This window comes from Kitasatospora sp. CB01950 (assembly GCF_001905465.1).
Taxonomy (GTDB): Bacteria; Actinomycetota; Actinomycetes; order Streptomycetales; family Streptomycetaceae; genus Kitasatospora.
The window spans coordinates 516,836-743,606 of record NZ_LISX01000003.1; the positions used below are offsets into that span (position 1 = coordinate 516,836).

The window sequence follows — 226,771 nt, forward strand, 5'->3', positions numbered from 1 at the left end:
CGAACTGCCGTGATGCAGCCACACCGGCCTCCCGCGTTCCGGCAACGGCTCGACCGGAGCGTCCGTGCGCAGCGCGACCAGCTCGGTGTGCTCGGCGTGCGGCAGCCAGATCTCCACGTCCTTCGCCCTGGCGGGCAGACCGGCGAAGCGGGCCGTGCCGACCGGGCCCTCCCTCCACTCGGCGGTCTGCGACACCAGATCGGTCACCGTGCGGACGTTGCCGCCCGGGACCGTCGTCTGCGCCGCCAACCGCCCGTCGATCAGCAGGTCGTACACCCCGTCCGCCGGCGCCGGGAGCCCCCGGTAGGCCCGCCTGGTCGGCAACGCATCCAACTCGATCCGCGTCGCCGCCGTCCGAAACACCACCCGCACCCCCGACGGCTGCGCCTCCGCCATCGCCAACTGCCCGTCCGAGACCTGCCGCCGCGCCCAGGCAGGCAAGCGGTGCGGCAGCAGGCCGCGCGGCGTCACCTCCAGATCGAGCTGGCCGCGCAGCAGCTGGGCGGTGACGGGGGTGGTGGTCCAGTGGGGGTCGGTCTCGGCGGCCATGGTGTCTCCCTCGATTGCCTACGTGAATGATGCAGTTTCCTAAGTGGTTTAGGCAAGTGGGGGTGGGGTGATGGAACTGGGCTTGATAATGTCGGAAGCGACCGGTGCGTCGGGTGGGGCTGACCCGGCGTCATGGTCTGTTCGGGGGGTCGGGATACTGCCCGAATGACAGACGATCTGACGGTCCGACCAGCTGCTCCCGTGGGCGAGGAACGGGTGCGGCGAAGCCTGCGCCGTGATGTGTCCGGGCCCGCACTGTTGGCCGGGCTGGTGTGCGTCGCGGTGTCGTTCTCCGGGCCGCTGGTGGTCGTGCTCGCCGCTGCCGCCGCCGGACGGCTGGACGCCGCGCACACCGCGTCGTGGATCTGGGCGGTGGCGATCGGCAGCGGCGTCACCGGCTTCGCGCTGAGCTGGTGGACCCGCACCCCCGTGGTCACCGCCTGGTCCACCCCCGGCGCGGCGTTGCTGGTCACCAGCCTCGGCCACTACCCCTACCGGGAGGCCGTCGGTGCGTTCCTGGTGAGCTCCGTCGCCGTCACCCTGCTCGGCGTCACCGGCTGGTTCGGACGCCTGATCGCCGCCGTCCCCGAGGGCATCGTGCACGCCATGCTGGCCGGCATCCTGTTCTCCTTCGGGGCGGGCATCTTCGGCGCCGTGCACGGCGCACCCGTCCTGGTGGTCGGCAGCTTCGCCGCGTTCCTGCTCGCCAAGCGCCTCGCACCGCGCTACGCCGTGGTGATCGCTCTCGCCGTCGGCGGACTGCTCGCCGCGACGACCGTCGGACTCCCGCTGCACCCCGGCGCCGGGGGCCCCACCGTGCCCGTCCTCACCGCCCCCGCGTTCTCCTGGCCGGCGCTGGTCGGCCTCGCCCTCCCGCTCACCATCGTCGCCCTCGCCTCGCAGAACGCCCCCGGCCTCGGCGTGCTGCGCGCGTTCGGCTACCGCGCCGACGACCGCCTGCTGATCGGCGCCACCGGCGCCGCGTCCGTGCTGCTCGCCCCGTTCGGGTCGCCGGGCGTCAACCTGGCCGCCATCACCGCCGCGATCTGCTCCGGCCCCGAGGCCCACCCGGACCCGCGTCGCCGCTACATCGCGGGCATGTCCTCCGGCGTCCTGTACGTCGTGGTCGGCAGCTTCGGCGGCGTCCTGGTCGGACTCTTCACCGGCCTGCCCAAGGAACTGATCGCGGTGATCGCCGGCGTCGCCCTGCTCGCCTCCCTGCAGAACAGCCTCGCCGCCGCCCTCACCCCCGAACCCGGCCGCGACGCCGCCCTCGTCACCCTCCTCGCCACCGCCTCCGGCGCCACCCTCCTCGGCATCGGCTCCGCCTTCTGGGGCCTGCTCTTCGGCCTCGCCACCCACGCGATCCTCACCCTGCACCGCCGCAAGCCGTGACCGGCGAGAGGCGGCAGGCGGGGCGGGGGTTCGGGTCGTGCCAGTGCTTGGCCCGGAACGCCTCCGGCTTTACCGAACTACCCTGTCGACAACGGGGGTTGATCACGCCGCCTCGATCGCCGCCTCGATCGCCGCCCGGGCTCGGCGGGAAGGCAGTGGCCGGAGCCCCCCGCGGGCCAGCGGCCCCTGGGCGGTCCGGATGCCGCGGATCGAGGGTGAGGCGGCTTCGCGGGCACTGTCGCGCTGTGAGGTGGAACACAGTTGAGGTTGACCTCGGGTCAGGCTGGAAGCTCGCTGCAACGGCCCGACGCCGAAGCGGGCGAGCAGAGCTGAAGGAGCAACCATGTCCACCATCGTCGCCGGCCGGAATCAGGACCGCCCGGAGTTGCAGAAGGCGCTCGACGAGATCGTCGAGTCCGGTCTGCTCGGAGTGCAGCTGCGGGTGAACGACGAGCGGGGCGAGTGGGTCGGCAGCGCCGGGGCGCGCGAGCTGGGTCGGAGCGCAAAGCCGCTGACCGACGGGTACTTCCGCATCGGCAGCAGCACCAAGAGCTTCATCGCGACCGCGGTGCTCCTGCTGGTGGCCGAGGGCAGGATCGGCCTGGACGCTCCGGCCGCCGACCACCTGCCCGGGTTCGGGCTGGACGGCCGGATCACCGTGCGGATGCTGCTGCAACACACCAGCGGGGTCTTCAGCCACACCGGCGAGCTCTACGAGGACGGGACGATCGTGCTCGGGGTCCCCTGGCGGGGCAAGGAGTGGGTGGACCGGCGATTCCACACCTACCTGCCCGACGAACTGGTGCGGCTGTCGTTGTCCAAGCCGGCCCGGTTCACCCCGGGTTCGGGCTGGAGCTACTCCAACACCAACTACGTGCTGGCCCGGCTGGTGATCGAGAGCGTCACCGGCCGGTCGTTCGCCGAGGAGTTGCAGCGGCTGATCCTGCGGCCGCTGGGGATGACCGGCACCGTCGCGCCGGGTGCCTCGCCGGAGGTCCCCGAGCCTCACAACCACGGCTACTACCGCTACGACGACGCCGGGCAGGAGAAGACGATCGATGTCACCCGTCACAACCCCTCCTGGGTCGCGGCCGGCGGTGACATGATCTCGACCACCAAGGACCTGCACACCTACTTTTCCGCACTGATGGGAGGCAGGCTGCTACCGGCCGAACTGCTGGCCGAGATGCGCACCCCGGAGGCGACCATCGGCTACGGCCTGGGGGTGTTCGCGCAGGACTTGGGCGCGGGCACCGGCACCGTCTACCACCACAACGGCGCCACCATCGGTTCGGCGGCGCTGATGTACAGCTCGTCCGACGGGAGCACCACCCTGACTGCCGGGCTGACGTGTGTGGACGACGCCGACATGTCCGTGGCGGCAGCGTTCCGGACCGCCCAACAGCGGCTCGTCAGCGCAGTGTTCGGCGCGGGGCAGGCCGATCCGGCACCGTCGGCGGGCTGAACTCCCGGGGCCCGTAGGCTTCGAAGGCTGAACTCCCGGGGCCCGTAGGCTTCGAGGGCCGACCGTTCCGGCCGTACGTCGGACGGAACGCGAACCGGGGCCGCTCCGGGCCCGACGGCTCGGCGCGGTTCCTCCACCAGCTCGGCCACGCTCTGCGTGGTGGCCGGGCCCGAGCACGAGGCAGGCTGAGCGAGGATGACGAGCGGGGTCACGATCGGGCAGGCGGCGGCGTTCGTCGGCGTCACGGTGAAGACCGTGCGGCACTACCACCGGAACGGGCTGGTCGACGAGCCACAGCGCGACACCTCCGGCTACCGGCGTTACGGATCACCGGAGTTGCTCCGACTGGTGCAGGTCCGGACGCTGGCCGTCGCCGGGGTGCCACTCGCCGAGATCGGGCCGTTGCTCGACGCCGACGCCGGCCGGTTCGCCGACGCCCTCGCCGGTGTCGCCCAGCAGCTCACCGAACGGATCGCGGAGCTGTCCGCCCGCCTCGACATGCTGCACCGGCTCGCCGAGGGCGACCGGGCCCTGCTGCCCGAGCGCGCCTGCGCGGTCCTGACCCGGATGTCCGGCCTCGGCCTCGGCCCCGACTACGTGGCCGCGCAGCGCGAGGCCCTGGTGCTGGCCCGGGTGCTGGTGCCGGAGGGCTTCGACGGCTTTCTGGCCCAGCTCGAACACCAACTGGACGATCCCGCATACATCGAGCTGGCCAAACGCGGCCAGGAGGCCGAGACCTGGGAGCCGGACGACCCGAGGATCGAGGAACTCGCGAACGCCATGGCCGACCGCTACCTCGCCAACCCCGCACTGCTGGGAGACCCCGCCAGCCTGCGGGCCTGGAAGAGGGCCGCTGCCCAGTACCGGCTGATCGACAACCATCGCGGGGACCAGGCCCCGGTCGCAGCCCGCCTGACCGCACTCACCGAGGCCAGGCTCCGCTCCGCAGGCGTACCCGCCCCACCCCGATGACGGGGGCCTTGCGGCACGCCGGTGCGGACCTGCGGCGCCCTCCACCCCGTCAACGCCTCCCAGTACGCCACGCTGCCGGCCGGGCACGAGCACGGCGTCCACCGCTCATGCAGGCCGGTCGGCAGCGATGGCGTATGCGCAGCATGTGGGCGAGTTCACGGGCGAGCCGACGCGGCGGATGTTCCTGCTGCTGGAACACGTCATGGCGGCGGACGGCGACGAGTCCAACGCCGTCGCCGTCGGCTTCCTCGACACCCTGCTGAACGCCTGGACCAAAGGCTTCGACCTGGAGGCGGCCTGGCGGTCCGTCGGCCCCGCGTCCCGCGCCCGCTGCCGGGCCTGGAACGCGGCGATGGGCGTCCAGACCCCGGCCTGGATGCGGGAGGTCCCGCCACCGCGCCGCGCCGCACGGCTGGCCGCCGCTCTCCGGTGGACGCCGACCCGCTGACCGGCCGCTCGCACTGGCGGTCGGCCGGGCCGACAAGGAACTGCCGATCGAACTGCTCGCCGCGACCGGGTGCGGGCGTGGTGGCGGGTGGCATGGCGCAACCGATCGGGTCGGGTGGTCGTCCGTGATCATGGAACTCGATGGGGTCGTTCTGGGCGTGGCCGGTGTGCGGGAGGCGTGTGGGTGGTGGAGCGGACGTGGCGTGGGACGCGGCGGGTCGTGGGGGTCGGAGTTCTGACGGTGCTGGTGGGGGCGGGGGTGGGGCTGTACCCGAATCCGTACGGAAATGACGGGCACAGCACGCTCTACTGCGGTGCCGGGTTCGGCGGTCCGAGGTATTCGGCGGCGTTCAATCCGGCATGTCCCGGCAAGCGGGAGGGGATGCGCTGGACGGCGGGGCTGCTGATCGGGGCGGGTGCGGTCGCGATGGTCGGCGTGCCGGTGCTGACGCGGGTCCGGGGCGATGGCGGGCGGGGCGATGGCGGTTGGGGCGATGGCGGTTGGGGCGACGGCGCGAGAGACGATGGCGGTCGAGGTGAGGGGAGAGGTCGTGGGGATCGAGCTTGAGTTGCACTCGGGGCGGCCCGTGCGGAAGAAGTCTGCGCGGGACACCCTGCTGCGGTCGTCGTACGAGTACGGCGAGGGGCTGGCGTTGGCGCTGAGCGGGCTCGACCTGCACAACTCGGGGGTGCTCGGGCGGGTCGATCCGTACCGGGACACGGTGATCAACGAACAGGAGGCCGAGGTGGCCCGCCGCGAGGTCGCGGTGCTGATCGAGAACGCCGCTACCGAGCACCAGCGGTCGGCGCTGCTCGACCTCGCCGCGATGCTGGAGGCGTGCGCGGCGACGCCGGGCAGCTACCTCTGGTTCATCGGCGACTGAACCGAGAACTGCCCGGGCTTCAGCCGGCTTTGGCGACCTTGAGGACCTTGCCGGTGGCGCCGGTGCTGAGGTAGCCGCCGCCGTGGTACTCGTCCGACAGGTAGTAGCGGATGGTGATCTCGTCGGCGAACCAGCCGTAATCCACCAGCAGGTAGCGGGACTTGGGGGTGGTGACGCCCAGTTCGGACTGGGCCTTGGCGAGGCCGGCGGGGAGCTGGGTCCAGTCGATTCTGGCGAGGTCGACGGGCTTGTCCTTGGGGCCGAGGGTGCCGCCGGGCTTGGTGGTGATCCTGCCGTCGCGGTAGGTGACGTCGTCGTAGTGCTTGGGGTTGTCCTTGGTGACGGCGCGGGCGGAGGCGTACTCGGGGTAGATCAGCAGCTGGGTGATGGTGGCGTTGCCGGTCGCCGAGCCGATCGCGTCGACCAGGCCGCGGGCGCCCTCCGGGGTCAGCAGGTCCGTCGCGGGAGCGGGAGCGGGAGCGGGGGCGCCAACGGGGACGGAAGCGGGGGCGGACGCGGAAGCGGGGGTGCCGACGGTCCTGGGGGAGTCGGCGGCGCGCAGCCCCCCGTTGAGGGACCAGGCCAGCAGCCCGGCCACCGCGAGGACGGCCGCCGTCGTGGCGAGGAGCGGGCCGGTGCGTCGTCGCCGACGGCGGGGGACGGGGACGTTCGGCTCGGTGGGGGAGTACGGTGCGGCGTTCACCTCGGTGGGGGCGAACGTGCCACCGCCGAGGGTGCCGTCGTGGCCGTGCTCGGCGGCGGCGAAGAGTCGGTCGAGCCGGTCGGCGTCGGGGCGGTCGGCCGGGTTGCGGGCGAGCAGAGCGGTGAGTGTGGCGGCGAGCGGGCCGGAGCGGACCGGCGGCGGGAGCGGCTCGTCCAGGACGGCGGCCAGGGTGGCGAGGCTGGTGGCGCGGCGCAGCGGATGGTGGCCCTCGACGGCGACGTACAGCGTCATGCCGAGCGACCACAGGTCGGAGGACGGGTCGCCCTCGTGGCCGCGGATCCGTTCGGGGGCGATGAACTCGGGCGAGCCGATCAGCGCGCCGGTCGCGGTCAGGCTGGTCGACTCGCTGAGCGCGGCGATGCCGAAATCGGTCAGCACCGGAGTGCCGTCGGCGCGCAGCAGGACGTTCGCGGGCTTGACGTCCCGGTGCTGGATGCCGGCGGCGTGCGCGGCGCGCAGCGCGGCCAGGACGCCGCGGCCGACCCGGGCCGCCTCCTGCGGCGAGAGCGGGCCGCGGGCGAGGCGGTCCTGCAGGGAGCCGCCGGCGACCAGTTCCATCACCAGCCAGGGGTGCGGGAGTTCGGGCGTGTCGACGATGTGGTGGATGGTCACCACGTGCGGATGCTGCAGCCGGGCCAGCGCCCGGGCCTCGCGCAGCACCCGCTCACGCAGCTCGATCGCCGCCGCCGGATCGGCCGCGAGCACCGCCGGGTCCGGCGGCCGGACCTCCTTCAGTGCGACCTCGCGCTCCAGCACGGTGTCCCGGGCCCGCCACACCAGACCCATGCCCCCGCCGCCGAGCCGCCCCAGCAACTCGAAACGGCCGTCAACGAGTTGGGCACCCGGACCCCCTGTCATCATGGCGGTCATCGTAGGGGCAGCGGCGGACATCCCCGCACCCGGCAGACCCCGCTACCTCCGACGGTCCGCTACCTCCGGCGGTGCGCTACCTCCGGCGGTGCTTCTCCTCGCTCGGCCAGTCGTGCGCGACCGTCGGCGGCCGCCCCTCCGCCCGGTGCGCCTCCCGGGGCACCTCGCGCACATCGTTCACGGGCACGTCCTCGCTGTTCGGCCAGTCGTGTCCGACGGTCGGCGGCCGCCCCTCCGCCCGGTGCGCCTCCCGCTGCTCCGCCCGGTCCTGCTCCGGCGTGGGCACACCGCCCGCACCACCCTGCGGCGTCTCGTCCATGGCCCCGGCTCCCTTCTCGCCGTCGGACGGATACACCCTGCGCCTGCCCGGCCGGACGATTCCCAATCACGTGCCCGGTCGGGCCCGGCCCGGTCAGGCGGCGGCCGCCGCGATGTCGAGGACGTCGTACAGGTGCTCACCGGCACCCCAGCGCTCCAGCGCGGCCCGGTCGACCAGGTGGATGCGCTGCTGGCGGGCGAACTTCACGGCGGGGGCGGTGAAGCCGTTCAGGCCGACGAACACGGCGATCTTCGCCCGGTGGACCGGCCGGGCGGTGCCGTTGAAGGTCTGCAGGTCACGGCTGCCCACCGGACGGCTGTGGCGCTTGCACTGGACGACGACCTTCCGGCCGTCCACGTCGTACGCGATCACGTCGGCCCCGAGGTCGCCGGAACCGCCGACCCGCAGCGCGTCGGAGAACCCGTCGCGCTCCAGCAGCGCCCGGCACATCTCCTCGAAGCCGCGGGGCGACGCGGCCGTGAAGTCGTCGAGGGTGCAGTCGGCGGCACCGGCCCACCCGGCCGCGACGGTCCCCTGCGCGGGGGAGGCGTACAGCTCGCCGCGCGGCGCCGCCCGGCCGACGGAGGCGACACCGACCGTGACGACGATCAGCAGGGCGAGCCCGCCGAGGCCGAGGCCCAGGACCAGCACGTGCGTGGCGGCCCAGGCCCAGGCCGCCTTCAGCACCACGACGGCAGCGCCGAGGGCGAGTATCCCCAGCACGGCCTTGACCGCGTCGTCACTCACCGCCGCTCCGAGCGGTGCCGGGGGTTGGTAGGCCTGCCCGGTTCACCGCTGGTCGGCCGGGGTGACGGTGACGGTGGGGGCGGGCTGCGGCGGCTTCGCCCCGTCGACGGTGCTGTTCAGGAAGAGCAGGACCACCCCGATCGCGACGACCGTCCCCAGCCCCCACCGCCTCGCGCTGCCGGCACCCGCACCCGCCCTGCGCCGGAAGTGCCCGCGTACCCAGATCCGGTCTCCGCTGCCCGCCACGGTGATCCTCCCACTCGTCGGCCCGGCGCCCGCTGCGCCTGCCTGACCGTTGGTGTAGCAGCGGAGAGCGACGCCGAGCGGCCGATCCTCCGCACTCGAAGGGGACGACGGCCGTGATCAGGCCACGCACGCCGGGGGCGCACGCCGCAGCACCCCCCGGCCCCGACCTGCCCCCGAGCCCGGGGCCGCTCGGAGCACCCGGCCGAAGCCGCGGCGCGGCCACCGGCGGCGAGCTGGGACGACGGCCCGGGCCCGGCGAACGGCGAAGGCCCAGCAGCAGATTGGCGGAATCCGGACCCGGCCGGGCTACTTGGACATCGCCCTGACGCCGACGAAGTCGCCTGCGGAGAGGCCCTCGGCGATCCCCTCAGGGCCGGTCGTCATCAGCCCCGGAGGGCTCGCCACCCGGCTCGGTCGGCGAATCGCCGTTGTGGCAGGTCAGAGCTTGATCACCGGGCCAGGCAGGTCAAGTGACGGATGCTCAGTGATGGTCGGGCCCGGCGGTCAGGCGGTGCCTTCGATGATGCGGAAGTCGCGCTGGTAGCCGTCGGGGAGGGCCACCAGGGCGTTCTGGTAGGCCTCGCTCTCGTATGCGGCGACGGCCTGTTCAAAGGTGTCGAACTCGACCACGACGGTGCGTTGCGTGATTCCGGCCTCGTGGGCGACGACTCGACTGCCACGGGACAGCAGGCGTCCGCCCGCAGCGCGGACGGCCGGATCGGCCAGATTGTCGTAGGCGGTCAGCTCCTCGGGGGCCGAAATGGCGGGGTGGACACTGACCCAGTAGCCCTTGGCCATGGAAACCTCCTGTGTGGGGCCGGATACGTCCGGCGTCGAGTTGGGGAGGCTCCCTGGCCGGCCGGTTGAGGCGTGCGGCAGCTCGCTCAACCGTCCGAACGGGTGGCATGCCGACGCCCGAAGTCCCCATGTCCGTGCCGAGGGGGCGGGGGCTACAGGCCGTAGCGGCGGGCGGATTCTTCGGACTGGGCCAGGCGGCGGAGGTTGAGGAGGACGGGTTCGAAGAGGACGGCGGCGGTGACGGCGTATTCGGTCTGTTCGGCGGGGGTGGGGAGGGTTTCCATGCGGTCGAGGTCGTAGGTGGCGGCCTGTTCCATGGAGCGGGCGTAGGGGAGCATGTCGTCGGCGTCGAGGGGGTGGCCGAGGCGGTCGAGGGTGGCGAGGGTGGAGACCAGGGCGCGGTGGGCGGGGGAGAGGTCGCCGACCTCGCGGGCGGTGGTCCAGCCGAGGCGGGCGAGGAGGTCGTCGACACGCTTGCGGGCGACGTCGAGCGACGGGTCGTCGGGGTCGTCGGCGGCGTCGGGGGCGGGCTCGCCGGGGTGGGGCAGGACCCAGAGGGCCGCGCCGAGGCGGATGGTGAGGCCGAGGGAGTCGTCGTCGACGTGGGCGAGCACCTCGCGGACGGTGGCCACCGGGATGCGGCCGATCTGGATCATCGCCCGCACCAGCCGCAGCCGGCGCAGGTGCGACTCGTCGTACTCGGCCTGGGTGGTGTTGATCAGGCGGCCGGGCGGGAGCAGCCCCTCGCGCAGGTAGTACTTGATGGTGGCGGGGGAGACGCCGCTCCGTTCGCTGAGATCTGCCAAGCGCATCCCCTTGTGCCCTCCGTAGGTGAGTGTCACTATCCAAAGCATTGATGAGTGGGGCTATCCAATCATGGACGGCCCGACGAAAGGGGGACGTCGTGTTCGCCAAGCCGATACCTGGCCGAACCACCGCCGCCGCCGAGGACAAGGTCGTCCTGTTCCTCATCGGCATGCGGATCAACCACTTCTGGGCGGTGCACCACTGGCTGCCGGTGTTCGTCGCGATGCCGCGGATGCTGCGCGAACTCTCCCGCGACCCGGAGAGCGGCCTGCTCGGCCACCAACTGCTCAGCGGCTCGCCGCGCACCTACTACGTGGTCCAGTACTGGGAGTCCGAGGAGAAGCTCCTGACGTACGCGGCCGCGCCGCAGCAGCTGCACCGCAAGGCCTGGGGGATGATCAACCGATTCGAGCGGAAGTCCCGCCAGCACGTGGGTATTTGGCACGAGACGTACATCGTCCCGCCCGGCTCGTACGAAACCATCTACGGCGACATGCCCCCGTACGGCCTAGCCGCCGCCACCGGAACCCTCCCGATCGAGCGGCGCGGCGCCACCGCCCGCCAGCGCCTGGCGTACCGCAAGAAGGGCTGAAGGCTCCCCGTCGCAGCCGCTCTACGGGTGAGGGTGCAGGCCGGGCAAAGTTTACCGACTTGTGTCCATGACAACACGTCAAAAGTGTGGACCACGAACGGCCGCTTCCGTAGCTTCGGTGCCTTCCGGTGGCAGTGCGATCGCCGAACTCCCTTTCGAGCTCGGCGACTTGCCGCTGCCACGCCGAGTGCCCGAGTGCTCCGAAGCGGAGGAACCATGCGTGCCACCCGAAGGAACCCGAGGCTGCTGGCGGGCGTCCCGCTCGCCGCGGCCGCCCTGCTCGCCCTGAGCGCCGGCTCCGCCAGCGCCGCGATACCGATCAACCAGCCGATGACCGGCATGGCCACCTACTTCACCGACACCGGCTACGGCGCCTGCGGCACCCAGATCAACGCCGGCACCCAGCTGCTGGTGGCCGTCCCCGCCAGCTGGTGGACCACCGCCAACCCGAACAACGACCCGCTCTGCAAGGGCATTTCGGTCAAGGTCAGCTACCAGGGCAAGACCCTGACGGTGCCGGTCAAGGACAAGTGCCCGACCTGCGCCTCCACCCACCTCGACCTCAGCCAGCCCGCCTTCGCCAAGTTCGCCCCGCTCGACCAGGGCATCATCAACGGCATCACCTGGCAGTTCGTGCAGACCACCGTCACCGGCCAGACCGTCCCGCTCGGCGCGCCCGTCACCGGCTGACCCGTCACCGGCTGACCCATCGCCCGCCCGGCGCCCGCCCGGCCGGCGCCCGCCCGGCCGGTGCCCGTCGTCCGGAACGGCGGACGCGGGCACCGGCCGGGCCCGGGGGTGACGGACCGTCAGCCGCGCCTGCGCTCGCCGGCCGCCAGGGCGAGGACTGCCAGCACGATCAGCCCGGCCAGCACCAGGCTCACCGGGCCGGTGCCCAGATCCAGGCCGCCGCGCTCCCGGCCGACGCCGGCCCAGTCCGCGAAGCACGCGCCGAGCGGCCGGGTCAGCACGTACGCCCACCAGAACGCCAGGACCGGCGGCAGCCGCAGCAGCCGGTGGCCGAGCGCGGGCACCGCGATCAGGGCGGCGAACAGCAGACCCGACGGCAGGTACCCCCAGCCGAGGGTGGCCGCCGTCAGGTCGCCGACGGCCGTGCCCAGGGCGAAGGTCGCCATCACCGCCGCCCAGTAGAAGACCTCCCGGCGCCCGCCGCGCACCGTCTCCACCGCGAGCGTCCCCTCCGTGCGGTGCCACACCCGGAACACCGCCGCCAGCGCCAGCGTGAACGCCCCGGCCGACACGGCGTACGGCACGCCCAGCGCCACGTGCGCCACGTCGGCCGCCATCGTGCCGAACACGCTGACCATCACCACGGCCGCCCAGTACACGGCGGGCCGGTAGCGGCCCGCCCGGGCCTGCGCGAACAGCGCCGCCGCGAGCAGCACCATCGCACCCGCCACCGCCGGGACCGGGCCGAGCGTGCGCGCCAGGTAGTCGGAGGTGGTCTCGCCCATCCCGGTGGTCAGCACCTTCACCACCCAGAAGCCGGCCGTCACCTGCGGCACCTTGCTCCACAGCTGCGCGGAGCGCGGCCCGCCCAACGGTCCGCCCAGCGGCTCGGTCCCGGTCGTCGTCGTGGCGCCCACAGCGGCGGCACCCCTCTCTGTCGGCAGCGGCACGGCACACGCAGCCGGTCGGCGGCGCGGCCGGTCAGCAGCATGGCCGGGCCGAGCTGAAGGGTTGCTGAAGACCTGAAGACCCCTTCAGCTTCGCACCCGGCGGACCTGCGAGGCTGGGGGCATGCGCGTACTGGTGGTGGAGGACGAACAGCGGCTCGCCCTGGCGATCAAGCACGGCCTGGAGGTCGAGGGCTTCGACGTCGAGATCGTCCACGACGGCCTGACCGGCCTGGCCCGGGCGACCGAACACTCCTACGACGTGATCATCCTCGACATCATGCTGCCAGGCCTGAACGGCTACCGGGTCTGCGCGCGGCTGCGGGCCGCCGGCAGCGACGCCGGAATCCTGATGCTGACCGCCAAGGACGGCGAGTGGGACGAGGCCGAGGCGCTCGACACCGGCGCCGACGACTACCTGTCGAAGCCGTTCTCGTTCGTCGTCCTGGTCGCCCGCCTGCGCGCCCTCGCCCGCCGGATCGGCAGCCGCGCCCCGCAGCGCACCGTCCTCGGCGACCTGGTCGTCGACTCCGCCGCCCGCACCTGCACCCGGGCCGGCACCGCCGTCGCCCTGACACCCCGCGAGTTCGCGCTGCTCGACCACCTCGCCCGGCGGCCCGGCGACGCCGTCTCCAAGCGGGAGATCCTCGAACAGGTCTGGGACAGCGGACCGGACAGCGACCCCAACACCGTCGAGGTGCACATCAGCGCGCTGCGCCGGAAGATCGACGCCCCGTTCGGCCGGGCCGCCGTGCAGACCGTGCGCGGCGCGGGCTACCGGCTGGCGGCCGACGGTGGCTGACGGGCGGCCGACGGTGGCCGGCCGGCGTCCGGTGCGGCGGATCGGGCGTCCGGTCGGGCGGATCGCCGCCCGGCTCGCGCCGCGCACCGTCCGCACCCGCACCACGCTCGCCGCCTGCGTCGGTGTCGCCCTCGTGATGGCCGTCGCCTCCGCCGCCGTGCTGCTGGTCCTGCGGGTCAACCTGGAGCACACCGTCGAGGCCGAGGCCCGCGAACAGGCCCGCGCCGTCGCCCGGCTCGCCGAGGACGGCCGGCTGCCCGCGCAGGTGACGCTCGGCCAGGGCACCGACTTCGTCCAGGTCACCGACGCCGCCGGCCGGGTCCTCGCCGCCAGCCCCAACCTGGCCGGCCGGCCCGCGCTGCCCGGCACCGGCGACCGGACCGACAGCACCACCAGTACCGCCAGTACCGACAGCACCGCCAGTACTGACAGCACCGACCTGGCCGCCTGGGGACTCCAACACCGCCAGCGCGTCACCACCGTCACCGCCGGGACGCCCGCCGGCCCCGTCACCGTCCGGGTCGGGGCCTCGCTGCACACCGCCGACACCGCCGAGGACCTCACCACCGCCGGACTCGCCGCGCTCAGCGCCGTCCTCGTCGCCACCGTCGGCCTGCTCACCTGGCGGGCCACCGGCCGCGCCCTGCGGCCCGTCGAGGCGATCCGCGCCGAAGTCGCCGCGATCGGCGAAGGCGGTCTGCAACGCCGCGTCCCCGCACCCCGCGGCGACGACGAGATCGCCGACCTCGCCCGCACCATGAACGCCATGCTCGACCGCCTGGAGGCCGCCGGCACCCGCCAGCGCCGCTTCATCGCCGACGCCTCGCACGAACTGCGCAGCCCACTGGCCGTGCTGCGCACCCAACTGGAGGTCGCCCACACCCACCCCGACCCCGCCGTCCGCGCCGACCTGGTGGCCGGTGCGCTCCAGGACACCGACCGGCTCCAGGCCCTGGCCGCCGACCTGCTGCTGCTCGCCCGCCTCGACACCACCGGCGGACCCGGCCCGGCCGGGCCCGTCGACCTCGCCGCGCTCCTGCGCGACACCGTCGCCGGCCGCGGCCCGCAACCGCACCCCGTCGAACTCGACGCCCCCGACGGCACGTTCACCGTCGACGGCAACCCGCTGTGGCTCGGCCGCCTGCTCACCAACCTCCTCGACAACGCGCAACGGCACGCCACCGCCCGGATCTCCGTCCGGCTGCGGAGCGACGCCGCCACCGGCGAGGCCGTCGTGGACGTCACCGACGACGGCCCCGGCATCCCGCCCGCCGACCGCGACCGGGTCTTCGAACGCTTCACCCGCCTCGACGACGCCCGCAGCCGCAACGACGGCGGCGCCGGCCTCGGCCTGTCGATCGCCCGTGACATCGCCACCCTGCACGGCGGCACCCTCCGCATCGAGGACACCGCCGTCGGTGCCGCGTTCCGCATCCGGCTGCCGGCCGCTCTCTCGTCGTGAGGCCGTGAAGCCGTCCGGCAGGGCTTCCGGCAGGGCTTCTGCGTACCAGTGGTCGTCCGGCGGGGCCGTCGGGTTCCCGGGTGGCGGGTGTGACGCTCGTCATGCCCGGCCGGCGGGTGGAAAGGGACGGGAGGGAGGCATACGGCGGGTGTTAAGGGTGTGATGATGGGCCCGTCATGGAGTCAGGGCGCGCAGTACGGGCAGGCCGGGCCGCGGTGTTCGCGGCCGGGTGCGTGCTGCTCGCTGCCGTCGCGCACGTCCTGATGTCCGGCCGCTCCGTCGGCACTCCCGTACTGGCCGGCGCGCTCGGCGGCGCGGCCCTGCTCGGCTGGTTCACCGCCCGGCGGGAACGCGGGCCGCTGCTGGTGACCGCGCTGACCGTCGGCGTCCAGGCCGCGCTGCACGCGCTGTTCTCGCTCGGCCAGGCCGCGACGGCCGCCACCGCCGCATCCGCCACCGCCGGGCTCGCCACCGACGGGCTCGCCGCCCGGTGGGCCCGGCTGCTGCTGTGCAACGCCGGGCCGCTGACCGACGAACAGGCCGCCCGGCTGGTCGAAGCGGCCGGCCTCGACCCGGGGACCGTCCCCGGCGACGGGCTGACCGTGGTGCTCGCCGACCAGCCCGCGACAGCGGCGATGCACGGGATGCACACGATGGCCGGCATGGCCGGGATGCCGGGGATGCCCGGGACGGCGCACCACGGGATGGCGATGACGTCCGGGCAGCACGGCGGCACCGGCATGCTCGCCGCCCACCTGCTGGCCGCGCTGCTGCTCGGCCTGTGGCTGGCGGCCGGCGAACGCGCCGTGCACGGGCTGGCCCGCACCGTCGCCGCCCGCCTGTTCGCGCCCGTCCTGCTGCTGCTCGACGCTGTCCGGCCCGCCCGGCCGCCGCTGCGCCGGCGCCGGCCCCGCCGTACGGCCCGCCGACCCCGGTCGCGGCTGCTCGTCCACTCCCTCGCCACGCGGGGACCGCCGGTGGTGGCCGCCGTCACCTGCTGACGGCCCGTCATATCCGGGGACGCCTCCCTGCTCGCCGCCGCCACGCCCGCCGGGCGCGGACGGCGCCGTCCGCGCGCCCCCGGCCGGCCTCGCGGCCCGACCCGGCCGCATCCGTCTCCCGAGCAAGGACACCCGGAGATGCTCACTGCCCTGCCCGCGCCACGCTCCGTCACCGCGCGGACACGCGTCGACGACCCCACCGTCACCGCCTGGGCGCTGGCCGCCCGGGCCGGCGACCCCGCCGCCGTCGAACGGTTCGTGCGTGCCACCCGCCCCGACGTCCGCCGGTTCGTCACCCACCTCAGCGGCGAACCCCAGGCCGCCGACGACCTCACCCAGGAGACCTACCTGCGGGCCCTGCGCAGCCTGCCGCGCTTCGAGGGCCGCTCCTCGGCCCGGACCTGGCTGCTGTCGATCGCCCGCCGGACCGTCGTCGACCGCTTCCGCTTCGCCGCCCGCCGGCCCCGGCTGCTCGACACCGACGACTGGCAGAGCGCCGCCGAACAGGTCCAGCGCCACCACCTGCCCGGCTTCGACGAGGGCATCGCGCTCGGCGAACTGCTCGACGCGCTGCCCGCCGAACGCCGCGACGCCTTCGTGCTGACCGCGCTGCTCGGTCTGCCCTACGAGGAGGTCGCCGAACTGACGGGCTGCCCGGTCGGCACCGTCCGCTCCCGGGTCAACCGGGCCCGCGCCGTGCTGATCCGCAAGCTCGCCGACGCGGAAGCGGCGGACCGCCCGCTGGCCGGCTGCGCGGCCTGAGCGGGCCCGGGCAGGGGCGCCGGGCCGGGCGGTCCGGCGCCCCTGTTCTGCCTTTTCGCGTTGTCGGAGCCATGGCCGAACGATCTTGGTCGCTGCTACTGTGCCTGCGGTAAATCCGAACAGGCTTGTCCGACAAGGAGATTCATGGGTATCCGACAGCGGGCGACGGCCCTCGCGCTCAGCGTCCTGGGCATGGCCGCGGGCATGGTCACCGTCGCCGCACCGGCCGAAGCGGCCTCCACTCCGAGCGGTGCGTGCGGCAGCGGCTACTACCTGATCGACCAGCACGCCCTCGGCTCGGTCGCCGACATCTACCTGTTCTACAACGGCTCGTCGAACTGCGCCGTCACCTGGGTCCGGAGCCCGAACGGCACCCGGACGTACGACCTCCGGGTCCAGATCGAGCGCAAGAGCGACCTGGTGGTCGCGCCCGACGGCGGCTTCTACAAGTACTACGCCGGCCCGGTGAAGATCGGCGCCGCGAACACCTGCATCTCCTGGGGCGGCTCCGCGGAGGGCATCCGCTGGGCCTCCGGCTGGACGCACTGCGGCTGACCCGACACACGACCCCGGCCGGGCAGGGCTGCCCGGCCGGGGTTCGCCATGTCCGGGGCTCGGCCTGCCCGGGGGCCCGGGGTTCGGCCTGCCCGGGGCGGGGTCGGTCGGGCGGGGCGTGCGGTTCCCGGGTCCATCCGAAGGGGGCATTCGGCCGCGTGTCCTGGTGTGCGCGGCCCCGGGGTGCGGTGTCGTGGGGGCACATCGTCGATCACACCCCTGGGAGCACGCATGTCCAACACCGCCGGCACCACCGTCACCGCCGCCACTGCCGTCACCGCCGTCTTCGCCGTCGAGGGAATGAGCTGCGGCCACTGCGAACGGACCGTCAGCACCGGACTCTCCGCACTGCCCGGCATCACCTCCGTCACCGCCGACGCCAAGGCCGGACGCGTCACCGTCACCGCCGCCGGGGACGTCGACGAACACCGGGTCCGCACGGCCGTCGACGAGGCCGGGTTCACCCTCACCGGACGGATCTGACCGCCGGAAAGCGGAACCCGGAAGACCGCGGGAACCCGGGCCCGGTCCGCCACGACTGCTGACATGTGACCGCAACCCGCGCCCCGGGCCCGCCCGCCGCACCGGCACCCCACGTGCGTGCGGCGGGCCGTCGGGCGAGTGGCGTGGGCCCGGTCACCGGTGAGCCCCACCTCCCCACCACCCGTGTCGAGATTCAGGAGAGTTGGCCCATGCGAACACGCGTCCTGTGCGGTCTGGCCGCCGGCGTGTCCCTGTTGGTGTCCGGTTGTGCGAGCGGCGGCGACGGGCCCGGGAGGTCGGTGACGGCGGTGACGGCGGCCGGGTTCCCGGTGAAGGTGATGGACTGTCAGCGGCGGGCGACGAGCTTCGACGCCGCGCCCGGGCGGATCGTCACCAGCAACGCGGCGGCGTTGGAGATGCTGCTCGAACTGGGGGCCGGCGATCGGGTGATCGGTACCGGATTCCCGCCCGGGGCAGGGCAGTTGCCCGCCGAGGTGGCCGAGCAGGGAACGGCGATACCGGTGCTCGGGGAGACCGTGATCGCCAAGGAGAAGCTGCTCGGGTCCGGCGCGGACCTGTACATCGACAGTTTCGCCGCCATGGCCGGTGCGGGCGGCACCGGCGGGCCGCCGAGCGAGCAGGAGTTCGCCGCCGCCGGCATCAAGCACATGTACCTGCTGTCCACCGCCTGCGCGAAGAACGAGCAGACCGACCTCGCCGAGGTCCAGCAGGACATCAAGCGCCTCGGCGCCGTCACCGGCACCCTCCCCGCCGCCGACCGGTTGGTCGCCGCCATGGACAGCAAGCTCGCCGAGGTCGCCGTCGGGCTCGGCCGGCTGCCCGAGGCGCAGCGGCCCGGCTACTTCTTCTTCGACTACGACGCCGGCGCCAAGCAGCCGACCGCCGTCTGCCGCAAGCAGATCGCCAACGCGATCATCACCCTCGCCGGGGCGCGCAACGTCTTCGCCGACTGCGACGCCGACTTCAAGCAGGTCGGCTGGGAGGACGTGATCGCCAAGAACCCGGACTGGATCCAGCTCGGCGTCCGCAGCCGGGGCAGCGCGGACGCCGACCGCAAGGCGTTCGACGAGGCCGAGCAGTTCCTGCGCACCAACCCGGCGACCCGGAACCTCGCCGCCGTCCAGCAGGGCCGGTTCGTGCGGATCGGCTCCGAGGCGACCACCACCGCCGGCGTCCGCAACGCCGACACCGTGCAGCAGATCGCCCGAACCGTCCACCCGGAGCTGGTCGGGGGCGGTCGGTGATGGCGGTCCTGACGGCCGGAGGCATACGAACCCGCCGTACCCGGGCGGGAGTTCTGACGGCGGCGCTGCTGCTCGCGTTGGGGGTCGCGCTCACCCTCGCGGTCTGCCTCGGCAGTGTCGACGTCCCGGCGCGCGAGGTGTGGAGCATCGTCGGCCGCCACCTGACGGGCGGCGGGGCGGGGAGCACCCATGACCTGATCGTCTGGCAGCTGCGCGTCCCGCGCGCCCTGCTCGCCGCGCTGGTCGGGGCCGGACTCGGGCTGGTCGGCACCGCCGTCCAGGCGCTGGTGCGCAACCCGCTCGCCGACCCGTACCTGCTCGGCGTCTCCTCGGGGGCCTCGCTCGGCGCGCTCGGGGCGATCGTGCTGGGCATCGGCGTCGGCGGGGCGCTCGGGCTGACCGTCTCCGCGGCCGCGTTCGGCGGGGCGCTGGGGTCGTTCGCTCTGGTGTGGCTGGTCGCCCGGCGCGGCGGCGGGTTCTCCCCGCTGCGGCTGGTGCTGTCGGGCATCGCCGTCGGCCAGTTCCTCGGCGGGCTGTGCAGCTACCTGGTGCTGCAGACCGGCGACGAACAGCAGACCCGCGGCGTGCTGTTCTGGCTGATGGGCAGCCTCGGCGGTGCGACCTGGAGCCAACTCGCCGTCCCGGCCGCCGCGGTGGCGCTCGGCGGGATCGCCCTGCAGGCCCGCGCCCGGGCGCTGAACGCGCTCGTCCTCGGCGACGAGACCGCCGCCGGCCTCGGCCTCGACCCCGACCGGCTGCGACGCGAACTCTTCGTCGCCACCAGCCTGTTGACGGGCGTGCTGGTCGCCGTGTCGGGGGCGATCGGCTTCGTCGGGCTGCTGGTGCCGCACCTGTGCCGGCTGCTCGTCGGCGGCGACCACCGGCGGCTGCTGCCGCTGTCCGCGCTCACCGGCGCCGTGCTGCTGATCGCCGTCGACACCGTCGCCCGCACCGCGCTCGACGCCCAGGAGGTGCCGATCGGCGTGGTCACCGCGCTGCTCGGCGCGCCCGTCCTGCTGTTCCTGCTCGACCGACGCCAGGAGAACCGGTGAGACTCGCCCTCGACGATCTGCACGTCGCCCTCGCCGGGCGGGACGTGGTGGCGGGTGTCCACCTGGTCGCCGAGGCCGGGGAGATCGCCGGCCTGATCGGGCCCAACGGCAGCGGCAAGTCCACCCTGCTGCGCGCCGTCTACCGGCACCTCGCGCCGAAGGCCGGCCGGGTCCTGCTCGACGACCGCGACCTGACCGCCCTGCCCCGCGCCGCGGCCGCCCGCCACCTTGCGGCACTGCCCCAGGAACGCGGCGAGGCCTTCGAGTTGACGGTCCGTCAGATGGTGGCGCTGGGACGGATTCCGCACCAGCGGGCGTTCGCCGCCGACAGCGCCGAGGACCGGGCGCAGACCGCGAGCGCCCTCGACCGGGTCGGCATGGCCGGGCACGCCGGGCGCCGCTTCGCGGAACTCTCCGGCGGCGAGCGCCAACGCGTTCTGCTGGCCCGGGCGCTCGCCCAGCAGCCCGATGTCCTGGTGCTGGACGAACCCACCAACCACCTCGACATCCGGCACCAGGTCGAACTGCTCGCCCTGCTGCGCGCCCAACGCGCCACCACCCTGGTCGCACTGCACGACCTGAACGCCGCCGCGTCCGTCTGCGACCGCCTGCACGTGCTGGCCGGCGGCGTCCTGGTCGCCTCCGGGCCGCCGCGCGAGGTGCTCACCCCGGAGCTGCTCGCCGAGGTGTTCGGCGTGCGGGCCGCCGTCACGGCGCACCCGCTCACCGGCGATCCGCTGATCGCCTTCGACCACCGGGCACCGGCGGCGTGAACGCCGGGCCGTTCACGGGGAACTGACGTTCATGGGGAATTGAGAGGTTGGGCTGCCACTATGGTGCGCGCCCGGCAGCCTCCCGCTCCGGGAGGCTGCCGGGCCCGCCGGCCGGAAGGAGCTGCACCGGTGAACACGATCAACGGCCTGCCCACGCACATACTGCTGGTTCATCTGGTGGTGGTGTTCGTCCCGCTGACCGCACTCGCGCTGATCGTGTGCGCGCTCAGCCCGGCCGTCGCCCGCCGCGCGGGCCTGCTGCTGCCGGTACTCGCCTTCGTCACACTGGCCACCGTTCCGCTGACCAGTCACTTCGGCGAATGGCTCGAAGGCAAGGTCGGGTCCAACGAACTGGTGCGCCGGCACGCCGAACTCGGCGACGGCCTGCTGCCCTGGGCGGGCGGACTGTTCCTGCTCGCCGTCGCCGTCTGGTGGTTCACCCGCACCGCCAACACCCGCCGGATCTCCACCGCCGTGCGGATCGGCGCCGGCGTGCTGTGCGCCGTGGTCGCCGTCGGCGCGGTCGTCGACGTGTACCGGATCGGCGACTCCGGGGCGAAGGCCGCCTGGCAGGACGCCCTGACCGGCGGCAGCACCGAGGGCGGCGACGGGCACTGAGCCGGGCTCAGGCGGCGTCCGGCCGGACGGGGAGCAGCGGCCGGTGGCAGGCGACGGCGTGGCCCGGGCCGACCGGGCGGGCGGCGGGCGTCTCGGCGGCGCAGCGCTCGTCGGCCAGCGGGCAGCGGGTGCGGAACCGGCAGCCCGACGGCGGGTCGAGCGGCGAGGGCGGGTCGGCCGGAAGCAGACCGGTGTCGCCCAGCGGGCGGCCCGGTTCGGGCACCGCGGCCAGCAGCGCGGCCGTGTACGGGTGCGCGGGCGCGGCCAGCACCGCCTCCGTGGGGCCGCGTTCGCACAGCCGGCCGAGCTGGAGCACCGCGATGTCGTCGCTCACGGCCCGCACCACGCCCAGGTCGTGGGTGATGAACAGGCTCGCCAGGCCGCGTTCCTCGGTCAGCCGGCGCAGCAGGTTGAGCACGGTGGCCTGGGCGGAGACGTCGAGCGCAGAGACCGCCTCGTCGGCGATCAGCACCCGCGGCTCGGCGGCCAGTGCGCGGGCGACGGCCACCCGTTGGGCCTGTCCGCCGGAGAGCTGGTCGGGCCTGCGGTCGCCGAACAGTTCCGGGGCCAGCCCGACGGCGGTCAACTGCTCGTCGACGACGGCGCGTCGGTCGCGTCCGCGCAGCAGGCCCGGGTGGGCGTCGAGGGGTTCGGCGACCAGGCCGCGGACGGTGCGGCGCGGGTTGAGCGAGGACATCGGGTCCTGCGGCACCATCTGCAACCTCGGCCGCAGCGACCGCAGTTGACGGTTCGTCAGGGACGCCAGGTCGGTTCCGTCCAGGGTGACGGCGCCGGCCGTGGGCGCGGGCAGCCGCAGCAGGGCCTTGGCGATGCTGCTCTTCCCGGAGCCGGACTCGCCGACCAGGGCCAGGGTGCGCCGCTCGTGCAGGACCAGGTCGATGCCGCTGACGGCGTGCAGCGGGCCGGAGCGGGTGCGGTGGACGACCTCCAGGCCGGTCGCCCGCAGGACGGCGGGGGAGGGGGCGGTCTCGACGGGCGTGGCGCTCACGGGGTGCGCTCCAGGGAGGTCGGCGAGGCCGGGGCGGCCTCGGCGGTGAGCGGGAAGTGGCAGGACGCGGTGTGCGCCGGCCCGGCCGCACGGACGGGCGGGGCGACGGTGGCGCAGACGGACCCGGCGCGGTCGCAGCGCGGCGCGAACGGGCAGCCTTCGACGGGCCGGGACAGGTCCGGGGGCGAGCCGGGAATGGCCGGCAACTCCCGGCGCAGCGGGCCGGTGACGCGGGGCACCGAGCGCAGCAGCGCGGCCGTGTAGGGGTGGGCGGGGCGCTCGGTGACCTCCTCGGTGGGGCCGGTCTCGACCACCCGGCCGCCGTACATGACGGCGATCCGGCGGGCCCGCCCGTACAGCAGGCCGATGTCGTGGGTGATCAGCAGGGTGGCCAGGCCGCGGGTGGCGCGGTGGCGGTCCAACAGGTCGAGCACGGTGCGTTGGACGGTGACGTCCAGGGCGGTGGTGGGCTCGTCGGCGAGCAGCAGAACGGGGTCGCCGGCCAGCGCGGCGGCGATGCCGACGCGCTGGCGCAGGCCGCCGGAGAGCTCGTGCGGATAGCCGCGGGCCCGGCGGGCCGGGTCGGGGACGTCGACGGCGGCGAGCAGTGCGGCGGCGGTGCGCAGGCGTTCGCGACGCGGCATCCGGCGGCGGTTGGTGAGGGACTCGGTGACCTGGTCGGCGATCCGCACCACCGGGTTGAGCGAGGTCATCGGGTCCTGGTGGACCATGGCGATGCCGGTGCCGAGCAGTTCGGCGCGGCGGGCGGGGGCGGCGGTGAGCAGGTCCTCGCCGTTCAGCAGCACCTGCCCGGTGGACTCGGCGCGGACGGTGCGGGCGTGCACGCCGAGCACCGTCCGGGCGAGCACGGACTTGCCGGAGCCGGACTCGCCGACCACGCCGAGGCACTCCCCGGCGTCGATGTGCAGGTCGACGTCGTGCAGGATGTGCAGCCGCCGGCCGTCGGGCGCGTGGATCGCCGTGTTCAATGAGCGGACGTCCAGGACCGGGGTGGTCATCGGTTCACCGTTGCCTTCCGGGAGGGCGAACGCAGGTGCTCGCCGAGGTAGTTGAGGGCGAGGACGGTCAGGCACAGCACGGCGGCCGGGGCCAGCGAGATCCACGGCGCGCTGCCCAGGGTGGTGCGGCCCTCGGCGATGATCCCGCCCCAGGACGGCTGCGGCGGGCGCAGCCCGAAGCCGAGGAAGCTGAGCGAGCCCTCGGCGACGATGGCGACGGTGGTCGCGGTGAACGCGAAGGTCAGCGCGGCGGGCGCGACGTGCGGCACCACCTCGCGGCGCAGGATTCGCAGCGGCGCGGTGCCGATCATCCGGGCGGCCTGCACGAAGCCGCGCTCGCCGAGCGCCAGGACCACGGCCCGCACCACCCGGGTGAACGCCGGGACGGTGAACAGGCCGATCAGGGCGCCGATCACGGTCAGGCTCGGGCCGCGCAGCGACACCGCGATCATCACCAGGATCAGCGTGGGCACGGACATCAGCAGATCGGTGGCGAACCCGATGGCCTTGTCCACCGGGCCGCGGAACCAGCCCGCGGCCAGGCCCAGCACCCCGCCGCCCAGCAGACCGACCGCGACGGTCAGTCCGGCGACGGCGAACGAGGCGCGGGCCCCGGCGACGGTGCGCTGCAGCACGTCCCGACCGCCGGCGTCGGTGCCGAGCCAGTGCCCCGGCCCGGGCGGCGCGGACGGCGCGGAGAAGTCGCCGTGCAGCGGGTCGAACCCGGGCAGCAGCGGCAGCAGCAGCGCCGCGAGCAGCACGACGGCCAGCCAGGTGACCGCGGCGAGCACACCCGCCGGCGGGCGGCGGCGGGCGGTGCGCGCCGGGCGGGCAGCGGTGGTCTCAACGGTGGCCATGGGCGATCCTCGGGTCGAGCGTGCGGTACAGCAGGTCCACCGCGAGCGTGGCGAGCACCACGCCGACGGCGCTGACCACCATCACCGCCTGGATGACGGGGAAGTCGCGGCCGTTGATGGCGCCGGAGGCGAGCGTGCCGACCCCCGGCACCGCGAACAGCGACTCCACCAGGACCGAGCCGCCCAGCGAGGTGCCGATCCCGATCCCGATCAGGGTGACCAGCGGCAGCGAGGAGGGCCGCAGGGCCCGGCGCAGCAGCAGCCTCGCGGCGCCCATGCCGCGGCTCCGGGCGGCGGCGACGTGGGTCTGGTCGAGGGTGTCCAGCAGTTGCCCGCGCAGGGTTCGGGTGAACACGGCGGCCTCCGGCAGGCCCAGGGTGAGCGCGGGCAGCAGCAGGTGGCGCAGGTTCTCCACCGGGTCCTCGGTGAACGGCACCCAGCCGGTGGCGGGCAGCAGCCGCAGCTGCACGGCGGTGAGCCAGATCAGCAGCAGGCCGAGCACGAAACCGGGCACCGCCAGCCAGAGGAACGCCCCGGCGGTGGCGATCCGGTCGACCACGCCGCCCGGCCGCCACGCCGACACCAGCGCGACCGGCACCGCGACGGCGAGCGCCACCAGCTGGGCGGCGACGAACAGTTCGAGCGTGACGGGGATGCGGTTCGCGAGCTCGGTGGTGACGGCCGCGCCGTTGGCGAGCGAGTGCCCGAGGTCGCCGTGCAGCGCCGCGCCGATCCAGTCGAAGGTGGCGGCCAGCACGTTGCGGTCCAGGCCGAGCCCGGCCTCGAACGCGGTGATCTGCTCCGGCGTCGCGGTGACGCCGAGCGCGGCGACGGCCGGCGAGCCGGGCATCAGGTGGGGCAGTGCGAGCGCGGTGACGGCGACCAGCAGCAGTACGGCCGCCGCCCGTCCGGCCCGCGCGGCGAAGCCGAGGAAGGGCGACGTCACCGCTTCACCCACAGGGCGGCCGGGGAGAGGTTGACGACGCTGCGCTTCGACAGGTCGGGCAGGCCGCCGACCTTCGCGGAGGCGGCGAAACCGGCCTGGTTCTCGGTGAGGAACAGCATCGGGGCCTCCTCGACGATCACCTTGGACGCCTCGTTGTAGGCGGCGGTCCGCCCGGCCGGGTCCAGGGCGGCGCGGCCCTCGGCGATCGCCCGGTCGACCGCCGGGTCGTGCCAGCCGGTGAAGTTGTACGGCGCGTCGGACGGGAAGAGGCTGTTCAGCGCGGTGTCGGTGTCGCCGAACATGCTGGTGACGAAGTCCATCACCTGGAACTGGCGCTGCATCAGGGCGGTCCCGGTGGCCGCCGGGTCCAGCGGCTTGATGGTCATCCTGATGCCGGCCTCGCCGAGCATCTGCTGGATCACGGTGGCCCGCTGCCGGCCCTCGGGGCGGCTGTCGGACAGGAACTCGAACGACAGGTCCGGGTGGCCGGCCTCGGCGAGCAGGGCGCGGGCCTTGGCGACGTCCCGGGCCGGGTAGGCGCTCGCGGCGCGGTACGCGGAGGCCGAGCCGATCGGGCCGTCGGACACCCTGCCCTGCCCCAGGTAGGCGATCTTCTCCACGCTGTCGCGGTCGATCGCGTACTGCACGGCCTGCCGCACCCGCGGGTCGTCGAACGGCGCGACCTTCGTGTTGAACAGGATCGTCGAGGTGGAGCTGGGGCCGGTGGCGGTGCGCAGCCCGTCCCCGGCGGCCTGCTTGAGCTGCGCGGGCGTCTCCACCCAGGCCACGTCCGCGTCGCCGGAACGCAGCGACTGGTACCGGGTGTCGGAGTCCGGCAGCACCCGGTAGACCACCGTGTCGGCATGCGCCCTGGCGCCCCAGTACGAGGGGTTGCGGGTGACGGTCACCGACACGCCGGGCTGCACGCTCTCCACCGTGTACGGGCCGGAGCCGATCGCCGGGGCGTCGCCGACTGGGGCCTCGGAGACGTAGCCGAGCGAGCGGGTGAACAGCGCGGGGAAGGCCGCGTTCGGCGACTTCAGGGTGAAGGCGACCTCGGTGGGGCCGTTCACCGCCATCGCGCCGATGGTCGCGGCGTCCACCGCGCAGCCGCACTTGGCCTCGGGCCTGGCCAGCCGCGTCACGTGGTCGACCACGGCCTGCCCGTTCAGCGGCTTGCCGTCGCTGAACGTCACGCCCTCGCGCAGCGTCAGCGTCCAGACGGTGGCGTCGGAGTTGGGCGTGAACGACGTGGCCAGGTAGGGCTTCACGGCGCCGTTGTCGTCGTTGACCATCAGCGGGTCGTACAGCGCGTTGGCCAGGATCATGACGGGCATCTGGGTCAGCGTGCCGTCCGCCGGGTCGAGCCTGGCGAACGGCCGGTCCAGGCCGACCTTGAGGGTGCCGCCGTCCACCGCCGGCCCGTCACCGCCCCGGTCTGCGACGCCCGACACGGCGTCGTCGGACGCCGAGCACGCGCTCGCGCCGAGTGCGACGACGGTGGCGAAGACCGCCGCCGAAAGAGCCTGCCTGTGCCGCTTCATGGGGGTTCCTCGGGTTCCTCGGAAGGGGGAAGGACCGCCGGTCGTGGGGCCGGCGGGGCGGTGCCGCAGCGCCGCGACAGCCACACTCCAGAAGTGGCAGTACTGCCAAAAGGCAGAAGTGCAAATTCCACATGGCCAGTTGACGACGGTTCGGAACGTGCCTTGAGCCGCCCCTGCCACGCGTGGTTCTGTACACCCGACGACAACCAGGACGCCCGGCGGCAAACACCGGGCGGCGACCAGGAGCAGGAGACGCATGCAGCCGCAGGGGGACGCAGCCGGCGCCACGGCAGAGGCGGGTCTGCGCGACCGCAAGAAGGCGCGCACCCGCCAGGCGATCCGCGCCGCCGGCCTCGACCTGTACGAGGAACAGGGCTTCGAACGCACCACCGTCGACCAGATCTGCCGCCGCGCGGACATCGCCCACCGCACGTTCTTCCGGTACTACGCCAGCAAGGAATCACTGCTGTTCGGCCTGGACTTCGGCGAGCGCATCCTCGACGAGTTCGCCGCCGCGCCCGCCGAACTCGACCTCTGGGACGCCTTCCTGCACGCGGTGTCCCGCACCGACGGCACGCTGGAGGAACCCACCGAGCACACCGCCCGCCGACGCGCCCTGCGCCGGCGGTTCATGGGCATCCGCACCGTGCACGACCACGCGGTGCAACTCGTCGACAAGCTGGTCCAGCGCACCGTGGAGACCGCCGCCGCCCGGCTCGGCGCCGACCTCGACCAGGACCTGCGGCCGCACGCGCTCGGCGCGGTGCTCGGCGCGATGACCCGCCGTCGCGTCCTGCACGGGGTGGAGGAGGACGGGCCGATGGACGCCTGGTGGGAGGCCTTCCGCCGGTTGATGCCGCCGCCGGGCGACCCGCGGCGGTGACCTCAGCGGCCGGCGTCGGGCTCGGCGTCGTGCTCGCGGTCGTGTCCGGCGTCGGGCTCGGCGTCGTGCTCGCGGTAGCGCAGGACGAAGCGGGCGCTGCGGCCGTCGATCCGCCGCCGTACGTACAGCGCCGCCATGCCCTCCGGCGTGCAGCTGACGCCCTCGCGGACCAGCAGCGGCGCGCCGACCGGGACGCCGAGCAGCTCGGCGTCCGCCAGGTCCGCGCCGATCGCGCCGAACGCCCGCCAGTCGTACTCCAGTTGGATGCCGCCGGCCCGGGCCAGGTCCTGCACCAGGTTGCCGGCCCGGCCCGGGCGCACCAGCTCGGCGGGCAGCGGCCCGAACGGCACCCAGTAGCTGCTCACCGCGCCCGCCCGCCCGTCCAGCCGGGTCACGGTGTCCACCCGGAACAGCGCCGCGAGCGGCCGGCCCAGCTGCCGTGCCGCCTCCCGGTCCTCCGTCGAACCCGTCACCTTCGGCGCGGCCACCACGAACTCCCCGGCGGCGCCCGGCTGTTCGCCGTCACCGGGCAGGGCCAGGCTGGTGCTGCCGACATCGACGCGCTGGCTGCGCGGATCCACGTCGATCGACACCCGCGCGGCCGGCCCGCGCACGAAGGTGCCCACCCCCCGCCGGATCTCCACCGCCGCCGCCCGCTCCAGCTCCGCCACGGCCTGGCGGACCGTCAGCCGGTTCACCCCGAACTCGGCGCTCAACTCCGGCTCGCTGGGCAGCCGGGCGCCCGCCGGGTACGTCCCGGAGTCGATGCGCTCCTGGAGCCGGTGCGCGAGCGTGCGGTACAGCGGCGTGCCGCTTCGGTCTGCTGCCACGTCGCAGATCCTACGGAGCGCCGACCCGGCGGCGGGCGTTGGCCGGACGTTCACCCGGCCGCCGCTTGCGCGGAGGCCGCCGCAGCAGGTAGACATCTAGACATCTAGATGTCGTGTTCGAGCGTGCGGCCTCCCGCACCCCCCGACATCCCGCCCGGACCGCCCCCGCGTCCGGCCCCTTCGCACCGCGCACCACCTCCGAGAGGACCCCGCATGTCCCTGGTCAACTTCCGCGACCCGGCGGCCCAGGCCGACCCCGAGACCGCCAGGCTGCGCCCCGGCGTCCTGTACCGCTCCGCCCAGCCGTTCCCCGCCGCCGACGCCGCCACCGTCGAGCAGCTGCGCACCGCCGGCATCCGCACCGTCGTCGACCTGCGCGGCGACTCCGAGCGCACCCCCGAGGACTGGACGGCCGTCACGGCCGCCGGCATCGACGTCGTCGAGGCCTCGATCGACCCCACCTCGCCCGAACTCGAAGCGCGGATGGCCACCATGACCACCGCCGCCGACCTCGGCGCCTTCTACGTGTCGATGGCCGAGGGCGCGCCCGCCGGGGTCGCCGCCGCCGTCCTGGCCGCCACCCGCCCCGGCGGCGTGCTGCTGCACTGCGCCGCCGGAAAGGACCGCACCGGCTTCGTCACCGCCCTGCTGCTCGACCTGCTCGGCGTGCCCGCCGACCGCATCGTCGAGGACTACGCCCGCACCGGCGACGCCCTTGAGCAGATCTGGGCCGGACTCGCCGAGCGCCACCGCGAAGCCCTCAACGACGTCGAACGCGGCACGCTGACCGTGCCCGCCCCGCTGCTGGAGGCCCCCGCAGGCGCGATGGCCGCCTTCCTCGACACCGTCCACGCCCGGTACGGCGGCGCCCGCGGCTTCCTGCTGGAACTCGGCACCGCCCCCGAGACCCTGGACGCCTTCCTCGCCAAGGCCGCCCCCGCCGCCGCCGGGGCGGTGCTCTGATGCCGACCGCGTACCTGCGCCACACGGACGGCACGCCGTTCCGCGACCTCAACCACAACGGCACCATGGAGCCCTACGAGGACCCGCGGCTGCCCGTCGAGGAACGCGTCGAGGACCTGCTCGGCCGGATGACGCTCCCCGAGAAGGCCGCCCTGATGTGCCACGGCCGGATGGTCACCGGCTCCGACCCGCGGATGCCGATCCCGCTGCCCACCGGGGCCGAACTGATCGCCTCCCGCGGCGTCACCCACTTCGCGATGATGGCCGTGCCCGACCCCCGCGCGATGGCCGGGTGGAACAACCACGTCCAGGACCTCGCCGCGGCCGCCCGGCTCGGCATCCCCGTCACCCTGTCCTCCGACCCGCGGCACGGCTTCGCGTCCAACCCCGCCACCGCCCACGCCGGCGGCGGCTTCAGCGCCGGACCCGAGCCGATCGGCCTGGCCGCCACCGACGACGAGGCGCTGGTCGAGGAGTACGCCCGGCTGATCGGCCGCGAGCTGCGCGCCGTCGGCATCCGGGTCGCCATCCACCCGATGGCCGACCTCGCCACCGAGCCGCGCTGGGCCCGGATCAGCGGCACCTTCGGCGAGGACCCGCAGCGCGCCGCCCGGATGATCACCGCCTACATCCGCGGCCTGCAGGGCGACACGCTCGGCAGGGACAGCGTCGCCTGCATGACCAAGCACTTCCCGGGCGGCGGCCCGCAGCACCGGGGCGAGGACTCGCACTTCGCCGCCGGCCGCCGACTGGTCTACCCCGGCGGCGCGTTCGAGCAGCACCTGATCCCGTTCGAGGCGGCGTTCGCGGCCGGCACCGCGCAGATCATGCCCGCCTACGCGATCCCCTCCGGCAGCGGACTCGCCGAGGTCGGCGCGAACTTCAACCGGGACGTCATCACCGGCCTGCTGCGCGAGAAGTACGGCTTCGACGGCGTGATCTGCACCGACTTCAACGCGATCACCGGCATGGAGGTCCCCGGCCTCGCCACCCTCCCGCCGCGCCACTGGGGCGTGGAGGAACTCTCCGTCGCCGAACAGGTGGTGCTGACCGTCGACGCCGGGGCCGACCAGCTCGGCGGCGAGACCGACCCCGAACTGGTCCTCGCCGCCGTCCGCTCCGGCGCCGTGGCCGAGGAACGCATCGACGCCTCCGCGCGACGCATCCTGCGCGACAAGTTCCGCCTCGGCCTGTTCGACGACCCGTACGTCGACCCCGACGCCGCCGCGGCGCTGGTCGGCACGCCCGAGGGCCGCGAGCTGGGCCGCACCGTCCAGCGGCGTGCGCTGGTACAGGTCGCCGGGCAGCCGGTGGCCGGACGGCGGCTGTACGTGGAGGGCGTCGACCCGGCCGTCGCCGCCCGCTACGGCACCGTCGTGCCGCGCCCCGACGCCGCCGACGCCGCCGTGGTCCGCCTCCAGGCGCCGTACGAGCAGCGCGAAGGCATGTTGGAGCGGTACTTCCACAGCGGCTCGCTGGACTTCCCGCCGGACGAGGTGCGGCGGCTGCGCGCGCTGGCGGACACCGTGCCCACCGCGTTCGCCGTCCACCTGGACCGGCCCGCCGTGCTCACCCCGCTCGCCGAGCGGGCCGCGCTGCTGATCGGCGACTTCGGCGCCGAGCACGACGTGCTGCTCGACGCGGCCCTGGGCCGGGCCGGAATGCCGGGCATCCTGCCCTTCGACCTGCCCTCGTCGACGGCCGCCGTGGAAGCCGCCCGCGAGGACGTGCCGTTCGACACCGCCGACCCGCTGTACCGCTGCGGCCACCCGCACGCGACCCGGCCCGCCTGACGGGCCGTCGGGCGGGCCGGGTCGGCGGGTAGGCTCCGCGCTACCGGCGCAGTGCGGCCCAGAACGCGCACTGGTGGTCGGCGGCCACGTCCGCCTCCCCGATCCGGCCCGGGACGAAGCGCAATTGGTCGCCGCCCCAGGGCGACGCGGCGGCCCAGGCCGGAGCTCCGGCGTGGTGGGGGTCCCCGGTGCGGGCGAAGGCCGTCCAGTACTGGATCATCGCGGCCGCCATCGCCCGCTGGGCGTCGGTCTTCAGGAAGTCGTGGCCGCCGAGGTCGAACAGCGACGGCAGGTCGGTGGCGTGCGCGGCCCCCTGGGGCAGGTCGGGCAGGTGGATCCCGTTCACGTCGGGGGCGTCCGGGTCGGCGAACTCGTACGGATACACGGTGGTGTGCGCGGCCATCGCGCGGTCGGCGGCCGCGGTCGGGCAGGCCCACGCCTCGTCGGTGATGACGGTGGCGAACGCGAGCGGCGCCGATCCGCCGTACCGGGACAGCGGATACCTGGCCGCCACGCGGTCCGCCTCCGGCCCGAACGCGGTGAACAGCAGGCTCGGGTAGGTCTCGGCGGTGACCAGCGTCGGGTCGGTCTGCACTGCGGCGCCCACGAACGAGCGGGCCTCGTCCCGGTTGCCGCCGGAGATCACCGGGACGCGCAGGAAGCGTCCCTCCCGGACGGCCGCCGCCGGATTCAGCGGCAGCAGCGGCGTCCCGTAGGCCAGGTGGTTGGAGAAGGAGTCGTTGAGCGGCACCAGGTCGGCGGCCGACTTGGCCCGCATGCAGGACAGCTCCTCGGCCGGGCAGTCGGCGCCGTGGGCGGCCGCCAGACCGTCCGCCAGGTCCTGCTCCAGCGAGGTGTACGGCGTCGCCGCCGGCGTGCCCACGTACAGGCCTCCGGCCGGCCAGTCCAGCAGGCACGAGCCGGACGAGACGATCGCCTTGTCGATCAGGCCCGCGGCCTGCGGCGAGGTCAGCGCCGCGCAGGCCGACATGCCGCCCGCCGATTCGCCGAAGACGGTGATGTTGTCCGGGTCGCCGCCGAACGCCGCGGCGTTCCGCTTGGCCCACCGCGCCCCGGCGAGCTGGTCCTCGAGCCCGAAGTCGCCCGACCCCGGCAGGTCGGGCAGGCCGAAGTAGCCGAAGACTCCCAGCCGGTAGTTGAGCGTCACCACCACCACATCGCCCTGGGAGGCGAGCCGGTCGGCGTCGTAGTCGCTGCCCGCGCCGCTGTCGTAGCCGCCGCCGTGCCACCACACCATGACGGGCAGCCGGGCTCCCGGCGCCACCCGGGCCGGGGTGGTGACGTTGAGGTACAGGCAGTCCTCGTCCGTCGACCCGGGCAGCCCCGGCCCGCCGGCCGACTGCGGGCACCGGCTGCCGGGCCGGGTGGCCTCCCGGACCCCGCTCCACGGCGTCGCGGGCTGCGGCGGGACCCACCGCAGGTCGCCGACCGGCGGCTTCGCGTACGGCACCCCGAGGAAGTGCCGGGCGTCCCCGGTCACGCTGCCGTGCAGCAGCCCGGTCTCCACCCGCACCGTGTCCGGCGCGGTGGCCGTCGGATGCGCCGGGACGTTCCCCGCGGCGAGCGCGAGGACGGCGGCGACGGCGGCGACGATCGTGCGGAGCTTCATGACTCTCCCTCGGGCCGGGCAGACACCGTGCTGCCGGACGGGAGCAGGCTACGGATCCGGCGCTCCCGGTCGGGCCCGCCACCGGGCACGTTCCGCGCCGTCACCCGGGTGCCCCGCGGAGCGCACACCCCCGGCCCAACAGCCGGGCACCGGCTCAGGGCAGGTACGCCACCTCGGGGAAGCGCGGCGACGGCCCGGAGAGCAGCGGGGCGGCGCGGTGGCGCAGGTGGAGGTCGAAGAAGGCGAGCGGGTAGGCCTGCTGGATCAGCAGGGCACGGGACGGGTCGATGGTGCCCACCATGCGGCGGATCTGCTCGTCGGGCAGGCCCAGCAGCCGGCCGGCCTGCGGGATCAGCGTCATGTTGTCGCCGTACGAGACGTGGACGGCGCCCGCCGCGCGGACCTCCAGTCGCCAGCCGCGCAGGTGGGACCAGAACTCGGCGACGTACGGGTCCGTCGCGCGCGGGAAGCCGGCGGTCATCATCATGAACGGCCGGTCCAGGTCGGCGGTGATGCTGGGGTGCCCGAAGCCGGGCTGCATCGGCCCGTCCAGGGCCAGACCGGCCCGCACCCGGCGGTCGGCCAGCATGGTGCAGGCGGTGGCCGTGCCGCCCTTCGACCAGCCGAACATGCCGATCCGCGAGGTGTCGAGGGCCGCGCCCAGCCCGTCCGGGAGCGGGCGGCGCTCGGCGTCCGGGTTGCGGCCGGCGGCGAGCTGCTCCACGCAGTCCAGGACGAAGCGCAGGTCCACGGAGTAGTCCAGCGCGTACATCGGCCCCTGGCGGTCGGCCGGGGTGATCACCCGCCCGTCGGGCAGTTCGCTGAAACAGTTGCCGAGATGGTCCACCGTCACCACCACGTAGCCGTGGCTGGCGAGCTCCTGCACCATCACGGTGTGGTCGGCGCGATGGCTGCCCGAGCCGTGCGAGTACACCACGACGGGCAGGCCGTGGCCGGTGCGGTGCACGGGCGCGCCGATGCGGCCGGCGGTGAGCGGGACCAGCGCCGGGTCGAGCGGGAAGCCGGTGTCCGTCAGGAACGCCCGCATCGTGCCGTCGGGCAGCCACGGGGCGAGCGGCAGGCCATGGGCGGCCCGGGCCGGGTACCAGACGCTCGCCATCAGCTCGCGGTGCGGGTTCATGCCCGCGATGGGGTTCGGGCGGTTCGGATCGACCAGGTGCAGGGCCACCGTGCCGACCGGGAACGGGCCGGTGGGGGCGGGCAGGGTGAGCCGCTCCGGGACGCCGGTGTCGGCCCGGGCGGGCAGGGCGGTGGCGAGCGGTGCGGCGGCGCCGAGGGCCAGGGCGGTGCCCAGCAGACGGCGGCGGGTCATCCCGGTCATGGGAGCTCCTTCGGAAGTCGGGTAGGGGAAAAGGGCGTTCACTGGTCGCGTCCGGGTACGGCGGTCATCACCAGCAGCACGGCGACGGCCGCCCAGACCAGGTAGACCGCCCAGGACCCGCCGACGGTGGACGGGAAACGCTGGCCGGTGATCTCCCCGACCAGACCCAGGCGGGCCCAGGCGTTGAACGGCTGCGCGTTGGCGACGACCGCGCCCAGGTGGGTGTCGTCGCGGACGAACATCGGGATCAGGAAGAGCAGCCCGAACAGCGCGACCATCGCCGTGACGCTGTGCCGGATCACCGCACCCACCGCCAGACCCACCAGCGCGCCCAGCGGCGCCAGCAGCGCGGACGCCGCCACCAGCCGCAGCGCGCCCGGATCGCCGATCGACACGCCGCCGTACCGGCCGGCCAGCATCGCCTCGTCCAGCCAGAACGACACCGCCGCCACCAGCACGCCGAACCCGGTCGCCACGGCCGTGACCAGCAGCACCTTCGCGGCCAGCACCTCCCGGCGGGCCGGCGCCGCCACGAAGGTGGTCCGCAGCAGGCCGGTGGTCTGCTCGCTGAGGATCGCGATCGCGCCCAGCGTGCCCATCAGCAGCAGCACCAGCGTCCCGCAGGGCCGGGTGAACGCGTCGTGCAGCGCCCCGAACTCGGCGTAGTACTGCTGTTGTTGGGCCGTCCAGGAGCCGAACTCGGCCCGCGAGAGGCGCGCGCCGTTGGCGTTCAGGCCGACCAGGGTCAGCCCGGCGGCCAGCAGGAACCACGGGATCGACCGCAGCGACCGGAGCTTGATCCACTCGGCGGCCACCAGGTCGGTGAACCGGGCCTGCGGCGCGTCCGCGGGGCGAAGGTCTGTCAGGGTGCTCATGCGGATGCTCCTGCCGCGTACTCGACGCTGCTGCCGGTCAGTTCCATGAAGGCCTGCTCCAACGTGCCCGTCCGGGAGGTCAGTTCGTGGATCAGCAGGCCCCGGTCGAGGGCGGTCCGGGCGATCGCCGTCGCGTCCGGGCCGGTCACCGTCAACAGGCCGTCCGGCGCCTGCGCGACCCGCGCGCCCCCGGCGGTCAGTGCGGCCACCAGCTCCGCCGGGTCGGTCGTGCGGACCTGCACGCTCCGCTGCGACCCGCGCGCCGCGAACTCCGCCACCGCCTCGTCCGCGAGCAACTCGCCGCGCCCGACCACGATCAGCCGGTCCGCGGTGTGCTCCATCTCCGTCATCAGGTGGCTGCTGACGAACACCGTGCGGCCCTCGGCGGCCAGCCGCCGGAACAGGCCCCGGACGAACAGCACGCCCTCCGGGTCCAGCCCGTTCAACGGCTCGTCGAAGATCAGCACCGGCGGGTCGCCCAGCAGCGCACCCGCGATGCCCAGCCGCTGCCGCATGCCCAGCGAGAAGCCGCCGATCCGCCGGTCCGCCGCCGCCGACAGGCCCACCTCGCGCAGCACCTCCTCCACCCGGCCCGCCGGGAGCGCGTTGCTGCGGGCGAGGAAACGCAACTGGTCGCGGGCCGTCCGGCCGCCGTGCACGTCCCCGGCGTCCAGCAGCGCCCCCACCTGCCGCAGCGCCCGCCGCAGACCCCGGCAGTCCCGGCCGGCGACGGTCGCCGAACCGGACGTCGGGGCGTGCAGCCCGAGGATCATCCGCAGGGTGGTGCTCTTGCCCGCACCGTTCGGGCCGAGAAAACCGGTGACATGGCCCGAACGGACCGTGAAGGACAGGTCGTTGACGGCGGTGACGCGGCCGTAGCGCTTGGTGAGACGGTTGACTTCGATCACGGGGACAACGGTGCCGGGCAGCGGCGCCCGCCCGCAGTCGCCGACGGACAACAATCGCGGTGACGGACGATCAACTCCGGGATGTCATCCGGGGAGGACTGCGCCGCTCCGGCGGTGATCGCTACGCTCGGGAGCATGAATCTCACCCGGGTGCCCCCCAAGGTCCTCTCCCGCGTGGCACCCGGCACCTGGATGGTGCTGCTCTGGCTCGCCGTCACCGCGTACACCGTCTTCGAGCAGAGCCACACCCGCGACGGCATCTCCGTCCTCACCCTCAGCACCGGCAACCAGATCGACGAAGTGATCGCCGTCCTGGCCGTGATCGCCGCCGGACGCCGCCGCCGACGCCCGCTCACCGCGCTCTGCCTGCTGCTGTTCGGCACCGTCGCGTCGGTGATGGCGATGGCCGTCGCGGACATCCCGCTGCTCCAGTACCTCGTCGTCGACGTCGCGATCTGCTACCTCGCCGCCACCCGGCCCACCCGTACCTCCGTCGCCGCCGGCGCGCTCGCCCTCGGCACCCTGCTCGGCTACTCCGGCCTGCGCGCCCTGAGCGGCATGGACGACTACGGCAGCACCACCCTCACCGCCGCGCTCACCACCGCCATCGCCTGGCTGATCGGACACGCCGTCCACCAGAGCCACACCCACGCCGAGACGCTCCGCACGCAGGCCACCGAACAGGCCATCACCACCGAACGCCTGCGCATCGCCCGCGAGTTGCACGACATGGTGGCGCACAACATCAGCATCGTGGCCATGCAGGCCGGCGCCGCCCGCCGGGTCTTCGACACCCAGCCCGAACGGGCCCGCGCCGCCCTCGGCGAGGTCGAGACCGCCGGCCGCGAGACCCTCGCCGGGCTGCGCCGCCTGCTCGGCGCGCTGCGCGACGCCGACACCCCCGATGCCGCCGATGCCGCCGAACAGGTCGCCCCCGCACCGGGGTTGGACGACCTGGACCGCCTCGCCGCGACCACCGCCGCCGCCGGCGTCCGGGTCGCCGTGCACCGCTCCGGCGAGCGCCGCGCGCTGCCGCCCGAGATCGAGCTCTCCGCCTACCGGATCGTGCAGGAGGCCGTCACCAACGTGGTGCGGCACGCCAAGGTCCGGGCCTGCCGGGTCGCGATCGAGTACCGGTCGGCGGAGCTGCTGGTGAGTGTCGTCAACTCGGTTGGCAGCGCCGGAAGTTCGGGCAGTGGCGGCGGCCCCGGGTACGGCCTGGTCGGCATGCGCGAGCGGGTCGCCCTGCTGCACGGCGAGTTCACCGCCGGGCCGACGCCCGACGGCGGGTTCCGGGTGGTCGCGAGGCTGCCGCTCCCCGTCACCGCACGCGAAGACCTCCTCCCGTCCCTGGAGCTCACCCGATGACCGCCGTCCGCGTCCTGCTCGTCGACGACCAGCCGCTGGTCCGCGCCTCCCTCGACATGATCATCACCGATGCCCCGGACCTCACCGTCGTCGGCGAGGCCGGCACCGGCGCCGACGCCGTCCGCCTCGCCGCCGAACTGCGGCCCGACATCGTGCTGATGGACATCCGGATGCCCGGCATGGACGGCATCGAGGCCACCCGCCACGTCACCGCCGCCGAGGACGCACCCCAGGTGCTCGTGCTCACCACCTTCGACCAGGACGAACACGTCTACGGCGCGCTCCAGGCCGGCGCCTCCGGATTCCTGGTCAAGGACATGGAGTTGGACGACATCCTCGCCGCCATCCGGGTCGTCGCCGCCGGAAACGCGCTGATCGCCCCGACCGTCACCCGCCGCCTGATCGCCCACTTCGCCCGGGGGCCCGTCGCCGCCGCCCCGCCCACGGAACTCCCCCACCTCACCGGCCGCGAACGCGAGATCCTCACCCTGGTCGGCCTCGGCCGCTCCAACACCGAGATCGCCGAGGAACTCCACCTCACCACCGCCACCGCGAAGACCTACATCTCCCGCCTGCTGACCAAGCTGGACGCCCGCGACCGGGTCCAACTGGTCATCACGGCCTACGAATCGGGCCTGGTCGGCCACTGAAGCGCTGCGTTTCGGCCGGAGGCGATCAGTTGTCCGGACGGCGGACGGCGGACGGCTGAAGCGCTGCGCTTCGGCCGGGGGCGATCAGTTGTCCGGGCGGTGGGCGGTGGGGGCCGCAGGGCGGGTCGGGGCGGCGGATGGCGGGCAGCCGCGACCGGGTCCAACTCGGGATCATCGCTTACGAATTGGGGCTGCTCGGCCGTTGAACTACTGCGCTCCGGCCGGGGGCGATCAGTTGCCCGGACGGCGGACGGCGGATGGCGGACGGCGGGCGGCGGGCGGCGGACGGTTGAAGCGCTGCGCTTCGGCCGGGGGTGACGGTTGTCCGGGCGGTGGGCGGTGGGGGCCGCAGGGTGGGTCGGGGCGGCGGATGGCGGGCGGCCGCGACCGGGTCCAACTCGGGATCACCGCCTACGAATTGGGGCTGCTCGGCCGTTGAAGCGCACGCTCCGGCCGGGGGACGATGAGTTGCCTGGGCGGCGGGCGGCCCAGGGCGGGTCGGGGCGGCGACGCGGACGGGACGTGAGGGCGGCGGCGAGGCTGCTCGGGATCAGCGCAGGCGCAGGCGTGGGTGCCGGGGGAGGACCCGGAGGTCACCGCCGTGCTGCTGCGTGAGGGTCAGCCGGCGATGCCGGAGAGGTCAAGCCGCTCCAGGCGGTCCAGGCAGCGGGCGATCTCGGCGGCCAGCGCCCCGGCGCTCGGCGGGAACTCCTCGGGGCCGACGGCCAACAGCTCGGCGACGTCGCCCGCCTCGTCCTGGACGGAGACCTCGGCCAGCAGGTCCGTGCCGGCGGCGCCGAACCTGATGTGCAGCTGGAACACCACGGCGAGGCCGCCGCCCAGTTCGAGGACCCAGCCGTCGGCGTAGGACGCCTCGTCCGGGTCGTCCGCGTACTGTCACACCGGCCCCAGCGACTGCCGCCCGCGCCCCGGGAGACGCTCCTCCCAGCCGCGCACCAGCGCCTTCAGTCGGAAATGCGCGTCCCGGAGGGCCACCGCCAGTGCGACGGCGCCCCGCCCCGTGTCATCCATCACGTTCCGCTCCCTGCCCGGCGCCGCCCGACGGACGAAGATCGTCGGCGGTCGCAGGGGGCCACAGTAGACCCCGCCCGAACGGGGCGTGTCCATCGAATGCCCATCGGGCTCGGAGGTCGTGCGGCCCGGCCGGGCGCGACCGGCCGAACGAACCGCACCGACCCCGCCCGCGGGGCCGAAGGACCATGAGCGAGAACCATCATGCGCACCCGTCAACTCACCGCCGCCGTAGGCCTGGTGGCCGCACTCGGCCTCACCTTGACCGCCTGACGACTCCGGCGACGCCGGCGACGCCGGCGCGGCGAAGGCCCCCGCCCCGGCCGCCACCGCGTCGAACGCCGGACAGCAGGCCCCGACCCCCCCGGCGAGCAGCCCTTCCGGCACGCCGGAGAGCCCCAAGGCCGCCACCACCCCGGCCGCCAACTCCCAGGCCGGCGGCAGCCGCACGTGCACCGCCGCCGACCTGAAGGCCGCCCTCGGCCCCGGCAGCGGCGCGCAGACGCCCGACGCGCAGGGCGCCGAGCAGATCGAGCTGACCAACCGGTCGAAGTCGGCGTGCACCATGAAGGGCTACCCGGGCCTCGACCTGGTCGGCGACAGGGGCACCTGGAGCCTGCCCCGCTACCAGGCCGCGCAGGGCGAACTCGTCACCCTGCAGCCCGGCGGCAAGGCGGACGTCGTCGTCGAGTACCTGCCGTTCGCGGGCGACGGCGAGGCGGAGTTCAAGGTTTTCGGCCGGTGCGGCGAGAGTGCGTGAAGGGCGTCGCAACGGGACCCGACCCGCCGTCAGAACGGCTCCCCGAGTGCGGCGGGGAGCCCGACCCGGCCCCCCGACGATCACCTGTCGGTGGGGCCCGTTACGTTCGTCCCAGCTCGAAAACAGCAGCTGGGAGGGCTTTGACGTGGCATGGCTGGCAGCGGGTGACTATCAGGTCGCCCTGGAACCGGACGGGAAGGTCGCGTGTCGCAACGCGGCCGGGCGCCGGTTGAAGACCGTCCCGTCGAAGCTCAAGGACGACCCTGCCGTCGTCGGGCTGCGACAGCTCGCCGAGTGGCTCGCCGCGCACGAACGCCAGTGCCTGGCCACCGCGGAGCGGTGGATGGTCCGCTCGCTCCCGGTGCCCGCCGCCGTGATCGCCGCCGTGTGGGCCGACGAGACCTGGCGCGCGGTGCTGCGCGACCTGGTGGTGACGGGCGCCGACGGCTCCGTCGCCGGATTCCTGCGCGACGCCGACCCGCAGCGCGGCCTCGGCGTCGTCGACCTCGACGGCGACACCGTCCGCCTGACCGACGCCGAGATCCGCATCCCGCACCCGGTGCTGCTCGAAGACCTCGACGAGCTGCGGGAGTTCGCCGCCGAACTGGGCGTCGTCCAGCAGCTCCAGCAGTTGCACCGGGAGGTCTGGCACCGGCCCGCCGACCTCGAACCGGCCGCCACCCAGGTCGACACCTACGCCGGCGGCCGCTACAAGGAACTGCGCGAACTCGTCGGCCGCTGCGCCCGACTCGGCCACCGCGTCCGCGGCGGGTACGCGATCGTGCCGCTGGTGGACGGCGGCCGCACCCTGGAGGCCCGGGTCTGGGTCGGCGACTACTACGAGTACGACGAGTGCGAGACCGGCGGGCTCGGCTGGGCGGGCGCCGAGGGGCGGCCGGTGCCGCTCACCGAGGTCGGCCCGGTCGCCTGGTCCGAAGGCATGAGGATGGCCGCCGCGCTGTACGCGGGCCGCACGCTCGAAGAGGAGGCGTCGGCATGACGCAGCAGCACCCCGACCACGACCACCTGCTCGACGCGGGCGCCGTCCTGCCCGTCGGCACCGTCACCGCCGCCGACGGCCTCGACAGTACCGCCGACACGCTGACCGCCCGCAGCTACCGCCACCCCGGCCTGGACGGCCGCACCGTCGTCCGCCTGGTGCCCGCCGCCCTCGGCCCGGCCGAGGACCTCGCCGTCGAATTCCTCGGCCTGACACCCGCCGCCGAACCCGTCGAGGTCGGCCAGGTCCGCCAGGAGGCACTCGGCTTCCCCGCCTGGGCGCTGGTCAACGACCCCGCCAACGGGCACCACGCGCTCGCCGTGGTCAAGGAGATGGAACGCCTCGCCCGCCAGGTCAAGTCCAAGCCCGGCAACGCCAAGGACGGCTTCGACGAACTCGCCGTCCGCCTCGGCCGCGCCGTCCCGCACTTCCTGCCCACCTACTGCGAACAGGTCGGCCGGATCTTCCTCGAACAGGGCAACCAGACCTACGCCGGCACGTACTTCGGCAAGGCCCGCGAAGCCGAACGCACCCACAGCCTCGCCATCGACGAGGAACGGCTGCGCGCCGTCTTCCTGGAGTTCGCGCTCGGCGGCGCACTGACCGTCAAATCGCTGCGCCAGTACGTCAAGGACCTCGCCGGACGACTCGACGCCGCCACCGCCTGGCAGCGCTTCCGCCAGCTGTGCGCCGAACGCTCCGCCGCCGGCATGGCCCCCTACGCGGGCATCGCCGAGGACGCCCGGCAGCTGATCCGCGCCGCCGGCCTCGACCGCGGCGAACAGGAACAGCTGCTGCTCGCCGAACTGCTGACCTCGCCCGCCGTCGGACGGGCCCCCGCCGCCGTGTGGAAGTCCTGGCACGGCGCGCTGGTCGACCTCGCCCGCCGCGACGACACCGTCCGGGCCCGCCTGCTGGAGATCCTGCCGACCCCGTCCGGCTCCAAGGACGACGCCGCCGTCGACCGCGACTGGCTGGCGCTGCTCCACGAGACCGGCGCCGACCGGCTCCTGACGGACCCGCAGCCCACCGGCACCGACCTCGCCGCCCGCTGGCTCCGGCGCTGGACCGCCCACCTCGACCGCGGCTGGCGCTCCCGCCCCGCCTGCGCGGACACCGTCGAACTCGCCGCCCGGATGACCGAGCGGCTGCGCACCGAGGCCGTCCCGGTCGAGCTCACCCTGACCCACCCGACGGCGCTCAACCTGCTCGACCTGCTGCTCGCCGAGAACGTGCCGGTCGCCGACTCGGCCGAGATCCGGCGCATCGACCTCGGCGACTGGCTGGAGGACGGCGGCCCCGGCCGCCGCGACCTCACGGCCGTGGCCGCCGACCCGCGCTTCCGCACCGCCCTGCAGAACGCCGTCCCCGCCCTCCTGCGTACCTCGAACGGACGCCGCCTCGGCCCGCAGCTCGCCGACTACCCGGCGCTCCAGGCCCTGCTGGTCGAATGGGCCGACCTGCGGGCCGACGAACTGCTGTCCGCCACCGGCCTGTCCGGCGCGTCAGCGCTGCTCGCCGACCTCGCCGCCGTGCGCCCCGCCGTCATCGAGGCCAACCCGGCCGCCGCCGCCCGGATCGCCGGGCTCGACGTCGCCGCCCTGCTCGGACACACCCTCCGGGCCGGCATCCTCGACGAACTCGGCTGGCCCGCCCTCGACGAGGCGCTGCGCCGCCTCGGCTACGAGGACGAGGCGACCGGCCGCGTCCCCGGCCGGATCAACCGCAGCGACCTGCAGATCGAGGACGCCTGGCCGAACCTGATCCTGGCCCGCTGCAACAAGGCCGTCGTGGTCGGCCCCGACGGCATCCTGCTCGAACACGACCTGCGCTCGCCCGCCGACCTGCCCCGCTGGCACAGCCCCCGGCTGCGCTTCGTCGACGGCGAACTCCTGGTCGCCTGGCGGGACTCCGACGGCCACCGCGCCTACTGGTCCGGCCGCCCCGAGCAGACCTTCGTGCCCGGCGGCGAACCCCTCGACATCGGCTACTACGGCCCCCACAACATCGGCTGGACCTCGCTGCCGCTGCCCGGCGGCGGCCGCGCCACCGGCGGCCGCGTGCTGCACGCCGGCGACACCGTACTGCCCGCCGAACGCCCCGTGATGAGCGACGGCGTCGGCCACTGGACGTACCGCCGCGGCGCCCTCGTCGAGTACGACCCGCCGACCGGCGCCCTCGGCCGGGCCTCCGCACCGCCGCTGTTCAGCAAGGACGGCGACACCTCCGGCGCCCTCCAGCCGCTGCAGTCCCGGCTGCTGCCGATGCAGCCCGGCCTGGAGCACACCCCGCTCGGCACCGACGGCGCGCTGCTCGGCGGCTGGGTCCGCACCGGCGCCGACCGGGTGACCCACCACGGTGTCGACGGCCGCCTGGCCACCGCACCCGCCGGCCACCGCCACCCCGCGGGCCGGCTCGACCTGCCCGGCGCCGCCGCCCTGACGCTGACCGCCGCCGACCGCAGCGTCGCCCTCGGCCCCGCCGACGGCGCCCACCGCACCGGCGACCAGCTCGCCGACCTCACCACCTCCCACCCCGGCCAACTGCACGCCGCCGGCACCGCCCTCGTCCCGCCACTCGACCACTGGCACGCGCTGCGCCCCCGCGACGAGGCCGGCTCGCGAGTGCTGCGCGCCGTCACCGACGCCCAGGCCGCCCAACTCCTCGACGCCGCCTGGCCGGTGGACGCCAAGGACGTCGAACGCACGGGCCGCCCCGAGCTGCTGACGATCCAGGGCGCCGTCCGACAGGTCGCCGGCACCATGGCGAGCCACGCCGTCCCGGTCGCGGCCGTCGCCGAGGTGCTGCCCGGCCTCACCGACCCGCTGCTGCGGGCCGGCGTCGCCGGACTCGCCCGGATCGCCACCGACACCGCGACCCGCGCCGCCCGCTTCGCACCGCTCCCGCAGCCCGCGACCGAGCCCGAAGCCGCCGAGGCCGACGCCCCCGACTGGCCCGAACACGGCCAGGACGACGCGCTGTTCGAGGCAGTCCGCGGTGTCTTCGGCCACCTGGACGGCTTCGGCCGGACCTGGGACCGCACGCCCGGGCAGTGCCAGGTGCTCGCCCACCTGCGGGCCGTCACCGGGGCGCTGGCCGCCCCGCCGCAGAGCCGGCCCGACGGCTGGACGGTCGACCCCGTCCGGCTCGACCTGCCCGGCGGCAGGGCCCACAACGCCAGCTACCACGGCTGGGCCCACCTGCTCGGCCGCACCGCCCCGATCGCCGTGGCCGCGGCCACCCCCGCCACCGGCGAACCGGCCCGCGCCGCGCTCACCCTGCTGCTCACCGAAATCACCCAAGGTTGGCTCGCCGACCGCGGCCCGACGCTCCGCCGGCTCACCCTCGTCGAGGACAACAGCACCGACCGGTTCGAGGACCGGGTCGGCCAGGTGCTGCGCCACGGCGACCGCACCGTGGTGATCCTCGCCTGCCGCAACACCGGGCAGCACCTGCACTGGGCGGCGATCGAACACGACCCGGCCGGCGAGTTCGGCGCCGTCTCCGAGTTCACCGTCACCGAGGAACGGCGCGTCCACGACGACCTGACGGCCGACTGGATCGCCCGCTTCACCGACCGGCTCGCCCAGCACGGCCCGATCGCCTGGCAGGCCGAGCAGGTCGCCGCGTTCGACGCCGCCACCGGCATCGGCCGGGCCCGCGCCACCCTGCTGCTCGCCGCGCCGCCCAGCCTGTTCTCCTGGGTGGGCGACCTCACCGCCGAACAACTCGCCCAGTACGACCTGAAGTCCGCCCAGGTCAACGCCGCCGCCACCTGGCTGCGCGCCGTCGACCGCACCCAGTGGGACGCCGTCACGGTCGCCCTGCTCCCCGCCGACCCCGCCCAGCTCTGGACCACCGGCCTCGCGGCCGACACCGCCGCAGCCCGCTGGCTCGAACTCCGCGGACGACTGCGAACCCTCCCAGACGAGGACCAGACCGCCGTCAACGGGACGACCGTCTTCGCCGTCGAAGCCGTCCTCAACCCGGCCACCACCGGTTGGATCGCCCGCACCACCACCCAGCACGTCCGCCCGACCGAGCACGGCCCCGAACTGCTGCCCGACGACCCGGGCGCCGTCCCCCACGGCCGACAGCTCGCCGCCACGGTCGGCGCGCTCCGCTGGCTGGCGTACCGCCTGCCGCACGGGTCCGAGCTGCGCCCCGTGCTGCCCGAGGCGCTGGCCGCGATCCGCGCCCGGCTCGCCGACCCGAACCTGCTGCTCGACCTCAACCGGTACTCCACCGTCCGCGCCCGGACGCTCCCCGCCGTGCTGCGCGACCACTTCGGCCTGCCCGAACAGGACGCCGCAGCGGAGGAGCCGACAGCCTGCGGCGAGGCGATCGTGCTCGCCCCCGGCCGCCGCGGCGAGACCGCGTACCTACGGCCCGCCGCGCTCACCGGCGCCGACGACCCGCTGCTCGACCTGCTCGCCGGCCTGGTCGGCGCGGACGACGCCGCGAGCGGAGTGACCGCACTGCGCGCCCTGCTCGGCGACGACCTCACCCGGCTCACCGCCCACGGCTGCGCCGCCGACGAACCCGCCGGCTGGCCGCAGGACCCGCAGCGCAGCGCCCCCGCCCTGGTCGCCGAGGCCGCCGGCGAACTCGGACTCGGCGAGGACGCCGCCACCCTCTACCTGCAACTGCTCGCGCTGCCCGACCCCACCGACCGCAACATCGCCCGCTGGAACGGCTGGAAGCCCACCCGCTTCAAGCGCGCCCGCGCCGAACTCGCCGCCGCCGGCGAACTGGTGCTGGAGGCCAAGCGGTCCCGGGCCGGCCGCGGCCTGTTCCTGCCCGGCGGCTGGCAGGAGGCCAAGACGCCCGGCCTGCCCGTCGAGGTCTGGAAGGCCGGCCTGTACGAGATCCCGTCCGGGCACGCGATCCTGCCGCACCTCCCCGCACCCGAACTGTTCGCCCGCGCCTGGCAGCGACTCGCCGACGGCGACCGGCCCGGCTACGAACAGCTCACCACCGACACCCGCCGGCGAGGCCGCCGATGAGCACGCACACGATTGAGGACCACGCCATGAGCACCGCCCCCGACCGGCAGCTCGTCCTGCCCGAGGACACGTACGCCGCCGAACTGGAGTTCCTCGCCGCGTACGACACCGGCCCGCGCCCGCCCGGCTGGCGGCTGACCCCGCGCGCCGTGGTCACCTTCGTCCTCGGCAGCGGCGGCGAGAAGCTCAAGCACGGCCGGCGCGGCATGGTCGTCGAAGCGAAGTTCGTCGGCGACCGCGCCCTGGTCGAACGCTGCGTCGTCACGCTGGCCGGCGAACGCGGCCTGCTGCTCGTCGGCGAACCCGGCACCGCCAAGTCGATGCTCTCCGAACTCCTCGCCGCCGCCGTCTGCGGCACCAGCGCCCTCACCGTCCAGGGCACCGCCGGCACCACCGAGGACCAGCTCAAGTACGGCTGGAACTACGCCCTGCTGCTCGCCAAGGGCCCCAGCCGGGACGCCCTCGTCCCCTCGCCCGTCCTCACCGCCATGACCGGCGGCGCCGTCGCCCGCGTCGAAGAGATCACCCGCTGCCTGCCCGAAGTGCAGGACGCACTGGTCTCGCTGCTCTCCGAACGGCGCATCGCCGTGCCCGAACTCGCCGGCAGCGCCGACGCCCAACTGTACGCCGCGCCCGGCTTCACCCTGATCGCCACGGCCAACCTGCGCGACAAGGGCGTCTCCGAGATGTCCGCCGCGCTCAAGCGGCGCTTCAACTTCGAGACCGTCGGTCCGATCGGCGACCTCGACGCCGAGATCGCACTCGTCCGCCGCCAGTCCACCGCCGCCGTCGCCCGGGCCGGCGCACCCTACGCCGTCGACGACGCCGTCCTCGAAGCGCTCGTCACCGCGTTCCGCGACCTGCGCACCGGCCGCTCCGTCGAAGGCTGGGACGTCGAACGCCCCTCCACCGTCATGAGCACCGCCGAAGCCGTCTCCGTCGCCACCGCGCTCGGCGTCACCGCCGCCTACCTCGACGGCGCCGACACCCTCCACCACCTCCCCGGCCAACTCGTCGGCGTCGTCCGCAAGGACGACCCCACCGACACCGCCCGCCTGCTCGGCTACTGGGACGGCCCGGTCCGCCGCCGCGCCGAACAGGGCTCCGCCACCTGGCGCACCCTGTGGGACCTCCGCCCGGCCCTGGGGGACTGACCACAGTGACCACCGACGCCCACCCGACCACCAGCACCTCACCGCCGCGGCCCGCCTGCCCGGACGCGGACCCTCGCGACGACGCCCGGTCGGCCGCGACCGGGGCGCCCCCGATCGACGCTCCGGCGGAGCTCGCCCGTTCCGGCGTGGACGGCACCGGATCGACGGTCGTGGCCGACGGTGACGGCCGGTGCGTCGGCGTCGAGTCCGGGGGCTCTCCGGCGGAGGCCGTTGCCCGGCTCGCCGGTTCGGGCGTCGACGGTCCCGGGCCGTACCTGATCGGCGTCCGCCACCACGCCCCGTCGATCGCGGCCGTGCTGCCCGCCCTGCTCGACGCGGCGCGGCCGGACGTGCTGCTCGTCGAACTGCCCGAGGAGTTCCAGCCGTGGCTCGGCCTCCTCGCGGACGAGCGCACCGAGGCGCCGGTGGCGCTCGCCGCCGCAACCGCCGAGGAGGGTTCCGGCCCGGCGTTCTACCCGTTCGCGGACTTCTCCCCGGAACTGACCGCCCTGCGTTGGGCGGCCCGCCACGGCGTGCCGGTCGTGGCCTGCGACCTGCCACTGGTCCACCGTGCCGCCGAAACCCGTGCCACCGAAACCCGTGCCACCTGCCCCGCCCCGCAAGGCCTCGCCGAAGCCCTCCGCCGTCGCCTCACCGGTCGCCCGGACGAGGACCTGTGGGACCGTCTGGTCGAAGCCCCCGCCCCCGGCTGCACCCCGGAAGAAGTCCGCCGCGCCGCCCTCCTGGTCGGCTGGGCCCTACGCCAGGACGCCCCCGCCGTCGACCCGCTCGACCTCCACCGCGAGTCGTGGATGCGCGCCCGCATCCACGCGGCGTCGGCGGACGGCCGCCGGGTCACCGCGGTCATCGGCGCCTTCCACGCACCGGCCCTGCTCGACAGTGACCGGACTGCGGGCGCTCCGTCGGCGACGGTCGCCGACCTGCCGCAGCACGTCGCGGCCGACTTGGCGTCAACGCCCGTGCCGGGGCCGGCGATCGACCCGCCTTCGGCGGCCGGGCCGGCAACGGCAACCGGACCGTCGTCGGCGCCCGCGTCTCCCGGCGGACCCGAGTCGTACGTGATCTCTCTCGTGCCTTACACCTACCCGCTGCTCGACGCCCGCTCCGGCTACCCCGCCGGTATTCGCGACCCGGAATGGCAGCACACCGTGCTGACTTCCGCCGGTGATCCGGAGAGCCTTGCTGCGGAGCTCACTCGTACTGCCGTGCGGATCTGCGAGGCGCTGCGCGGGCAGGGGCACCCCGCCGGGCCCGCCGATGGGCGGGAGGTGGTGCGGGTGGCCGGGGACCTGGGGCGGTTGCGGGGGCTGCCGGCGCCGGGGCGGGGGGAGCTGATCGAGGCGGTGCAGACGGTGCTGGCGCAGGGGGAACCGCTCGGGCGTGGGCGGGCTGTGGCGCGGGCGCTCGAAGCGGTGCTGGTCGGGACGCGTACCGGTCGGCCGACTCCGGTCGCGCCCCGTACCGGTCTCGGTCCCGCCGTGGAGGCCCTGATCGCGGAGCTCGGTCTGCCCGGCGCGGCCGAACCGTCGCCGCGCGATCTCCGTCTCGACCCGCACCGTTCGGCCCTCGACGCAGGTCGTGAACTGCTGCTGCGTCGCCTGGAGGTGTGCGGCGTGCCCTACGGCGAACCGGTCGCCGTGACCGGTGCCGGCGGCGCCGACGCGGTCGGCTCGCGTTGGCGGGTCCAGTGGACGCCGGCCGTCGCCGCAATGCTGACCGTCGCGGGGATGCGCGGAGTGACGCCCGCTCAGGCCGCCGACGGGACGCTGCGGGAACGGCTGCGTCGCGAACGGGACGCGGGCGGTTCGACCGCCCGGCAGATCATCGACGGTCTCACCGCTGCCGCCGGGTGCGCCCTGCCGACCCCGAGTGCCGCCCGGCTGGACCAACTCGCCGACGAGGTACCGGCGGTGGCGTCCCTCCCCGAACTCCTCGACGCTCTCGCCCTGCTGGACCGGCTCGCCGCCGGACACCTGGCCGGACCCGAGGCGGCCGCGCCGCTGCTCGGCCCGGCCGCCGCAGCCGCCGAGCTGCTCACCGTCGCCGCCGTCCGGGGGCTCGAAGGCCTGGCGGGCTCCGAGGACGTCGCGGATGCCCGCGCCCTGGTGGAGTTCGCCCGCCGGGCCGACGCCGACGGCGGCATCAGGCTCGGCCATGTGCTGCGCCGGCTGGCCGACGACGGCTCGCCGCTGATCCGCGGCGCGGCCGGCGCGACCCGCGTACTGCTCGGCCACCAGGAGCCCGCCGAGTTCGGAGGCCGGGTCGCCTCCTGGGTGGACGCCGCCACCGCCCCGGCGAGCCGGGCCGCGCTCGGCCGGTCCCTCGGCGGCCTGCTCACCGCGGCCGAGGGGCTGCTCACCGCTGCCCCGGCCGCGCTCGAACCGCTGCTGGCACGCGTCACCGAGCTCTCCGACGAGGCCTTCCTGGACCGGCTGCCCGCACTGCGCGGCGGTTTCGACACGCTCAGCCCGGCCGCCCGGGACCGGCTGCTCGCCGTCGTCGAGGAGCGTCTCGGCACGCACGTCGACACCCTGCCGACCGAGCTCGACCCGGCCACCCTCGCCACCTGGGCGAGAGCCGATCTGGCGGCCCGTCACATCCTGGAGGCGGGTGGACTGTTGCCCGCCGCGAGCGACGAGGCGCACGCGCCCGATGCGGTGCAGGCGCCCGATGCGGTGCAGGCGCCCGATGCGGTGCAGGCACCCGACGCGGCGCAGGTGCGGGACGAGCCGGTGGCACCGGCCCCCGGGGCCGTTCTCCCGCCCGCCGACCGCTGGCGGCTGGTGCTCGGCCGCCCGGGCAGCGGCCCCGGCCCGACCGGGCGGTCCGCGCGGCTCGCCGCCGCGCTCGACGAGCTCTACGGCACGGGCCGGGGCGAGGGCTCCGCCCCGGGCCCGACCGGCGACCGGCGCGGCGGCCGGGAGGCCCCGTACCCGGGCGTCCGGGAATGGTCCGAGGAACTGGTGGCGCTGTTCGGACCGGGCATCCGCGAGGAGGTCCTCGCCGCCGCGGCGGCGCACGGCCGCACCGACGTCCTGGAGGCGCTCGCCCCGGAGGCCGTCCGCCCCTCGGTCGACCTGCTGCGCACGGTGCTCCAGCACGCGGGCGGCCTGCCCGAGGCACGCCTCGCCGCGCTGCGCCCGCTGGTCCGGCGACTGGTGGACGAACTGTCGCGCGAGCTCGCGACCACGCTGCGCCCGGCCCTGACCGGACTCACCCTGCCGAGGCCGAGCCGCCGCCGGGCCGGCCCGCTCGATCTCGACCGCACGATCCGGGCCAACCTCGCCACCGCCCGGCCCGGCGCGGACGGCAGCACCGTGATCGTGCCCGAACGGCCGGTCTTCCGGACCAGGGCCGGCCGGGCCAACGACTGGCGACTGATCCTGGTCGTCGACGTGTCCGGATCGATGGAGGCCTCCACCGTCTGGGCGGCGCTGACCGCGTCGATCCTGGCCGGAGTCCCGTCCCTGACCGCGCACTTCGTGGCCTTCTCGACCCAGGTCGTCGACCTGAGCGGACGGGTGGACGACCCGCTGGGCCTGCTCCTGGAGGTCCAGGTCGGCGGCGGCACGCACATCGCGGCCGGCCTGCGGTACGCCCGCGACCTGGTCACCGTGCCGTCCCGCACGCTGATCGCCGTGATCAGCGACTTCGAGGAGGGCTACCCGCTCGGCGGGCTGCTGGCCGAGACCCGGGCGCTGGTCGGCGCCGGCTGCCACCTGCTGGGCTGCGCCGCACTCGACGACACCGGGAAACCCCGGTACTCCAGAGCCGTCGCCGAACAACTCGTCGCCGCGGGCATGCCGGTGGCGGCACTCAGCCCGCTGGAACTGGCCCGCTGGGTGGGGGAGAAGATCCGATGACAGACACCCGATGGCCCGCCGTCGCCGCCGAGGTCGTCGCGGAGGTGGTGTCGGCCCTGTCGGCGCGCCTCCAGAAACGGCTCGACGGCGCGGCGGCCAAGCTCGCCGACCGCCCGGTCGTCCGGACGGGCGACGACTGGAGCGTGCGGATCGACGACGAGACGGTGCTGGTCCTGCACGCCCCCGGCGGCACCGTCCGGACGGCCGACCACGTCCGGTGCGGCTGCCTGCTCGCCCCCGGCTGCCTGCACCGCGCCGCCGCCGTCACGGCCGCCCCGCTGGCCGCGCCCGCCGACGAGCAGACGCCCGGCGACGAGCAGACGCCCGGCGACGAGCAGACGCCGGCCGACGAGTCCGCGCACCCGGAACCCGGTGCCGCCGACGCAGCTGAGGAACAGCAGCCGCTCGCCCCCGCCGAGGCCGAGGCCGTCGACCGCCTGCGCCGGGTCGCGGCCGACACGTTGGCCGCCGGCATCAGCGGCGCGGGCAGCGTCCAGCAGGCCGAACTGCTGCGGACCGCCCACCAGGCCCGGCTGCTCGGCCTGCACCGGCCGGCCGCGCTGGCCGCCACGGTGGTCACCCGGCTGCGCGCCGCCCGGGCCGCCGAACCCGACCACCGGCTCGCCGACCTGGCCGCCGCCCATCGCGAACTGCTCGACGCCACCACCGTGTTCACGCCCCGCCAGGTGCGCGCGGCGGCACGGCAGACCTACCGGGAGGTCGGCTCGCTCCGGCTGTACGGGCTGTTCGCCGAACCGGTGGTGTCGGCCACCCACGCGGGCGTCACGGTCTGGGTGGTGGACGGCGCCGGGCAGCTCGCCACCGTCTCCGACGTCACCCCGCACGCCGATCCGACGGAGGCCGCGCAACTCGCCGGGGCGGCGGCCGGCCGGCCGGTCCGGCTCGGTGACGCGACACTGTCGCACCGCGACCTCGCCCGGGCCGGACTGACCGTCCAGGGCGCCACCCGGACCGACTCCGGGCGGCTCGGCGCGGGCGCGAAGGTCCGGGCGGTGCGCGCCGCCGGGGCGGGCTGGGACGAGGAGCCCGCCGCCCGGCTCTGGGCGGAGCCGGTGCCCGCCCAGGTCGAACGGGCGCTGGCGGCCGGGCGCATCCCCCTCGAGCAGCGTCCCGCCGGATCGGACCTGCTGTTCCTCGACGTCACCGTGCTCGGACCGGGGACCGTTCCCGGGTCGACCGCCCCGCAGCTGCTCGCCGAGTGCGCGGGGTCGACGGTGGCGCTGCTGCCCGCCCAGGACCACCCACGGCTCGCGTTCGCCGCCAACCTGGCGGCGCTGGCCTCCGCGCCCGGCCTGCCGCTGCGCGTGGTCGGCCGGCTGGAGCGCGCCACCCACCCGCGGCTGCGCCTGCTGGCCGCCGCCCCGGCCCCGGGGCCGGGCCCGGTCCTCACCCTGCCGCCCGAGTACCGCAACCGGATCAACCTGGGCCTGGAACGCCTCCAGCACGCCGACCTGCCGCCGGACCGGCCCGAGACGCTGCCACCGGCCGCCGCGTTCGCCCCGCAGCCGCCCTTCCACCTGCTGGCCCGCCCGCTCGAACAGGCCGTCACCGGCGGCCGCCGGGCCCTGGCCGGACGCTCCGACCGGGCCGCCACCGAGGCGCGCCGACTGCGGTCGGCGGGCCTCGCCACCGCCGCCCAGCTGCTCACCGCCGTCCACGCGGCCGCGGCGGACCAGGAACGCGACGTCTTCGGCCGCCTGCACACCACCGACCACCTCGCCTTCGCCACGGCCTGGCTCGCCGCCGCCCGCTACCAGGAGGAGGTGACCACCGCACTCTGCGCGGCCGCCTGGCCGGCCGACGCCATGTGACGCAGGTGGCTCGATCGGGATCGTTCACCTCTCCTTCGGCCGGTCGTTCCGGACGGGGACGGGCGGGACGCCGATACCGCGTTCGGCGGGCCGGCCGAAGGCGGACGGGACGGACGTCATGACCGCACCGGACGCCCGGGGCAGGGCCGGCACCTCGGACACCGTGCGCTGCTGGATCGACCCGGACGGCACCATGCTCCGGGTCCAGGCCCCGGTGGCCTCCGAGCCGAAGCGGGTGGTCATCGACTTCGACACCCAGGGCTGCACGCCCGTCCAGCCCATGCCCGGACTCGCCGCGACAGGTCAGCGCAGCCTGGCGGACCAGTAGGGCGCGGCGTGCGCGAGGGCGCGGCCCTCCAGGGCGGCGACCAGGCGTTCGAAGAGCTGGACGGCGGCGGGCCCGGACCAGTCGGCGGGAAGCACCTGCGGGGGCAGCCCCGGGTCGCGGAAGGGGAGCTTGCGCCAGTCGTCGACCACCGACAGGTAGCCGACGAAGGCGTCCCGGCCGTCCACGAACGCGGCGGTGGACAGCAGGTCGGCCTCGGCCGTGCGGTCGGTGCGGAACTCCCGGTAGCGGCGGTCGATCTCGGCCAGGTCCCAGCCCTTGCGGACCATCCCGGCGAGGTCCTGCCCGCCGACGTGGTCGCCGGTGAAGACGGCGCACTGGTCGGTCAGGTCGAGCTCGCCGATGGCCCGGACGGCGGCCGGCAGCATCCGGGCGGGCGCGATCCACACGGCCGCGCCGATGTTGCCGAAGCCGAGCGCGGCCAGGTGCGCGGTCAGCTGGTGCCGCTTGGCGCGCGCCGACTCCGGCACCGAGAAGTTGACCAGGCACCAGCCGTCGGCGAGGTCGGCGGGCTGCCGGGCGTGCCAGATCACCTCGTCCCCGGCGGCCAGCGCCTCCAGCGCGGCGGGCGTCAGCGCGTACCCGCGCACGCCGGCCCGGGTCTGCGCCTCCAGCCAGCCGCGCTGCTTGAGGCGGAACACCGCGGTGCGGACGCTGGAGGCGTCCAGGCCGGCCTGGGTGAGCAGTTCGACGGTGCCGGCGATCGGCATCCAGTTGCCCAGCTTGCGGACGACGGCGCCGAGGAAGGTCACCAGCACCGTCCGGGAACGGCGCGCCGCGGCGGGCCTGGCGTCCAACGTCTCGCTCATCCCACCGAGTATGGCGGACGCCGCGCACATGATCGGACCGCGCCCTTCACGCGGACACCCCGACCCGGCGCTCCGGCGTCCACCGCAGGTGCGCGGTGCCGGAGACGCCGTCGCGCAGCAGCGACAGCCGGGGCGGGATCCGGTCGGTGCGCGAGGTGGGCGGCCGGCGGCGGCCCGCCTGCCACTGCACCGGCCACTCCGCGCCCGGGCCCCGGTAGTCCTGCTCGGCGGCGGCGTGCAGCGTCCACTGCGGGTCGTACAGGTGGGTGCGGCCCAGCGCGCACAGGTCGGCGCGGCCGGCCAGCAGGATCGAGTTGGCGTCGTCCCAGGAGGAGATCGCGCCCACCGCGATCACCGGCACGCCCGCCGGCGCCGCCACCCGGTGACGGATCCGGTCGGCGAACGGCGTCTGGTACGAACGCCCGTAGGCCGGACGCTCGTGCCGGGCGACCTGCCCGGAGGAGACGTCGATCGCGGCCGCGCCGTGCTCGACGAAGGCCCGGGCGATCTCCACCGCGTCCTCCTCGGTGGTGCCGTCGGGCAGCCAGTCGGTCGCCGAGATGCGCACCGTCACCGGGATCCGCTCCGGCGCCGCCCGCCGCACCGCGTCGAACACCTCCAGCGGGAAGCGCAGCCGCCGTTCCAGGCTGCCGCCGTACGCGTCGGTGCGGCGGTTGGCGACGGGGGAGAGGAAGGAGGAGAGCAGGTAGCCGTGCGCGGCGTGCACCTCGATCAGGTCGAAGCCCGCTTCCGCGCCGCGCCGTGCTGCCGCCTCGAAGTCGGCGACCACCCGGTCCAGGTCGTCGCGGGTCGCTTCGCGCGGCACGTGGCAGCCGGGCCCGTACGGCAGTGCGGACGGGCCGATCACCTCCCAGTTGCCGTCCGGCAGCGGCTCGTCGATGCCCTCCCACATCACCCGGGTCGAGCCCTTGCGGCCGGAGTGCCCGAGCTGGAGGCCGACCTTCGCCGAACTGCCGCCGTGGACGAAGGAGGTGACGCGCCGCCAGGCCTCGGCCTGCCCGTCGGTCCACAGGCCCGCGCAGCCGGGGGTGATCCGGCCCTCGGGGGAGACGCAGACCATCTCGCTCATCACCAGGCCCGCGCCGCCGAGGGCCTTGGAGCCCAGGTGCACCAGGTGGAAGTCGCCGGGCACGCCGTCCACCGCCGAGTACATGTCCATCGGCGAGACGATGATCCGATTGTTCAGTTCCAGCGGGCCGATCCGCACCGGCTGGAACATCGCCGGGCCGGGGTGCGCGCCGAACCCGCCCTCCACCAGGGCCGCGAACTCCGCGTCGCGCTCCTTCAGGTTCTCGAAGGTGATCCGGCGCGAGCGGGTCAGCAGGTTGAAGACGAACTGGGCCGGCTCCTGCCCGGCGTACATGCCGATGTTCTCGAACCACTCGAGCGAGGCCTGCGCCGCCCGCTGCGTCGACTCCACCACCGGCCTGCGCTCCGCCTGGTACGCCTCCAGCGCCTCGGGAACGCCCGGCCGCTCGTGCAGGCAGGCCGCCAGCGCGAGGGCGTCCTCCATGGCGAGCTTGGTGCCGGAGCCGATCGAGAAGTGCGCGGTGTGCGCCGCGTCGCCGAGCAGCACCACGTTGCCGTCGTACCAGCGCTCGTTGCGGACGGTGGTGAAGTTCAGCCAGCGCGAGTTGTTGGTGAGGATCCGATGCCCTTGGAGCTCCTCCGCGAAGATCTCGGCGACCCGGGAGACCGCGAACGCGTCCGACTCGCCCGGCCCGAACTCCCGCCCGTCGGTGCGGTCGAACCCGGCCCGCCGCCACACCTCCTCGTGCATCTCCACGATGAACGTCGAGCCCGTCGCCGAGTACGGGTAGCCGTGGATCTGCATGGTGCCCCACTCCGTCTGCTTGACGAAGAACTGGAACGCCTCGAAGACCAGATCGGTGCCGAGCCAGATGTACTTGTTGTGCCGCCGGTCCAGCGACGGGCCGAAGGCCGGCGCGAGCGCGGACCGGACGGCGGAGTTCACGCCGTCCGCGGCCAGCACCAGGTCGTGCGCGGCCCGCAACTCCTCGACGTCCGGCGCGGGCGTGCGGTAGTGGACGCGCACGCCGAGCTCCGCCGCCCGCCGCTGCAGGATCTGCAGCAGCTCCTTGCGGCCCATCGCGGCGAACCCCTGCCCGCCGACGGTGAACCGCCGGCCGTCGACGTCGACGTCGATGTCGGTCCAGCGGGCGAAGCCGCGCTCCATCTCGGCGTGCACCGCCTCGTCCGCGCCCGCGATGCCGGTCAGCGTCTCGTCGGAGAACACCACGCCGAAGCCGAAGGTGTCCTCCGGGGCGTTGCGCTCCCACACCGTCACCCGGTGCGCCGGGTCCAACTGCTTCATCAGCGAGGCGAAGTACAGCCCGCCGGGCCCGCCGCCGACCACCGCGATCCTCATACCGTGCCCTCCACTGTCGTGCCCGCCGCCGTGCCCGGTGCCGAGTCCGCCGTCGTGCCCGCCGATGGGTCCGCCGTCGGGTCCTCGACGAGCCGGCGGAGCCGGAAGTGCTGGAGCTTGCCGCTCGGATTGCGCGGCAGCGCCTCGACGAACCGCACCTCGCGCGGGTACTTGTACGGCGCGAGCTGCCGCTTCACGTGGTCCTGGATGCTCTTCGCCGTCCCCGCGTCCGCCGCCGCGCCCGCCCGCAGCACCACGAACGCGCAGACCACCGAGCCCCGTTCGGCGTCGGGAGCCGCCACCACCGCCGACTCCAGCACGTCCGGGTGGGTGTCCACGGCGGCCTCCACCTCCGGGCCGGCGATGTTGTAGCCGGACGAGACGATCATGTTGTCGCTGCGCGCCCGGTACCAGTAGTAGCCGTCCTCGTCGCGGACGAAGGTGTCGCCGGTGACGTTCCACCCGTTGACCACGTAGTCCGCCTGGCGCTCGTCGTCCAGGTACCGGCAGCCCACCGGGCCGATCACCGCCAACCGGCCCTCCACGCCCGGCCCCAGCTCCTCGCCGTCCGGCCCGAGCACCGTCGCGCGGAACCCCGGCACCGGCCGGCCCGTCGCACCCGGACGGATCTCGTCCCCGGCCGCCGATATGAAGATGTGCAGCAGCTCGGTCGCGCCGATGCCGTCCACCACCCGCAGACCGGTCTCCGCCCGCAGCCGCTCCCACACCTCGCGGGGAATGTGCTCGCCCGCGCTCACCGCGCACCGAAGCCCCGAAAGGCGCTCCGCCAGACCGGACTTGACGATCTGCCGGTACGCGGTCGGCGCCGTCGCCAGCACCGTCACCCGGTGCTCCGCGACCAGCTCGGCCAACTGCGCGGGCGTCGCCGACTCGGTCAGGAACGCGCACGCGCCCGCCCGCAGCGGGAACACCACCAGCATGCCCAGCCCGAAGGTGAACGCCAGCGGCGCCGTGCACGCCACCAGGTCGTCCGGGCGCAGCCGCAGCGTGCACCGGCCGAAGGTGTTGTCGATCGACAGCAGGTCGCGGTGGAAGTGCACGGTGATCTTCGGGACGCCGGTGGTGCCCGAGGTCGGCCCGAACAGCGCCACGTCGTCGGCCGCCGTGTCCACCGCCGCGAACCGCCCCGACTTGCCGGCCGCACGCCGGGCCAGGTCGTCCGCCCCGGTGCCGCCGACGGCCACCACCGGCACGTCCCGCACCTCGTCCACGAAGCGGTGGTCCACCAGCGCCGCGACCGGCCGGGTCTTCGCCAGGATCGGCCCCAACTCCCTTGCCCGCAGCGCCGCCATGGTCGCCACCGCGATCCCGCCGGCCCGCAGCACGCCCAGCCAGGCCGCCACCGCCCACGGATTGTTCGGCGACCGCAGCAGCACCCGGTTGCCCGGCACCAGCCCCAGGTCCTCGGTCAGCACCTGCGCGACCTGCGCCGACCGCAGCTGCAACTCCCCGTACGTCCACACCTCCCCGGCGGGCGTCCGCAGCGCCGGCCGGTCCGGGCCGAGCTCCGCGACCTGCCGGTCCAGCAACTCCACTGCGGCGTTGAAGCGTTCGGGATACTGCAGCAGCTCGGTGGTGAACTCCAGCACCGGCCACTGCCCGAGGGGCGGCAGGTGGTCGCGCGCGAAGGTGTCACGGAAGGCGGACTCGCTCATCTGCCGTCCCCCGCCCGGATCATGCCCTCCTGGAGCACCGTCGCCAGATGCACCCCGCCCGGCGTGAAGAACCGGCCCTCGCCGAGCCCCCGGCCCGACTCCGCCGCCACCGCCCGCTGCGCGTACAGCAGCCAGCCGTCCAACTCGCCCGCCCGGGGCGGACGGTGGAACCACATCGCGTGGTCCAGACTCGCCGTCACCAGCCCCGGCCGCGCCCACGCCAGGCCCAGCACCCGGAGCACCGGCTCCAGGATCGTGTAGTCGCAGACGTACGCCAGCGCCGCCGCGTCCCGCTGCGCCTCGCTCAACCCCTCCACCGGCCGCAGCGCGTCGAACGGCCGCACCCACACCGCCTGGTGCGGCGCCCGCCCGCCCTCCACGTCCAGGTACAGCGGGCCCGGCACGTGTCGCAGGTCGAAGCTGCGCCCCGCCGACCAGTACTCCTTGGCCGCCCCGGTCATCGTGCCGCCCTCGCGGTCCGCCAAGTAGGCGGCGGAGCCGGGCAGTTCGTCCGGCCCGGGCAGGCCGCCGGCGTACCGCCCGGGCAGCGCGGCGGCGAAGCTGCCGCCGGGCTCGCCCGCCGCGAAGTTCGCCAGGCACACGTACAACGCCTTGCCGCGCTGGTAGGCGCGCACCTGCCGGGTCGCGTAGCCGCGCCCGTCGCGCAGCAACTCGACCTCGTGGCGCACCGGTTCGCCGATCTCGGCGGGCCGCATGAAGTACGAGTGCATCGAGTGCAGCACCTTGCCGTCCTCGACCGAGCGCATCGCGGCGGCGGCCGCCTGGGCGACCAGGTCGCCGCCGTACGCCTTGGGCCACGGGCAGGGCTGGGTGACCGCGGTGAACGCGAGGTCGAAGTGCTCGGCCGGGACGGGCTCCAGCGCGACGGCGGCGGCGAAGAACTCCGAGGTGGTGTCGGCCATCAGGGCCGGTCCAGCCAGTCGGGCAGCTCCGCGTCCGGCACCTCGGGCAGGTTGACCACGATGTTCTCCGGCGTGCGGGTGGTCATCCAGGTCAGCGGGCGGTTGCGGTCGACGTTGCACTCCACGTGCGGCATGAACGGCGGGACGAACACCCAGTCGCCCTCGGCGAGGTCCACGTAGTCGGCGAACTTCGCGCCGAAGTAGATCCGGCCCCGGCCCGACAGCACGTAGCCGCCGGTCTCCGCCTCGCCGTGGTGGTGCGGCACCGACCGGTAGCCGGGCTCGTTGCCGACCTTGCCGAACCAGAGCCGGGTGGCGGGGGTGTGCTGGATGCTGATACCGGAGATCCGGGTCGCGCCGGCCGACTGCCCGGTGTCGCCGGGCTCGGTGCCCGCCCTGGTGACCACCGGCACCACCAGGCCGCTCTCGGTGGCGTACATCGAGTTGTCGCCCTCGAGCAGGTACGAGCTGTAGTCGGGGGAGTTGCCGGGGGTGGGGTCCATGGGAAGCTCCTCGTCGTCGGGGGTGGTGCGAGAGGGTTCGCTCGGGCCTGTCCGGCCGTTCTTGCCGGGCGCGATCGACCGGACAGGCCCTGGGCCGGATCGTCGGCCCGGGGGATCAGGGGATCAGTCGGTGAAGCGCACCGTGTTGCGCAGCGTGCCGATGCCGGAGATCGACGTCTCCAGCACGTCGCCGTCGGCCAGGAAGCGCTGCGGTTCGCGGGCCGCGCCGACGCCGCCGGGCGTGCCGGTGAGGATCAGGTCGCCCGGGCGCAGCACGGTGAACGCGGAGATGTACGACAGCAGGTCGGCGGGGTCGAAGACGAGCGTCTTGGTGCTGTCGCGCTGCACCTCCTCGCCGTTGACCCGGCAGACCACCTCCAGGCCCGCCGCCGGGTCCACCTCGTCCGGGGTGACCACCACCGGGCCGACCGGGCAGGACCCGTCCCAGGCCTTGCCCTGGAGCCACTGCGCGGTGCGGTTCTGCCAGTTCCGCACCGAGACGTCGTTGGCCACCGTGTAGCCCGCGATCCCGGCCAGCGCCGTCGCCCGGTCGGCGCGGCGCAGCGTCGCGCCGACCACCACGGCGAGTTCCGCCTCCCAGTCGACCTGCAGGCCGCGCGGCAGCAGCAGGTCGTCGTGCGGGCCGGCCAGGGTGTCGGCGAACTTCGCGAACAGCGTGGGGTGGGACGGGAGTTCGTGCCCCATCTCGCGGATGTGCTCGGCGTAGTTCAGGCCGCAGCAGAGCACCTTGGCGGGCGCGGGAAGCGGCAGTACCGGGACGGCGCCGGGGATCTCCGCCCCGGCCCGCGCGGGGCCGCCGTCGCGCAGGAAGGCCGACAGGTCGGGGGCGGGCAGCGCGTGCCAGCTGCTGTCCTGGCGCACCGCGGCGCGGGTGCCGCCGTCGGGGTGGGAGACCGTTGCGAGCTGCATGGGAGATACCTCCGCCTCGGCGCCGCTGTCCGCCGCCCGGTGTCGGGAGCGTTGTCCCAATGTTTCTGCGACCGTCACGGGACTGTCAATAGCTGCTACCGTGTCGCACCGACGACGGCACCCTTCTGCAGGAGTCCTCCATGGCGAGCCACTCGGTCCCCGTTCCGGTCAATCCCGCGTCGCTGCCCGAGCCCCGCGGTTACTCGCACGGCACGCTCTGCGGCAACACCCTCCACCTCGGCGGCCAGACCGCGCTCGATGCGCGGATGCGGATCGTCCCCGGCGGCATCGTCGAGCAGTTCCAGCAGGCCTTCGGCAACCTCCTCGCCACCCTTGCCGAGGCGGGCGGCCGGCCGCAGGACCTGGTCAGCATCACGCTCTACCTGACCGACATCCCCGACTACCAGGCGCACGGCAAGCAGATCGGCGAGGTGTGGCGGGAGCTCGCCGGGCCGGTCTACCCGGCGATGGCGGGCATCGGCACCACCGCACTGTGGCAGCCCGAGGCGATGATCGAGATCCTCGGTGTCGCGGTCATTCCCGACGAGCGGCTGGTCCGTCCCACCTCGTCCTGATCACTGACGACCGTCGGCAGGAAAAGAAGACCGGAACGGAAGAAGGGCGGCGGCGCGCAGGGAAGCTCCCTGCGTGCCGCCGCCCTCGGGCGCGGTGCGCGATCAGCCGGTGAAGGCCGCCGTGCCGTTCGGGGTGCCCAGGCCGGTCGGGCCGTCGTAGCCGGTGCCGGCGGTGCACAGGTAGCTCGGCGAGCAGCTGCCGTTGGAGCCGGCGGTCACGTCGTACAGCGAGCCGGTGTGCGCGTACGGGAACGAGGACGGGTAGGAGCCGGAGGACGGCGTCCCGGCCAGGGCGTACACGCTCGCGATGATCGGCGACGAGGCGCTGGTGCCGCCGTACACCGCCCAGCCGCTGCCGCCGTAGGTCTGGTAGACCGCGACGCCGGTGGCCGGGTCGGCGACCGCCGAGACGTCGGCGACGGTGCGCTTGGAGCAGCCGGTGTCCTTCTGCCAGGTCGGCTTGGCGTCGTAGGCGGAGCAGCCGGAGCCGGTGCCCTCGGTGGAGTTGGTGTACCAGACCGACTCGCCCCAGCCGCGGGCGCTCGAGTTGCGGCTCAGCGAGGTGCCGCCGACCGCGGTGACGTACTTCGAGGCCGCCGGGTACTGGGCGCCGTACGCGCTGTCGCCGGAGGAGACGGTGATGGCCACGCCCGGGTGGTTGAAGTACGAGGAGTCGTACGAGCTGTCGGAGGAGGACTCGCCGCCGCCGTAGCTGTTGGACACGTACTTCGCGCCCAGCGTGACCGCCTCGTTCACCGACTTGCCGAGGTTGGCCATGGTCGCGCTGGTGGCCTCCACCAGGATGACCTTCGCGTTCGGGGCGATCGCCGAGACCATGTCCAGGTCGAGCGAAATCTCGCCCGCCCAGCCGGAGTTGGCGCTCGGCATCGAGCTGCCGCCGGTCTGGTTGACCTTCTTGAAGCAGCCGTTCGCGGTGGTGCACGCCGGCAGCCCGTACTGCGCGCGGTAGACCGCCATGTCGGCCTCCGCGTTCGGGTCGTCGTACGCGTCGACTATCGCTATGGTCGCGCCCGCGCCGCCGTTGGCCGGCAGGTTGTAGGCGCCGGTCAGGTCCGCCGGGCCGTAGCCGGACGGCGTGGAGTTCGGGGTCACGCCCAGGGCGTTGACGTGCTGGACGGCGTTGGTGACCTTCAGCGCGTGGCAACCCATGGTGTCGCCCTTGGCGAGCGTGTCGCACGCCCGCACCCAGGAGACCCCGCCCTTGCTGTACGTGGTGGGCGCAGACTGGGCGTCGGCCGGCGACGCGGCGGCCAGGCCCGTGAACGCGGTGAGCGCGAGCGCGGCGGCACTGATGAGGGTGGGCGCGGTGGGGATACGCAAGGAACTGCCTCCTGAAGTCGGGGCACTGCGGAGAGGGGCCGCCCGCGGCGGATGCGCCGAACTCGCGGCGGATGCGCCGGACACGCGGCAGAGCAGGCAGGAGCAGCGGCAGGACTGGGGGCGCCGGGGCTCCTGCACCGGGGGATTCGCACGGTTGAGCCATCACCGACGCTAGTGATGGTGTTCCGTCAACTGCAATGCGCGGCACGCAGATTGGGCCCGCTCTTTACCGCCGGAGCGCCCGGCGTGACGGTTCCTCCATACACAGAACTTCGGAGGTAAAGGACGCCTGTGTTTCTCATCCGACGCGCCTCCCGCCGGCCGGACCTCGGCCCGTGCGGTGACCTCAGCCCGTGCGGTGCAGCTCGCACTGCTGCCGGATCGCGGACGGGTCGTCGCTGCCGACGATGGCCACCTTCGGGACCGGCCCGTCCGTCGGGGCGTCCTCGGCCGTGCAGACCAGCTGCTGGATCGCCGGGGCGGAGAGCGCGGCCGCCGGCCAGGAGAGCCTGAGGGTGACGGCGCCGGGGGTGACGGTCGCCCGCACCCGGCCGCCCGCGGGCAGCTCGGTGGACAGGCCGTCGCGCCGCTCGGCCGGATCCGGGCCGGCGACCAGCGAGTCCAGCGCCGCCTGGAGCTCCTCCCGCCGGGTGTCGTCGCGAAGCGTCAGCCGGATGCCGTCCCGGTCCACGAAGTACAGCCGGGTGCCCGGCCGGACGCCGGTGGCCGCCTGCCCGGCCAGCACCGGCCCGGTGCTGCCGATCGCGCAGCCGCAGAGCGCCAGCAGCGCGGCCGAGGCCGCGGCGAGGGGGACGAGCCGGTGACGGTGGGTCATGGCTGCCAGTATCCGGGCCCGATCCGCGCGCCCGGCGCTTCCGCAGGCGGGCGGGCGGGTCGAGTCGGTGCGGAACACGCACGTGCCGGTGCGCGACGGCAGCGGCCTCGCGGCCCGGCCGGGCGAAACCGTTACCCCGCAGTGGTAGCGGTGGTGCGTATGCCTCCCGCTAGACTCCGGCTGCTCGAACTCCGGTGACCGGCACCGGTGCTGGGCATGCGAACCTTGGGGGGTTCCGTGAGAATGCTGCTGTTTTCCGGCAGGCCGAAACGCGCCGCCATCGGCGTGTTCGCCGCAGGCGCGCTGCTGTTGACCTCGCTGGTCGCCCAGTCCGGCACCGCCTTCGCGGCCACCGCCGGCCCGGCCGACGCCAAGCCCGCCGCCGAGGCGCCGCAGGTGCCCGCCGCGAAGGCCCAGCCGCAGACCGCGAAGGCCGCGCCCAAGCCCGACCCGAAGGCCGAGCAGCAGGCGGCCGCGAAGGCACTCCAGGAGTCCGACCCGACCGGGGCCTGCCCGGCCACCCTGGATCCGCAGGCGCCCGTCACCTGCACGATGGGCGAATTCAGCACCGCCGCACCGACGTTCGACCTGGTGCAGGACCACGACCTGGTGGTCTTCCAGGTGCTCGGGACCAACCAGTACTACCTGACCTGGACGCTCACCGCGCCCGACGGCGCCACCGTCGCCTGCGAGAACGTGGGCTCGTACGGCGGCGCGTTCCGCTGCGCGACCGGCCAGGCCGGCACGTACACGCTGAAGCTGAACAACTCCTACGGGACCAACTCGGTCTCCGTCGCCTACCTGCCGCTGCTGTCCACCGGCGCGTGCAAGGCCGTGGCCGGCGACGACGGCAAGCTGGGCACCGCCAAGGTGTTCAACGCCTCGCTGGGCACCGGCGCGGTCGGCGACTGCTACCGCACCGAACTCGCCCCGGGCGACGTGCTGCGCACCTACGGGCCCGGCTACGCGGCCACCTGGACCGTCTACGACGGCACCGGCAAGCGGATCTGCGACTCCTACAACGGCGACGGCAGTCGCGGCCTGGACTGCGCGCTGACCGGCACCGCGCCCTACCGGGTGACGGTCCAGCAACTCTCCGGCCGGCCCACCGACTACAGCTTCGCCGCGGCCCGGCTGTCCCGGCCCGAGGGCTGCGCCTTGGTGCAGCCGCAGGCCTTCGGCGAGGCCCCCGACCTGACCTCCGCCGCGCGCTGCCGCACCCTGCGGGTGCCCGCCGACGGCCGCTACCTGTACAGCCAGGTCAACGCCTCCGGCGCCTGGCTGTCCGGCCGGCTGTTCCGGACCGACGGCACCCAGGACGGCTGCCAGGCCGGCGACTGCACGCTGACCGCCGGCGACCACACCTGGGTGCTCGACGGCAGCACCACCGACGCCGGCGCCTACGGAATGACGCTGCGCTCGGCGACCGAGACCCGCGGCTGCACCGCCACCCCCGACGACGGCTTCGCCTCCGGCGCCGTCACCGGCGCCTTCGCCTCGGCCGGGCAGGCACGCTGCCTGACCCTGCCGACCGCCTCCGGCAAGGGCCTCTACCTGCTCAACCGGCCGCCGACGGACGGCGCCGCGGCCACCGTCGAGATCGACGACGCGACCGGCGCCAAGCAGTGCGACAACGGCGGCTACGGCTACGCCGTCTGCAAGCTGACCGGCACCGCCCCGTTCCGCGCCACCGTCACCGCCGACCCCGGCAAGGCGTACGCGCTGGTCGTCCACCGCACCGACAGCGCCGCGGGCTGCACCGCCTGGCCGCAGTCCGGCTACGGCGGCGACTGGGGCGCCGAGGTCTCGCTGAACGCGACCGACCCGCAGCGCTGCCTGTCCGTCCCGGCCGACCAGCACGCGCCTGCCGAAATGCTGGACTACGCCAACAACCTGAACCAGGCCAACGCGGTCGTCTACATCAACGACGCCGCCGGCGCCACCGTCTGCTCGACCATCGGCTCCTCCACCACCACCTGCCGACTGGCCCCGGGCACCTCGTACACGGCGGTGCTGGCCGGCGGCCAGACGGACACCTACCACCTGGTGCGCCGGGACATCTCGCCCAGCGCCCCGTGCACCGCCCGCCCGTCGACCGCGGTCGGCGGGCCGTCCACCCCGTTCGACTTCACCTCGGCGCTGGACGCCCGCTGCGTGCGGATCACCGGCGCGGCCACCGACAAGTTCTGGCTGACCAGCCGCACCACCGGCAACCGCTACGAGGCGTCCACGCTGCTGATGGCGGTGGACGCGGACGGCAAGGTCCAGTGCCGCCAGTGGGGCGTCTCCTGCAAGATGACCGGTTCGACCTCGTACGTGGCCCTGGTGGTCGCGTCCGGCTACCAGGGCAAGGCGATCCACGCGAACGTCGACGCCTGGAAGGTCGGCGGGGCGGACGGCTGGGCCCCCGAGTGCGCGTCCAACGTGCTGTCGGCGAACGGCTTCCCGCAGCACAGCGGCATGCTCACCGAGACCGACACCGCGTACTGCGGCGTGGTCGACCTGAAGGCCGGTCAGGGCTTCACCGTCGCGGGCACCACCAGCACCGCCGGGCCCTACCTGGCGCCGTGGCTGGCGATCTCCGGCCCGAACGAGTGGACCGACTCCTACAACAGCTACCAGTGCTTCCAGAACTACGGCCAGTTCGGCGGCTCCTGCTCGAACGGAAGCTCAAGCGCCGGCCGGGCGCTGCTGATGGTCACCCCGGACAAGTCCCCGACCCCGATCGAGTACACCCTGCAGGGCCTGGCCGGGACCTCGCCCGACTACGGCACGCCGCAGTCCGTCGCCCCGGCGACCGGCCGGGCCGGCACCCTGCTGCCGGTCGTGATCCGCGGCACCGGCCTGTCGATGGGCAGCAAGCTCAAGCTGTCGCAGCTCTCCACCAGCAGCTCCGCCGCGATGTGGCCGCAGTCGGTGAACGCCGACGGCACCGTGCTGAACGTGCTCGTCGACACCAGGAACCTGGCACCGGGCAGGTACGACCTGCTGCGCGACGGCATGGGCGGCTACACCCCCGGCCAGGCCTCGCCGGGCTAACTGCCGGACGCCTTCGAGGTCACCGCAGCCGACACCGCCGTCAAGTCCCGCTTCGTGCCGCTCACTTCGGCCCGACTGCTGGACACCCGCGAGGGCACCGGCGCCCCCAAGGCCCGTCTCGGTGCGGGCGGGACGCTGAGCCTGCGGGTGACGGGCGCCCAGGGCGTCCCGCCCGACGGCGTCACCTCCGTCGTGCTGAACGTGACCGCGGTCGACCCGAGCGAGGACGGCCGGCTCACCGCCGGCCGGGCGGTGCCCGGCGTGCCGAGCCTGACCTTCGCCGCCCACCGCACGACGGCCAACCTGCTGACGGTGCCGGTGACCGACGGCAAGGTCGAGCTGCGCAACGACACCGGCGCCCTCGACGTGGTCGCCGACCTCGCCGGCTACTACACCGACGCCGCCGACCGGGGCTCCGCGCTGACGCCGATCACCCCGGCACGCTTCCTGGACACCCGCGACGGCACCGGCGCCCCCAAGGCCCGGGTCGGCGCGGGCGGAACGGTCGCCGTGCAGGTGGCGGGCGTCAAGGGCGTCCCGGCCGAGGGCGTCACCGCCGTGGTGATGAACGTGACCGCCGTGTCGCCGACCTCGTCCGGCTGGATCACCGTCCACCCGGACGGGCAGCCGGCGCCGGGCACGTCGAACCTCAACTTCACCGCCGGCCGGACCGTCTCCAACCTGGTGACCGTCCCCGTGGTGAACGGCAAGGTCGACCTGCGCAACAGCTCCGGCACGGTGGACCTGCTCGCCGACGTCACCGGCTACTACTCGGCGAACGGCGCCGGCACCTTCTCGACGGCCACCCCGCTGAGGCTGCTCGACACCCGCGACGGCACCGGCGCCCGCCGGGGAACCGTCGGCGCGGGCGGCATCGTCAGCGTCCAGGTCGGCGGCGTCGGAGGCGTCCCGGCCGACGCCACCGCCGTGCTGCTGAACGTCACGGCCACCGGCGCGACCGACACCGGCTACCTGGTCGCCTACCCGCACAACACCGGTCGGCCCGCGGTCTCCAGCCTCAACTACGCGGCGGGCCAGACGGTTTCGCACCAGGTACTGGTCCCGGTGATCGACGGCCGGGTGGTGTTCTACAACTCCGCCGGGAACGTCGACGTCACCGCCGACCTGACCGGCTGGTTCACCGCCTGACCCACCGGCAGTGAACAACGGGCCGCCGGCGCACCCCGCGCCGGCGGCCCTTCCCCGTTGTCAGAGCGCCCGGAAGATCCGGTAGGCGGTCTGGATGAACTGGCCGTGCACCCGCGGACCGGCGTTGGTGAGGGCGGCCAGGGCCGTGCCGCGGTTCGGGGAGAAACCGACGAAGGTGGTGAAGCCGCGGGTGCCGCCGGAGTGGAAGAGCACCGCGCCGCCGGCGGTCGGGCGCAGATTCCACACCAGGCAGATCCGGTCCTCGGAGCGCGGCTTGACCAGGCGCGGCCGCTGGACGTCCCGCAGCGCGGCCGCCAGCTCGGCGGTCGGGGCGGCCGCCGGGTCGAGGTGCAGGGAGAGGAAACGCAGCAGGTCGCGGGGGGTGGAACGGACGGCGCCCGCGCCCGGCAGGGCCGGAATCCGCCACGGCGGCAGCGGGCGGCCGCGCCAGTGGCCGACCGCCGCGCCCGGCTCGCAGCCCGTGCCGGTCAGCCCGAGCGGCCCGGTGATCCGCTCGGCCAGCACCTTCGGGTACGTGGAGTCGGCCCGTTCGGCCAGCACCCGGCCGAGCAGGCCGACACCGAAGTTGGAGTACTGCACCCGGCTACCGGGGCGGAACTGCAAGCGAGTTCGGGCCAGCGCCCGGTCCAACTCGGCGGCCGGGAACGCCCCGTACGGGTTGCTGAACCAGACCGGCAGCGCCGAGCGCCGCAGCCCGGGCGGCAGCCGGGGGAGCCCCGAGGTGTGGGTGGCCAGGTGCAGCAGGGTGAACGGCGTCCCGTCGACGGTGACGGCGTCCCGGAGGCCGGACTCGCCCCGGGCGACCGAATCGGCGAACAGCAGCGCGGTGAACGTCTTGCTCACCGAGCCCAGCTCGAAACCGGTGTCCGGCGTCACGGCCCCGCCGGAGCGGCCGTCCGTGCGGCCCCGGCACAGCAGCCGCTCGCCGTCGCGGGAGGCGACGGCGAGCGCGACGGCCGCGTCGGGCGGCACGGTGGCGGCGAGCGCCGCGAGGTGCGGGTTCACCGCCGGTCGCGGGCGAGGGTCAGGGTACCGGCCAACACGCCCACCACGGCGGTGTGTTCGTTGTCCTTGAAGGCCCGCGCCGGATCCTCGTCGACCGGGTCCAGGTCGCGCGGCAGCAGACCGTCCTCGTGCTGGACGGACGCGAGCTGCGCCCAACTCTGCGGATCGCAGACCGACTCGGACAGGCAGGCGTCCACGATCAGCAGCTCGCCGAGCAGGTCCCACTGGCCGGTCTCCTGCCAGATGTCCACCCAGACCGGCAGCCACAGCGCCAGGTAGTCCTGCATCGGTTCGGGCAGCCGGCCGGGCACCGCGCCCCAGTCGGTGAGGTGGAAGACGGCGTGCGTGACGTTGTAGCCGGTGATCCAGTCGATCGCCCACGGCTCCGGCCGCTCGCCGAGCCAGGTGGTCTTCGCGAGCGCGTCCCAGTCGGGCCGGCTCTCCAGCCCGATCACGTACCGGGCGTTGACGGTGGCCAGCCGCCGGTTCGCCATCGCCTCCAGGGCGTGCGTGGAGCGCAACGCGTCCAGGCCGGCCAGCAGTTCGTCCAGCGGCGCGTGCCGGTAGCCGGAACGGTGGAAGTGCCCGTACAACTCCAACGGGTCGCTGAGCAGGATGTTCCGGAACTGCCGTTCGTACAGCAGCTCGCCCTGGCGCAGCTGCTGCCAGCCGAAGTCGAGCACCGCACGCGCACGGTCCCGCTCGGCCGGGCCGAGGACGGCCTTCTCGCGCAGCACCAGGGACGCGGCGAGCGCCGCCTCGCCGATCGGCTTGTACGCGTTGTTGGGGTCGGAGACGTCGATGTCGTCGTCCGGCGGCAGGAGGCCGTTGCCCTGCTCGTGGGTCCTCTGCAGCCACTCCAACGAGCGGGTGGCGAGCCGGTGGCAGTCGGCGGACAGCGTCTCGTTCATGCGGCGGCCAATCGGTCGGCGACAGCGAGGTCGAGGGCGGTGCGCGCGGAGCCGTCGCCGGTCAGCGCGAGATGCCGCAGCAGCGGCCGGAGTTCCAGCAGCGGCGGGGTGCCGGTGCTCTGCAGCCAGGCCAGCCAGCGGGCCAGCCGGGTCGCGGTGCGGTGGTCGCGCCGCAGCATCGAACGGCTCGCGCCCCGGGCCAGCGCGAGCACGTGCTCGCGGGCCAACTGCTGCACCGGGCCGTCCAGGGTCGGCAGGGCCAGGCCGGAGAGCTGCGCCATCAGCACCGACCAGCGCTGCCAGCCGCTCTCGTCGGGGCCGGGCGGCGGGGGAGGGTCGGCCACCGGCACGTCGTGCCCGGCGCGGCCGAGGAGTTCGGCGGTGGCCAGGTCGCGCCACGCGTGCACCTCGGACCAGTCGGCGGGGAAGAGCAGGAACGCCTCGGCGACGCGGGCGGCGGTCTCCGGCGGGGTCGGACTGCCGGTGAGCAGGCCCGGCGCGAACACGTCCGGGCCGAGCACACGATCGGCGGCGAGCATGGCCTGCGGCTCCGGCGCGGCGGCGAGGAGAGCCGCGCCCTCGGCGCCGGTGAGAGCGTCGAGGGCGCGGCCTGCCGCCCACTCGGTCGCGGCGGCGAACTCCCGCTGGGGCGAATCGGCGAACGGCATGGATGGACTACTTTCCTAGGAATTTCCTCGGATCTGATGCGGGAACGGTGCTACTGAACGGTGCTGCTGAACGGTGCTACTCCTCCTCCTCGGGCTCCTTCGGGGAGAGCAGGAGCAGACCTAGGAGCAGCAGCAGGCCGGCGGCCTCGGGCTGGTACAGCGGCGCGCCGCTGACAGTCGACTCGCCCTCGGTCATCAGGGCCTTCACGACTCCGAGTTCGGTCGTCGTCACCGTGGTCGGCACAGTCTCGACAAGCATCGGATACGCCTCCTTGGGAAGGACGGACGTCATCGTCGGATCGGCGATGTCCTCTCCCCACGCTAGGTGCGCCCCCGGATCGGCGCATGTGGAGTCACCGCCCCCTTTATTGATGTGGACCTGCCCGCCCCGGGGCGTGATTTCGTGTCATGTGCACGGCTGTCAGGTGGGTGGCGGATGGCCCTCGCGAACGCGCCGAGGGCCTGCGGCGCGCACGCGCCCAGGCCCTCGGTCGGGTGGAGCTGTCAGGCGCTCAACTCGCCGTCGGAGAAGATCACTTGACGCACCTCCACGCCCAGGCCGGGAATCGCCGCGTCCGGGATCCGCGCCGCCAGCTCGATCGCCCGCTCCCGGTTCTCGCACTCCACCAGGTAGCAGCCGCCGAGGAACTCCTTCGCCGCCAGGAACGGACCGTCCGTCACCACCGGCCGCCCGTCGCGCACCGCGACCACCGCCGACTGCGCCGGATCCGCCAGCGCCTGGGTCAGGACCAGCTCGCCGGAGTCCTTCAGCTCCCGGATGAACCGGCCGTGCCCGCTGCCGAGTTCCGCCTTCTCCCGGTCCGTCAGGGCGTCCATCGCCGCCGGGTCGATGTGCAGGCAGATCTGGAACCTCATCACGCACTCCTCCTCGTTCACCAGGACCCCGGCCGGAGCCCCTCGTCCCGGTGGTCGGAGCCGCCGACGCCCTCTCGACACCCCGGCCGGAGAACCTTCCGAGATTTCCCGGATCTCCCGGCCGGAGGTGTCGAGAAGCGGCCGACCGCTCCGACCACCCGGCGAACCCTCGGGAAACGGTCCCGAAGGATCGCAGAGGAACGGAGCCTCCGGAGATGCGAATCGACCGGGCACGCTGGGGCCTGGCCCTGCTCATGCTGCCGACATTCATCGTCGCGATGGACGTGACGGCCCTGCTGCTGGCGCTCCCGCGGCTGAGCGCCGACCTGGGGGCGGACAACGTCGAACAGCTGTGGATCAGCGACAGCTACGGGCTCATGGTGGCCGGCCTGGTCATCACCATGGGCACCCTCGGCGACCGGATCGGCCGCCGCCGGCTGCTGCTGACCGGCGCGGCGGCGTTCGCCGTGCTGTCCATGGTGGCCGCGTTCGCCGTCGACCCGCTGATACTGATCGTCACCCGCGCCCTGCTGGGCGTCGCCGGCGCGACCCTCGCCCCGTCCACGCTGTCGCTGATCACCACCATGTTCCGCGACGACCGCGAACGCGGCCGGGCCGTCGCGATCTGGGCGACCGGACAGTTCGCGGGCGGCGCGCTCGGACCGGTGCTGGCCGGGGTGCTGCTCCAGCACTTCTGGTGGGGCTCGGTGTTCCTGCTCGCCGTGCCGCCGATGGCGCTGCTGCTGATCGCCGGACCGGCCCTGCTCCCCGAGTTCCGCAGCGAACGGGCGGGACGCCTCGACCCGGTCGGCGTCGGGCTGTCGCTGGCCGCGATGCTGCTGCTGGTGTACGGCGTCAAGCAGCTGGCCGTGGACGGCGTCGTGGGCGGGTCGTCGACCGTCCCGGCGGTCGCGCTGCTCGTCGGCGCGGTGCTCGGCGTGCTCTTCGTCCGCCGTCAACTGCGCGTCGAAGAGCCGCTGTTGGACCTGCGACTGCTGCGCAGCCGACCGTTCACGGCCGTGCTGGTCGGGCTGGTCCTGGCCGGTGTCGCGATGGCCGGCACCGGACTGCTGGTCACCCAGTACCTGCAGAACGTGCTCGACCACTCGCCGGCCGTCTCGGCCGCCCTGTTCGCCCCCATGGGCCTCGGCGTGGCCGCCGGCACCATGACCGCACCCGCCCTCGCCCGCCGCGTGAAGCAGACCACCGCGATCGCCGGCGGCCTCGCCGTCGCCGCGCTCGGCGGCCTGCTGCTGGCCCTCGTCGACGGCTCCCTGTGGCTCGTGATCACCGGCATCACCGTCCTCGCCCTCGGCACCGGCCCGCTGTTCGCCCTCGGCACCGGCATCGTCCTCGGCTCCGTCGCCCCGGAACGGGCCGGCTCGGCCGCGTCCATGTCGGAGACCGGCAACTACCTCGGCGGCTCGCTCGGCCTCGCCCTGCTCGGCGTCCTGGCCGCCGTCGTCTACCGCGACCGCATGGACGGCGCCTCCGACTCCCTGGCCGGCGCGGTCGCCACCGCCCCGCGACTCCCCGCCGACCAGGCCACGACGCTGCTGCAGCACGCCCGCGACGCCTTCACCACCGCCCTCCACGTCACCGGCCTCACCGCCGCCGCGCTCTTCGCCGCCCTCACCGCCCTCGTCCTCACCATGCGCCAACCCGCCACGGCAGCACCGGCGTTGGAACCCGAGGCGAGCCACGCGTAGCCGCGACCGCCGCTACGCTCGGCCGGTGATCACCATGCAGGTGCGCGGCGACAGCGGCGACATCGTGGCCCGGGCGGCGGCCGGGGTGCGGTGGACCTCGGCCTTCGCCGACCTCGACCCGGCACAGTTCCCGATGCTGTGCGCGCTGATCCCGTACGGCGACGCGGTCTTCAACGAGCGTCAGGTGCCACGGCTGCTCGCCGAACTCGACCGCCTCCCGCCCGCCGTCGACGGCGAATGGGTCGACCAGGCAAGGGAGTTGTGCCAGGTCGTCCAGCGGGGGCCGCACCGCTGCCTGTGGTTCGTCGGCGACTGACAGCCGGGGCCGTGCCGTTCGGCCGGCACCGGCGGCGCGGTGCAGCTCCGTCCGGGCCCCACGGCGGCGGAAGCGCGACGAGGCGATCGAGCCGGCCCTCCGACTCACCCGCCGCGCGCTGGGCAAGGTGCGGAGCCGACCTCTCCCGGCGAGCTGCCCGGCCGGGTGCGTCCGGCCCGGCGACAACGGCGCGATCCGCGCCCACTGCGCGTCGGTCCATGGCACGGCCCGAACCCGACGATCGGATGATCGGAAGGAGGCGGGTCAGTCCGCGAGCAGCACTGCGACGCCCGTCACCCGGTCCGCCGCGAGGTCGGCGAGGGCGGTGGGGGCGTCGCGCAGCGGGTAGCGGTTGAGGTGGACCGACGGGCGGACGCGGGCGGCGGCGGCGAGGAAGTCGCGGCCGTCCGCCCGGGTGTTGGCGGTGACGCTGCGCAGGGTGCGTTCCTGGAACAGATGGCGCCGGTAGTCGAGGGCGGGGACGTCGGTGAGGTGGATCCCGGCGACGGCGAGGGTGCCGCCCCGGTCCAGGGCGGCGAGGGCGACGGGGACCAGCTCGCCGGCCGGGGCGAACAGGATCGCGGCGTCCAGCGGCTCCGGCGGCGGGTCGAAGGAGTCGCCCGCGAAGCCCGCGCCGAGCTCCCGCGCCAGGTCCCGGGCCGCCGCGCCCCGGGTGAACACGGCCAGCCGCGCTCCCCGGGCCAGCGCCATCTGCGCGGTCAGGTGGGCGGACGCGCCGAAACCGTAGAGGCCGAGCAGGCCGCCCGGAGGAAGATCCGCCCGGGCCAGCGCCCGATGGCCGATGATGCCCGCGCACAACAGCGGCGCGAGCTCCTCGGCGGGCGGCCCGTCCGGCAGCGGGTAGGCGAAGCGGGCGTCGGCGGTGACGAACCCGGCGTAGCCGCCGGGCCGGTCCCAGCCGGTGTACGTCGAGGCCGGGCACAGGTTCTCCCGCCCGCCGAGGCAGTACCGGCAGTGCCCGCAGACCCCCGCCAGCCAGGCCACCCCGGCCCGGTCGCCGACCGCGAACTCCGTGACGCCAGGGCCGACCGCCGTCACCCGGCCCACCACCTCATGGCCGGGCGTGCACCGCGGCACCCTCGGCGGCAGATCCCCTTCGGCGAGGTGCAGGTCGGTGCGGCACACCCCGCACGCCTCCACCTCGACCAGCACGTCCTTCGCGCCGGGGACGGGCCGCGGCCGCCGCTCCCACTCCAGCGGCCCGTCCCCGCCGCCCACCGGCCCTGGGCGGGCCACCACCCACGCGCCGTCCCGCACACCCGACGATCCCGTCGCACCCATCGCTCGCCCCGTCCTTCCAGCCCCTCCTTCAGCGTCCTCCGACCGCGCCGCCAGGACGACCGGACCCGGTGAGGACGACCGGACCCGGTGAGGACGACCGGACCCGGTGAGGACGACCGGACCCGGTGAGGACGACCGGACCCGGTGAGGACGACCGGACCCGGCGAGGACGACCGGACCCGGCGAACCGGGCCGATCGTCGGGCGGACAGGGCCGTCCGGACCATGTCGCGGCGCTGCCGTCCGGGACAGGCTGGGGGTGGAGAGAGGCCCGGTCGAGCGGTGAGGAGGCGGGCGGCATGCAGGTGCACCCGCGGCAACGGAAGAACCCCCTGCGGCGGAGCAGCGACCGCCTGCAGTGGTGGGCGGCGCGACTGCTGCTCGTGGTCGCGATCGGCGGAGTCCCCGCCGCGCTCGCCGTCGGCCTCGCCGTCCACCAGGACCAGGCCCGGGCCGGCCGGGAAGAGACCGCCACCCGGCACCCGCAGACGGCCCGGCTCCTCGCCGACGTCCCCGTCGCCGTCGGCGTCACCACCACCCGCGCCGCCGTCGCCTGGAACACCGACGGCGCCGACCACCGCGCCAGCGCCGTCGTCACCGCCGGCCAACCCGCCGGCACCCCCGTACGGATCTGGCTCGACGACAACGGCCAGGTCGTCCCGCAACCCGCCGGCGCGGGCGAGGCCGCCGCCGTCGCCCTGACGGCCGCCCTGCTCACCGCCACCGCCGTGCCGCTGCTCAGCATTCTGGCGTGGCGGGGCGTGTCGATCCTGCTCGACCGCCGCCGCTACGCAGGCTGGGACGCCGAGTGGCAGCAGTTCGAGCCCCAGTGGACACGCCGCCAGCCCAGCTGACCGCGACGTGCGCGCGAGGCCACGGGCCTCCGGTGGCGGTGAGGGCGGGCCTGATCACCGCCGCACGGTGTCCTGGGGCGGAAGGCCATGGCGTACCTGCGGGGATGCCGACCAACAACAGGCCGAGCCCCGGCCCAGCGGGAGCGGCCCACCTGCTGGACTGGCACCGACAAGCGGGTCGGGACGTGTGGTCGGCCCAGCCGGCCGGCCGGTGCAGGCGGGAGTGCCGGGCGCGCCGCTCGGCCACCGCGGTGTGTCGTAGCCGGTGGGATGCCGGATGTCGGCAGTGCGAGCCCAGGCCCGCCATCGCCGTGACCACCGACCGCTGCGCCGGTGCGCCACCCGCCCGGCGGGCGTGTCGCCGGCCCGGCCGGCCGGTGCGGGTGGGGGTGGGGCGGTGGATGCTGGGAGCGGAATCCCGGAGGTCGCCATGGAGAACCAGCCCGCCCCGACACCCCGGCCGGGGCTGCTCACCTTTCTCGGCGGGGTCGGCACCGTCACCGGCAGCAAGTTCATGGTGGAGACGGACCACGCCCGGATCATGATCGACTGCGGTCTGTTCCAGGGCCTGGCCGAACTGCGGCGCCGCAACCGGCGGCCGCTGCCGCTCGACCCCGCCGACGTGCACTGCGTGGTGCTCACCCACGCCCACCTGGACCACTGCGGGTATCTGCCGCGCCTGGTCGCCGACGGCTTCCGCGGGCCGATCTTCAGCACCCCGTACACCGCCCGGATCGCCGAGCTGATCCTGCGCGACAGCGCCCACCTGCTCCAGGAGGACGCCGACCACGCCAACCGCCACGGCTGGTCCAAGCACCGCCCCGCCCTGCCGCTGTACACCGCGGAGGACGTCGAACGCACCCTGCGCCTGTTCGACCCCGTCCGGCCGCGCTCCGAGATCGAGATCGCCGACCGGACGGTGCTGCGCCTGCACCCCGCCGGACACATCCTCGGGTCGTCCTGGGCGCACCTCACCCTTGAGGACGGCCACACCCTCGCCGCCAGCGGCGACCTCGGCCGGCCCGTCCACCCCCTGCTCAACCCGCCCGATCCGTTCACCGGCGCCGACGTGCTGCTGATGGAGTCCACCTACGGCAACCGCACCCACGAGGAGACCGCCGCCCGCGAGCACTTCGCCCAGGCCCTGCACCGCACGCTGGCCCGCGGCGGCACCGTCGTGATCCCGTCCTTCGCCGTCGACCGCACCGAAGTGGTGCTGCACCAGCTCGCCGAACTCCGTCGCGCCGGCCGCCTGCCCGCCGGCGCCCCCGTGTACGTGGACAGCCCGATGGCGCTCGCCACCCTGCGGATCTACCGCGACGCCTTCGCCGAACACGCCCCCGAACTGCGCCCCGACGTCCTCGCCCGGGGGGAGGCCGCGATCAGCCCCGAACCGTTCCGGGCCGTCCGCTCCCTCCCCGAGTCGCTCGAACTGGAGCACAGCAGCGTGCCGTCGATCCTGGTGTCCGCCTCCGGCATGGCCACCGGCGGACGCGTCGTGCACCACCTGCACCGGCTGCTGCCCGACCCCCGCAACACCGTGATCGTGGTCGGCTACGCCGCCGCCGGCACCCGCGCCCGCGACCTGGTCGACGGCGCTCGGGTGCTGAAGATGTACGGCGGCTACGTGCCCGTCCGCGCCGAGGTCGTCAACGTCCCCGCGTTCTCCGCGCACGCGGACGCCGCCGAGATCGTCGACTGGCTGCGCCCCGCCCCCGCGCCGTCCGCCACCTACCTGGTGCACGGCGAACCGGACGGCGCCCAGGCCCTGCGCGACCGGATCGACCGGGAACTCGGCTGGACGGCCGTCGTGCCGCGCTCCGGCGAACGCGTCCTCGTCCGCTGACGGTCCGCCCACGCTCCGCCGGCGATCCGAGCAAGGTCCGCCCACGCTCCGCCCAAGGTCCGCCCACGCTCCGCCGGTGGCTCTCAGGTCCGGAACAGCGCGACCTTCAGCGCCCCGCTGCCCGCGGAGTCGGCGAAGATGTCGTACGCCTCCGGCATCTCGTCCAGCCCGAAACGGTGCGTGACCAGCCCGTCCACGGACAGCTTGCCGGCCGCCAGCAGGCCCAGCAGCAGCGGCGTGGTGCCGGTGTCGACCAGGCCCGTGGTGACGGTGACGTTCCGGATCCACAGGTCTTCCAGGTGCAGCACGGCGGGGCTGCCGTGCACGCCGACGTTCGCGACCCGGCCGCCCGCGCGCACCAGGCGGGTGCACAGCTCGAAGGTGTCCGGGATGCCGACCGCCTCGATCGCCACGTCGACCCCCAGCCCGTCCGGGCTCAGCGCCCGCACCGCGTCCTCCGCGCCGTCGCCGGCCCGCACCGTTTCGTCCGCGCCCGCCGCCTTCGCCGCCGCCAGCCGGCTCTCCGCGAGGTCGACCACGACGATCCGGCGCGGCGTGTACAGCCGGGCCGTGGCCACCGCCGCCAGCCCGACCGGGCCCGCGCCGACGATCACCACCGTGTCGCCGGGCCCCACCCGGCCGTTGCGGATTCCCACCTCGTACGCCGTCGGCAGGATGTCGGCGAACATCAGCGCCGTCTCGTCGCTCACCGCGTCCGGCAGCCTGTGCAGCGAGTTGTCCGCGAACGGGGTCCGCACCAGCTCGGCCTGGGTGCCGTCGACCAGGTGGCCGAGGATCCAGCCGCCGCCGCCCAGGCACTGCCCGTACACGCCCGCCCGGCAGTAGGCGCAGCGCCCGCAGGCCGACACGCACGACACCAGCACCCGGTCGCCCACCGCGACGGTACGCACCGCGCTGCCCGCCTCGACGACCGTGCCGACCGCCTCGTGGCCCAGGATCCGGCCCTCGGCGACCTCCGGCACGTCGCCCTTGAGAATGTGCAGGTCCGTGCCGCAGATCGTCACGGCGTCCACCCGGACCACCGCGTCCTCCGGGTCCCGGACCGCCGGATCGGGGACGTCGCCCCAGGTGCGGCGGCCGGGTCCGTGGTAGGTCAACGCCTTCATCGCCCTCACTCCCATCGCCGGTGCCCCCACCTACCAGCTTCACCGCACCGGCCGCCCCCGGCCACGGGGCTGCCCGCCACCCGATCGGTGGGCACACTGAGGAAGGGGCCCCGGCGCGCGAACGGAGGTGAGCCGTGGAACCCGACCCGACCGGGACCGGCTGCCCGATGCCCGATCCGTGGACACTCCGCTACACCGGGTACGCGCCCGCAGAGGAAGGCCTGCGCGAAGCCCTGTGCGCCGTCGGCAACGGCTACCTGGTCACCCGCGGCGCCGCGCCCGAAGCCGTCGCGGGCGGCGAGCACTACCCCGGCACCTACCTGGCGGGCTGCTACGACCGCGCCGACTCCGTCATCGGCGGACGGGTCTTCACCCACGAGGACCTGGTGAACTGCCCCAACTGGCTGCCCGTCACCTTCCGCCCCGCCGACGGCGAGTGGTTCGCCGGCCCGCCCGCCGAGCAGGAACTCGAACTCGACCTGCGCCGGGGCGTGTTGACCCGCCGGGCGGTCTGCGTCGACGCCGCCGGACGGCGCACCCGACTCGTCCAGCGCCGCCTCGCCAGCCAGGCCCGGCCGCACCTCGCCGCACTGGAGACCGAACTCACCGCCGAGAACTGGTCCGGCCGGCTCGACGTCCGCTCCGCCCTCGACGGCGCCGTCACCAACGCGGGCGTCCCCCGCTACGCCGGACTCGACAGCCACCACCTCACCACGCTGCGCCAAGAGGCTTGCCCCGAAGGTGAGTTGTGGCTGGAGGTGGCCACCGGCGCGGGCCGGCGCATCGCACTCGCCGCCCGACACCGGGTGCGGCCCGGCTGCGTCGCACTCCACGGCGAGGCCCGCCCCGGACAGGTCGCGCAGACGCTGGCTTTCGACGTCGCCCCCGGACTGCCCGTCACCGTCGACAAGGTCGTCGCCGTCCACACCTCGCACGACCCCGCCACCGGCGACCCGCTCGACGCCGCCCGCCGACTCGCCGCCGAAGCACCGGCCTTCGACCGGCTGCTGGCCGAACACGCCCGGCGCTGGGAGCAGTTGTGGCGACGCTGCCGGATCGACGCCGACTTCCCCGACCCCGGCCCGCTGCACCTCGACCTGTTCCACCTGCTGCAGTCCTGGTCCGAACACTCCGCCGACCTCGACGTCGGCGTCCCCGCCCGCGGCCTGCACGGCGAGGCCTACCGCGGCCACGTCTTCTGGGACGAACTGTTCGTCCTGCGCGTGCTCGACCTGCGATTCCCCGAACTCGCCCGCGCCGCCCTGCGCTACCGCCACCGCCGCCTCGACGCCGCCCGCCGCGCCGCCCGCGCCGAAGGCCGCCGTGGCGCCGCCTACCCGTGGCAGAGCGCCGCCGACGGCCGCGAACAGTCGCCCCAGGTACACCTCAACCCGCGCTCCGGCCACTGGCTGCCCGACCACACCCACCTGCAACGCCACATCGGCTCCGCCGTCGCCTACAACATCTGGGAGTACTACCGGGCCACCGGCGACCACGACTTCCTCGCCGAAGCCGGTGCCGAAACCCTGCTGGAGATCGCCCGCTACTGGGCCTCCGCCGCCACCCACGACCCCGCCCGCGGCCACTGGTCGATCCGCGGCGTCCTCGGACCGGACGAGTACCACGACGCCTACCCCTGGGCCGACGCCCCCGGACTCGACGACAACGCCTACACCAACGTCCTCGCCTCCTGGGTCCTCGCCCGCGCCCGCGACGCCCTGCACGCCCTCCCCGCCCGCCGACGCGACGAACTCACCGAACGGCTCGCCCTCGACACCGCGGAGACCGACCACTGGCAGGACATCGGCCACCACCTGCACGTGCCCTTCCACGACGGCGTGATCAGCCAGTTCGACGGCTACCGGCGGCTCGCCGAACTCGACTGGGACACCTACCGCCGGCGCTACCCCGACCTGCGCCGACTCGACCGAATCCTGGAAGCCGAGGGCGACACCGTCAACCGGTACCGGGCCTCCAAGCAGGCCGACGTCCTGATGCTCTGGTACCTGTTCCCCGCCCGCGAGGTCCACGAGCTGCTGCGCCGGCTCGGCCACCCCGCCGGGGACGAACTGATGCGCCGCACCGTCGACTACTACCTCGACCGCACCGTCCACGGCTCCACCCTCAGCTCCGTCGTCCACGCCTGGGTCCTCGGCCGCTGCGACCCCCACGCCTCCTGGCGGCACTTCCGCGACGCCCTCACCGCCGACCTGCACGACTCGCAGGGCGGCACCACCCGCGAGGGCATCCACCTCGGCGCGATGGCCGGCGCCGTCGACCTGCTGCAACGCTGCTACACCGGGCTGGAGTCGAGCGACGACGGCGTCCGGCTCGACCCGCACCTGCCCGGCGCCCTGCACAGCATCACCCTCGACCTGCGCCACCGCGGCCGGCGCACGCTGCGGATCACCGTCGATCGCCGACACGTCACCGTCGCCCTCGACCCGGACCCCGTCGACCCCGTCCGCATCGCCGTACGCGGCGAGCGCACCCTGCTCCGCCCCGGACAGAGCCACACCTTCCGGCTGTGAAACCCGCCGGGCGCTGCTGCGGAGAGAGCCGCGCCCCACTATTCCAGCGCTAGGATACCGGCATGGAATCGGGCCTGACCGCCGCCGAACTGACCCTGCTCGGCCTGCTGGTGGAGCAGCCCCGGCACGGGTACCAGCTGGAAGCCGTGATCGCCGAGCGCGGCATGCGGGAGTGGACCGAGGTCGGCTTCAGCTCGATCTACTACCTGCTGACGAAGCTCCGCGAGCGCGGGCTGATCGAGCAGGTCGAGGGCTCCGCCGACCCGGGCGACAAACGGCGCAAGGTGTTCGGCGCGACCGCCGAGGGGCGGCGGGCCTGCGCGGCGGCCGCCGAGGAGGCGATCGCCGAACTCCACCCGCTCTTCCCGCGCGTCCTGGTCGGCCTCGCCAACCGGCCCGCCGTCGACCACGACCGGCTGCTCGACGCCCTCGAACGGCGCGCCCGGGCACTCGCCGAACGGATCGCCGAGGTGACGCGGGCCGAGGCCGCCGGTCCGGCCGCGCCCGAGTTCGTGCGCGCGATCTTCGACCACTCGCTCAGTCAACTACGGGCCGAACAGGCCTGGTTGGACCGCTACCGGGCATCGCTGGGCGACGCCCGACGGAACGGAGGCTCGCAGCGCATGGCACCGTACGACGTCAAGAAGGACCTGAAAGAGCTCTACGCGCCCAGGAACACCGTCCTCCGTCAGCCGGTCGGACCCGCCGCCGCGCCCTGAGCCCGGACGACGGGGGAGTGGGTCCAAGGGCGCTACGCGCTGCGGATGCGTCGGACCAGGTCGGCGGCGGCCTCCGGCCAGTGCGGGTGGTGGAAGTCGAAGCCGGCCTCCAGCAGGCGGCCGGGGAGGACGCGGCGGCTCTTGAGGAGCAGTTCGGTGTCCGATCGGACGGCGAACGCGCCGAGTTCGGCCATCCAGCGGGTCGCGGGGAGGCCCACCGGAATGCCCCGGGCCGTCCGGATGGCCCGAAAGAAGTCGCGGTACGGGACGGGGTCGGGGGAGGAGAGGTTCACCGGCCCGTCGAGGTCGTCCCGGTCGATCAGGAAGTCGAGGGAGCGGACCAGGTCGTCGCCGTGGATCCACGACATGTACTGGCCGCCGCCCGCGACCGGCCCGCCGAGGCCCAGCCGGGCCAGCCGCAACATGAGGTCGAACGCGCCGCCCCGGCCGGGGCTCATCACCATCGCGGTCCGCAGCGCGACCTTGCGCGTGTGCGGCGTGTCGGCCTCCTGCTGCGTCCGCTCCCAGGCCTTGGCGATGTCGACGCTGTAGGCCCAGTACCCCGGAACGCCCGGCTCGCCGCCGCCGATCAGGCCGGTGGCCTCGTCGTTGCCCGCGTCGAAGCGGTGGGCGTAGATGGTGGCGGTGCTCATCTGGAGCCAGACCTTCGGCGGCCGGGCGGCCCCCGCGATCGCCTCGCCCACCACGCGGGTGGACTGCACCCGCGAGTCCATCATGGAGCGCAGATTCACCTCGGTGTAACGGCAGTTGACGCTCCGCCCAGCGAGATTGACCACCACGTCGCACCCGTCGACCGCCTCGACCCACTCGCCGGGCGTCCGCCCGTCCCAGCGGACCTCCCCGAGCCCCGGCCGCCTGCTCAGGACCACCACCTGATGCCCGGCGGCGGTCCACTCCCGCTCCAGCAGCCGGCCCACGTTCCCGGTGCCCCCGGGCAGCACGATCTTCATCAAAACCCTCCCCTTGGATGGTGCAGGGGCGAGCCTAGCGAAAAGTGAACGCGTTCAAAAGCGGCGTCCCGCCCGGCCGGGGGCCGGCGGGCGGCACCGCGCCGCCGGCCCCCGGCCGCGGAGGGCGTCAGGCCGCCGAGGCGGCGGGCTCCTGCGGGATCCCGAAGACCTCGTCGAAGCCGAGCGAGCGGGCCACCGGCACCAGGAGGTACGGCGTGCCCGACCCGGCCGGGGACGCGGGCCCGACCTGGCCGCGGCCGAGCGCGTCGTGCGGGTCGAGGAGGTCGAGGTTGTCGAAGACGTAGTACAGCGGCAGCTGCGTCCAGGCGACGAGCTGCAGGTGAGCCACGACCGCCGCCCGCTCCACGACGTGCCGCCGACTCGCCGCGCTGGTCATGCTGCCCTTGCAGTCGAGCAGGACGATCCGCCCGTCCCGCGCGGCAATGAGGTCCGGCGTCCACCGGAGGGAACTGTTCGTCGTACGCAACGCCCGCCGGATCGGCTCCCCCATGATCCCCTGGCCCCACGCGCTCACGGACCACCGGCGGTTCTCGAGTTCCTGGGCGACACGCCGCTCGTGGGCGTCGCCAATGGCTTTCCTTGCCTGAAAGCTCGCCATACCAGGAGTTTGACGCAGCATCACCTCGCCGAAACGACCGCCGTTCCGCCACCGACCGTGTTCGGCCACCGCCCGCACCGGCCACCGCCCGCGGCCACCGCCCGCCGACTCGCCGATCAGGACGTCCGCCAGGCGGCCGTGTCGGCCAGCACCCGCAGCTGCTCCCGCACTTCGGCGGGCACGGGCAGGCCGTCCAGGACGGCTGCCGCCTGCTCGTACCGTTCGGTGATCATGCGTTCGACGGCCCGGTCCGCGCCGGTGTCCCGCAGGAGTGCCCGCAGTCGTCCCGCGTCCTCCTCGTCCAGCCGGGAGTTGCCGTACAGGGCGTGCAGCAGCGGCGCCCGGGCGGGGGTGACGGACCGGTGGGCGAGGCTGACGAGGACGGTGTGCTTGCCCTCGCGCAGGTCGTCGAGGGCGGGCTTGCCGGTCTGCTCGGGGCGGCCGAACGCGCCGAGCAGGTCGTCGCGCAGCTGGAACGCCTCTCCCAGCGGCAGCGCGAACGCGCTCAACCGGTGCTGGAACGTCTCGTCCGCCCCGGCGAGGGCGGCGCCGAGCTGGAGCGGCCGCTCGCAGGTGTACTTGGCGGTCTTGTAGCGGATCACGGTCAGCGCCGGCCCGGTGTCGGCGGTGGGCAGGCCCGTCGCGATCAGGTCGAGGAACTGGCCGTACATGACCTCCTCGCGCATCAGGCCGACGAGCGGCCGCAGGCGGGCGGCGGCGGCCGGGTCCGGGCCGCGCACGGGATCCTGGAGGAGCTCGTCGGACCAGAGCAGCGCGAGGTCCCCGGCGAGGATCGCGGCGCCGGCGCCGACGGCGTCCGCCAGCTCCCGGGAGCGGCCCGCCCGGTACCGGGCGGCCAGGGCCCGCTGCACCGTCGGCTGCCCGCGCCGGGTGTCGGAGCCGTCCATCACGTCGTCGTGGAGCAGGCAGAACGCGTGGAACATCTCCAACGCCGCCCCCACCTGCACCGCCCGGTCCAGCCCCCGCGCGCCCGTGCCGCCGGCCGCCTGCCAGCCCAGCACGCACAGCAGCGGACGGATCCGCTTGCCGCCCGCCCCGACGAAGGCCGCCACGGCGACCGGCACGTCGTCGGGCAGCCCGGCCCGACGGGCCTCGGCGGTCTTGCGGTCGACGAACGCGTCGAGCACCCCGTCCACCCGCCGCCGCACCTCGTCCAGCCCGGGCCGCCGCCACGGGGGCCGGGGCGTCGAGGGGGCGGGGGCTGTGCGGGTCGTTCCGTCGGAGGCCACGGGAGGTCACCAGATTTCGCCGGGGCGGCCACTCGCCCCGCGCACCCGTCGGGCGCACCGTCCGGGGCGTGGCCCACGGGGCTCCTACCCGCCGGCCCCAACACCGAACCGGATACCGGACATTGGACACCGGGGGCCGGATCAGCGCGGGTCCCCGCCGGACGGGTCGAGGTGCGCGACGATGACGAAGTTGTCCACCGCCGGGGAGTTGTCGGGCCGCTCCAGGCAGGTCAGCACCACCAGCCGGCCGGGCACGTCGGCCCAGATCGCGTCCGCGTCCGGCAGCTCGGCCTTCGGGACGGCGGTGGCCCCGTCGACCACGTAGCGGACGCCCCCTGCGAGGACGGCCGCGCCCGGTGCGACCTTCGACGTGCCGGTCTCCGGGGCGAACAGGTAGTTGCCGGGGCCGACCGCACCCCACCGGAGCGAGTGCATCGCCACGTACACCGTGCCCGTCGCGGGTGACGTCGGGGCGCCGAGGTTGACGATCAGGAAGGCGGAGGCGAACCCGGGCGGCACCACCGACCCTGCGACCTCGTTCATCGTCCCCAGCGGCACGTCCAGCCCGACCGACGGGACGACGAACCGGCCCGCGCCCTCCGGCTTCGCGTCCTGCTGCTGCCGCTGCTGCGGGGCCGGCCCCGCGCCGGGGTCGAGCTGGACGGGCCTGCCGTTCATGTCCACGCCCGCCGGCGCGGCCCGCCCGGGGTGGGGGCCGAGGGCGCTGCGGCCCAGCAGCGCGGCGCCGGCCAGCGACGCCGCGATCAGCAGCGGCAACAGCCGGTCGGCCCGTCGCGACCGGCCGCTGCCGGGGGCGTCGTCGTGGCGTTCGGCGGTCATGGGCGCTGCTCCTCCTCCGGGGTGGGGACGGCGCCGCCCGCCGGCCCCGGAGGGTCGGCGGGCGGCGGACCGGACGCGTTCGCTGCCTCAGCGGCGGCTCCGGCGGCGCAGCGCGACGGTGGTCAGGCCCGCGGCGGTCACCAGCAGCGCCACCGCGCCGGCGGCCTGCCACGCCGTGGACGGTGCGCCGGCGGTGTCGGCGGGCGACCCGCCGGTGTTGACCTTCGGGCCGCCGGGGCGCTGGTGGCCCGGCGACTTGGTGGGCTCGGGGGTCGGCGTCGGGGTGGGCGTGGGGCCGGCTGCGACGATCGGCAGTGAGGTGCTCGCCGGGTCGGAGGTGGCCCTCGCCCCGTCGGGGCCCACGCCGGAGGCGGTGGCCGTGTTCCGCAGCGACCCGCCGCCGGCGATGTCGGCCTCGGTGACCGTGTACGTCGCGGTGCAGTGGGTGGACGCTCCCACCGGAAGGGTGTCGCCCAGCGCGGTGGGGGAGCAGGTGATAGGGCCGAGCGTTCCGCTGCCGGAGAACCCGGTCTCGTCGACGGCCAGCCCGCCCAGCGGCACGTTGCCGGTGTTGGTCACGTCGTAGCTGTAGGTCACCACGTCGCCGGCCGCGGTGAGCTTGTCGATCGGCTGCCCGTCGGCGTCCGTGGCGGTCGCCGTCTTGGTGAGCGACACGCCCGGGGCCTGCCCGGAGATGACGATGGTGTACTGGCGGGTCGCGGTGCCGTCGACCGGGTCCGAGACCTGGACGGTGAAGGTGTAGCTGCCGGGGGTGGTCGGGGTGCCGGTGATCGTCCCGTCCGGGTTCAGCGTCAGCCCCGGCGGGAAGTCGCCGGCGACGACCGTCCAGGTGAACTCCGGGTTCGGGTTCTCGGTGACCGCCTCGACCACGTCCGAGTAGCCGACGCCGACCGTCCCGTCCTTCAGCCGGGGGGTGATGATGCACGGCGGCTGGGTCAGGCCCCCGAACAGGTTCTGGTTCCACCCGGAGAAGGTGTTGCAGATCAACGTGGTGGTCGATGCGGCGCCGCTGAAGCCCGCCACGCCGTACCCCCAGAAGTCGCGCAGCGGCGGCAGGACGGGGGAGCGGCCGATGTCGTTGTACGAGATGACGATGTCGGTGCCGCCGGTGACGTTGATCCCGATGTCCGCGCCGTTCGGGCCGGTGAACGTGTTGTGGTCGACGGTCACGTTGTCCGCGGTGAACAGCAGCATCCCGGTGGAACTGCTCACCGAGTTGTTGGCGGTGTACGTCACCACCGAGTTGTGGGTGAAGCTGCCGCTGGAGTTGAAGTACTGCACCGAGTTCTGCGCGATGTTGCCGGTGATCGGTGGCGCGGGCAGCGGGACGGTCTCGTCCGGCGGGCCCAGCGTGGAGCCGGTGACGTTCATGGTCGCGGCGCCGTTGGCGGTCAGGCCGTTCTTCTGGAAGTCCGACACCCTGACGTCGGTGACCGTCACGGTCTGCGGGCCTCCGGCGGTGGCGTCCACGATGATGCCCTGGCCGAAGTTGTACGTCTGGTGCCGGGTGATGCCGGTGACCGTCACGTTCGACAGCGACCCCGACGCGGACAGGAACCTGATGCCGAAGAACGCCGCGTTCGTGGTGGAGTCGCCGGGCGCCCGGGGCAGGTAATTGCCCTGCACGGTCAGGTTCTTGATGGTCATCGTCGCGCCGGCGTTGCTCACCACCGCGCCCAGCAGCGGGTTCGCCAGGGACGGGTCGGTCGCGGTGATCGTGTGGCCGCCGCCGTCCAGGGTGAAGCCGTCCGGGACGGTCAGGTTGTCCGTGGTGGCGCAGTCGACGGTCAGGGTGATCGTCGTGCCCGAGGTGGTCGAGGCCGTGCACACCGTGCGGATGTCCACCGTCGCCGCCGAAGCGGGAGGCGCCGACCACAGCGACGACCCCGCCACCACGACCCCGCCCAGAGCGGCAGCGCCCGACCAGCGACGCGAGCCGTGCCACCGCCCGTGTGTGTGCCGCCGTGAAGACCTGACAGCGGCGTCCGAATGTGACGCTCCGATCACCATCTGTGACCACCTCCCCCGGGAGGCTAGGACTCCGACAATCAGCTCGAATGCCAACACGCCGAACGCCCGGCGTCGGCGCGCACGATTCACCCGCCCGCCCGCCCGCCCGTCGCCCCGGAAGGACGGCGGGCGGGGGGCCGGACAGGCCTTAAGGCCGGCGCTGCTGGGGGAGGCCCGTGCGTTCGTTCTGCAGGTCCCACAACTCCCTGAACCGGCCCGTCCGGTCGGCCACCAGCTCGGCGAAGGCGCCCTGTTGCAGCACCTTGCCGTCCTCCAGGACCAGGATCCGGTCGGCGACCGCCACGTTGGTGAGCCGGTGGGTGACCAGCACCACCGCCCGCTTCTCGGCGACCGCCCGCAGGTTCTGGAAGATCCGGTGCTCGGCGCGCGGGTCGAGCGCGGCGGTCGGCTCGTCCAGCACCAGCAGCCCGGCCTCGCGGTGGAACGCCCGGGCGATGGCCAGGCGCTGCCACTGGCCGCCGGACAGCTCCTCGCCGCCCATCCACTCCACCGCCAGCAGGGTGGACAGGCCCCGGCGGAGCTTGGCGACCACGTCCGCCGCACCCGAGGCGTCCGCGGCGCGCAGCACCGCCTCGTCGCCCTCGGCGGTCGGCTGGCCCAGCGTGATGTTCTCCCGGCAGGTCATCGGCCAGCGCGCGTAGTCCTGCGGGACCACCGCGACCTGCCGCCACAGTGCGTGCGGATCGAGGTCGCGGGTGTCGCGCCCGTCCCAGCGCACCGAGCCGCCGTCCGGCAGGTAGAGGCCGGCCAGCAGCTTGGACAGGGTGGTCTTGCCGGAGCCGTTCTCGCCCACCAGGGCCAGGATCTCGCCGCGCGCCACGTGCAGGCTCACCCCGTCCAGGGCTCTGCGGTCGGACGCCGGGTAGGCGTACGAGAGGTCCTTCACCTCGATCCGGTCCGGCGCCCCGGGCGTCCCGGCGCCGCGGCGGGGACGGTGGCCGCCCGCCGTGTCGAGGAAGCTCGACCAGTCGTCCAGGTACATGCCGGTGCGGAACAGGTCCGCGCCGTAGCCGACGATGCCGCGCAGGCTGGTGCCCACCGCGGCCAGCGCGAACACCGCCGCACCGCCGCGCGGCAGGCTCATCCGGCCGGTGCTCACCAGCCACAGCATCGCCGCCCACACCAGCGCCGACCCGAGACCGGAGGCGACCGCCCCGACCACCGACACCCGGGCGCTCTTCATCGCCGCGGCCCGCGAGACGACGTTCAGCCGCCGCCCGACCTCGTCGTACTTGGCGAGCAGGAAATCGCCCATGGTGTCGGAGCGGACCTGGTCCGCATTGCGCTTGGTGTGGATGTACCAGCGCAGGTTCCCGAGCACCCGCCGATCGGCGATGGTGGCCCGGTTCGCCAGGAACTGCACCCGGGCGGCATGGACGGAGGCGATGCCCTGCGGCAGCGCGGCCAGCACCAGCAGCGGCAGCAGCGCCGGGTGGAGCACCGTCAGCACGCCCGCCGCGCCGAGCAGCGAGGCGAGCGAGGCCAGCAGGTTCTGCGCCTCGCCGACGATGTCCACGCAGACCTCGGCGCCGCGGTCGGCGGCGTCCAGCTCGTCGTTGTAGCCGGCATGGTCGTAGGCCGTCAGCTCCGCCGCCACGGTGGCGCGCAGCACCGCGGCCTCCGCCTCCCGGGAGATGCGCGGCGACAGATGGATGGTGACGGTCCGGATCGTGATGCCCAGCAGGGCCCGGGCGCCCGCGGCCGCCGCGATCACCAGGATCGACGGCGCGGCACGGGTCAGCTTGTCGCCGACCGGGCCCGGGCCGAACAGTGCCGAGATGGTGCCCGTGGTCGCGAACAGGCCGGCCGCGCCCAGCACCGCGGACACGGCCTGACAGGCCAGCAGCAGCGCGACCGAGGTGCGGTCGATGCGCCAGCCGAGCCGGAAGGCGCGCACGACGAGCGTCGGCAACCGGCGCGCCATCGCGTTGACGCCGATCGCCTCGATCGCCTCGACCCGGCGGCCGTCGGCCAGCCACGTCAGTTCCTCGTCGGCCGGTTCGGCCGACGTCGTCGTCGCACTCACGCGCCCACCTCCGGGCGGGCCGTCAGGGCCCCTCGGGCGGGCGGTCGGGGGCGGATGGTCGGGGTGGGGGAACAGGCCACGGATCCTCCAGACGCGAAGCGCTGCACGGACACACGGAAGCGCGGGCACGACTCGCCGAGGAACACCAACTCGGCATGATCCACGTCGAGTTGGCGATCCTCGTGCGAGTGGGCGGCGACCGATGATGGCGCTGTTCCGGCACCCCGTTCAAGCGGATTCCCGTCCGGGCGAGCCCGTGCCGAACCGGGACATTTCGATCTCCGCGCGTCTCGACCGACCACCCCCGCGCCGGGCCGCCGGAGCGCCGCCGGACCGGGCCCGGCGCGACCGGGAACGTGCCGCCGGTCCGGGCCGCCACGCTGCCCGAAGCCGCCGCCGGATTCACTCGTTCGGACTATTCGAGCGGGGGTCGGGCCCGCTACGGTCTGCGCATGCCGACCGAGATCGCGCGCGCGGCTCGGACACTCCCGCGGACGCGACCCCCTGAGCACCCGGCCGGGCCGTCACCACAGGGCGCTCGCGATGCCCGCGCCCGCGAAGGAGAGGGCGCTGCCGAGCAGCACAGTGACCGTCAGATACAGCCCGGAGAGGGCGACCCGGCGGGTGGAGGTCAGGGTGAACACCTCGTAGGAGAACGTCGACCAGGTGGACAGCGCCCCGCAGAAGCCGGTGGCGAGCAGGAGTGCGGGGTGGGTGCCGAGGCGGCCGCGCAGGAAGGCCTCGGAGAGGAAGCCGAGCAACAGGCAGGCGGCGGCGTTGGCGGTGAGCGTGCCGAACGGGAACGGGCTGTGCACGCGGGACTTGACGGCGACTCCGGTGAGGTAGCGGGTGGGCGCGCCGATCAGGCCGCCGACCAGGACGAGCAGCCAGTCAGTGAGCACCCGCGGCCTCCTGGTGCGCCGGGACACCGACCACCGCGCGGGCCGCGAACACGCCGAGAGTGACGCCCGCCAACGCGGCCAGCACGGTGACCAGCAGGTAGGCCGCCGCGGTGCCGGGGGCGCCGCCGCGCACCAGCAGTCGGATGTTGTCGGTGTAGTGGGAGAACGTGGTGAACCCGCCGAGGAAGCCGGTGCCGAGCAGGGCGCCGACGAGCCGCTTCGCGCCGGGGAAGCGGTCCGCCAGCACCGTGAGCAGCGCGCCCATGGCCAGGCAGCCCACGGCGTTGATCAGCAGGATCGGCCAGGGGAACTCGGTGCCGGTGGTCGGCCAGAGCCGCTCGATCCCGTAGCGGGCCGCCGCGCCGAGCGCGCCCCCCACCCCGACCGCCGGCACCACCGGGAACCGGCCGCCCGGGGCGTGCTCGGAATGCGCGTGGCCGGGCGGCCTGACCGGATGGTCCGCCGCGCCGAAGTACGGATTGGTCATCGGAAACGCGCCCTTCTTCGGGATCGAACGTGGGCCGTACAGGCGAACATCAGTGACCACCGGCTGCCATGACACCCGCCCGGACAGGCGTCTGGGCTAAACATGACTGCCGGACAGTTTCGGTGCACATCACCGTATTTCAGGTCATCCGGCCTTCCCGTGACCTCCAGGAGAAGACGTGACGCAAAGTGACCCCGATGGCTCCGGATCGGGCCCCGGGCCGATCCGGGAACGGGAGCCGCTGGCGTACCTCGTCTCCTCGCTGCGCGGCGTCGGGCAGGTCGACCTGCAGCCGCAGCTGCTCACCGGCGCATTCATCCTGGCCGGACTCTGGGCGGCCGGTTGGAGGACGGGGCTCTTCGCGACCCTCGGGACCCTGATCTCCACCGCCGCCGCCTACGCCTTCGACGTCGACCGCGGATCCATCTCCCAGGGCCTGCAAGGGTATTCGGGCTGCCTGACCGGAATCGCGCTGGTGACCTTCCTCGGCCACCACGTCGCCACCTACATCCTCACGGTCGTCGGGTGCGTGGTGTGCACCGTCCTCACCGCCACCCTCGCCGCGCTGGCCAAGCCCTACGGCCTGACGCCGCTGACCGCGCCGTTCTGCCTCGTCTCCGGGGTGATGGTGCTCGGCGCGCCGTCCTTCGCCCGGATCTGGCACGGCGCCCCGGCGCCGGCGGCCAACCCGACCGTGGGCGACACCGGCATCACGTTCTCCGACCTGTGGCACGCCTTCTTCACCAACGTCTCCCAGATCTTCCTGGTGAACAGCTGGTACGTCGGCCTGATCATGCTGGTCGGCCTGGCCTGCGCGGGGGTGCGGGTGGTGCTCGCCGCGGCGCTCGGAAGCATTGCGGGGATCGTCGCCGCCTGGGCGCTCGGCGCGCCCACCGCGCAGATCGCCGACGGCATCTACGGCTACAACGCGGTCCTGGTCGCCATCGCCGTCGGCGCGGTCTTCCTCGCCGGCACCCCGTGGAATGCGGGCTACGCGCTGTTCGGCGCCGCCCTGTCCACCGGCCTGACCGCCGCGATCACCTCGCTCTTCAAACCCTTCCACGGCCACACGTTCACCTGGCCGTTCATCCTCACCACCTGGGCGCTGATGGCCGCCGTCCCGCTGCTGCCCAGACTGCGCCCAGCCCCCGCGGGCTGACGGCCCGTCGTCGGACGACCCCGGCGCCGGGGCAGGGCGGCCCGCGGCCCGAGCACCCGCCGACCGTCCGGCACCCGGCGACACACGCGCAGCCACCGTCCCCCACCCAACCCGAACCCCCGTTCCGAGGAAGGCGTCCCCGATGAACCTCGCCCCCCGCGAGATCGACAAGCTCGTCGTCTACGTGGTCGCGGACCTGGCCCGCAAACGCCAGGGCCGCGGCCTCAAGCTGAACTACAGCGAAGCGGTCGCCCTGATCACCGAGGCGATCCTGGAAGCCGCCCGGGACGGCAGGTCCGTCGCGGACTGCATGGAGCTCGGCCGCCATGTCATCGGCCCGGACGCCTGCATGGACGGGGTGCGGCAGATGCTGCCGCTGCTCCAGGTCGAGGCGTCCTTCGTGGACGGCACCAAGCTGGTCTCGGTGCACGACCCCATCGGCGGCTGACCGGTGGCCGACCGCATCCGGGTGCTCGCGGTCTGCGGCCACGAGGCCGCCGGCGGCGCAGCCCTGCACCACCTCGCCGGTCCCGACACCGCGGTGGTCGGCGCCGGCCGCGCACTGTACCGGGCCCTCGCCGCCGACCCCGCCCGGCAGGGCATCGCGGTCGTCCCGATGACACTGGGCCGCGACCCCGAACTGGTCGCGGACACCGCCCGAACCGTCCGGGCCCTGCCGCCCGACCTGCGCGGCGGCGTCGCCGTCGCCGCGCCCTTCGGCACGTCCGAGCACCTGGTCGGCTGGCTGCGGGCCGCCGCCGCGACCGTCCCCACCGCCGCCGCGCTGCTGCTCACCGCGCCCGGCGCCGACCCGTACCAGGACGCCGAGCTGTTCCGGGTCGCCCACCTGGTGCAGCGGCATGGCCGGCACCGGCTGGTGGAGACCGCGCTGCTCGGCGACGACCTCGACGCCGGCGAGGGCGTGCGGCGCTGCGCCCTGCTCGGCGCGCGCACCGTCGCGGTGCTGTCCGCGTCCTTCCTGCCGCCCGGGCGGGCCAAGGCCCCTGACGGCGTGTCGGTCATCGACGGCGGGCCGCTGCTCGGCCCCGCCGCCCTGGCAGCGGTGCTGTCCGCGCGGGCCGCCGACGCCGTGCGGCGGCTGCGCGAGAACCGGGACGACGGGATCGGGCGGGCGCTGGTCGCCGCCGACGGGCACGGCCTCGCCCACACCCACGGGCCCGGCGCGGACCACGACCACCACCACGGACCCGGTGACCACGAGCACCACCACCGGCACGGCCCGGGGGAGGGCCGGTCCCCCAACCACTCCCCGCAGGCGCAGCACACCCACCCGTCCCCGGATGCCCGTCCCCTCGCGGCGACGGATGCAAGGAGTCACCAATGACATTCGGCACGTACCTGTACGGCGATGGACAGATCGAGATCAACGCGGGCCGACGGACCGTCAAGGTCGAGGTGGTCAACACCGGCGACCGGGCGGTGCAGGTCGGTTCGCACTACCACTTCTTCGAGGTCAACCCGGCGCTGCGGTTCGACCGCGACAAGACGCTCGGCATGCACCTGAACATCCCGGCCGGCACCTCGGTGCGGATCGAGCCGGGCGGCACCCGCGAGGTCGAGCTGTGCGAGTACGGCGGCACCGGCCGGCTGGTCGGCTTCAGCGGCCTGCTGAACGGCTCCACCGTCTCGCACCCCGCCCGGATCGAGGCCTTCCACCGCGCTCTGGAACTCGGCTTCCAGGGCGCCCGGGCGCAGCAGGACGCACCGCAGAACCCCGCGAAGAAGAAGGGCGCGCACTGATGCCGATCCTGTCCCGCCAGCAGTACACCGACATGTTCGGGCCGACGGTCGGCGACCGGTTCCAACTCGCCGACACCAACCTGATCGTGGAGGTGGAGAAGGACTTCAGCGAGGGCCTGTACGGCGACGAGATCGTGTACGGCGGCGGCAAGTCGATGCGCGACGGCATGGGCTCCGACCCGCAGGCCACCGCCGCCCAGGGCGCACTGGACACGGTGATCACCAACGTGGTGGTGATCGATCCGATCCTCGGCGTGGTCAAGTGCGACATCGGCATCAAGGACGGCTTCATCGCGGGCATCGGCAAGTCCGGCAACCCGCAGACCCAGAACAACGTGCACCCGGACCTGGTGGTGGGGCCCGGCACCGAGGCGATCTCGGGCGAGCACCTGATCGCCACCGCGGGGGCGATCGACGCCCACGTCCACCTGATCTCGCCGCAGCAGGCGCAGCAGGCGCTGACCAACGGCATCACGACGCTGATCGGCGGCGGCACCGGCCCGTCGGACGGGACGAACGGCACCACCTGCACACCGGGCCCGTTCAACATCGCGCGGTTCCTGCAGGCGTGCGAGGAAGTGCCGGTCAACATCGGCATCATGGCCAAGGGCAACGGCAGCCTGCCCGGCGCACTGGACGAGCAACTGGCCGCAGGGGCCTGCGCGTTGAAGGTGCACGAGGACTGGGGCGCGACGCCGGCGGTGATCGACAACGCGTTGAGCGTGGCGGACCGGCACGACGTGCAGGTGGCGATCCACACCGACAGCCTGAACGAGTCCGGCTTCTTCGAGGACACCCGTTCGGCGATCGACGGCCGCACCATCCACACCTTCCACTCCGAGGGCGCGGGCGGCGGGCACGCCCCCGACATCCTGCGGGTCACCGGCGAGCCCAACATCCTGCCGTCCTCCACCAACCCGACGCTGCCCTACACCAAGAACTCGGTGGACGAGCTGCTGGACATGGTGATGGTCTGCCACCACCTGAACCACGACATCCCGGAGGACGTGTCCTTCGCCGACAGCCGGGTCCGGGCCGAGACCATCGCCGCCGAGTCGGTGCTGCACGACCTCGGCGTGATCAGCATGTTCTCCTCCGACTCGCAGGCGATGGGCCGGGTCGGGGAGTCCGTGACCCGGGCCTTCCAGACCGCGCACCACTGCAAGGACAAGCGCGGCCCGCTCGACGGAGACAGCGCCCGCAACGACAACCAGCGGGTGCTGCGCTTCCTGGCCAAGGTCACCATCAACCCGGCCATCGCGACCGGCATTTCGGACTACGTGGGTTCGCTGGAGGCGGGCAAGCTGGCCGACATCGTGCTCTGGCCGATCCACTCCTTCGCCGCCAAACCCAAGATGATCATCAAGGGCGGGATCATCTCCTGGGCGCAGATGGGCGACCCCAACGCCTCCCTGCCCACCCCGCAGCCGGTGATCTACCGGCCGATGTTCGGTCAGCTCGGCCGCGCCCAGCAGGCCACCCACGTCACGTTCATGTCGCAGGCCGGGATCGCCGCCGGCGTCCCCGAGGAGCTCGGCCTGCACCGCAGGGTGCTGCCGGTGCACGGCACCCGCGTCATCGGCAAGCACAACATGGTCCGCAACAACGCGCTGCCCAAGGTCGCGGTGGACCCGGAGACCTTCAAGGTCACCCTGGACGGCGAGGTCGCCACCATCGCGCCCGCCGAATCGCTGCCGCTCAACCACCTGTACTTCGTGGTGTAGCGGATGCTCCCCAGCCCGGACCGGAACCCGGACCGCACCGGGCAGTCCCCCGAGCAGCAGCTCGGGGGACTGCCCGCCCTGCTGGCCGGCCTGCAACTCGCCGACTCCGCCTTCCCGAGCGGCTTCTACACCCTCTCGCACAGCCTGGAGGGCTACGCACAGGCCCGCGCCGTCACCCCCGACACCCTGCCCGCGCTGCTCGCCGACCTGCTCCGGCACGCCGTCGGACCCGGCGACGCCACCGCCCTGGCACTCGCCCACCGGGCCGCCACCGACGGCGAGTTGCAGGCCGTCGCACAGGTCGACCGGCGGCTGCACGCGGGCAAGCTGAGCCGCGAGATGCGCCAGGCCGCCACCCGCACCGGCCGCCAACTGCTCGACCTGGCCGCCGAGGTCTTCGACCGGCCCGTGATCGCCGACTACCTGCGGCTGGTGACGGACCGCCGGGTCCCGGGCTGTCAGGCCGTCGCCGCCGGCGTGGTGTACGCCGCCGCCGGCGTCCCCGCCGCCCACGCGGTGGCCGCCGACCTGTTCGCGTTCAGCGCCAGCTTCGCCGGGGCCGCCCTGCGGCTGCGGCTCACGGACCACCGCAAGGCCCAGGTGCTGCTGCGCGGCGCCGCCCCCGTCATCGAGGAGACCGTGCGGGCCGCACTGCACCGGGAAGCGGCCGACCTCGGCTCGACCGCCTTCGCGTCGGACATCATGTCCGGCCGTCACGAGCGCGCCGAGGCCCGCCTGTTCGCCAGCTGACCGAACGCCGCCCGGGCCGGCGGGCCCGGGGAACGGCCGGGGCGGCCGCCGGACGGCACACCGCCCCGCACACCACCCACCACCGGCCGGACCACCGGATCGACGACGACCCGGAAGCGGCCCCGTACAGCCCAAGGAGCACAGTGGACGACAACGTACTGCGGATCGGGATCGGCGGGCCGGTCGGCTCCGGCAAGACCGCGCTGATCGAGGCGCTGGTGCCGGTCCTGGTCGCGCGGGGCCACCGGCCCGCCGTGATCACCAACGACATCTACACCCAGGAGGACGCCCAGCACGTCCGCCGCACCCTGGCCGGCATCCTCGACCCCGACCTGGTGGTCGGCGTGGAGACCGGAGCGTGCCCGCACACCGCCGTCCGCGACGACCCGACGATGAACCTGGCGGCCGGCGCGGAACTCCTCGAACGCTTCCCCGAGGTCGACACCCTGCTGTACGAATCCGGCGGCGACAACCTGACCCTGACCTTCAGCCCCGTCCTGGTCGACGTCTTCGTGTTCGTCCTCGACACCGCCGAGGGCGAGAAGATGCCCCGCAAGCGCGGCCCCGGCATCACCGAGTCCGACCTGCTGGTCATCAACAAGATCGACATCGCGCAGTACGTCCGCACCGACATCGGCGTGATGGAGTCCGACGCGCACAAGGTCCGCGACGGCCGGCCCGTGATCCTCACCAACTCCCTCGACGGCACCGGCATCGAGGACCTCGCCGCGTTCCTGGGCGGCCGCCGCAAGGCGCTGATCTGACATGACCTCCGCCCCGCCCCGGCCGACCGTGACCGCCGACCGCCCCGACCCGGCCGACCGGGCGCCGGACCCCGCGCCCCCCGACCCGGCCCACGCCGCACGCCGCCCGGTAGTCGACCGGCTCGACCCGGCGCACTGGAGCACCGGCCGCCTCCCCGCCGAGGTGGCCGGCTGGACCGCACGCCCCGACACCCTCCCGCCGGGCTCGCCCGCCAAGGTCGGCATCCTCGACCTGGCCTTCCAGGTGCGCGCAGGCCGCACCGAACTCGTCGAGCGCTACCAGAAGACCCCGCTGCAGATCATGCGCCCGCTGCGGATCGACACCGCCCGCCCCGGCGACGCCTACCTCTTCCTGATGGCCACCGGCGGCGGCATCACCCAGGCCGACCGCTACCGGATCGACGCGCACTGCGGCCCCGGCACCCGCGTCCACCTCACCACCCAGGCCGCCACCAAGGTGTTCCGGATGGAACAGGACTACGCGAGCCAACTCGTCCACCTGACCGCCGAACACGGCGCGTACCTGGAGTACCTGCCCGACCCGCTGATCCCGTTCCGCGACGCCCGCTACTACCAGCGCACCACCGTCACTGTCGCCCCCGGCGCGACCGCGGTGCTCGGCGAGACCCTCACCGCCGGACGGCTCGCCCGCGGCGAACGCCACGACTACCGCGTCGTCGCCACCGACCTGGAGATCACCCGGCCCGACGGCACCCTGCTCGCCGTCGACACCCAGCGGCTGGTCCCCGACGGCGACCGACGCACCGTCACCGGCCCCGCCGTGTTCGCCGGACACGACCACCTCGCCACCCTGTTCGTGGTCAGCGACCTGCGCCCCGCCGGCGAGATCGCCGACACCCTGCACCGCGCCCTCGACGGCCGGTGCCCCACCTACGGCGTCTCCACCCTCCCCGAGGAGTCCGGCGCCTGGCTGCGCCTGCTCGACGACAGCCCGATCCGCACCGCGGCCGCCCTCGACGCCGCCTGGCGGGCGGTCCGCCTGCTGCTCACCGGCACGCCCGCGCCGCCCCTGCGCAAGACCTGAGCGCCGAACCGGCCGCCACGCCCGTCCTCCCCGAGAAAGTGCCGAGGAAATGCCCATGCTCTCCGCGCCCCCGCCGATGCCCCCGGCCTACAACTCCGGCGACACGGCCTGGCTGCTCGCCTCCACCGCCATGGTCCTGCTGATGACACCCGGCCTGGCGTTCTTCTACGGAGGCCTGGTCCGGCTCAAGCACATCCTGATGATGCTGAAGATGAGCTTCGCCGCCCTCGCCTTCGGCACGCTGGTCTGGTGGGCGCTCGGCTACACCCTCGCGTTCGGGCCGGACGTCGGCGGGGCCGGCCTGATCGGCGGCGTCGACCGGGCGTTCTTCCGCGGCATCCAGCTCACCACCCTCACCGGCGCGATCCCCACCTACATCTACGCCACCTTCCAGATGGGCTTCGCGATCGTCACCGTCGCCCTGATCAGCGGCTCCGTCGCCGACCGGGCGCGGATGCGCGGCTGGCTGGTGTTCGTCCCGCTCTGGCTGCTGATCGTCTACGCGCCCGCCGCGCACTGGGTGTTCTCCCCGGACGGCTGGATCCACGACAAGCTCGGCGCGCTCGACTTCGCCGGCGGCCTGCCCGTCGAACTCAACTCCGGCGCCGCCGGACTGGCCGTCGCGATCGCCCTGCGCGGCCCGCGGGGCTGGGCCCGGCGGGAGGAACGGCCCAACAACATCCCGCTGGTGGTGATCGGCGTCGCGCTGCTCTGGTTCGGCTGGTTCGGCTTCAACTCGGGGTCGGCGCTCAACGACCAGGGCACCGCCGCCGCAGCCTTCCTGAACACCCAACTCGGCGGCGCCGCCGCGATGGTGACCTGGCCGCTGGTCGAGAAGTGGCGCACCGGGAGCGTCAGCACCACCGGCGTGGTCTCCGCGGGCGTGGCCGGCATGGTCGCCATCACCCCCGCCTGCGGCGAGATCAACCCGCTCGGCGCGGTGATCACGGGCCTGGTGGCCGGCCTGGTCTGCGCGTTCGCCGTCACCCTCAAGTACCGCTTCGGCGTGGACGACACCCTCGACGTGGTCGGCGTGCACGGCGTCGGCGGCGTCACCGGCCTGATCATGGTCGGCCTGTTCGCCACCGCCCGGATCAGCGGCCACGAGGGCCTGTTCTACGGCGGCGGCTGGAGCCTGCTGGGCAAGCAGGTGCTCGCGGTGCTCGCGATGGCCGCGTTCTCGTTCCTGCTCACCTTCCTGATCGCCAAGGCCGTCGACGCGGTCGTCGGCTTCCGGGCCGACGCCGCGTACGCGCACGTCCCCGGCGAGGAGGCCGAGACCGCCTACGACACCGTCACGGCCGAACGCCTCGGTGCGCTCGCGGCCGAGGGCGCCGCCCGCAGCGACAGCGAACTCATCCGGCGGATCGCCGAGTTGATCCGCGCGCGGCGCCAGGACTGACCGCCGCGAGCGGGGCGCGGAGAGGTCGAGGGCGCCGGCAGGCGGCGTCGCCGCCGGGGCCGGGGGCGGTGCCCCCGCGCCGTGATGGGGCGGGGGCTTCCGGGGTACGTCCGAGGGTCAGAGGACCCGGGCGGTCGCGCCGTAGCCCAGGGCCTTCGACGGCGTCTGGGCGTCGACCGCCTGGCCGGGGGTGGGGCGCCAGTCCGCCATCAGGGTCAGGCCCGGCTCGACGAGCTCCATGCCCTCGAACCAGGACGCGATCACGTCCTTGGGACGGGTGTAGAGCTGCTGGCCCACGCCGGCGCGGTAGGCGTCGGACATCCGGCCGACCTGGGCGCGGGTCTCGTCGTCGGCCAGGTCGTCCGAGAGGTGTGAGATGGCGAGGTAGCTGCCGGGCACGCAGGCGTCCCGGTAGCGGGTCACCAGGGCGGCCGGGTCGTCCTTGTCCTCGACGAACACCAGCAGGCCGCCCATCAGGATGCCGACCGGGCGGCTCAGGTCGATCAGTTCGCGGACCCGGGGGTGCTCCCAGATCTGCTCCGGGAACCGGCCGTCCGCCTCGATCATCGCCACCAGCGGTTCGTCCGCGAGGATCTCCTCGCCGTGCAGCACCGCCGAGGGCTCGTGGTCCACGTACACCACCCGGGCCTTCGGGTTCCGGGCGTGCGCCACCTCGTGCACGTTGCCCGCGGTGGGCAGGCCGGACGCGATGTCGATGAACTGGTCCACGCCCTCGGTGAGCAGGAACCGCACCGTGCGGCGCAGCCAGTCCCGGTTCGCGCGGGCGAGCAGTTCGACGCTGGGCAGCATCGTTCTGATCCGCTCGGCCTTCTGCCGGTCCACCTCGAAGTTGTAGAGCCCGCCCAGGTAATAATCGTATATTCGCGCGATGTTGGCGGACTCCACGTCGGCCACTGGGCGGTCGGTGCTTGTGGTCATGGGGGGACCCCTCGCGTCGGGATGGCGGCCCGTCACGACGGCGTGCCGTCCACCGCCGGTGAGTATAGTGACGCCCAATCAGCTCTGGTACTGGTCAACGATATTGAGATCGGAGACGGTTCGGGTGGCTGCTGAAGCGGCCGTCCGGGGCGACGCCCTCAGCGACCGCGGCAGCCCCGAACCGGCAGGTCAGCTCCGGTCGACGATGACGGAGATGCCCCAGCCGATGGCCGCGAGGACCAGGGCGAAGATCAGTCCGGCGAGGGCGCGGCGGGCCGGACCGGCGGTCGGCCGGGCGGCGTCCTCGGTGGACGGGCCGAGGGGGTTGAGGAGCCACAGGGCGCAGGCGAAGAGCGCGGGCAGCCCGGCGCCGGTGAGCAGGCCCACGACGACGATCTTCGCGAGGGCGCCCAGGTTGATCCAGGCGTTCATCGGACGGCCTTGTCGGCGGGAGGCACCGGAATCGCCGAGCCGGTCCAGGCGTCATTGACGTTCTCCGGGGTCACGGCCGGACGGCGGGAGGCGACGAAGAACGCGATCGAGGCCGCCACGAGCACGAGGAAGACGACCACCACACCCGCCGTGCCGCCGATGCCGTCCGCGATCCAGAAAGCCACCGCGCCGAGCAGCGCCGAGGCGGGCAGTGTGAACAGCCAGGCCGTCACCATCCGGCGGGCGAGCCGCCAGCGCACCTCGGCGCCATTCCTCCCCACCCCCGAACCCACGATCGACCCGGTGGCCACGTGCGTGGTGGACAACGGGTAGCCGAAGTCGGTGGAGCAGAGGATCACGGCGGCCGTCGCGGACTCGCTCGCCATCCCCTGCGCCGGCGCGATCTCGGTCAGCCCCTTGCCCAGGGTGCGGATCACCCGCCAGCCGCCGACGTAGGAGCCCAGGCCGATCGCCAGCGCACAGGAGACGATCACCCAGGTCGGCGCCTTCGCCCCGGTCGGCAGCGCGCCGTCGGCGATCAGGGCCAGGGTGATGACGCCCATGGTCTTCTGCGCGTCGTTGGTGCCGTGGGCGAGCGACACCATCGAGGCCGAGCCGATCTGGCCGAGCCGGAAACCGCGCCCACGCGCGCCTTCGGAAACGCGACGGGTGATCCGGTAGACCAGCACCGTGCCGATGGCGGCCACGCCGCCGGCCACGAACGGCGACAGCAGGGCGGGAACGATCACCTTGGAGACCAGCTCCTGCCACTTGACGACCGAGGGGCCGGCCGCCGCCACCGTCGCCCCGATCACCCCGCCGATCAGCGCGTGCGAGGAGCTGGAAGGGATTCCGAGGAACCAGGTGGCCAGGTTCCACAGGATGCTGCCGGTCAGACCGGCGCACACCACGGTCAGGGTGACCTCGTGAGCGGCGACCAGGCCACTGGCGATGGTCGCCGCCACGGCGGTCGACAGGAACGCCCCGGCCAGGTTCAGCACCGCCGAAAGACCGACCGCGACGCGCGGCGGGAGCGCCCCGGTGGCGATCGAGGTCGCCATCGCGTTGCCGGTGTCGTGGAAGCCGTTGGTGAAATCGAAGCCCAGCGCCGTCGCGACCATCAACGCCAGGACCGCGTCATTACCGGTCACGGACCAGAACCTAGCCCGGGCCCCGACCACCCCCGGTGCAGCGACACCCCGCCGCGCCCGGGGTGGACGGGCTGCCATCCGGTCGGGTCAGCAACGGCCTCCCGACCTCCCGGACTCCGCGTGCAGGTTCGCCGGAGCCGCTCGGCACGCGGAGTCCGGGCCCGGGAGCACCGGCACCGCCACGACGGGGTGTCAGGCGGCGGGCTGCTGCTGGGTGACGCAGTGGATGCCGCCGCCGCCGGCGCCCAGCGCGTCGATGTTCAGCTGCTCGATCACCCGGCCGGGGAAGAGCCGGGCCAGGGTGGACCTGGCGGCGGCGTCGGCGGTGCTGTCGCCGAACTGGGCGGAGACCACCGCGCCGTTGCACACGTAGTAATTGGCGTAGGAGCCGACGAAGTTGGGGTCGGTCGAGCGGATCCTGTTGTAGTCGGGGCCCTGGAGCTTGGTGACCGTGATCGCCCTGCCGCCGGCGGTGGTCGCGGTGGACAGCGCCTGGTACTGCGCGCGGGCGTCCTGCGCCCACACGTCGGTGTCGGCCGCCAGTGGCATCTGGACCAGCCCGGCGCCGGCGGCGAGGAAGCGCGAGGTGGCGTCCACGTGGTCGTCGGTGATGTCCTGGCCCTTGATGCCGGTGAACCAGATCACCTTCGAGGCCCCGTAGGCCGCGCACATCGCGGACTCGATCTGGGCCTGGGTCAGGTTCGGGTTCCGGTTGGCGTTGATCACGCTGCTGCGGGTGGCCAGCAGGGTGCCGGCGCCGTCCTGCTCGATCGCGCCGCCCTCGGCGATCAGGCCGGCCGCGGTGAACGGCACCCCGACGTAGGCGGCGATCCGCTGGGCGACCAGGGCGTCCTTGGCGTGGGTCTGCCGGTTGCCCCAGCCGTTGAAGTTGAGGCCGACCGTGTCCAGTCCGCCCGCGCCGTTGGTGCGGAACACGGCGCCGCTGTCGCGCATCCAGCAGTCGTCCACCGGGATGGTGTCGATGACCGTCACGGCCGTGCCGCACATCGACCGGGCGGTGGCCGCGCTCGCCGGGTTGGCGCACATCACGACCGGCTCGTACTTGGCGATGGTCTTCGCGATCAGCGCGATGTTCGCCTGGACGCCGCTGAGCTTGCTGCGCCAGATCGTGCTGCTGTCGGGCCAGGCCATCCACGTCCTGGTGTGCCGCACGTCCTCCGCCGGGACGACGAACGCACCGGCGGCGGGGACGGCACCGGCGGCGGGGGCGGCCGAGGTGCGGCTTGCGGCGAAGGCGGACGGGCCCGCGACGGCGGCCGCGGCCGCCCCTGCGGCGGTCAGGCCTGCGGCGGTGAGGAACCGCCGCCGGTCCAGGGCGGGCGGCGTGGGGGAGTGCTCGCGCATTCGGATCTCCAGTTCAACTGCCCGCTGAGGGTGCGGGGTTGGTGGGGTTGGTCGGAACAGTAAAACTGACCAAGCGCTCGGTCAATGCTTTGCGCAGCTTTCGACCGCCGGGCGCGGGCGGGTCGCTACAGTGGCGGCCATGGCGACGCGGACGAACGAGCAGGGCGGGACGGTCGGGCAGGGCGGGACGGTCGGGCAGGGCGGGACGGCCGGCCGGCCGCGGGGGGCGACCAAGGGTGAGCAGACCCGGGCCCGGCTGATCGCCGCGGCGCGCACCCTGCTGGCCGGCGAGAGCGCGGGGCGGTTCACCACGCGCAACGTCGCGGCGCTGTGCGGGGTCTCGCACGGGATGTGCCACTACCACTTCCAGGACCGCACCGACCTGATCGTCGCCGTGGTCGAGGACATCCGCCCGGAGTGGATCACCCCCCTGGAACGGGCCGTCGACGGACCCGGAGGCTTCGCCGAACGCGCCGAACGGGTCGTCGCCCTGCTCACCCGGCCCGAGAACCCGGACCTCGCCCACCTGCACTCCGCGCTGCACTGGCTGGCGCTCAACGACGACCGGGTCCGCGCCGCGCTGGACCAGGAGTACCGGCGGTGGCGGTCCTGTTTCACCCGGCTGTTCCGGGCGCTGGCCGAGGAACGCGGCGCCGGCCCGGACCCGGTCGCGCTCGGCGACGCGTTCGCCGCCGCCGTGGACGGGCTGGCCGCCCTCCAGTCCCTCGGCCCGCAGGTGGACGCCACCGCGGTGCTGCGGACCCTGATGGCCGCACTGACCGCCGCGCCCGCGACGCCCGCCTGACGGGCCCTCAGGCAGGCGTGTTCACGGGGACGGCACGGCCGGCTGCTGCTGGGTGGCGCAGTGGATGCCGCCCCCGCCGGCGGCCACGTGGTCGATGGACACCTGGACCACCTTCCGGCCGGGATGCAGCTCGCGGATGAGGCCGGCCGCCCGGTCGTCGGCGGCCCGATCACCGAACCGCGGGACGACCACGCCGCCGTTGACGACGTAGTAGTTGAGGTAGGTGGCCAGGAAGTCCTCGTTGTGCGCCGGGATCAACTCGGCGTCCGGCTCGACCAGTTCGACCACCCGCAGCGGCTTCCCCCGGGCGTCGGCGGCCGAGCGCAGGACGCCCAGGGCCTGGTCCGAGGCGGTGGTCCAGACATCCGGCGGCGTGTCCGCGGCCGGGCGGTGCACCACCGCCGTCCCCGGCTCGGCGAACCGGGCCAGGGCGTCGATGTGGCAGTCGGTGATGTCCTGGCCCGCCACGCCCTTGATCCACAGCACCTTGCCGACGCCCAGGCGCTGCTTGAGCTCCGCCTCGATCTGGTCGCGGGACCTGCCGGGATTGCGGTTGCCGTTCACCCAGGAACTCTCGGTCGCCATCAGGGTGCCCGCGCCGTCCACCTCGATCGCGCCGCCCTCGCCGACGACGGACGCCCGGATGCGCGGGATGCCGTAGTGCTCCAGCAGTCTCCGGGCGACCTGCGCGTCCTCGGCGTGGGTCTGCTTGCCGCCCCACCCGTTGAACCCGAAGTCCACCCCGGCAAGCCCCTGCGGGCCGGTGACGAACGTCGGGCCGGTGTCCCGCGCCCACAGGTCGTCCACCGGCAGCTCGATCACCTCCACCGACGACCCGCACTGCCGGCGCGCCTGCGCCGCCTGGTCGGGCCGGGCCATCAGCACCACCGGCTCGAAGGACGCGACGGCCTGCGCGATCGTCGCGATGTCCTGGCGCACGCCCGGCAGTTGGCCGCCCCACACCTCCTCCAGCGCGGGCCACGCCATGAACGTGCGGGTGTGCGGCGCCGACTCCGCCGGCATCGCCCAGCCCGCTGCGGACGGTTGCGGACCGGACGGCTGCGCGCCGGTCGGCCCGGTGGCGGGCCCGGATGCGTCGGAGTCCCCGCCGCCGGAACAGCCGTCCAGCAGCGCCAGCGCCGCCACGGCGGCGGCGGAGCGGAACAGGGCACGGCGCGACGGAGCGGCGGACGAGAGATCGGGGAGCACATCCGGACAATAGCGACACGTCGGGCGAATACGCGAACGACGCACGGCGCCCAGGGCCGGGGACGCGCCCGCACACCGGCACCCCGCCGTGCCTAGGCCCTCTCTTCCGGATCTTGCCGGGCGCACGACGCCGGATCATCCCGGCTGGACGCACCGGCAAACCATCCAAGTACACCCAGTACGAGGACGGTTCGCCGGCACGCCCAGCCGGGCGCCCGACGCCGCGCGCTGATCCGACAAGATCCGGAAGAGAGGGCCTGGCCCGCTCACAGCGCCCGCCTTGCCGCCGCGATCCGCTCCGGATCCCAGCCGCGGTGCGGGACGGACTCCAGCAGCAGCCGGGTGTAGGCGTGCCGGGGGTCCGCCAGGACCGTCGCGGTCGGGCCGGATTCGACGATCCGCCCCGACCGCATCACCACCACCTGGTCGGTGACGCAGCGGACCACGCCCAGGTCGTGGGTGATGAACAGGTAGCCGATGCCGGTCTCGGCGCGGATGTCGGCGAGCAGGTTCAGCACCTGCGCCTGCACCGACACGTCGAGCGCCGCCACCGCCTCGTCCAGCACCACCACGGCCGGCTCGACGGCCAACGCCCGTGCGATCGCGACGCGTTGGCGCTGTCCGCCGGACAGCTGCCGGGGCAGCGCGTCGGCCGCCCGGGTGCCCAGGCCGACCTGGTCGAGGAGTTCCCGCACCCGGCCCTCGTGGTCCCGGCCGGGGAAGTGCAGCCGCAGCGTCTCGCGCAGCGCCGCGCCGACCCCGATCCGCGGATCGAGCGACAGGTACGGGTCCTGGAAGACCATCTGCACCTCGCGGGCGCGGGCCAGCCGGGCCGCCCGGCCGCGCACGGCGGCGGTGCGCTCCCGGCCGCGCACGGTCACCGTCCCGGCGTCCGCGCGGTCCAGGCCGACGACGATCCGGGCGGTGGTGGTCTTCCCCGAGCCGGACTCGCCGACGATGCCGAGCGAACCCCCGGCGGGGAGCGAGAAGCCGACCCGGTCGACGGCGGTGACGGGGCCGAAGCTGCGGCACAGCCCGGACACCTCCAACACGGCCGCCCCGGCAGGGGTTTCAGACATTCGCGGCGCTCCCTTCGAGCCGTTCGGCGTGGTGGCAGGCGGTCAGGTGGTCCGCCGCGCCGGGGGCGGGCCGCGGCCGCGGCGCCTCGGTGCGGCACCGGTCGTCGGCCAGCGGGCACCGGGCGGCGAACGGGCAGCCCGTCAACTCGGCTCGCAGGTCCGGCGGTTGGCCTTCGATCGCGGCGAGCCGGCCGGCCGGCGCGTCGATCCGGGGAGTGGCCGCCAGCAGCGCCGCCGTGTAGGGGTGCCGGGGCCGGTCGAACAGGGCGGCGGCGGGCGCGGTCTCGGCGATCCGCCCGGCGTACATCACGTACACCCGGTCGCTGATGGCGGCGGCCAGGCCCAGGTCGTGGGTGACGAACAGCAGGCCGGTGCCGTACCGGCGGCGCAACCCGTCGAGCAGGGCGACCACTTCGGCCTGCGTGGTCACGTCCAGGGCAGTGGTGGGTTCGTCGGCGAGCAGCAGCGCCGGGTCGCCCATCAGGGCGGCGGCGATCACCACGCGTTGCAGCATGCCGCCGGAGACCTGACCCGGGTAGCGGTCCAGCACGGAGGCGTCCAGGCCGACCGCGTCGAGGAGTTCGGCGGCCCGGCGGTCGGCCGCCGCCCGGTCCAGCGCCCCGGTGAGCAGCACGCTCTCGGTCAGGAAGTCGCCGATCCGGCGCAGCGGGTTGGTGGCGGCACGCGGGTCCTGGTAGATCATCGCGGCGGTGCGCGAGCGCAGTGCGCGCAGTACGGCGGGGCCCGCGCCGAGCACCTCGGTGCCCGCGACCCGGACGCTGCCGTCGGCCGTGGAGCCGGCCGGCCGCAGGCCGAGGGCGCTGCGCGAAGTGAGCGTCTTGCCGGAGCCGGACTCGCCGACCAGCGCGACGGTCTCGCCCGCGCCGACGGTCAGGTCGACGCCGTCGAGCACCGGGCGGGCGGTGGCGGGCAGCCGGAGTGTCAGCCCCCGGATGTCGAGCGCGTTCATCGGTTCCTCCCGGAGACGTGGTCGGCCCAGCGCTCGCCGACGACGTTGAAGGCGACGACGGTCAGCACGATGGCGACGCACGGCAGGACCGCCGACAGCGGGTAGCCGTGCTGGACGGCGCTCTGCCCGTCGAAGACCATCCGCCCCCAGTCGGGGGTGAGCGCCGGCACGCCCAGCCCGAGGAAGGACAGGCCGGCCAGGTCCATCAGCGCGTAGCCGAAGTTGACGGCGGACTGGGCGAGCACCACGGGAGCGATGTTCGGCAGCACGTGCCGCAGCAGGATCTGCGCCGCGGACTGGCCCTGCACCCGGTGCGCGGCGACGTACGGGCGTTCGCGTTCGGTCAGCACCAGCGCCCGGGTGAGGCGGCTGACGTACGGCAGGTAGGCGACGGCCAGCGCGACCACCGGCGCCAGCAGGCCCTCGCCGGCGACCGCGACGACCAGCACGGCGAGCAGCATGCCGGGGAACGCGAAGACCAGTTCGGTGGAGCGGGACAGCAGCGAGTCGAGCCAGCCGCCGCGCCAGGCGGCGGCCGCGCCGACGGCGATCCCGCCGACGGTCGAGAAGACGACCACGCCGAGCGGCCCGAGCAGCGAGGTGCGGGCGCCGATCAGCAGCCGGGCGAGCGTGTCGCGACCGGCGGCGTCCACGCCCAGCGGGTGTCCGGCGCCCGGCCCGGCGAGGGCACTGCCCAGGTCCACGGCGTTCGGGTCGGCGGGGGCGAGCCAGGGCGCCAGCACCGCGGCCAGCACGACCAGGGCGACCACGGCGAGGCAGACCGCCTGGAGCGGGGCCCGGCCGGCGCGCAGCCGCGACAGCACCGGGCGGCGGGTCAGGACGGCGCTCACGCGGCGGACCTCCGGGCGCCGAGGACGACCCGGGGATCGACCAGTGGATGGACCAGGTCGACCAGCAGGTTCACCGCCATGAACAGTGCGACGACGATCAGCGCGACGGCCTGGACGGTCGGGAAGTCCTTGGTGGTGGTGGCCAGTTCGAGCAACTGGCCGAGCCCGCCGACGCTGAACGCCGACTCCACCAGGACGGTGCAGACCAGCAGCGTCGAGACCACCAGCCCACCCGTGGTCAGCACCGTCCCCAGGGCGTTGCGGAACACGTGCCGGACGATCACCCGGCGCTCCGGAACCCCCCGGGCGCGGGCCACCGCCACGTGCTCGCTGCCCAGCTCGTCCAGCATCGCCGAGCGGGTGACCCGGGCCAGCAGACCGACCAGGTACAGCGCCAGCGCGACGGCCGGCAGCGTCAGGTGCCACACCGTGTCGGCGAAGCCCTGGCCGGCCCCGCCGCTCGGGAACCAGCCCAGGCGCACCGCGAACAGGCCCTGGAGCAGCACCGCCGCGACGAACGACGGCGTGCCGACGGCGACCATCGTGGACACCAGGACCGCGGAGTCCGCCGCGCCGCCGCGGACCGCGCCGATCCAGCCCAGCGCCAGGCCCAGCACGACCACGATCAGCAGGGCCATCGCCACCAGCGTCAGCGTGACGGGCAGCCGGTCGGCGAGCAGCCGGGACACGTCGGTGCGGTAGGTCAGCGAGCGGCCGAAGTCGCCGTGCAGCACCTGGCCGAGCCAGCGCAGGTAGCGGACCGGGAACGGGTCGTCCAGGTGGTACTGCTCGTTGATCGCCTGCAGGGCGGCGGGCGACGCCGAGCGGCCGGAGAGCAGGAAGCCCGCCGGGCTGCCCGGTGCCAGGTACATCGCCCCGAACACCACGAACGAGGCGACGAACAGCGTGGCGGCCATCTCCAGCAGCCGCCGGACGGCGAATCTCAGGAAGTTCACCGGGCCGCCCCCACGTCGGCGGCCCACGGGTAGTACAGGTAGGAGATGGTGGTCGGCGCGCCGGTGATCCGCTTGTTCAGGAACACCGCGGTCGGCCACTCCGCCACCGGGATCCACAGCAACTGCTCGGCCGCCCGGTGCTGGAGCTCGGCCTCGACGGGCCCGCGCTCGGCGGGGTCGTACGCGGCGGTGGCCCGGTCGACCAGCTCGTCGTAGCCGGGGTCGCTCCAGCCGGCGAAGTTCTGGTAGGCGCCGGTGCGGAAGTTGGCCAGCAGGTCGAGCGGGTCGGTGACGGAGTCGTAGTACGTCTCCGGGAACATGTCGATGCCCTTGCGGGCCTCCGGGTCGGTGAACAGCGCGGTGAACGCGTTCGGGGCGACCGTCTTCAACTGCACGTCCAGGCCGATCCGGGACCCGGCGTTCTGCACGGCGGTGGCCAGCAGCGACACGTCCAGGCCGATGCTGCTGGTGGCGATGGTGACGGTCCTCCCCGTCGCGCCCGCCTCCGCGACCAGCGCCTTGGCCTTGGCGATGTCCGGCTCGGCGGGCGCGAGGCCGGCGAAGGCGTCGGCGCGCACCTGCTCCGGGAAGCCGCCCCAGGCCGCCTTGGTGGTGAGCGCGCCGGTGGCCGTGCCCGCGCCGCCCAGCCCCGCCTTGACGAAACCGGACCGGTCCAGCGCCATCGACAGCGCACGCCGCACCCGGACGTCGCCGAGCGGGCCCGCCATGCTGGTGATGTTGACGTTGACGGTGCTCAGGCCCTCGCCGAAGTACAGCGTGCCGGCGCCGCTGCGGCTCAACCGGTCGTAGCTCTCGGTCGGGATCAGGTAGCCGCCGTCGGCCTCCCCGCTGAGCATCGCGTTGGTGCGCGCCGACGGGTCGGTGAGAAAGCTGAAGACGACCTTGCCGGACTTCGCCCGGGTGCCCCAGTAGCCGTCGAAGCGCTCCAGCACCACGGACTGGCCCTTGTTCCAGGAACCCAGCCGGTACGGGCCGGTGCAGTCCAGGCTGCCGGAGGTGCCGTAGTCCTTGCCGGCCGCCTCGACGCCCTTCCGGGACGCCACCACGCCGGCGGCGGTGGCCAGGTACTGGGTGAACTGCGAGTCGGCGCGCTTCAGTTTGACGGTGACCTGGAGCGGCCCGGTCGCACTGACGCTGTCGACGTTCTGGAACGCCTGCTGCCAGGCGGCGGCGTTCTCCGGGTCCGTCTGCCGGCCGAGGCTGAAGACCACGTCGTCGGCGGTCAGCACCGAGCCGTCGTGGAAGCGCACCCCGGCGCGCAGGTCGAACACCCAGGTCAGCGGGTCCGGGTTGGACGCCTTCTCGGCCAGACCCGGACCGAGGGTCAGCTGCGGCGTCCAGCGCATCAGGCTCTCGCAGACGTTGGACAGGATGGTGTTCTGCGGGTAGTCGAACGCCATCGTCCAGTCCAGCGTGGGCGGTTCCGCGTACAGGGCCCAGCTGAACGAGTCGATGTCGCCCGCGGCGGGCGGGGTGGAGGCGGACAGCTTGAACTGCCCGCCGCCCGCGCCGCCGGACGCGGGCGGACCCGAACAGGCCGTCAGCAGCGAACCGGCCAGCAGCGCGGCGGCGGCCAGCGCGGCGGTGCGCCGGGCGGGGGAGGCTGTGTGCGGGGCGGGCGAGGCGGTGGCGCGTCTCGCGGGTGGGGCGGTGGTCGGGGGCACGGGAGCTCCTCGGTCGGTGACGCAGGGTCAGGCGCGGGATCAGACGCGGGATCAGGCGCGGGCGGCGGGAACCTGCTGGGTGATGCAGTGGACGCCGCCGCCGCCGAAGGCGATGACACGGGCCCGCACCCCGACGACCTTGCGGTCCGGGTGGGCGGCGGCGATCACGGCGAGCGCGCCGGCGTCCTCCGGGTGGCCGGCGACCGGGACGACCACGCCGCCGTTCGCCAGGTAGTAGTTGAGGTAGCCGACCTCGACCGGCCGGCCGTCCACCTCGACGAACGCGGCCTGCTGCACGTCGACGATCTCGAAGCGGCGCCCCTGCGCGTCGGTGCTGTGCTCCAGCACCGCGCGGTTGGCGCGCATCCGCGCGTAGTCGGGGTGCCCCGGGTCGGCCGGCAGCTGGACCACGACCTTGCCGGGCGCGGCGAACGCGCACACCCCGTCCACGTGGCCGTCCGTCTCGGTGTCCAGCAGCCCGCCGTACGGCAGCCAGATCACCTTGGTGACGCCGAGCCGGTCCTTCAGCTCGGCCTCGATCTCCTCGCGGGTCATCCCCGGGTTGCGGTTGGGGTGCAGCAGGCACTGCTCGGTGGTGATCAGCGTGCCCTCGCCGTCGACGGTGATCGCGCCGCCCTCCAGCACCATCGCGGAGCGGATCGCCGGGACGCCCAGGTGCTCCAGCAGCAGGCCGGACACCCGGTCGTCGGCGTCCCACGGGGTGTGCTTGCGGCCCCAGGCGTTGAACCGGAAGTCGACGCCCGCCAGTCGGCCGTCCCCGTCCCGGACGAAGATCGGCGCGCTGTCGCGGAACCACGAGTCGTCCAGCGGGAGTTCGAGGACGGTCACGCCGTCGCCGCACAGCTCCCGGGCCTCCCCGCCGTGCCCGGGCGGCGCGACCATCGTGACCGGCTCGAACCCGGCGATCGCGCGGGCCACCTCGGCGTACTCCCGCTTCGCCTCGGCCAGCACCCCGCCCCACAGATCGGGGCGGACGGGCCAGGCCATCAGGCAGCCCTGGTGCTCGGTCCATTCGGCAGGCATGCGGTGGGTCATGGTGCAGATCCGTTCTTGAGGGGTTGGGCCCAGATCCTGCACCGAACTGAAAATTCAGTCAAGGTTTGGGGCGGGATGAGGGTCCGAATGGGACTTCGCATGGTGAAGTTGCCTGATGCGCACGGGAGATCGTGCGTTCGGTGGGCTGAAGATATGGTCAGGAACAGCCCGGCCCGAGGTAGAGTGCCGAGCCATGACGGACCGTCGAACAGAGATACTCATGGCCGCGACCCGGGTCATCGCCCGCCGGGGCGTCCGCGGCCTGCGAGTGGACGAACTCGCCGCCGAGGCCGGCGTCTCCACCTCGCTGATCTACTACCACTTCGGCGACCGGGCCGGAATCCTGCGCCGAACCCTGGAGTTCGTCAACGACCGCGCCGACCGGTACACCACCGGCCGGCGCGGCGGGACCGGCCCGGACGGCGCCCGCCAGGAGCTGGAACAGGTTCTGTTGCTGGAGCTCCAGGACCTGCCCGAGGTGCGCGAGAACAGCACCGCCTGGGGAGAGTTGAGAGCCAGCGCAATCTTCGAACCGGACCTGCGGGACGACCTCGCCCGGGCCACCCGCGCCTGGGTGCAGGAGATCGCGGACCTGCTGGCCCGGGCCGACCCGGTCGGCGCCGCCCCCGGGCACGCCGCCGCCGCCGAACGGCTGACCGCCCTGCTCGAAGGGCTCAGCATGCGCTGGCTCAGCGGCGCCCTGCCGCTCGACCACGCCCGCGCGCTGCTGCTGGGCGCGGTCGGGACGGAACTCGGGCCGGCGGCCGACCTGGCAGCCGGCCGCCGGCAGACGTACTGACCAAGCGGTCAGAGGAAGTACAGCCGGCTCAGCGAGACTTGGTCGGCCGGCTCGGAGCGCACCTCGGCCCCGTCGAACAGCACCGTCCCGCTCCGCCGGTCCACCTCCACCAGCCCGGTGCGTGAATTGCGCACCAGGTCGCGCGGCCCGATGCCACGCGTCCCGCGCACCCCCACCCGCCGCCGGCGCGTCGTCATCCCGTCGTACGGGCGCCCCGGCGAGGCCGCCTCGGCGGCGGCCTGCGCGACGAACGCCACCGACAGGTCGGCCGCGGTCGCACCGTGCGCCCCGAACAGCGGCCCCAGCACCAGCGGCTGGCAGTTCTCGGTGGCCGCATTCGGATCGCCCGTCACCCCGTACGCGGGGAAGCCGGCCTTCAGCACCAGTTGCGGCTTGGCGCCGAACCGGTCGGGCCGCCAGAGCACGATGTCGGCCAGCTTGTCGACCTCGATCGAGCCGACCTCGTGCGAAAGCCCGTGCGCGATGGCCGGGTTGACGGTCAGCTTGGCGATGTAGCGGAGCACCCGCTCGTTGTCGTCGTCCGGGCCGTCCCCCTCCATCGGCCCGAGTTCGGCCTTCATCTTGCCGGCCATCGCGAAGGTGCGGCGCACGGTCTCGCCGGCCCGGCCCATGCCCTGGGCGTCGGAGGAGGTGATGCCGATGACCCCGAGGTCGTGCAGCACGTCCTCGGCGCCCATCGTGCCGGCCCGGATCCGGTCGCGGGCCATCGCCGCGTCGCCCGGCAGGTCCGGCTTGAGGTCGTGCGCGGAGACGATCATGTCGTAGTGCTCGCCCAGCGCGTCGCGGCCGAACGGCAGGGTCGGGTTGGTGGAGGAGCCGATCACGTTCGGCACGCCGGCCATCTTCAGCACGTTCGGCACGTGGCCGCCGCCGCACCCCTCGATGTGGAAGGCGTGGATGGTGCGGCCCTCCAGCACCGCGAGGGTGTCCTCCACCGACAGGCACTCGTTCAACCCGTCGGTGTGCAGGGCCACTTGGACGTCGTACTCCTCGGCGACCCGCAGCGCGGTGTCCAGCGCCCGGGTGTGCGCGCCCATGTCCTCGTGCACCTTGAAGCCGGACGCGCCGCCCTCGGCCAGCGCCTCGATCAGCGGCGCCGGGTCGGAGGACGAACCGCGGCCCAGGAAGCCGATGTTGACCGGCCAGGCGTCGAAGGAGTTGAACGCGTGCCGCAGCGCCCACGGCGAGTTGACGCCGACGCCCCAGACCGGGCCGAACTCCTGCCCGATGATCGTCGTCACACCGGACGCCAGCGAGGCCTCCATGATGCGCGGCGACATCAGATGCACGTGGGTGTCGATGGCGCCGGCCGTGGCGATCAGGCCCTCGCCGGAGACGATCGCGGTACCCGTGCCGACCACCACCTCCACCCCGTCCAGGGTGTCCGGGTTGCCCGCCCGGCCGATCGCCGAGATCCGGCCCGCCCGAATACCGATCGAGGTCTTCCGGATGCCCTGCACCGCGTCGATCACCAACACGTTGGAGATCACCAGGTCACAGGTCTCGCGGACCGCGGCGGCCTTCAAATGCTGCCCGTCGCGGGCGGTCTTGCCGAACCCCACCAGGAACTCGTCGCCCGGGGCCTGCGAGTCCGACTCGACCCGGACGATCAGCCCCGAGTCGCCGAGCCGGACCCGGTCGCCCGCCCGCGGACCGTGCACCGCGACGTACTCGTGCGTGTCGATGCTGCTGCTCACCGTCGTCCCTCCACCATGTCCACCATGTCCGCCGTGTCCCCGTCCGTGTCGAGACAGCCGGTCGCCCGGGCCCTGGCCAGCGCCGCGTCCTTCGCGCCCGGCGCGTCCAGCGGACCGTCCACCAGGCCGGCGAAACCGATCGCCACCCGCCGGCCGCCGATCGGCACCAGGCCGACCTCGACGGCCGCCCCCGGGTCGAAGCGCACCGAGGAGCCGGCCGGCACCGCCAGCCGCATCCCGTACGCGGCCGAGCGGTCGAACGCCAGGCGCGGGTTCGACTCGAAGAAATGGAAGTGCGAGGTCACCGAGATCGGCACCGACGCCGTGTTGCGGACCGTCAACCGGACGACGGGCGACGGCGGTTCGGCCGGATCGGCACCCGGCAGGACAGCACCGGGCGCAGCCTCGCCGCTGCCCGCCGCGCCGGCGAACGGCGAGGTGACCACCGCCAGACGCGTCCCGTCCTCGAACACCGCCTCCACGTACACCTCCGTCAGCAGATCGACCACCCCGGGCAGCACGTCGTCGGCGCTCAGCACGGTGCGGCCCGCCTCGATCGCCTCGGCCAGCCGGCGGCCGTCGCGGGCCGCCTCGCAGACCGTGTCGGCGATCAGCGCCGTCGCCTCCGGCAGGTTCAGCCGCACCCCACGCGCCCGTCGGGTGCGGGCCAACTCGGCGGCCGAGAACAGCAGCAGTCGGTCACGTTCCGTCGGAGTCAGCTGCATGCCCGCTCACCGCCCGCCGTCGGGAAGGTCAGGCACGGCAGGACGCCGAACGGCCGCAGCGCGGCGCGGGGGAAGGGAGGAGGGAGGGGCAACGGAGGCTCCAGAACGAGGGGGTGGGAAGGACGTCGGAAGTCGAAGGAAGGCGGCGGCGCAGTGGCGGGCAGTGGCGGTCGACCGCCGAACCGCGTCGCGATCAGGCCAGCGGTTCGTGCATGGTCGAGCAGTGGATGCCGCCGCCCCCGGCCATCAGGCGGTCGACGTCGAGCTGGACCACCTCGCGGCCCGGGAACGCGGCGGCAAGAGTGCGGCGGGCGGCCTCGTCCTTGACCCGGTCGCCGAACTCCGCGGTGATCACACCGCCGTTGACCAGATGGAAGTTGAGGTAGGAGTCGACGAACGCCGCACTCCTGGAACGCACCGTGTCCGGTCCGTCCACCCGGATCACCTGAAGCCGCCGCCCCCGGGCGTCCGTCGCGGCGCTCAGCAACGCGAACTGCTCACGGGCCCCGCGCGCCCACACGTCGTCGCGGTCCGGCGGCGGCAGCTGCACCATCACCACACCCGGCCGGACGAAACGCGAGGTGACATCCACGTGGTCGTCCGTGATGTCCTTGCCGCGAATGCCGGGCAGCCAGATCATCTTCCGCGCGCCGTACGCGCTCAGCACGGCCGCCTCGACCTCCTCGCGGCCCAAGCCGGGGTTGCGGTTCCGGTTCACCAGGCTGCTCTCGGTCGCGATCACCGTGCCGTCGCCGTCCGCCTCGACGGCCCCGCCCTCGCCCACGAACCCGGCCCGCTCGAACGGAACCCCGCAGCGCCGCGCGACCTCCTCGGCCACCCGTGCATCGTCGGCGTGCACCTGCTTGCGGCCCCACCCGTTGAAGCCCAGGCCCACCGCGTCCAGCCCGCCCGCACCGTCCCGGCGGAACACCGGCGCGATGTCCCGCATCCACAGGTCGTCCGTGGGGACGGCGGTGGTCACCTCCACCGCCGACCCGCACCGGTCACGCACCTGCCGGGCGCTGTACCCGTCCGGGGCGCACATCACCACCGGCTCGAACTCGGCGACGGTCGCCGCGATCAGCGCGATGTCCTGCTGCACACCCGCCAACTGCCGCCCCCAGACCGACTTCCGCGACGGCCAGGACATCCACGTCCGGGCATGCGGTTCGTGCTCCGCCGGAACCCACCGACGGTGCGGGTGCGGGTACGCGTGCGACGGGCCGGTGTCCGCGCTGCTCGAAGTGTTCGGGGTCGGCCCGGCCTCGTCCGGCTCCGGTGCGCCGAGCGCCCACCGGAGCGGCGGGAACGCTTCCAGCAGACGGTCGGCGAACGTGCGCTCGCCAGGGTGCTCGGCCATGCGGACCTCCAGATCAAGTGTCGCCGCCGCTGCCTCCCGACGCCGCCTGCGGGCGGACGGGCTCTCGGTTCGGCCGACCGCGCGGCGCAGGCGCTCCGTCCGGGCGGGAAACGCGGCATCGGACGTGCGGGACATCCCGCGCCGACTGGCCCAGCGTGGCACTGACTGAAAAATCAGTCAATATTGGAGGTGCGAAAACGCCGCAGCCCGGACCGGCCGGCGCGAGCCGACCGCCCGGACTGCGGCGTGAGGGGGACCCGGAGGCGGGAGGCTCAGCGGCCGAGCCGCTCCAGTTCCGTGGTGATCGCTTCGCCGAGCAGCGTGCGGGCATGGGTCAGCGGCAGCGTCCCGCTCAGCCACCGCATGCTCAGCCCCTCCAGCAGCGCCGTCAGCCGCTCCGCGGCCGCGGCCAGCTCCGGGGCCGGAGTCATCGGCCGCACCCGGCCCAGCAGTTCGGCGATCTCCTGGACCCAGACCAGGGTCGCCCGGGCCAGATCCTCCCGCAACGAGTCGTCGAACACCGCGCTCGCCCGCAGCTCCCCCCAGGCGACGCTGTTCTCCCGGACCTCCGGCACGTCCTGGAGCTCCAGCAGCAACGCGTGCTCCAACTCCTCCCGCGGCCCCAACGGCGGTGCCCCCGCCTCGCGCACGGCGGTGTAGCGCCCGGCGCGATCGTTGATGAACTCCAGGGTCTGCCGAAGAATCCCGGTACGGTCCTTGAAGTGGTAGTAGATCAGTGCGGTGGACACCCCGGCCTCGGCCGCAAGCTCCTCAACCCGCAGCCCACGCACCCCGCGCCGGGCAATCACCCGCGCGGATGCCTCCAGAATTGACGTTTTACGACTGGCCACGACCCACCACCCTACTGCCGCCACGCCGGCATCCGGACGCCGCCCGAACTGACCGGAACATCAGCGTGCGTGCCACCGCCGAGAAACTCGGGGCAGCACCGAGAACCTCAGGGCAGCATCCGCCACCTGCTCGTTCCCGCTCACCCGTGGTCGGCGCCGGGGCGTGTGGGCCGTGCGTCGGTCAACGACGTGACGTGGTGCAGGCATGGTTGCGCACTCTTTCGGGTGGATGTCGCCAGGTCGGCCTTGGCGGCGGTTGCGGGGGGTGCCACTTTGAGCTCCCAAGGTGAGGGTTTTGCTCGGGCTTGGGTGGGCGGGGCCTTGGGAGACCGACGTCGCCCCGGGCCGGTCCGACTCTCCCTCTTCGCCGGCTTTCGCGAAAAGGAGCCTCTCTATGCGTTTCCCTGGATCGGCGCGGCTGGCTGCCGCTGCCTCTGCGGCTGCGTTTCTCGTGCCGGTGGCGACCGCCGCTGCCGCCCCGGCTCCGCCGAGTCGGAGCGTGCAGGCAGTTCCGGCATCCGTCGCCGCGTCGCCGCGATCGGTCGACGAACCGCACTGCGCGGGGGAGTGGATCGACTCCAACTCCGACGACACGCGGGAGATGAAGAGCTGGCTGTGCATGTACGACGCCGGAGACTCCAAGAACGTCTACGCGGGCCTGTGGACCGAGTGTCGCTGGTGGAAGATCATCGGCTGGTCGGCGCCGCCCAACGGCTGCCGGATCTGGGAGCCCAGCGACTACAAGCTCACGGCACCGGACGGCACGGTGTACGAGGGCACCTTCCCCGGGGCGTCCGGTTCCAGCAAGGCCGCCTCGGAGAGCGGCCGGTTCCCCTGCCAGGAAGGCACCTGGAAGGTGTGGAGCTACTACGGAGTCCAGATGAAGGACATCCTCGGCAACTGGGGCAGCAGCGTGGCCGGCACCCACGAGGGCACCTTCACCGTCCACTGCCCCTGACCACCGCAGGCCCCCTCGCGCGTCAGCACTCCTCGTTCGGCGCTGCTCCGTGCGGCCCGGCCCTCGAATCCATCGGGGGCCGGGCCGCCGCCACGCCGGGCGTCTTCGTGCTCCGACCGGCACCCCGGGCCCGGTGGGTCGCACTGCGGGCGGGGCAGGGCGGGACGGGTGGGGGCAAGCTGTCGTCATATGACGACGGCAAGCTCCCTCCGGAATGAGTGGTTTCACGCGGTCATCACCATTGTTGCCCTTCCCCTTGTGGCCTTGCGGACACCGCAACGCACAATTCCACCGCCGGCCGCAGCAGGCGCTGGAGAAAGGACTCCCGGATTCCGATCGGATCGGGCAGGAGCGGATTTCTCGCCACCACGGTGATCCGCCGGAATCCCAGTGGCACCACCAGTGGCTGCCACTCCCGCCCGGCGCCGACTGCGGGGCGGGGCAGGCCCAGGTCCGGTGTGTGGGCGGCGCCGGGGCGGGGCGGCGGTGGAACGGGGGGGCTGTGCTGCGCGGTCTTTTTCGGCCGGGCCGACCGGGTCGAATTCCGTTCGGCGCGCGATCCGGGAATCACGCCGGGCGTACGCCCCCTGACGGGTCGGGGGTGTCCGACGATGACCGAAATACGGGCGGTTCGGGGGAGGACTGTGCAGGCTACAGTGAACGCCTTGCAAGCCAGATCGGTGACAGGCACCCGATAGCGGTAGGCCCATCGGCCCCCAAGGAGACGCCGTGCGAGCTCTGGTATATCTCGGTCCCGGTTTCCATTCCGATTCCGGTCCGCATCCCGTCGAGTTGCGGGACCATCCGCGTCCGGAGGCGTCCGGACGCGACGACGTCGTGGTGAGGGTCGTGGGGACGGGGATCTGCGGGACGGACCGCAAGATCCTGCTGGGCCGCTTCCCGGCCCGGCCCGGAGTGGTCCTCGGACACGAGTCGGTCGGCGTGGTGGAGGAGGTCGGAGCGGACGTGACGTCCGTCCGTCCCGGCGACCGGGTCGTGGTCAATCCGACGCTGTACTGCGGCAGTTGTCCGCCCTGCCGGCGGGGCGCGACCAACCACTGCCGGAACAAGCGGGGCACCGAGGTCGGCGTCGACCGCGACGGCACGTACGCCGAGCACGTGGTGCTGCCGGAACGTTTCACCGAACGGCTGCCGGACGCCCTCGCGTTCCGGCGCGCCGTGCTGGTGGAGCCGCTGGCCTGCGTCCTCAACAACGTGCTCGCCGCGGACGTGGGCCCCGGCGACACCGTGGCCGTGCTGGGCGCGGGACCGATCGGCCTCCTCACCGCCCTGGTCGCCGCGCGCGGGGCACGCCGGGTGGTGATCGCCGAGTCGGACCCGTACCGGCTGGCCGTCGCCGGACCGCTGGTCGACCGGACCGTCGACGTCGGCGGGCCGAACCCGCTCGAAGCGGTGGTCAAGGCCGGGGACGGACGCCGGCCCGACATCGTCTTCGACACCACCGGGGTCGCCGTCGAGCAGGCGCTGCAACTGGTGGCAGACGGCGGCCGGGTCGTCGCCATGGGCTTCGACGACAGCTACCGGCCCAGCATCAGCCCGCTGTACCTGACCAACCACGGCGTCAGCCTGATCGGGGCCGGCGACTACCGGGCGGACACCTTCCCGATCGCGGTCGACCTGATCGGCGACCTGCCGTTGGACTCGCTGGTCACCCACGAGTTCCCGCTCGACCGCTACCAGGACGCCTTCGCGCTGCTCTCCGCCGGGGCCGACGGAACGGCGCGCGGCACCGGCCACGACGCCGGCCACGGCTCGGGCGGCACCGGCTACGGTGCGATGAAGGTCGTCATCCGGTCCGACACCGCCCCGGCGGGCCCGGACGGCTGGCCGGAGGTCACCGGATGAGCCCGCGTCACGCGCTGTACGGCTCGGTCGAGTCGGGCGGCACCAAAGTGGTCTGCCTGGTGGGGACTTCACCCGAGAACGTGCTGGCCCAGGCCAGGTTCCCGACCGGGGAGCCCGGAGAGACCCTGGCACGCGTCGCCGACTTCTTCGGCCGGGCGACGGAACGGCACGGACCGCTGGCCGCCATCGGCGTCGCCTCGTTCGGCCCGCTGGAGCTGCGCCCGAACCTCCCGATGTACGGGTTCACCACCGACACGCCCAAACCGGGCTGGGCCGACGTCGACGTACTCGGCTCGCTGGCACGGGAGTTGAACGTACCGATCGGCATCGACACGGACGTCAACGGCGCGGCCCTCGGCGAGGGACGGTGGGGCGCCGCGCGAGGGCTCGACACCTACGTGTACCTCACCGTCGGGACCGGCATCGGCGGCGGCGCGATCATCGGCGGACGGCCCGTCAGGGGCCTGGTCCACACCGAGATGGGGCACGTGGCGGTGAGCCGGCGGCCCGGCGACGACTTCCCGGGCAACTGCCCCTTCCACGGCGACTGCCTGGAAGGCATGGCCGGAGGCACCGCCGTCGCGGACCGGTGGGGGCGGCCCGCGGAGCAGCTGACCGGGGACGAGCTGCACCGGGCGGTCGAGCTCGAAGCCGGCTACCTGGCCGAGGGACTGCGCAGCATCGTCTACTGCACCGCTCCCGAGCGGATCGTGATCGGCGGCGGCATGTCGGTGCTCCCCGGACTGCTTCCCGCCGTACGGGCGGAACTGCTCAAACAGCTCGGCGGGTATCCGGGGCTGCCCGAACAGGCCGCCGACGACTTCGTCGTGCCGGCGGAACTCGGCGCGATGGCCGGTCCGGCCGGCGGCCTCGTCCTGGCGTTCCGGGCCGAGGCGCAGCACAAGACCCGCTGACCGTACGGCGGGGAGCGGTCCGCGTTCGGCCGGGACTCGGGCCTGCGCGGCCGATCCTGCCGGGCGCGCGATCGACCGGACAGGCCCCGGGGCGCAGCAGGGCTGCGGTGTGGCGTGCCCGAAAGCATGTGGACGGCAGGAAGGATGACGGAGTGGTGACGACCGGCCCCATCGAGCTCGACGTCGGTACGCGCGCCTGGCTGCACGGCGAGGCCCTGCCCGGGGAACGCGTCCGGTGCGCGGGGCGGCTTCTCGGAGGCTGCAACAACGAGCTGATCCTGCTGGTGACCGAGGCGGACGGGCGCTACGTGCTGCGCCGCTTCCGGCCCGGCGGGGAGAGCGGGGTCCGGCGCAACACGTGCGAGGTCGAGGCCGCGCTGCTGCGGCGCCTGCACGGGCGGCTTCCGCTGCCCGAGCTGGTGGCCGCCGACCCGGACGGCGCGGCCACGGGATGTCCGTCCCTGCTCTACCGCTACATCAGGGGTGTTCCGCTGACCGAGGCGCTGGCGGACGCCTCCGGACCGGCCGCCGCAGACCTGGGCCGGGCGGTCGGCGCGGCCCTGGCCCTGGTCTCCGGATGGGAACTGCCCCGGCCCGGCCGCTTCGAGGAGGCGTCGCTCGTTCCGCAGCCGCCGGACGGCCGGAGCGACCTGCAGGCCTTCGTGGAACACTGCCTGGCGGCCGCGGAGCGACGCCCCCCACCGGCGGGCCGGGCGGCGCCCCGGCTCAGCGCGTCGGACGCCCGGACGCTGAGCCGGCTGGCCGAACGGGCGGCGCCGCTCTGCGCCCGCGCCGCCGCCGACCACCGGCTCGTCCACAACGACTTCAACCCCAAGAACCTGCTGGTCGCACCGGGCCACGACGGACGCTGGGAGGTCGCCGCCGTCCTCGACTGGGAACTCGCCTTCAGCGGCCCGCCGCTGATGGACGTCGGCAACATGCTGCGCTTCGAGGACGACTACCCGCCGGACTACTCCCGGGCGTTCCTGGACGGCTTCCGGGACGGCGGCGGGCCGCTGCCCGACGACTGGCGGCGCACCAGCCGGGCCCTGGACCTGTTCGCCCTGGCCGACATCCTGACCAACCCGCCGGACCGCCGGGTGTTCGACCGGGTCCGCGCCGTCATGGTGCGCCGCGCGGCCGCGGAGAACGTCCTTTCCGGCTCCGTTCCGAGCTGATTACCGGCCCGTCCGCATTACTGACACGGCCTATTGGCTCGGCCTATTGACGAGGCCTATTGACACGGCCATCCCCGAGAGACAGTCTGAGCGGACAGGAATGCGTTGTGCCGAATTTCGGCAGACTTTTCCATCGGCTTCTTCGGCGGCCGGTGCAGAACCGGCCCGATGGAAGGCAGGAAACGGTGGAAGAAAACCCCGAGAACGATGTCCTGATCATCACTCCCGACGTCAAGTGCAACGGCATCCCGCCGACCCCGGCGCAGACCGAGGGCCCGTACTACAAGCCGGCCACACCGTTCAAGACGAACTTCCGGTCCGACGTCCCGACCGGGACCCCCATGGTGCTGTCGGGCCGGGTCGTGGACCCGGACGGCAAGCCGATCGGGGGCGCTCTGCTGGACTTCTGGCAGGTCGGCGACGAGGGCGTGTACGACGAGGAGGGGTTCACCCTCCGCGGGCACCAGTTCGCCGACGAGGAGGGGAACTGGCGGCTGGAGACCGTCCTGCCGGCCGAGTACCCGGGCCGGACGCGGCACCTGCACGTGAAGGTGCAGCCGCCCGGCGGCGGCGTCCTGACCACCATGCTGTACTTCCCCGGCGAACGCCGGAACCGGCTCGACAAGTATTTCCGCCCCGAATGCCTGATGGACGTTCAGGAAACCCCGGAGGGGTGGCAGGCGAGTTTCACCTTCATTCTGCCCTCCTGAGCAATTCCGGGGCGCTGTCGGTCGTCGAACAAGGGCCGGCGCATTCTTTTCGGGAATCGCCGGCCCGGCCTCGGGAGGAATTGTGGAAGACGCACGGAAGATCGAGGACCTGATCTACTACCAGGTCAGCGAGTACAAGATGCGGCACGGCGGGGGGATCCACCTCTACGACGCCGACGGCAGGGCGTACATCGACTGCGCCTCGGGGACGTTCAACCTCAGCCTCGGCTACGGGCACCCCGAGATCGTCAAGGCCATGCGGGAACAGGCCGACCTGCTGGTCCACGCCACCTCGACGTTCCAGACCGAGCCGGTGGAGCGGCTGGTGCGCCGACTGGTCGCGGTGTCGCCGCCGAACCTCACCCGGGTCCACCTGAAGGTCTCGGGCGGCGCGACCGCCAACGAGGGCGCCGTGAAGATGGCCCAGGTGCGCACCGGACGGCGGGATGTGATCACGCTCTTCCGCAGCCACCACGGCCAGACCACGATGACCACCGCGATGTCCGGCGAGGCCTTCCGGCGGGCGCCGTTCCCGACGCAGATCGCCGGCATCACGCACGTCCCGGACCCGTACTGCCTGCGCTGCTTCTACAAGCAGAGCCCCGACAGCTGCGGCCTGCTGTGCGCGGAGCGGATCAACGACTTCATCGACCACGCCTCGTCGGGCAGCGTGGCCTGCATCGTCGTGGAGCCGGTGTCCGGCTCGGGCGGCAACATCGTGCCGCCGGACGGCTACCTCGCCGCGCTCCGCCGGATCTGCGACGAACGCGGCATCGTGCTGGTCTTCGACGAGGTGCAGACCGGCATCGGCCGCACCGGCCACATGTTCGCCGCCGACCACTTCGGCGTGCGGCCGGACATCATCACCACCGCCAAGGGCCTGGGTGGTTCCGGCGCCCAGGTCGCCGCGATCCTCACCACCGAGGAACTCGCGGGCCTGGACGGCGAGTACCACTCGTTCACCTACGGCGGCAACGTGCTGGCCGCCGCCGCCGCGGACAAGACCCTGGAAATCGTCTCCCGCCCGGAGTTCCTGGCACACGTCCGGACCGTCGGCGCCCACCTGATGGAGCGGCTGCGCGACCTGGCGGCGCGCCACCCCCGGATCGGCGACGTCCGCGGCCTCGGGCTGATGATCGGCCTGGAGATGGTCGACCGGGACGGCCGGCCGGACACCCCGCTGACCCTGCACCTCGCCCACCGCGGCATGGACCACGGCCTGATCCTGCGTACCTCCCGCTACGGGCGCGGGAACGTCCTGAAGATCCGGCCGCCGCTGATCATCACCACCGAGGAGGCGGACCTCCTCTGCGACCGGCTGGAGACCCTCTTCGCCGCGGAGGCGACCTGATGACCGACATGAAGGACTACCTGCTCGGTCTCGCCCGGCTCGTCCGCGACGAGATCACCGCCGGCCGGGCCCGGTCCGAGAACCGTGACGTCCGCGGCCACTCGCCCGGCGGCGACGCCCAGTTCGGCATCGACGACGTCGCCGAACGGGCCGTCTGGAAGTACGTCGTCGACCACGACCTGCCCGTCGCCGTGTTCTCCGAGGACCGCGGCCTGCGCACCCACGGCCGCCACCCCGAACACCTCCTGGTGGTCGACCCCATCGACGGCACCCGGCCCGCCGTGGCCGGCCTGGAGTCCGCCACCGTGTCCGTCGCGGTCGCCCGGCTCGGCGACCGCCCCCGCATCGCGGACGTCGAACACGCCCTGCTGATGGAGTGGAAGACCGGCGCCCACCTGTACGCCGAGCGCGGCACCCCCGGGGTGGCGGCACACGGCTACGACCACCCCGTGCCCGCGCCGACCCGGACCACCGACCTCTCCCGGATGTTCTGGTCCCTGGAGTTCAACGGCCACCCCGCCCGACTGATGACCGAGGCCTACGGGCACCTCATCGACCTCTCGGCCAACACCGGCGGCGTGTTCGTCTTCAACAGCGCCACCTGGTCCATCTCGCGCCTGATCACCGGTCAGCTCGACGCGTACGTCGACATCGGCAACCGGCTGCTGCGCGACGACCCCGCGCTGCTCGGCGAGTTCCAACGGGTCGGCAACGGGCGGGTGCTGCACCTGTTCCCGTACGACATCGCCGCCGCGGTGCTGCTGGCCGAGCAGGCCGGCCTCGTCATCACCGACGCCTACGGGCAGCCGCTCGGCGACACCGCACTCACCGAACTGGACGTCGCCAACCAGCGGTCCTGCGTGGCGGCGTCCACACCCGAACTCCACCGCAAGCTGCTGGACGGCATCGCCTGGCGAAGCTCCGGGGGGCGGGCATGACGGACGACACCGAATTCCGGCAGCTGCTGGAGCGGCTCTCGGCCCGGGCCAGCAGCGACTACTACAACCCGTACACCACCTTCGACTGGCCGGCCGAACTCCCCGAGGACGAACCCTGGTTCTCGCCCGAGCTGCTGTCCGTCCACGGCACGGAGTACGTCGACCGGCTCACCCCGGACCAACTGCGGGCACTCGGCCGCGGGGAGAGCGTCAACTTCTACAGCCTGAACGTCCACGGCATCAGGGAACTGCTCATCGAGGTGATGCGGCGGATCCACACCCCCGGCTTCGAGATCCCGTCCGAGTTCTTCCACCACTTCATCGGTGAGGAGAACGAGCACATGTGGTTCTTCGCCACGTTCTGCCTCAAGTACGGCGGACGGATCTACCCGGAGAAGCGGCTGAAGCTGGCCGTTCCCTCCGACGACCCGGCGCGGGAGAACTTCCTGGTCTTCGCCCGCATCCTGCTGTTCGAGCAGATCGTCGACCACTACAACGTGCGGCTGGCCGCCGACGAGCGGCTGCACCCGACCATCCGACAGCTGAACCGGATCCACCACCAGGACGAGAGCCGGCACATCGCCTTCGGGGCCCGGCTGGTCCAACTGCTCTGGGAACGGCTGCTGGAAGCCGGACTGGACGAGGCCGACCGCCGGGCCATCGGCCGGAACCTCGACGGCTACCTGTCCGCGAGCATCGGCTCCCTCTACAACCCGGCCGTCTACCGGGACGCCGGGATTCCGGACGGACTCGCCTTCCGCAAACGCCTGCTGGACCACCCGGCGCGCCGGGCCGAGCACCGGCGGGTGCTGCGCAAGTCCAGGGACTTCCTCCGGCGGATCGGCGTCCCGGAGACATGAACCGGCTCCGCGCCGACCCGCCCGTCCACCCGCACGTTCGACTGCCGCAGGTTCGACTGCCGCAGGTTCGACCGCCGTCCGCTGACCGCCGTCCGGAGGAGGACGATGTCCCACACCGACCGCGCCGCCCGCACCAGTTGGTCCGTCCAGGACGGCCTCGCGACGCTCGGCGGGCCCGCCACCGGCCTGCTGCGCGCGCTCGACGACGTCTTCACGGGCTGGGCGACCGCCCGCGGCGCCGAGCCGATGACGCTGCCACCCCTGCTGCCCGCCGCCGAACTCCGGAAACTGGACTACTTCCAGAACTTCCCGCACCTCGGCAGCACCGTCAGCCGGATCCGGCCCGACCGGCTCGACCAGGACAGCGCCAAGGCCGGGGCCGACCCGGTCCCCGCCCACGACCTCGCCGACGCCACCCACCTGCTGCCCTCGGCCGCCTGCTACGGAGCGTTCCTGCACCTCGCCGACAGCTCGCTGGACCGGGACGCGGCGCTGGTGACCACCGTCGCCCACTGCTACCGCAACGAGGACCACCACGACGGCCTGCGCCGGCTCTGGGGGTTCACCATGCGCGAGATCGTCTGCCTCGGCAGCCAGGACGCCGTCCGCGCGCACCTGGACCACCACCGGACGGAGGTGGCCGCCTTCGCCGACCGCCTCGGCATCGAACTGCACCGCGCCCCGGCCAGTGACCCCTTCTTCCGGCGCGACAGCCCGCGCGCCGTGCTGCAGGTCCTCGCGCCGGTCAAGGAGGAGTTCCTCGCCCCGGACGGCACCGCGGTGGCCTCGCTCAACAACCACCGCAACTTCTTCGGGGAGCGCTGCGCGATCCGGCACGACGGCAGGCCCGCCTTCACCGGGTGCGTCGCCTTCGGACTGGAACGCTGGCTGCACGTCCTGGACCTGCGCTTCGACGGTGACCTCGCCGCCGCCCGGGACGCGGTGGTCGAGGCCGGAGCGCCGCAGTGACCGGGCCGGTGCCGCGCCCGACCCGGCTGGAGCGGCGCCTCGGGGTGACCCTGCCCCTGCTCCAGGCCGGCATGGGCGGCGTCGCCGGGCCCGAGCTGTGCGGCGCCGTCTCCCGGGCGGGCGCCGGCGGCGTCCTCGGCCTCTACAAGGAACCACCCGAACAGGTTCGCCGACTGATCGCCGACACGGCCGCGCGAACGGACCGGCCGTTCGGCATCAACCTGGTGCCCGAGGTACTGGCCCCCGACCGGTGCCGGGCCCAACTCGACGCGGCCCTCGGCGTCCTGCCGGAGCGGGCGTTCGTGACGTTCTACGGGCTGCCCGCACCGGACCTGCCGGCGGCGGTCGTCCGGGCAGGCCTGCCGGTGGTGGTCCAGGTCGGCACCACGCACGCCGCCGGCCGGGCCCTCGACGCGGGCGCCGACGTCGTCGTGCTCCAGGGCGTCGAGGCGGGCGGGCACCTGCTCGGCGCCCTGCCCGCCCTGCCACTGCTGCGGGCCGTCCGCCGGGACCACCCCGATGCCGTCCTCGCCGTCGCGGGCGGCATCGCCACCGGCGCCGACCTCGCCCGGGCGGTCGCCGAGGGCGCCGACGGGGCGATGGTCGGCACCCTCTTCGCCGCGGCCCGGGAATCCGAGGCGCACCCGGAATTCAAACGGCGGATCGTCGCGGCCGGGGCCTCGGACACCGTGGTGACGACGGTCTTCGACATCGGCTGGCCGAACCGGCCCCACCGGGTCCTGCGCAACGCGCTGACCGCGCCCGGCCCCCGGCGGTCGGCCCGGTTCATCGCCACCGCCACCGCCCCCGGCGGCCGACGACTGCCCGTCCCCCGGTACAGCGCCGTCGTACCGTCCGTCCGCACCGAGGGCCGGATCGAGGACATGGCGATGTACTGCGGCGACTCCTGCGAACGGATCACCGCCACCGAATCCGCCGCGGACCTGGTGGAACGCATCCGCGCCGACTACGGACGCGCGCTGCACGAGACCCGCCCCGAGCGGGCCGATCACGCCGGTCACGTCGATCACGTCGATCACGAAGGAGAGTGCCACGGTGAATGACTCCCTCAAGCCGGTGGTCGACTGGCTGCGCGCCCGCAACCCGGCACTCGGCGAGATCCCCGCCGACCTCGACCTGATCGAGAACCGGATCATCGACTCCCTCGCCTTCATGGAGTTCATCCTGTTCCTGGAAGACCTCGTCGGCCGGGAACTGGACGTCGCCGAGCTGAGCGCCGACCAGTTCCGCACGCTGCACGCCATCGAGGACAACTTCCTGGCAGGAGAAGGGAGTTACTGAATGTGGCAGGGCACGGCGGTCTCGCTCCACCTCGCGCCGACGCACGGCGCACCCCTCGTCGAGGTGCGGGAAGCCGTCGCAGTCACCGGCCGCGGCCTGGAAGGCGACCGCTACTTCCAGGACCGCCCCGGCGACGCGCAACTCCGACGGGCTCCCGGCCGAGCCTCCCGCGTCTGCGAGATCTCCCTCCTCGACATCGACGCCCTGGCAGCGCTGGAACGCGAGCACCGCATCCGCCTCACCCACTCCGAGGCACGCCGGAACGTGGTGTGCCGCGGGGTTCCGCTGACCGAACTCGTGGGCCTCGAGTTCACCGTCGGAGACCGCGTGCGCCTGCTCGGCATCGCGCTCAGCGAACCCTGCGCCCGGCTCGAACAGCTCACCAGACCCGGCGTCCTGCGCGGACTCCTCCACCGCGGCGGCCTGCGCGCCCGCATCGTCGAAGGCGGCACCCTCCGCACCGGCGACCCGATCCGGCCCGGAATCTGACGTCGCGCGTGTCAGGCGGCATAACCGCAGTCCAGAGTCGGTTTCCGCGCGCCTTGAGAGCGACGTTCGGCAGCTCCGGCGCGGGCCTTGCCGACGACCGGCGGGTCGGTGCTCGTCCTGCAACGTCTCCGCCCAGGGCGACCCATGCCCGACCGAATCTTCGCATCGGCCGAACAACGCGCCCGGTTGGGCCGGATCGGCGCCCGGACCGCGCAGCGGGCCAACGACATCTGGGGCCGCGGCGCCCAGCTCGGCGGGAAGATCGAGCAGGTGCCGGGCCGGGCAGACCTCGTGACCGCCCAGCCGGGGAAGGCGACCGGCACCCTCGCCGGCCCGTCGACGCGCCCGGCCCGCGAACTCATCGGGCCCTGCCGCGAGCGGCGGGAGGTCGAAGCCGCAGGCGGAGGCGGAAGGGCCAGCAGTCGCGGCCGACTGCGATGAGTCATAGCGTGATGACCCGGTGTAGCCGGATCATCATGGCTCGATGGCGACGAAATGAGGAACCCATGGCCAGCAAGGCCAGCATCGTTTTCGCCCACGGACTCTGGGCCGACGGGTCGTGCTTCAACAAGCTCGTCCCCGCGCTCCATGCCGAGGGGCACGCGGTCTCCAGCTCGCAGCACGGCCTCGACTCGCTCGAAGGCGACGTCGCGTGCGTCACCCGCTCCATCGACTACGTGCCCGGCCCGGTCGTGCTCGTCGGTCACTCCTACGGCGGGACCCTGATCACCAAGGCCGGCGTTCACGACCGCGTGGGCGCACTGGTCTACATCGCCGCGCTGGGCCCGGACGAGGACGAGACCTCGCAGGACCAGCAGAACAAGTTCCCCCGTACGCCCGTGTTCGATCACATCGACGTCTCCCACGGCCGGATCTGGCTCAAGGAGTCGGGTACCGGCGACTTCTGCGGCGATCTGCCGCCGGCCGAGCAGAAGCTCGTCCGGGCCGTGGGCGCCGTGCCGGTCCCCGACCTGTTCGACCAGCAGGTGCCCGGCACCGCCTGGCGCACCAAGCCGAGCTGGTGCATCGTCGCGAACAACGACCGGACGGTGCACCCGGACCTGGAGCGGGCCTCCGCCGAACGGATGGGCGCCAAGACCCATGCCGTCGACAGCAGCCACGTGCCGATGCTCTCGCAGCCGGCCTTCGTCCTCGACGTCATCCGCGACGCCGCGAAGTCCCTCGAAGCGTAGACGTCGGCGGGAGTCGGAGGTGCCCGACCGTGACACGGTCGGGCACCTCTCCGTTCCTTTCGGGGGCGGTCAGGGGGTCGTGACGGCGGAGGCGAAGTCGGGGTGCACGCCGAGTTGGGCGAGCATGACGCTGACCCCGACGTAGCAGTTGAACTCCTTGACCTTCCCGCCTTCCACGTACCAGAAATCGGCGGTGGGGATGCTGAGCCGGGCGCCGCCTGCGTGGACGGTGCCGGCGGGCGTCTCGAAGGGGCCGGTGACGGTGCCCTCGATCGTCAGCTCGACGGCGACCACGTCGCCCATGACGTGGAGCCGGTGCAGTTCGCGGTGGATGTCGGGTGCCAGGGCGCCCATGAAGACGACCTGGTCGCCGAGGTGTGCACCGCGGTAGCTCTCGCCTGCGACGACATTGTTGAACACCCCGTCCGCAGCGAACAGGTCGATGAAGCCCTGCACGTCGAGGACGGGGCCTTCTGCTGCGTGATAGGCGGCCCGGACCACGGCCTCCGTGTCGGTGGTCATCGCGCTTCCCCTTCCGAAGGCGGCAACTTGCGCCGGTTGTCAAACGATTGATTGAGTTTCTCGGTGCTCGGCGTCCGGTCCGTGCCCTGGTCCACAGCGCGGCCGGCCGAGGCTGGGTGGGGACGATGGTGGCGGTGTCGGCCTCCAACGCCGCCGTGAACTCCCGCTCCAGCTCCTCGGTGGTCCGCACGTCGACGGCGCGGCAGCCGAAGCTGCGGGCGAGGGAGGGGATGTCCAGGCCGGGCAGGTCGACGCCGTCGCTTTCGCCCGGGGATGCGGGGCGTCAGGGCTTGCAGGGGCGGGTCTCGGTCCAGTCGACCAGCAGGCGGCGTTCGGCGAAGAGCCAGTCGCCGTCCTGTTTGACGAACCGGTCGAGGTAGCGGATGGACGCGATCATGATCGTGCGCTCGTCGTCCGGGCCGGACGAGACGTGGTGCGCCAGGCAGTAGGTCTCGCCCTCGGCCCGGTCGCCGTCGAGGGCGACGGTGCTCTGGCCGTTGAAGTGGGTGGTGGCCCGGTACTGGTCGAGGTCGGCGAAGACCGGCGCGAGGGCGGCGCGTCCGTGCAGCTCCTGGGTCGGTTCGGCGGCAGTGGCGTCCAGGTGGACCAGGAAGCGGCTGTCCTCGGTGAACAGGGCCAGCTGGCCCTCGGCGTCCCGGCGGTCCGCGCAGTGCGCGTAGGCGTCGACCAGCCGGCGGATGGCCAGCCGGTCCGCGGCCTCCGAAGGTGGGACGGCATCGGGGGAGGACACATCGGCTCCGATCCTTCGCACTGCCTGACCCCAGCAGGACAGCACCGGCCCCGGAAGCCCCGCAACCGGACGAACCGGACGCCGCCGGTGACCTGCGAACCTTCCCACCGCCGAGCGGCACCGGGTCACACGCTCCGAGCGGCCGGGTGCGGTGTGCTGCTGCGGGCGGAGCGGCCGGGCTCCGCGAGCATGGCGCGGAAGGCCGTGGCCACGGCGTCGGGGCGTTCCTGCATGGCGACGTGGCCGACGTCGGGCAGGGTGAGGAGCCGGGCGTCGCGGAAGGCCGCGTAGGCCCGGGCGGCGGTACGGAAGGCGACGAGACGGTCGTCGCGGCCGTAGACGAGCAAGGTCGGGGCGGTGACCAGGCGGGCCTGCTGCCAGGCCGACGCCTGCGCCGGAAGCGGGAGGTGGGCCCGGACGAGGGCGCGCACGCCTTCGGCCAACATGCCGGATGCGTAGGGGAGTTCGGCGCGGCGCAGGCGTTCGCGCTGCTCCGTCGCCCGCTGAGCGGCGCCGACTCGCGACGGGTCGGCGTAGATCAGGCCGTAGAGGTCGTCGAGCTGCCGCGCGGGGCTCCGGGCCGACTGCTGCCGGGCGTACAGGCGGGGTGCGCCCGGCAGGGCGAGCAGGGCGACCCGCAGGGCCCGGAGCGGCGGGAGAGCGGGCAGGGCCGGCGAGATCAGGGTCAACGTGGCGACCAGCTCCGGACGGTGGGCGGCGAGGTGGAGGGCGGCCAGAGCGCCGAGGGAGTTGCCGACCAGGTGGACGCGGCGGTGCCCGGTGCGGTCGAGGTGACGGGCGACGGCCGAGGCCTGACGTCGGACGGTGACGAGGCCGTCGGGCGGGGGAGCGGAGCGGCCGAAGCCGGGCAGGTCGAGTGCCAGGCAGTGCACCGACGGCCGGAGACGGTCGACCAGCGCGGCCCAGTTGTGGGTCCAGCCGCCCAGCCCGTGCAGGAGGACGGCGGTGTCGGCGTCCGGGCGGGTGCCGGGGGCGTAGTCGGCGGCGAGCGGCTGGTGCATGACGGTCCGTTCCGTGGTGTCAGGTGAGCCCGGCGCCGGCGGACTCCGCGACCGCGAGCCGGTAGTGGTCGACCAGCCGGTCGCCGACCGCCGCCCAACTGCGGGCGGCCACCGCGGCCCGACCCGCCCGGCCGAGCGCGCGGCGCAACTCCGTGTCCCGGGCGAGCCGCTCCACGGCCTCCCGGAAGCCGGAGCCCGCGCCGGGCGGGACGAGGAAGCCGGTGCGTCCGGGGTGGACGATGTCCAACGGTCCGCCGGCCGCCGGGGCGACCACGGGCAGTCCGCTGGCCATCGCCTCCTGGAGGGTCTGGCCGAAGGTCTCGAACGGCCCGGGGTGGGCGAACACGTCGAACGAGGCGTACAGCCGGGCGAGTTCGTGCCCGGTGCGGCGGCCCAGGAACAGCGCGTCGGGCAGCGCGGCGGCCAGCCGGGCGCGGCACGGGCCGTCACCGACGACCACCAGCCGTACGCCCTGGAGCCGGGACGCCTCGGCCAGCCGGTCGACCTGCTTCTCCTGCGCCAGCCGTCCGACGTAGCCCACCAGGACCTCGCCGGGGCGGCCGAGGCGTCGGCGCAGGGCCTCGTCCCGGTGGCCGGGGTGGAACCGAACGCAGTCGACGCCGCGCGGCCACAGGTGGACCCGGGGGATGCCGTGGGCCGCGAGGGTGTCGACCGAGGACCGGGACGGCGCGAGGGTCCGTACGGCCGCCCCGTGGATCCGCCGCAGCCGGCGCCAGGCCAGCCGGGCCCCGGCCGCCCCGGCGAAGGGCAGGTAGGTCCGGGCGTAGGCGGCGAGGTCGGTCTGGTACACCGCCACGACGGGGACGCCCGCCCGCTCGGCCGCTGCGGCTCCGGCCGCCCCGAGCACGAACGGGCCGGCCAGGTGGACCACGTGCGGACGGTGCCGCCCGATGGCGTCGGCGACCAGGGGCCCGGGCAGGGCGATCCGCACCTCCGGGTAGCCGGGCAGCGGCAGGGACGGGACCCGGACCACCTCGCAGCCGTACGCGGCGGAGCGGTGCCCGCCGTCGCGTCGCCACGTCGCCGGGGTCACCACGAGCGGGGCGTGCCCGCGGGCCAGCAGGTGTTCGGCGGTCCGCAGGACGCTGTGGGCCACGCCGTTGAGCTGCGGGGCGAAGGACTCGGTGACGATCACCACCCGCAGCCGTTCGCCGCCGGAGGCCGGACCGTCCGCGGCGGGTGCCGCCGGCCCGGGCAGAACGCCGTTCACCGGACGGCCTCCGCTGAGCCGGCAGCGCCCGAGCCGGCAGCGCCCGAGTCGGCCGGGACGGAGCGGCCGACCGCGTGCAGGTCCCGCCGGATCTCCCGGAAACAGGCAGTCAGCCCGGCGTCCGCGTACGGTACGCCGATCTCCGCACAGTAGGCGCGCACCAGGTGCGAGGCCGGGCGCAGGGCCGCCGCCGGCATGGCGGGAAAGAGGTGGTGCTCGATCTGGTACCCGAGGCCGCCGAAGAGGGCGTGGACGAACCGGCCCGCCCGCAGGTTGCGGGAGGGCAGCACCTGCCGCCGGAGGAAGCCGGTGCGCCCGGCGTCCGGGCCGGTCATCGGCATCCCCTTGTGGTTGGGGGCGAAGACGCAGCCCAGGTAGATGCCGAGCAGCGCCCCGAACAGCACGGTGAAGGCGAGCGCCTGGAACGGCGTGAGGACGGCGACCGCGAGGGCCACGGCGAGGACGTGGTGCAGGAGGGCGAGGACGCGCTCCAGGACCGGGCGGCGGACGGTGCCGCGGACGAGGGTCACGCCGGTGGCCACCAGCAGTCCGAGCGCCTGGAGGGACAGCAGCGGGAAGAACAGCTCCGCCTGATACCGCGCCACGAACCGCCGCAACCTCCTGGCCCGCCGGGCCTGTTCGGCGGTGCGGACGAAGAGCAGGGAGTCGGCGGCAGGGTCGTGGCCCACCCGGTTCGGGTGGGCGTGGTGCCGGTTGTGGTCCTCGACCCACCAGCCGTAGCTCATGCCGACCACCAGGTTGCCCAGCACGATGCCCGCCAGGTCGGTCGTCCGGCGGCCGGCGAACACCGCGCGGTGCGCGACGTCATGGCCGAGCAGCGCCAACTGGCCGAACAGCAGGGCGAACAGCGGCGCCAGGCCGAGCTGCCACCAGCTCTCGCCGAGCGCCACGAAGCAGACCAGCAGCCCCGCCAGCGCCGCGACCAGCACTGCACCGCGGGACGCGTAGTACAGCGGGCGCCGGCGCAGCAGCCCGGCCCGGTCGACCCGCCGGTACAGCTCGGCGAACTCACCGCGCCGGGCGGTTCCGTCACCCGAGGGGTCCTGAACGGTCATGCCACCACTCCGGTCTCGGCGTGCCCTGGCCGCCCGAGGCCGCACACCGTCGCCCGGGCGGGGAGGACCCGATTCTTCCGCGCCCGAATCGTCGCCGTTCCGCACCTCGGAGGAGAGCGACCCGATCGGGTGAGCCGCTGCCGCCGGTACCCGAGCTGCTGTTCGGCGGTCGACGGCCCGCACGCCCCGCCGCCGGGCCGGTTGGCACCACGCTCACGCACCGGGCCTCGAACCGCCGTACCGGCACCCGTGAACGGCTCCGCCCGCACCGGCCCGGCCCCAACACCCCGCCCGTGCAACGGAAATGCCCGGCGTCGGTGGGTGAGTGGGTGTCAGTGGGCGGCGGCGCAGTCCGGGTGGCCCCAGCCGGAGCCGACCTTGGTGATGGTGGCGCCCTTGGGGTAGGCGGAGCCGCACGGGCAGGTGCCGGGGAACCGGGCGGCGAGGGTGCGGCCCGTGCCCTTCGCGGCAGTGGAACGGCGGGGCTTGGCCGGGGCCTTGGCGGAGCTCTGCGGTTCGGGCTCGGGCAGGTCGGCTGCGGTGCCGGCCGCGCCCTGCTGGGTGCGGGCGGCGTCGCTGGCGGCCTTGTCCGCGACGGCGTTCAGCGGGTCGCCGTTCACCTGGTGGGCGGCGACGTACACGAAGGTGACGTCCCGCCCGGTCAGCAGCGCGTCGATGCGCTGGATCAGCTCCTGATTGGCGACCGGCTTGCCCGCGGCGGTCTTCCAGCCGTTGCGCTTCCACCCCGGCAGCCACTTGGTGACGGCGTCACGCGTGTACGTGCTGTCCAGCCGCACCTCCAGCGGCACCCCGGGGTCGGTGGCGGCCAGCAACCGCTGAAGAGCCGTCAACTCGCCGACGTTGTTGGTGCTGTGCCCCAGCGCCCCGGACTCCCACCGCTGCGGCACGGCGGCGGTGTCGGCGACCACGTACGCCCAGCCCGCCGGCCCGGGGTTGCCCTTGGCTGCTCCGTCACATGCGGCGATCACTCGTTCGACCATGTGTTGATCATGCCAGCTTCCGTGCGGACCACGGTCCGCGCCTTCGCCGCTCACCCGCTTCGCGCGCCCGCGGTCGTCGATCCGGGCCGTCCGGGTGTTCCGGGACGTGTCCGGCGCCGGGGCGTGCCCGTGGTGGCCGACCGTGGGGCGTGCGGTCGAATCCGCGACCGCGGGAAGCAGCGAACGGGAAGGTGGAGACGTGGGACGGAGTGTCGTCGTCACGGACGCCGATCACGGGATCGGCGAGGAGGCGGCCCTGCGGCTGGCCGGTGCGGGGTTCGAGGTGGTGGCGACGGGCAGCACGCGGGCGGGGGTCGAGCGGCTGCGGGCGCGGGCGCGGGACGGTGGGGTGCGGCTTCGGGTGGTGGGGCTCGACGTGACCGAGCCGGGGGCGTGCGAGGAGGTGCTGGGGGACGTCCGACGGTGGACGGGCGGGGGTCCCTGGGCTCTGGTGAACCATGTCGCGGTCGCGGCGGCACGAGCCGTGGAGGACACGAGCGAGGAACAGGCCCGTCGGCTGATGGAGGCCAACGTGTTCGCCCAGGCGCGGATCGCCCGGCTGGTGCTGCCGGCCATGCGTCGGGCCGGTGGCGGACGGATCGTCACGGTCTCCTCGGCCGCGGCGCGGGCGGTTCTGCCGTTGCTCGGCTGGTACAGCGCCAGCCGGGCGGCCGCCGCCGCCCTGCACCACGCGCTGCGGGTGGAGGCGGCGCCGTTCGGGGTGCGGGTCGTCCTGGTCGAGCACGGGTTCCACACCACCGGGCTCGTCGACCAGGCCGTCCGGACGCTGGCCGAGCCCAGTGCGGTCTCACCCCGCTTCTCCGACTGCTACCGGGCCGTCGCCGCGGCGCTCGGCGACCGGCCCCGCCTGGTCGGCCCCGAGCGGGCGGCCGCCGCCGTGCACCGGGCCCTGGTTGCGGACCGCCCGAGAGCGAGGTATCGCGTCGGCCGGGACGCGCGGGTGGGGGCGGCGCTGGACGCCTGCGCCCCGTTCGTGGTGGGCGACGCGGTCAAGCGTGCGCTGCTGGGCCTGTCCGGTCCGCCGTCGCGGGCGGAGCGGCTGTTGGCGCGGCTCTGCGGGCTGCCGGAGTTCTGACGGCGGGGCGCCGGTCGGCCGGTGCCGCGCAGGGGTTGGACCAATCCGGTGAGCGCGTGAATCACGATGGTGGAGCCTGGCCGACGGGTTGTGTTCCGGCCGCTACGGTCCTGGCGTGATCACCGTACGTGCACGGCTGGCCGGGGTGGCGGTCCAGCTGCCGGAGACCTGGGTTCCCATGGCGGAGCGGGAGGCGCAAGTCGCCGCCGCGAGCGCCTCGTTCAGCCCGCCGCCGGGCCTGGTGACCCAGCTGACCGGTGTCGAGGGCGTCCACCTGGCGGCGCCGGACGAGCAGCCGTCCGACCTGGCGGTCGCCGCCGCCCGCAAAGCGCTGGCGGAGAGCGGGCACGGTGCCGACGACATCGATTTGCTGATCTTCGCCGCCAGCTGCCAGGACCACACGGAGCCGGCCACGGCCCACGTCGTCGCGGCCAAGCTCGGTCTGTCGTGCCCGGCGCTGGACGTGAAGAACGCCTGCAACAGCGTGCTCAACGCCGTCGAGCTCACCCAGGCGCTGATCTCGACGGGGCAGTACCGGACCGTGCTGATCGCCTGCGGTGAACGGGCGGCGGATGCCACCCGGCTGAACGTCCCCGACGCGGCGGCGTTCGCGCGGGCGTTCCCCGGCTACGGATTCTCCGACGCCGGCGCCGCCCTGGTCCTCACCGCGGGAGACGGCGAACCCTCGGCGCCCGGAGTGCTGGGCTGCCGCTTCGTCGCCGACTCCGCCGCCTGGTCCTCGGCAGTCGTCCGGTACGGCGGATCTGCGGCGCTGCGCGAGCCGAGCGAGGAGGGACGGTACTTCCGGATGGACAGCACCGCGATGCGCAGCCGGCTTCGCGCGCTGTGGCCGGGCCTTCGCCTCTTCTTGGACGAACTGGGCCTCGCCTGGCGGGACTTCGCGTTCATCGGCGTGCACCAGGTGGCGACGGGCGACATCCGCACCATGCTCGCCGTGGAGCCCACGATGCCCGCGGACCGGCTGGTCCTGACCCTCCCGCGACACGGGAACATCGCCTCCGCCTCCCTGCCGCTGCAACTCGTGCGGGCCCGGGAGAGCGGCCTGGCCGGGCCGGGAGACCTGGTCGCGCTCATCGGACTCGCCGCGGGCGCCAGCGCGGGCCTGGTAGTGCTGCGCCTGTAGCGCGCCCGCTCCACGATCCGAAGGCTTTCCCCATGCATTCTCAACTTCTCATCGGAAAGCAGGAATTGATGGTCTCGCTGTACGACTCGATGAAGGAGAACCTCGCCGCGCACTTCCGGATCGATCCGGAGACCGTCACCCCGGACGCGACGCTGGAATCCCTCGGCCTGGACTCCCTCGCCCTGGTCGAGCTGATGTGCGTGCTGCGGGACAACCTGGGCCTGCGGACTCCCGACGGCGACGGGCTGATGTCCCTGCAAGGGACCTTCGCCGACCTCGTCGAAGCCGTCGAGCAGGCGCAGCCCGCCGTGGTGATCCCGGCGGCAGCCGGTCCCGTCCCCGCCCGGGTGCCGTCGCGGTGACGGGAGGCGAGGTCGCCGTCACCGGGCTCGGCCTGGTCACCGCAGCCGGCATCGGCGTGGCGGAGACCTGGCGCGGGGTGTGCGAAGGCCGGTCGACGGCGGCGCTCGACCCGGAGCTGGGGGACATTCCCGTCCCCCTGAGCTGCCGGGTCCAAGGGTTCGACGCGGACGCGGTGATGGGATCCCAGGTGTGGCGGACCGACCGCACCGTCCACCTCGCGCTCGCCGCAGTGCGGGAGGCCGTCGCCGACGCCGGACTGGACCCGCTCACCTGGGACGGCGCGCGGGTCGCGGTGGTGATCGGCGTCGGCTGCGAAAGCCGGGACGCCGGCCTGCGGGCCACCGCGAAGTACCTGGACCACGCCTACGACACCATCTCGCCGCTGACCATCCCGAAGTTGCTCACCAACGCGCCCGTCGGTGAGGTCGGGATCGCGCTGAACGCGCTCGGGCCGTCCCTGGCGGTCAACACGGCGTGCGCCTCCGGTGCCACCGCCCTGGCCACCGCCCGGGACCTGCTGCTGGCCGGGCGCTGCGACATCGCCCTGGCCGGCGGCGCGGAGGCCGCCTGCCACCCGGTGACCTCCGTGTCGTTCTCCCAGATGAAGGCGCTGTCGACCCGGCTGCACGATCCGGCCGGCGCGAGCCGCCCCTTCGACGCCGACCGGGACGGCTTCGTCCTGGGCGAGGGCGCCGGGATGCTCGTCCTGGAACGGACGGCGGACGCCCGGGCCCGCCGGGCCCCCGTGCACGCGCTGTTCGCCGGTCACGGCCTGTCCGGCGACGGCCACCACCCCACTGCCGGCCACCCCGAGGGCGCGGGCATCGAACGGGCCTTCCGCGCCGCCCTCGCCGACGCGGGAATGGAGCCGGCGGACATCGGCCACCTCAACGCGCACGGCACCTCCACCCGGATGAACGACCGGATCGAGGGCCGGACCATGAGCCGGATCTTCCGCGGCCGCCCGCCGGCGATCACGTCGCCCAAGGGCGTCATCGGACACACCCTCGGCGCGGCCGGGGCCATCGACGCGGCCCTGAGCGTGCTGTCCCTGATGCACCGGACGATCCCGCCCACCGCCAACTTCCACCGCCTCGACCCGGACCTCGACCTGGACGTCGTCGCCAAGACGCCGCGCAGCGTCCGGATGGACGCGGTCGCCAGCAACTCCCTGGGCTTCGGCGGCCACAACACCGTACTGATCCTGCGCCGAGCCTGATCCGCCCCCGACCGGGCCGGAACCGAGAAAGGACGACCATGACACCTCCTCGCAGCGTGGTGATCACCGGCGCCACCAGCGGCATCGGGAAAGCCACCGCCCTGCGGATGGCCGCCGCAGGGTTCGAGGTGTTCGCCACCGCACGCAGCCCGGAGAAAGCGGAGAAACTGCGCGCCGAGGCAGCGGAACACGGGCTGGCGCTGCGGACGGCCGCCCTGGACGTCACCGACCCCCGGGCCTGCGCCGATGTCTTCGGCGAGATCGCCGACCGGACCGGCGGCGGACCGTGGGCCGTGGTGAACAACGCCGGCGTCACGCTGCCGCGCGCCGTGGAGGACGTCGACGAGGCCGACGCGCGCCACGTCATGGAGGTCAACGTCCACGCCCCGGCCCGCATCGCCGGCCTGGTCCTGCCGGCGATGCGGGCCAGGGGGTACGGGCGCATCGTCAACGTGTCGTCGGCGTCCGCCGTCGCCACCCTGCCGTTCGCGGGCTGGTACAGCGCGAGCAAGGCCGCGCTCAGCGCGCTCACCCACGCCCTGCGGATGGAGAGCGCCCCGTTCGGCGTGGAGACGGTGCTGATCGAACCGGGCTTCCACCGCAGCGCCATCCTCGGCCACGCCGAGAGCCGGCTCACCGTCCCGAGCCGGATCTCGGAGCACTACACCGCCTGCTACCGCACGCTGGCCCGCGCCATGGGGGACACCGGCCGGTATCCGGGGCCGGAGCCGGTGGCCGAGGCGATCCACCGGGCGCTCACCGCCCGCCGACCCAAAGCCCGCTACCTGGTGGGCACCGACGCCCGTATCGCCGCCAGGTTCGACGCGCTGGCGCCCTACGCGGTCAGTGACCGGTTGAAAGCCGTCCTCGTCGGGGCACGCGGATCCGGCGGGCGGGCCGAGCGGCTGGCCGGGCGTCTCATGGGCCTCGGCCCCTTCTGCTGAGCCCGAGCCCGTCGAGGAAAGGACGAGGAGAACCGTGTCGAGACGGAGAGGGACCGATGCCGGTGAGGCGGTCGCCGCGAGTCCGGCGGACCGGCTGATGCTCGCGGAGGCCCGGGCCGACGTCCACGACTCGCGCGTGCAGGTCGGCGTCTTCAGCCGCATGCCGGGGCCGGCCCCCGCGCTGGACGACCTGAAGGCGCTCCTCGCGGACGCGGTCGACCGGGCGCCGACGCTGTCCTACCGGATCACCGGTCGGGGCCGCCGCGCACGCTGGGAGGTGGACCCCGGGTTCGACATCGGCCGCCACGTGCTGGAGTGCCGGGTCCGGCCCGGCCGGAGCGTCCAGCAGGCGGTCATGGACGCGCTGCGGGCGAACCCGCTGCCGCGCGAGCACCCGCTGTGGAGCGTGATCGTGCTGCACGGCTACCGCCAGGACGAGTTCACCCTCTGCTACCGGGCCCACCACGCCTTCCAGGACGGCATGGCGGTGGCCCGGACCTGCGAAGCCGTCTTCGGCGGAGCCGCCCTGAACCGGCCCGAACCGCTCCCGGCACCGGAACGCCCGCCCGCCAGGCTGCTCCTGACGGTGTTTCGGGAGTTCGGCCGGATCGCCTGGCGGCCCGCCCGCTGGCTGCCCCGCGCGACGAGCAAGGACGGCCCAACTCCGGCTCTGCACACCGCCGTTCTGGATGCCGACGCCGTCCGGGCGGTCGCCGCGGGCACCGGCGCCACACCCGCGCAGATCGCCCTGGCCGTCCTCGCCGGAGCCCTGCGGGCCTGGCAACCCCAGCACTGGACGGACCGGCCCGACCGGAGGCAGCGACGCGGCCTGCCGACGCTCCTGAGCATGAGCCTTCGCCCCTTCACCGACCGCTCAGCCCTGGGAACCCAGGCCGGCCTGCTGCCCGTGGCGCTCCCGTGTGCGGAGCCGTCGCCGCTGCGCCGCCTCGAACAGGTGCGCGCCCACGGTGCGAGCGCCAGGATCAGCCTCCACCACCGTGCCCAGTCGTACATCTGGCGCCGCCTGCCGTACCCGCTGACCCGGGCCTTCTGGACGGCGTCGGTGTGGGCGTCCCCGGGCTACCTGGTCACCACGTCCTACATGCTTCCGCCCGGGCTCCGCGGCTCGGTCGTCGACTCCGGAGCGGTCTTCACCGTCCCGCAACTCATGCGCGGTTCGGCCGGGACGGTCCAGTTCATCGCCCAGGGCAGCAGCGTCACCGCGTCGCTGCTGTTCGATCCCGCGGTCCCCGGCGTGGAGCGACTGCCGGACCTCATGGCACGCGCGCTCGCCGACCTCCGGGCAGCCCTGCCGGGCGCCGGCGCCGGGTGACCGCGGCGGGCGGTCACGGCCGGTCCGGGCCCGGATCGGCCCGGCGGTAGCTGACCGTGCTGACCGCGATCAGACGTCCCTCCACCCGGACGACCGCGTCCAGGACTTCGCCGAGCGGATCCGTTCGGTGCTGCCGGAGGGTGAGCGTCACGTCCAGGGTGTCGTCGGGATCGGCGTTGCCGACGTAGTTGATCTTCTGGTCCTCGATGCGGCGGCCGAGAAAGGCCGAACTGTCGCGCCCGAGGACGCGCCACAGCTCCCACAGCGCGGAGTCCACGACCGAGAAGTAGGAGGCGAAATACATCAGCCCGACCGGATTGAAGTCGCGGGCGAGGTCGACCGGCCGACGGACGGTGTAGCCCCTGGCGATCGTGAGGTGGTCCGGCTCGTGGTGACGGAACGTGCCGCTGCTGCGGGCGGCCACGCACAGGCGGGGCGCGTAGTACTGCCGGGGGACGGTGGGGAGGTGCTCGTGGGCGAAGTCGTGCGGCGAGGAGCGTTCGAGCCCGTGATTGCGGTCGGCGGCGGAGCGGGCGACCCAGCGGTTGAAGTTCTCGACGTACAGGCAGTCGGGGCGGGGCTCCCCGTAGAACTCCCGCCAGTGGAAGGCCGTCGGGTCGACCGTCCCGGCCGGGGACAGGCGGTGCAGGGTCAGGGTCGAGTCGCCGCCCGCCGCGAAGACGCCCGACACGACGTCGATCCGGTCCCCGAAGGAGAGCCGGTGGGGATGCACCGCGCCGGTGCACTGCGCGTGGAAGTAGTAGAACGCCAGGTACGTCGGATCCCCGGACACCGTGCGCGCCGTCAGGACGTCGGTGGAGCAGGCGCTGCTGACCGCGTCCCAGGTCCAGTCCCCGATCCGCGCGTACAGCTGAGCGTTGAAACCGGACATGGACGGCGTCACCGTGGCCTGCCGGATGACGGTGTTGTGGTTCATCGGGCCTTCGTCCTGTCCTGTGCGGAGGGTGCGGATCGCTGCGGACGCCACGCGGGGTTGTCCGTCGGGCACGTGTCGTCAGCCGGCGTTCATCCGGAGGACGGCGCGCACGACGGTGTCGGCCACGGCCGCCGGAACCAGCCGGACGAGCGGGGCCACGGCCGCCTCCGGTCCGACGCCGTAGCGGCGGCGCGGCCTCGGGGCGAGCAGGGCACGGCGCACCGCGCGTGCGACGCGCTCGGGCGGGACCGGGCGGTGGAGTGCGAGGAGGCGCCGGGTCGCCGCGTAGGCGGCTCCGTGCACGCTGTCCGCCGGGGGCGGGGCGGCGAGGGCGTCGGTGAGCAGGGGCGTGTCGACACAGCCGGGCTCGATCAGCGAGACCCGGATCCCGCGCGCGGCGACCTCGCAGCGCAGCGCGTCGGTCAGCGCCTCCAGGGCGTGCTTGCTGGCGCAGTACCAGCCGTTGAGCGGTGTGGCGAACCGGCCGGCGACGGAGCTGATCTGCACGATGCGCCCGCCGCCCCGGCGGGTCATGCCGGGCAGGACGAGGCGGGTGAGGCGGGCCGCGCCCAGCAGGTTGACCTCCAGGACCTGCCGGGCGTCCGCCTCGGCGACGTCCTCGACAGCTCCGGGCACCACGACGCCGGCATTGTTCACCAGTGCCCACGGGCCGCCGCCGGTCTGCTCGTCGATCTCGGCGACGGCGTCCTGGCAGGAGACGGGATCGGTGACGTCCAGCAGGACGGTGCGCAGCTCCAGGCCCGCTTCGGCCGCTGCGGCGGTGAGCTTGGCGGCCTTCTCCTCGGTCCGGGCGGTGGCGACGACCCGGAACCCGTGGGCGGCCAGGTCCAGCGCGGTGGCCCGGCCGATGCCACTGGTGGCGCCGGTGACGACGACGGTCCTCATCGGGCCGCCGCGGCCGCAGGCGCGGAAGCGTGGACGACCGCCGCGTGGAGTTCGGCGAGCGACTCCGCGAGCAGACCGGGCAGCAGGTCCGCGTCACGCGGCAGGATGCGGAAAGCGGGGTGGAAGGACACGACGGAGGGCTGCTGGAGGACGACGAATCCACTCGAAGCGGCGGTCGGCCGCGCAGGTGCCACGAGTACCTCCTCGGCTCCCAGCGCGGCGGCGTCGAGGGGAGTGGAGACGATCGTCACGCCGACCGAGGACGGCGACAGCCGCACCGCGAGCCGGGCCGTCGGGCGGGCGACCGGGCCCGGCAGCCGCAGCAGGCCGGTCAGGAGCCGGCGGTAGCGGACCAGCTCCTCCAACTCGGCCTGCTCCATGACGAGCCGCAGCCGGCGTTCGGGCCCGGGCTCCGCACAGGGCAGCGACAGCGGGGCCACGGCCACCCGGTTTCCCAGTCCGTCCCGCTCGCGAGGGCCGCGCAGGCTCATCATCAGGACGACGGGCAGGGAGCGGGCGCCGGCGTCCCGGCGCTGCGGGACCCACTGCCGCAGGGCTCCGCAGATGACGGCCAGGCAGATCTGGGCGGTGGAGGCCTTGGTGGCGCGCGTGATCTCGTCGAACGGTGCGCGGTCCAGGCCGACGGCGGGCCGCAGCCAGGCGCCTTCGGCCGGGTCGGGGTCCGGTTCGGGCTGCCACTGGACGCGCGGTCCGAGAAAGCGCGGCGCGAACCTCAGGCCCGCCCGCACGGCCGGCAGGTCGGGCAGCGCGAAACGGGCCGGTTCCGCCACCGGGGCCGGAAGGCGGCCTCCCCGGAGCAGCGCGGCCGTGGTCGCCGCCGCGGCGACGCCGTCCTGAAGGAGATGGGAGACGCGGTAGGCCAGCAGGTGCTCGCCGGGGCGGTAGCCGCTGATCACCTGCAGGCTCCACGGCGGGCGCCCGGGAAGCCAGGGTCGCTCCAGCGCCGTCGCCAGGCACCGCTCGGGAGTCCAGCCGGCCGGGAAGCGGACGTCCTCGACGTGGTCCCGCGGGTCGACGCCGCCGGCCGGCTCGAAGTGCAGGCTCCGGCCCCGCCCGGCGAGCCGGTGGCCGAGTGCGGGAATCCGGTCGGCGACGTCGGTGAGAAGCGCACGGACCTCCTCCGGGGCCGGAGGCTCGCCGAGCTTGCGCAACGCGCAGGAGAAGTGCCAGTACGAGGGGTGCGGAGACCTCTGCTGGTCCGCCCAGGCGTACCAGTCCGTCATGGTCAACGGCACCGTGCCGGTGCTCCTGTGGTGCGTCCGTGTGAACACGCAGATCCGCCTCGCAGCCATTCGGTCACTCTCTGTGCAGACTATGGCGCACGAGGAAGCCGACTCCGCGCTTCCGACACGAACCGCCGCGCGCCCGAATCGTCGACGACCGGGGGATGACGCGGGACCGAAGAGGGGGATCGGCTCGATGGCACGGCCCGCAGTCGGCCGGGGACGACTGTGCGTCCTGGCCTGGATCGTCCTCGCCCTCGCCTCGTGCGCCGTCCTGCCGGGCGTCCTCGCCAGGACCCACGGCATCCCGCCCGACCTGCCCGGAAGCCCGTCCGCGCAGGCGCACGCCGTACTCGCGCGCGACCTGCCGCAGTTCGGCGAGGAACAACTCGTCCTCGCCTTCGACTCCGCGACGCTGGGCTCCGACGACGAGGCCTACCAGCAGGTCCTGACCGCGGCCGCCCGCGCCGTGCGGGCCGCCCCCGGCGGCGCGCACGTGCTGCCGGTCCCCGACAGCCCGGGACGCGACCCCCACCACGCCTACCTGCTGCTCGGCGCACCGGGCGACGCCGCCGAACGCCAGCGGCTGCTGCCCGCCTGGCAGGCCGCCGCCGAGCACGCCGCCGAGTCCGCCGCCGAGTCCGCGTCGAACGGGCAGGTCCGTGTCGCACTGACCGGCCTCACGCCCGTCTTCGACGAACTCCAACGGGCCGACCTGCGCGACCTGCGCGGGGTCGAGGCGGTGAGCGTCCCCGCCGCCCTGCTGGTGCTGGTCCTCGGCCTGGGGTCGGTCGGCGCCGCGCTCGTGCCGCTGCTGTTCGCGGGCCTGGGCGTCCTGGTCGGCATCGGGGCGCTGGCCGCCCTGGATCCGGTGCTGCCCGTGGACGGCGCGACCCTGACGGTTGCCACGACCGTCGGCTTCGGACTCGGCCTCGACTACTCCCTGCTGATGCTGCTGCGCTACCGCGCCCACCGCGAGCAGGGGCTCGCGCCCGCCGCGGCCTCGGCCCGCACCAGGGCGACGGCCGGGCGGGCGGTGATGTGGTGCGCGGCGGCGGTCGTCGTCACCAGCGCCGGGCTGACGACCGTTCCGATCCCGCTCGTCCGCTCCATCGGCGTGGCCGCCGCAGCGACCACCGTGATCACCGCCGCCGTGGCGCTCACCGCCCTGCCGGCGGCCCTGCCGGGCCTGGACCGCCTGCTGCACCTGGGCCGCGTGCGCCGCCGCCCGGCCCGGACGTCCACCGCTGCCGGCACTTCGGCCGTCGACGCGGCCGTCGACGCGGCGGACGGTCCAGGCCCTCTCTTCCGGATCTTGTCGGGCGCGCGAAGCCGGATCATCCCGGCTGGAAGCACCGGCAAACCATCCAAGTACACCCAGTACGAGGACGGTTCGCCGGCACTCCCAGCCGGGCGCCCGACTCCGCGCGCTGATCCGACAAGATCCGGAAGAGAGGGCCTCGTCGCACGCTGCGCCGAGCACCTGATGCGCCGGCCCTGGCCCTACCTCCTTGCCGCGGTGGGCCTCCTGGTCCTCGCGGCCCTGCCGGCGGGCGGACTGCGGCTGGGACTGAAGGTGGACCGGACGGCGATCGCCGGTACTGCGGCGGGGGCGGGTCTGAGCCGGCTGGAGCAGGACGGGATGGCCGACATCACCATGATCGTGCTGCCCCATCCGGCCGGGGCCGGACCCGTGGACACCCTGGCGCTGACCGACGCCCTGAAAGCCGACCCGAGAGTGTCCTCGGCCGGCGCGCTCGACAACGGGCGGAACCTGACCGTGGTCGCCGTCGCCGACCGGATCCCCGTCGACAGCCCGGACTCCCCCCGCCTGACCGCCGACCTGCGCGCCCTCGCGGCCCGCAGCCTCCCGGCGGACCAGCCGGTCCTCCTCGGCGGGCCCGCAGCCACCCTCGGCGACTTCCACCGCGCCCTCGACCGCGCGCTGTGGCGGGTCGCCGCGATCGCCGTGGCGGGAACCTTCCTCCTGATGCTGGTGGCCTTCCGCAGTCTGCTGCTGCCCTTCAAAGCCCTGGCGATGAACGCCCTCTCCACCGCCGCGGCCTACGGCCTGCTGGCCTGGAGCACCCGGCACACCGACAGCACCGTCAATCTCGCGACCCCGCTGCTCGCGCTGACGATCGTCTTCGGCCTGTCCCTCGACTACGAGGTCTTCATGGTCCACCGCATCACCGCCCACTACCGTGCCCGCGGCGACTGCCGCCGCGCCGTGGCACTGGGCCTGAGCGAGACCGCCCTGCCGATCACCCTCGCGGCCGCCACCATGGCCACCGTCTTCGCCGGACTCCTGATCACCCACCGCCAGGACCTCCAACAGCTCGGCTTCCTGGTGGCCGCCGCCGTCCTGCTGGACGCCACCCTCATCCGCCTGGTCGTCGTCCCGACCCTCATGCGGCTGCTCGGCCACCTCAACTGGTGGCTCCCCCTGGCCAATCGCCGCAGGCCCGCCCGGCAACCGGCCCCTGCCGGGAGCCTCCCGAACCAGCTCCCCACCGCTACGGCCCAGCTCCTGAAGACCGCCGGCGGCCCCACCGACGACACACCCGGAGCCCCCTGATGACCGCCACCCGTCCCACCCGCACCGCGCTGCTCGCCGCGGCAGCCCTCACCGCTGCCCTCGCCCCCGTCGCCGAGGCCGCCGCGCCCCGCCCGGACACCGCGCAGGCACGCGCCGCGACACCGCTCCTCAGCTGCCGCGTCGCCACCAGCGCGGACGACCCGGTCGCCTTCTCCCCACCGCTGACCTTCCAGGCCCGCACCACCCAACTCACCGGCACGCTCGACCTGTTCGACTGCACGTCCCCCGACGGATCCCAGCCGGACCTGGACAGCGGCACCCTGACCCTCCGGGCCACCGGCCGGGCCGGCTGCAACGGCGCCACCCAGATCACCGGCACCGGCACCATCACCTGGTACGACGGCGCCGGCGAAGAGGCCGGCACCTCCAGCCTGCAGCCCGTCGGCTCCGTCGACGGCTACAACCCGGGCGACGCCCTCCTCGGCGGAACCGTCACCGACGGCCTGCTCGCCGGAGCCCGCGCGTCGGGAAGCGCGACCCCCACCGTCGACGTCGACCAGTGTGCCGAAGGGGGAATCTCCACCCTGAACGGCTCCGGCACCATCCGCTTCCTGCCCTAGGGTCCGCAGGCCCGGCGCCGAGTTCTAGCCAGGCGGCCGGTTCGGTCAGGTACACCATGCTCGCGGTCGCACCGACCCGGTCGAGGACGGGTCCGGCGGACGTCAGCAGCTCGTCCAGGTCCGGCGCGTCGAGCAGCCCGGCGACCAGGGCCAGTGCGTCGTCGCCATCTCGTCCTCGTTCCGGTCCGGTCGAGGTGCCACCGGGGCCGGTCAGCTGCGGGCGGGCGCGTGCGCGGTCAGGAAGGTGCGGACGTCCGGGAGGGCGCCGTCGTTGAGCAGCAGGTAGCCGTGGTTGTTGCCGGGGTAGGTCTTGAGCTGCTTGACGGGGGTGGCGGCGGTGTCGTGCAGTCCCTTGGCGAACTCGGGGTAGCGGCCGTCGCCCTCCTCCGCGGCGAAGAAGGTCGGGACGGTGCCGGTGAGGACGGCCTTGGCGGCGTTCGACTCGCCGGGAGCGGTCTCGGGCGAGCTGAGCGAGACCACGGCCTTGATCGGCAGCGGCGCGTTCGCCGGGTCGGCGGCGGTCTCCAGCGAGGCGCTCGCCCCGTTGGACGCACCGACCAGGGCGACCGAGGTGACGCCCTTCGACTTGAGCAGGCTCATCGCGGCCCGCACGTCGGACGCCCCGCCGCCGTTGACCATCCAGCCGACCACCGCGTACCCGGCGGCGGTGAACTCGGCGTAGTGCGGCTGCCAGTCGCACAGCGAGCCGCCCGCCTGGGGCGCGAACACCACGCCGACGGTGGCCTTGCCGGCGTCCGAATCCCGGTAGTACGCACCGACGTTGCGGCCGTCGACGGTCAGCCGGGTCGATCCGGCGGCGGCCTGTTCCGCGGTCAGGCACCCGAAGGTGTCGGCCTTCGCGGTGGGGGCGGCCGCGGTCTTCGGATCGGAGCCGCATCCGGTGGCGGCGAGCAGCAGGACTGCGGCGAGCCCGGTCGCGGGCATGGCGAAGCGCTTCACGTGTGTGTTCTCCCGTGGGGGTGGGGCCGCGAACGAGCCCGGCCCCGTGGATGTGATCGGAATCTACGGAGGCCCCGGGGAACCGTCAATGGTCTGTACCAAAGCGTGAGGTTCGGTCACATACCAGCATGTGTAGTGGAGTTGACGCAGGTCGGGCCGAGGCTGCCGAGCTTCGGGCAGGCAGCTGCGCGACCGTCCCGAAGGGCACCGGCGAGCGACGAGCGACGACCCCGGGACCCGTGCCGAGGGCGGTCGCGGAGCATCCTTCGTACCTCGGTGTCCGTGACCGCCCGAGGAAAGCGTTTCGGCAGGTCAGGCGCGGTTTCCGCGCGCCTTGAGGGCGACGCTCGGCAGCTCCGGGGCGGGCAGCCGGTCGTCCGGGTAGCCCTGGACCTCGCCGAACCGGTCCCCCTTCTCCCAGCCGAGGCGGGCCTGGACGGTGGAGGCCGGCGAGGTAGCTCGCGGGGGCCTTGTCGTAGCGGGTGGCGATGCCTCGCCAGGCCTTCGGCTTGTCGATCAGGCGCTCTGGTGGCGGGCATCGTCGCCCTGGTGCTGTCGGTCAACCCGGAGCTGACGGCGACCGACGTGCGCGGCCTGCTGCGCGACACCGCCCGGGAGGTCGGCTCCGGCTACGGCCCGGACGGCCACAGCCCGGAGTACGGCTACGGCCAGGTGGACGCCTACGCGGCCGTGCAAGCAGCGCAACGGCAGGCACCGACCCTGCCCGCCGGGACGCCGTCCATCACCGGCCCGGCGAGCGCCGACAGGTCCGGCCCGCCGCCGGTCTTCGCCCTCGACCTCGCCTCCGACGGCGACGAGCTGTACTACGCCGTCGAAGCGGCGACCGATCCACAGCTCTTCCAGCGCCAGGCGCACCAGGCCGACCGGACGCCGGACACTTTCTATGCGAGCTGGCAGGACTCCTCGTTCCTCAGCAGCGCCGACTACCGGCTCCCGGACCAGGTCCGGCAGCGGCTCGGGCAGGCCGACGCGCTGTACTACCGGGCCTGGTTCAGCACGTCGCCGACGCAGTGGCAGGGGGCCTTCGCCTCCACCGAGGACGCGGCCTTCCTCCAGACGCCCGAGGTCGCCGTCACCTCCGGCGCCGACACGGCCGGGGCGCCGGCGACCCGCGACGCGCCGCAGACTCGCGATGCGCCGCAGGTTCGTGACGTGCCTCCGGCCGTCCGTACGGCGGCGCGCAGCGTCGACCCCGACGAGCAGGTCTGGTGCCGCTGGTGATCGCCTGCGGATCGCTAATCGGCAGGTGCCCGGGGTGGACGGGGTCGGCGCCCGGCGGTGGGGACTCGCTGGGCTCGGACCCCGGTGGGCCGCAAGTCGCGTGCGCAGTACGGGAATTCGCGGGCTCGCGGTAGGTCGGCGGCGGGCTCGATCGGGAGTGCGCCGATCTGGCTACGACAACCGGGCGATCTACCTGACCGGCCTGAACAGCCTCGGCGCGGCGGTCAAGCCGATGGACCTGCACCGCGTGCTGGTCGACGGTCCGACCCGCCGGCGCGCGGCGGAGACGATGTGCCCGCCGGCGCTGCGACCGGCGGGCGTGGTGCTGCTTGCGATGCTCGCGGCCGAGGGCGCCTCGGTGCTTGCGGAGCGTGTACGTGATCAACCGGGGGTACGAGGACCTGGCGATGCGTCCGAACTCCCTGGGCGCCCGGATCGGGACGTTCTACGACTTCTGAGTCGGATGCTGTGCGAGGCCGGCACCCGCTGGTCGGCCTCGTGGGGCGGCTCGAGTGGGAGGACGGCGCCGCCCGGCTCGGGCACCGGGTAGCTCCTGCTCGTGGGCCCGGTGGTTGGCGCTCGTCTTCTTCAGGCGGGCTCCGACGTCGGCCAGGTGCTTGCCGAGTGCCCGCTGTCCCTTGGTGATGCTCTCGATCAGCTGATCGACGCCCGTTTCCGCGGTCTTCGCCAGACCGCCGCGGCCCTTGGTGAGGCCGAAGTGATTCCGGGCCCGCCCGAGATGGGTGTCGCCGGAGGAGAGGAGCTTGGAGGACCCGGCTTTGAAGTGCTCGGCGAGCTTCTCCGTCTCCTCGTGGCTGTGCTTGAACCCGTCGCTCATGTCATCGCCCCCGTGCCGCGGTTGATGCCGACCTGTCCCAACGAGTCGTTCACGCCGTCCTTGAATCCCTGCTGACCCGACCGGCCGACCCCGCTGAGGTCGACGCTGTCGCCGATGCCGAGGGCCCCCTCGCCGAGCTGCAGCACCAGTTCGCCCGCCATACTGCCGAGCGCGCTGACGATCGGCCCGGTGACTACCGACATCAGCTGCTCGATGATCTGCTTCTCGGCCTCCTCGAGCAGCCGACGGACGATCATCCGGGTGGCCTGTGTGGCACCGATCGCGCCCGCCTCGGAGAGGCCGAAGGCGAACGGCGCGGTGGCCTGAGCAGCAATCACTTCGGTAACCAGGAGGACCAGTTGGGCGATTGCCGGGACCTTCGCCCCGGTGATCACCACCGCGAAACCGTCCAGCACCGTGCCCACCAGGCGGCAGCCCTCGGCGGGTTGGTGGATGTGGGTGCCGTCGACCTTCCCCCAGCGCGCCTGGAAAACGTCCACGGCGGCGCCCGCGTTCTCCCCGGCCATCTGCTCGACGGCCTGCTGCAGGTCCGTCCGGTGATCGTCACTTTCGCTCGTGAACTGCCGTACGGCATCGGCCATTTCGCGGTAGTCGTCCTCATCGGGGTTCGGCCGGTCGATCCCGGCCGGGGAGGCCCCGTTCTCCCTGCCCACCGCCGTCCGCACCGTCAACCGGGGATTCGCCTGCGGCACCCACCTCGTCCCCCGCGCCGACGGCAGCCTCTACCTCGGCGCGACCAGCCGCCTCTTCACCCGCCCCGACTACGGCCTCCGCCCCTTGCTCGACGAAATCGCCACCCTGATCCACGACGGGGCCACCGAACTCAACACCCAGCTGTGCGACGCCCACCTCATCGGTGCGCGCGTCGGTCACCGCCCCGTCACCATCGACCACCTCCCGCTCTTGGGGAGCCACCCACCACCCCACCGTCCACCTCGCCACCGCCACCTACCGATGCGGAATCCTCCTCGGGCCCCACGCCGCCCAGGTCGTCGCGGACGGAATCACCGAGCCGACTCGCCGCCCGCACCCCTACAGCCCGCGTCGGACCATGCCCATCCCCGACCTCGCAGACCTGCTCACCGGCACGGCCCACGGCCTCGTCGACATGCTCTGCCAGCCCGGCGGCCGACTGCCCGCCGGAGCGGACACCCGGCTGCAGCGCTTCCTCGCCAGGGCACTCCCCGCCCGCCCGCCCCGAACCGCTGTCCCTCGCGGCTGGCCGCTCCTGAGCCGCGACGACCTCGCCGTTCTCCGCGTAGAAGACTGTCCCACGCTCTACCGCCGACAGCGCTGCGCGGAGGCGGAGAGCGAGCGGGGGAACGAGAACTGCCAGCTGCGTTCGCCAGGCCGGCAAGCCAGTACTGGAGCGGTGCTCGCCGAGGCCGGTGCTGGGTTCGCCCATCGAGCCGTTCGCGAGTGGGACGACGGGTGCTGCAACAGGCACAGCCGGTGGGCGTCGCCTAGCGTGTGCGCATGAGCGCATACGTACGAGTCTGGGCGGAGCCGACCGGACTTGACTCGGATCGGCCCAGCGGGTTGACGGTGTCATGACCGTGCTCCGGCTCCCGCTGGCCGTCGGCAACACCGTGCTGGTCCTGATCGACCATCAGGTCGGCACCATCGAGTGGGCCGGTGAGCTGACCGGCGAGGACGAGCGCGAGCAGCTGCGGATGTGGGTGCGCACGGTGGTGCGCTTCGCGGCGGCGGTGGGCATCCCCGTCGTCCTGACCAGCAGCCTGGAGGACCAGCAGCAGGGCCCGCTCCTGCCCGACCTCGAGGCCCTGGTGCCCACCGAGTACGCCGCCCGGGTACAGCGGACGGGCGTCATCAACGCGTGGGACGACCCGGCGTTCGTCGGGGCCGTCCGGGCGACCGGTCGGAGGAACCTCCTCATCGGCGGCCTGACCACTGAGGTGTGCCTGGTGCCGCCGGTCCTGTCGGCGATCGAGGACGGCTTCGGCGTCGCCGTGCTGCTCGACGTGTCGGCCGCCGGCACGCGCACCGCCGCCGTCAACAGCCGCGACGCCATGCGGGCCGCCGGGGCGGAGCTGCTCACCGTGGTTCCGGCGATGACCCGGCTGCTCGGCAGCTGGCGGAGCGAGCACGCCGCCGCCTTCTTCGACGCCATGGGCAGCGAGGGCGTCTTCGCCGCCTACGCCCGCGGAAACCTCAGATAGACCTCGAACAGGGAGCACGCGCATGTCCATCACCGCCGCCGACCGCTTCGAGATCCATGAACTGCTGGCCCGCTACTGGAAGACCGTCGACGAGGGCGACCTCCAGGGCTTCGGCGCCACCTTCACCGAGGACGGCAGCCTCACCAACTACACGGGTACGACGACCGGCCGCGAGGCGCTCGCGCAGTGGCTCGACGACTACGGCCCGAGCCGCGTCGGCAACCGGCACATGAGCACCAACACGATCATCACCGAGGTCGACAGCGACACGGCGACGGTCTGGAGCTACATGGTGGTGATCGCCGCGTTCGAGCCGCGCACCCAGACACCGCACGTCGCGTCCTACAGCCGGTTCAACGACAGGGTGGCCCGCGTCGGCGGCAGGTGGCTCTTCAAGGAACGCGTCATGGACGACCTCGTCCTGAACGCCATCGACTACTGAACTTGATTGAGTGATGTCGGAGTCGTTCGCCTGACAGCAGTCGGCGGGCTCCAGTAGTCCTTGATTCGTGAGATACGCGCAGGGCGGCGGGCTGACCGACGCCGAGAGGGCCGCGCGGGAGCGGATCCGGCTCCAAGCCGTGGAACGCTTCGAGGGCGGGGAGAAGAACAGGGAGATCGCTGTCGCGCTCCGAGTGAGCGAGCGGTCGGTCGAGCGGTGGCATCGGAGCGCTGGAGCTCGCCGGTGTCGCCGAGGACCACCTCACCTACCTGATGGCCGATCACCGGCTCGACTCTCCCCACGGCGAACACTCGCCGCTCCTGAAGCTCTACCAGAGCCGCGCCCAAGCTCTCCTCCCGGGCGTCCCCCTCAACCGGTGCGTGGCATGGAACCTGGCAGCGGGGCGGACACCGAACCCGCCGACAGCGATCGAGTCCTGCGTCGTCCACACCCGCGACGACAGCAGGACATGGGTCCGCTTCACGGCGGCCGCCGCCCCCGACCTGACCGCACCGGAACTCCTCGACCTCCTGGAGACCCAACTCCCCGTCAGCCGAAGCCTCGTGGCCGACCAGCCCACCACCCTCGTCCCGGTGGAAGTCGGCGTCGACCTGGTGGCCGCCTGGCTGACGGAGACCGCGAACCGACGCCACGCCTCGGTCCGCGACACCCGGGGGTCCCGGCAGGCGGGCCCGCAGCGCTGCGCCGTGGGCCGGGATTGTCGTCGGCATCCCCGAGGAGCGCGGCCTGCACCGCAGGGTGCTGCCACTGCGCGCCACCCCGCCCGCAGCGACAGCGAACCGGTCCGGCGGACAGGTGCCCTGATCCATGCCCGTCATCGGGACTGACCGGACGTCAGAACCGGTTCCGGGCCGACGAATCCGATTCGGCGCGCGCCGACAGGACTGGCGAGGCGTCAGAACCCGTGTGCCGACAACGTGGGGCCGGGTAGCACGGAACGGCGCTCTGGCTCGTCGGCCGCGATGCGGAGCCGGGCGAGGACGAGCCCGGCGGAGCCACCGGAAGCGTTCGGGTGGCTCCGCCGGGCTGTGGGGCTCAGCTGGTCTGGATCGCGGTGTCGTCGACCACGAAGGACGTCTGCAGCGAGGCGTCCTCGACGGCGTTGAACTTCACCGTCACCGACTGGCCGGCGTAGGCCGACAGGTCGATGGTCTTCTGGGCGTAACCGGTGTTCTTGTCGAGGTTCGAGTACGTGGCGACCGAGGTGCCGTTCGCCGTGACGGTGAGCTTGTCGTACGCGCTCGACGTGGTGGTCTCGGCGGTGTCGATGTGGAGCCAGAAGCTCAGCGACGCCTTGCAGCCGGCCGGGATGGTGACGGTCTGCGAGATGCTGTCGGTGTGGCTGGAGCCGTAGCCGTCCATCCACGCCTTCCACGAACCGCTGTGCGCGGCCTGCGAGGTGGAGCTGTCGACCACGCCGGAGGTGGTGGTCCACGGGGCCGCGGTGCCGGTCTCGAAGCCCGCGTTGCCGAGGAGCTGCGCCGGGGTGCAGGTGCCCTGGTTCGTGGTGACCGTCCAGGAGAACGTGGTGGAGGCGGTCTTACCGGCCGCGTCCTTGACGGTGACGGTCACCGAGGAGCCGCCCGAAGTGGTGGCGGTGCCGCTGATCAGGCCGGTGGAGGCGTTGATCGACAGGCCGGCGGGCAGGCCGGTGGCCGAGTAGCTCAGCGGGGCGGTGCCGCCGGACGCCTGGATCTGCAGGCTGACCGAACCGTTGACCACGGTGGACTGGTTGCCCGGGTTGGTCACCGACACGGCCGCGCCGGCCGGCTTGGTCAGCAGGCAGCCGCTGACGTTCAGGTCGATCACCCGGCCGGTGCCCAGGCAGGTGGTGAACCAGTAGGTCTCCTCACCGTAGCTCTGGCCCTTGGTGACGGTCGTGGTGCCGTCCGCGGCCACCTCGCACGGGTTGTTCAGGGTGCACATCGCGCCGTCGTCGTTGCCGGTGTTGTTGATGCCGACGACCTTCTTGCTGGCGGCGTCGACGATGGGCGAACCGGACGTGCCGTGTGTGGTGTTGCAGCCCGCGCTGTAACGCAGCGAGTCGTGCCAGGTCCACTGGTCCTCGCGCAGGGTGTCGACGAACCCGTTGATCGAGCAGTTCCACACCTGCTTCCAGTACGAGGACGGTATGTACATCGCCGACCCGTCGACCGGATGGGTGTCGCTGATCGTCAGCGCCGTCGCCCCGTACTTGGTGGTGATGGCGGCGAAGGTGTCGGTGAGCTGGTAGAGCGCGACGTCGGTGCCGGTCATCGTCGCGTACAGCACCTTGTCCGCCTGGACGGTGCCGAGCGAGGTGCCGGCGGAGTTGAGCAGCGTGCCGCTGCGGCTGGCGCTCGCGTTCTGGATGACCTGGCCGGCCGACGGCATGGTCGGCAGGCAGTGGCCGTTGGTCAGCATCATCGCCCGGTCGGTGTCCACCGAACTCGGGTAGCGGACCAGCGAGGCTGAGCAGTTGCTCAGCGCGATGGTGGAGGTCAGGTCGCCCGCCTGAACGGCCTGCGCGGGAGCGGCACCGAGTGTCAGGGCACCCGCGACGACCGCGACCGCGCCGAGCGCGGCGGCGAATCTCTTGAACATGGCTCTCCTTGTGGGGGATTGCAGGCGTGCGACCGGTTGGCGCACGTCCGCGCCGCACGAAAATGCCATGGTCACTTCAATGCGGTCAACCATGTCGACGGAACTCGCGGTCGAAGTCCTCCACAGACGCGGGTGTTGGACTGGACGCCCGACGTACCGTCACATCCCGTTTGTCACAGCCCGTCAGGCGCGGACGTGCTGCGAGCCTTCGCCCAGAGGGCAGAGGGCAGAGGGCAGAGGGCAGAGGGCAGCGGGGAAGGTGGCAGCGGGGAAGGTGGCAGGCGGGTCGGGCCTCGGGATGGCGATCTCGTCGATCGGCCCGGCGGTCCTCAGGGACTCGAGCGCCACGGTCAGCGCGTAGGGGGGCGAGGCCGGTCGGGATGTGCGCGGTGAAGGGCAGGCCGGGCCCGCCCAGCACCTGGGTGCTGGGCGGGCCGACGCGGGAGGCCGAGCGGCAGCCCACGGGGCGGGCGAGGCCAACGGGGCGGTCGGCTCACCGCCGCAGTGCGTCTCGGGGGAGGGGCGGCGCTGAGGGGAGCCCGGTGCCTGCGTACGCAGCTTCTCCTGCCCCGAGCCGCCACACCTGCGGGCCGCAGGCCGGGGCGCACGCTCGCCGTCGGCGGTCGGGATCAGGACGCTGCTGCTGTCGGCTCCGTCTCGACCTCGACAACTCGAGTCGCGCCGCCCGATCGACGACCGGCCCCGCCTCTGAACGGGGGTCGGCGAGGTCGAAGACGGTGGTGACGGGTGCGTGGTCGGACCAGCGCTCGGCGTGGGCCGAGACGGGCGGCGAGGTTATGTGGTGGTCGACGGGCCGGGGGAACGACGCGCTTTCCAAAAGCTCCACTCGTTCGAAGCATGGGTGGTTCGGATACGTCTGCTGGCCGGGGTGGAGGGGACTACCCCGTGGGCAGCACGACGCTGGCGCCGGTTCGGGCAGTGGTCGGTTCGCGCGTATCGGACACGCATGGGGGCGAGGGCACGGTGTCTCAGCTGGTCCCGGTCGTCGGTGCTCATGTGCCTCGACTTCCGGCCGACGCTGGGCCGGCGGGTGGGGGAAGCGCGTGCCTCTGCCGGCCGGGCAGTTGATGAAGGTGCCGGCCTGTGCGCTCACGTCGAGCCCGTAGCGGTAGGGACTCACGTGGAAGTGCGCCAGGATGCGCTCCTGTCCGTCGAACGCGCCCGGCGTCGAGGCTTCCAGGTGGTCGACCGCGAGCGGCGTTGCGGCGTGGACCTGCGGTTCGACCGGCGTGGCCCAGACGTTCGGCAGCGCACCCGCCTCCAGCGCCGTGTCCCGGTCCAGCAGATACGCCAGCCCTTGGCGGATTCGACGGACGACCTCGTCGCCGTCGCAGTCGCCTTCTCCGACGCGGAACGGCTGACAGTCCTTCACCATCGCCACGTGGGAACGAAGAGTGCCATCCATGCAGGACTCCGTGAGCAGGGCCTGAAGGCTCTCCGAGCTATCGGCGATCGGAAAGAACCGGGGCTGCCCGGGCCGCTGCAGACGGTGCTGCGCGCTGAAGGCTTCGACGGACTCGGTCACCAACGAGTCCAGGCACGCCCACAGTTCGCGCACGCAGGTGCGGAGGAGCTCGGTCAGCTCTGCCTGTGCCCCTGGGGCGAGGCCGGCCAGGCGCTGATGACACCGGACCCGTCCGCATGCGTGACCACACTCTCTTCGACGAGCCCGTCCTGGAGAAGGCGGTTCCACGACGACGCCATGGTGCCCTTGGCCTGCCGTGCGCTGTGGAGGTGTTGCCAGGCTCGCGGCTACTGCTCTCTGATCACACCATCGCCCTTAACGACGGCACTAACATCGGACGGAGCGGAACGTCTGCGCAGCCGTCCGCCATCCCATGGTGGGACGCCGGCGAAGGTCGGCAAACGTGCGCGATCGCCGAGGGAGTGCACCCGCCGGAGTCGTCGTCCCCTCACCCCGCTACCTGGAGCGATGACGGCCGCAAGCGGGCTGACGGACAGTCAGAAAAGTCAGCAAAAAGTCAGCATTCATCCGCCCACAGCCTGCAAAACCGGCCCACAGATGGGAATCGGCGGGGTGTCGACGTTCGTCGCCGAGATGCCCGCCGGAGGCGAACGCAACCCCCCGGTGCCCGTGTCGAGGGCGGTCGCGGAGCACCCCTCGGACCTCGATGTCCGCGACCGCCTTGGGAAGGCGTCTCTGCAGGTCAGAGGCGGTTTCCGCGCGCCTTGAGGGCGACGTTCGGGAGCTCCGGCGCGGGCAGTCGGTCGCCCGGGTAGCCCTGGACCTCACCGAAGCGGACCCCCTTCTCCCAGTCGATTCGTGCTTGTACGATCTCCTCACTGGATCGGCCGATGAAGTTCCACCACATGACGATCTGCTCGTCGAAGGGCGTGCCGCCGAGGAGGATCAGGCGGGCGGTGGTGGGGGAGGGGTTGGTGAGGGTGAGGGTGGTGGGGCCGGGCGGGAGGTAGCCGAGGTCGGCGGGGTGGAGGGGGGTGCCGGCGAAGGTGATGTCGCCCTGGTCGACGAGGAGGCCGTGTTCGAAGTCGGGGTCGACGTCGAGGGTGAGGGTGGCGCCCGGGTCGAGGGTGAGTTCGGCGCCGAGGAGCGGGCTGAAGGTGGGGACGGGGGAGGTGTCGCCGGCCAGGGTGCCGAGGAAGACGCGGGCCTCGCCGCCGTCGAGGGCGACGGGGCCGGGAATGTGGTGGTGGAAGTCCCGGGCGGTGTGGCGGTGTTCGTCGGGGAGGGCGACCCAGAGCTGGACGCCGTGCAGGACGGTGGTGGCGGCCGTGGAGGTCTCGGAGTGGGCGATGCCGTGGCCCGACGTCATGAGGTTGAGCTCGCCGGGGCGGACGAAGGCGTGCACGCCGAGGCTGTCGCGGTGCTCGATCTCGCCGCTGAACAGCCAACTGACGGTCTGCAGGCCCGTGTGCGGGTGCGGCGCGACGTCCATGCCGCCGGTGGTCGCGACGTCGTCGGGGCCGTAGTGGTCGATGAAGCACCAGGCGCCGATCAGGGTGCGCTCGCGCTGGGGGAGGGTGCGGCGGACCGTCATCGCGCGCGGGCCGCCGAGCGGGACGTCGCGGGGCGGGAGGACCCGGACGGTGGCCGGGCGGGGACCGTTCTCTGTGGTGCTCATGGTTGTGCTCCCTCCCGTGTCGCCCGGAACCCGGAACCCTTGGCTCCGCGCGACTCGTTCGCAAATAGTTTCAACTTCAACTATTATGGCGGTATCGTCCGGCAAACACCAGCACGCAGGTGGAGGAGCTCCAGGTGACCGAGTTGGCGACCAGCACGACGACCGGCAAGCGGGTCTACATCGACAAGCAGCACCCGCAGGTCTTCCGGGCCATGCGCTCCGCCGCCGAGACGGTCCGCGAGGCCGCCGCCGAGGCCGGGCTCGACCGCCGCCTGGTCGAACTGGTCAACCTGCGCGTCTCGCAGCTCAACGGCTGCGCCTACTGCCTGGACGTGCACACCAAGGCCGCGTTGCAGGCCGGCGAGAGCGTGCAGCGGCTCGGCGTGCTGAGCGCCTGGCGCGACACCGAACTGTTCGACGCGCGCGAGCGGGCCGCGCTGGCACTGGCCGAGGCCACCACCCACCCCGCCGACGCCACCGCCCAGGACGCGGCGTACGCGCAGGCCCGGGAGGTGCTCGGGGAGGAGCAGATCTCCGCCGTGATCTGGGTGGCCGTCACCATCAACGCCTTCAACCGGGTCTCCATCCTGAGCAAGCACCCGGTCCGGCCCACGCGGGTGGGCACCCAGGCGGCGCAGTAGCCGCTCCCTCGAAGGCCGCCCGGAACGCTCCCTCGAAGGCCGCCCGGAACGCTCCCTCGAAGGCCGCCCGGAAAATGCGTGGCCGGCGGGACGGGGCGGGTGGCAGGGTCTGAGGATGGCTCAGCAGCGCAGCTCGCCCCGCGGGACGGGCGCGACCCGGAACCCGTCCGAACTGCACGTCGTACGCGCCGACTTCGACGACAGCACGATCGTGGTCTACCAGGCGTACGCGCCCGCGATCGCCGAACCCGCGCTGCGCGCCGGGCGGTTCGTCGCGCCGTTCTCGTTCCGGCGGATGACCTGGATCAAACCCTCGCTGCCCTGGCTGCTGCACCGCAGCAACTGGGGCACCAAACCCGGACAGGAACGCGTCCTGGCCGTCCGGATCACCCGCCGGGGCTGGGAACGCGCCCTCGCCGCAGCCGAGTTGACCACCGGCGACCCGCAGCGGACGGCGGCGGCCGAGGTGCACGTCCAGTGGGACCCGGAGCGGTCGCTGCGCGGGGCGGCGCTCAACCACTACAGCATCCAGGTCGGCCTGGGGCGGGAGACGATCCGGGCCTTCGCCGAGGAGTGGATCGTCTCGCTCACCGACCTCACCCCGCAGATCCGGCGCGCCGCCGAACTGGTCCGCACCGGCCGCACCGAACAGGCCCGCCGACTGCTCCCGGACGAACGTCGCTATCCGTTGCCCGTTGAACTCACAGCGCGCCTCTGCCGGGTCTGAAACCCGCCACCCGGTCCGTTTCGGGGTTGGTTTCGGGGTCGGTTTCGTGATGGGATTTTGTGGTGGGTCAGGGCAGGTCGGCGGGGCGGATCCGGTAGACCTGAAGGTTCAGGTCGTAGTACTTGGTGGTCTCGCCGACCCAGCGCATCCCGAGCCGCTTCGCCACCGCGTGCGCCCTGTCGTTCTTCGGCCGGGCCACCGCGAAGATCTCCTCGACGTCCTGCGTGAACGCCCAGCGCAACAGCGCGATGCCCGCCTCCGTCGCGTACCCCTGGCCCCAGGCGTGCGGGGCGAGCTGCCAGGTGATCTCCAGATCCTCCTCGTGCGGCGGCAGCGGGCGGATGCTGAACCCGCCGACCACCCTCCCGTCCTCCCGGCGCTCCGCCGCCCACCGCCCGCGCGGCGGCAGCAACCCGGACTGCTCCTGCGCCCAGCCCTGCAGGACCGTACGCATCGCATCGACATCGGTGACCCGGGCCATCGCGGGCGTCAGCCAGCGGGCGACGTCCGTGGAGCCGTACACGGCCAGCGCGTCGTCGGCGTCGTCGGGCGTCCAGTCGCGGACGACGAGCCGATCAGTGGTCAGGCTGATCCCCATGGCCGGGTCCTCCCTCGTTCGATTGGCGGACGTCTCCTCCCCCGGAGTGTGCGCCCCCGACCCGCCCGAGTCGAGCCGAAGAACCGGCCGGAACGGGCCGTCACCGGCCCGTCACCCGGTCGTGCCCCGTTCGGGAGGCACCGAGGGCCGTGCGGTCGGCCGAAGTGGTCAGCGGCGGCCCGCCAGCGGAATGCACACGCCGTCCGAGCCGCCGGCCTCCACGGCCAGCGCGGTGCCGATCTCCTCGGGCAGCGCCGCCAGCCCCAGCACCGCCAGCGCCAGGTCGGCCGCGGTGCGGTGCCACTCGCCGGCCCGGCGCATCAAGGTGTGGCCGCTGCCGAACACCCGGTAGCCGGCCACCCGCGCGCCGTGGTCGCGGGCCCGCAGCGCGAACAGATCGGTGTCTGCGGGCGGCGTCACCCGGTCTCGGTCGCCGTGCAGCATCAGTACCGACCGGCCCCGCAGATGCTCGGTCGGCTCGTCGCGCGGACACCACGGCGCCAACGCCACCACCCCCTGCACACACGGGTGCGCGGCCGCCCGCAGCGCCGCCCGGCCGCCCATCGAATGCCCGATCAGCACCGTCGGCACCGGACCGAGCGTCTCCGCCAACTCCGCCAGCGCCGCCTCCGCGTCACGCGCCGCGTCCGCGCGTTCGCCGTTCCAGCCCCGGCAGCGGTAGTGCACCGTGCCCACCGCCAGCGACCGGCCGGCGGCCCCGCCCGGACCGCGTCGCACCGCATGCTCCACGGCCCGCGCGAAGGGGCGCATCCGCAGACCCGGCAGGTTCAGCGCGGGCACCGGCTCCGGGCCGAACTCCCGCCCGCCGTGCAGCACCAGCACCGCCGCCTCCGGCGCCGCCGGCCGCACCCGCCAGGACAGCGCCCGGTGCGCCGCCTCCGTCCCCACCTCGCCGGAGTGCACCGCCAGCCGCCCGTCGTTCATCACACCGTCCCGTCACCGCGCCGACCTGGGCTGCCACTGTACGCGGACACCGCCGACGACCGGGAGCGCGCGAGTGGGCGGGGGTGCGGAGGTCCGGGGACGAGCGGGGCGGGGGTGTGTGTGGGAGGGGCGGAGGAGGAACGGGGCGGAGTGGTCAGGGGCGGTGCGGGACGGCGGACCTGACTGCTCGTAGGGTGGCAGCGTGCCCGCGGCGGGCCGCACCGCCCGCCGGACGGCACCCACCGCAGAGCCGCCGGGCCCGCCGGGCCGTGGCGGGTCCGCGTCCGACCGGCAGAGCCGAGGAGAGCCATGGCCGAGACCCACCCGCCCCGTACCGACGGCACCCCGACCGCCGAACTCGGCGTCATCGGCGGATCCGGGCTGTACGCGCTGCTCGACGACGTCACCGAAGTGCACGTCGAAACACCCTACGGACCGCCCAGCGACGCCCTGTTCATCGGCGAGGTGGCCGGCCGACGGGTCGCCTTCCTGCCCCGTCACGGCCGCGGCCACCGGCTGCCGCCGCACCGCATCAACTACCGGGCCAACCTGTGGGCGCTGCACTCGCTCGGGGTGCGCCAGGTCTTCGGCCCGTGCGCGGTCGGCGGCCTGCGCCCCGAGTACGGTCCCGGGACGCTGCTGGTGCCGGACCAGCTCGTGGACCGCACCTCCGGCCGGGTGCAGACCTACTACGACGGACGGAGCCTGCCCGACGGCACGATCCCGGAGGTGGTGCACATCCCGATGGCCGACCCCTACTGCCCCGACGGCCGCAACGCCGCACTGGCCGCCGCCCGCTCGCTCGCCTGGGAGCCCGTCGACGGCGGCACCCTGGTGGTGATCGAGGGACCGCGCTTCTCCACCCGCGCCGAATCCCGCTGGTTCACCGCCAACGGCTGGTCCGTGGTCGGCATGACCGGCCACCCCGAGGCCGTCCTCGCCCGTGAACTCGGCCTCTGCTACACCTCGTTGAACCTGGTCACGGACCTGGACGCCGGGGTCGGGACCGGCGAGGGCGTCACCCACGCCGAGGTGTTGGAGGTCTTCGCCCGCAACGTCGACCGCCTGCGCACCGTCCTGTTCAAGGCCCTCGAATCGCTGCCCACCACCCGCGACTGCCTCTGCTCGCACGCCCTGGACGGCGTCGAGACCGGCCTGCCCGGCGTCTGACGGTGCTCTGTGGCTGGAGTCCGGCGGCGGTCCGCGCCTGGCGTCCGGCGGCCTGGGTGTGTGGGGTCCGGCGGCCTGGGTATGGGGTCCGGCGGTCCGCGCCGTGCGAGCGCTGCTCCGACACACCGATCGGCCGGTGCCCACCGCGTTTCGGTGGGCATCGGCCGATCGTGGTCTCGGCGCGGGGCGGGGCTGCCCGCTATCGACCCCTCGCGCGCCGAGTGAAGTGCGCCACCGCCATCAGAGCCGCCAACGCGGTGCCCCAGGCCGCCACCACGGCGACCAGCAGCACCGGTACCCGCAGCGCCACCGCCAGTCCCAACAGCCCGAACGACAGAGCCAGACAGCATGCGATCACCACGACCACCGACCGTGGTCGCGCGACCAACGACCGTCGAAGCCGAGCCAGCCTCGCCGGTCGCATCGTGCGCAGCTCGCGCTCCAGCTCCAGATCGCTCCCCAGCTCGGCCTCGATCTGATGAAGGATCAGGAGCTCGCGCGGGGAGAGTGCCGGTCCGTCCATCAACCACCTCCGCGCCGCCAGGCAGGCGCGCCCGGCCTTCCCCGCCGGCGCGTCCCTACGTCCCAGGTAGCAACACATCTGCCCGCTGCACGCCGGTTCTAACATGCGAACGCCGTGCCGAACCGCCGTGCTGCGAACGGCGTTTCGTCCCCGGACGACCCAAATGACCCGCGTACCGCGCGCATCCCACGGGCCCCGGCCGCACCCCTCCGGACGGCCCCCGCACGGCCCCGCACGGCCCGTGCACGGCCGGTGCGACGGCGCGCGACGTGCACGCGAAGAACCGATTCGCCACCTGGCCCCGCCACTACGGTGGTGCGCGCCGGGCCGGACCCGCCGACTCCGGCCGTCCGATCGGAAAGGCCGTACCACCCCATGCACCTGCGTCACACGGCTGCCGCCGCCGTCGCCTCGCTCGCCCTGCTGTTCGCCACCCCGTGCCCCGCCGCCGCAGCCGCGGGCGAATTCCGATACACCTACTACGACGACTTCGGCAACCGGACCATTGGCAAGCTCGTCGACCCCGCCAGCCGGGTCTGCCACACCCTCCGCGAGGTCGCTAACCCTGACACCACCGAACCCGCCTTCGCCCCGCAGAACCTCACCGGCTCCACCGTCACCATGTTCACCGGCCCCGACTGCGAGGGCGAGTACTACTCGCTGCGCCCCGGCGGCCGCGCCTCCGACCGCCTCGAGCTGCGCTCCGCCGTCTTCTCCTGACCCGGCCGCCTCCGCGTCCAGCGCCGCGCGGCCTCTGCCTCGACCGGGGCTGCGCGCCGCGCATGCGAGCTTGCGCCGGCCGGAAACCGGTGGGTGGTGGGCGATGGGGTGTGACCTTGGGCACCGGGGGAGTTGAGCGGTTGTCAGGAGGCCTTGCGCGGTGCGGCCTTCTTCGCGGCGGCCTTCTTGGCGGGTGCACTCGTGCTGTTCTTCGCGGCCGACCCGGACCGGCTCGCCGTCGCCTTCCGGGACCGCTTCGAGGCAGCGCCGCCGCTCGACGCCGTGCCCTGGCCCGACTCCACCTCCTCGGCCTCTGCGCTTTTCCCGGCTGCACGGCCGTGCCCCACGCCCCGGCCGTGCTCGCCCTTGGCGGCCTTCACGCTGCTGCGCAGCACCGCCATCAGATCGATCACCTCGGCACCGCCGCCCTCGGCCTGCTCCTCCATGTGCGGTGCCTCCACGCCGGCCAGCTTCGCTTCGATCAACCCCTGGAGCGCCGCCTGGTACTCGTCGTGCAGCGCGGACAGGTCGAAGTCCTCCGACAGCGTGTCCATCAACGACCGCGCCATCTTCAGCTCCTGCGGACGGACCGTCACCTTCTCGTCCGGCGCCATCCCCTCCGCCGAGCGCACCTCGTCCGGCCACAGGCAGGTCTGCAGCACCAGGGTGTCCTCGTGCACCCGGAGCACCGCCAGCGACTCCCTGGTCCGCATGGTCACCTTGGTCACCGCGATCTGCCCCGACTCGCGCAGTGCGTCCCGCAGCAGCACATACGGCTTCGCCGGAGCCTTGTCGGCCGTGGCCACGTAGTAGGCCTTGGAGAACATCAGCGGATCGATCGACTCGGCCGGGACGAACGCCAGTACGTCCACCACCTTCTTGCTCGGCAGCGGCAACTCCGCCAGGTCCTCGTCGTCGAGCACCACCTGCCGACCGTCCGCGGACTCGTAGCCCTTGGCGATCTCGCTGTACGGAACCTCCTCTCCCTCCGCCTCGCAGAACCGCTTCAACCGGATGCGCGAACCGTCCTTCACATGCACCTGGTGCAAGGAAGGGCCGCTGTGCTCCTCCGTGGCGGCATACAGCTGGACCGGCACGCTGACCAGCCCGAACGTGATGACGCCTTTCCAGGTGACCTGTGGCATGGCATGGCCCTTTCGCGGGGATTTCCCACGGTATGCCCGAGCGACAGGTCACGGAAGTGGAGGGCCGCCGCCTGGTCCTCTCCCACCTCGACAAGGTCCTGTGGCCCGTCACCGGGTGGACCAAGGGCGAGGCCCTCTACTACTACGCGCAGATCGCCCCCGCGATGCTTCCGCACCTGCGCGGCCGCGCCGCCAGCTTCCTGCGCTTCCCGTCCGGCATCGGCGAAGAAGGCTTCTTCGCCAAGAACCCGCCACCCGGACTGCCCCACTGGGTGCGCACCGTGACCGCACCCAGCCACGAAGGGCCCAAGCAGCGTGTCGCCGTGGACGACCTGCCGACGCTGATGACCGTCGCCAACGGCTACGCCCTGGAACTGCACGTCCCGCAGTGGACCGCCGAGAGCGGACCCGACGCCCACGACCGCCTGGTCGTCGACCTCGACCCCGGACCCGGTGCCGATCTCACCCACTGCTGTCAGGTCGCCCTGCTGATCCGTGACGCCCTTGCCGCCGACGGCCTGGTCTGCCGGCCCAAGACCTCCGGCAGCAAGGGACTGCACCTGTACGCCGCACTGCGCCCAGCCCCCGCCCGGAAGGTCAGCGACTACGCACGCGCCCTCGCCGAACGCCTCGCCCGCGAGCACCCCGCCCTGGTGGTGTCCCGGATGACCAAGGCGCTGCGCCGGGGAAAGGTCTTCGTCGACTGGTCGCAGAACGCGACGGCTAAGACCACCGCCGCGCCCTACACCCTGCGCGCCACCAGCATCCCGGGGGTGTCGGCCCCGGTGAGTTGGACCGAGGTCGAGCAGTGCACCGACCCGGCCGAGCTGATCTTCAGCCCGCAGGAAGTGGTCGACCGATACGCCGAGCAGGGCGATCTGTTGGCCGAGCTGCTCAGCGACGACCAGACGCTGCCGGAGCCAGGCGACTGACCCCGAAGGTCGACGGAGCTGGGTGGTGGGCCGATCAGCATGCTTCGCCTGCCTTTCGTGGTTGGTCGAGCGGAATCGTGGGTCGGTCCGGAAGTCGCGGGTCGGTTCGGGAATCGCGGTCGGTTCGGGACGTTGGGGCGCGGGTGACCTGGCCGGCCGGCGCCGACCGGCCAGGGAGGGGCAGGGAAGGTTCGGGGGCAGGGCAGGGCAGGGCAGGGCAGGTGCAGGGTGGGGGGCAGTGCGGCGGTGATGAGGTGTCAGGACGTGGCGGCCTCCGTGGCGGGTTCGGCGATCAGGGCGGTGGCGATGCGACGGAAGCCGACGTTCTCGTAGATCCGAGCCACGGCACCGTCACTGGCGGACAGGAACACCGTGCGTATGCCGGTGGCCCGGGCGTGCTCCACCAGGTGTGCGGTGACCCGGCGTGCCAGGCCCTGCCGCCGCTGGGACGGGAGCGTCGCCACCGCGACGACCTCGCTGACCTCGCCCACCGGCTGGTGGCAGCCGGAGGCGATTGCCAGCCCGTCCGGCCCGGCCATCGCGGCGATGACGGTGCGGCCGGCCTCCATCCGCCCGATCATCCGCGTCACCTGGCCGTCGGCGATCGCCGTCCGGGTGGCTTCGGCGAGCTGCTCCGGGCCGGCTTCGCCGACCTCGGTGCCCGGCTCGGCGAAGGCGAGGTGCGGAACGGCGACGGCACTCGGCAGCAGGGGGTCGTCGGTCGTCAGCACCCGGATCTCCGGTCCGTCCTCCGCAGCCGGGGCGGCAGTCGAGGGGCCGTCGAGCTCCAGGACCAGCAGCGGATGCTCGTGCACCTCCAGGCCGGAGGCCTCGACGGCGGCGCGCAGACCCGGCGAAGTCTCGTGCACCCACTCGAAGCTCTCCGGTGCGCCCAGCTCACGCTGGCGCGCCCGGACCCGGTCAACATCGGCCACGGTGAACGGCCCGTCGCCGCCCAGCGTCGGGCGTCCGTAGTAGTGCCAGCCCGGCCCCGTGCGGACGAACAGAGTGAAGGGGCCGTGTTCCTCGGCGGCCGCGGAGAACCGGGGAACGGCGTCGTAGAACTCTTCGAGCCGGGCCAGGACGGCCGACGGCCCGCCCACCTCAGCCCCCGGGGTGGAGGTGGGGTCGGTGTCGTGCAGGGAGTTGCGCATCGTGCCGTCCAAGGTGTGGTGCGTCCTCTCGTGGAGGTTGATCACGCGGAATCAAAGCAGGGCGGTAGGACGCGTGCACCTCTTTTTTCGAACCGCACACACCGATCGTTCGACTTGACCGGCTCGTGACGGAGTGGAGTGCCGAATCGGTTCTGCGCTGCGGTGGTTGCCCTGCAGGGGTGCGGGACGGGGGTGTCTTCACCTCCCACGGGTGGCGGAGGACGGGCCCGGAAATCCGAACGGGACGTCGATGTTCACCCGCGGGAGGGGAGACGAGCGGTGCAGTGTTGACGTTCCGTCAGGCCTTCCGTACCTCGGCGAGATGGGCGATCAACAGCTCGGCGACCTCGGCCGGGCGCTCCAGGGCGGGCAGATGGCCGGCCCAGGGGAGTTCGCGGTACTCACCGGCAGGCAGTACGGCCGCCGTGTCGACGGCGATCCGGCGAAAGTCGTCCACGTCGTGCCGGCCGCCGAAGACCAGCGCGGGGGCGACGGCATTGCGCAGGTCCACCTCGATCTCGGTCGGGTGGATCTCCTCCGCGACTGCGAGCTGTACCTCGTACGCGTTGTGCTGCATCAGCCGGACCTTGGCCTTGGCGGCCTCGTCCGCGTCGGGCCCGAGCCAGGTGTCCACCATCAGCTCGACCGCCTCGTCCAGTCGCCCGGATTCGACCAGGGCGACCTCCCGATCGCCCAGCTCCACCAGCTCGGCGCTCGGCTCGTGAGTGGCACTGCCCGGGCAGAGCAGCGTCAGCGAGTGCACCCGCTCCGGGCGCAGGGCCGCGAACTGCGCGGCCATGTTGCCGCCGAAGGAAGCGCCGATGAGCGAGACCCGGTCGATGCCGAGTTCGTCGAGCAGTTCCTCGATGTCGGTCAGATTGCTGTACGGCGCCTCCGCGCAGGGGGTCTCCCCGAAACCGCGGAAGTCGCACCGCACGACTCGGTACCCGGCTTCGCGCAGCGCGTCCCACTGGCCGTCCCACATCCGCCGGTCGCAGACGGAGGAGTGCAGCAGGAGCACCGCGGGGCCGGTGCCGGCCACCTCGTGAGTGATCGTCATCGCGCCAACCTAGAACAGCGGCACCCCATCCGACCAGGAAATTTGCTGCCGGCAGAGAGGGTGGGGGAGGGTCGGGCCGCGGTGTCCGAAGCGACCGGCATGATGGGAGGGTGCCCGAAGGAGACAGCATCTACCTGGTCGCCACCCAGCTCAACCACGCCCTCGCCGGCGCAGTGTTGACGGTGGCGGACCTGCGCGTTCCCGCCCATGCCACGGCCGACCTCACCGGCCGCCGAGTGCTCGAGACGGTGCCGCGCGGCAAACACCTGCTGACCAGGTTCGAGGGCGGTGTGACGCTCTACACCCATCTGCGGATGGACGGTCGCTGGCAGGTGTTCCGGCCCGGCGAGCGCTGGCGCAGCGGGCCCGCGTTCCAGATCCGGGCGATCCTCGGCACCGAGCAGGGCACCGCCGTCGGTTACCGACTGCCCGTGGTCCAGCTGCTTCGCACCGCCGAGGAGGCCCGGGTGGTCGGCCACCTCGGCCCCGACCTGCTCGGCCCCGACTGGGACGCCGCCGAGGTCCGTCGCCGCCTGCTGGCCGCCCCGCAACGCCCGGTCGGCGCGGCCCTGCTGGACCAGCGGAACCTGGCCGGCATCGGCAACGTGTACGCGAACGAGCTGTGCTTTCTGGCCGGAGTCACCCCGTGGCTTCCGGTCGCCGAACTGCCCGACCTGGACCGCCTGCTGCACCGGGCGCACCAGCTGCTGGACGCCAACAAGCTGCGGCACGGCCACATCACCACCGGCGACACCCGGCCCGGCTGCCAGAACTGGGTGTACGGCCGGGCCCGCCGCAACTGCGTGCGCTGCGGCACGCCGATCCGCACCGGCACCCACGCGCAGGACCGGACCGCGTACTGGTGCCCGCGCTGCCAGCGGGGACCGGCGCCGACCGGCTGACGGCACCGGAGGCTTCGGTGGCTTCGGCGCTGCGGGGACGAGCTGCCGGGGCGCGTCAGTCCTGTTCGACCAGCGCCGGGTGGCGGGGATCGTCGACCCGGACGGTGAGGTCGGCGAGTGCGGCCGGGTCGGTCTCGGCGCGGTACCGCTCGTGGGCCGGCAGTGTCCAGTGCCGGTCGGCGGGAGTGCGGCGGGCGAGCGCGGCAGGGGACTGGGTGAGGTGCACCGTGAACTCGAGCGGCAGCCAGCGGCCCAGCAGGAACGGGCCGTCCAGCAGCAGCACACCGCGCAGCGGCAGCTCCACGTAGCGGGCTCGGGTGGAGCGGTCGGTGGCCGGATCCCAGAAGGTCGGCAGAATCCGGCCGTCCGCGCCCGGCTCCAGCGGGTCGAGGACCTCGCGCAGCAGCGCGCCCTCGTCCAGCCACAGGTCGTGAAAGGCGTCCGGGTCCTGCTTGCCGTATTCGAAACGGACCGAGGCCGGACGCAGGAAATCCCCCACCGACACTCGCTGCACCGGCCGCCCGAGCAGCCGAAGTGGCGCCACCAGCGCGTCCGCCAGCTCACCCGGGCGGGCGGCGTCCGCGCCGTCGATCGCCACCCGCAGGCGGCGGTCCGGCGCGCCGGGCAACTGGTGGATCCGCTCCGCGAGCAGGTCGACCAGGCGCTCCGGAGAGATCGGGGTCACCCGCACCGGGCGATCACTTCCTTCCGTCAACCGGACTATATTTTCCGACACCTGATCGTCGCTCATCCCAGGGGGACCTCGTCGTGCATTCGCCGACCCTCGCCGAAGTGGACGCCTTTGCTGCCCGCGCGCACATCGGACAGTACGACCGGATCGGCGTCCCCTACATCGAACACGTCCGCGCGGTGGCGGCCGGCGTGGCCGCGTTCGGCACCGGCCTGCAGATGGCCGGCCTGCTGCACGACGTGCTGGAGGACACCCCGACCGGCCCCGAGGACCTGCGCGCCGCCGGAATCCCCGCAGCCGTGGTCGCCACCGTCCGCCGGGTCACCCGGCCACCCGGGACGGACTACCGGGCGATGCTGCTCGACATCGTCACCGACCACGCAGCCACCCTCGTCAAGATCGCCGACAACGCCCACAACTCCCGCGCCGACCGGGCCGCCCACCTGCCCGAGGCGGACCGCGCCCGGCTCGACGGACGCTACCGGGACGCCCGCGCCGTCCTGTGGCCTGCCGTGGCCGAAGCCGACCTGCGGACCGTCCTCGCCGCCGTCAACCCCGCGTTGCTGATCGAACTCGACTGAAACGTTCGTCGGGAGCAGGCTGGAAGGAGCAGTGGGGGCCCGACAGCGAGGAGCCGAGAATGTCCGAGATGAACGACAGGCTCAACGACAAGGCACAGCGCGACGAGGACGACGTCCGCGCCGCCGACCCCGAGGAAGGCATCACCTCCTACCAGAACATGCACGCCTGGGAGGAGTCGCAGGCGGAGGGCGACCGGCTCGCCGAGCCGCCCCAGCAGGAGGAGCAGCGGTGAGCGGCCGCGCCGCGGTCTCCGAACCGCACACCACTGAATGGTCCGTACGCCTGCGGCTGGTCGAGGTCGGCGACCTCACCCAGGCACACGCCATCCTCGACACCGGAGTCAACTTGATCGAGGTCGATGCCGAGGCCCATCGCAGTGCCCAGGACCCCGCAGACCCCGCCATCGGCGACGAACTCGCCGTCGGCCGCGCCCTTGCCGCCCTCGGGCAGCAACTGATCCACCGCGGCTCGACCGCCGCCGAAGCCGTCGAATCCGCCCGCCGTCGCGACACGCCGTAACTGCGGAGAGTCGGCGCGTTGTTCCGTTCGTGCCGTGTTGTGGCGTGACTTGGTGGCGAGTCGCTCAGCGGCCGGTGCCTGCGGTTGTCGGATCGGCGAAGCGTGTGCGGGGATCCTGTCGGATCGCGCGGGCAGGCCGAAACCCGGGTCGCGGTCGGTTGCACCGTTCGCGGCCCGGGTCCGGGGGAGTCACGCCTGCGGAGCGGCCGCGCCACCGCCCGCCTTCACTGCCTCCACCATGTGCTGATGCACCTCGCGTGCCGCTGCCTCGTCCGCCGCGGCCACCGGGCTGCCCTCCACGGTGAACCAGTCGAGTGCCCCGCTGTACTGCACCGTCAGCCGCGCCTCGCCCTCGATCCACATGGTGTGCACGGTCAGATCCCCGGTGATGACGCCGATCTCCACGGTCTTCACGCCACCGTGGCCGGACAGAATGCCCTGCGTGGTCCAGGTTGCCCAGGTATTCACAAACCCGCTCCCATCCGCCGCCCTATGGGCCGCTCGGTCCCGACCCCACAGGTACCCAACCCGTGGCGACCGTCTTCCACTCTCACCCGGAAGGCCGAAAACCGCCCCCCGAGCGGCCGCTCAAGGCCGGGAACGGTACCGACGACGTGCCGGGAGAGCGAGGGACGGCACGACTTGCGCGAGGTCGGTTGGCCAGACCCGCCGCGACTTGATGCCAACTCTGTCGAGCCCGCACATGCGTCCTTGGCCGTGATCCCGCCGCTGCCCCCTCGAGGACCGGCGATGCTACGGCTTCCAGTGGGCGCATCGACCTCAGAATCGACGCTTCCGACCTCACTGTTCAGCACAACCGCGCTGCGCCCGACGCGCTCGCCGTGCTGCGGACCGTCGCCGGGACGAAGCCGGTCTGCGGTCTGGTCCGGTGCGACCCATCCGCCGACGGCGGCGCAGCTGGGCGGACCGCGGCTGCAGCCGTTCGGACCCACACCGGTGCTCGGGCATGAGCCGCAGCGGGCTCCTGGCGAGTGGCCTGCTTGCGCCGGCCCGAAGGTCGCTCGCCCGCCATGGCGCGGAGCCGCCTGTTCAGGTGATGCGGATGCGACAGGCGCTGGCACTGCGACCCGAGTGAGTGCGGCGCGGGTTCGATCCGGGCGGGATACGCCGACGCGTGCTGCCATGGTGGGATTTCGGCCAATTGTGGCGGTTTCCAGGCAGGTTGGTGATCCGTAAGGTGTCGTAACGATTGATGACATGCGCCTATCAATTCTGAGAGTTTGCTGGCAATCTGCCCCTCGGCCAGGGCCCCCACAGACCCTGGCAACCGAGAGGAGCACCGATGAGCGACAGACTCCGCGTCCTCGCCACCCGCGCCGCCGCGCTACTGAGCACCACCGTGCTTGTCGCCGCCGGCACCGCGACCCTGGCCGCCCCCACCGCGCAGGCCACCCAGGGCAACAGTGGCGCAGCGGCTGCGAGTTGCACGGCGACCCAGGTCGTGGCGAACGGCGGATTCGAGTCCGGCACCACGCCGTGGACCACGTCGAGCGGCGTGATCACCAGCGGCGGCGGACAGAGCGCCCACGGCGGAACGTCCTTCGCCTGGCTGGACGGCTACGGATCGGCCCACACCGATTCGTTGACGCAGAGCGTCACGCTGCCGGCGGGTTGCACCAGTGCCAGCCTCAGCTTCTGGCTGCACGTGGACACGGCCGAGACCACCAAGACCACGGCGTACGACAAGCTCACCGCCAAGATCGGCACCACCACCCTCGCCACCTACTCCAACCTGGATGCGGCGGCGGGCTACGTGAAGAAGACGTTCGACGTGTCGGCCTACGCCGGACAGACCGTCAGCATCTCGTTCAACGGCGTCGAGGACTCCGGGCTGCAGACCAGCTTCGTGCTGGACGACGTCGCGCTGGACGTCTCCGGTGGTGGCACCACCCCGCCGCCGACCACCGACGCGACCCGCACCCCCGCGCCCACCGGGTACACCGTCAACCTGACCAGTGACGCCAGCGGCGCCAACTGGTCCGGTCACCAGACCATCGGCTTCACCAACCCCTCGGCAATTCCGCTGACCGAGGTGTACCTGCGGCTGTGGGACAACTACCACGGCAGCTGCCCCACGACGCCGATCACCGTCAGCAACCTGACCGGTGGCACCACCGCACCGCTCACCGTCGGCTGCACCGCGCTCAAGGTCACCCTGCCCGCACCGCTCGCCCAGGGCGCAAGCGGCAGCGTCGGCTTCGACCTGTCCATCGCCGTCCCCTCCGGCGCGGACCGGTTCGGACGCGACGGTGCGTTCGCCTTCATCGGCAATGCACTTCCCGTGCTCGCCGTCCGCGACGCGGCCGGCTGGCACCTCGACCCGTACACCAACAACGGTGAGTCCTTCTACACACTGGCCTCCGACTACACGGTCACCCTCGACCACCCGAGCAGCCTGCTCGTCCCCGCGACCGGCACCTCCGTGGACACCCCTGGCAGCAGCGGACGAACCGTCACCACCGCCACCGCCAAGAACGTCCGCGAATTCGCTTGGGCGGCCGGGCCGTTCAGCAAGATTTCCGGAACCTCGTCGACCGGAGTCGCCGTCAACGTGTACTCCGTCAGCGGCATCAGCTCGAGCAGCGCGCAGTCCATGCTGACCACTGCCAAGTCCGCCGTCGACTCGCACGCCGCCCGCTTCGGCGCCTACCCCTACGGCGAACTCGACGCGGTGATCGACAACAACTTCTGGTTCGGCGGCATGGAGTACCCCGGCTTCGTGCTCGACCTGGTCTCCACCACTGCCCTCACCCACGAGATCGGCCACCAGTGGTGGTACGGCATCGTCGGCGATGACGAGTACAACAGCCCCTGGCTGGATGAGGCCTTCACCGATTACGCCACCGACCTCGCGCTCGGCAGCACCGGCACCAACTGCTGGAGCAGCGTCTCCTGGGCGTCCTCCGCCGAGAAGATCACCAACTCGATGGCCTACTGGGACGCCAACTCCTCCCGGTACTCGACGGTCATCTACAACTACGGCAAGTGCGCGCTGCACGATCTGCGTCGCACCATCGGTGATGCCGCGATGACCACGCTGCTGCACGACTACGCGGCCGCGCACTGGTACGGGGTGTCCACCACCGCCGAGTTCAAGGCCGCCGCCCAGGCCGCGACGACCGTGGACCTGACCTCGTTCTGGACCCAGCACCGCATCGAAGGCTGATCACCCACCGCCGGCCCCGTCCGCCCGATCCGGATTCCCGGGCGGACGGGGCCGGCGTGCCTTGTTGAGCCGGGCTGGAGCAACCCGCCGCCGACGCCAGTGCCGTCGCGGGGTGCCGACTGTCAGCGCCGCAGGTATCGGAGCATGGTGACACCGCTTTCGAAGGTGTGGGTTTCGGCGAGGACCACGTCGGTTCGGGTGTCGGACGGTGGGAACAGTGGTCGGCCGTGTCCCAGGATCACCGGGTGGACGTACAGGCTGTATTCGTCGATCAGGTCGAGCCGTCGCATCTCGGTGGCGAGGACGGCCCCGCCGACCGCGAGGTCGGTCGCGGAGGCGGCTTTGAGGGCGTTGATCGCATGCGGGTCGACGGTGCGGACGATCGTGGTGTTCCAGTCGGCGTGGGTGAGTGTGCGCGAGAAAACGGTCTTCGGCATGTCACGCCAGATACGCGAGAACTCGACCATGGGTGGGGTGGCGGCCGGATCCCGGTCGGCGGTCGGCCAGTAGTCTGCCATCAACTGGTAGGTGACACGGCCGTCGAGGAAGCCGCTCATCGCTTCCAGCCTGTGGTTGAAGTGCTCGTGCAGCTGGTCGTCGACCAACTGCCAGCCGAGATCGCCGTCAGGGCCCTCGAAGTAGCCGTCGAGCGACACGGACATCATCAGGACGAGCTGGGACATCAGTACCTCCCGGGACATATGCCGATCAACGTGGTGTTCGCCAACGTACCCGGGCGATTGGGCATCGTAACTGGCACTGACACTCCCGATCGTGAAATCTCCGACCGGTGGATACCGGGATCAACCGATCGGTTGACTTGCCGTCAACTAATCGGCGCGGAAGGGGTATCCGATCGTCTCGAGGGAGTCCTCCGGCAGCCGGGAACACTCCAGGCAGCACGGAGCAGAAGGTGCGAAGGCGGCACCGGAGTTGGAAGGGAAAGCAACATGCGTGAACTTCAGAGCATGCTGGAGCGCCGGGTCGCGGACGGCACGGTGCCGGGTGCGGTCGCACTGGTGGCCAGGGGCGGCCAGGTCGAGGTAGCGGCGGCGGGCGACTTGACCCGGGAATCCCTGGTGCGGATCGCGTCGATCGGTAAACCGATGATGGCGGCCGCGATACTGCAACTCGTCGACGACGGCGCCTTCGGCCTGGACGACCCGGTGGAGCACTGGCTGCCGGAACTGGCGGATCGGCGGGTGGTGCGAACGCCGCAGTCACCGGTTACGGACACCGTGCCGGCGGAGCGGCAGATCACCGTGCGGGACCTGCTCGAGTCCCGGGCGGGGTACGGATTTCCGCCGGACTTCTCCCTGCCGGCGCTGGCGCCCTTGGTCGGTGAACTGCTCCAGGGGCCGCCCCAGCCCCAGAAAGTGATGTCACCGGACGAGTGGCTGGCGACCTTGGGTCGGGCCCCGATGCTTCATCAGCCCGGCGAGGCATGGCTGTACAACATCTGTTCGGACATTCAGGGTGTGCTGGTGTCGCGGGCTACTGGGCAGCCACTCGACGAGGCGCTGGCGGAACGATTGTTCGAACCGCTGGGGATGGTCGACACGGGCTTCTCCGCACCGTCGGGCGAGGCCGACCGGCTCAGCCCGCTGTACCGGCCGAACGCGGACGGGACGCTGACCGTGACGGACCCACCGGGCGGCCAGTGGAGCATCCTGCCGGCGTTCCCCTCCGGGGCCGGTGGCCTGGTGTCGAGCCTGGACGACGTGTTCGCGTTCCAGCGGATGCTGGTGTCCGGCGGTCGGGCCGAGGACGGGCGGCACGTGCTGTCCGAGGGGGCGGTCCGGCAGATGACCACGAACTACCTGACGGAGCAGCAGCGTGCGGACAGCGAACTGTTCCTGGAGGGCCAAGGGTGGGGTTTCGGCGGATCGGTGGATGTCGCGCGGCGCGATCCGTGGAACGTGCCCGGCCGCTACGGCTGGGTGGGCGGCACCGGGACGGCGGCCCACCTGGTTCCGACGACCGGCCTGGTGACGATCCTGCTCACCCAGCGGGAGATGACCGGGCCCACCCCGCCGCCGCTCATGCGGGAGTTCTGGCGTTACTCGGCAGGCGTATGAGCTTCCACGATGGTGGAAGCGCCGGCCCGGTGGTAGCTGGATCCGTCGCGGGTGCGGGCCAGCAACTGAGCCTCGATCAAGTAGCGGCGAAGCATGGAGGTGTCGGCGTGGACAGCGAGTAGCGCGTCATTGACCTCGCGTTCGCTGTACGAGCGGTCGGGCTCGAACAGCGAACGCGCGAGGTGGTCGAGCAGGGCGGTGCGACGGGCCGGCTTGCGCGGGATCGACGTCAGACGGCCATCGGTGAAGAAGGCGGCAAGTGCAGCCGGCGTTTCATGGGCGGACATGGCACGAGCCTTGCAGGGCGGCTGCTGGGCGGACAACCGGATTTCAATGCGAGACGTCGGCGACTGGCCGACGTCGCTCACAGAGGAGACACACATGCGCACGACGAACGGATGGCGGGCCGCCCTACGAGCGCTGGTGCTGCGGCGTCGGCCGGTCGCAGGATCAGGCCAGGCCGAACCACCCGAGGACGGTCTGGACCAGCAGGACGGTGGACATCAGTGCCACTCCGACCACCACCGTGGTCGCGGCGATCCGGTACCGACGGCTGTTCGCGGCGTCGCCGAGCAGCGAGCGGCGGTTGGTGAGCACCAGCAGGTACACCAGCACGATCGGGCTGATCAGCCCCTGGAGCACCTGAGTGCCGATCAGCAGCTGGATGACGTCCACCGGCGTCAGCGCCACGATCGCGCCGAGCGCGATCTGCGCGGTGAACACACCGAGGAACAACGGTGCGTCGCGGAACCGTCGGGAGACCGAGCGTTCCACCCCGGCGGCCTCGCCGATCGCGTAGCTGGCGGACAGCGGCACCACGGCGCCGGCCAGAGCGGAGGCGCCCAACAAGCCGAAGGCGAACAGCAGTTCCGCACCCGGCCCAGCCACCGGCTCCAGAGCCCGGGCGGCCTCGGCGGCGGACTGCAGCGGACCGGTCCCGCCGATAGCAGACGCCGTGGCCACGATGATGGTCAGACTGATGACGCAGGCGAACACCGCTCCCAAGACGGCATCCGCCCTGATCAGCTTGTACTCCTCGGGCTTCGCTCCCCGGTCCACCACCCCGGCCGCGGCATAGAACTGCATGTACGGGCTGACGGTCGTTCCGATCAGGGCCACCGCAAGGAGGATGAAGTCGCTGGAGGGCTGAAAGTGCGGAACCGCCAGGTGTTCGGCGACCTGGCCCCAGTGGGGGTGGCCGAGGACCATCGCGACCGGGTAGGCGAAGAACGCGAGCGACATCACCAGGAAGATCCGTTCGGCCCACCGGTACGAGCCGAACAGCACCAGCGCCCACAGCAGTACGGCAGCCGGCGGGACGACCGCCCACTTGGGTACACCGAGCAGCTCGAATGCCGCGCCGATTCCGGCGAACTCACTGACCACCAGGCCGGTGTTCGCCAGCAACAGGCAGCCGACCGCCAGAGCGGTCAGCCGGAGGCTGAACTGTTCGCGGATCAGCGCTCCGAGACCCTTGCCCGTGTAGGCCCCGAGCCGGACGGCCATCTCCTGGACCATCACCAGGGCGATGGTGACGAGCACCATGAAGAACAGCGTGCCGTAGGTGAATTGGGACCCGGCCGAGGCATAGGTGGCGATACCCGCAGCATCGTTGCCCGCGTTGGCGGCGACCAGGCCGGGCCCGGCGACCATGGCCAGGGCAGTGAGGCGGCGCAGCCGGCGTCGGCGGGCGGGGGCCGGCGGGACGGTCGGTCCGGCGGGCACGGTGGTGACGCCGGGTCCGGTCGCCGCACTGACGGCCGCCGACGAGGCGGACTGCTGAGCGGTGCAGTCGGTGGCGGTGGAGGCGGCGGAGCCGGCGGCAACAGGGTCGAGGTGGGCGTTCACTGGCGGAACCTCCGGAAGTGCAGGGGCCCGCGTTCGGGCAGCAGGGCGTCAAGGATGTCGTCGGCGAGAATGCGGCCCAGCGGCCGCTCGTCCTCGCCGACCACCAGGAGGGAGGACTTCCGAGCGGCCATCAGCCGGTCGGCGGCCTCGGCGAGTCGGGTGTCCGGGGCAACAGTGACCGGTGCACCGAACTGGGCCAGCCAGTCCACAAGGTCGACGATCCGGGTGGAGTCCTCGGCCACCGCCAGCTCGAACAGCGGTACGTCGGCAATCAGCCGTCCGTCCGCGTCGAGCACCACGACGGCGTCGATCTCTGCGCGGTGTTCGGCCTGGGCTGCCAGCTCGGCCCGGACCTCGGAGACGGTCTGCTCCAGCCGGACGGTGACCAGACGGGTCGTCATGGCACCACCGGCAGTGCCCTCCCGGTGGGAGAGCAGACCGCGGAGCTCGGCGGCCTCCTCGCGGGGCATCTGCGCCAGCAGGGTCTCCCGCTCGCGGGGCGCCAGGTCGCGCAGCGCATCGGCGGCTTCGTCGGGTTCCATCGCGTCGACCAGTTGGGCGGCATGCTCCGGGCGGGCCTCGCGCAGGAGGTTCTCCAGCTCGGCGGGCACCATCTCCTCCAGGGCGTCCGCGGCGCGCTCCGGCTCCAACCACCCCAGGAGCTGCTGGCGTTCGCTGCGGCCGAGGTCCTCCAGGATGTCGGCCAGATCGGCCGGGCGGAGCCGGTGCAGGGCGGACCGCGACGCACGCAGCCGCACCTCCGCCGGACCGTCGGTGGCCTGCTCGCCGAACGGAGCGACGGACTGCCAGTCGAGGACCCGGTCCGGTGTCGGCCGGGCCTGCCAGCGGCGCGGGCCGAGCCGGCGCAGCAGCGTCGGGAGCGAGACGTCCACCCCGACGAGGACCACCCGGCCCACCAACGGCGCCAGGTACAGGTCGGCGGCCCGGGTCACCTGGACGCCGTCCACATCGACGAGTTGATGGTCCAGCACATCACGGGCCAACAGCACCTCGCCGGGGCGGCGCTGAAAGTCCCGCAGGTCGACCCGGGAGGCACGCAACCGGACCTGCCCGGCTGCGAGGCGTCCGATCGCGTCCGCCGGCAGGAAGGCCCGGCGACGTCCGATCCGCAGGATCAGGCCGGTCATCGGCGGATACGGCTCCGGGCCGTACAACCGGGCGACCACGTCGGCGAGCCGTCCGACTTCGCCGCCGGCTTGGTTGGTGACGGGTGCCCCGATCAGCCCGGCCAACGATACGAGGGAGGAACGCACCGCACGGCCGGCGGTGGCGCGGTGGTTCAGGTCGGTTCGACGATCGCGAAACCTGGAGGTGGTTGAACTGAAGAGTGTGTTGGTGGCCATGGTGAACACCCCTCTGCCCCGGCGAGGCGGGGCCGACGGGCGGCTCGGGGCAGTTCCTCGCGAGCTCCGATCAACTTCCGTGAACGGCCTGCCCACCGGCGCGGACCGATCCCACCGGACCAGCCCTGAGGATCAACCCGGTCGAGACCGGTCCGGCCGCAGACCGGCCGGACCGGGACGGCCAGGCCCGGGCCCGGTCGGGGCGGTCCGGTCGAGGGCGCGGTCATGGGCTCGGCCGACGGCAACGGGCTGCCGGTCGCGGGCCCACGGCAGGCAGCGGGAAGCCGTGGTGGAAGACCATGGCGTGGCCGGCATCGGGCGTGCCAGGACCGCAGACCGGTGCAGCCGCGGCCAGGGCATGTCGAAGGCCGGTAACGGCAGCGCCGACCGCAGGCCGTGCCGCCGGTGGAACGACGAGTCTGCCGCATGAAAGCGGAAGGCACGGCGGACAACCGGAGGCGTTCAGCCGCACAGCGTCACGGAATCAGAGAAGGGAGAACTGCCTCGAACCGCAGAACAACGGCGAGGACAAAACGGGAAGGGGCCGACTGTGCCCCGGACTACTGCAGTCCATCTCGCCTCCTCCCGTTCTTGGCCGACGAGTACCACTCGCGGCCGCGCGGCAGGCGACCGGGCGCTGAGGGCCCGGCACACCCCAACTCGTCAGAGCTTTGGCACTCCACGGCGTGTCCCCGACTCTGGGGAAGCCACTTGGGATCACCCCTTGGGCCGGGGAGACCTGTCCTGATCCGGAGCGTCTCTCGACGGGTGGGATCAGTGGCCTGTGTCCGTGAAGACGCCTCACCGAACGAGGTGTCTGTCCTTACCGGACCAGGATAGGGCCACCGATGCCCCAGTCACTGCACCCTTGACCAGGGTTTGACTCCGACCTGGTCGGACCTGGGGAAACGACCGGGGTGGGGCCCGCCGTCCGGACGGAGAACTCGGGGGCGTGGACGCGGGACGGAAGCAGGGATCGGGCGGGCGGGAGTTGAGGCTGAACCGCAACGCGCCGGGTGGGGCGGCCGGGAAAGGTGACCGGAGATGATGACCGACATGGGGGAGAGGGGAACGAAGTGAAGGAAGCGTCGGTGCGCAGCGGGTACGTCGACCTGCTGCGGGCGGTGGCGATCGTGTTGGTGGTGGTCGGGCATTGGCTGATCACCGCACTGGAACGGAGGTCCGACGGGTCGTTGGCGGCACCCGAGTTGATGGTTGCCGTGCCGTGGACCCAGTGGCTGACGCCGCTCTTCCAGATCATGCCGGTGTTCTTCCTGGCCGGGGGCTATGCGGCGGCCGGCTCCTGGAGTGCCTGCCGCACAGAGGGTGGCACCGCGGCCGGTTGGATCCGCGGGCGGGCCCTGAGGATGCTGCTGCCCACCGGTGCGTACCTGGTGCCGGCCCTGGGCGGGCTGCTGATCGCCGCGGCCCTCGGAACGGACCCGGCGCTGCTGGGGATGATCGGCTGGGCGCTGGCGATGCAGTTCTGGTTCCTGCCGGTCTACTTGACGATCAGTGCGCTGACACCGTGGCTGTACACGCTGTACCGGCGGTGGGGTCTTCGCCCGGTGGCGGTGACGGCCGTTGCGGCGGTTGCCGTGGACCTGGTGGTGCGCGGAGCGGACGCGGAGTGGGCAGGGCGGGTCGGCTGGCTCAACTACCTGCTGGTGTGGGCGGTCGCGTACCAACTCGGCTTCGACTGGAAGGACGGCGGGCCGGCAACTCGCCGGTGGTTCGGGGCCGTTCTGGCCCTGGGTGGTGCGGCAGGCTATGCGGCGCTGGTGGGGTTCGGGCCGTTCCCGGTCAGCCTCGTGCTGGTCACCGGCGAGGAGGTGTCCAACACCAACCCGCCCTCGCCGGCCATGTTGGCGTGGCTGGTCGCCCAGTGCGGGTTGTGCCTGCTGCTCGCTCCGTTCGCGGAGCAGGCGCTGCGGTCGGCGCGTCGCAGGCGATTCGTCGAGCCGCTCGGCAGGGTCAGTATGACGCTCTACCTGTGGCACATGGTGCCGGTCCTCGCCGCTGGTGCCGCGTTCTACCTGACCGACCTGGCGCCCGAGCCGGAGGTGGGATCGGCCGCCTGGTGGGCCTGGCGGCCCGCCTGGATCCTGGTGCTGGCCGCACTGTTCGGCTTCCTGCTGGCAGTGCTGCGGCCGGTCGACGCTCTGCTGATACGCACGGCCCGGTGGGCCCTGCCGGGGGCCGCGATCAACGGGGCGTGGCGGCCGCCCCTCCTGATGGCCGGCCTGGCCGCGACCGTCTGGTCGCTGGCTCACTGGGCGGTACAGGGCCTTGCCAGGGACGGATCGCCGGACTGGCAGGTGGTGCTGGCGTTCGTCATCGGGTCGGCGCTGGTCGGCGCCGCCGCCACCCGGTGGGCAGCGGCGGAGACGAGGGAGGCGACGGAGGTGGCGACACAGGCCGGAAGTTGACCGGACGTCAGGGACGGTCGGACAGGTCAGGGTCGGAGCGAGAGGCGGAACTCGATGGAGCGGTGCGTGGCACGGTAGCCGAGGGCCCGGTTCACGGCGAGCATGCCGGTGTTGTGATCGGCGGTGTCGGCGAGCAGGCCGGTGATCCCCGGCTGCTCGGTGCGGCACCAGCGGACGGCCTCGGCCTTCATCGCCAGGGCGAGGCCCCGCCGACGGTGGGCGGGCAGCACGCCGGTGCCGTAGTGCTGGGCGTCGCCCGAGCGGTCGGCCGGAAGGACGAGCTCGGTGAAGCCGACGATGCTGCCGGTCCCCTCCTCGACCGCGGCCACGGTGTGCAGGAGTTCACCGCGGTCGGCCACGGCCTTCGCGGCGGCGAGGACCCGGGCCTCGTCCCAGACGAGCCGACCGAAGTCGGTGTCGCCCATCGGCATGTCGTCCATGGCGGTGCGCGAAACGGTGAAGGTGGGCAGCCACTCGTCGGGGCAGCTGCCGAGCCACGAGATCAGCCGGTAGCCGGGGTGGATCGGGGCGTCATCGGCGGCCGGCGGGTCGGCAGGTGCGGTCAGGTCCAGTCGGACGTACTCGAGGACCAGGGCCCGTTCGAAACCCCGCGCCGTGAGGAACGCATCGCCCGGGGAGCCCTCGACGGCCTGGACGAGCAGTACCCGGCGGCCGTCCTCGACGGCTGCGGCGGTGGCGGCGGACAGCAGTGCCGAGGCGACGCCGCGCCGGCGTTCGGCGGGGTGGACGTTCAGCGTCAGCGAGGACAGGTGGGCCTGGTCGGAGGAGGTGAACAGTCCCAGGACGGCGGTTCCGAGCGGAGTGCCGTCGGGCGCGGATGCCAGCCAGGTGAGGCGGCGAGAGTGCGCCAGCAGGGCGGGGTCGGTGAGGAGGGTCAGACGGAACGTCACGGGTGGTGAACTCCAGTGGGATAGACGGCAGGGCAACTGATCGTGCACGCGGCACGGAAGCAGGCGGGCCGGACCGCCGCAAGCGATTTTCGATCTCCGTCGGATGCCGACCGGGCGAGGGACACCGATGTGGGGCGGCGGGTGCAGGGGGTGCGGAGGGCGTTCAGAGCGGGTTGAGAGGAGTGGTGCAAAGAACTGATGCAGCGTCAAAGTGCCGTGAAGAGTGATGATCTGACGATGAATCAGTTCGGATCGACACGCACGCAGCCACTGGTGCAGGCAGGTCCGGGGCGGGATCATCGTCGCCGTGGTGGTCGGCGTCACGGCAGCCGCACGAGGCTGCCGGGGCGCACTCGGGGTGGCGGAGGTGGAGGGCGGATGACCGACGCGCGACTCACGGTGGAGCGCCTGCGCAGTCTGGTGGCCGAAGGCGCCGTGGAGACGGTGGTGCTGGCCGTCACCGACATGCAGGGACGGCTGCAGGGCAAACGGCTGGCGGCGGAGTACTTCCTGAACGAGGTGCTGGACGGCGGGGCCGAGGGCTGCGGGTACCTGCTGGCGGTGGACGTCGAGATGAACACCGTGGACGGCTACGCCGTGTCCTCGTGGGAGACCGGCTATGGAGACCTGGTGTTCCGGCCCGACCTGACGACGCTGCGGATGGTGCCGTGGCATCCGGCCACCGCGATGGTGCAGTGCGATCTCGTCCACCGGGACGGCAGCCCGGTCGCGGTGTCGCCCCGCCAAGTGCTGCGTCGTCAGCTGGAGCGCCTGGCCGGCTACGGGTGGCAGGCGTACGTGGGGACCGAGTTGGAGTTCATGGTGTTCCGGGACAGCTACGAGCAGGCCTGGGAGAAGCACTACCAGGACCTCGCGCCCGTCAACCAATACAACGTGGACTACTCGATCCTCGGCACCGGTCGGATCGAGCCGCTACTGCGCAGGCTGCGCACCGGGATGGCGGGCGCAGGGCTGGTGGTGGAGTCCGCGAAGGGCGAGTGCAACCTCGGGCAGCACGAGATCGCCTTCCGCTACACGGACGCGCTCAGCTGCTGCGACGACCACGCCGTGTACAAGACGGGGGCGAAGGAGATCGCCGCCCAGGAGAGCGTCAGCCTCACCTTCATGGCCAAGTACGACCAGCGGGAGGGCAATTCCTGCCACATCCACCTGAGCCTGCGCGACCAGCAGGGCCGGCCCGTCTTCCCCAGGAGCGGTACGGAGGAGGCCGTGGGCGGGCACGGGCAGTCGGCCGGTTTCTCCCGGACGATGGAGCACTTCCTGGCGGGCCAGCTCGCCTGCCTCGGCGAGTTCGCGCTGCTGCTCGCGCCGACCGTCAACTCCTACAAGCGCTACGTGTCGGGCAGCTTCGCCCCGACCGCGATCGCCTGGGGCCGCGACAACCGGACGTGCGCGCTGCGGGTGGTCGGGCACGGCGGGTCGCTGCGCTTCGAGAACCGGGTGCCGGGCGGGGACGTCAACCCGTACCTGGCGGTGGCCGCGCTGATCGCCGCAGGGCTGCACGGCGTGGAACACCAGCTGCCGCTGGAACCGGAGTTCACCGGCAACGCCTACGCCTCCGACGCGCCGCGGGTGCCCGCCACGTTGCGCGAGGCGATCGAGTTGTTCGACCGCAGCGAGGCCGCCACCGTGGCATTCGGCAAGGACATGGTCCGGCACTACGCCCACGCGGGGCGCGTCGAACTCGCCGCCTACGACGCTGCCGTGACGGACTGGGAGCGCCGCCGCGGCTTCGAGCGGCTGTAGGGCGCGAACACCCGGCGCTGCCACCACGGCGCGGGCCCTGCCGACCCTGCCGCGCGGACACCACACCAGAGGAGAGCGTCGTGACCGACCAGCCCGATCCGTACCAGGTGGTCAACCCCGCCACCGAGGAGGTGATCGCCACCGTCGAGTTGGCCGGCCCGGAGGCGGCCGACGCCGCGATCGCCCGCGCCAAGGCCGCGTTCGAGAGCTGGCGGGCCGTCAGCCCGGGCGACCGGGCCCGGCTGCTGCGACGCTTCGCCGCCGAGGTGGACGCCGATCGCGAACAGCTGGCCGCGCTGGAGGTCGCCAACGCGGGCCACACCATCGGCAACGCCCGCTGGGAGGCCGGCAACGCGCGCGACGTCATCGAGTACTACGCGGGCGCGCCCGAGCGGCTGTTCGGCCGGCAGATCCCGGTCGCCGGCGGCCTCGACGTCACCTTCCACGAACCGCTCGGCGTGGTCGGAGTGATCGTCCCGTGGAACTTCCCGATGCCGATCGCCGCCTGGGCCCTCGCACCGGCCCTCGCCGCAGGCAACACGGTGATCCTCAAGCCTGCCGAGCTCACCCCGCTGACCGCGCTGCGCCTCGCCGAACTCGCCCTGCGTGCGGGCCTGCCGGAGGGCGTGCTGCAAGTCCTGCCCGGACGCGGGCCGGTGGTCGGGCAGCGCTTCGTCACGCACCCGGACGTCCGCAAGGTGGTGTTCACCGGTTCCACCGCCGTCGGCAGGTCCGTGATGGCCGGCTGCGCCGCCCAGGTCAAACCGGTGACGCTGGAGCTCGGCGGCAAGAGCGCCAACATCGTGTTCGCCGACGCCGACCTGGACAAGGCGGCCGCCACCGCCCCGTACGCGGTGTTCGACAACGCGGGGCAGGACTGCTGCGCCCGTTCCCGGATCCTGGTCGAGGCGAGCGTGTACGAGGCGTTCATGGCCAGGCTGGAGAGCGCGGTGCGATCCGTGCGGGTCGGCGACCCGGCCGACGAGAAGACCGAGATGGGCCCGCTGATCTCGGCCGCGCACCGGCAGCGGGTCGCCTCCTACGTGGACGGCGACACCGAGGTCGCGTTCCGCGGCAGCGCCCCGGAAGGGCCCGGGTTCTGGTACCCGCCGACGGTGCTCGCGCCGATCGAGCCCGAGCACCGGGCGTTCACCGAGGAGGTGTTCGGGCCGGTGGTCGCGGTGGTGCCGTTCCGCGGCGAGAGCGACGCGGTGCGGATCGCCAACACCACCGACTACGGCCTGTCCGGCTCGATCTGGACCCGCGACGTGGGCCGGGCGCTGCGCGTCGCCCGCGCCGTCGAGGCGGGCAACCTGTCCGTCAACTCGCACTCCTCGGTGCGGTACTGGACGCCTTTCGGCGGCTTCAAACAGTCCGGCCTGGGCCGCGAACTCGGCCCCGACGCCCTGCACGCCTTCACCGAGACCAAGAACGTCTTCATCGCGACGGAGGAATGAGCTTCATGACCAAGCGACTTGACGGCCGGGTGGCCGTCGTCACCGGCGCGGGCAGCGGCATCGGCCTGGCCACCGTGCGCCGGTTCGCCGCCGAAGGAGCGAAGGTGGTGTGCGCCGACATCGACGAGGAGACCGGCGCCAAGGCCGCCAACGAGGTCGGCGGCCTGTTCGTGCGCACCGACGTCAGCGACGAGGAACAGGTCCGGGTGCTGTTCGACACCGCCGTCGAGCACTACGGCAGCCTCGACGTGGCGTTCAACAACGCCGGCATCTCGCCGCCCGACGACGACTCGATCCTGGTCACCGGACTGGAGGCGTGGAAGCGCGTCCAGGACGTCAACCTGACCTCCGTCTACCTGTGCTGCAAGTACGCGATCGGGCACATGCGGCGCCAGGGCAAGGGCTCGATCATCAACACCGCGTCCTTCGTGGCGGTGATGGGCGCGGCCACCTCGCAGATCTCCTACAGCGCCTCCAAGGGCGGGGTGCTGTCGATGAGCCGCGAACTGGGGGTCGAGTTCGCCCGGGAGGGGATCCGGGTCAACGCCCTGTGCCCGGGCCCGGTCAACACCCCGCTGCTGCGCGAGCTGTTCGCCAAGGACCCGGAACGGGCCGCCCGCCGCCTGGTGCACATCCCGCTCGGCCGGTTCGCCGAGCCCGAGGAGATCGCCGCCGCCGTCGCCTTCCTGGCCAGCGACGACTCCTCCTTCATGACGGCCAACACCTTCCTGGTGGACGGCGGCATCTCCGGCGCCTACGTCACTCCGCTCTAGCCGTCGGGCGCAGCGCAACGGCCGGGCGGGTCGCGAGGACACCGCCCGGCCGTGAGGCCCTGCGCCGGTCAGCCCGGACGGGGCGTCGGGGGTGCGGTCACTCCGAGGAGAGCGCGTCCCCGCCGACCGCGATCGCGCTGCCGCCGTAGGCCAGCGCGTCGCCCTCGACGGCGTCGGCGTTGCCGCACAGTGCCTCGGCGTTGCCGTCGATCGCGATCGCGTCGCCGCCCTCGGCCCAGGCGTCGCCCTGGACGGCGTCGGCGTCGCCGCCCAGCGCACCCGCGTCGCCGTTGACGGCCGCGGCGCTGCCGCCCGCGGCCCAGGCGTCACCGTCGATCGCCACCGCGTCACCGTTCTGCGCCACCGCGTCGCCGCCGACGGCGATCGCCCCGTGCGGGTATTCGTCGGCGGAGGCAGTGCCCGCGGAGCCGAACAGGGCGAGCCCGGTGAGGAAGGCGGCGGTGGTGAGCTTGGCAATGCTGGAACGCATCTGTTCCTCCATGGTTGGTGCCGAACGCGACCGGTCGCGACCGATCCTGGAGGAGGCCCGACCTGCGGCGCGCGCCTTCGCCCGTGTCGTCACCCGCCCGGGGCAACGCCAGTGCCGTGACGGGTGAGTGGGGTACCGCCGGATGACGTACCGGATGGAGGTGCGGTGGATTCCTGTTCAGGAGAAGGGAGTTGAGGAGAAGCGGTATGACGATCGGATCAGCGGGCCGGGAGTTCCATCTCGAACCAGACCACCTTGCCGTCCCGGGTCGCCCGACTGCCCCAGCGGTGCGCCAACTCATTGATCAACTGCATACCCCGGCCGCCCTTGTCGTGCGGAGTCGACGGCCGCAGCCGCGGCTCCCGACTGTCCGCGTCCGACACCTCCACCGTCAACAGCGCGCCCCGGAACACCCGCAGTTGCAGCGGCGAACCGGCGTGCATCAGGGCGTTCGCCAGCAACTCCCCGGTCAGCAGCACCACCGGCTCCACCAGTGAGGTCAGGCCCCAGCCGGTCAGCGTCCGCCGGGTGAACTCCCGGGCGTGCCGCAGCAGCGCCGGATCGCCGGACAGCGGTAGCGTCGCCAACCGGTCCTCGCCGACCGGCCCGGCATGCGCCATGATCACCGCGACGTCGTCCTGCCCCATCGTCGCCCCGAACGCGTCCAGCACCACGTCGCAGCCGCGCTCCAATGTGCCCTGCCGGTGCGTGACCGTCTCCCGCAGCAACTCCAGGCCCTCGTCCAGGTCCTGGCCGCGCCGCTCCACCAGCCCGTCCGTGTACAGCACCAGCAGCCCGTCCTCGCGCAGCGGGAACCGGATCGACTCGAACGGCACCCCGCCCACGCCCAACGGCGCCCCCGGCGGCGGCTGGACGAGCCGAGCCTGCCCGTCGTGCTCGGACACCACCGGCGGCAGATGGCCCGCCGAGGCGAGGATGCACTCCTCGTCCACCGGGTCGAACACCGCGCACACGCAGGTCGCGAACTGGCCCTCGCCGAGCTGCGCCGTCGCGTCGTCCAGCCGGCGCAGCACCCGCGCCGGATCCAGGTCCAGCGTCACCAGCGTGCGCGCCACCGTCCGCAGTTGGCCCATGGTGGCGGCCGCCCGGATGCCGTGGCCCATCACGTCGCCGACGATCAGCGCCACCCGGCCGCCGGTCAACGGCACCACGTCGAACCAGTCGCCGCCGATCTCGTCGCCCACCGTCGACGGCAGATATCGGTGCGCGATCTCCAACCCCGGTGTGTGGTGCACGTCCTGGGGCAGCAGGCTGCGCTGCAGGGTCAGCGCGGTGTCCCGCTCGCGCCGGTACAGCCGGGCGTTGTCGATGCACACCGCCGCCCGCGCCGCCAGCTCCTCGCCGAGCGCCAGGTCCGCTGCCGTGAACGCCTCCGGATTGGCCATCCGCGCGAACTCCACACCACCCAGCACCTGTCCGCGCGCCAGCAGCGGCACCATCAGGTACGAGTGCAGGCCCGCGTCCAGGCTCGGCTGCACCCGCTCCGGATAGGTGACGATCCGGCGCAACGCGAACTCGTCCACGTGCGGCACCAGCACCGACCGCCCGGTGCGCATCGCCTGCGCGTACAGGTGCGCGGAGTGCGAGGACCCGCCGACCTCGTCCGCCGCACCTGCCAGCTTGGCGTCCTCGCCGTCGCCCGTGCGCTCGCCGATCGCGACCGCCCGCAGCAGCACCGACCCCGACTCGGGCACCGGCTCCGGATCCTCGTCCGCCATCACCGCCTCGCGGATGTCGACCGTGACGAAGTCCGCGAACCGGGGGATCACCACGTCCACCAACTCCTGCGCCGTCCGGTGCAGGTCCAGCGTGGTGCCGATCCGGGTGGACGCCTCGTTCAGCAGGGCCAGGCGCTGCTGCGCCGCCTCGGCCGTCTCCAACGCGCGCTGCCGCTGTTCGGCGGCGTCCCGTTCGCGGGTGTACAGCAGCGCGTTGTCGATCGACACCGCGGCCCGGCCCGACAACTCGGACGCCAGCGCTACGTCCGCCTCGTCGTACCGCGCCTCGGTGTGCGAACGCAGGAACGTCGCCGTGCCGATCGCCGAACCGCGGGCGATCAGCGGCACCACCATGAACGACCGCACCCCCTGCTCGTGGATCGCCGACGCCCGCACCGGGTCCCCGTCGAACCACTTCATCGCGGGGGAGTCGGCGTGCGGCACCAGCACCGGCCGGCCGTGCGCCAGCGACCACGCGTACGGGCTGCCCGGGCCGTAGTGCTGCACCGTGCCGACCGGGCCGATCGATTGCATCCCGCTGTCCGGAACGGTGTGGAACGCCAAGCGGCGCAGCACCGCGGACCGGTCGGAGCGGTCCGGCAGCGCGACCTCCGCGCCGCTCACCATCGACTCCAGTACCTCGACCACCACGGCGTCCGCCAGCTGCGGCGCCGCCGTCTCGGCCAGCTCGCGGGCGGTGGTGGCCAGGTCCAGGGTGGTCCCGATCCGGGCGGACGCGTCGTTCAGCAGCGCCAGCCGCTGCTGGGCGGCCTCGGCGGCGATCTCCGCCTCGAACCTGTCGGTGATGTCCACGACCGTCACGCAGACCCCGAGCACCTTGCCGTCCGGCCGGTCCAGCCGGAAGCACGCCACCGACCAGGCGTGCTCGCGCTCCGGGTCGGCCGGCGTCCAGCCGTGCGTGCGGGCGTCCAGCACCGACTCGCCGTCGGCCAGCACCTGCGCCATCATCGCCTCGACCTGCTGCCCGTCGATGCTCGGCAGCACCTCGGTCAGCCGCCGCTTGATGCTCTGCTGCCGCGACACCCCGTTGAACCCGGCCAGCGCGTCGTTCAACCGGACGAACCGCAGCTCGGTGTCGAACACCGCCATGCCGACGGGGGACTGGGTGAAGAAACCGTCCAGAATGGCCAGGTCGGAGGCGAGTCTGCGCACCGAGCTGACGTCGGACGCCACCGCCAGCACCATCGGGACGCCACCCGGGCCGACGATGGGAAAGGTCCGGAACTCCAGCCGCACCAGGTGCCCGTCCCGGTGCCGCACCGGGAAGATCCCCGAGAACGGGCGGCCGTCGAGGATCCGGGAGAACACCTCCAGCACCTCCGGACGCCGGTCCGTACCGACCAGCAGGTCCGCGGCCCGGGCTCCCACCGCCTGCTCGGCGGCGAAACCGAGCAGGGTCTCCGCATCCGGACTCCAGTGCAGGATCCGGCCGTCGGCGGCGACCAGGGCCGTCGCGACCGGAATGGCCAGCAGGCCGTCCGGCAGCTGCGCACCGCCCTCCGCGAACGGAGAAGTGGGGCGGATCCGGTGAATGCCCTGCTTGTCGGTGTCCATCTGGCCACCTGCCGTTCCGGGGGCGGGTACCGCCCTGCCATCGTCGCACGCCGGGCCGCCCGCGCCCAGACGGGTGATCGGCCGCTATCGTGGACCGGATGGACACCCGTCGGACCGACCACCGGGCGGCGCCCGATGGCGCGTAGGCCCCCCGCCCCCGTCAGCCCCCTGCCGCAGCGCGACGGCATCGACCCCGTCCACGTACGCCTGCCGATCGACGAGCCCTGGCCGACCGTCCGGGCCTACCTGGAGGAGCGCTACGGCACCGCCGCCGGGCCGGGACGGATCGCGGCGATGCTCGACGCCGGCGAGTTCGTCGGCACCGACGGGCCGATCGCCCCCGCCACGCCCTACCGGCCCGGCGGCCACGTCTGGTTCCACCGCGAACCCGGACCGCCCGAACCCGTGGTGCCGTTTCCCGTCGAGGTGCTGTACCGCGACGAGCGGATCGTCGTCGCCGACAAGCCGCACTACCTGGCCACCACGCCGCGCGGCAGCCACGCCACCGAGACCGCGCTCGCCCGGCTGCGCCGCGACCTCGACCTGCCCCGGCTCAGCCCCGCGCACCGCCTGGACCGGCTCACCGCCGGCGTGGTGCTGTTCGTCGCCGACCCCGCCTGCCGGGGCGCCTACCAGGGACTGTTCGAACGGCGGGAGACCGTCAAGACGTACGAGGCGATAGCCCGCCACGATCCGTCGGTGAGCCTGCCGACCACCGTGATCGACCGGCTGGTCAAGGACCACGGCCGACTGGACGCCTACCGGGTGCCGGGCGAGCCGAACGCCGAGAGCAGGGTCGAGCTGATCGAGACCTGCGAGGGCCTCGGCCGCTACCGGCTCGCCCCGCGCACCGGCCGCACCCACCAGCTCCGGGTGCACATGAACGGGCTCGGCCTGCCGATCCTCGGCGACCCCATCTACCCCGAACTGCTGCCCGAGCAGGACCCCGAGGACTACCGGCGTCCGCTCCAACTGCTCGCCCGCTGCCTGGAGTTCACCGACCCCGTGGACGGCACAGCACGGCGCTACGTCAGCGGACGGGTCCTGGCGGCATGGTCCGACCCGGCCGGCTGGCGCGGCTGACGGACCCTCGGAAGGGCGGCGGGCGCCGTCTTCTGCGCATTGTATTGACGGACAGTCTAATAACTTCTACCTTCGCGGGCAGTGGCACCGTTCCACTCCACCCCACCGCGAAGGAGCCGGCATGCCGCCCCAGCCCGCCGCCACACCCGGCGCCCCCGACCGCGAGCGCACGGCCCCCGATCGGGAACGCACCGCCGAACGTCTGCTCGCCTCCTCCGCGAAGCTCTCGTTCGACCCACTCAAGGACGTCGACTGGGACGCCGACCCCGTCCCGGGCGCCTACTACTGCCCGCCCCGGCACCTCTCCCTCTACGGCACCGGCCTGTGGGAGCGGATGACCGAGGACGAGCGCATCGAGCTCTCCAAGCACGAGGTCGCCTCGATCGCGAGCGTCGGCATCTGGTTCGAGGAGATCCTCATGCAGATGCTGCTGCGCCACGCCTTCGACCGGGACCCCACCAGCAACCACGTCCAGTACGCGCTCACCGAGATCGCCGACGAATGCCGGCACTCGATCATGTTCGCCCGCATGATCGCCAAGATGGGCGCTCCCTCCTACGGCGCCGGATTCGCCGCCCACAACCTCGGCCGGCTGTTCAAGGCGATCTCCACCCACAGCCAGACCTTCGGCGGCACCATGTACGTCGAAGAGATCCTGGACGCCTTCCAGCGCGAAGTGATGAACGACGACACCCTCCAGCCGCTCATCCGGCAGGTCTCCCGGATCCACGTCATCGAGGAGGCCCGGCACATCAGCTACGCCCGGGAGGAACTCGTCCGCAAGCGCCTCGGAATGGTGCAGCGGCGCTGGGAGCAGCTCTTCCTCGGCGTGGTCATCTACTTCGCCACCACCGCGCTGATCCACCCCCGGGTCTACGCCGCCGTCGGCATCGACCCGAAGGCCGGCAAGGCCGTCGCCCGGGCCAACCCGCACTGGCGCAGCACCAAGATCGAGATGGCGCGGAAGGTGATCGGCGTCCTGGACCGGGCCGGACTCGTCGGCGGCGCCAACCGCTGGCTGCTGCGCGCCGCCGGAGTGATCGCCTGAGCGACGGGGGCTGTCGGCGGCCCGGTTGTGACCGTTCGGTGCGGAAGCGGCCTTCCGGTGCGGAAGTGGCGAAGATACAGTGCGACGCACCGAACGATCCGGGGGGATCACCATGCGCCGCGCACCACTCGGCACCGCCGCTGTCGCCGTCCTGCTGCTCACCGCCGTCGCCGGGTGCGGCGGACCGACACCACCGGGCGGAGACGGGACGACGGCCACCGCCCCCGCCGGGGAATCCGCCGGGGGCACGTCGTCTGCGGTGCCCGGCAACGGCGGGGCGGAGGCCAGTGCCGGGGCGAGCGCGGCATCGAGTGCCGGGGCCGGTGTCATCACGGTCGCCTTCGCCGGCGACGTCCACTTCGAGGGCCGGACCGCCTCCCGGCTGACCGCCCCCACCGCCGAGACCGCGTTCGGGCCGATCGCCAAGACCCTGGCCGCCGCCGACCTCGCGGTGCTGAACCTGGAGACCGCGATCACCGGCCGGGGCAAGCCCGAACCCAAGACCTACACCTTCCGCACCGGCCCCAAGGCGCTCACCGCACTCAAGGACGCCGGAGTGGACGTGCTCTCCCAGGCCAACAACCACGCCGTCGACTTCGGCGCCGACGGCCTCGCCGACACCCTTGCCGCCAAGGCGAACTCTCCGATCCCGCTGATCGGCATCGGCAGGGACGCGGCCGAAGCCTTCGCACCGCACATCGCCACCGTGCACGGAACGAAGGTCGCCGTGCTGGCGGCGAGCCAGGTCGACGACCTCACCAACCAGAAGTGGCGGGCCGGCGAGCACAAGGCCGGCATCGCCTCCGCGTTCGACGAGAAGTCACTGCTGCACGCCGTCACCGAGGCCAAGGCGCAGGCACCCGTGGTACTGGTCTACCTGCACTGGGGCGAGGAAGGCGTGGCCTGCCCGACCGCCGCGCAGAAGGCGATCGCCAAGAAGCTCGCCGCCGCCGGAGCCACCGCAGTGGTCGGCACCCACGCCCACACCATGGTCGGCGCGGGCATGCTCGGGAACACCTATGTGGCGTACGGCTTCGGCAACTTCCTCTGGTACGGCACCTCGAACTACACCGCCTCCGACGAGACCGGCGTCACCACGCTCACCATCACCGCGGACGGGCGGGTCACCGGAGAAACGTTCACTCCCGCGCACATCGACGGTCGGGGCGTGCCCGTTCCACAGACCGGCAGCGCGGCGCAGGCTGCGCAGAAGCGCCGCGACGGACTGCGCGGGTGCACCGGGCTGGCCGCCGTCCCGAACTGACGGCGGCCGGCCCGGGCGGGCGTCAGCCCAGGTTCAGCACCTGGCCCGGGCGGATCAGGTCCGGATTCTCGCCCACCACCTGCTGGTTGCCCTTGTAGAGCTCGGTCCAGCCGCCGCCCAGCTCGTGGCTGCGGGCGATGTTCGCGAGGGTGTCGCCCGGGCCGACGGTGTACGGCTGCGGGGACGGAGGCGTGGTGGCCGGGGCGCTCGATGCCGGCGGGGCATCGGTGGCCGCGGGCGGGGCCGTGGGCGCGGGCGTGCTCGGGTCCGGGGTGGTGGGTGCCGGGTCCGGGGCGGGCGAGTGGCCGTTGCCGTTGTTGCCCTGGCCCTGGTTGTTGCCGTTGCCGTTCTCGGCGCCGTTCCCGTTGCCGTGCTGGTCCTCGGGGGGCGTGGTCGGGCTGGGGGTGGCGCTCGGATCGGCCGGAATGCCCGGCGCGGGCGGGGTGGCCTGGGCGTCCGGGGTGGTGGTCGGGGACGGCGTGGCCGTGGGCGGCTGAGGATACGTCAGCTGCATGTAGCGCTCGTACAGGCTCTGGTGACTGGTCCAGAACCAGGCGCCGTTCTTCTGGTACCAGTACACGTGGTAGATCGGGTCGTAGCCGGGCAGGCCGGAGAACACCGGCGCGGCGTTCGGCGCGGCGACGGTGCCGTCCGCGGCGGAGTTGACGGCCGCTGCGCCGCGGGCACCGCGCAGCGCACCCGACTCGTCCGCGGAGTCGTTGTTGTCCACCACGCCGGGGGCGCTGGCCGTGCGCAGGTCCGCGGAGTCCACGCAGGAGGCCCACGGCTGCGGGCCCTCGGTGGCCAGGATGCGTTCGGCGACCGCGATCTGCTGGCTGCGGGTGGCCCCGCTGGGCAGCTCGGCGTACTGGGCGCCGCCGTAGTCGATCCAGCGCTGGGCGGTGATCTGGAGGCCGCCGTACAGGCCGTTGCCCGAGTCGGAGGTCCAGTTTCCGCCGCTCTCGCAGGCGGCGACCCGGTCCCAGACCGAGCTGGGTGCGGCATGTGCGCCCGTCGTGGCGAGCAACGGCAGGGCGAGGCCGACGCCGGCGACGCCTGCTGCGACGAGCGCCCGCTCGGCGGCCTTCTCCGCCGGGCTCTGCCGACGGTGGCGCCCGGAACCCGTGAAGAGCATGTCCGGTCCTCTCCGCACGCCTGCGAGGTGAGCTGTCGGGTTCGGACCGGGAGGAGGCCCGGCCGCCGCGGGCCGGTCGGATCCGGTGCGGGCGGCTTCACCCCTAGCCGTGGGGACGGCGATGTACCTGGTTCCCCCGTCCCTGTCCAGGGTTGTGGTGGTCGACCCGGCAACACGGCGGACAGGGTTCGGCGTTGCCGCGCGCGGGACCCGGCGGTGCGGGCGGGACCGAGCCTATTCACTCGAACGGACCAATCACAAGCTCATCGCGCCCGGATCACGGGTGCGTCACGTGGGCTCGGGCGCCCGTCGGGCACGGAACATCCTTGTGGGAGCGGGGGAGTGCGGCGTCCGTGCGTGAGCGACCTGTTGACGGTCGTTCGGGGCGTCGGGCGCGGCCGGGCGCGCTTGGGGCGTTGGGCGAGGTCGGGCGATCGGACGGCCGGTCGGTCGGAAGGGTGGGTGCGAAAGTCTGGCCGATCGGTGGGATTGGGATGCGGGAAGGAGGGAAGGCGGGCGGCCGGTTTCGGGAGAATCGGGCTGGATGGCAGTCAACTCCGGTGATGGTGGCGGTAGTTGAGGTAAATCAGGGCATTGGCCGCGTTGTGGATAAATCACGCGACAGGCCGCTCCGGGGCTTCCTACCATCGCGGTGATCGCTGTTCCCCGACCTGTTGTGGAGGTGCCCGTGGCTGTGCTGATTCCCGAAGTGCTCCGGGTGGAGCGCCAGTTCGCCCGCCTGTTCATCGGCCAGTCGCTGTCGATCCTGGGTGATCGGGTGTCGTTCGTGGCGCTGCCGTTCGCGGTGCTGTCGATCGGCGGCTCGGCCGTCGATGTCGGGCTGGTGACCGCGGCGGGCCTGCTGCCGGTGCTGGTCTTCACGCTGATCGGCGGGGTGTGGGCAGACCGGATACCGAGACAGTGGATCATGCTGGTCTCCGACCTGGTGCGGTGCGCTGTCCAGGCCGCCGTCGCGGTGCTGCTGCTCACCGGGACGGCCCGGGTCGGGGTGCTGGCATTGCTGATGGTCGTGTTCGGAGTGGCGGACGCCTTCTTCCTGCCGGCCTCCACCGGGCTGCTTCCGCTGCTGGTGCCGAGTGAACGGCTGGGCGAGGCCAACGCGTTGCGCGGGTTCGTGCACTCGGTGGGCCTGGTGGTCGGTCCGGCATTGGCCGGCGCGCTGGTCGCCCTGGTCGGGCCGGGCGGAGCCCTGCTGGTGGATGCCGTGAGTTTCGCGGCCAGCGCCGCCGTGCTGGCGAGGCTCGGCGCGGTGGGCGGCCCGGCCGTCGCGGAGCGGGCCGAGCGGCTCGGGTTCCTGGCTGAACTCCGGGTCGGCTGGCGGCAGGTGCGGGAACGGACCTGGGTGTGGTCGGGGATGCTCGCCATGGCGGTCTACCACGTGGTGGTGCTGCCCTCCGTCTTCGTGCTCGGCCCGGTCCTGGCGGATCGCGAATGGGGCGGGGCCGGCGCCTGGGCCGTGGTGGTCGCGGCCTTCGGCCTCGGCTCGATCGTCGGCGACGTCTGCGCCTACCGCCTGAAACCGGCCCGGCCGATGGCTGTGGCTGCCGTCGCGATGGCGATCGCCTCCTGCCAGGCGCTGATCATCGGCTCCGGTGCCCCGGTCGCAGTGATCGCCCTGCTGGAGGCCTGTACGGGAGTCGGTGTCTCGCTGTTCTTCGTGCTCTGGGAGACCGCGCTCCAGGTGCACATACCCGAGCAGGTGCTGTCCCGGGTCAGTTCTTACGACCACCTGATCGCGGTGGCGCTGATGCCACTCGGCCTGGTGCTCGCGGGCCCGCTCTCGGACGGGATCGGCGTCCACCGGACGCTGTTCGGCATGACCGCGCTGGCCGTTCCTGCCGCCTTCCTCCTGCTCGCCCTGCCGGCTGTCCGGAGGCTGCCTGCGCAGCCACTGGCGGATACGAGCTCCACTCATCCATGAAAGATTGGAATATCATCGCGATGATGCTCCGCCGCTCGACCGACGCCCGTGGAGCTCCGTTCCTCCACGCACCACGATCCACGCACCATCCGGGAGCCACCCATGTCCATCCAGGCCAAGCGCCCGCTGCCGCCCCCGGCAGCCGCGCCCAGCGCCGCTCCGCGCACCGCCCCGGCCGGCGGGGCCGCGACCCGACCGATCCGGCTCGGACTGCGCGCCAACCTCGCCCAGTTCGGTCTGCTGGTGGCGGTCAACGCCCTGGTCGGCGGCATGCTCGGCCAGGAGCGGACGGTCCTGCCGCTGCTCGCCGACCAGGTCTTCCACCTGTCCGCCTACACGGGGGCGTTGACGTACATCCTGGCGTTCGGCGCGACCAAGGCGGTCACCAACTTCTTCGCCGGCACCCTCTCCGACCGGTACGGGCGCAGGCCGGTGCTGATCGCAGGCTGGCTGGTGGCCCTGCCGATACCGGCGATGCTGGCCTGGGGGCCGACCTGGGGGTGGATCGTCGCGGCGAACATGCTGCTCGGCGTCAACCAGGGCCTCACCTGGTCCACCACCGTGATCATGAAGATCGATCTGGTGGGCCCGGCCCGGCGCGGCCTCGCGATGGGCCTCAACGAGGCGGCGGGCTACCTCGCGGTGGCCGTCACCGCCACCGCCACCGGCGCCATCGCGGCGCAGTGGGGTCTGCGCCCGCAGCCCTTCCTGCTCGGCGCGGCCTACGTCGCGCTCGGCCTGGGGCTGACAGTCGCCGCCGTCCGGGAGACCCGCGAACACGCCCGGGCCGAGGCCGCCGCACACGCGGCGTCCAGTGGCACGCCGTCGGAGGGAACGGCCACTGCCGGTGCAGCGGTGCGTGCAGTCGACGCGACGCCCGATAGCGCGGCCGCGGCGGCGTCCGAGAGCACCGGTACGGCTCCCGCGCACGGCGGACCGGACGACCCGGCGAGGTTCAGTACGGCCCGAATAGCCCGGATCACCAGCCTCGGCGACCGGGCGCTGTCCGCCGCCAGCTGGGCCGGCATGGTCAACAACCTCAACGATGCCCTCGCCTGGGGCATCTTCCCGCTGCTGTACGCCGCGCACGGACTGGAGCTCGGCCGGATCGGCATCCTGGCCGCGCTCTACCCGGCGGTCTGGGGCGCGGGGCAGATGCTCACCGGCTGGTGGTCGGACCGCATCGGACGCAAGCACCTGATCACCGCGGGCATGCTGCTGCAGGCCGCCGCCCTCGGCCTGGTCGCGGTCGGAACCAGCTTCCCGGTGTGGGCCGCCGCCCAGGCCCTGCTGGGTGCGGGCACCGCGCTGGTCTACCCGACGCTGCTGGCGGTCGTCGGAGACGTCGCCCACCCTGCCTGGCGGGCACGCGCCGTCGGCATCTACCGACTCTGGCGCGACGGCGGCTTCGCGGTCGGCGCACTGCTGGCGGGCATCCTCGCCGACGCGTACGGCGTGACCACCGCGATCTGGGCGGTCGCCGCACTGACCGCCGCGGCGGGCGTCACCGTGGCGGTGCGGATGTACGAGACCCACCCGCGCAACTGATCAACAGAAAGGTCTGAAGGACGATCGGGACGATGCCCAGCACCAGCGCCAGGACCGGCAGCACGACGAGCCAGGTGATGACCAGGCGGAGCGGCATACCGATGTCGTGGTGGGGCAGTCTTCCCGTGCGCCGGAGCTTGGTGGAGCGACGGGCGCTCAGTGTCAACAGCACGAGGCCGGGAGTGAAGGAGAACAGCCACAGGCCGAACAGGAACTTGGCGGCGTCCCCGACCCTCGTGGTCCGTTCCGGACGCGACACACCGGCCGGCCGGCTTGCAGCTCACCTCCACCACGGTGCCGGGGGAGTAGCGGAGAGGGCTCTTCGGCAGTCGCCGGCGCCCCTCCGCCAGGTCGGCATCGGGGCACCGGTCGGCCGCTACCGGCGCTCCGGGGAGTGGAACTCGGCACGCAGGGAGGCGAGTTCGGAGGTCCGGGCACCGTGGGCGCGCAGGTGGTCGTCCAGGGTGCCGTGGTGGGAGCGGACGGAGATCAGGGCGCGTCGCAGGAGGACGGCCGTGACCGGGCGGGTGGCGTGGCCGGGGGCGTCGGGGCCGGGCGTGGTGAGGCCCAGCGCGGTGTTGGAGTGGAGGAAGTCGGCGAGGATCTCCGGCTCGGCGGCTCCCAGCAGCGACTGCACCAGGGCGACCACCAGGCCGGTGCGGTCCTTGCCGGACGCGCAGTGGACGAGGACGGCCCGGCGTTCGGCGGTGAGCAGGGCGCGGACCGCCGCGACGGCGGGGCGTCCGGCGTGTTCGGCCATCAGCGGGTACAGCTCGGCCTGCTCCTCGGGCCAGCGCTGCTCGGGGAAGACCGGGACGTGCAGGTGACGGATGCCGCTGTCGCCGAGTGCATCCGGGCGGGCGGCGGTCTCCGGAGCGCTGCGCACGTCGATGACGGTGCGCACGCCGAGGTCCCACAGCTTCTGCGCGCCGTCGGGCGTCAGTCCGTCCAGGGCGCCGGAGCGGTACAGCACTCCGTGGGGGAGGGCCCCGAGACCGCCCGCGTCCCGGAAGTTGCGCACCCCGGGGACGGTGAGGCCGGCCACGTCCGCCGCCGTAGATTCGTCTGCGATCATGGCGGCCATCCTAGGCAGCCCGGGCTCGCCGACGGCCGGGCGGGCCGGGCAGCCCGGGGCGCGGCAGGGGAGGCCGCGGCCCGGGCCGCCGGGCGAGTGGCGGTCAGGCGAGGGTGATGCCGGGGTAGAGCGGGTACTCGGCGAGCAGGTCGACGGCGCGCTTGGCGACCGCGTCGCGGACGGCCGTGTCGAGCACGTACTGCGCCTTGGACGTGCCGGCGGCGGAGGTCGAGGACAGCACGGTGTGGATCAGGTCGGCGACCTCGTCCAGCTCCGCCGTGCCCAGGCCGCGGGTGGTGAGGGCGGGGGTGCCGAGTCGGACGCCCGAGGTGTACCAGGCGCCGTTCCGGTCCTGCGGCACGGAGTTGCGGTTGGTGACGATCCCCGAGTCCAGCAGCGCCGCCTCGGCCTGCCGGCCGGTCAGACCGTAGGAGGAGACGTCCGCCAGCACCAGGTGGTTCTCGGTGCCGCCGGTCACCAGTCGGGCGCCTCGCTTCAACAGGCCCTCGGCCAGCGCGTGCGCGTTGTCCACCACCTGCTGGGCGTACACCCGGAACTCGGGACGGCGGGCCTCCGCGAACGCGACGGCCTTCGCGGCCATCACGTGCGACAGCGGGCCGCCGAGCACCAGCGGGCAGCCCCGGTCGACGTGCTCGGCCAGCTCGGAGGTGCACAGCACCATGCCGCCGCGCGGGCCGCGCAGGGACTTGTGCGTGGTGGTGGTGACGATCTGCGCGTGCGCGACCGGGTCGAAGTCGCCGGTCAGTACCTTGCCCGCGACCAGCCCGGCGAAGTGCGCCATGTCGACCATCAGGGTCGCGCCGACCTCGTCCGCGATCTCCCGCATCTTGCGGAAGTTCACCAGCCGCGGGTACGCCGAGTACCCGGCGACCAGGATCAGCGGCTTGAAGTCGAGGGCGATCCGCCGGACCTCGTTGTAGTCGACCAGCCCGGTCACGGGGTCCGTCCCGTAGCTGCGCTGGTCGAACATCTTGCCGGAGATGTTCGGGCGGAAGCCGTGCGTCAGGTGCCCGCCGGTGTCCAGCGACATGCCGAGCATCCGCTGGTTGCCCAGCTCGTGGCGGAGCTCCGCCCAGTCCTGCTCGCTCAGGTCGTTGACGTTGCGCACGCCCGCCCGGTGCAGCGCCGGGCTCTCCACCCGCTGCGAGAGCACCGCCCAGAACGCCGTCAGGTTGGCGTCGATCCCGGAGTGCGGCTGCACGTACGCGTGCTCGGCGCCGAACAGCTCCCGGGCGTGCTCGGCGGCCAGCAGCTCCACCGTGTCGACGTTCCGGCAGCCCGCGTAGAAACGGCGGCCGGGGGTGCCCTCCGCGTACTTGTCGCTCAGCCAGTTGCCCATCGCCAGCAGCACGGCGGGCGAGGCGTAGTTCTCACTGGCGATCAGCTTCAGCGAGGCACGCTGGTCCTCGATCTCCGCGCCGATCGCCGCGGCGACCCGCGGTTCGACGGCGCGCACCACGTCCAGGGCGCTGCGGAAGGCGGTGTCGGCGGCAGGGCTGCCGAAGGTGTGCGGAAGCAGGGACTCGGCCAAGGCGGTCTCCTCGTACGGAACGGCGACGATTCGGACGGCCCAGGCGCTCGGCTACAGCACAACGGAACCCGCGGGTTCCGTGCGGAGCCGCTCCCCGATGGTGAGTTCCATCCCAGCGCGCCAGTCACGGCTCACCGCGATGGTACCAACCCGCCGCGACCGGTCCGTCCGAGCCCGCATCGTCCGAGCTCGTATCGTCCGAGGCGGCGAGGACGTCCCGCCGTTGCACTTCGTCGAGGGCCACAAGGGCGCCGACTTCGACCTGCTGGACCCGGCGCGCGCCGAGCAGGAGTACCGGCAGCTGCTGGAGGAACAGCGCCTCGCCGACCTCGCGGTGGCCGGTGCCTCGCTGGACGCCACGCTGGTCGTGTGCGACGAGGAGCAGTCGCTGCGGATGACGTTCCTGCACGTCATCGCCGAGTACGCCCGGCACAACGGTCACGCGGACCTGCTGCGCGAGCACATCGACGGGGTCACGGGCTCCTGAGCGAGGCCGAAGTGCCGTGCGGGGCAAGGGGAATGGAGGGGCCCCGGCGGACGTACCGTCAGATGACCGGATAGCATACTGAGTATGGGACCTCTCGAACCGAATGTGCCCGAGCTGATCCTCGGTCTGATTGTCTTCTTCCTGCTGTTCGCGGTGCTCGGCAAGGTCATACTGCCGCGCATCGAGCGGACTCTTGCCGAACGCCACGACAAGACCGACGGCGGTCTGGTCCGCGCGGAGGCCGCCCGGGCCGAGGCGGAACGGATACGCGACGAATTCCAGGCCGAGCTGAGCGCAGCCCGGCACGAGGCCGCCGCGATCCGGCAGACCGCCGCCGAGGAGGGCGCGGCCCTGATCGCCGCCCTGCGCGCCGAGGGTCTCCAGCAGCGTGAGCAGTTGGTGGCCGAGGTACACGTGCAGCTGGCCGCCGACAAGGTGCTGGCCGAGGCCGAACTGCGCGAGGACGTCATCAAGGTGGCGACCGAGCTGGCCTCCCGGGTGGTCGGCGAGCCGCTGACCGACCTGCCCTCCACCCGTGCCATCGCGGAGGAGTACCGCAACCGCGCCACCGTCTGACGCACTGCCGCACCGGCAGTCGAAGGACGCCAACGGGCCGCCCGCCCCCGGAAGTTCCGGGAGCGGGCGGCCCGTTCGGCGTCACCGGGGACGCGCACGAGCGCCGGCGCTCACGCGCACGGGCCGTCGTCCGCCCACACGCCCCACTGGCCGCTGGCGGACGGATTCTCGTTCAGGGTCCACCACTTGGCGTGGTAGTTGTGGCCGCTGTAGCTGACCTTGTCGCCGGCCACGTAGGTGGTGGTCGCCAGCCAGGCCGGGTTGCAGGTGCCGCCGGTCGACGGGCTGGAGCTGCCGGTCGGCGAGGGCGAGGACGGGGTGGTGGGCGGGGTCGCGCCGGCGAACCGCACCGTGAACTTGGTGAAGTCCCAGTCGTTCTGCGCCACGCTGGAGCACGACCCGGACAGGCCGGGGTCCACCGTGCCGGGGCACTGCCGGTCCCGGTTGACCGACCAGTAGGTGTAGCGGGCGAGCTTGTGCGCGGTCGCGAAGTCGAGGACGGTCTGGAAGTCGGCCTGCCGGAAGTACTCGGCGGCGTCGGTGCGGCCGTTCATCATCGACACGCCCTCGTGGGCGTACGCGGTGGCCTCGTTCCAGCCGAAGGTGCTCTGCAGGATCTGGTTGAACTTCACCAGCGCGTCGGTCTGCGCCGCGGCCCCGGCGAAGCCGCCGTCGAACGGCATGATCGAGTAATTGTCGGGGGTGAATCCCTGCGACTTCGCCTCGAGGAGCATCTGGGTGCCGAACCAGCCGGTGCCGGCGTTGGTGCCCGCGGTGGTGATGGAGATGTAGATGCCCGGGTTGTTCTGCTGGAGGATCCGCGCCGCGCCGATCTCGTTGTGGATCGCGGCGGTGTTCTCGTACTCCGGCTCCTCCAGGTCGAAGTCGATCGCCTTGAGGCCGTACTTGGTGACCACCTTCTGGTAGGCGGCGGCGGTCGCCTCGGGAGTGCCGCAGGTCTGGCCGAGCTTGGTGCCGCCGTATCCGCCCACCGACACCGACACGTCGCCGCCCTTGGCGCGGACGGTCTGGATCACCGCCGGCATGGTGGTGTCGGAGTCGATCGAGGAGGTTCCGCCCCAGGCCGGGCTGCAACTGCTGCCCTGGGCCAGGATAAAGGCCAACTGGAAGGCCTTCTGGCCGGTGGCGTCCATCACCGCGGCGGCGTCCGGCGGGCTGTTGTCCTCCGGCATCAGGTACGGCGCGGAGGCGTACCAGTTGGAGCCGATCCCGGCGGTGGTCGCGGCGTTCGCCGGTCCGGACGCGGTGACGGCGGCCACCGCGCCGGCCAGCAGGCCGAACACGGACAGCGCGACGGCGAGGGCGCGGCGCGGCCGGCGGCGGTGCGCCGGGACGTCGACGGCAGGGGGGTGTGGGGGAAGTGCGCGTTCCATCGAGAACCTCTCCAGGAGGCGGCGAGGACGGCGGGCCCGGGGCGCGAAGTGGGGGCGCGCAGCCGGGTCAACGGTCGGGTACCAAGCCGAGGTTGACGTGACTGCCCATTGGTATAGACCTGCGCCGGAGTGTCGTCAACCCTTGCCGACGCACCACGCGACGCACCACGACGCACTGTGACGCCCGGCGGCCGACAGCCGGGTCCCGGGCGCCCGTTCCCGGCGCCCGTTCCCGGCGCCCGGAGCGCGGCGTCCGGACGGCTCCGACGGCCCGTCAGCCGCGTGCCTCGGAGGCCCCGCCGCCGTGCCAGGCCTGCCCGTCGGACGCCGGGGCAGGGCGGCCCGGAGGCGTCGCGGGGGCGGGCGCGCCCGCCGGGAGGAAGGACTCCAGGCCGCGCAGGAACACCTCGATCTTGAACGCGTACCGCTGGTCGCCGTCGCCCGTCACCATGGTGTCCGCCATGCGCTGCAGGGTCGGGAAGCGGTCGGCCGGCAGATCGTGCAGGTAGCCGCGCAACTGGTCGAAGTAGGCACCGATGTCGGTGCCCCGGGCCATCCGCTCGTGGTACACCGAGGCCTCGTACGCGTCGGTGTCGATCAACTGGCCCAGCCCGTCCAGCGCCCAGGCCGCCACCTGCGGCGGCATGCCCACCTGGAGCAGCAGGTCGAGCAGGAACTCGGTGATCCGCAACTGGCTCTCGCCCACCGGGATGCTGCCCAGCGACACCAGCGACACGTCCCGATGGGCCGTCAGCACCCGCTGCGCCTCGAAGCAGATCTCGGTGATCTGCTCCTTCCAGCGTGCGGGCTCCGGCCGGAGCGGCAGCCGGATCTCCGACACCACCCGCTCCAGCATCAGGTCGAACAACTCCTCCTTGTTGGAGACGTGCGCGTACAGCGAGGCGGGGCCGGTGCCGAGCTCGTGCGCGACCCGCCGCATCGTCACCCCGGACAGGCCCTCGGCGTCCAGCACCCGGATCGCCGTCTCGACGATCAGCGAGCGGCTGAGCGGCTGGCGCGGGTCGGCCTTGCGTGGCTTGTGCCACGGGATCGCGGGCATCTGCGCGGGCATCGGGCCACCTGCTTTCGCTGAACGTTCCACTGTCGATCATCGTACTCCGGACGAACGCCGTTCGAGCAGTGGGCGAAGCGTCCGTTTCCGGGGCGGGTCGCAGGAGGCGCGTGCGGCCCGTCGAGGCAGGTTGGGTGGCCGTGCGCGGTCCGGGGAGCCCCTCGGGGAAGGGTCAGGGACGGACTCGGGGAGAAGTCAGGGTAAAACCGTTTGACGGGAACGGCGCTCGACTCGTAGAACAGTGTTCGTTCGAAGAAACACCGTTCACTGCGCGGCCCCCGTCCACCGCGCCCTGGCATTCAGCAGGAGTATGCAAATGACCGACGCGGTCGGACTCTCCCCTTCGGCGCCGCCCTCCGCGGGCGCGGCCGGACCCTACCGTTGGCGCTGGGTCGCGCTGTTCGTCATCCTCGCCGCCGAGGTGATGGACCTGCTCGACTCGCTGGTGACGAATATCGCCGGGCCCTCGATCCGGCAGGACATCGGCGGCGGCGAGTCCACGATCCAGTGGCTCGGCGCGGCCTACACGCTGGCGATGGCCATCGGCCTGATCACCGGCGGCCGGCTCGGCGACATCTTCGGCCGCCGCCGGATGTTCATGATCGGCGCGGCCGGATTCACCCTCGGCTCGCTCGCCTGCGGCCTGGCCCAGGAGCCCTGGCAGCTGATCGCCGCCCGGGTCGCCCAGGGCCTGCTCGGCGCGGTGATGCTCCCGCAGGGCCTCGGCATCATGAAGGAGATCTTCTCGCCGAAGGAGCAGGGCGCGGCCTTCGGCATGTTCGGCCCGGTGATGGGCCTGTCCACGGTCGGCGGCCCGATCCTGGCCGGCTGGCTGATCGACGCGGACTTCGCCGGCACCGGCTGGCGGATGATCTTCCTGATCAACATCCCGCTGGGCCTGTTCGCCTTCATAGGTGGACGGATCTTCCTCCCGGCCCGGGCGGACGGCCGGACGGTCCGGCTCGACCTGGTCGGCGCGCTGCTGGCGGCCGTCGGCGCAGCCGCCGTCATCTACCCGCTGGTCCAGGGCCGTGAGAACGACTGGCCGCTGTGGGCGTTCGCGCTGCTGGCGATCGGCGTGGCGGTGTTCGGTGTGTTCGGCTGGTACGAGGCGCGGCGCAAGGCCGCCGGGGCTGACCCGCTGGTCGAGCCGAGCCTGTTCGCCAAGCGCGGTTTCAGCGGCGGCATGGTGCTGGGCCTGATCTTCTTCACCGCCATGACGGGCTTCTGGCTGACGTTCAGCCTCTACACCCAGCTGGGTCTGCACTTCACTGCGCTGAAGTCCGGCCTGGCCGGGGTGCCCGCCTCGGTCGGCATGGTGATCGCGTTCGTCGCCTCGCAGGCACTGCAGCGCTTCGGGCGCAAGGTGATGCACGCGGGTCTGCTGGTGATGGTGGCCGGTGTGCTCGGTCTGATGTACACGCTGCACAGCCAGGGCGAGGCCGTCACCCCGTGGCAGACAGTGCCCGCGCTGGCGGTCGCCGGTCTGGGCATGGGCCTGGTGATGGCACCGTTCTTCGGCATGGTGCTGGCCTCGGTGGACGCACACGAGACCGGTTCGGCCTCGGGCACGCTGACGGCCGTTCAGCAGCTGGGCGGCGCACTCGGCAGCGCCATCCTCGGCACGGTGTTCTTCGAGCGGCTGAAGACCGCCGACTTCGCCAGCGCCGAGCAGATCACCCTCTGGACCGAGGTCGGCATGCTGGTCGCGGTCTTCGCCGCGATATTCCTGCTCCCCAAGCACGCCCGCCCCGAGGACGGCGAGGGCGCGCCCGAGGGGAGCGACGAGGAGAGCGCGGCCGTGCCCGGCCCGCGCAAGGACGGGGAGCGCCAGTCGGTGTGACGCACGGTCGACGACCGACCGGCCGGCCGCTCCGGGCATCAGCTGCCGGGGCGGCCGACCGGTCGGGTCGGTCGCGGGTGACGGCCGTCGGCCGTCACCCGTCGGCCGTCGGCCGTCACCCGTCGGTCATCGGTACTCAGCCGTTGTAGGCGGCGAAGAGCTTCGAGAACTGGTAGGGGGTCTGCGGAATGTTGGTGCACTTGGGCAGCGAGCCGGTGCAGGCGTTGGCGTCCCGGGTCATCTCCCAGAAGGCCAGCTCGCCGAGGTGGTTCTGCTGGGCGAAGGCGATCAGCTGCTGGGCGTCGGAGATACCGAACACCTCGGAGCTGGTGTCGTTCTGGCCGAGCATCGGGGTGACACCGACCATGGCGTACGCCTGAGCATCCGTCAGGTTGGTCCACACGGAGCGGATCTGCGCCTGGGTGGACTGGGCGGACTGGATCGCGTAGGCGCCCATCTTGCCGGCCGGGCTCGGGGCGGCCCAGTCGCCGAAGTCCATCGCCATGACGTTCACCAGGTCGACGACCAGGCCGGCGTTCTTGGCGGACTGCAGGATGTAGACGCCGTCGGCGGTGAGGCCGCTGGGCAGCACCGGGAGGGTCAGGCTGACCTTCAGGTCACGGCCCTTGGCGCGCTGCGCGGCCTGCACCTGGGCGAGGGCGGCGGAGCGGCGGTCCACGGAGGCGTGGTCGGTGACGGCGGTGCCCTCGATGTCGAAGTCGACCCGGTCCAGCGCGTAGACGTCCACCACCTTCTGGTACTGGGCGGCGAGCGAGGCCACGGTGGTGCAGGACTGTGCCAGTTCGGTGCCGTTGGCACCGCCGAACGACGGGCGGACGTCGCCGCCGGCGGCCCGGACGGCGTCCATGTCGTCCTTGTCCCAGCCGGTGGCGGGGTCGTACGCGCCGAACCAGCTGGCGGTGCACGGCTGGCTTCCGTTGATGATGAAGGCCAGCGAGAACTCCTTGATCCCGCTGGCGGCGGCGAGTGCGGGCAGGTTGGGCGTCGGGTAGGCGCCGAGGTCCACGTAGGGGGCTGCGGTGCCGGGGGTGGTGCCGGTGCCGGCGGTGGCGGTCACGGCGGCGGAGGCGGCGGACTCGTTGCCGGCGGCGTCGAAGGCGCTGACGGTGAAGGTGTGGCTGCTGCCCTGGAGCAGGCCGCGGACGGTCGCGCTGGTGCCGGTGACGGTGGCGACGACGGCGCTGCCCTCGCGCAGGTGGTAGCCGGCCACGCCGACGTTGTCGGTGGAGGCGCTCCAGCCGAGGGTGACGCTGCCCGGCCCGCTGCCGGTGCTGTGCAGGTTGGCGGGGACGGACGGCGCGGTGCTGTCGGCGGGCGCGCCGGCACACGGCTGGTTGTTGATGGTGCAGTTGGCGGGCGCGGTCTGGGTGGCGCCGGTGGTGACGCCGAAGCCGATGGCGGGGGCTCCGGCCCCGGGGGCGAGCGGCGCGGCCCAGGTCGGCGAGGTCACCGTGTAGTGGGTGCCGGAGGAGGTGGTGGTGGAGGTGAGGGTGCCGTTCCACAGGCTGGAGACGGTCTCGCCGGTCGGCAGGTCGAAGGCGAGCGACCAGTTGTTGACCGTCGCGTTGGTGTGGTTGGTGACGGTGTAGGTGGCCTGGAAACCGTTCGACCAGCTCTGGGTCACGGCGTAGTCGGCGACCAGTCCGGAGACTCCGGCGGCGTTGGCCGTGCCTGCCGTGGTGGCGGCCAGCGGCGCGACGAGCAGGGCCGCGGTGGCGGCGAGAGACAGGGTGACGCGCCTCATGGGCGGGTTCTCCTCGACGGTGTGGGGGGAGTGGGGCGGTGCGCTGGTGCTGGGGGCGCACTCAAGATGGTCCAGACCAATTGGGGCCGTCAAGGTGGGAACCTGCGGTTTTGCAGAGAGTTGACGGTTCATCAAGGTGCGGGAGGAGCATGCAGGCAGGAGCGGCCGGAGCGGGAGCGGCAGCGGCAGGTTCGACGGGTGCGCACGGGTTGCTCCGGCGCGAGCGGCTGCGGGCCCGCGACAGGCCGCGGCGGATCGCGGGCCGCTGTGCGGCGAGCACGGCGAGGCGTGGCGGTGCGTGGCGGTGCGCGGTGGGGCCTGCGGGCTGGTGGGTGTCACGCAGGAGGAGGCGGGTGACGACGGAGGGCGCGGCCCCCGAACTGTGGGGGATGGGGCCGCGCCACCCGCCCGACCCTCACGGGTCAGGCGTTCATGGGCCGTCAGGCGGTGACGGCGGTGTTGCGCATCCGGCGGGCCAGGAGCACGCCCGAGGCGGTGGCGGCCAGCAGGCCGGTGCCGGCCATGCCGAGCAGCAGGTTGCTGGTGGAGTTGTCCACCGGCAGGGTGGTTCCGGTCGTGGCGGTGCCGGCGGCGGCCTCCTGGGCGGTCAGGGCGTCGCCGCCGTGGCCGTAGTGGGAGACGGAGGAGTGTCCGGTGCCCGCGGCGATCTGCGCCTCGGTGGGCGCGTTCGGGGCCTGCGCGGCGAAGGCGCCGGCGGCGGCCGCGGTGCCCGAACCGAAGTCGACGTCGGAGCAGCCGAAGAACGCCTCGGGGCTGTCGGTGCGCTGCCACACCATGTAGATGAGCTGGCGCCCGGTGCGCTGCGGCAGGTTGACGTTGACGTTGTAGTAGCCGTTGTCCGAGGTGCGCGGGCTGGCGAAGGTGGCGATCGGGTTCGCCAGGTCCAGGTTGGACCACTTCAGCGGCTGGGTGGGGTTGTAGCTGCTGTTGGTGATGTACAGCTTCATGACGCCCTGGTGGGGCGCGGTGACGCGGAAGTTGAAGGTCTTCGCGCCGGCCGTCACCGAGGTGGCGGGCCAGTCGGTGCGGGCCCAGTCCAGGGCGCGGTACTTGTCGCGGTTGGCGGAGCACAGGTGGCCGTCGGGGATGATCTGCTGGGCCTGGCCGTTGGCGCTGGCGATGTTGACCTCGTTCCAGTCGTACAGCGGCTGGGTGCCGCTGTCGGCGACGAGGTCCTTGCAGACCTGGGACTTGGGGGTCTCGGGGCCCTCCGCGTAGCAGGCGGCGACGCGGCTGGCGGGGCCGAACATGGCGCCGTGGGCTCCGGCGGTGCCGGCGGCGAAGGTGGTGGCGACCAGGGCGCCCGCGCCCACCGCGGACGCAGTGAGCAGACGACGGGACCAGGACATGGTTCTCCTCGGAAAGGTGCCGGGTCGATGGTGGGGGAAAAGGCGGACATGCGCCCGCCCGGCGCCCAGGGAGCTACCCGGGGCGGCGCGGTGTGGACCCGGCACACCGCGAACGGACCGAAGGCTACGATTGGCCTATACCAATTGACAAGTGTCTGCCATTTTTGATCGGCCCCCCGCTGGCGGCATTCGGCCAACCGCAACGCCCGTGGCGAGCCTCCGACCTGGCGTTGCGTCAGAACCCGATGGGCACCCGCTCGGCGAAATGCACCAGCGGAATCGGCCTCCCACCAGCCCCGCGACCTACCGCCGTCGTACCCGCGCGGCTACGTCCGCCCACCCGCCCGGCCACCTCCACCGTCCGCCGCAGGGGCGTGATGCCGTCGGCGGATAAGGAGGTCATAAGCCACCGCTAACCCTGCCCCAAGCCGCCCGAACCACCGTCAGCCCATCGCCCGAACCACCGTCGCCCTAAGCACCACCGCCCGAACCGCCACCGCCCGAAGCACCACCGGCCCGCACGGTCGGCCCGCCGCTCGACGCTCCGTCAGCCCCAGGGGGCCGTCAGCGAGCTGAGCAGTCGCGCCGTGTCGAGGCCGGTCTCCAGGTAGGCGACGAAGAGTTCGTTGTTGAGCGCCCAGGGCGAGCGCCGCGCCCGCACCCGGCGGATCGCCTCGGCGGTGTCCGTGCCCACTCCGATCAGCGCCTGCGCCACCACCAGCCCGGACCGGTTGTAGCCGGAGTGGCAGCGCACCAGCACTCGGCGTCCGGCCGCGACCGCCGTCGCGGTGTACTCGGCGGCGGCCTGGACGGCGGCCAACTGCTCGGCGTCCAACGGCCCGTCCGGCACCTCGGCGACCAGGTGTTCGACGCCCGGTGCGGGCCCGTGGCCGGGGGCCGTGTACAGGCTGACCACCAGGTCGAATTCGGCGCCGACGCACACGAATCGGAGCTCCCCGGCCGGGTCGTGCCAGTAGTGGCCGCCCATCCACAGGCCGGGTGCGACCTCGTTCCACGGCGCCTCGGGCGGGCCCGGTAGGTCGGGGCCGTCCTTTCGACGGGTCTTCATGTCACTGCCCCCCGCCGGAGAACGTCACCGCGGGCGCGGCCGTTCCCGTTTCGGGGGCGGCGGGTGGGGGTTCGCCGGGCGTTCATGGCGGGAACAGGTGGCGGTGGGGCGTCGTTCGGGCGGGGTCGGGAGGTTGGTCGGCGCCGTGTTCACACCGAACCGAGGGACGGAAACCGTGATCGAACCGCGCGCCCCCAGGTGGCGTCGTCGCCTCTCCCTGCTGCTGGCCGCCGTCGCTCTGCCGGCCGTCGGCGTGGGAGTGCTGACCGCCCCGCCCGCCGCCGCCGCCCCGCCCGCTGCAGCCTCGCCCGCCGCCGCGCCGGCCGACGACATCCGGATCAACGAGGTGGTGACGACCGGGTCGGTCAACGACTCGATCGAGCTGTACAACAAGGGCACCGCCACGATCGACCTGTCCGGGTGGGTCCTCAAGGACGACAACGACAGCAACAAGTACAAGATCGCCTCCGGTACCAGCCTCGCCCCCGGCGGCTTCAAGTCGTTCGACGTGCACGGCAGCTTCGGCCTCGGCTCCGCCGACAGCGCCCGCCTGTACCTGGCCGACGGCACCACCCCGGTCGACTCGTTCAGCTGGACCTCGCACTCCAACCCGTCCTGGTCGCGCTGCGCCGACGGCACCGGCGGCTGGACGCAGGCCGCCACTCTGACGCTCGGCGCCGCCAACAACTGCGGCTCCAGCGGCGGCGGTTCCACGACGCCGGTGGCCTGGCCCGGCGGTTCGACGGTCGCCACCGCCGACGCGTCCAACGTGTTCGGCACCGACCTGTCCGGCCTCTACCAGGAGGGCGGCGTGATGTGGGGCGCGCAGAACTCCGGAAAGCTGTGGCGGCTGGTCCCGAACGGCTCCGGCGGCTGGACGCCCGACACCGCCAACGGCTGGGGCTCCGGCAAGGCGCTGCGCTTCCCCGGCGGCACCGGCACCCCCGACGACGAGGGCGTCACCGTGACCGGCGCCGGTTCGGCCGGCGGCGTGTACGTCTCCAGCGAGCGCAACGCCGACGCCTCGTCCACCAGCCGGCTGTCCGTGCTGCGCTACGACGTGTCCGGCACCGGCACCACGCTGACCGCCACCCGGGAGTGGAACCTCACCCCCGACCTGCCCGCCACCGGCTCCAACCTTGGCCTGGAGGGCGTCACCTGGGTGCCCGACAGCTACCTGACCGGCGCGGGCTTCAAGGACGCCTCCACCGGCGCCGCCTACGACCCGAGCCGCTACGCCGCGCACACCGGCGGCGTGTTCTTCGTCGGCGTCGAGGGCTCCGGCACCGTCTACGGCTACGTGCTGCTGGAGGCCGGCGGCTTCACCAAGGTCGCCACCGTCAGCAGCGGCATGGCCGGCGTGATGGAACTCCAGTGGGAGCCGCAGGCCAACCGCCTCTGGGTGGTCTGCGACGACACCTGTTCCGGCCAGCACCGCACCTTCCAGGTCGGCGCGAGCGGCGCGTTCGCCGTCACCGCCGTCCACAACCGCCCGTCCGGGATGCCGAACATCAACAACGAAGGCTTCACGCTCGCCGGCGCAGACGAGTGCGTGAACGGCAGCAAGCCCGTGTACTGGTCGGACGACAGCAACACCGGCAACCATGCCCTGCGCAAGGGCAGCGTCACCTGCTGACGAGGTAGCGGACCCCGTGACGGCCCCGGCTGCCCAAGTGGCTGCCGGGGCCGGCGCGTCGTCAGAGGTCGGTGGGCGGCGGGGTGTCGGTGGCGGGGCCGTACTCGCCGAGGCCGGTCTCGGAGCGCAGGCGGTAGCCGTCGGCCTCGCAGGTCAGCGTCAGCCGGGACAGCCGGCCGCCGGCGTCGAGCAGCAGATCGGTCGCGCAGTCCGGCACCCGGTGCTGTGCCAGCCGCTCGCGGGCGGTGGCGTCGAGGAACCCGGAGACCTGCGCCACCGGGAGCCGCCCGACCAGGTGGAAGCCGGTGCCGCCGTGCAGGCCCCCGATCCTGGCCGGGCCCCGGAACGACCCCGGGTCGCTCCGCAGCAGCGCCTCGGCGGCCGGGCGGTGGTCGGCGAGCACCGGCTCCGCCGGGCGCGGCGACGTCCGCCACGTACCGCCGCCGGTCCGGGTGTAGGCGGTGTCCCGGGTCACCGTCAGGTAGGTCTGCCCGGTGTCGGACGTCCGGACCGTCGAACTGGTCTGCACGTCAGAGACGTTGACCGTGCCGGTGCTGCGCGCGGTGGTCGCGCCGTCCTCGACCTCGGTGCGCAGAACGGCCGAGAACGGCTGTGGCGGCGCGGCGATCGCCGCGCGGAGCCCGGCCAGCTCCTGCGCGGGGTCGCCCGGCCAGGACGCGGACGCGGAGGGCGAACGGGACGGCTTGGGCATGCTGGTCGAGGACGCCCACGAGCACCCCGTCAGCACCAGAGCCAGCGCCGCCGCCACCGCGACCCGGCCACCCCCGCGCACCGCCACCGACACGATCCCCACCCCCACGCAGACACCCGGACACCGCCCGGCGGCGGATACGTTCTCGCAGCTCACGGGCGGCGCGCAAACCAATTCGCGAGCGAGGGGCTGACGATCCGTCAAAGTGCGGAAGGGGATCAGGAAGTGAACCCGGCGTGCACGTGGTCGTGGTGCGTCGGGTCGCTGAAGAACTGGTTCGCCGTCGCCCCGCCGGACAGCTGGCGCGGGCCGCCCACGTTGTACGAACCGGCGGCCGCGGCGGCGCGCATGAAGGAGTCGACCAGGTCGGTGGGGGTGGCCGGGTCCACCACGGGGTGGCCGTCGATCTGCCAGGTGTCGAAGGCCTTCCCCAGCGGGTGGTCGCTCGGCCGGTCGGTGCCGAACACCATGAGCGGATGGCCGGAGCGCACCACGCTGATCTGGAAGCTGTACGGTCCGGCCAGCGTCAGCATCGCGTTCAGCGCCGAGTCGTGGACCTGCCCGCTGCGGATGTCCGCGGCGGCGGCCGGCGGCAGCACGATCCGCGGCTGGGCGAGGACCCGGGTCGCCGGGTCGGGGAGGGCGGCCACTGCCTGGCCGGGGTCGGCGGGGTGCAGGGCGGTGACGTCCCAGCGGGGCGAGGCCTGCGACAGCCGGACGTCGACCGTGGTGCCGGCCGACTGCGGAACACCGTCCGGCCCGGCCAGCCACTGGCGGCACACCACCAGGACGCTCGCCGAGTCGCTGAGCAGCCCGCCGTACTGGGCGTAGACCACCTCCACCGCCGCCTGCGGGCTGTCGGCCAGCAGCGGCCCGCCCTGCTGGGCCAGCCCGGCCGGCAGCCCGAGCGCCGCCACCCGCTGTCCGGCCGCTGCCGCGCCCTGCCCGCCCGGCGGCCAGGTCCCGATCGCCTCCACCACCTGGACCGCCCGGAGTTTGACGTCCGGTTGGAGCTCGCCCGGCCCCGGCTGCCAGGCGGCGGGGGCCGGGAACGCGGAGCCGGCCGGTGACGGGGACGGCGAGGAGTCGTTCCGGGCGGTCGGGCGGGACGAGGAGCAGGCCGTCAGGACGCAGCCGAGCCCGCCCAGCAGGACGGCCCGGCGACCGGGCGGGGACGAAGGGGCGTTCATCCGGCCAGTGTCGGACGCGCGGACGCGATCCCGGCGGCCGACCCGCCGCGAGCGCCTGTCCCGGCCCCGGGCGGACCGTTACAGCAGGACGGCCGCGACGGTGCCGCCCGCGACGATCGCGAAGAAGACCACGAGGGTGGTGACCACCGTGGACCGGCGCAGGTAGAAGTCGTCGCGCCAGGGCGCGTAGCGGTTGACGAGGACCCGGCTGCCGGTGTACCCGCCGGCGGCGAACAGCAGGAGGCCGAAGGTGAGTTGGAGCGCTCCGGGCAGGCCCCAGTCGTCGAGGCCGGTCCGGCAGGAGCCGTCGGGCGTGCAGCGGACGTTCACCACCTGGCCGCTCTGCAGGACGTGCGGAGCGTCGAGGTGCCACGGCTCGGCGGTGACGCCGGACGGGCCGTCGGCACCCCGGCCCTCGCAGGTGACGTCCGGCCTGTGGTCGCGTCCGAGCAGCTTCGGGACGGTCCGGCAGGAGGTGACGGTCATCCGCAGCTGCGGCAGGCCGGCGGCGTCGGACCGGTCCCACAGGTTGCCCGCCCCGAACACGAGCATCAGGGTGCCGACGCCCAGACCGAACAGGCTGATGAAGGCACCGAGACGCGGGTTGTCGCGGTCGAACGGGTCGCGGCCCCGCCACATCCGCGGCCGCTTCTTCCGCACGGCCTCCCGCTCGCGCCGTGCGGCGGCCCGCCGGGCTTGTGCCTGTCGTCTCCGTCGCGCCACGTCGATCCCCGCTCCCCCCGGTCGTACGAAGACCGTGCGGCCCACAACGTACTCGCACCGCAGCGGAGTTGGGGCGGGGGGTGGTCAGATGAACATGTACAGCAGCGACCCGGCGACGGTGAGCAGAACGGCGCCGACGGCGGACCGGGCGAGGGCGCGGCGGACCCGGCGGCTGCGGAGGAGCTCGGCGCGGTGCGGGGCGTACCGGTCGACGGCGCGGACGGTGACGGCGGCCAGGCCGGCGCCGGCGAGCAGGAGCCCGCCGACGGTGGAGAGGATCGCGAGGACGTGGCGGCCGACGGTGAGGGCGTCGCAGACGCCGTCCTCGGTGCAGCGGACCTTCACCACGGTGCCGGCCGGGTACTCCTGCGGCGCGTCCTGCAACTGCCGGCGCCTGCCCGTGAGGCCGGTGCCGGCCGGGTCGGCGGTGCCGTAACAGGTGGTGGTCGAGGACTTGGCGTGGTGCTGGGTCGCGCAGGAGGTGACGGTCATCCGCAGCTCCGGTCGGTGGTGCTGGTCGGCGAGATCCTGGGTGAGCAGGATGCCGCCGAACAGCAGCAGGGCGCCGATTGCCGTCTGGATCGCTGGGAGCAGCAGCCTCGCGGCCCGGTTCCTCGGCCCGGCCGGCCGGGGCTCGCCGCGTTTCGGAGTGGGCCCGTTCTTCGTCCGGTCGGGCTTCCTCGTCCGGTCGGGCTTCTTCGGCTGCCGCTGGGTGGCCATGACGGCCCTCACCCCTTCCCCCGTGCGAGGCGCGCTGGTGCGGGGCGCGCAGGCACAACCTACTCCCGCGCCGGGGCCGCGGATAGGATCATGGAATGACCGAGTTCCGCATCGTGGAAGCAGTGGGGCTGTCGTCCCGCGAGACCTGGCGGCGCGTCACCGACTGGCCCCGGCACGGCGAGGCGGTGTCGTGCACCGTCGTCACCGGCGACGCACGCACGGTCGTCGCGCGCACCGGGATCGGCCGGTTCGCGTTCGCGGACGTGATGGACGTCGAACGGTGGGAGCCCCCGCAGGGCCCCGACGGGGTCGGGCGGTGCCGGCTGGTCAAACGCGGGCCGGTGGTGACGGGCTGGGCCGAGATCGAGGTGCAGCCGTACCGGGGCGGCAGCGCCGTCCGGTGGCGCGAGGAGCTGCGGATCGGGGTGCTGCCCGCACTGTTCGACCGGCCGACCGCGTGGTGCGGCCGGGTGGTGTTCCGGCGGGCGCTGCGCAGGCTGCTGCGCCGATGAGAAGGGCCCGGACCGCCGCCGCGGTCCGGGCCCTCACGGGTGGCGATGCGTCAGATCAGGCCCTGGGCGAGCATCGCGTCGGCGACCAGCTCGAAGCCGGCGATGTTCGCGCCGACCACGTAGTTGCCGGGGCTGCCGTACTTCTCCGCGGTGGTGAAGCAGGAGTTGTGGATGTGCTTCATGATCTCGCCGAGACGGGCCTCGGTGTGCTCGAAGGTCCACGAGTCGCGGGAGGCGTTCTGCTGCATCTCCAGCGCGGAGGTGGCGACACCGCCCGCGTTGGCGGCCTTGCCGGGCGCGAACGCCACGCCGGCCTCCTGGAACACCCGCACCGCCTCCGGGGTGGTCGGCATGTTGGCGCCCTCGGCGACGGCCTTCACGCCACCGCGGACCAGCGCCAGCGCGTCCGCCTCGTGCAGCTCGTTCTGGGTGGCGCAGGGCAGCGCCACGTCGCACGGGACGTTCCAGACGCCGGTGCCCGCCACGTACTTGACGTGCGGGCCGCGCGCCTCGGCGTAGTCGGAGACCCGGCCGCGACGGGACTCCTTGATCTCCTTGAGCAGGGCCAGGTCGATGCCCTTCTCGTCGACCACGTAGCCGGTCGAGTCGGAGCAGGTCAGCACCGTCGCGCCCAGCTGCTGGGCCTTCTCGATGGCGTAGATCGCCACGTTGCCGGAGCCGGAGACCACCACGCGCTGCCCGTCCAGGCTCTCGCCGCGGGTGCGCAGCATCTCCTCGGTGAACATCACGCAGCCGTAGCCGGTGGCCTCGGTGCGGGCCTGCGCGCCGCCCCAGCCCAGGCCCTTGCCGGTGAGGACGCCGGACTCGTAGCGGTTGGTGATGCGCTTGTACTGGCCGAACAGGTAGCCGATCTCGCGGCCGCCGACACCGATGTCACCGGCCGGGACGTCGGTGTACTCGCCGAGGTGGCGGTGCAGTTCGGTCATGAACGACTGACAGAAACGCATGATCTCGGCGTCCGAACGGCCCTTGGGGTCGAAGTCGGAGCCGCCCTTGCCGCCGCCGATCGGCATGCCGGTCAGGGCGTTCTTGAAGATCTGCTCGAAGCCGAGGAACTTGACGATCCCGAGGTTGACGGACGGGTGGAAGCGCAGTCCGCCCTTGTACGGGCCAAGGGCGCTGGAGAACTCCACCCGGAAGCCGCGGTTGACGTGGATGTCGCCCTTGTCGTCGGACCACGGCACGCGGAAGATCAGCTGCCGCTCGGGCTCGCAGACCCGCTCGATGATCCGGGCGTCGACGAGCTCAGGACGCTGCAGCAGGACCGGGCCGAGCGTTTCGAGGACCTCGCGGACCGCCTGGTGGAACTCGTTCTCGCCCTGGTTGCGCCGCAGGACTTCCTGGTACAGCGGCTCGATCAGGCGGGCGCCGGCGTCGATGGACGCGGCAGAGTTGGGGGTGGCCGGCATCAAGGCACAACCTTCCGTGGATCGGATGGTGCACGAGGGCGCCCCCGTCCCGGGGGCCGCCCTTGGTCCTCCTCGCCGTTGAGGATCGCCGCCGGCACGCCTGATGCGCGCCGTGCGGCGGGGTGGGACCTATGGTCCACACCATTGTCCCAGTGCTGACCTGGATTCATCGACATCGTGTCCAGCATGTGAACACCCGATCAGGTGATTTCGGCCGCCCGGCGGTCTCCGGGAGCCAAACTCAACGAATCGTGTGGATCCGGTGACGGTTCGGTGCTGCCGATGCCGTGGCCCGCCAAGTGCCCTCCCCCTCGTGTGCGTTCGGGGCAGGGCGCCTGGCGGGGCGCGCTACGTCCGGGGCTGGATCCACCAGGCGGTGGTGGCCGGGGGGAGGGTGTCGGGCGGACAGGGGGCGGAGGAGAGGAGGGGGGCGCCGGTGACGGGGGCGAGGGCGGGGGTGGTGCCGAAGTTGGTGGCGACCAGCAGGCCGTCGCCGCGGGTGAAGGCGAGGACGTTGGGCGGGGTCTCCAGCCAGCGGAGCGTGCCCTCGCCGAGCTGCGGGAGCAGGCGGCGCAGGTGGAGGGCCTCCCGGTACAGGTGGTAGGGGGAGGCGTGGTCGGTGAGGGCGCGCTCCGCGGTGTGCGCGGCGAACGACGGGGGCTGCGGGAGCCAGCTGGGAGCGGAGCCGTCGGGGCTGAAGCCGAACGGGGCCTCGGTGCCGGACCACGGGAGCGGGACGCGGCAGCCGTCGCGGATGCCCTTGCGGCTGCCGGTGCGGAAGAAGATCGGGTCGGTGATGACGTCGTCCGGCAGGTCGTCGACCTCCGGCAGGCCCAGTTCCTCGCCCTGGTACAGGTAGGCCGCGCCGGGCAGCGCCAGCATCAACAGGGCGGCGGCGCGGGCCCGTTCGGGGCTGCCGAAGCGGGTGGTGGTGCGGACCTGGTCATGGTTGTTGAGCACCCAGGTGACGGTGGAACCGGTGGCGGTGATGTCGCGCACCGCCGCGTCGATCACCTGGTGGAAGTGCTCGCTGTCCCACGGGGCGTGCAGCAGGTGGAAGAAGAACGCCTGGTGCAGCTCGTCCGCGCGGACGTACTTGGCCTGTTCGGCCGGGGTCGGCACGGACGCCTCGCCGACCAGCAGCCGCTGCCGGCCGTCGAGTTGGGTGTACTCCTCGCAGATCGCCCGCCAGGTCCGCCAGATGTCGTGCACCTCGGGCTGGTTCCAGGCCAGCGGGTTGACCGAGTCGCGGGTGCGCTCGTCGGCCTCCGGGTCGGGGGAGTCGGGGAGTTCGGGGTGCTTGAAGAGGCCGGCGGCGACGTCGATGCGGAAGCCGTCCACGCCGCGGTCCAGCCAGAACCGCAGGACCTTCTCGAACTCGGCCGGGACCTCGGGGTTGCGCCAGTTCAGGTCGGGCTGCTCGGGGGTGAACATGTGCAGGTACCACTGGCCGGCGGTGCCGTCCGGCTCGGTGATCCGGCTCCACGCGGGGCCGCCGAACATCGCGCGCCAGTTGTTGGGCGGCAGTTCGCCGTCGGTGCCGCGGCCGTCCGCGAAGTGGAAGCGCGTCCGCTCGGGGCTGCCGGGGGCGGCGAGCAACGCGTCCTGGAACCACGGGTGTTCGGTGGAGCAGTGGTTGGGCACGGTGTCCAGCACCAGGCGCAGGCCCAGCTTGCGGCAGTCCTCGACCAGCAGGTCGAAGTCCTCCAGGGTGCCGAACATCGGGTCGACGCCCTTGTAGTCCGCGACGTCGTAGCCGTGGTCGTGCTGCGGCGACGGGTAGAACGGGTTCAGCCAGACGCCGTCCACGCCGAGGCGCTTGAGGTACGGCAGGCGGGCCCGCACGCCCGGCAGGTCGCCGATGCCGTCGCCGTTGGAGTCCTGGAAGCTGCGCACGTACACCTGGTAGATCACCGCGTCGCGCCACCACAGGGCGTCCGGCGCGACCGGCGCCTGCTGCTCGGCGGGGAGCTCGTGCTCCGTCGGAGCGGCGGCGGACGGGCCGGGGACCTGGGCGGGGCGCGGCGGGTCGCCGGGGACGACGGACGTGATCATGCGTCACCTTCACGGAAGCGCGCGAGGGAGGTCGCGCTGGCAGGCGCGGGAACCGGCTGACTGGCCGTCAGTTCCTCTGGGATACCTGCATGTTAGGTATGAGGCCGAGTGCATGTCCAGGAGACTGCCGGGACGGTTGTCACTTCCCGTGCCTCAGGGTGTCACCTCTCGGGCGGATCCGGGTGCGGTTCCGGACGAATAACCGGGCGCGCATCGGGGTAGGGCAGCGCCCAGGAGCGCCGCCCCGGCGCACGGCCGACCAGGGCCCGACCGCCCGGCGCACCCCCGAAGTTCAAGGAGGCACCCGCGTGCGGCTACCCCTGCTCGCACTGCTCGCCATGGGACCCGCGCACGGTTACCAGCTCCGCCGGTCCCTGGAGACGACCTTCGGCCCGGCCTACCCGCGCACCAACGACGGGCAGGTGTACATCACGCTCGGCCGGCTGGAGAAGTCCGGCCTGATCGAAGGCCAGGACGTCGCCCAGGACGGCCGCCCCGCCAAGCGGGTGTTCGTGCTCACCGACTCCGGGCGGCGCGAGCTCGCCGACTGGTTCGCCCGGCCGTCCGAGGGCGCCAAGGTCCGCGAGGAGTTCTTCCTGAAGCTCGTGCTCGCCCCGCAGACCCGGCTCGCCGACCGGCGCACGCTGATCGACGTGCAGCGCTCGCACTGCCTGGCCGCCCTGCGCGGACTCGACGCCAGCGCCGACCGGTCCCGCGAACACGACGTCTCCCGGCTGCTGATCGAGGGCGCCGTGCTGCAACTCAAGGCGGAACTGGACTGGTTGGAGCGCTGCCAGCAGGAGTTCACCTAGGCCTGCGACCGGAACGGGCGCACGCGCAACGGCCGGTACTGCTCACGCGCAACGGCTGGTATGACTGGGGCATGCAGGAAGAGACGGCACGCACCGCGATCGACACGTTCATCTCCGCGTTCAACGCCTCGGACGACAGCTATGTGACTGCCCTGCTCTCGCAGGCGCTGACCTCGGACGTGGTCTTCTGGGGGCCGTTGGGCCGCAGCGAAGGAATCGCGGCGGTCGAGCGGTTCGTGCTGGACATCCGGCACCACCCGGCGGGGACCGGCACGATGGCGCGCTGCTCGGCGGTGGACATGCCCGACGAGTGGGCCCGGTACCGGTGGGTCTTCACCACGCCGGACGGAGGCCCCCGCCTGGCGGGAACGGACGTCGTCCATCTGCGGCGGAGCCTCATCGACCAGGTCATCGTCTTCGCGGGGGAGATCGAGCCGTCCGCCGCCTGAGCCGTCCGTCTGTCGCTGTCCTTCTCGCGCACGTGTCCCGTTCGGCACTCCGGGGCTGCGGTTCGAGGTCGGTCAGGCCGGGGCCTGGGAGGACCCGGCCCGGGAGGCTCCGGTCCGGGAGACTCCGGCCTGGGCGGCGGAGGCCGTCATGCCGGTCAGCATCCAGTCCAGGGCGCGGTGGAAGTGCTGTTCGCGCAGTACGGCCTCGGGCCCCTTCGGGCGTTCCGTCAGCGCGCCGGACTCGGCGATCGACGGGACCTTCGTGACCGCCTCGGTGATCTCGGCGATCAGGCCCTCCTCGGTGGTGCCCGCCGCGTCCGCCTTCTCCTGCCAGTTGACCTCGACGGCGGTGAAGCCGTACGTGTACTGGAAGATCGCCGAGAGGGCGGCCATCGCGTCGGCCTCCGACAGCGGCGAGCTGCGTGCCACCTGCACCGCCCGGGCGGAGTACCGCACCGAGTTCGGGCCGATGTTCAGATAGTCGTTGAAGAGCCGCACCGCCCACGGGTGCGCCAGCATCGCCGCCCGCCAGGTGACCGCCAGCGCCCGCAGGCCGTCCTGCCAGCCGAGGCCGTCCTCGGGTCGCGGCAGCTCCATCTCGCCCGACACCACGTCCAGCGCCAGCTCCAGCAGGTCCTCCTTGTCGGCGACGTACCAGTACAGCGACATCGGCGTGACATCGAGCCGGGCCGCCAGCGCGCGCATCGAGAACTTCGTCTCGCCGTGCTCGTCCAGCAGCCGCACCGCCGCCGCGACGATCACCTCGCGGTCCAGCCCGCCCGCGCCGCCGGCCGCGGGGCTCGCCGCGCGGGTGCTGCGGCGGCCCCGGGCGGGCTGCGGGGTGAGCCAGACGCTCTTCTTGACCTGTGAGGCGCGCTTGACGGCCACGCTGCTCCTTCGCGTAACGGGGGCCGGGGGCTGGACAGTGGGACCACGGTACGCGTTCGGGCCCGCGCGAGGTGCGCGGGCCCGGGGTGCTCGGTGCTGCTAAGCCGCAGGTGAGGGCTCCGGCACCGGAGCGGGAGCGGCCGGCGGATCGGAGCGGCGCAGCAGCGCCGCCGAGACCAGGCCGCCGAGCAGGATCGCGGCGGCGCCGATCAGCTGGCTGGAGGTCAGCCCGTCGGAGAACGCCGTCCGCACCACCTCGCGGACGCCGTCGTCGGGTGCGGCGGCCAGCGCGTCCGGCAGCGACTTGGCGGCCGAGTCGGGCACCTGGGCGGGCAGGCCCGACGCGAAGCGCGAGCCGAGCACCGCGCCCAGCACGGCCACGCCGAGGCCGCCGCCGAACTCGGTGGCGGTGCCCTGCACGCCCGCGCCCGCGCCGGCCCGCTCCGGCGGGATCGAGCCCATCAGGGCCGTGGCCATCGCCGGTTGGGCCACCGCGATGCCGGCGCCCATCAGCAGCAGGCCCGCCAGTAGACCGGTGTACCCGTGTGCCGAGCCCGTCACGGCGATCAGCGCGAGGCCGCCGGACAGCAGCGCCATGCCGAGCGCGACCGCCCCCGGGAAGCCGAGCTTCGGCAGCAGCCGGGCGCCGACACCCGTCAGGTTGAGCAGCACGATCATCAGCGCCAGCGGGGTCATCCGCAGGCCGGCCTCCAACGGGCTGTAGCCGAGCACCAGTTGCAGGTACTGGGTGAGCAGGAACAGCGAGCCCGCCATGCCGAAGGCGACCAGGACGCCGCCCGCCGCCGCGCCGTTGAACCGGCGGTTGCGGAAGAAGGCCATGTCGAGCATCGGCGTCGGGGTGCGCAGCTCCCAGGCCACGAACGCGGACAGCGCCGCCACGCCGATCGCCGCGGCCAGCAGCACCTGGCCCGAGCCCCAGCCGTGCACCGGGCCGGAGATGATCGCGAACACCACGCCGACCATGCCGACGGTGGACAGCACCGCGCCCGGGATGTCGGGCCGGCGGCCGGCCGGGTCGCGGCTCTCCGGCAGCAGGCGGGCCACCGCGAACAGGCCGATCAGCGCCACCGGAAGGTTGATCAGGAAGATCGAGCCCCACCAGAAGTGCGCCAGCAGCACGCCGCCGAGCAGCGGGCCGCCCGCGAACCCGAGCGAGCTGACGGCACCCCAGATGCCGATCGCCTTGGGCACCTCCTCGCCCTGGAAGACCTGCATCACCACGGCGAGCGTGGTGGTCATCAGCAGGGCGCCGCCGATGCCCATGCCGGCCCGGGCGGCGATCAGTTGGCCGGTGGACTGGGCGAAGGCCGCCGTGGCGGAGCCGATGCCGAACAGCGCCAGCCCGGCCAGCAGGGCGCGCTTGCGGCCGTACCGGTCGGCGAGGCTGCCGGCCGTCAGCAGCAGGCCGGACTGCACCAGCGAATAGGCGTTGATCATCCACTGGATGTCGGCCGTGCCCGCGCCCAACTCCTCGGTCAGCGAAGGGATCGCGACGTTCAGCACGGTGTTGTCGAGCAGGACCACCAGGGTGGCCAGGCACACCACCGCCAGGATCACCCAGCGGCGTGGGTGCGGGGTGGGTGCGGGAAGGGACGGCTGTGACAAGGGGACCCCCAGGGCGGACACGGTCGGGCATGCGTTGTACACCGTAGAGGAATCCTTCTACGATGTACAACGCATATGCGCGACAGGGCCCCGGAGGTTGTAGGCTAACGCTAATAGCCTTAGCTTCAGGGGGGTTGGCGAGAGGAGAGAGCAGTGGCCATGGGGGAGTTGACGGACCGGAAGGACACCGGACCGGGCGCGGCGAGCCGGTCGGGATGGGCGGTGCCGGCACTGTTCACCGCCGCCCTCGGCCGGCTCGCCGCCGTCGCGGTCAGGCGTGCCAGCGCTGGTCGTTCGCGTCGTTGCAGTACCACTGGATGATCGGCGTGCGGAGCGCGGCGCTGCCGCTCTGCACGCTGATGCACAGGTTGGAGTTCTTGTTCCGGAAGCGCATCTTCCAGGCGTCGGCCGTCATGTAGTTGTCGATGTACCAGGTCTGGTTCGCGCCGCCGTGGCACCCCCACTGGCCCAACTGTGCGCCCGCCGCGGTGGTCCAGCCCGGGGCCTCCAGGCACTTGCCCCAGTTGTTGACGATCTCGTAGGCACCGCCGCCCGTGTTCTCGAACGTCCACAGCTGGTCGTTGTTGTTGTTGCAGTACCACTGGACCGCCAGGGTGCCGTCGCCGTTGCCGCCGCCGTCGTTGCCCAGGCACAGGTTGGTGGCGTTGCTCTTCAGGTTCCCCAGGAAGTCGCTGGCCGCCGAGGCCGAGCCGGTCGAGGTCAGCGACAGCGACACGGTCAGCGCGGTGACGGCGCCGGCGGCGGTGAGCAGACGGCCGAGGCCGGTCCTGCGGGTCATGGATCCTCCAGTTGTTGCTGCGTGGTGCGATGCCGGGCCAACCTAGGCGAACGCCGGGGCAGGCCCGGTGCCGAGCTGCCCAGTGAGCCGGGCCGGGCGGTGTCGAACTGCACACCGAGCGTGTTGATCTTCCGTTCGCGGCGCGGATAGCCTGGGCACGAATCGATCACGGATGTCACCCGGGGGGAAGCGACATGCGCGAGACGCCCCCACCCGGAGGCCGCAACCTCCAACGCCTGCGCCGCGCCGACGACGTCCTCGACCTCCAGGCCGCCGGCCGACGCGGCGGCACCGCCGCCGTCCTGCGCCGACTCGCCGCCCGCACCCGCGCCGGCGTCCTGCTGCTCCACCCCTCCGGCACCGACGCCTGCCCGCCGCCCACCCCCGTCACCACCGCCGAACGCGCCCTCGCCCGCGCCGCCGTCCGCGAAGCCCTCACCCGGTCCGCCGGATCCGCCGCCGTCGGCCAGGACGCCCTGACCTGCCTGGTCGTCACCCTGCCCGGCCGGCCCGGCACCCGCCCGCCCGTCCTCGCCGCCGTCGCCCCCCGGCCCGCCCCGCCCGAACTGCCCGTGCTGCTCGCCGATGCCGCCTCCGTCCTCGGCCTCACCTGGGAGGCCGAACACGGCCGCCGCCAGGCCCGCCGCGCCCGACTGGCCGACACCGGCACCCGCGAAGCCGTCCTGCACCTGCTGCTGGACGGCCAGACCGCCGTCGCCCGGCGGCTCGCCCGTACCCTGCGCCGCGAACTGCCCGACACCGTACGGATGTACGCCCTCGAGGGGCCCGCCGACGCCCGCCGCGAAGCCGCCGACTGGGCAGCCGCCACCGGCGCCGCCTGGACCGGCCGCGACCCCGGAGCCGCCCGCACTCTCGTCCTCGCACCCGCCGTCGACACCCGACCGCTCGCGCCCTGGCTGCACCACCCCGCCGTGGCCGACACCTGCCACGTCGGCGTCAGCCTGCCCGTGCCGCTCGACGACACCGCCACCGCCCACCGCCAGGCCCTGCACGCCCTCACCGCCGCCCGCCGACACCCCGAACGCCGCGCCACCCACGCCCCGCCCGGCGACCTCGCCGCCGCCCTCGGACCGGCCGGAACGCAATGGGCGGCCGCCACCCTCGCACCCCTGCACGCCTACCGCGCCGCCCGCCCCCAGGACCCCGACGGCCCCGCCCTGCTGGCCACCGCCGCCGCCTGGCTGCAGCACCCCGCCGACGCCGCCGCCCGCCTCGGCATCCACCGCAACACCCTGGCCGCCCGACTCGCCCACCTCCACCACCACCTCGGCCTCGACCCCCGCCGCCTCGCCGACCGGGCCACCCTCGCCCTCGCCCTGTCGGTCGTTCCTGACGGCTCGTCAAATCAGAGGGACTGTGAGGGAGTTGACGAGCTGATGGGCCGGCCCCTGGTGGTCGAGTGGGCGCGCCGCCGACTCCACCCCCTGCACACCCCCGACACCCCGCCCGCGCTCGCCCGAACCCTCGCGAGCTGGCTCGGCAGCGACGCCCGAATCGCCCCCACCGCACGGGAGTTGGGACTCTCGCCGGCGGCCGTCCGCAAGCGCCTCACCCGGATCGAGACGCTGCTCGACTGCGCCCTGCTGCGCCCGCCGACCGCCGTCCACGAGCTGTGGTTCGCCCACCGCGCCCTGGAGCGGGCCGGCCGCCCGTCCTGAGCGGCGGGCGCAATCGGCGGAGTCGGCAGGCGGCCCGCGCGGACGTGTGCGCAGCATGTCTGCCGGGGGGTTCTTCACGGGTCGTGGCCGCCGGGCCGGCCCGCTCTTCAGGAGGCAGTGCATGAGACTACGGGCATGTTCGAGCGCGCTGGCGACCGCCGCGCTGACCGTCGGCCTGACCGCCGCCGCACCCCCGGGACAGGCCGTCGGACCGGGCGCGTTCCTGGACCGGCTGCACACCGTCGCCCCCGTCGCGTCCACCGTGCCTGGCAACGGCGACGTGAACCCGTACGGCACGTTCACGATCGAGCGGAGCATCGGGGACCTGCGCCGCGGCAACGTCCTGGTCAGCAACTTCAACGACCAGGCGAACCTGCAGGGCACCGGCACCACCCTGGTGCAGATCGCCCCGAACGGCACCGCCACGACCTTCGCCACCATCGACCCGGCCCACCTGCCCGGGCCCTGCCCCGGCGGCGTCGGCCTCACCACGGCGCTGACAGTGCTGCCCGGCGGCTGGGTGGTGGTCGGCAGCCTGCCCACCGTCGACGGAACCTCCGCCACCGCCAAAGCCGGCTGCCTGCTGGTGCTCGACAGACACGGCACCGTCCGCGAAACCATCGCCGGGGACGGCATCAACGGCCCGTGGGACATGACCGCCGTCAGCTT

Annotated in this window: 207 protein-coding genes, 5 pseudogenes and 3 riboswitches (2 of these 215 cut by a window edge); of the genes and pseudogenes, 106 read left to right on the forward strand and 106 right to left on the reverse strand. The window is 73.3% G+C overall.

Going from position 1 to position 226,771, the window contains the following annotated elements; translation table 11 throughout:
- Positions 1-549 carry the 5' end (the start) of a GDSL-type esterase/lipase family protein gene (locus tag AMK19_RS10750; protein WP_073810422.1) on the reverse strand. 645 nt of this gene lie to the left of the window's left edge, so 549 of the gene's 1,194 nt are visible here — the first part of the coding sequence; its start codon is at positions 547-549; its stop codon lies beyond the left edge, outside the window.
- Positions 550-714: 165 nt separating this feature from the next.
- Between AMK19_RS10750 and AMK19_RS10755 the strand changes: the two genes are divergently transcribed.
- The 5 genes from AMK19_RS10755 (at position 715) to AMK19_RS10775 (ending at position 5,712) form a co-directional block, all read left to right on the forward strand.
- A complete protein-coding gene (locus tag AMK19_RS10755) occupies positions 715-1,944 on the forward strand; it encodes a benzoate/H(+) symporter BenE family transporter (RefSeq protein ID WP_073810424.1) in 1,230 nt (409 codons plus the stop codon).
- Positions 1,945-2,287: 343 nt separating this feature from the next.
- Positions 2,288-3,409 carry a serine hydrolase domain-containing protein gene (locus AMK19_RS10760; RefSeq protein ID WP_073810426.1) on the forward strand — a complete coding sequence of 374 codons (1,122 nt, stop codon included), beginning with the start codon at positions 2,288-2,290 and terminating at the stop codon, positions 3,407-3,409.
- Positions 3,410-3,604: 195 nt separating this feature from the next.
- Positions 3,605-4,381 carry a MerR family transcriptional regulator gene (locus tag AMK19_RS10765; RefSeq protein ID WP_073810428.1) on the forward strand — a complete coding sequence of 259 codons (777 nt, stop codon included), beginning with the start codon at positions 3,605-3,607 and terminating at the stop codon, positions 4,379-4,381.
- Positions 4,382-4,526: 145 nt separating this feature from the next.
- Positions 4,527-4,829: a hypothetical protein gene (locus tag AMK19_RS10770; RefSeq protein ID WP_073810430.1), complete on the forward strand. Its 303-nt coding sequence runs from the start codon at positions 4,527-4,529 to the stop codon at positions 4,827-4,829.
- A 550-nt stretch (positions 4,830-5,379) separates the two neighbouring features.
- Positions 5,380-5,712, forward strand: a complete 333-nt coding sequence (locus tag AMK19_RS10775; RefSeq protein ID WP_073810869.1) for a hypothetical protein — start codon at positions 5,380-5,382, stop codon at positions 5,710-5,712.
- Positions 5,713-5,731: 19 nt separating this feature from the next.
- Here AMK19_RS10775 and AMK19_RS10780 read toward each other — a convergent pair whose 3' ends face one another.
- The 6 genes from AMK19_RS10780 to AMK19_RS10805 all read right to left on the reverse strand — a co-directional run bounded on the left by AMK19_RS10780 (position 5,732) and on the right by AMK19_RS10805 (position 10,228).
- Positions 5,732-7,297, reverse strand: a complete 1,566-nt coding sequence (locus tag AMK19_RS10780; RefSeq protein WP_073810870.1) for a protein kinase domain-containing protein — start codon at positions 7,295-7,297, stop codon at positions 5,732-5,734.
- An 85-nt stretch (positions 7,298-7,382) separates the two neighbouring features.
- Complete coding sequence (locus AMK19_RS10785; protein ID WP_073810432.1) at positions 7,383-7,625, reverse strand: hypothetical protein; 243 nt, start codon at positions 7,623-7,625, stop codon at positions 7,383-7,385.
- 93 nt (positions 7,626-7,718) lie between these two features.
- Positions 7,719-8,372, reverse strand: a complete 654-nt coding sequence (locus AMK19_RS37125; protein WP_073810434.1) for a restriction endonuclease — start codon at positions 8,370-8,372, stop codon at positions 7,719-7,721.
- A 42-nt stretch (positions 8,373-8,414) separates the two neighbouring features.
- A complete protein-coding gene (locus tag AMK19_RS10795) occupies positions 8,415-8,618 on the reverse strand; it encodes a hypothetical protein (protein ID WP_073810436.1) in 204 nt (67 codons plus the stop codon).
- Positions 8,619-9,122: 504 nt separating this feature from the next.
- On the reverse strand, positions 9,123-9,416 hold the full coding sequence (locus AMK19_RS10800) for a DUF1330 domain-containing protein (protein ID WP_073810438.1): 294 nt from the start codon (positions 9,414-9,416) through the stop codon (positions 9,123-9,125).
- A 152-nt stretch (positions 9,417-9,568) separates the two neighbouring features.
- Positions 9,569-10,228: a MerR family transcriptional regulator gene (locus AMK19_RS10805; RefSeq protein WP_073810440.1), complete on the reverse strand. Its 660-nt coding sequence runs from the start codon at positions 10,226-10,228 to the stop codon at positions 9,569-9,571.
- Positions 10,229-10,320: 92 nt separating this feature from the next.
- On the opposite strand from AMK19_RS10805, the gene AMK19_RS10810 reads away from it, so the two are divergent.
- Complete coding sequence (locus AMK19_RS10810; protein ID WP_073810442.1) at positions 10,321-10,815, forward strand: DUF4188 domain-containing protein; 495 nt, start codon at positions 10,321-10,323, stop codon at positions 10,813-10,815.
- A 216-nt stretch (positions 10,816-11,031) separates the two neighbouring features.
- Positions 11,032-11,505, forward strand: coding sequence for a cysteine/serine endopeptidase inhibitor (locus tag AMK19_RS10815; RefSeq protein WP_073810444.1), 474 nt, complete (start codon positions 11,032-11,034; stop codon positions 11,503-11,505).
- Between the two features lie 119 nt (positions 11,506-11,624).
- Here the strand turns inward: AMK19_RS10815 and AMK19_RS10820 are convergent, their stop codons facing one another.
- Complete coding sequence (locus tag AMK19_RS10820) at positions 11,625-12,422, reverse strand: COG4705 family protein (RefSeq protein WP_443134999.1); 798 nt, start codon at positions 12,420-12,422, stop codon at positions 11,625-11,627.
- 154 nt (positions 12,423-12,576) lie between these two features.
- Between AMK19_RS10820 and AMK19_RS10825 the strand changes: the two genes are divergently transcribed.
- The 10 genes from AMK19_RS10825 (at position 12,577) to AMK19_RS10870 (ending at position 21,225) form a co-directional block, all read left to right on the forward strand.
- Complete coding sequence (locus tag AMK19_RS10825; RefSeq protein WP_073810446.1) at positions 12,577-13,254, forward strand: response regulator transcription factor; 678 nt, start codon at positions 12,577-12,579, stop codon at positions 13,252-13,254.
- The gene (locus AMK19_RS10830; protein WP_241844335.1) at positions 13,247-14,716 is read left to right on the forward strand and encodes a HAMP domain-containing sensor histidine kinase; all 1,470 of its coding nucleotides are present in this window, start codon (positions 13,247-13,249) and stop codon (positions 14,714-14,716) included. Before AMK19_RS10825 ends, AMK19_RS10830 begins: the two co-directional genes overlap by 8 nt.
- Positions 14,717-14,892: 176 nt before the next feature.
- Positions 14,893-15,717, forward strand: coding sequence for a hypothetical protein (locus AMK19_RS10835; protein WP_073810448.1), 825 nt, complete (start codon positions 14,893-14,895; stop codon positions 15,715-15,717).
- A gap of 138 nt (positions 15,718-15,855) precedes the next feature.
- Positions 15,856-16,479 (forward strand): sigma-70 family RNA polymerase sigma factor, encoded by a 624-nt coding sequence (locus tag AMK19_RS10840; protein WP_083646646.1) that lies wholly within the window; start codon positions 15,856-15,858, stop codon positions 16,477-16,479.
- A gap of 144 nt (positions 16,480-16,623) precedes the next feature.
- Complete coding sequence (locus AMK19_RS10845; protein ID WP_083646647.1) at positions 16,624-17,034, forward strand: hypothetical protein; 411 nt, start codon at positions 16,624-16,626, stop codon at positions 17,032-17,034.
- 231 nt (positions 17,035-17,265) lie between these two features.
- A complete protein-coding gene (locus tag AMK19_RS10850; protein WP_073810450.1) occupies positions 17,266-17,517 on the forward strand; it encodes a heavy-metal-associated domain-containing protein in 252 nt (83 codons plus the stop codon).
- Positions 17,518-17,726: 209 nt separating this feature from the next.
- Positions 17,727-18,782 (forward strand): ABC transporter substrate-binding protein, encoded by a 1,056-nt coding sequence (locus tag AMK19_RS10855; RefSeq protein WP_073810453.1) that lies wholly within the window; start codon positions 17,727-17,729, stop codon positions 18,780-18,782.
- Entirely contained in the window at positions 18,782-19,834 is a 1,053-nt protein-coding gene (locus tag AMK19_RS10860) for a FecCD family ABC transporter permease (protein ID WP_073810455.1), read from the forward strand. The genes AMK19_RS10855 and AMK19_RS10860 overlap by 1 nt, the downstream gene beginning before the upstream one ends.
- Positions 19,831-20,607 (forward strand): ABC transporter ATP-binding protein, encoded by a 777-nt coding sequence (locus tag AMK19_RS10865; protein WP_073810457.1) that lies wholly within the window; start codon positions 19,831-19,833, stop codon positions 20,605-20,607. The genes AMK19_RS10860 and AMK19_RS10865 overlap by 4 nt, the downstream gene beginning before the upstream one ends.
- A gap of 129 nt (positions 20,608-20,736) precedes the next feature.
- Positions 20,737-21,225 carry a DUF2231 domain-containing protein gene (locus tag AMK19_RS10870; protein ID WP_073810459.1) on the forward strand — a complete coding sequence of 163 codons (489 nt, stop codon included), beginning with the start codon at positions 20,737-20,739 and terminating at the stop codon, positions 21,223-21,225.
- Positions 21,226-21,232: 7 nt separating this feature from the next.
- On the opposite strand, the gene AMK19_RS35925 is transcribed toward AMK19_RS10870, so the two are convergent.
- The 5 genes from AMK19_RS35925 to AMK19_RS10895 are packed head-to-tail and all read right to left on the reverse strand — an operon-like array spanning position 21,233 to position 26,600.
- Positions 21,233-22,234: an ABC transporter ATP-binding protein gene (locus AMK19_RS35925; RefSeq protein ID WP_073810461.1), complete on the reverse strand. Its 1,002-nt coding sequence runs from the start codon at positions 22,232-22,234 to the stop codon at positions 21,233-21,235.
- Positions 22,231-23,253 carry an ABC transporter ATP-binding protein gene (locus tag AMK19_RS10880; protein WP_073810463.1) on the reverse strand — a complete coding sequence of 341 codons (1,023 nt, stop codon included), beginning with the start codon at positions 23,251-23,253 and terminating at the stop codon, positions 22,231-22,233. Before AMK19_RS10880 ends, AMK19_RS35925 begins: the two co-directional genes overlap by 4 nt.
- The gene (locus tag AMK19_RS10885; protein WP_073810465.1) at positions 23,250-24,110 is read right to left on the reverse strand and encodes an ABC transporter permease; all 861 of its coding nucleotides are present in this window, start codon (positions 24,108-24,110) and stop codon (positions 23,250-23,252) included. The genes AMK19_RS10880 and AMK19_RS10885 overlap by 4 nt, the downstream gene beginning before the upstream one ends.
- Positions 24,097-25,056: an ABC transporter permease gene (locus AMK19_RS10890; RefSeq protein ID WP_073810467.1), complete on the reverse strand. Its 960-nt coding sequence runs from the start codon at positions 25,054-25,056 to the stop codon at positions 24,097-24,099. The genes AMK19_RS10885 and AMK19_RS10890 overlap by 14 nt, the downstream gene beginning before the upstream one ends.
- On the reverse strand, positions 25,053-26,600 hold the full coding sequence (locus tag AMK19_RS10895; protein WP_073810469.1) for an ABC transporter substrate-binding protein: 1,548 nt from the start codon (positions 26,598-26,600) through the stop codon (positions 25,053-25,055). Before AMK19_RS10895 ends, AMK19_RS10890 begins: the two co-directional genes overlap by 4 nt.
- A 256-nt stretch (positions 26,601-26,856) precedes the next feature.
- Between AMK19_RS10895 and AMK19_RS35145 the strand changes: the two genes are divergently transcribed.
- Positions 26,857-27,483, forward strand: a complete 627-nt coding sequence (locus AMK19_RS35145; protein WP_073810471.1) for a TetR family transcriptional regulator — start codon at positions 26,857-26,859, stop codon at positions 27,481-27,483.
- Positions 27,484-27,485: 2 nt separating this feature from the next.
- On the opposite strand, the gene AMK19_RS10905 is transcribed toward AMK19_RS35145, so the two are convergent.
- The gene (locus AMK19_RS10905; RefSeq protein ID WP_073810473.1) at positions 27,486-28,313 is read right to left on the reverse strand and encodes a GntR family transcriptional regulator; all 828 of its coding nucleotides are present in this window, start codon (positions 28,311-28,313) and stop codon (positions 27,486-27,488) included.
- 213 nt (positions 28,314-28,526) lie between these two features.
- On the opposite strand from AMK19_RS10905, the gene AMK19_RS10910 reads away from it, so the two are divergent.
- Together AMK19_RS10910 and AMK19_RS10915 are read left to right on the forward strand one after the other, a co-directional pair.
- Positions 28,527-29,276: a tyrosine-protein phosphatase gene (locus AMK19_RS10910; RefSeq protein ID WP_073810475.1), complete on the forward strand. Its 750-nt coding sequence runs from the start codon at positions 28,527-28,529 to the stop codon at positions 29,274-29,276.
- A complete protein-coding gene (locus tag AMK19_RS10915; RefSeq protein ID WP_073810477.1) occupies positions 29,276-31,069 on the forward strand; it encodes a glycoside hydrolase family 3 protein in 1,794 nt (597 codons plus the stop codon). The genes AMK19_RS10910 and AMK19_RS10915 overlap by 1 nt, the downstream gene beginning before the upstream one ends.
- A 40-nt stretch (positions 31,070-31,109) precedes the next feature.
- Here the strand turns inward: AMK19_RS10915 and AMK19_RS10920 are convergent, their stop codons facing one another.
- From AMK19_RS10920 to AMK19_RS10935, 4 genes are all read right to left on the reverse strand, one after another.
- Positions 31,110-32,699, reverse strand: coding sequence for a carboxylesterase/lipase family protein (locus AMK19_RS10920; protein ID WP_073810479.1), 1,590 nt, complete (start codon positions 32,697-32,699; stop codon positions 31,110-31,112).
- Between the two features lie 154 nt (positions 32,700-32,853).
- Positions 32,854-34,041: an alpha/beta hydrolase family protein gene (locus AMK19_RS10925; protein ID WP_073810481.1), complete on the reverse strand. Its 1,188-nt coding sequence runs from the start codon at positions 34,039-34,041 to the stop codon at positions 32,854-32,856.
- Between the two features lie 38 nt (positions 34,042-34,079).
- Positions 34,080-34,916 carry a hypothetical protein gene (locus AMK19_RS10930; RefSeq protein WP_073810483.1) on the reverse strand — a complete coding sequence of 279 codons (837 nt, stop codon included), beginning with the start codon at positions 34,914-34,916 and terminating at the stop codon, positions 34,080-34,082.
- A complete protein-coding gene (locus AMK19_RS10935) occupies positions 34,913-35,824 on the reverse strand; it encodes an ABC transporter ATP-binding protein (RefSeq protein ID WP_073810878.1) in 912 nt (303 codons plus the stop codon). Before AMK19_RS10935 ends, AMK19_RS10930 begins: the two co-directional genes overlap by 4 nt.
- A gap of 135 nt (positions 35,825-35,959) precedes the next feature.
- On the opposite strand from AMK19_RS10935, the gene AMK19_RS10940 reads away from it, so the two are divergent.
- Both AMK19_RS10940 and AMK19_RS10945 read left to right on the forward strand, forming a co-directional pair.
- On the forward strand, positions 35,960-37,192 hold the full coding sequence (locus tag AMK19_RS10940; protein ID WP_073810485.1) for a sensor histidine kinase: 1,233 nt from the start codon (positions 35,960-35,962) through the stop codon (positions 37,190-37,192).
- Positions 37,189-37,842, forward strand: coding sequence for a response regulator (locus AMK19_RS10945; protein WP_073810487.1), 654 nt, complete (start codon positions 37,189-37,191; stop codon positions 37,840-37,842). The genes AMK19_RS10940 and AMK19_RS10945 overlap by 4 nt, the downstream gene beginning before the upstream one ends.
- Before the next feature lie 618 nt (positions 37,843-38,460).
- Here AMK19_RS10945 and AMK19_RS10950 read toward each other — a convergent pair.
- Both AMK19_RS10950 and AMK19_RS35930 read right to left on the reverse strand, forming a co-directional pair.
- Positions 38,461-38,664 carry a hypothetical protein gene (locus AMK19_RS10950; RefSeq protein WP_143200145.1) on the reverse strand — a complete coding sequence of 68 codons (204 nt, stop codon included), beginning with the start codon at positions 38,662-38,664 and terminating at the stop codon, positions 38,461-38,463.
- A 75-nt stretch (positions 38,665-38,739) separates the two neighbouring features.
- A complete protein-coding gene (locus AMK19_RS35930; RefSeq protein ID WP_073810491.1) occupies positions 38,740-39,441 on the reverse strand; it encodes a hypothetical protein in 702 nt (233 codons plus the stop codon).
- Between AMK19_RS35930 and AMK19_RS10960 the strand changes: the two genes are divergently transcribed.
- The 7 genes from AMK19_RS10960 (at position 39,341) to AMK19_RS10990 (ending at position 52,838) form a co-directional block, all read left to right on the forward strand.
- The gene (locus AMK19_RS10960) at positions 39,341-39,634 is read left to right on the forward strand and encodes a DUF4232 domain-containing protein (RefSeq protein WP_083646652.1); all 294 of its coding nucleotides are present in this window, start codon (positions 39,341-39,343) and stop codon (positions 39,632-39,634) included. The genes AMK19_RS35930 and AMK19_RS10960 overlap by 101 nt on opposite strands.
- 145 nt (positions 39,635-39,779) lie before the next feature.
- Positions 39,780-40,634 (forward strand): DUF4132 domain-containing protein, encoded by an 855-nt coding sequence (locus tag AMK19_RS10965; RefSeq protein WP_073810495.1) that lies wholly within the window; start codon positions 39,780-39,782, stop codon positions 40,632-40,634.
- A complete protein-coding gene (locus AMK19_RS10970) occupies positions 40,631-45,640 on the forward strand; it encodes a hypothetical protein (RefSeq protein WP_073810497.1) in 5,010 nt (1,669 codons plus the stop codon). Before AMK19_RS10965 ends, AMK19_RS10970 begins: the two co-directional genes overlap by 4 nt.
- 26 nt (positions 45,641-45,666) lie before the next feature.
- On the forward strand, positions 45,667-46,794 hold the full coding sequence (locus AMK19_RS10975) for an ATP-binding protein (RefSeq protein WP_443135000.1): 1,128 nt from the start codon (positions 45,667-45,669) through the stop codon (positions 46,792-46,794).
- Between the two features lie 170 nt (positions 46,795-46,964).
- Complete coding sequence (locus AMK19_RS10980) at positions 46,965-50,678, forward strand: DUF5682 family protein (protein ID WP_443135003.1); 3,714 nt, start codon at positions 46,965-46,967, stop codon at positions 50,676-50,678.
- A complete protein-coding gene (locus tag AMK19_RS10985) occupies positions 50,675-52,510 on the forward strand; it encodes a hypothetical protein (protein ID WP_073810502.1) in 1,836 nt (611 codons plus the stop codon). The genes AMK19_RS10980 and AMK19_RS10985 overlap by 4 nt, the downstream gene beginning before the upstream one ends.
- Positions 52,511-52,628: 118 nt before the next feature.
- The gene (locus tag AMK19_RS10990; RefSeq protein ID WP_073810505.1) at positions 52,629-52,838 is read left to right on the forward strand and encodes a hypothetical protein; all 210 of its coding nucleotides are present in this window, start codon (positions 52,629-52,631) and stop codon (positions 52,836-52,838) included.
- On the opposite strand, the gene AMK19_RS10995 is transcribed toward AMK19_RS10990, so the two are convergent.
- The 6 genes from AMK19_RS10995 to AMK19_RS11020 form a co-directional block, all read right to left on the reverse strand.
- Positions 52,814-53,665: a PaaX family transcriptional regulator gene (locus AMK19_RS10995; protein WP_241844336.1), complete on the reverse strand. Its 852-nt coding sequence runs from the start codon at positions 53,663-53,665 to the stop codon at positions 52,814-52,816. The two genes, AMK19_RS10990 and AMK19_RS10995, sit on opposite strands and share 25 nt — an antisense overlap.
- A gap of 46 nt (positions 53,666-53,711) precedes the next feature.
- On the reverse strand, positions 53,712-56,075 hold the full coding sequence (locus AMK19_RS11000) for a bifunctional salicylyl-CoA 5-hydroxylase/oxidoreductase (RefSeq protein ID WP_073810507.1): 2,364 nt from the start codon (positions 56,073-56,075) through the stop codon (positions 53,712-53,714).
- Positions 56,072-57,751: an AMP-binding protein gene (locus AMK19_RS11005; protein WP_083646653.1), complete on the reverse strand. Its 1,680-nt coding sequence runs from the start codon at positions 57,749-57,751 to the stop codon at positions 56,072-56,074. Before AMK19_RS11005 ends, AMK19_RS11000 begins: the two co-directional genes overlap by 4 nt.
- Positions 57,748-58,674, reverse strand: a complete 927-nt coding sequence (locus tag AMK19_RS11010; protein WP_073810509.1) for an acyl-CoA thioesterase — start codon at positions 58,672-58,674, stop codon at positions 57,748-57,750. The genes AMK19_RS11005 and AMK19_RS11010 overlap by 4 nt, the downstream gene beginning before the upstream one ends.
- On the reverse strand, positions 58,674-59,177 hold the full coding sequence (locus AMK19_RS11015; RefSeq protein WP_073810511.1) for a cupin domain-containing protein: 504 nt from the start codon (positions 59,175-59,177) through the stop codon (positions 58,674-58,676). The genes AMK19_RS11010 and AMK19_RS11015 overlap by 1 nt, the downstream gene beginning before the upstream one ends.
- 123 nt (positions 59,178-59,300) lie before the next feature.
- Positions 59,301-60,107, reverse strand: coding sequence for a fumarylacetoacetate hydrolase family protein (locus AMK19_RS11020; protein ID WP_073810513.1), 807 nt, complete (start codon positions 60,105-60,107; stop codon positions 59,301-59,303).
- A 140-nt stretch (positions 60,108-60,247) separates the two neighbouring features.
- On the opposite strand from AMK19_RS11020, the gene AMK19_RS11025 reads away from it, so the two are divergent.
- Complete coding sequence (locus AMK19_RS11025; RefSeq protein ID WP_073810515.1) at positions 60,248-60,682, forward strand: RidA family protein; 435 nt, start codon at positions 60,248-60,250, stop codon at positions 60,680-60,682.
- Positions 60,683-60,784: 102 nt separating this feature from the next.
- Here the strand turns inward: AMK19_RS11025 and AMK19_RS11030 are convergent, their stop codons facing one another.
- On the reverse strand, positions 60,785-62,017 hold the full coding sequence (locus AMK19_RS11030; protein ID WP_073810883.1) for a peptidase S8: 1,233 nt from the start codon (positions 62,015-62,017) through the stop codon (positions 60,785-60,787).
- 352 nt (positions 62,018-62,369) lie between these two features.
- On the reverse strand, positions 62,370-62,858 hold the full coding sequence (locus tag AMK19_RS11035) for a GerMN domain-containing protein (RefSeq protein WP_073810518.1): 489 nt from the start codon (positions 62,856-62,858) through the stop codon (positions 62,370-62,372).
- 243 nt (positions 62,859-63,101) lie between these two features.
- Here AMK19_RS11035 and AMK19_RS11040 point away from each other — a divergent pair, with 243 nt between their 5' ends.
- Both AMK19_RS11040 and AMK19_RS37130 read left to right on the forward strand, forming a co-directional pair.
- Positions 63,102-65,897 carry a hypothetical protein gene (locus tag AMK19_RS11040; RefSeq protein ID WP_073810520.1) on the forward strand — a complete coding sequence of 932 codons (2,796 nt, stop codon included), beginning with the start codon at positions 63,102-63,104 and terminating at the stop codon, positions 65,895-65,897.
- A gap of 54 nt (positions 65,898-65,951) precedes the next feature.
- Positions 65,952-67,046: a hypothetical protein gene (locus AMK19_RS37130; protein ID WP_073810522.1), complete on the forward strand. Its 1,095-nt coding sequence runs from the start codon at positions 65,952-65,954 to the stop codon at positions 67,044-67,046.
- 60 nt (positions 67,047-67,106) lie between these two features.
- Here AMK19_RS37130 and AMK19_RS11050 read toward each other — a convergent pair whose 3' ends face one another.
- The 5 genes from AMK19_RS11050 to AMK19_RS11070 form a co-directional block, all read right to left on the reverse strand.
- Positions 67,107-68,072 carry a serine hydrolase domain-containing protein gene (locus tag AMK19_RS11050; protein WP_073810524.1) on the reverse strand — a complete coding sequence of 322 codons (966 nt, stop codon included), beginning with the start codon at positions 68,070-68,072 and terminating at the stop codon, positions 67,107-67,109.
- A complete protein-coding gene (locus AMK19_RS11055; RefSeq protein ID WP_073810526.1) occupies positions 68,069-68,983 on the reverse strand; it encodes a DUF6895 family protein in 915 nt (304 codons plus the stop codon). Before AMK19_RS11055 ends, AMK19_RS11050 begins: the two co-directional genes overlap by 4 nt.
- A complete protein-coding gene (locus AMK19_RS11060) occupies positions 68,980-69,651 on the reverse strand; it encodes a hypothetical protein (protein ID WP_073810528.1) in 672 nt (223 codons plus the stop codon). Before AMK19_RS11060 ends, AMK19_RS11055 begins: the two co-directional genes overlap by 4 nt.
- Before the next feature lie 76 nt (positions 69,652-69,727).
- The gene (locus AMK19_RS11065) at positions 69,728-69,910 is read right to left on the reverse strand and encodes a hypothetical protein (protein ID WP_073810530.1); all 183 of its coding nucleotides are present in this window, start codon (positions 69,908-69,910) and stop codon (positions 69,728-69,730) included.
- 245 nt (positions 69,911-70,155) lie between these two features.
- Positions 70,156-70,527, reverse strand: coding sequence for a YciI family protein (locus tag AMK19_RS11070; protein ID WP_073810532.1), 372 nt, complete (start codon positions 70,525-70,527; stop codon positions 70,156-70,158).
- 215 nt (positions 70,528-70,742) lie between these two features.
- On the opposite strand from AMK19_RS11070, the gene AMK19_RS11075 reads away from it, so the two are divergent.
- Together AMK19_RS11075 and AMK19_RS11080 are read left to right on the forward strand one after the other, a co-directional pair.
- Positions 70,743-72,236: an MFS transporter gene (locus tag AMK19_RS11075; RefSeq protein WP_073810534.1), complete on the forward strand. Its 1,494-nt coding sequence runs from the start codon at positions 70,743-70,745 to the stop codon at positions 72,234-72,236.
- 34 nt (positions 72,237-72,270) lie between these two features.
- Complete coding sequence (locus AMK19_RS11080) at positions 72,271-72,552, forward strand: hypothetical protein (RefSeq protein WP_241844366.1); 282 nt, start codon at positions 72,271-72,273, stop codon at positions 72,550-72,552.
- Positions 72,553-72,816: 264 nt separating this feature from the next.
- On the opposite strand, the gene AMK19_RS11085 is transcribed toward AMK19_RS11080, so the two are convergent.
- Entirely contained in the window at positions 72,817-73,854 is a 1,038-nt protein-coding gene (locus tag AMK19_RS11085) for a zinc-dependent alcohol dehydrogenase family protein (RefSeq protein WP_073810538.1), read from the reverse strand.
- 298 nt (positions 73,855-74,152) lie between these two features.
- Here AMK19_RS11085 and AMK19_RS11090 point away from each other — a divergent pair, with 298 nt between their 5' ends.
- Entirely contained in the window at positions 74,153-74,707 is a 555-nt protein-coding gene (locus AMK19_RS11090) for an Rv1733c family protein (protein WP_073810540.1), read from the forward strand.
- Between the two features lie 430 nt (positions 74,708-75,137).
- A complete protein-coding gene (locus tag AMK19_RS11095) occupies positions 75,138-76,553 on the forward strand; it encodes an MBL fold metallo-hydrolase RNA specificity domain-containing protein (RefSeq protein ID WP_073810542.1) in 1,416 nt (471 codons plus the stop codon).
- An 83-nt stretch (positions 76,554-76,636) separates the two neighbouring features.
- Here the strand turns inward: AMK19_RS11095 and AMK19_RS11100 are convergent, their stop codons facing one another.
- Positions 76,637-77,680, reverse strand: coding sequence for an alcohol dehydrogenase catalytic domain-containing protein (locus AMK19_RS11100; protein WP_073810544.1), 1,044 nt, complete (start codon positions 77,678-77,680; stop codon positions 76,637-76,639).
- A 134-nt stretch (positions 77,681-77,814) separates the two neighbouring features.
- Between AMK19_RS11100 and AMK19_RS11105 the strand changes: the two genes are divergently transcribed.
- Positions 77,815-80,211, forward strand: a complete 2,397-nt coding sequence (locus AMK19_RS11105; RefSeq protein ID WP_241844337.1) for a glycoside hydrolase family 65 protein — start codon at positions 77,815-77,817, stop codon at positions 80,209-80,211.
- Positions 80,212-80,273: 62 nt separating this feature from the next.
- Positions 80,274-80,930, forward strand: coding sequence for a PadR family transcriptional regulator (locus AMK19_RS11110; RefSeq protein ID WP_073810546.1), 657 nt, complete (start codon positions 80,274-80,276; stop codon positions 80,928-80,930).
- Between the two features lie 32 nt (positions 80,931-80,962).
- Here the strand turns inward: AMK19_RS11110 and AMK19_RS11115 are convergent, their stop codons facing one another.
- From AMK19_RS11115 to AMK19_RS11150, 8 genes are all read right to left on the reverse strand, one after another.
- Positions 80,963-81,901, reverse strand: a complete 939-nt coding sequence (locus tag AMK19_RS11115) for a TIGR01777 family oxidoreductase (protein WP_073810548.1) — start codon at positions 81,899-81,901, stop codon at positions 80,963-80,965.
- 127 nt (positions 81,902-82,028) lie between these two features.
- Positions 82,029-82,412, reverse strand: a complete 384-nt coding sequence (locus tag AMK19_RS35155) for a hypothetical protein (RefSeq protein ID WP_241844338.1) — start codon at positions 82,410-82,412, stop codon at positions 82,029-82,031.
- A gap of 224 nt (positions 82,413-82,636) precedes the next feature.
- Positions 82,637-83,770 carry a polyprenyl synthetase family protein gene (locus AMK19_RS11125; protein WP_083646654.1) on the reverse strand — a complete coding sequence of 378 codons (1,134 nt, stop codon included), beginning with the start codon at positions 83,768-83,770 and terminating at the stop codon, positions 82,637-82,639.
- A gap of 141 nt (positions 83,771-83,911) precedes the next feature.
- Positions 83,912-84,610, reverse strand: a complete 699-nt coding sequence (locus AMK19_RS35160) for a class F sortase (protein ID WP_198953289.1) — start codon at positions 84,608-84,610, stop codon at positions 83,912-83,914.
- Positions 84,611-84,697: 87 nt separating this feature from the next.
- The gene (locus AMK19_RS11135) at positions 84,698-86,476 is read right to left on the reverse strand and encodes a DUF7507 domain-containing protein (RefSeq protein WP_143200148.1); all 1,779 of its coding nucleotides are present in this window, start codon (positions 86,474-86,476) and stop codon (positions 84,698-84,700) included.
- Positions 86,477-86,789: 313 nt separating this feature from the next.
- Complete coding sequence (locus AMK19_RS11140; RefSeq protein WP_073810554.1) at positions 86,790-88,688, reverse strand: ABC transporter ATP-binding protein; 1,899 nt, start codon at positions 88,686-88,688, stop codon at positions 86,790-86,792.
- A 524-nt stretch (positions 88,689-89,212) separates the two neighbouring features.
- Positions 89,213-89,590, reverse strand: coding sequence for a fluoride efflux transporter FluC (locus AMK19_RS11145; RefSeq protein ID WP_073810556.1), 378 nt, complete (start codon positions 89,588-89,590; stop codon positions 89,213-89,215).
- Positions 89,580-90,077, reverse strand: a complete 498-nt coding sequence (locus AMK19_RS11150; protein ID WP_073810558.1) for a fluoride efflux transporter FluC — start codon at positions 90,075-90,077, stop codon at positions 89,580-89,582. Before AMK19_RS11150 ends, AMK19_RS11145 begins: the two co-directional genes overlap by 11 nt.
- A 178-nt stretch (positions 90,078-90,255) precedes the next feature.
- Between AMK19_RS11150 and AMK19_RS11155 the strand changes: the two genes are divergently transcribed.
- The 9 genes from AMK19_RS11155 to AMK19_RS11195 all read left to right on the forward strand — a co-directional run bounded on the left by AMK19_RS11155 (position 90,256) and on the right by AMK19_RS11195 (position 98,682).
- Positions 90,256-91,236, forward strand: a complete 981-nt coding sequence (locus AMK19_RS11155) for an urea transporter (protein WP_241844339.1) — start codon at positions 90,256-90,258, stop codon at positions 91,234-91,236.
- A 142-nt stretch (positions 91,237-91,378) separates the two neighbouring features.
- Complete coding sequence (locus AMK19_RS11160; protein ID WP_073810560.1) at positions 91,379-91,684, forward strand: urease subunit gamma; 306 nt, start codon at positions 91,379-91,381, stop codon at positions 91,682-91,684.
- Positions 91,685-91,687: 3 nt separating this feature from the next.
- Positions 91,688-92,581 carry a hypothetical protein gene (locus tag AMK19_RS11165; protein WP_073810562.1) on the forward strand — a complete coding sequence of 298 codons (894 nt, stop codon included), beginning with the start codon at positions 91,688-91,690 and terminating at the stop codon, positions 92,579-92,581.
- A complete protein-coding gene (locus tag AMK19_RS11170; RefSeq protein WP_073810564.1) occupies positions 92,578-92,997 on the forward strand; it encodes an urease subunit beta in 420 nt (139 codons plus the stop codon). The genes AMK19_RS11165 and AMK19_RS11170 overlap by 4 nt, the downstream gene beginning before the upstream one ends.
- Positions 92,997-94,721 carry an urease subunit alpha gene (gene ureC / locus AMK19_RS11175; RefSeq protein WP_073810566.1) on the forward strand — a complete coding sequence of 575 codons (1,725 nt, stop codon included), beginning with the start codon at positions 92,997-92,999 and terminating at the stop codon, positions 94,719-94,721. Before AMK19_RS11170 ends, ureC begins: the two co-directional genes overlap by 1 nt.
- 3 nt (positions 94,722-94,724) lie before the next feature.
- Positions 94,725-95,471, forward strand: coding sequence for an urease accessory protein UreF (locus AMK19_RS11180; protein ID WP_083646656.1), 747 nt, complete (start codon positions 94,725-94,727; stop codon positions 95,469-95,471).
- Positions 95,472-95,614: 143 nt separating this feature from the next.
- Positions 95,615-96,235, forward strand: a complete 621-nt coding sequence (gene ureG / locus AMK19_RS11185; RefSeq protein ID WP_073810568.1) for an urease accessory protein UreG — start codon at positions 95,615-95,617, stop codon at positions 96,233-96,235.
- 1 nt (position 96,236) lies between these two features.
- Entirely contained in the window at positions 96,237-97,280 is a 1,044-nt protein-coding gene (locus tag AMK19_RS11190) for an urease accessory protein UreD (protein WP_083646657.1), read from the forward strand.
- A 55-nt stretch (positions 97,281-97,335) separates the two neighbouring features.
- Positions 97,336-98,682 carry an ammonium transporter gene (locus tag AMK19_RS11195; protein WP_073810570.1) on the forward strand — a complete coding sequence of 449 codons (1,347 nt, stop codon included), beginning with the start codon at positions 97,336-97,338 and terminating at the stop codon, positions 98,680-98,682.
- Between the two features lie 117 nt (positions 98,683-98,799).
- On the opposite strand, the gene AMK19_RS11200 is transcribed toward AMK19_RS11195, so the two are convergent.
- From AMK19_RS11200 to AMK19_RS11215, 4 genes are all read right to left on the reverse strand, one after another.
- Positions 98,800-99,621 carry an SAM-dependent methyltransferase gene (locus tag AMK19_RS11200; RefSeq protein ID WP_073810572.1) on the reverse strand — a complete coding sequence of 274 codons (822 nt, stop codon included), beginning with the start codon at positions 99,619-99,621 and terminating at the stop codon, positions 98,800-98,802.
- Between the two features lie 189 nt (positions 99,622-99,810).
- Entirely contained in the window at positions 99,811-100,053 is a 243-nt protein-coding gene (locus tag AMK19_RS11205) for a hypothetical protein (RefSeq protein ID WP_073810574.1), read from the reverse strand.
- Entirely contained in the window at positions 100,050-101,204 is a 1,155-nt protein-coding gene (locus AMK19_RS11210) for an inorganic phosphate transporter (protein ID WP_241844340.1), read from the reverse strand. Before AMK19_RS11210 ends, AMK19_RS11205 begins: the two co-directional genes overlap by 4 nt.
- Positions 101,205-101,396: 192 nt before the next feature.
- Entirely contained in the window at positions 101,397-102,569 is a 1,173-nt protein-coding gene (locus tag AMK19_RS11215) for an agmatine deiminase family protein (RefSeq protein ID WP_073810578.1), read from the reverse strand.
- 139 nt (positions 102,570-102,708) lie between these two features.
- Here AMK19_RS11215 and AMK19_RS11220 point away from each other — a divergent pair, with 139 nt between their 5' ends.
- Positions 102,709-103,374 carry a TetR/AcrR family transcriptional regulator gene (locus AMK19_RS11220; RefSeq protein ID WP_073810580.1) on the forward strand — a complete coding sequence of 222 codons (666 nt, stop codon included), beginning with the start codon at positions 102,709-102,711 and terminating at the stop codon, positions 103,372-103,374.
- 21 nt (positions 103,375-103,395) lie between these two features.
- On the opposite strand, the gene AMK19_RS11225 is transcribed toward AMK19_RS11220, so the two are convergent.
- The 7 genes from AMK19_RS11225 to AMK19_RS11255 form a co-directional block, all read right to left on the reverse strand.
- The gene (locus AMK19_RS11225; protein WP_073810582.1) at positions 103,396-104,583 is read right to left on the reverse strand and encodes an agmatine deiminase family protein; all 1,188 of its coding nucleotides are present in this window, start codon (positions 104,581-104,583) and stop codon (positions 103,396-103,398) included.
- A gap of 266 nt (positions 104,584-104,849) precedes the next feature.
- On the reverse strand, positions 104,850-105,662 hold the full coding sequence (locus AMK19_RS11230; RefSeq protein WP_073810584.1) for an ABC transporter ATP-binding protein: 813 nt from the start codon (positions 105,660-105,662) through the stop codon (positions 104,850-104,852).
- Positions 105,655-106,632 carry an ABC transporter ATP-binding protein gene (locus tag AMK19_RS11235; protein ID WP_073810586.1) on the reverse strand — a complete coding sequence of 326 codons (978 nt, stop codon included), beginning with the start codon at positions 106,630-106,632 and terminating at the stop codon, positions 105,655-105,657. The genes AMK19_RS11230 and AMK19_RS11235 overlap by 8 nt, the downstream gene beginning before the upstream one ends.
- Positions 106,629-107,483 (reverse strand): ABC transporter permease, encoded by an 855-nt coding sequence (locus tag AMK19_RS11240; RefSeq protein WP_073810588.1) that lies wholly within the window; start codon positions 107,481-107,483, stop codon positions 106,629-106,631. Before AMK19_RS11240 ends, AMK19_RS11235 begins: the two co-directional genes overlap by 4 nt.
- Positions 107,480-108,439, reverse strand: coding sequence for an ABC transporter permease (locus AMK19_RS11245; RefSeq protein WP_083646706.1), 960 nt, complete (start codon positions 108,437-108,439; stop codon positions 107,480-107,482). Before AMK19_RS11245 ends, AMK19_RS11240 begins: the two co-directional genes overlap by 4 nt.
- Positions 108,436-110,124 (reverse strand): ABC transporter substrate-binding protein, encoded by a 1,689-nt coding sequence (locus AMK19_RS11250; protein WP_083646659.1) that lies wholly within the window; start codon positions 110,122-110,124, stop codon positions 108,436-108,438. Before AMK19_RS11250 ends, AMK19_RS11245 begins: the two co-directional genes overlap by 4 nt.
- Before the next feature lie 51 nt (positions 110,125-110,175).
- Entirely contained in the window at positions 110,176-111,180 is a 1,005-nt protein-coding gene (locus AMK19_RS11255; protein ID WP_083646660.1) for an agmatine deiminase family protein, read from the reverse strand.
- Between the two features lie 193 nt (positions 111,181-111,373).
- Between AMK19_RS11255 and AMK19_RS11260 the strand changes: the two genes are divergently transcribed.
- Positions 111,374-111,979 carry a TetR/AcrR family transcriptional regulator gene (locus tag AMK19_RS11260; RefSeq protein ID WP_073810590.1) on the forward strand — a complete coding sequence of 202 codons (606 nt, stop codon included), beginning with the start codon at positions 111,374-111,376 and terminating at the stop codon, positions 111,977-111,979.
- Between the two features lie 8 nt (positions 111,980-111,987).
- Here AMK19_RS11260 and AMK19_RS11265 read toward each other — a convergent pair whose 3' ends face one another.
- From AMK19_RS11265 to AMK19_RS11280, 4 genes are all read right to left on the reverse strand, one after another.
- Complete coding sequence (locus AMK19_RS11265; protein WP_073810592.1) at positions 111,988-113,697, reverse strand: urease subunit alpha; 1,710 nt, start codon at positions 113,695-113,697, stop codon at positions 111,988-111,990.
- A complete protein-coding gene (ureA, locus tag AMK19_RS11270) occupies positions 113,694-114,422 on the reverse strand; it encodes an urease subunit gamma (protein ID WP_073810593.1) in 729 nt (242 codons plus the stop codon). The genes AMK19_RS11265 and ureA overlap by 4 nt, the downstream gene beginning before the upstream one ends.
- A 193-nt stretch (positions 114,423-114,615) precedes the next feature.
- Positions 114,616-115,782 (reverse strand): agmatine deiminase family protein, encoded by a 1,167-nt coding sequence (locus AMK19_RS11275; RefSeq protein WP_083646661.1) that lies wholly within the window; start codon positions 115,780-115,782, stop codon positions 114,616-114,618.
- A 272-nt stretch (positions 115,783-116,054) separates the two neighbouring features.
- Positions 116,055-116,633 (reverse strand): TetR/AcrR family transcriptional regulator, encoded by a 579-nt coding sequence (locus AMK19_RS11280; RefSeq protein WP_073810902.1) that lies wholly within the window; start codon positions 116,631-116,633, stop codon positions 116,055-116,057.
- Between the two features lie 499 nt (positions 116,634-117,132).
- On the opposite strand from AMK19_RS11280, the gene AMK19_RS11285 reads away from it, so the two are divergent.
- From AMK19_RS11285 to AMK19_RS11350, 14 genes are all read left to right on the forward strand, one after another.
- Positions 117,133-117,591 carry a hypothetical protein gene (locus AMK19_RS11285; protein WP_073810595.1) on the forward strand — a complete coding sequence of 153 codons (459 nt, stop codon included), beginning with the start codon at positions 117,133-117,135 and terminating at the stop codon, positions 117,589-117,591.
- Positions 117,592-118,428: 837 nt separating this feature from the next.
- Positions 118,429-119,457, forward strand: coding sequence for an alcohol dehydrogenase catalytic domain-containing protein (locus AMK19_RS11290; protein WP_073810597.1), 1,029 nt, complete (start codon positions 118,429-118,431; stop codon positions 119,455-119,457).
- Complete coding sequence (locus AMK19_RS11295) at positions 119,454-120,371, forward strand: ROK family protein (RefSeq protein WP_073810599.1); 918 nt, start codon at positions 119,454-119,456, stop codon at positions 120,369-120,371. The genes AMK19_RS11290 and AMK19_RS11295 overlap by 4 nt, the downstream gene beginning before the upstream one ends.
- A gap of 155 nt (positions 120,372-120,526) precedes the next feature.
- Positions 120,527-121,549, forward strand: a complete 1,023-nt coding sequence (locus AMK19_RS11300; protein WP_158071888.1) for a phosphotransferase family protein — start codon at positions 120,527-120,529, stop codon at positions 121,547-121,549.
- Positions 121,550-121,734: 185 nt separating this feature from the next.
- A complete protein-coding gene (locus AMK19_RS11305; protein ID WP_073810603.1) occupies positions 121,735-122,259 on the forward strand; it encodes a dioxygenase family protein in 525 nt (174 codons plus the stop codon).
- Between the two features lie 82 nt (positions 122,260-122,341).
- Positions 122,342-123,610: an aspartate aminotransferase family protein gene (locus AMK19_RS11310; protein WP_241844341.1), complete on the forward strand. Its 1,269-nt coding sequence runs from the start codon at positions 122,342-122,344 to the stop codon at positions 123,608-123,610.
- Positions 123,610-124,548: an inositol monophosphatase family protein gene (locus AMK19_RS11315; protein ID WP_241844342.1), complete on the forward strand. Its 939-nt coding sequence runs from the start codon at positions 123,610-123,612 to the stop codon at positions 124,546-124,548. The genes AMK19_RS11310 and AMK19_RS11315 overlap by 1 nt, the downstream gene beginning before the upstream one ends.
- A complete protein-coding gene (locus tag AMK19_RS11320; protein ID WP_073810605.1) occupies positions 124,545-125,408 on the forward strand; it encodes a diiron oxygenase in 864 nt (287 codons plus the stop codon). The genes AMK19_RS11315 and AMK19_RS11320 overlap by 4 nt, the downstream gene beginning before the upstream one ends.
- Before the next feature lie 105 nt (positions 125,409-125,513).
- The gene (locus AMK19_RS11325) at positions 125,514-126,377 is read left to right on the forward strand and encodes a hypothetical protein (protein WP_073810607.1); all 864 of its coding nucleotides are present in this window, start codon (positions 125,514-125,516) and stop codon (positions 126,375-126,377) included.
- Entirely contained in the window at positions 126,374-127,441 is a 1,068-nt protein-coding gene (locus AMK19_RS11330) for an NAD(P)H-dependent flavin oxidoreductase (protein WP_073810609.1), read from the forward strand. The genes AMK19_RS11325 and AMK19_RS11330 overlap by 4 nt, the downstream gene beginning before the upstream one ends.
- Complete coding sequence (locus AMK19_RS11335; protein WP_073810611.1) at positions 127,434-127,679, forward strand: acetyl xylan esterase; 246 nt, start codon at positions 127,434-127,436, stop codon at positions 127,677-127,679. The genes AMK19_RS11330 and AMK19_RS11335 overlap by 8 nt, the downstream gene beginning before the upstream one ends.
- Entirely contained in the window at positions 127,680-128,168 is a 489-nt protein-coding gene (locus tag AMK19_RS11340) for an MOSC domain-containing protein (RefSeq protein ID WP_073810613.1), read from the forward strand.
- Between the two features lie 144 nt (positions 128,169-128,312).
- The gene (locus AMK19_RS11345; RefSeq protein WP_073810615.1) at positions 128,313-128,609 is read left to right on the forward strand and encodes a hypothetical protein; all 297 of its coding nucleotides are present in this window, start codon (positions 128,313-128,315) and stop codon (positions 128,607-128,609) included.
- A gap of 65 nt (positions 128,610-128,674) precedes the next feature.
- Entirely contained in the window at positions 128,675-129,361 is a 687-nt protein-coding gene (locus tag AMK19_RS11350) for an alpha/beta hydrolase (protein ID WP_073810617.1), read from the forward strand.
- Positions 129,362-129,430: 69 nt separating this feature from the next.
- On the opposite strand, the gene AMK19_RS11355 is transcribed toward AMK19_RS11350, so the two are convergent.
- The 6 genes from AMK19_RS11355 to AMK19_RS11380 form a co-directional block, all read right to left on the reverse strand.
- The gene (locus tag AMK19_RS11355; RefSeq protein ID WP_073810619.1) at positions 129,431-129,883 is read right to left on the reverse strand and encodes a nuclear transport factor 2 family protein; all 453 of its coding nucleotides are present in this window, start codon (positions 129,881-129,883) and stop codon (positions 129,431-129,433) included.
- A 283-nt stretch (positions 129,884-130,166) separates the two neighbouring features.
- The gene (locus tag AMK19_RS11360) at positions 130,167-130,634 is read right to left on the reverse strand and encodes a nuclear transport factor 2 family protein (RefSeq protein WP_073810621.1); all 468 of its coding nucleotides are present in this window, start codon (positions 130,632-130,634) and stop codon (positions 130,167-130,169) included.
- 125 nt (positions 130,635-130,759) lie between these two features.
- Positions 130,760-131,656, reverse strand: a complete 897-nt coding sequence (locus tag AMK19_RS11365; RefSeq protein WP_073810623.1) for an alpha/beta fold hydrolase — start codon at positions 131,654-131,656, stop codon at positions 130,760-130,762.
- A gap of 19 nt (positions 131,657-131,675) precedes the next feature.
- Positions 131,676-132,821 carry a glycosyltransferase family 4 protein gene (locus AMK19_RS37135; protein WP_073810908.1) on the reverse strand — a complete coding sequence of 382 codons (1,146 nt, stop codon included), beginning with the start codon at positions 132,819-132,821 and terminating at the stop codon, positions 131,676-131,678.
- Between the two features lie 62 nt (positions 132,822-132,883).
- Positions 132,884-133,963 carry a fatty acid desaturase family protein gene (locus tag AMK19_RS11375; protein ID WP_073810625.1) on the reverse strand — a complete coding sequence of 360 codons (1,080 nt, stop codon included), beginning with the start codon at positions 133,961-133,963 and terminating at the stop codon, positions 132,884-132,886.
- 332 nt (positions 133,964-134,295) lie between these two features.
- Positions 134,296-134,964: a ribonuclease H family protein gene (locus AMK19_RS11380; protein WP_073810627.1), complete on the reverse strand. Its 669-nt coding sequence runs from the start codon at positions 134,962-134,964 to the stop codon at positions 134,296-134,298.
- Positions 134,965-135,163: 199 nt separating this feature from the next.
- Here AMK19_RS11380 and AMK19_RS11385 point away from each other — a divergent pair, with 199 nt between their 5' ends.
- The 6 genes from AMK19_RS11385 (at position 135,164) to AMK19_RS11410 (ending at position 141,063) form a co-directional block, all read left to right on the forward strand.
- Entirely contained in the window at positions 135,164-136,060 is an 897-nt protein-coding gene (locus AMK19_RS11385; RefSeq protein ID WP_073810629.1) for an SDR family NAD(P)-dependent oxidoreductase, read from the forward strand.
- A 115-nt stretch (positions 136,061-136,175) separates the two neighbouring features.
- Positions 136,176-137,204, forward strand: a complete 1,029-nt coding sequence (locus tag AMK19_RS11390; RefSeq protein WP_073810631.1) for a 3-oxoacyl-ACP synthase III family protein — start codon at positions 136,176-136,178, stop codon at positions 137,202-137,204.
- 32 nt (positions 137,205-137,236) lie between these two features.
- Positions 137,237-137,566, forward strand: coding sequence for an acyl carrier protein (locus tag AMK19_RS11395; protein ID WP_241844343.1), 330 nt, complete (start codon positions 137,237-137,239; stop codon positions 137,564-137,566).
- On the forward strand, positions 137,563-138,786 hold the full coding sequence (locus AMK19_RS11400) for a beta-ketoacyl-[acyl-carrier-protein] synthase family protein (RefSeq protein WP_073810635.1): 1,224 nt from the start codon (positions 137,563-137,565) through the stop codon (positions 138,784-138,786). The genes AMK19_RS11395 and AMK19_RS11400 overlap by 4 nt, the downstream gene beginning before the upstream one ends.
- Before the next feature lie 38 nt (positions 138,787-138,824).
- Positions 138,825-139,730, forward strand: a complete 906-nt coding sequence (locus tag AMK19_RS11405) for an SDR family oxidoreductase (RefSeq protein ID WP_083646665.1) — start codon at positions 138,825-138,827, stop codon at positions 139,728-139,730.
- 34 nt (positions 139,731-139,764) lie between these two features.
- A complete protein-coding gene (locus AMK19_RS11410; protein ID WP_143200153.1) occupies positions 139,765-141,063 on the forward strand; it encodes a wax ester/triacylglycerol synthase domain-containing protein in 1,299 nt (432 codons plus the stop codon).
- 13 nt (positions 141,064-141,076) lie between these two features.
- Here the strand turns inward: AMK19_RS11410 and AMK19_RS11415 are convergent, their stop codons facing one another.
- The 3 genes from AMK19_RS11415 to AMK19_RS11425 form a co-directional block, all read right to left on the reverse strand.
- Positions 141,077-142,000 carry an LnmK family bifunctional acyltransferase/decarboxylase gene (locus tag AMK19_RS11415; RefSeq protein ID WP_073810641.1) on the reverse strand — a complete coding sequence of 308 codons (924 nt, stop codon included), beginning with the start codon at positions 141,998-142,000 and terminating at the stop codon, positions 141,077-141,079.
- A 78-nt stretch (positions 142,001-142,078) separates the two neighbouring features.
- Positions 142,079-142,906, reverse strand: coding sequence for an SDR family oxidoreductase (locus AMK19_RS11420; protein WP_073810643.1), 828 nt, complete (start codon positions 142,904-142,906; stop codon positions 142,079-142,081).
- Positions 142,903-144,162, reverse strand: a complete 1,260-nt coding sequence (locus AMK19_RS11425) for a hypothetical protein (RefSeq protein ID WP_158071890.1) — start codon at positions 144,160-144,162, stop codon at positions 142,903-142,905. The genes AMK19_RS11420 and AMK19_RS11425 overlap by 4 nt, the downstream gene beginning before the upstream one ends.
- Positions 144,163-144,346: 184 nt before the next feature.
- Here AMK19_RS11425 and AMK19_RS11430 point away from each other — a divergent pair, with 184 nt between their 5' ends.
- Positions 144,347-146,728, forward strand: a complete 2,382-nt coding sequence (locus AMK19_RS11430) for an MMPL family transporter (RefSeq protein ID WP_073810646.1) — start codon at positions 144,347-144,349, stop codon at positions 146,726-146,728.
- Positions 146,728-147,309, forward strand: a complete 582-nt coding sequence (locus tag AMK19_RS11435) for a hypothetical protein (RefSeq protein ID WP_073810648.1) — start codon at positions 146,728-146,730, stop codon at positions 147,307-147,309. The genes AMK19_RS11430 and AMK19_RS11435 overlap by 1 nt, the downstream gene beginning before the upstream one ends.
- 210 nt (positions 147,310-147,519) lie before the next feature.
- Here AMK19_RS11435 and AMK19_RS11440 read toward each other — a convergent pair whose 3' ends face one another.
- Both AMK19_RS11440 and AMK19_RS37140 read right to left on the reverse strand, forming a co-directional pair.
- Positions 147,520-148,269, reverse strand: a complete 750-nt coding sequence (locus AMK19_RS11440) for a hypothetical protein (RefSeq protein WP_073810649.1) — start codon at positions 148,267-148,269, stop codon at positions 147,520-147,522.
- A gap of 312 nt (positions 148,270-148,581) precedes the next feature.
- Positions 148,582-148,707, reverse strand: a pseudogene (locus tag AMK19_RS37140) (pirin family protein); the annotation flags it as partial.
- A gap of 90 nt (positions 148,708-148,797) precedes the next feature.
- Here AMK19_RS37140 and AMK19_RS11450 point away from each other — a divergent pair.
- Both AMK19_RS11450 and AMK19_RS11455 read left to right on the forward strand, forming a co-directional pair.
- The gene (locus AMK19_RS11450; protein ID WP_073810651.1) at positions 148,798-149,511 is read left to right on the forward strand and encodes a hypothetical protein; all 714 of its coding nucleotides are present in this window, start codon (positions 148,798-148,800) and stop codon (positions 149,509-149,511) included.
- A gap of 172 nt (positions 149,512-149,683) precedes the next feature.
- A pseudogene (locus AMK19_RS11455) lies at positions 149,684-149,969 on the forward strand (UDP-N-acetylglucosamine 1-carboxyvinyltransferase); the annotation flags it as partial.
- Here the strand turns inward: AMK19_RS11455 and AMK19_RS11460 are convergent.
- Both AMK19_RS11460 and AMK19_RS11465 read right to left on the reverse strand, forming a co-directional pair.
- Entirely contained in the window at positions 149,957-150,349 is a 393-nt protein-coding gene (locus AMK19_RS11460; protein ID WP_073810652.1) for a hypothetical protein, read from the reverse strand. The pseudogene AMK19_RS11455 and the gene AMK19_RS11460 overlap by 13 nt on opposite strands.
- Positions 150,346-151,062 (reverse strand): WXG100-like domain-containing protein, encoded by a 717-nt coding sequence (locus AMK19_RS11465; RefSeq protein ID WP_158071891.1) that lies wholly within the window; start codon positions 151,060-151,062, stop codon positions 150,346-150,348. Before AMK19_RS11465 ends, AMK19_RS11460 begins: the two co-directional genes overlap by 4 nt.
- Before the next feature lie 858 nt (positions 151,063-151,920).
- On the opposite strand from AMK19_RS11465, the gene AMK19_RS11470 reads away from it, so the two are divergent.
- The 4 genes and pseudogenes from AMK19_RS11470 to AMK19_RS11485 all read left to right on the forward strand — a co-directional run bounded on the left by AMK19_RS11470 (position 151,921) and on the right by AMK19_RS11485 (position 153,840).
- Complete coding sequence (locus tag AMK19_RS11470; RefSeq protein WP_073810654.1) at positions 151,921-152,550, forward strand: isochorismatase family protein; 630 nt, start codon at positions 151,921-151,923, stop codon at positions 152,548-152,550.
- A 22-nt stretch (positions 152,551-152,572) separates the two neighbouring features.
- Entirely contained in the window at positions 152,573-152,992 is a 420-nt protein-coding gene (locus AMK19_RS11475) for a nuclear transport factor 2 family protein (RefSeq protein WP_073810656.1), read from the forward strand.
- A gap of 67 nt (positions 152,993-153,059) precedes the next feature.
- Positions 153,060-153,221 (forward strand): annotated as a pseudogene (locus tag AMK19_RS38040) (helix-turn-helix domain-containing protein); the annotation flags it as partial.
- A gap of 43 nt (positions 153,222-153,264) precedes the next feature.
- On the forward strand, positions 153,265-153,840 hold the full coding sequence (locus tag AMK19_RS11485; RefSeq protein WP_073810658.1) for an AAC(3) family N-acetyltransferase: 576 nt from the start codon (positions 153,265-153,267) through the stop codon (positions 153,838-153,840).
- Positions 153,841-154,048: 208 nt separating this feature from the next.
- Here AMK19_RS11485 and AMK19_RS37150 read toward each other — a convergent pair.
- The 3 genes and pseudogenes from AMK19_RS37150 to AMK19_RS11495 form a co-directional block, all read right to left on the reverse strand.
- Positions 154,049-154,777 (reverse strand): annotated as a pseudogene (locus tag AMK19_RS37150) (putative Ig domain-containing protein); the annotation flags it as partial.
- 201 nt (positions 154,778-154,978) lie between these two features.
- Positions 154,979-155,689: pseudogene (locus AMK19_RS38430) on the reverse strand (S1 family peptidase); the annotation flags it as partial.
- Positions 155,690-157,785: 2,096 nt separating this feature from the next.
- Complete coding sequence (locus AMK19_RS11495) at positions 157,786-158,721, reverse strand: pirin family protein (RefSeq protein ID WP_073810662.1); 936 nt, start codon at positions 158,719-158,721, stop codon at positions 157,786-157,788.
- Positions 158,722-158,855: 134 nt separating this feature from the next.
- Here AMK19_RS11495 and AMK19_RS11500 point away from each other — a divergent pair, with 134 nt between their 5' ends.
- Together AMK19_RS11500 and AMK19_RS11505 are read left to right on the forward strand one after the other, a co-directional pair.
- Positions 158,856-159,362: a carboxymuconolactone decarboxylase family protein gene (locus tag AMK19_RS11500; protein WP_083646669.1), complete on the forward strand. Its 507-nt coding sequence runs from the start codon at positions 158,856-158,858 to the stop codon at positions 159,360-159,362.
- A 115-nt stretch (positions 159,363-159,477) separates the two neighbouring features.
- Positions 159,478-160,089, forward strand: a complete 612-nt coding sequence (locus AMK19_RS11505) for a DUF4291 domain-containing protein (protein ID WP_083646670.1) — start codon at positions 159,478-159,480, stop codon at positions 160,087-160,089.
- Positions 160,090-160,156: 67 nt separating this feature from the next.
- Here the strand turns inward: AMK19_RS11505 and AMK19_RS11510 are convergent, their stop codons facing one another.
- Entirely contained in the window at positions 160,157-160,687 is a 531-nt protein-coding gene (locus AMK19_RS11510; RefSeq protein WP_073810664.1) for a GNAT family N-acetyltransferase, read from the reverse strand.
- 168 nt (positions 160,688-160,855) lie between these two features.
- Positions 160,856-161,632 carry an alpha/beta fold hydrolase gene (locus AMK19_RS11515; RefSeq protein WP_073810666.1) on the reverse strand — a complete coding sequence of 259 codons (777 nt, stop codon included), beginning with the start codon at positions 161,630-161,632 and terminating at the stop codon, positions 160,856-160,858.
- Positions 161,633-161,941: 309 nt separating this feature from the next.
- On the opposite strand from AMK19_RS11515, the gene AMK19_RS11520 reads away from it, so the two are divergent.
- Positions 161,942-162,802: an S-methyl-5'-thioadenosine phosphorylase gene (locus AMK19_RS11520; RefSeq protein WP_073810667.1), complete on the forward strand. Its 861-nt coding sequence runs from the start codon at positions 161,942-161,944 to the stop codon at positions 162,800-162,802.
- A gap of 199 nt (positions 162,803-163,001) precedes the next feature.
- On the opposite strand, the gene AMK19_RS11525 is transcribed toward AMK19_RS11520, so the two are convergent.
- Positions 163,002-163,325 (reverse strand): hypothetical protein, encoded by a 324-nt coding sequence (locus tag AMK19_RS11525; RefSeq protein ID WP_073810669.1) that lies wholly within the window; start codon positions 163,323-163,325, stop codon positions 163,002-163,004.
- A gap of 375 nt (positions 163,326-163,700) precedes the next feature.
- Between AMK19_RS11525 and AMK19_RS11530 the strand changes: the two genes are divergently transcribed.
- Positions 163,701-164,045, forward strand: coding sequence for a hypothetical protein (locus tag AMK19_RS11530; RefSeq protein ID WP_073810670.1), 345 nt, complete (start codon positions 163,701-163,703; stop codon positions 164,043-164,045).
- 143 nt (positions 164,046-164,188) lie between these two features.
- On the opposite strand, the gene ku is transcribed toward AMK19_RS11530, so the two are convergent.
- Positions 164,189-165,190 carry a non-homologous end joining protein Ku gene (ku, locus tag AMK19_RS11535; protein WP_073810672.1) on the reverse strand — a complete coding sequence of 334 codons (1,002 nt, stop codon included), beginning with the start codon at positions 165,188-165,190 and terminating at the stop codon, positions 164,189-164,191.
- 32 nt (positions 165,191-165,222) lie between these two features.
- On the opposite strand from ku, the gene ligD reads away from it, so the two are divergent.
- Positions 165,223-166,122, forward strand: a complete 900-nt coding sequence (gene ligD, locus AMK19_RS11540) for a non-homologous end-joining DNA ligase (protein WP_073810674.1) — start codon at positions 165,223-165,225, stop codon at positions 166,120-166,122.
- A 257-nt stretch (positions 166,123-166,379) separates the two neighbouring features.
- On the opposite strand, the gene AMK19_RS11545 is transcribed toward ligD, so the two are convergent.
- A complete protein-coding gene (locus AMK19_RS11545; RefSeq protein WP_241844344.1) occupies positions 166,380-167,288 on the reverse strand; it encodes a GNAT family N-acetyltransferase in 909 nt (302 codons plus the stop codon).
- Positions 167,289-167,574: 286 nt separating this feature from the next.
- Positions 167,575-168,336, reverse strand: coding sequence for an alpha/beta fold hydrolase (locus AMK19_RS11550; protein WP_073810675.1), 762 nt, complete (start codon positions 168,334-168,336; stop codon positions 167,575-167,577).
- Positions 168,337-168,446: 110 nt separating this feature from the next.
- On the opposite strand from AMK19_RS11550, the gene AMK19_RS11555 reads away from it, so the two are divergent.
- Positions 168,447-169,238, forward strand: coding sequence for a DNA-formamidopyrimidine glycosylase family protein (locus tag AMK19_RS11555; protein WP_073810676.1), 792 nt, complete (start codon positions 168,447-168,449; stop codon positions 169,236-169,238).
- A 55-nt stretch (positions 169,239-169,293) separates the two neighbouring features.
- Here the strand turns inward: AMK19_RS11555 and AMK19_RS11560 are convergent, their stop codons facing one another.
- Positions 169,294-169,929: a uridine kinase gene (locus AMK19_RS11560; RefSeq protein ID WP_073810677.1), complete on the reverse strand. Its 636-nt coding sequence runs from the start codon at positions 169,927-169,929 to the stop codon at positions 169,294-169,296.
- A 77-nt stretch (positions 169,930-170,006) separates the two neighbouring features.
- Between AMK19_RS11560 and AMK19_RS11565 the strand changes: the two genes are divergently transcribed.
- From AMK19_RS11565 to AMK19_RS11570, 3 genes are read left to right on the forward strand one after another with little or no spacing between them, the layout of a single operon-like run.
- Positions 170,007-170,510: an HD domain-containing protein gene (locus AMK19_RS11565; RefSeq protein ID WP_073810679.1), complete on the forward strand. Its 504-nt coding sequence runs from the start codon at positions 170,007-170,009 to the stop codon at positions 170,508-170,510.
- A gap of 59 nt (positions 170,511-170,569) precedes the next feature.
- Positions 170,570-170,743, forward strand: coding sequence for a hypothetical protein (locus AMK19_RS35940; protein ID WP_158071892.1), 174 nt, complete (start codon positions 170,570-170,572; stop codon positions 170,741-170,743).
- Positions 170,740-171,030, forward strand: coding sequence for a dsRBD fold-containing protein (locus tag AMK19_RS11570; protein WP_073810680.1), 291 nt, complete (start codon positions 170,740-170,742; stop codon positions 171,028-171,030). Before AMK19_RS35940 ends, AMK19_RS11570 begins: the two co-directional genes overlap by 4 nt.
- Before the next feature lie 189 nt (positions 171,031-171,219).
- Here AMK19_RS11570 and AMK19_RS11575 read toward each other — a convergent pair whose 3' ends face one another.
- The gene (locus AMK19_RS11575) at positions 171,220-171,498 is read right to left on the reverse strand and encodes a hypothetical protein (RefSeq protein WP_073810682.1); all 279 of its coding nucleotides are present in this window, start codon (positions 171,496-171,498) and stop codon (positions 171,220-171,222) included.
- An 835-nt stretch (positions 171,499-172,333) separates the two neighbouring features.
- Here AMK19_RS11575 and AMK19_RS11580 point away from each other — a divergent pair.
- Complete coding sequence (locus AMK19_RS11580; protein WP_073810684.1) at positions 172,334-174,217, forward strand: M1 family aminopeptidase; 1,884 nt, start codon at positions 172,334-172,336, stop codon at positions 174,215-174,217.
- A 122-nt stretch (positions 174,218-174,339) separates the two neighbouring features.
- On the opposite strand, the gene AMK19_RS11585 is transcribed toward AMK19_RS11580, so the two are convergent.
- Positions 174,340-174,900, reverse strand: coding sequence for a dihydrofolate reductase family protein (locus AMK19_RS11585; protein WP_073810686.1), 561 nt, complete (start codon positions 174,898-174,900; stop codon positions 174,340-174,342).
- Between the two features lie 285 nt (positions 174,901-175,185).
- On the opposite strand from AMK19_RS11585, the gene AMK19_RS11590 reads away from it, so the two are divergent.
- Complete coding sequence (locus tag AMK19_RS11590; RefSeq protein ID WP_241844345.1) at positions 175,186-176,295, forward strand: serine hydrolase domain-containing protein; 1,110 nt, start codon at positions 175,186-175,188, stop codon at positions 176,293-176,295.
- Here AMK19_RS11590 and AMK19_RS11595 read toward each other — a convergent pair.
- From AMK19_RS11595 to AMK19_RS11605, 3 genes are all read right to left on the reverse strand, one after another.
- Complete coding sequence (locus AMK19_RS11595; RefSeq protein ID WP_073810915.1) at positions 176,277-176,582, reverse strand: DUF2087 domain-containing protein; 306 nt, start codon at positions 176,580-176,582, stop codon at positions 176,277-176,279. The two genes, AMK19_RS11590 and AMK19_RS11595, sit on opposite strands and share 19 nt — an antisense overlap.
- Positions 176,583-176,745: 163 nt before the next feature.
- Entirely contained in the window at positions 176,746-178,143 is a 1,398-nt protein-coding gene (locus AMK19_RS11600; RefSeq protein WP_274536966.1) for an NRAMP family divalent metal transporter, read from the reverse strand.
- Positions 178,140-179,396: a magnesium transporter MgtE N-terminal domain-containing protein gene (locus tag AMK19_RS11605; protein ID WP_274536967.1), complete on the reverse strand. Its 1,257-nt coding sequence runs from the start codon at positions 179,394-179,396 to the stop codon at positions 178,140-178,142. Before AMK19_RS11605 ends, AMK19_RS11600 begins: the two co-directional genes overlap by 4 nt.
- A 758-nt stretch (positions 179,397-180,154) precedes the next feature.
- A riboswitch (M-box (ykoK) riboswitch) is annotated at positions 180,155-180,327 on the reverse strand.
- 256 nt (positions 180,328-180,583) lie between these two features.
- Between AMK19_RS11605 and AMK19_RS11610 the strand changes: the two genes are divergently transcribed.
- Positions 180,584-181,936, forward strand: coding sequence for an acyltransferase family protein (locus tag AMK19_RS11610; protein WP_158071893.1), 1,353 nt, complete (start codon positions 180,584-180,586; stop codon positions 181,934-181,936).
- A 26-nt stretch (positions 181,937-181,962) separates the two neighbouring features.
- Here AMK19_RS11610 and AMK19_RS11615 read toward each other — a convergent pair whose 3' ends face one another.
- Positions 181,963-182,847, reverse strand: a complete 885-nt coding sequence (locus AMK19_RS11615) for a GNAT family N-acetyltransferase (RefSeq protein ID WP_073810692.1) — start codon at positions 182,845-182,847, stop codon at positions 181,963-181,965.
- A gap of 378 nt (positions 182,848-183,225) precedes the next feature.
- Between AMK19_RS11615 and AMK19_RS11620 the strand changes: the two genes are divergently transcribed.
- The 3 genes from AMK19_RS11620 (at position 183,226) to AMK19_RS11630 (ending at position 186,844) form a co-directional block, all read left to right on the forward strand.
- A complete protein-coding gene (locus AMK19_RS11620) occupies positions 183,226-184,614 on the forward strand; it encodes a glutamine synthetase family protein (protein ID WP_073810694.1) in 1,389 nt (462 codons plus the stop codon).
- 80 nt (positions 184,615-184,694) lie between these two features.
- Entirely contained in the window at positions 184,695-186,071 is a 1,377-nt protein-coding gene (locus tag AMK19_RS11625) for an aldehyde dehydrogenase family protein (RefSeq protein WP_073810696.1), read from the forward strand.
- The gene (locus tag AMK19_RS11630) at positions 186,068-186,844 is read left to right on the forward strand and encodes a 3-oxoacyl-ACP reductase (RefSeq protein ID WP_143200156.1); all 777 of its coding nucleotides are present in this window, start codon (positions 186,068-186,070) and stop codon (positions 186,842-186,844) included. The genes AMK19_RS11625 and AMK19_RS11630 overlap by 4 nt, the downstream gene beginning before the upstream one ends.
- Positions 186,845-186,941: 97 nt before the next feature.
- Here AMK19_RS11630 and AMK19_RS11635 read toward each other — a convergent pair whose 3' ends face one another.
- Both AMK19_RS11635 and AMK19_RS11640 read right to left on the reverse strand, forming a co-directional pair.
- A complete protein-coding gene (locus AMK19_RS11635; RefSeq protein WP_143200157.1) occupies positions 186,942-187,334 on the reverse strand; it encodes a hypothetical protein in 393 nt (130 codons plus the stop codon).
- 218 nt (positions 187,335-187,552) lie between these two features.
- Positions 187,553-190,648, reverse strand: coding sequence for a SpoIIE family protein phosphatase (locus tag AMK19_RS11640; RefSeq protein ID WP_073810700.1), 3,096 nt, complete (start codon positions 190,646-190,648; stop codon positions 187,553-187,555).
- Positions 190,649-190,783: 135 nt separating this feature from the next.
- Between AMK19_RS11640 and AMK19_RS11645 the strand changes: the two genes are divergently transcribed.
- From AMK19_RS11645 to AMK19_RS11655, 3 genes are all read left to right on the forward strand, one after another.
- A complete protein-coding gene (locus tag AMK19_RS11645; RefSeq protein WP_073810703.1) occupies positions 190,784-191,731 on the forward strand; it encodes a pseudouridine synthase in 948 nt (315 codons plus the stop codon).
- Positions 191,732-191,852: 121 nt separating this feature from the next.
- A complete protein-coding gene (locus tag AMK19_RS11650) occupies positions 191,853-192,779 on the forward strand; it encodes an AurF N-oxygenase family protein (RefSeq protein WP_073810705.1) in 927 nt (308 codons plus the stop codon).
- 112 nt (positions 192,780-192,891) lie between these two features.
- Entirely contained in the window at positions 192,892-194,043 is a 1,152-nt protein-coding gene (locus AMK19_RS11655) for a CapA family protein (protein ID WP_073810707.1), read from the forward strand.
- A gap of 22 nt (positions 194,044-194,065) precedes the next feature.
- Here the strand turns inward: AMK19_RS11655 and AMK19_RS11660 are convergent, their stop codons facing one another.
- On the reverse strand, positions 194,066-195,178 hold the full coding sequence (locus tag AMK19_RS11660) for a LysM peptidoglycan-binding domain-containing protein (RefSeq protein WP_073810709.1): 1,113 nt from the start codon (positions 195,176-195,178) through the stop codon (positions 194,066-194,068).
- A gap of 3 nt (positions 195,179-195,181) precedes the next feature.
- A riboswitch (cyclic di-AMP (ydaO/yuaA leader) is annotated at positions 195,182-195,348 on the reverse strand.
- 518 nt (positions 195,349-195,866) lie between these two features.
- Between AMK19_RS11660 and AMK19_RS11665 the strand changes: the two genes are divergently transcribed.
- Complete coding sequence (locus tag AMK19_RS11665; protein ID WP_073810711.1) at positions 195,867-197,120, forward strand: MFS transporter; 1,254 nt, start codon at positions 195,867-195,869, stop codon at positions 197,118-197,120.
- 102 nt (positions 197,121-197,222) lie between these two features.
- Entirely contained in the window at positions 197,223-198,668 is a 1,446-nt protein-coding gene (locus AMK19_RS11670; RefSeq protein ID WP_083646672.1) for an MFS transporter, read from the forward strand.
- Between the two features lie 376 nt (positions 198,669-199,044).
- Here AMK19_RS11670 and AMK19_RS11675 read toward each other — a convergent pair whose 3' ends face one another.
- Together AMK19_RS11675 and AMK19_RS11680 are read right to left on the reverse strand one after the other, a co-directional pair.
- Complete coding sequence (locus AMK19_RS11675; protein WP_073810713.1) at positions 199,045-199,743, reverse strand: tyrosine-protein phosphatase; 699 nt, start codon at positions 199,741-199,743, stop codon at positions 199,045-199,047.
- A gap of 103 nt (positions 199,744-199,846) precedes the next feature.
- The gene (locus AMK19_RS11680) at positions 199,847-201,295 is read right to left on the reverse strand and encodes a glycine hydroxymethyltransferase (RefSeq protein ID WP_073810715.1); all 1,449 of its coding nucleotides are present in this window, start codon (positions 201,293-201,295) and stop codon (positions 199,847-199,849) included.
- Positions 201,296-201,325: 30 nt separating this feature from the next.
- A riboswitch (ZMP/ZTP riboswitch) is annotated at positions 201,326-201,433 on the reverse strand.
- Between the two features lies 1 nt (position 201,434).
- Between AMK19_RS11680 and AMK19_RS11685 the strand changes: the two genes are divergently transcribed.
- Both AMK19_RS11685 and AMK19_RS11690 read left to right on the forward strand, forming a co-directional pair.
- A complete protein-coding gene (locus AMK19_RS11685) occupies positions 201,435-201,782 on the forward strand; it encodes a mycothiol transferase (protein ID WP_274536968.1) in 348 nt (115 codons plus the stop codon).
- Between the two features lie 84 nt (positions 201,783-201,866).
- Positions 201,867-202,358 (forward strand): F0F1 ATP synthase subunit B family protein, encoded by a 492-nt coding sequence (locus tag AMK19_RS11690; protein ID WP_073810716.1) that lies wholly within the window; start codon positions 201,867-201,869, stop codon positions 202,356-202,358.
- A gap of 110 nt (positions 202,359-202,468) precedes the next feature.
- Here the strand turns inward: AMK19_RS11690 and AMK19_RS11695 are convergent, their stop codons facing one another.
- Together AMK19_RS11695 and AMK19_RS11700 are read right to left on the reverse strand one after the other, a co-directional pair.
- Positions 202,469-203,752, reverse strand: a complete 1,284-nt coding sequence (locus tag AMK19_RS11695; RefSeq protein ID WP_083646674.1) for a carbohydrate-binding protein — start codon at positions 203,750-203,752, stop codon at positions 202,469-202,471.
- Positions 203,753-204,026: 274 nt separating this feature from the next.
- A complete protein-coding gene (locus tag AMK19_RS11700) occupies positions 204,027-204,824 on the reverse strand; it encodes a TetR/AcrR family transcriptional regulator C-terminal domain-containing protein (RefSeq protein WP_241844347.1) in 798 nt (265 codons plus the stop codon).
- Positions 204,825-205,140: 316 nt separating this feature from the next.
- Between AMK19_RS11700 and AMK19_RS11705 the strand changes: the two genes are divergently transcribed.
- Positions 205,141-206,667 carry an MFS transporter gene (locus tag AMK19_RS11705; RefSeq protein ID WP_073810718.1) on the forward strand — a complete coding sequence of 509 codons (1,527 nt, stop codon included), beginning with the start codon at positions 205,141-205,143 and terminating at the stop codon, positions 206,665-206,667.
- Positions 206,668-206,803: 136 nt separating this feature from the next.
- On the opposite strand, the gene AMK19_RS38045 is transcribed toward AMK19_RS11705, so the two are convergent.
- From AMK19_RS38045 to AMK19_RS11720, 3 genes are all read right to left on the reverse strand, one after another.
- Complete coding sequence (locus AMK19_RS38045; RefSeq protein ID WP_073810720.1) at positions 206,804-208,432, reverse strand: cellulose binding domain-containing protein; 1,629 nt, start codon at positions 208,430-208,432, stop codon at positions 206,804-206,806.
- A 440-nt stretch (positions 208,433-208,872) separates the two neighbouring features.
- The gene (locus tag AMK19_RS11715; RefSeq protein WP_073810722.1) at positions 208,873-209,802 is read right to left on the reverse strand and encodes a lytic polysaccharide monooxygenase auxiliary activity family 9 protein; all 930 of its coding nucleotides are present in this window, start codon (positions 209,800-209,802) and stop codon (positions 208,873-208,875) included.
- Positions 209,803-210,349: 547 nt separating this feature from the next.
- Positions 210,350-210,871 (reverse strand): protein-tyrosine phosphatase family protein, encoded by a 522-nt coding sequence (locus tag AMK19_RS11720; RefSeq protein WP_073810723.1) that lies wholly within the window; start codon positions 210,869-210,871, stop codon positions 210,350-210,352.
- Positions 210,872-211,046: 175 nt separating this feature from the next.
- On the opposite strand from AMK19_RS11720, the gene AMK19_RS11725 reads away from it, so the two are divergent.
- The gene (locus AMK19_RS11725) at positions 211,047-212,507 is read left to right on the forward strand and encodes a lamin tail domain-containing protein (RefSeq protein WP_073810725.1); all 1,461 of its coding nucleotides are present in this window, start codon (positions 211,047-211,049) and stop codon (positions 212,505-212,507) included.
- Between the two features lie 61 nt (positions 212,508-212,568).
- Here the strand turns inward: AMK19_RS11725 and AMK19_RS11730 are convergent, their stop codons facing one another.
- From AMK19_RS11730 to AMK19_RS11745, 4 genes are all read right to left on the reverse strand, one after another.
- Positions 212,569-213,327 carry a hypothetical protein gene (locus tag AMK19_RS11730; RefSeq protein WP_143200159.1) on the reverse strand — a complete coding sequence of 253 codons (759 nt, stop codon included), beginning with the start codon at positions 213,325-213,327 and terminating at the stop codon, positions 212,569-212,571.
- 110 nt (positions 213,328-213,437) lie between these two features.
- Positions 213,438-214,409 carry a hypothetical protein gene (locus AMK19_RS35175; RefSeq protein WP_073810728.1) on the reverse strand — a complete coding sequence of 324 codons (972 nt, stop codon included), beginning with the start codon at positions 214,407-214,409 and terminating at the stop codon, positions 213,438-213,440.
- A 78-nt stretch (positions 214,410-214,487) separates the two neighbouring features.
- On the reverse strand, positions 214,488-215,069 hold the full coding sequence (locus AMK19_RS11740; protein WP_206745151.1) for a hypothetical protein: 582 nt from the start codon (positions 215,067-215,069) through the stop codon (positions 214,488-214,490).
- Positions 215,070-215,216: 147 nt separating this feature from the next.
- Positions 215,217-215,852 carry a hypothetical protein gene (locus tag AMK19_RS11745; protein ID WP_073810731.1) on the reverse strand — a complete coding sequence of 212 codons (636 nt, stop codon included), beginning with the start codon at positions 215,850-215,852 and terminating at the stop codon, positions 215,217-215,219.
- 95 nt (positions 215,853-215,947) lie between these two features.
- Between AMK19_RS11745 and AMK19_RS11750 the strand changes: the two genes are divergently transcribed.
- On the forward strand, positions 215,948-216,364 hold the full coding sequence (locus AMK19_RS11750; protein WP_073810732.1) for an Immediate-early protein 2: 417 nt from the start codon (positions 215,948-215,950) through the stop codon (positions 216,362-216,364).
- A 50-nt stretch (positions 216,365-216,414) separates the two neighbouring features.
- Here AMK19_RS11750 and gdhA read toward each other — a convergent pair whose 3' ends face one another.
- Both gdhA and AMK19_RS11760 read right to left on the reverse strand, forming a co-directional pair.
- Positions 216,415-217,794 carry an NADP-specific glutamate dehydrogenase gene (gene gdhA / locus AMK19_RS11755; protein WP_073810734.1) on the reverse strand — a complete coding sequence of 460 codons (1,380 nt, stop codon included), beginning with the start codon at positions 217,792-217,794 and terminating at the stop codon, positions 216,415-216,417.
- A gap of 348 nt (positions 217,795-218,142) precedes the next feature.
- Entirely contained in the window at positions 218,143-219,849 is a 1,707-nt protein-coding gene (locus AMK19_RS11760) for a glycoside hydrolase family 13 protein (protein WP_083646677.1), read from the reverse strand.
- Between the two features lie 308 nt (positions 219,850-220,157).
- On the opposite strand from AMK19_RS11760, the gene AMK19_RS11765 reads away from it, so the two are divergent.
- Complete coding sequence (locus AMK19_RS11765; protein WP_073810735.1) at positions 220,158-220,661, forward strand: PadR family transcriptional regulator; 504 nt, start codon at positions 220,158-220,160, stop codon at positions 220,659-220,661.
- 71 nt (positions 220,662-220,732) lie between these two features.
- Positions 220,733-221,110, forward strand: a complete 378-nt coding sequence (locus AMK19_RS11770) for a hypothetical protein (RefSeq protein WP_073810737.1) — start codon at positions 220,733-220,735, stop codon at positions 221,108-221,110.
- A gap of 72 nt (positions 221,111-221,182) precedes the next feature.
- Here AMK19_RS11770 and AMK19_RS11775 read toward each other — a convergent pair whose 3' ends face one another.
- From AMK19_RS11775 to AMK19_RS11785, 3 genes are all read right to left on the reverse strand, one after another.
- Complete coding sequence (locus tag AMK19_RS11775; protein WP_073810738.1) at positions 221,183-221,998, reverse strand: TetR/AcrR family transcriptional regulator; 816 nt, start codon at positions 221,996-221,998, stop codon at positions 221,183-221,185.
- A 99-nt stretch (positions 221,999-222,097) separates the two neighbouring features.
- Positions 222,098-223,624: an MFS transporter gene (locus AMK19_RS11780; protein ID WP_073810926.1), complete on the reverse strand. Its 1,527-nt coding sequence runs from the start codon at positions 223,622-223,624 to the stop codon at positions 222,098-222,100.
- 271 nt (positions 223,625-223,895) lie between these two features.
- A complete protein-coding gene (locus AMK19_RS11785) occupies positions 223,896-224,423 on the reverse strand; it encodes an RICIN domain-containing protein (RefSeq protein WP_073810740.1) in 528 nt (175 codons plus the stop codon).
- A gap of 194 nt (positions 224,424-224,617) precedes the next feature.
- Between AMK19_RS11785 and AMK19_RS11790 the strand changes: the two genes are divergently transcribed.
- Both AMK19_RS11790 and AMK19_RS11795 read left to right on the forward strand, forming a co-directional pair.
- A complete protein-coding gene (locus AMK19_RS11790; protein WP_073810742.1) occupies positions 224,618-226,102 on the forward strand; it encodes a helix-turn-helix domain-containing protein in 1,485 nt (494 codons plus the stop codon).
- Between the two features lie 121 nt (positions 226,103-226,223).
- Positions 226,224-226,771, forward strand: the 5' portion of a protein-coding gene (locus AMK19_RS11795; RefSeq protein ID WP_073810743.1) for a hypothetical protein. Its footprint extends 571 nt past the window's final position; 548 of the gene's 1,119 nt are visible here — the first part of the coding sequence; its start codon is at positions 226,224-226,226; its stop codon lies off the right edge, out of view.

Bases quoted from the DNA above. Each gene is read 5' to 3' on its own strand.
- AMK19_RS10755 (WP_073810424.1), top strand. From the start codon at position 715: ATGACAGACGATCTGACGGTCCGACCAGCTGCTCCCGTGGGCGAGGAA.
- AMK19_RS10760 (WP_073810426.1), top strand. From the start codon at position 2,288: ATGTCCACCATCGTCGCCGGCCGGAATCAGGACCGCCCGGAGTTGCAG.
- AMK19_RS10765 (WP_073810428.1), top strand. From the start codon at position 3,605: ATGACGAGCGGGGTCACGATCGGGCAGGCGGCGGCGTTCGTCGGCGTC.
- AMK19_RS10780 (WP_073810870.1), bottom strand. From the start codon at position 7,297: ATGATGACAGGGGGTCCGGGTGCCCAACTCGTTGACGGCCGTTTCGAG.
- AMK19_RS10785 (WP_073810432.1), bottom strand. From the start codon at position 7,625: ATGGACGAGACGCCGCAGGGTGGTGCGGGCGGTGTGCCCACGCCGGAG.
- AMK19_RS10800 (WP_073810438.1), bottom strand. From the start codon at position 9,416: ATGGCCAAGGGCTACTGGGTCAGTGTCCACCCCGCCATTTCGGCCCCC.
- AMK19_RS10805 (WP_073810440.1), bottom strand. From the start codon at position 10,228: ATGCGCTTGGCAGATCTCAGCGAACGGAGCGGCGTCTCCCCCGCCACC.
- AMK19_RS10815 (WP_073810444.1), top strand. From the start codon at position 11,032: ATGCGTGCCACCCGAAGGAACCCGAGGCTGCTGGCGGGCGTCCCGCTC.
- AMK19_RS10825 (WP_073810446.1), top strand. From the start codon at position 12,577: ATGCGCGTACTGGTGGTGGAGGACGAACAGCGGCTCGCCCTGGCGATC.
- AMK19_RS10835 (WP_073810448.1), top strand. From the start codon at position 14,893: ATGGAGTCAGGGCGCGCAGTACGGGCAGGCCGGGCCGCGGTGTTCGCG.
- AMK19_RS10840 (WP_083646646.1), top strand. From the start codon at position 15,856: ATGCTCACTGCCCTGCCCGCGCCACGCTCCGTCACCGCGCGGACACGC.
- AMK19_RS10845 (WP_083646647.1), top strand. From the start codon at position 16,624: ATGGGTATCCGACAGCGGGCGACGGCCCTCGCGCTCAGCGTCCTGGGC.
- AMK19_RS10850 (WP_073810450.1), top strand. From the start codon at position 17,266: ATGTCCAACACCGCCGGCACCACCGTCACCGCCGCCACTGCCGTCACC.
- AMK19_RS10855 (WP_073810453.1), top strand. From the start codon at position 17,727: ATGCGAACACGCGTCCTGTGCGGTCTGGCCGCCGGCGTGTCCCTGTTG.
- AMK19_RS10860 (WP_073810455.1), top strand. From the start codon at position 18,782: ATGGCGGTCCTGACGGCCGGAGGCATACGAACCCGCCGTACCCGGGCG.
- AMK19_RS10880 (WP_073810463.1), bottom strand. From the start codon at position 23,253: ATGACCACCCCGGTCCTGGACGTCCGCTCATTGAACACGGCGATCCAC.
- AMK19_RS10885 (WP_073810465.1), bottom strand. From the start codon at position 24,110: ATGGCCACCGTTGAGACCACCGCTGCCCGCCCGGCGCGCACCGCCCGC.
- AMK19_RS10895 (WP_073810469.1), bottom strand. From the start codon at position 26,600: ATGAAGCGGCACAGGCAGGCTCTTTCGGCGGCGGTCTTCGCCACCGTC.
- AMK19_RS35145 (WP_073810471.1), top strand. From the start codon at position 26,857: ATGCAGCCGCAGGGGGACGCAGCCGGCGCCACGGCAGAGGCGGGTCTG.
- AMK19_RS10910 (WP_073810475.1), top strand. From the start codon at position 28,527: ATGTCCCTGGTCAACTTCCGCGACCCGGCGGCCCAGGCCGACCCCGAG.
- AMK19_RS10915 (WP_073810477.1), top strand. From the start codon at position 29,276: ATGCCGACCGCGTACCTGCGCCACACGGACGGCACGCCGTTCCGCGAC.
- AMK19_RS10920 (WP_073810479.1), bottom strand. From the start codon at position 32,699: ATGAAGCTCCGCACGATCGTCGCCGCCGTCGCCGCCGTCCTCGCGCTC.
- AMK19_RS10925 (WP_073810481.1), bottom strand. From the start codon at position 34,041: ATGACCGGGATGACCCGCCGCCGTCTGCTGGGCACCGCCCTGGCCCTC.
- AMK19_RS10930 (WP_073810483.1), bottom strand. From the start codon at position 34,916: ATGAGCACCCTGACAGACCTTCGCCCCGCGGACGCGCCGCAGGCCCGG.
- AMK19_RS10940 (WP_073810485.1), top strand. From the start codon at position 35,960: ATGAATCTCACCCGGGTGCCCCCCAAGGTCCTCTCCCGCGTGGCACCC.
- AMK19_RS10945 (WP_073810487.1), top strand. From the start codon at position 37,189: ATGACCGCCGTCCGCGTCCTGCTCGTCGACGACCAGCCGCTGGTCCGC.
- AMK19_RS35930 (WP_073810491.1), bottom strand. From the start codon at position 39,441: ATGGTGCACGCCGACTTCGACCGGTTGGTCAGCTCGATCTGCTCGGCG.
- AMK19_RS10970 (WP_073810497.1), top strand. From the start codon at position 40,631: ATGACGCAGCAGCACCCCGACCACGACCACCTGCTCGACGCGGGCGCC.
- AMK19_RS10975 (WP_443135000.1), top strand. From the start codon at position 45,667: ATGAGCACCGCCCCCGACCGGCAGCTCGTCCTGCCCGAGGACACGTAC.
- AMK19_RS10985 (WP_073810502.1), top strand. From the start codon at position 50,675: ATGACAGACACCCGATGGCCCGCCGTCGCCGCCGAGGTCGTCGCGGAG.
- AMK19_RS10990 (WP_073810505.1), top strand. From the start codon at position 52,629: ATGACCGCACCGGACGCCCGGGGCAGGGCCGGCACCTCGGACACCGTG.
- AMK19_RS10995 (WP_241844336.1), bottom strand. From the start codon at position 53,665: ATGAGCGAGACGTTGGACGCCAGGCCCGCCGCGGCGCGCCGTTCCCGG.
- AMK19_RS11000 (WP_073810507.1), bottom strand. From the start codon at position 56,075: ATGAGGATCGCGGTGGTCGGCGGCGGGCCCGGCGGGCTGTACTTCGCC.
- AMK19_RS11005 (WP_083646653.1), bottom strand. From the start codon at position 57,751: ATGAGCGAGTCCGCCTTCCGTGACACCTTCGCGCGCGACCACCTGCCG.
- AMK19_RS11010 (WP_073810509.1), bottom strand. From the start codon at position 58,674: ATGGCCGACACCACCTCGGAGTTCTTCGCCGCCGCCGTCGCGCTGGAG.
- AMK19_RS11015 (WP_073810511.1), bottom strand. From the start codon at position 59,177: ATGGACCCCACCCCCGGCAACTCCCCCGACTACAGCTCGTACCTGCTC.
- AMK19_RS11020 (WP_073810513.1), bottom strand. From the start codon at position 60,107: ATGCAGCTCGCAACGGTCTCCCACCCCGACGGCGGCACCCGCGCCGCG.
- AMK19_RS11025 (WP_073810515.1), top strand. From the start codon at position 60,248: ATGGCGAGCCACTCGGTCCCCGTTCCGGTCAATCCCGCGTCGCTGCCC.
- AMK19_RS11035 (WP_073810518.1), bottom strand. From the start codon at position 62,858: ATGACCCACCGTCACCGGCTCGTCCCCCTCGCCGCGGCCTCGGCCGCG.
- AMK19_RS11040 (WP_073810520.1), top strand. From the start codon at position 63,102: ATGCTGCTGTTTTCCGGCAGGCCGAAACGCGCCGCCATCGGCGTGTTC.
- AMK19_RS11055 (WP_073810526.1), bottom strand. From the start codon at position 68,983: ATGAACGAGACGCTGTCCGCCGACTGCCACCGGCTCGCCACCCGCTCG.
- AMK19_RS11060 (WP_073810528.1), bottom strand. From the start codon at position 69,651: ATGCCGTTCGCCGATTCGCCCCAGCGGGAGTTCGCCGCCGCGACCGAG.
- AMK19_RS11065 (WP_073810530.1), bottom strand. From the start codon at position 69,910: ATGCTTGTCGAGACTGTGCCGACCACGGTGACGACGACCGAACTCGGA.
- AMK19_RS11070 (WP_073810532.1), bottom strand. From the start codon at position 70,527: ATGAGGTTCCAGATCTGCCTGCACATCGACCCGGCGGCGATGGACGCC.
- AMK19_RS11075 (WP_073810534.1), top strand. From the start codon at position 70,743: ATGCGAATCGACCGGGCACGCTGGGGCCTGGCCCTGCTCATGCTGCCG.
- AMK19_RS11080 (WP_241844366.1), top strand. From the start codon at position 72,271: ATGCAGGTGCGCGGCGACAGCGGCGACATCGTGGCCCGGGCGGCGGCC.
- AMK19_RS11085 (WP_073810538.1), bottom strand. From the start codon at position 73,854: ATGGGTGCGACGGGATCGTCGGGTGTGCGGGACGGCGCGTGGGTGGTG.
- AMK19_RS11090 (WP_073810540.1), top strand. From the start codon at position 74,153: ATGCAGGTGCACCCGCGGCAACGGAAGAACCCCCTGCGGCGGAGCAGC.
- AMK19_RS11095 (WP_073810542.1), top strand. From the start codon at position 75,138: ATGGAGAACCAGCCCGCCCCGACACCCCGGCCGGGGCTGCTCACCTTT.
- AMK19_RS11100 (WP_073810544.1), bottom strand. From the start codon at position 77,680: ATGAAGGCGTTGACCTACCACGGACCCGGCCGCCGCACCTGGGGCGAC.
- AMK19_RS11110 (WP_073810546.1), top strand. From the start codon at position 80,274: ATGGAATCGGGCCTGACCGCCGCCGAACTGACCCTGCTCGGCCTGCTG.
- AMK19_RS11115 (WP_073810548.1), bottom strand. From the start codon at position 81,901: ATGAAGATCGTGCTGCCCGGGGGCACCGGGAACGTGGGCCGGCTGCTG.
- AMK19_RS35155 (WP_241844338.1), bottom strand. From the start codon at position 82,412: ATGGGGGAGCCGATCCGGCGGGCGTTGCGTACGACGAACAGTTCCCTC.
- AMK19_RS35160 (WP_198953289.1), bottom strand. From the start codon at position 84,610: ATGACCGCCGAACGCCACGACGACGCCCCCGGCAGCGGCCGGTCGCGA.
- AMK19_RS11150 (WP_073810558.1), bottom strand. From the start codon at position 90,077: ATGACCAATCCGTACTTCGGCGCGGCGGACCATCCGGTCAGGCCGCCC.
- AMK19_RS11160 (WP_073810560.1), top strand. From the start codon at position 91,379: ATGAACCTCGCCCCCCGCGAGATCGACAAGCTCGTCGTCTACGTGGTC.
- AMK19_RS11170 (WP_073810564.1), top strand. From the start codon at position 92,578: ATGACATTCGGCACGTACCTGTACGGCGATGGACAGATCGAGATCAAC.
- ureC (WP_073810566.1), top strand. From the start codon at position 92,997: ATGCCGATCCTGTCCCGCCAGCAGTACACCGACATGTTCGGGCCGACG.
- AMK19_RS11180 (WP_083646656.1), top strand. From the start codon at position 94,725: ATGCTCCCCAGCCCGGACCGGAACCCGGACCGCACCGGGCAGTCCCCC.
- AMK19_RS11190 (WP_083646657.1), top strand. From the start codon at position 96,237: ATGACCTCCGCCCCGCCCCGGCCGACCGTGACCGCCGACCGCCCCGAC.
- AMK19_RS11195 (WP_073810570.1), top strand. From the start codon at position 97,336: ATGCTCTCCGCGCCCCCGCCGATGCCCCCGGCCTACAACTCCGGCGAC.
- AMK19_RS11200 (WP_073810572.1), bottom strand. From the start codon at position 99,621: ATGACCACAAGCACCGACCGCCCAGTGGCCGACGTGGAGTCCGCCAAC.
- AMK19_RS11205 (WP_073810574.1), bottom strand. From the start codon at position 100,053: ATGAACGCCTGGATCAACCTGGGCGCCCTCGCGAAGATCGTCGTCGTG.
- AMK19_RS11215 (WP_073810578.1), bottom strand. From the start codon at position 102,569: ATGCGCGAGCACTCCCCCACGCCGCCCGCCCTGGACCGGCGGCGGTTC.
- AMK19_RS11220 (WP_073810580.1), top strand. From the start codon at position 102,709: ATGGCGACGCGGACGAACGAGCAGGGCGGGACGGTCGGGCAGGGCGGG.
- AMK19_RS11230 (WP_073810584.1), bottom strand. From the start codon at position 105,662: ATGTCTGAAACCCCTGCCGGGGCGGCCGTGTTGGAGGTGTCCGGGCTG.
- AMK19_RS11235 (WP_073810586.1), bottom strand. From the start codon at position 106,632: ATGAACGCGCTCGACATCCGGGGGCTGACACTCCGGCTGCCCGCCACC.
- AMK19_RS11255 (WP_083646660.1), bottom strand. From the start codon at position 111,180: ATGACCCACCGCATGCCTGCCGAATGGACCGAGCACCAGGGCTGCCTG.
- AMK19_RS11260 (WP_073810590.1), top strand. From the start codon at position 111,374: ATGACGGACCGTCGAACAGAGATACTCATGGCCGCGACCCGGGTCATC.
- ureA (WP_073810593.1), bottom strand. From the start codon at position 114,422: ATGCAGCTGACTCCGACGGAACGTGACCGACTGCTGCTGTTCTCGGCC.
- AMK19_RS11275 (WP_083646661.1), bottom strand. From the start codon at position 115,782: ATGGCCGAGCACCCTGGCGAGCGCACGTTCGCCGACCGTCTGCTGGAA.
- AMK19_RS11295 (WP_073810599.1), top strand. From the start codon at position 119,454: ATGAGCCCGCGTCACGCGCTGTACGGCTCGGTCGAGTCGGGCGGCACC.
- AMK19_RS11315 (WP_241844342.1), top strand. From the start codon at position 123,610: ATGACCGACATGAAGGACTACCTGCTCGGTCTCGCCCGGCTCGTCCGC.
- AMK19_RS11320 (WP_073810605.1), top strand. From the start codon at position 124,545: ATGACGGACGACACCGAATTCCGGCAGCTGCTGGAGCGGCTCTCGGCC.
- AMK19_RS11325 (WP_073810607.1), top strand. From the start codon at position 125,514: ATGTCCCACACCGACCGCGCCGCCCGCACCAGTTGGTCCGTCCAGGAC.
- AMK19_RS11340 (WP_073810613.1), top strand. From the start codon at position 127,680: ATGTGGCAGGGCACGGCGGTCTCGCTCCACCTCGCGCCGACGCACGGC.
- AMK19_RS11345 (WP_073810615.1), top strand. From the start codon at position 128,313: ATGCCCGACCGAATCTTCGCATCGGCCGAACAACGCGCCCGGTTGGGC.
- AMK19_RS11350 (WP_073810617.1), top strand. From the start codon at position 128,675: ATGGCCAGCAAGGCCAGCATCGTTTTCGCCCACGGACTCTGGGCCGAC.
- AMK19_RS11355 (WP_073810619.1), bottom strand. From the start codon at position 129,883: ATGACCACCGACACGGAGGCCGTGGTCCGGGCCGCCTATCACGCAGCA.
- AMK19_RS11365 (WP_073810623.1), bottom strand. From the start codon at position 131,656: ATGCACCAGCCGCTCGCCGCCGACTACGCCCCCGGCACCCGCCCGGAC.
- AMK19_RS11375 (WP_073810625.1), bottom strand. From the start codon at position 133,963: ATGACCGTTCAGGACCCCTCGGGTGACGGAACCGCCCGGCGCGGTGAG.
- AMK19_RS11380 (WP_073810627.1), bottom strand. From the start codon at position 134,964: ATGGTCGAACGAGTGATCGCCGCATGTGACGGAGCAGCCAAGGGCAAC.
- AMK19_RS11395 (WP_241844343.1), top strand. From the start codon at position 137,237: ATGCATTCTCAACTTCTCATCGGAAAGCAGGAATTGATGGTCTCGCTG.
- AMK19_RS11405 (WP_083646665.1), top strand. From the start codon at position 138,825: ATGACACCTCCTCGCAGCGTGGTGATCACCGGCGCCACCAGCGGCATC.
- AMK19_RS11415 (WP_073810641.1), bottom strand. From the start codon at position 142,000: ATGAACCACAACACCGTCATCCGGCAGGCCACGGTGACGCCGTCCATG.
- AMK19_RS11420 (WP_073810643.1), bottom strand. From the start codon at position 142,906: ATGAGGACCGTCGTCGTCACCGGCGCCACCAGTGGCATCGGCCGGGCC.
- AMK19_RS11430 (WP_073810646.1), top strand. From the start codon at position 144,347: ATGGCACGGCCCGCAGTCGGCCGGGGACGACTGTGCGTCCTGGCCTGG.
- AMK19_RS11435 (WP_073810648.1), top strand. From the start codon at position 146,728: ATGACCGCCACCCGTCCCACCCGCACCGCGCTGCTCGCCGCGGCAGCC.
- AMK19_RS11460 (WP_073810652.1), bottom strand. From the start codon at position 150,349: ATGAGCGACGGGTTCAAGCACAGCCACGAGGAGACGGAGAAGCTCGCC.
- AMK19_RS11470 (WP_073810654.1), top strand. From the start codon at position 151,921: ATGACCGTGCTCCGGCTCCCGCTGGCCGTCGGCAACACCGTGCTGGTC.
- AMK19_RS11475 (WP_073810656.1), top strand. From the start codon at position 152,573: ATGTCCATCACCGCCGCCGACCGCTTCGAGATCCATGAACTGCTGGCC.
- AMK19_RS11485 (WP_073810658.1), top strand. From the start codon at position 153,265: ATGGCCGATCACCGGCTCGACTCTCCCCACGGCGAACACTCGCCGCTC.
- AMK19_RS11495 (WP_073810662.1), bottom strand. From the start codon at position 158,721: ATGAGCACCACAGAGAACGGTCCCCGCCCGGCCACCGTCCGGGTCCTC.
- AMK19_RS11505 (WP_083646670.1), top strand. From the start codon at position 159,478: ATGGCTCAGCAGCGCAGCTCGCCCCGCGGGACGGGCGCGACCCGGAAC.
- AMK19_RS11510 (WP_073810664.1), bottom strand. From the start codon at position 160,687: ATGGGGATCAGCCTGACCACTGATCGGCTCGTCGTCCGCGACTGGACG.
- AMK19_RS11515 (WP_073810666.1), bottom strand. From the start codon at position 161,632: ATGAACGACGGGCGGCTGGCGGTGCACTCCGGCGAGGTGGGGACGGAG.
- AMK19_RS11520 (WP_073810667.1), top strand. From the start codon at position 161,942: ATGGCCGAGACCCACCCGCCCCGTACCGACGGCACCCCGACCGCCGAA.
- AMK19_RS11525 (WP_073810669.1), bottom strand. From the start codon at position 163,325: ATGGACGGACCGGCACTCTCCCCGCGCGAGCTCCTGATCCTTCATCAG.
- AMK19_RS11530 (WP_073810670.1), top strand. From the start codon at position 163,701: ATGCACCTGCGTCACACGGCTGCCGCCGCCGTCGCCTCGCTCGCCCTG.
- ku (WP_073810672.1), bottom strand. From the start codon at position 165,190: ATGCCACAGGTCACCTGGAAAGGCGTCATCACGTTCGGGCTGGTCAGC.
- ligD (WP_073810674.1), top strand. From the start codon at position 165,223: ATGCCCGAGCGACAGGTCACGGAAGTGGAGGGCCGCCGCCTGGTCCTC.
- AMK19_RS11550 (WP_073810675.1), bottom strand. From the start codon at position 168,336: ATGACGATCACTCACGAGGTGGCCGGCACCGGCCCCGCGGTGCTCCTG.
- AMK19_RS35940 (WP_158071892.1), top strand. From the start codon at position 170,570: ATGTCCGAGATGAACGACAGGCTCAACGACAAGGCACAGCGCGACGAG.
- AMK19_RS11580 (WP_073810684.1), top strand. From the start codon at position 172,334: ATGAGCGACAGACTCCGCGTCCTCGCCACCCGCGCCGCCGCGCTACTG.
- AMK19_RS11585 (WP_073810686.1), bottom strand. From the start codon at position 174,900: ATGTCCCAGCTCGTCCTGATGATGTCCGTGTCGCTCGACGGCTACTTC.
- AMK19_RS11590 (WP_241844345.1), top strand. From the start codon at position 175,186: ATGCTGGAGCGCCGGGTCGCGGACGGCACGGTGCCGGGTGCGGTCGCA.
- AMK19_RS11595 (WP_073810915.1), bottom strand. From the start codon at position 176,582: ATGTCCGCCCATGAAACGCCGGCTGCACTTGCCGCCTTCTTCACCGAT.
- AMK19_RS11620 (WP_073810694.1), top strand. From the start codon at position 183,226: ATGACCGACGCGCGACTCACGGTGGAGCGCCTGCGCAGTCTGGTGGCC.
- AMK19_RS11630 (WP_143200156.1), top strand. From the start codon at position 186,068: ATGAGCTTCATGACCAAGCGACTTGACGGCCGGGTGGCCGTCGTCACC.
- AMK19_RS11635 (WP_143200157.1), bottom strand. From the start codon at position 187,334: ATGCGTTCCAGCATTGCCAAGCTCACCACCGCCGCCTTCCTCACCGGG.
- AMK19_RS11640 (WP_073810700.1), bottom strand. From the start codon at position 190,648: ATGGACACCGACAAGCAGGGCATTCACCGGATCCGCCCCACTTCTCCG.
- AMK19_RS11645 (WP_073810703.1), top strand. From the start codon at position 190,784: ATGGCGCGTAGGCCCCCCGCCCCCGTCAGCCCCCTGCCGCAGCGCGAC.
- AMK19_RS11650 (WP_073810705.1), top strand. From the start codon at position 191,853: ATGCCGCCCCAGCCCGCCGCCACACCCGGCGCCCCCGACCGCGAGCGC.
- AMK19_RS11655 (WP_073810707.1), top strand. From the start codon at position 192,892: ATGCGCCGCGCACCACTCGGCACCGCCGCTGTCGCCGTCCTGCTGCTC.
- AMK19_RS11660 (WP_073810709.1), bottom strand. From the start codon at position 195,178: ATGCTCTTCACGGGTTCCGGGCGCCACCGTCGGCAGAGCCCGGCGGAG.
- AMK19_RS11670 (WP_083646672.1), top strand. From the start codon at position 197,223: ATGTCCATCCAGGCCAAGCGCCCGCTGCCGCCCCCGGCAGCCGCGCCC.
- AMK19_RS11675 (WP_073810713.1), bottom strand. From the start codon at position 199,743: ATGATCGCAGACGAATCTACGGCGGCGGACGTGGCCGGCCTCACCGTC.
- AMK19_RS11685 (WP_274536968.1), top strand. From the start codon at position 201,435: ATGGTACCAACCCGCCGCGACCGGTCCGTCCGAGCCCGCATCGTCCGA.
- AMK19_RS11690 (WP_073810716.1), top strand. From the start codon at position 201,867: ATGGGACCTCTCGAACCGAATGTGCCCGAGCTGATCCTCGGTCTGATT.
- AMK19_RS11695 (WP_083646674.1), bottom strand. From the start codon at position 203,752: ATGGAACGCGCACTTCCCCCACACCCCCCTGCCGTCGACGTCCCGGCG.
- AMK19_RS11700 (WP_241844347.1), bottom strand. From the start codon at position 204,824: ATGCCCGCGCAGATGCCCGCGATCCCGTGGCACAAGCCACGCAAGGCC.
- AMK19_RS11705 (WP_073810718.1), top strand. From the start codon at position 205,141: ATGACCGACGCGGTCGGACTCTCCCCTTCGGCGCCGCCCTCCGCGGGC.
- AMK19_RS38045 (WP_073810720.1), bottom strand. From the start codon at position 208,432: ATGAGGCGCGTCACCCTGTCTCTCGCCGCCACCGCGGCCCTGCTCGTC.
- AMK19_RS11715 (WP_073810722.1), bottom strand. From the start codon at position 209,802: ATGTCCTGGTCCCGTCGTCTGCTCACTGCGTCCGCGGTGGGCGCGGGC.
- AMK19_RS11720 (WP_073810723.1), bottom strand. From the start codon at position 210,871: ATGAAGACCCGTCGAAAGGACGGCCCCGACCTACCGGGCCCGCCCGAG.
- AMK19_RS35175 (WP_073810728.1), bottom strand. From the start codon at position 214,409: ATGAACGCCCCTTCGTCCCCGCCCGGTCGCCGGGCCGTCCTGCTGGGC.
- AMK19_RS11745 (WP_073810731.1), bottom strand. From the start codon at position 215,852: ATGGCCACCCAGCGGCAGCCGAAGAAGCCCGACCGGACGAGGAAGCCC.
- AMK19_RS11750 (WP_073810732.1), top strand. From the start codon at position 215,948: ATGACCGAGTTCCGCATCGTGGAAGCAGTGGGGCTGTCGTCCCGCGAG.
- gdhA (WP_073810734.1), bottom strand. From the start codon at position 217,794: ATGCCGGCCACCCCCAACTCTGCCGCGTCCATCGACGCCGGCGCCCGC.
- AMK19_RS11760 (WP_083646677.1), bottom strand. From the start codon at position 219,849: ATGATCACGTCCGTCGTCCCCGGCGACCCGCCGCGCCCCGCCCAGGTC.
- AMK19_RS11770 (WP_073810737.1), top strand. From the start codon at position 220,733: ATGCAGGAAGAGACGGCACGCACCGCGATCGACACGTTCATCTCCGCG.
- AMK19_RS11785 (WP_073810740.1), bottom strand. From the start codon at position 224,423: ATGACCCGCAGGACCGGCCTCGGCCGTCTGCTCACCGCCGCCGGCGCC.
- AMK19_RS11790 (WP_073810742.1), top strand. From the start codon at position 224,618: ATGCGCGAGACGCCCCCACCCGGAGGCCGCAACCTCCAACGCCTGCGC.